The organism is Enterococcus sp. PLH-Efm8 (genome assembly GCF_053011625.1).
Window position 1 is genome coordinate 2,297,844 of record NZ_CP172568.1, and the last position, 164,657, is coordinate 2,462,500.

The following is a 164,657-nucleotide window of genomic DNA, read 5'->3' on the forward strand; positions in this document are numbered from 1 at the left end:
CTGAAGGATGGCCAAACAATTCCTTGTGTTCTGACCATAGTTCATCTAATCTTTTCCCTTTGAATTCGCCATTTTCTACTACACTGACACCATGAGGATGCGCACTGATCGCCCAATCTTCTCCGATTTTATCGTTAGGGATATCAAAACCAAAGACTGAACGTAAACGACTTCCTCCCCAAATTTTTTCTTGAAAAACTGGTTTTAAAAACATAGGTTCCTGCATAATTCAAACTCCTCTCATTTTTCATAGCTATTATAGCATTATTTCGGTAATACCGCTTTCTCTTTCAAAAAGTTTTCAACAATTTCATCTCGACATATGAGATACTCCGCACGATGATCGACAGGATGTACGCGATTTGACAAAAATATCAACGCTTCTTGTGTTTTTATATCAATCAAGAAAAACGTACCTGTATAACCAGTATGAAAAAGAATCGCATGACCGTCTTCTACATCCTTTTTTAAGTCCCATCCTAAAGAACGATAGCCATTTTTTTTCGGTGTTTGATCTTGCAGTAAAGAATCAATCGTCTCTTCTTCTAAAAAACGACCATTACGGATTTTTCCCTTGTTCAAATACATTTGGACAAAAGTAATGCTGTCTTTCAAATCAATAAAGAGACCCGCGTTACCTGCATGTTCAGCCAAAACTCTTGCTTTCGGATCATGAGTTTGTCCACGCAAAACCTCACCCGAAGGCAGTTGTTCTGTGGGAACGATTTTTTTGGAAGGAAAAGGAAGAAATAAGCTGTTCATCATTCCTAATGGTTCCAATACTTGTTCTTGAAAGATTTCCACTGCAGTTTCTTGGTAAATTTCCTCTAGCATCAACCCAAGAAGAATCGTACCGGCATCTGTATATTTTACTTCTTTTCCTAGTTGCTCACCTGGTTCTAGCTTCAAATAAGCGGCGATCAATTCTTCCTGAGATAGCTTATCTCTGTTTGGTATCCATGTTTTGATATCAGAAGTATGTGTCAGTAAATGACGCAAAGTGATTGTCTGATTTTCAAATTCAGGAAGATATTTATGAAGCGGTTGATCGAGTTCTATCTTTCCATCTTCTAATAGACGTAAAACTAATGAAGTGGTTGCAACGACTTTCGTCAGTGAGGCTGCATCAAACAACAGATCTTCTGTCATCAGCTGCTTTTCAGGAACGACTTGGGCAAAGCCGGCTGTAAATGTTTCTACTTGATTTTCTTTTATGAAGGCGACTGCTACACCTGGATAAAATCCTTCTTCCATCTTTTTCAAAATAAGCTGTTTCGTGTGTGGATACATCTTTTTCTCCTGCTTTTCTATCAGATTCTTACAGTCCAAGCTTAAAGCTTAATCTATGAGGAATCAACCTTTTTTACACAAAAAAACTGCGCGAAAAACCGCGCAGTTTCCCCCGGTATACTATTTTCTCTTTCTATCTCTAGAATAAGCGATAGTATGACCGTTCATAAAATGACGAGACATGCGACAATCGTTAAGAAAGAAAAAGTTAAGCGTCGCATCGAATGTCAGTTTTATTCTTTTCTTTTGGCTCACTGACGAACCACCATTCGATTCCTATAGCATCATAGATTGTGAGTACTGTGTGCTTTTTGTCTAAGAAGAAATCAACTGATAGTTGCTGCAAGTGAGCAATCAGTCCTTCCATGCTTTCAGTATCGATCATGAATTTCAGAAAATCAAGTCCAATCACTTCATCTGTAGGCAAATCAATTGCGCCTCCGCTAGCTTCTGTCAAACCAACATGGAAATCTCCTTCATTCAATACATGGATGCCCTCTTCTTCATTATGTACCTTCAAACCAAGTACATGATTAAGAAATTGGCGTTCTTTTGTTAAGTTAGTAACATTTAAATGGATTTTTTCAAAATAAGAACCTGTTGATAGTTTACTGAATTTTTCTTCAGATTTTCTTAATAATGCTTCTTGATCCATTGTTTCTGGAATTTCTCTTTGGTCGTTCTTATTCTCTTCATGGTAAATTTCCAATTCATTCTCTTCTGGGTCTACGAGCAAAATCCCCATACGTCCATGATCTTCTAAAGCTTCTTTGATTGGATAATTCATTTTACGGATACGACAAAGGATATCTGCCATTTCTTCTGTGCTAGGGATAATCAATGAAAAACGGTTCAGCTTTTTGATCACCCCCATGTGATCATTCGCTCTAGGACTTTCTTCCAGCAGCAACATTTCACTTCCAGCTTCTTCTGTTCCTAAAATGGCTAATTCGTTTTCTTCTCTTTTCAAATCAAAGCCAACAACGTTCTTGTAAAAATCAATCATTTTATCTCGGTCTTTCACCCGAATGGCTACACTTTTTAAATAGGTGGCAGCCCCCAATTGAAAATCTTTCATATTTCTTGCTCCCCTCTACGTCAAGCTTTATTTTAACGATGGATTCTTCTTCTTTCAAGCAATAACTTTGATTTTGTTAAAAAAAATGTGAGAAAATTCGCATTTTGCTTGTTTTTTGTAAATTAATGAGTAAAAACTCTTATAAAAAGAGGTTGTGAAAAAGCTGTTCTGCATCAAGTAATAAGAACAGCCAAACAAAAATAGCTCCTCCTATTTTTCGTTTGGTTGGGCTTATTACCGCAGATGCAAGCTTTTGAACACCGTTTAAGGAAGAGGTTGTAAAATCAGCGGTTTGACCTGAGTATTAGAGATACAAAACGGAAAAATAGCTTCTCATATTTTGCCGTTTTTTGAGCTAATACCGAAGGACAGCTGATTGAACACCGTTTATTCGGAAAAAGGGACTGTGACACGACTTTTGTCACAGCCCCTAAAAAAAATAATAAATTTGTACTATTCTATGAAGCTTCTTCTTCAGAAAACTGACTGTTATAAAGATCTGCATAGAATCCGTCTTTTTCCATCAATGTATCGTGGTTTCCTGTTTCTACGATCGAACCATGATTCATCACAATAATGTTGTCTGCATCGCGTATTGTAGACAAGCGGTGAGCAACAACGAAACTTGTCCGGTTTTCCAATAGGCGGTTCATCGCTTTTTGAATCAGTATTTCTGTTCGTGTATCTACACTAGATGTTGCTTCATCAAGGATCAGGACATCTGGATTTGCTAAGAATGCCCGCGCAATTGTGATTAGCTGACGCTGCCCTTGCGAAATATTGCTTGCATCCTCGTTTAATACAGTGTTATATCCTTCTGGCAATTTACGAACAAAATCGTCTACGTGAGCAGCTTTAGCAGCCTCAATGATTTGTTCGTCTGTTGCATCGTCGTTCCCATATTTGATATTGTCATAGATACTTCCTGTAAACAGCCAAGTATCTTGCAGTACCATTGAAAACTGTGCGCGCAATTCATCACGTGAAAGATCACGGGTATCTACACCATCGTAACGAATACTACCTCCAGAAACATCGTAGAACCGTTCAAGAAGGTTGATCAGTGTCGTCTTCCCTGCACCAGTCGGACCTACAATAGCGACCATCTCACCAGGTTTGACATCCAAGTTAAAATCAGTCATTAGCAAGTTATCTGGTGTGTAGCCGAATTGAACATTTTCAAAACGAACTTTGTATGGTGTATCTTTTTCTTCTGGAAGGCCAGATTTTTCATTGGACATCTCTTCTTCATCCAACACTTCAAATACCCGTTCGGCTGAAGCAACTGTTGATTGGATAGTGTTCATCAAACTTGCAAGTTGAGTGATTGGTTGAGAGAACTGTGTTGTATATTGCAAGAACGCTTGAACATCCCCTAATGTCATGTTCCCATTTGCAACTTTTACTCCGCCTAGTACAGCGACGAACACATAGCCTAGATTTTTAACGAAATTCATCAACGGCATGATGATTGCCGAAATAAATTGAGCTTTCCAACCAGCGGCATACAGATTCTGATTTTCTTTTTCAAATACTTCCTGGTCTTTTTCAGTATGATTGAATGTTTTAACAATGGTATGACCACCATATGTTTCTTCTACTTGGTTATTCAATAAACCTAAACTTTTTTGCTGATCTGCGAAAAACACTTGTGATTTCGGCGCTACGATCATCACGATGATCAAGCTTAAAGGGATCATCAATAACGCGACTAACGTCAATTGCCAGCTGATTGAAAGCATCATCACGATGACCCCAATCAATGTGACTGCACTAGTTACAAATTGAGTCAAATTTTGCTGCAGCGTGCTTGCGATGTTATCCATATCATTGATTGCTCGAGACATGATATCCCCATTTGTATGTGTATCATAATAGGAAATCGGTACACGATTCATTTTGGCTTCCAAATCATGACGTAATTCATAAACTGTTCGTTGGGAAACACGTGTCATAATAAATTGCTGTAAAAAGTTGAATACAGCAGAAATCAAATACATCACGATTACTGTCGCAATGATCTGCGCGATTTTATCAAAGTCTATCGGAAATTTTGTTACTTGTTGGCCTTGTTGCATCTGTTGAGCGCCAGCCATTACACCTTTGAATATTTCTGTGGTTGCTTTCCCCAAGACCTTTGGTGTTTGGATTTGGAAGATCACGGCTGCTATTGCTAGTACAAATACAGCGATGATCGCAACCATACGTTTAGACATATAGCCAAACAATCGGCGTACCGTTCCCCAGAAATTTTTAGGCTTTTCACCTTTTACACCGAGATTTCTGCCAGGTCCACCATGTCCTGGACCGCCTGCTGGTCCATGAGAGGGACGTGTGTTTGTTTTACTCATGCTAAGTCCTCCTCTCTTAGTTGTGAATGAACGATTTCTTGATAAGTTTCGTTTGTTGCTAATAGTTCTTCATGTGTTCCTTTGCCAACCAGTTTTCCTTCATCTAGCACAAGGATCATATCTGCATCCATTACTGTACTTACTCGTTGAGCAACTAAAACGGTGATACTTTCTTTCATATTCGTTTTCAATGCTTGGCGAAGATTGGCATCCGTTTTGAAATCCAACGCTGAGAAGGAATCATCAAACACATAGATATCTGCTGTTTTGACTAATGCCCGTGCAATTGCCAGACGCTGTCTTTGTCCACCAGAGAAGTTTCCTCCTCCTTGTTCCACATGGCTATCTAAGCCATCTTCCATCTCTGAAACAAAATCTTTAGCTTGTGCGATTTCTAATGCTTTCCAAATCATTTCATCTGTTGCATCCGGCTTACCATACTGCATATTGTCTCGGATCGTTCCAGAGAACAGAACTGCTTTTTGAGGAACAAAGCCCATTAATTCTCGCAAATTATATTGAGTCATGTCACTAATGTCCGTTCCATTTATTTGGATCGAACCAGATTCGATGTCATATAATCGAGGGATCAAATTGACTAAGGTCGTTTTACCTGAACCAGTCCCCCCTATGATTGCGACGATCTCGCCCGACTTGGCTTGGAAATCAATATCTTCCAATGCAAGTTTTTCTGCTCCATGATATCGATAATTGACATGATTGAAGGCCAATGTTGCGTTTTTTCCAGCAAAAGAAACTGTTTTAGGATTTTCAGGGTCATGGATACCGATTTTTTCATCCAACACTTCATTAATACGGTCAGCTGAAGCTTGTGCACGAGGCACCATGATAAAAATAGCGGAAAGCATCATAAAGCTGATCAAGATCTGCATCGCATAAGTCATAAATGCAATCAGATTACCGACTTCCAAAGTCATATCTGCTATGTAGTGTCCACCAAACCAAGTGATTGCTACGTTTGTACCGCTCATGATCAATGTCATCATTGGCATCATCAATGCGACGATCGTATTAACTTTGATTGCCGTATTTGTATAATCTTTATTCGCTAAATCAAAACGATTTTCTTCAAAGCGTGTCTTATCGAATGCTCGAATCACTCTGACCCCTGTCAATCCTTCTCGAAATACCAGGTTTAAACGGTCAGTTTTCTTTTGCATACTTTTGAATAATGGAACAGCAAAGTACATGATTCCGCCGATCAAAATAATCATTACTGGGATGACAACTAAGAAGATTTTTGTCAACTGATGATCTTTTTGATAAGCAAGTATGCTCGCGCCAATCAACGTGATTGGTGCATTGATCATCATACGTAAAAACATTTGTGTAACCATTTGGATTTGAGTCACATCATTGGTCGTTCTTGTGATCAAAGAGGCCGTTCCATATTTATCAAACGCATCTTTTGTCAGACTCTCTGATTTTTTATAGACATCCGTACGCAATTGCTTACCCAGTTTCTGTGATTCACGAGTAGCAAAAAATGTATTTGCGATAGCAGCTAAGATACTGATCAAAGAAAAGCCGATCATCACAAAACCTGTATGCCAAATATAATCGACATCTCCTTGCGCTACCCCTTTATCAATAATATTGGAGGTAAGTGTCGGCAAATATAAATCTGCCAGTACTTGGATCACCATGAAAACTGCAGCTGCAATTGCTGAAGTCAAGGAGATCCGTTTTACGATTTTTAGCATCTAGTTCCCTTCTTTCTATTTATATACTCCGTTTTTCAGCCAAGAAAGTTTCAAATTGAATTCACTGATTGCTTGCTCTACTGAGTAATCTTCAGATGTTGAAAATAAGCGATACGAATGCGCAATTGTTGTAAATACAGTATTCATCACTAATTGGATCAGTAATTCCAATTCATGATCATTTTTTACTTTCAGCTTCGTCCGATCGATCAATTCAAGCAACTCTTTTGCATCTTGTTTGTGTTCTTTATGTGGATCGTGAGGCGTTTTTTGGCGACTCGTATGAGGAGCGACTTTTCTTGAGGCACGGTAATCCATGTTCATAAACAAGTTACGATAAAAAGAAGCATTCTCGCCTTCCAAAATCTCATAAATCATTTTAGAAAAATAGGATTCGAATCCTTTGAATAGATCACCATCGGATTCTTTCATTAGTTGTAACATATCTTTAGAGCTGTCACGTCTCATTGTCTCAAAGTAATAAAAATAAAGATCCTCTTTATCTTCAAAATACTGATAGAAACTGCCTCTAGGGATATCCGCTAATTTGACGATATTAGCAATCGAAGCTTCTTTTAAGGGTACTCTAGAAAACTCGATTCTCGCAGCCTCGATTAGTCTTTTTTGTTTTTCTTTAGGCAAATGGAAAAATGTCTGTGTCGGCATATGGATCCTCCTTTCTTTCAAGATGACACATTGTCATATGACGCTGTGTCATTATAACACCTCCTACCTGTTTTGCAAGACATTTGCATAGTTTTTTTCATTATCATCCGATACATTAAAAAAGTGATAAGAGGAATCCTTCCATTTGAATTAATGAGAGTTGCCCATTAAAATAGCCACATACTAAACAAAGGATGAGATAAATGGCCCAATCAATTAGTGTCCAAGACTTCAATAAATTGCCTCTCGATGCTGACAGCATCGTTTTAGATACAAGAAATACCTTAGATTACACAAAAAACCACTTAAGCCACTCGCTTTCTATCCCCGCTGCTATCTTGCCAAGACAATTAAAAAATCTAGATCCAAAGAAACTTTATTATATTCTAAGCTATACAGGCAGGCGATCAGAAGCATTAGCCGATCAACTTACTGCTAATGGTTTTCGTGCTGTTTATATCATTGGTGGGATGGAAGCTCTTCAGTCGAGTGTTGCTTGAATATTGCTTGTTAGATTCAAAAGAGGCTGTGACAAAAAATCGTGTCACAGCCTCTTTTATACCCTGTCTTTTTTTAGTTATTTATTCTTCAACCTTATCAATATGACTTGATAGCCTTTTCTTTTTCTCATAGTTATAACAATCATAGCAATAAAAGGAGAAGGTAAGCATATGGCATCTGTTTTAGTAGTCAAAGGTCATCCCCTAACTGCAGAAGAATCGCGCACAGTTAAGGCATTGACGTCTTTTTTAACAAGTTATAAAGAAAATCATCCAGATGATGAAGTGACTGTTTTGGAACTTTATCGCGATGATATTCCGGAAATCGATGAAGAATTATTATCAGGTTGGGAAGCATTACGTGCTGGTGCAGAATTCACTTCCTTATCAGAAAGTCAACAACAAAAAATTGCTCGTTTCAATGAATTGACTGATCAGTTCCTTGCTGCTGATAAAATCGTTATCGCAAACGCCTTATGGAATCTAAATATCCCAACAAAATTAAAAGCTTGGTTCGATACCGTCAATGTAGCTGGAAAAACGTTCCGCTATACAGAAAACGGGCCAGAAGGATTAGTGACAGGTAAAAAAGCACTGCACATCCAATCTAATGGCGGTGTATACAACGGACAAGACTTTGCCTCTCAATATGTAAAAGGTATTTTAAACTTTGTAGGCATCGATCAAGTAGATCAGCTATTCATCGAAGGAATCGATTATGACCCTGACCGTGCAGATGAGTTGATGCAAAATGCATTAGATAAAGCTGCTGCTTTAGGTAAATCATTTTAAAAATTGAGATAAATGCATACAAAAGAGACAGAGGAAAAAATCTTCAAAGCAGCATTTGTACCTTGGATATTTTCCCATCTGTCTCTTTTTGTTATTCTTTCTGCTTTTTCAACGGATTTTCTTCATAAAGAGAAGAGATTGTTGTGTACCATTCAAAAACATGAGTAATCACTACTTTAGCTGCTGCATAAACAGGAATCCCCAAGATCACACCGATGATTCCGAACAATTTCCCAGAAGTCAGCAGAACTAATAAAATCGTTACTGGATGGATTGCTAACTGATTCCCTAGTACTAATGGAGAGATCAAGCGTCCTTCTATTGTCTGCTCTACTGCAAAAACGATCAGTACTTTGATGATCATGAATGGACCTGCTACAATGGCTAAAAAGATAGCCGGAATCATCGCTAAAAATGATCCTAAGTAAGGGATCAGGTTCAAAAAACCCGCAATAATCCCCAACGTGACAGCATACTCTAAACCAATGACCGCAAAACCAATCATAAACATGATTGCCACAGCAAAAGCCACAGTTAGTTGTCCTCTTATATAAGAAGAAACTTGACTATTCATTTCACTCAGCACATTCAACGTCGGTTTTTGCATGCGTGTCGGTAAAAATTTGACAAAATAAGGTGCTAATTGTTTACCGTCTTTCAATAGATAAAATAAGATAAACGGCATCGTCAGCAGAGCCACTAAAATAGTCGCTACCGCGCCGACAAAACTTCCAAGACTCTGAACTGTACTCTTAGATATATCTTGGATCATATCGCCTGCCGAATTCATGAACTTATCACCTGCTGTTTCCAACTGTTCGCGAAATTGGTTGAACAGCGGGTCCCGCAAAATCTCGGTTAATTTATTATCAATCGTATCTACATATTGAGGGAAGTTACTGATGAAGCTCACTGTTTGTTCCTGAATCTTAGGGATGATCACTACGCTCCCCCATGCGATTAGTGCAACAACCAAAACAAACAGCCCAATGATACTGTAAAGCCTTGGTACTTTTCGCTTTTCAAAGTAATCAACTACCGGATTCATCAAGTAATACAAGATTCCTGCTAAAATGATAGGCAGACCTACGATTGCTAAAAATTGCCAGATTGGTGCAAACAAATATGAAACTTTTGTAAATAAAAAGACGATCAGCAATATTAACAATACAACAAGTAAGGCTGTGACTACTTGATTATTTAAAAACCAGCGCCAAAACCACGATACCGGTCTGTTCTTCTTATTTTTTCCTTCCATAATTCCTCCTGTTAGTTATAAAAAATTTGGCTTCCCAAACCAATAGCAGGCAGTCTATGCGGATGAAGATAGATTCCATTTGCAATTTGTCCTTCTTCTGGACAAGCATCAAAAATCAATGATACGTGAGCTACTGTCTCTAAATTCCCATTGGCCATCGGACCGACATAATCGATCGTATATACCTGATCATCAAAAGCAATTGTTCCGCCTGCTTTCAAAGAAAAAGGTTCGTCTTTTGATACTTCTTGAATCACCGAATATTTTCGTAAGGCAGCTGTTGCTGTTTTATCGAACAAAATCAGCATGGGTTCTTCCTTGTTTATTGCTTCTGTCCCAATTTCTGTAATCTTTGCCTGAATCATTGCACTCTCTCCTTTAATTGCTTTCAAAAACAGTATAACACATTCTCATTCTTTAGCCGTGTGGAATAATTATGTGATAGAATAAAAACGAAAACTATTTCATTACAATTAGGAGGAATCAGCTCATATGATCGAAAAGATAATTTTAGGAACCTATACGCGTCGCGAAAGTAAAGGAATCTATACGATCGACCTTGATACAGAAAAAGAAGAATTAGCCAACCTTTCATTAGCTGTTGAAGAAAATAGCCCTACCTATGTAGCAAAAAGTAAAGCTGGCAATCTTTACACAGTTACTAGTGTGGATGGATTAGGTGGTGCCGGTGCGTACGATAAGGATTTTCATTTTTTGAATGCGGTAACAGAGTCTGGCGCTCCTTTGTGTTATGTAGCGGTTGATGAAGCACGTCAATTACTATACGGGGCGAACTATCATAAAGGTGAAGTAAATGTCTACCATATATTAGGAGATGGCGAACTGAAAGCAGCAGATTCAATATTCCATCAAGAAGCGACAGGTCCTCATAAAAACCAAGATCATGCGCATGTCCACTATACGGATCTGACTCCTGACCAACGATTAGTCGTATGTGATCTTGGTACAGATCGTGTGTATACTTATGATGTGTCCGAAAACGGCAAATTGAATCTTGTAACTACCTTCACTGCAGAGCCAGGAACAGGCCCTCGCCATCTTGTCTTTCATCCAAATGGACAATTCGCTTATTTATTTGGTGAATTAGACAGCACAGTCCGCGTGCTTTCTTATAATAAAGAAACAGGTGCTTTTGAAGAATTACAGAAAATATCGACCTTGCCAGAAGAATTCGACGGTGAAAATGGAGGGGCAGCTATCCGCATTTCAAATGATGGCAAGTTCCTTTATGCTTCTAACCGAGGACATAACTCGATTGCTGTATTCGCAGTTTTTGAAGATGGTTCCCACATTCAAAACAAGCAAATCATCTCAACAGAAGGGGATTTTCCCCGCGATTTCGCACTAGATCCAAGCAATAATTTTGTCGTGTGTGCCAATCAGAACACCGATAATCTGACATTATATCGCCGTCATCCTGAAACAGGATTACTGGAATTACTGAAAAAAGATGTCTATGTACCAGAATGTGTCTGTGTTTATTTTGATCGTTAGTAAGAAAAGGAGAATGAAATGAATCAGCAAGACGTATTAGACAGACTACGGGAAGAACTAAATATTCCTTTCTTTGATGGGAAAATCGAAGATAAAGAGTATAGCGAAGAGGAATATCAGAAACTCAAAGCCGATTTACAGAACTACTTTGAACAATATGTACAGAATGTAGAAAACTAATCAGCTTTCCATACTATCTGAAAAGAACATCAGGACAAGACTTTTCCGTCTATCCTGATGTTCTTTTCTACAAATAAAAAACCGCCGAGATGGTTAGACTCGACGGAAAAGGAGTATTTACTCGATTTTGAGTAAGTACAAGGTTGTTGTTGGTTATAGGTATGTCATTATCATAAAGGATTTTGATCACTCTATCATAAAGGTAATATTACATTTATATTAGATAACTCTAGTTTTTATTGTTATCAAAGATTTCTTTTATTTTTTCAACAACAAATTAGTCATTTTTTGGATGGCAGCTGTCAATTGGTCTGTCGCTTGGTCTTGTTTTGCTTCAGATGTATTGAATAGATCTTCATCTACCCCTGATTCAAGATCGATACTTTGGATCATTTCTTCACAGCCTGCTACATATGAAAGATAAGCTTTTTCAAAATTTTTATGAATGCCCATTGCTTTTGCTGGTGGACGCAAAGTACTGACTTTCTTAAGCATTGCCCGATATTTTTTTGTTCCTTCTTCAAATAACAGGATGATCTCTTCAAGAGTCGATTTGTCCAGTTCACTTGTTTTTCCTTCATCAATTGCGTTTCTGATCACTTCATATTTCGGATGCATTCCTTCTCCGATTGCTTCTGTTTCCTTGACGATTTGATCGATGGACTGCACATAATAGCCAATATTCGGTAACATGTTCGTTTTCCTACTTTCTCCATTGTTGTTATTATTTATTCTACTTGTTTTTATCCTCAAATGACAAGTACTTGAAAAAATTTAATGGTTTCTATACAGCTCGCCATTCTTATTCGTGCTCAAAGAAACCATCTGCTAAACTATATTGTTTCCCTGCGACAATGTCATATTGGATCAATTGATATTCGTCGTAAATCTCTTGTTGCGAGCGATTGAATTGCGCTTCTTTATACCACTGTCCGTTTTGATAGTACAGTTCTCGTTCAAACGCCGGAAGTTCCTGTTCTAATGATAAAAGCAGCTGATAAAAGCCATTTGTTGTCTGATTCGTCTGTTCCATTAGATTCGCTGCAAAATAAAACGGACTGGTGATTGCATCGTGAGTCGTTTGCTTTTCTAATTCTCCTTTACTGTCGAACATAAGAAATTGTGTTTCATGCAATGTTTGTTTGTCATTTTTTGCTTGGATCGTATCTGAATAGATCCCTGGAAGATGATCCCCCCAAAAAACAACTAAAGTCCTTCTAGAAAGATTCTTCAATTCTTCCGTGAACTGCTTCAGTGCCGTGCTGCTATAGGAAATATCTTGCAGATAATTCTCTAAGTCAAGTGTCCCACTTCCATCTGAAGTTTTTGCAGGATAGTCTAGATTATCATACTTTCCATCGTAGGGCATATGTGTCTGCATCGTGACTAAATGAATGAACTGAGGTGTTTTTTCTTCCTTGAGAAGTGTCATTACTTCTTTGTAAGCTGACTCATCAGAAATATATGGATTATTCTCTATCGTATCCGTATAGGTCATCGTACGCTCGCTGATGAACTGGTCAAATCCTAATGTCTGATAAACATCCTCTCTTTTATACATCGAAGTATTGTATGGATGGATCGCTGTCGTCTGGTATGATTGTGCGTTTAACGCTGAAACGATAGAAGGAAGCTGATCCATTTTTGGTACAAGCATCGTGTAAGGGGTGGTGAGTTGCGCATTAAATAACGCCATAGAAAAACCAGTCAATGCTTCAAATTCGATATTTGCTGTTCCACCGCCATAGTTTTGAGAAAGCATATTGCCACTATATGTTTGATCAGCTACTTCATAATAATCTGCCAATGGCTCACCAGATACTTCTACGCCGTTTAATCGACTAGGATCTGAGAAACTTTCACTCATCACGAACACGATGTTCGGCGACTCTTCCTCTACAGTTTTATTTTTTTCATCGGCTAGCTTCTGGTATTTTTCAGTGATTTCTTTGATCTTTTCTTTCGAATATCCTTCAGGTTCATCCATTGGTTCTACCTTCAGATTGTACAAAAACCCACCGATAAAACCAGTGTTATAGTAGTTCATTTTCTGGCTGTAAGGTATCCATAGTGCCGTTTTATTATATGCTTTTCGCAACAAATTATCGGGATTGTTGAAATTACTGATATACCCTAGCAGTCCAATTGCCACAAGCAGTGTCGTTAATCGGATCAATTGGAATCGCCTTCCTTTTTTCAGGCTTCGAAACATGTACCAGCAAAACAATCCTATCACGGTTCCTGCGGCAGCTAAGATCACTGTAAACAGCATAGTGCCGGTCATATCTTTCAGCAATCCGATTTCAGTGATCATCTTCAAATCGTCTGGATAAATCGGTTCTTGCCGATAACTCATTTTCATATAATTTGCAAAACCTAATACACCGATGGCTACGACATACGTAAGGGAACCTAAAGGGACAGATCCTGCTAGTGCAATCAGAAAAATAAGAATAATCAGCAAGACGAGACAGGCTAAGAAGAATTTTTCCGTATGCCAAGAAAAAGCAAATTTCAACGCAAGGTCTACGGATAGATCATTTTGACACCACTGCAAAAATAAATTACTAAAAACAACAAGAAAAAAGATACTGATGATTGCTGCTGTTCCTTTTAAAATCTTTTTCTGTTTGGTCGAAAGTCTGCTTATATATCTTTTCAAATGCTTGCTCCTTCATTTCTATCAATAAAAGAATGTTGCTTCTCTTATTTTAGTTGTACGAAATTCGAAAGTAAAGAACGGAAAGAAGAATTAATGAAATCCAAATATTCTCTTTCTTTATGGCCTTTCTGGTTTCTTTAATAAGCGGACCTTTCGTACTCCAGAAATTTTTTCTAGCTGTTGTTTCACTTGATTGAGCTGTTCAAAATCAGTACTGTCTATGTCAATCAATATGTAGACATGCTCATTCTTATGGTTACGCGATATATCTGCGATCGCTAGCTCGTTCTCATTCAGCAGAGAAAATATCTCTGCTAATATATTGGTTTTCTTTTGATAAAATATAGTGAATCGAAACGGCGCTTGGAAAAACATTCGTGCGGATGGATAATTGACCGCTTCTCTAACCGTACCGAACAAAAGATAATCTTTTAAGGCTTCAACTGCCAAACGTCCGCTGTCTGCCAAAGCTTCCTGAGTCGATCCCCCTAGATGAGGCAACATAAGTATACGGTCATTTTCTAAGAACTCTTCTTCTGGAAAATCAGTCAAGTATTTAGCCAGATGTTGTTTTTCCAATGCTTGCATAACAGCATATTTATCAACAATTTCACTTCTTCCTACATTGATAAGTACAGCATCTTTTTTCATTTTTTCTATATTCGCCTGATCGATCAATCCTTTTGTATCTTCTGTCAACGGCAGCATGACTACGATGTAATCCGAGGTAGAAAGAACTGTTTCTAAATCTGCTTGCCGAACATAATCCAACTGGGCATCGCGGATAGAATAACCCAAGACATCCATCCCTAAGCTATAGCAACTTAGCGCTACTTTTGTGCCTATCGCTCCAAGACCAAGAAGACCGATGGTTTTGCCTTGCAATTCTCGTCCCACATAAGCACTTCTTTTGTTTTCTGCCTGTTCTAAAATATTAGGACCTGTTAGTGTTTGTACCATACGACTTGCTTCGATTATCGGACGGGAAGATAAGAGCAAACAGCACAAAACAAGCTCTTTTACTGCATTAGCATTTACACCTGGTGTATTCATGACGATCGTCCCGTTTTCAGAAGCTTTTTCAACGTTGATCGTGTTCACCCCAACACCAGCTCTTGAAATTGCTAGCAAATCTGGTGTAAGCCATTCATCTTTCACTTTCGTACTACGAATAACTATTCCTTCGGCTGGCAAATCATCTATTATTTTGAAATATTCCCCTTGTAACTTTTCTATCTCTTGTTCTGGAATAGCATCAATCAAATGAACGTGATACATAAAACCCCCTCCTTACTAACAAGTATCTCGAAATTTCTGCAATTAGACAACTGTTTACCATTTGACTTCCTAGAAGCAAAAAGAGCAGTTAGAGCAGAGTAGGCTGAGTGATAAAAATAAGGCTATGACAAGTTACTGCCATAAGCCTTATTTTCGAGAGCAAAATATTGAGGGTGAGATATCTTGATAAATGGTGTTCCGTTAGCTGACATTGATAATAAGACTAAATTTCAAAAAAGTTGAAAAGCAAATTTCGTCAATCTCTTCTTATTTCTTAAAACTAAGTGGCTTTTTCACAACCTCTTTTTATCTAATAACCACTGTTTCCAACTCAACTAATTTTGCCCACGTTTCAATTTGATCTGTTGTTAGATTTAGCGAGACAACGGTATGATGACCGCCACCTGCCTGAATCCATGAATGGACACCTTCATGGAAATTCGGTTTAGTTTTCCATAACACACGTGCAACAGGTAAATTAGGTGCTTCAGTCGTTGGTTCAAAGGCTTCTACTTCATTGATCAGCAGTTTATAATGCGTACCGAAATCTGCCATCGATACGACTACCCCTTCTCCTGCTTTCCCATCAAATACAAGACGCGCCGGATCTTCTCTATCTCCCATTGATAAAGGAGAAACAACGATTCTTGGTTTCGTCGCAGCAAGCGTCGGATCTACTTCCATCATATGGGATTCCAAGATTGCTTCTTGGCCACTAGCTAGCTCGTAAGTATAATCTTCCATGAATCCTGTATCTTTCCCTCGAGCCATGATTTTCAGCAACCGATCAATCGCTGCAGTTTTCCAGTCGCCTTCCCCAGCAAAACCGTATCCTTCTGCCATCAAACGTTGTACAGCTAGTCCAGGTAGTTGTTTCATTCCATACAGGTCTTCAAAATTAGTCGTAAAAGCGTTATAGCCTCCTTCTTCTAAGAAACGGCGAATACCGATTTCCTGCTGAGCTTGTACTTTTACATGTTCCTCCCATGTCTTTTCTTCATAATCACCATAGTCGAAGGTATACAATTCCTTGTACTCTTCAAATAATTGATCGACTTCTTCGTCTGATACGCGATCGATTACTTGTACAAGATCTCCGATACCAAAATAATCAACAGTCCAACCAAATTGAATCTGTGCTTCCACTTTGTCTCCTTCTGTGACACCCACGTTTCTCATGTTGTCACCAAAACGAGCCACTTTTATTCCAAAACTTTCATTATAGGCTACTGCAACATCCATCCAATCAGCAATCTCTTTTTGGATCTCAGGTCGTTTCCAGTAGCCAACGACGATTTTATTTTGTTTATTTAATCGAGCATTGATGAACCCATATTCGCGGTCACCATGAGCGGATTGATTTAAATTCATGAAATCCATATCGATCGTTTTCCAAGGAATGCTTTCGTTATATTGCGTAGCTAAATGAAGCAATGGTTTTTGTAGAAGCTTTGTCCCGCGGATCCACATTTTTGCTGGTGAGAAAGTATGCATCCAAGTGATCACACCTGCTACTTCTTCTCGATAATTGACCTCTTTCATGATTTTTGTGATCGTATCAGCAGTAACTGCTAATTCTTGAAGGCGGATTGGATAAGGCAATTGGCCATTTTCATTCAGTTCATCGACCATTTCTTGTGCATGTTTCTTTACTTCTCGCAGTGCTTCTTCCCCATATAAATGCTGTGATCCTACAACAAACCAAAATTCTTTTTCTCCAATATTCAACATAATTAGCCACTCCTTTTATTTGTTTTGTCCGTAATACGCATTTTTTCCGTGTTTTCGTAAATAATGTTTATCTAAAATCCGTTGAGGCAGCTCTTCTGAAAATGAATTGAGCTGTCTGGTAAATAAATTCATCTTGCATACTTCATCTAGTACGACTGCGTTCATTACCGCACTTTGCGCATCTTTCCCCCAAGTAAATGGACCGTGTCCGTGTAAAAGTACCCCTGGAATTGCTAAGGGATCAATTTTGCGTTCTTTGAATGTTTCTATGATAACTTTTCCTGTTTCATATTCGTACCCGCTGTCGATTTCCTGTTGTGTCAAAAATCGAGCACAAGGTACCGATCCATAAAAAGTATCTGCATGCGTCGTCCCCATCGCAGGAACATCCAATCCTGCTTGTGCCCAGATCGTCGCCCATGTCGAGTGAGTATGGACGATTCCTCCGATTTGAGGAAATGAACGATATAAAACAGCATGAGTAGGCGTATCCGAAGAGGGATTGAGTTTACCTTCAATGATATGATTGTCCAAGTCCACAACGACCATGTCGTCTGCTGTCATCTCTTCATAACTGACTCCGCTAGGTTTGATAACGAAATATCGTGTTTCAGGATCAAAAGCGCTCACATTTCCCCATGTATATTTGACGAGTCCGTGTTTAGGCAAGTCAAGATTTGCTTGGTATACTTCTTCTTTCAGTTGTTCCAGCATTTTCTATCACTCCTTTTTCTTGCAATTGATGAATCGCTGTTTTTTCAATGTCGATCCCCTCACGGTAACGTCTCATAAATATCTGATAGCCTGCTATTTCTTCTGCTGAAGGTGTGATGGTGATTCCTTGGTCTTGTCCAAACACGTCTTCTGCCAAGAAGTTTTCTAAAGACTTCCCATGTCGATCCATCATATAGGCTGCTAATAACGCGATTCCCCACGCTCCACCTTCTCCGGCTGTGTCCATCACTGTAACTGGTGCCTCCATAGCAGATGCTAGAATCCGCTGTCCAACTTCTGGTGTTTTAAAAATCCCCCCATGCCCCACTAAACGATCAATTTGGACATTCTCAGATTTCAATATATCCATTCCGATTCTCATTGCACCAAAAGCACTGGCTAAATGGATCCGCATGAAATTCGCTAAATCAAAACGGCTACCTGGTGTACGTACAAATAATGGCCTTCCTTCATTTACTCCTGTAATGTTTTCACCGGAAAAATAACCATAAGAAAGTAATCCCCCGCAATCCGTATCGCCTTCTAGCGCTTTGTTGAATAATACCGTGAATAATTTATCTCTGCTTATCTCCATACCCAAAGAATTGGTAAATTCTTCAAAAATACTGACCCAAGCATTGATATCCGAAGAGCAGTTATTCGTATGAACCATGCCTACTAGTTCTCCTGAAGGTGTAGTGACCATGTCGATTTCCGGATGGACATTTTCTAGTTCTTTTTCTAATACGATCATAGCGAAGGCGGAAGTACCAGCCGAAATGTTCCCTGTCCGTTTGGCTACACTGTTCGTAGCGACCATACCGGTTCCTGCATCCCCTTCTGGCGGACAAACCGGGATTCCTGGTCTCAAATTTCCCGTAGGGTCGATCAGATAAGCCCCTGATTCGCTTAACTTGCCAGCTTCTTCTCCTGCTACTAGAACTTTAGGCAAAATGTGATCCAAGTCAATCGCTACGTGCGCTTTTTCGATTAACTGACCAAAAATATTTTTCATTTCTTGATGGTAGGTTTTCGTTGAAGGATCGATAGGAAACATGCCTGATGCATCTCCTACGCCTAGTACTTTCTCACCAGTAAGCTGCCAATGGACATAACCTGCAAGCGTTGTCAAAAAATTAATTTCTTTCACATGTTCTTCTTTATTCAAAATAGATTGATACAAATGAGCGATACTCCATCTCTGCGGAATATTGTATTGAAATTTTTCCGTTAATATTCGTTCTGCTTCTTCAGTGATTGTATTTCGCCAAGTACGAAATGGTACTAGTAACTGTTCCTTGCTATCAAATGCTAGATAACCGTGCATCATTGCACTGAACCCAATCGACCCGATTGTCGTAAGATTCTCGCCATAGATTTCGAATACTTCTGCTGCCATTTTTCGGTAACTGACGCGCAGTCCTTTCCAAATATCTTCTAATGAATAGGTCCAGATACCATTTTCTAGTTTGTTTTCCCACTCATAACTACCAGCGGCAATAGGAGTAAAAGATGAATCAATCAATACAGCTTTGATCCTAGTTGATCCAAACTCAATCCCTAAAGATGTACGACCATCTATGACATCTAACATACTTTGCGCATTTACTTCCTTCATAATGATTTAACTCCCTCCTTCTCGTCAAACCTGATCAAACCGTCTTTTTAGTAGCGCTTACAATGATTATTGTATACTTTTGTACGTACATGTCAAGCGGTTATTTACAAGAATACAATAAAAAACACTTGTTTTGTACGTACATAAGTTATAAAATGAAATTGCTTACAAAATCTGATCAACCGCCTTCTCGAAATTCTAGAAGGAGAGAATACTTATGAAAAAAGAAAAAAAAGTTTCCTCATCGTTTATTTATTTTTTTGGCGCATTTGGCGGCATTCTATTTGGATATGATATTGGTGTTATGACCGGCGCCTTACCTTTTTTACAGCATGATTGGGGTTTGGCAGGTAAAGCTTCTTTGATAGGATGGATCACGTCTTCGGTCATGTTAGGTGCGATCCTTGGCGGCTCTTTATCTGGTCTTCTTTCTGATAAGCTTGGACGACGAAAAATGATTCTTCTTTCTGCACTTATTTTTATGGCTGGTTCTGTCCTTTCTGCATCTGCCCCTCACAATGGTTCTTATTTTCTGATTGCAGCAAGGATTCTTCTAGGTTTAGCTGTTGGCGCTGCATCTGCCCTAGTTCCTGCTTATATGTCTGAAATGGCTCCTGCTAGACTAAGGGGAAGATTGTCAGGGATCAATCAAGTGATGATTGCTTCTGGCATGCTCCTTTCCTATGTTGCAGATTATTTGCTAAAAGTGTTGCCTGAAACGATGGCTTGGCGCGTGATGTTAGGGCTCGCTGCTGTCCCCGCGCTGATTTTATTTTTCGGTGTTTTAGCTCTACCAGAGTCACCGCGTTTTCTTATGCAATCTGGCCGCTTGGAAGAGGCAAAAAGAGTATTGAACTATATTCGGACACCAAAAGAAGCTGAACAGGAATTCGAACAAATCCAGCTGAATGTCAAACAAGAAAAGACAACCGGAACTTCTTGGCATACTTTGTTTTTAGAAAAATATCGTTCCTTAGTCATTGCCGGTATTGGTGTAGCAGTATTCCAGCAATTTCAAGGAGCTAATGCTATTTTTTACTATATTCCGCTGATCGTAGAAAAAGCGACTGGGCATGCAGCGAGCGATGCATTGATGTGGCCGATCATCCAAGGAATCATTTTAGTTGCTGGTTCTTTGCTCTTTTTGGTTATTGCAGACAAGTTCAATCGGCGAACTTTATTGAAAATAGGCGGTAGCGTGATGGGACTTTCATTCATCCTACCAGCTGTTTTAGGAACTGTACTGGATGCTCATACAAATTCGTTGTTGATTCTCTTGTTTTTATGTATTTATGTCGCATTTTATTCTTGCACATGGGCTCCACTGACATGGGTAATCATAGGCGAAATATTCCCACTAGCTGTCCGCGGGCGAGCATCTGGCCTAGCCTCTTCTTTTAATTGGATTGGTTCTTTCCTAGTTGGCTTGCTTTTTCCTGTGATGACTGCTTCTATGTCTCAAGAAATCGTTTTCGGCATTTTTGGGATCATCTGCTTTTTAGGGGTTTTATTTATTCAAGAGATCGTACCAGAAACTCGTGGGAAATCTTTAGAGGAAATCGAACAAAGTGCATCTAAAAAAACTTATCCTAAACGTATTTCTATCCATCATTCTTAAAGAGGTTGTGACAGAAGTGGTCAGCTTCAAGAAATAAGAAGGAACCGCTTAGTTTCCAGTCACAAGGAACAATTTCAAAAAACAGCTTCTCATGTTTGATGAATATTGTGACTTGTGACCAGTTGGTAGGAGAACACCGTTTAGTGGAGAGGTGGTGAAAGAAACGTTCAGCCTTGAGCGATGACAAAAGCTCTCACAAACATTGCGACGAGTAACCGTAGGAGCAATAAGAGGCGGTAAAAACCCGTCTCTTATTTTTCGTTTTCTTTCACTGTTTCCCGTTCAACTAGTACAGGTTCATAGAGAATATTTGGCTGTGCCTGTCCTTTTTCAATCGTTGTGACGATCCACCGTGCGGCATCTTGTCCCAACTTTTCTTTTGGATGCGTCAATGTTGTCAATTTTTTATTCCCTAAATGGCTTAAAGAAGAATCGTCTGTTCCTACGATCGATAGGTCATCTGGAATATGATAGCCATTTTCTGTCAACTTATCTAGCATTAAACTAGCTATTTGATCGTTATAGCAAATGATGCCATCTAAAGCTTGTTCTTCTTTCAACCGTTGTACTGTTTTTTCAGCGATTGTTTCTCGTGTTTCCGTGGTGAAAGTAATGATATCTTCCGTCAAAAAACGCACATTATACTGTTCACACGCGCTGATAAAACCTTTCATCCTGTATTTTCCTTGAAGATCGTCGATTTTTGTGATGAACAACAGACGCTGATGTCCTTTTTTTATCAAATATTCTGCTGCCATAAAACCGACTTTCACATCATCTAAACAAATATAAGAGGCATTTAACTCTTCATAAGCAGCATTGATCATCACCATCGGAATGCCTTGTTCTCTCAAAGCAACATAAAGTGCTAAGTTTGGGTTATACTGATTACTTTTCGTAGGCTCAACGATCAAACCATCTACCCCATAAGCAATCATTTTCTTCAAACACTCTTTCTCCAATTCGTGATCGTTATTCGTACTGGCTAAAAGCAATGAATACCCAGATTCTCGTAATTCATTTTCGATTCCTCGGATAATCGACGGAAAAATATAATCAGAGAGATATGTGGTGATGACACCGATCGTTTTTGTTCTGTTCAATGGTGTTTTTTCTTTCTTATAGCTGTCATCTACATATGTGCCCGACCCTTTTTCTTTACGCAGATAGCCCTCATTTACCAACACAGCGATTGCTTGCCGAATCGTATGTCTGCTGACGTCATATATTTCTTGCAGCTTGAATTCTGAGGGAATGGTTGTATTTACTTCGTATTCCTCACGAAGGATCTTTTGTTTTATCTCTTCTGCAATATCTTGATATTTTGCCATTTGCCTTGCCCCTTTTTATTTGTACGTACATATATCATAACGAGTCTGCAAGGTTTATTCAAGCAAAAATCAAGGTTTCTTGTGCTCATAAGGCATACGGAACAGGTTCACCAAATTCTGGAAATCCTTGCTCATTCCACGTAAAGCATTGCGCGTTCGCGTGCCGATTAGGATTGTCTAACGGATCCCCTTTTTGGTTCTTCTCTGGTCGAGCATGATAGATCAAAATATCAAAGCACCCGTCTTCTGAAACCGTAAACGAGTTGTGACCAGGACCAAATTGCTTATTTTTTTCAGAAGAAACGAATACTGGCTCCGATAATTTATGCCATGATTCTTTTAATAAAAGATTCTTGTGCTCATCAGCCCACAGCAGGCCCATGGCATAGTTTTCATCTGTTGCACTACCAGAATACGTAATGAATATTTTCCCATTGCGAGTAAGGACTGCTGGACCTTCATTTACTGAAAAACCCCGTTTTTCCCATTCATACTCAGGTATAGAAAGGAGGATCTGCTTCCCCTTTAACGTCCAAGGATTATCCATTTCGGATAGATAAAGATTAGAATTCCCAGTAATTTCAGGATCTTGTTGGGCCCACACATAATATAGCTTTCCTTGAGAAGAGAAAGTTGTTCCGTCTAAACTGAAAGTTTCCCTTTTCGTTTTTATTTGTCCCTTTTCTATCCAATCTGTATTCATTGGATCTATATGCTGATTTTCAAGTACGAACATGCGGTGATGATGAGATTCATCACGTATAGTTTTATGATTGCTTGCAGCAAAGTAAATATACCATTTTCCATTGATATAATGGACTTCAGGTGCCCAGATCAATTCACTCATCGGTCCTTCTTCATGAGCCTGCCATACAATCAGGCTTGCAGCATGTTCTAATTCATTCAGTGACTTTGCCCTTCTTAATTCAATCACTTGGTAGCCTGGAACCGATCCTGTAAAATAATAATAACCATCTGTATGTTTATATACCCAAGGATCTGCCCGTTGCCGAACGATAGGATTATTATAAAGTGTCTTCATCATAACAAATTTCCTCACATTTTCTTTATTCTAATTACATTCCAAGAGTATTTTTCTATCCCTACATTTAATTCGTCATGTTTTTCTATTGAAAAATAGTTTATTTCAGGTTTTATTTTTTCTGGTTCTTCACGTGTATTTTTGTCCAACAGATCGCTACTGGTTAATGTGTAGTGCTCTCCTTGATCTAGCAAATTGAAATCATGTTCAATCGTTATCTTTTGTTGTTCATTTGTGCGATTGATCAAGAAAATAGTCAGCTGATTGCCGTTATCTACGATCACACTGTCCACATAAGGAACATTTTTTATCTTTTCACAATCATAAACAGGGCAAATGATTTGTTGTTTCAATACTTGACCTTTAGCATATTTCGATAAGTGTTGCATCACATAATAAGTTGGATTCCTCCATGCTTGTCCTTTAGCATCTGTCAGTATTAAAGGTATTGTGTTTACTAACAATGATTGACAACTAATCTTTACGCGATCTGCGTGTCGTAAAATAGCCAGCCCTAATGAACCAAATAATAATGTATCTTCCATAGTAAAGTAACACCAATCGATGGGACTACCGACTTCAAAATCCCTATGTCTTTTTTCCGGTTGGGCATGTACATTCCATTCATCAAACGCTAGATACATTGTTTTCTCACTTCTCAAATATCCTTTTACATAATCACAAGTAGCAACGATTTCTTCAATTTGACGATCGAATCGATAAGCTTTTGCAAGGTATGTCGCTGTATCATCACGCTCATTTTTAGGAGGTTTAGTCAAGTCTTCTTCATCATACTTATCAATATAGTTATGCAAAGCTAAATAATCTACATTCTCATAAGCTTCTTCTAATGCGATACGATCCCATTCAGGGTACGATGGTAAACGTGGCGTAGAGCTTCCAACTAAGATTGTTTCAATTGAATCATCCACTAACTTCATGACTTTTGAGGCTTCATTTGCTAACCTACCATATTCATAAGCACTCTTAGCCCCCACTTGCCATGGACCGTCTAGCTCATTCCCTAAACACCATAATTTAACGCCAAAAGGCTTTTTTTGCCCATTTTTTATTCTTAAATCACTCCAGAAGGTTCCTTTTGGAAAATTACAATATTCTACTAAATTTTTTGCTTCATCAATTCCTTTTGTTCCTAAATTCACCGTGAATATCGGTTTCGCTTGTACATGACTGATCCATTTAAAAAATTCGTGGAGTCCAAAAGAATTTGGTTCTATACCTCGCCATGCTAAATCAATTTTTTTTGGTCGTTGTTCTTTCCTACCTACAGTATCCACCCAATCATAACCAGATGTAAAGTTTCCTCCAGGATAGCGAATGACACCTAATTCTAATTCCTTTACATAAGAGAGGACATCTTGTCTAAACCCGTCACCATCAGCTGTTTCATGGCCCGGTTCATAAATCCCTGTATAGACGACACTTCCCATATGCTCAACAAATGAGCCAAACAGCCGAGAACTGATCTCTCCTACCGTAAAATCCTCTCTGATTTTTACTTTCACTTCTTCGTCCAACAGCTTTCCCTACCTTTCATTTCCTATAGTCAAGATAATAGATACAAGTTTCCATACGCCACCAGCAAAGATAAAAATAAAAGGAGGGAAAAGAAATATGAGCAGTACAAATCCTAATAACAATACGCAACAAAGAATATTTCTCAAAAAATCAAAAAATACTTTCCATGCACTTTGTTCAAAAATTTGTAAAAATGTGATATCTTTGTTTTCAGAAATCACATATATCCAGGATAAAAGAAACATGGAATAAATAAGTAAAACTACATATCCACTAATTGAAAGTACGATTGTCTGTTCTTCTAATAATTGATTAACAAGAAAATAAATAATGATCGTTAACAGACTAAGGAACAAGTTCTTACCAAAATGTTGCTTTATTCCTTGAAAGAAAAAATAAATGATATTTCCTGATCCCTCACCTTTCCATTGCGCCATTACATAAAAAACAGCACATGTAGCAGGCACGATAGTAATAACAGGCAAACACACGATTACCCAGAGAATACCTAATAAGATGTAATCAGAAACCACAATCAACTGTCCATAAAATTTAGTCTCAACTATTTTCATCTTCCTCACTCTTTCATTCCAGACATAGCTGTTCCTTGAACAAAATATTTCTGTGCAAAAATATAAACCACTAGTAATGGCAGCATTGAAATAACCGTTCCAGCCATTACAGGTCCATAAAAAGAAATGTTCTGCCCTGTAAATAAAGCTAACCCTGCTGGTAAAGTTCTCATTTTTGAACTACTTGTCAATATCAATGGATAAAGCAAGTCATTCCAACTATTCATCAGCGTGAAAATCCCTAATGATAAAAGAGTAGGTTTGCTCAATGGCAACATGATTTTCAAAAAAATATTAAACTCACTTAATCCATCAATGCGTGCTGCCTCTTCCAAAGAATCTGGTAAAGTAATAAAAAAGGAACGCATCATGAAGATACCAAATGCAGTTGTCATACGAGGAATGATCAAACCTGCATAAGTATCAAGCATGCCAAGCAAATTGACTTCAATAAATAGAGGAATCATGAAGACTTGGAATGGGATCATCATTGTCAGCAAAACGAAATAGAACAAAACTGATTTTCCTTTGAAACGCATACGAGCAAATGCATACCCCGCAAGAGAATCAAAGAATACAGAAGTGATCACTGTCCCTCCAGCAAAAATCACTGTATTTTTGATGTAATCTAATAAAGGGATCGTTGTCCAAACCTTAATATAGTTATCTAGGGTATAGCTATCTGCAAATATTCTAGGCGGAAATGAGATAATGTCTTTTTCGTGTTTAAAAGAAGAAATAATCAGCCACAAAAAAGGAAACGCAATAACCAACAATATAACTAGCATACTAATCGTTCGAATGATTTTTTTACCACTAACTGCTTTTCGACTATTCACAGTAACTGTAATCGAGCTTTCTGGTGCCATACAGGTTTCCCTCCTATTTCATTTGTTTTTCTTTCCGTGACATGTACACATTAGTGGAGATAGCTATAGTTGCAACAATGATAAACAAAACCGAAGACAGTGCTGATGCATAGCCCAATTCATAAGGTGCTGTAAATCCTCGACTGTAAATATATTGAACAGCTGTTTCTGTCTTAAATTGTGGGCCACCAGCGGTTGCAACATATACTTGGTCAAACACTTGCATCGAACCAATCAGATTCGTTAAAATACAAAAACCTAAGGAGGGAACGATCTGAGGTAGCGTAATGTTAAAAAACTGCTGTCGATTTGTTGCACCATCCATTTGAGCAGATTCATACAAAGAGGGAGAGATTCCCTGAATAGCAGTCAAGAGAATCGTCATAGTAACACCAAAATTCTTCCAAACAGTCATGATGGCTACCGTCGGCATAGCAAGGGTTGGATCGCGAAAAAATTGAGGGATCGGCAAGCCGACTTGTGAAAACAAGTAAGGAATCGCCCCTACATTCGGATCAAGCAACATAGAAAAAATAATCGCAATTGACGTCAATGAACAAATAACTGGAATGTAAAATGTCGAACGACAAAAACGATTGAATCTGGTATTTTTAGATAATGCTACTGCTGCTAATAAACCAACGATAATTTGTGTTGGCGTTTCGAGTACGGTGAAATATAAAGAATGAATCAACGAATTAACTGCTCGTTCATCACTAAATATACGTGTGAAATTTTCAAAACTTACAAAATTTCTTGATGTAAAGAAAATATTCAAATCTGTAAAACTAATAGCAAATGTTCCTAAAAGCGGTATGACAGTAAATAATAATAAAACTAAAAAAGATGGAGTTAAAAACAAATACGCAGCACGATCAGGACGATTCCAATATTTGGTGAATCCGTTCATATAGTCCACCTCATCTTTCATTTTGATAAAATATACAATCTTGGTTTAAACGAATCTGAATAAGATATCCGAACAATCGCTGTGATTTTTGCAATAACACCTATCTGCAAATACTAGGTCGATCATTCAGATATCTGTATCTTGCCAACAGTCTATCCTGTATAAAGTTCTGTACTATTTTTGCAGTAATTGATTGATGGCATCATCTGCATCGTTCATGAGTGTCTCAGGATCTTCTCCTGCTAATAATTTTTCAATCAGTGGATTGATGATATCGTTATTGATCGCAGAGATTTGGGTAAAACCTGGTAAATATGGCTCTGCATAGTCCATTTGTTTCGATAATTCAGATACAATAGGATCATTTTTTACTTCTTCATCTTTTGCTACTGAATCCAAGTAGGCAGGAAAACCATTTTCGATACTCCATTTTTTACCAATTTCAGTTGTATTCCAATATTTCAAAAACTCATAGACAGCTTCTTTTTTATTATTATCTGTACTTGCCGGAATGGCATATCCTACGCCATCTAAAATAGCTGTTTTTTTGTCTGAATCACTCCCTTGTGGTAAGGTAGTCACATTATAATCAATCTCGTTTGCTTTCAATCCGTTATTTAACCATGGCCCATTGATTTCAATGGCTAGTTGACCAGCATTCATTAAATTGTCCATTTCGGCGCCAGAAATCGATTCTGGACCAGTCTTGTCTACATGGATCATTTTTTGGATCGCTTTTAACGTTTTAAGGTTCTCAGGAGACGCAAATTCAGACTTAGTATAATCATCGTTCACTAATTTACCGCCATTTGCTAACATCCAGTTATATAACGGTGCAGTTCCATCCTTATTGAAGACAAAACCTGATACATTTTTACTACTATCAGTTAATTTTGGTGCCATTTCTGTCAATTCTTCCCAAGTAGTAGGTGGTTGTTCAGTATCTAATCCAGCTTGTTTAAACAAATCATTATTCCAATACATATACATGCCTTGTACCTGCATGGGGACAAAATACTGTTTACCTTCTACTTCACCTAATTCAATAGCCGTTTCTTTAAAATCAGATTTATCTACTCCATCATATTCCCAGAAATCGTCTAATGGTTGTACCGCTCCGTTTTCTACATACTGTGCAAAATCTGGATAATTTAATGCAATAAAGTCAGGTGCTTTTTTAGAAGAAATCGCTGTAGGAAGTTTTTCATTCAAATTGGCCCAAGTCATGATATCCATTTCAATTTTGATGTTTTTATCATTTGTTTTATTAAATTCATTAACGATTTCTTGCAATATTTCACCATCAGATGCAGTAAACCCATTCCAAAAAGTCAAAGTCACTTCTTTATCAGAATCAGATTCTGCTGAACTTCCGCCACCGCAAGCTCCTAAAATACCTGTTGCAGCTACCAACAAAGAGCCAATTAACCATTTTTTACCTTTCATTTTTTGTTCCTCCTTCATCTGATAAACGACATCTGACCACATTCCAAGATAGCGGTTTCAATAAACAATTGATTTTCCCATCTTCAGCTTTTACATTTGTTGAATGACTTGGTTTTACTTGTTCACTTTTAGGAAGATTAGTTGCTTTTGTATCAAATCCACTCATTTCAGAAAAATCAATCACTCCCTCTAATGATAATTCAGACAAGTGAACAGTTAGATTCATTTCTTCTTCTCCACGGTTAACTGCAAATATGACAAGTTCTTTGTCATTTATTACGGCTATACTTTCTAAATACGGCACTTCTTCAAAATCTTCCGTCGCATAGTTTGCTGAACGAATTTGTGGGCTTAACACCTCTCCTTGTCCATACACAGCAGCTTGCATAAATGGATAATAGATCGTCTGTCTCCAAGCTTCTCCGTTTGTTTCTGTCCTGATTGGTGCAATAACGTTTACCAATTGAGCAAGACAAGCAATCTTTACTCTATCTGCATGTTTCAATAAAGTGATTAATAGACAGCCTAATAGTAATGCATCTTCAAAATTATAGTTATCTTCTAGTAAAGGAGGAGCAATCTGCCAAGGCGCTGCTTGCTCATCTTGTTCCGCTGAATGATACCAAATATTCCATTCATCAAAGGACAGGTTGATCTGCTTCTTACTATGTTTCTTCGCCTTGACTGTATCGCACATCGCTGTCACTTCAGAAATGAACCGATCCATGTCTAAGGAACGTGCAAGATAATGAGAAAGATCATTTTTTTGGTTGCCATAATATTGATGCAGAGACAAATAATCTATTTGATCGTACGCTTGATCAAGAACTGTTAACTCCCAATCACCAAATGTAGGCATTTGCCGATTCGAACTTCCGCATAAAACCACCTCAATTGAATCATCTACGAGTTTCATCGCCTTAGCCGTTTCCTCTGCTAACCGTCCATATTCTTCCGCTGTTTTATGTCCAATCTGCCAAGGACCGTCCATTTCATTCCCTAAACACCATGTCTTAATTCCAAAAGGGCTCTCTTGACCATTCGAACGCCTTAAATCACTCCAATAAGTTCCTTTAGGAAAATTACAATATTCGACTAAATTACGAGCTGCATCTACTCCACGAGTACCCAGATTGACAGCCATATTGATTTCGGCCCCCACATGCTGACACCAGTTATAAAATTCATGAATCCCAACTTCATTCGTTTCAATTGTCCGCCAAGCTAAATCCAACCTTCTAGGTCTATTTGCTATGGGCCCAATACTGTCTTCCCAACGAAATCCTGACACAAAATTTCCACCAGGATATCTAATCATGGGAATGTTCAATTCTTTTACCAAGTGAATGACGTCTTGGCGAAATCCACTTTTATTAGCTGATGGATGATCTGGCTGATAAATCCCTTCATATACTGCTCGTCCCATATGTTCAATAAATGAACTGTACAACCGCGGATCAACTTTGCCTACACGCTTGACACTACTAATCAACATTGTGGCTTCCATAACTGACCTCCTTTAATTTATACATGAATAATACACCTCGTTGAAAGCGTTGTCAATAATATAAATGTTAAACTTACTTATTTTTTATCGATTTTAATTAACCAAAATATTAATAATGATTAAAACAAATAATTTAATATAACTTTTATTAACAAATATGTTAATATATAAGAAAAACCTTTTAAGAGGTGATATATATGCAACTACAAATAAACGAAGAATCCTTACCGGTATATGAAGCATTAGCTAGTAAAACAAGGATCAAGATCATCCAGCTACTTTCCAAAAAAAAGATGAATGTCAAAGATTTGGCAAAAGAACTTGGAGTGAGCAGTGCTATCACGACGATGCACGTGAAAAAGCTAGAGGAAGCAAACATCATCAAAACAGAAAAAGTAGGACAACAAAAAATTTCGAGCCTTCGTGTCGATAAAATCGATATTAGTTTTCCAGAAAAAATATTCAATGCTTTTGATACGAAAGAAACATCGATACCTATTGGTCACTATACAAATTATGCAATTGAACCAACATGCGGTTTAGCTACGATCCATGATTTTATCGGGAAAGTGGATGAACCACGCTATTTTATGGATCCTCGAAGGATGGATGCCCGCATTCTCTGGTTTACCAGCGGATTTGTCGAGTATCAGGCACCTAATTTTTTAAATACAGAGGATACATTGGAGATGTTGGAAGTTTCTGTGGAAATTTCTTCTGAATTTCCTTTTTCAAATGACAATTGGCCTTCAGATATCACTTTCAGCCTAAATGGTGTGGAGCTAGGAACATGGACGAGCCCTGGAGATTTTGCTGATATCCGCGGTAAATATACGCCTGATTGGTATCCAGATAATCTTAATCAATACGGCTTGCTGAAGACGATCCGAATTACCAAACACTTGACGAATATGAATGGAGAACCCTTGTCAAACATCACGATCAACGACATCCCTAAAGAGCAAGACACTTGGCATTTGCGAATCGAAGTGAAAGACGATGCCAAACATGTGGGGGGCTGTACTTTATTTGGTAAAGGATTCGGTAATTACGATCAGGATATCAAATTAAAAGTTTACTACAGCTGATATTTTTCTTTTCTATTTTATAAAACAAAAACAGCCAATCCCTATGAAGGGACGGCTGTTTTTGCTTTATTGTTATTTCCAGAAATCATCCAAAACGGAAATTGGCAAATGTCGTTTATGTTGTGTCTTGTTCCACCATGCTTCGATTTTTTCTTGTGCTTGAGCGGGAACTTCTTTTCCTTCTAGATAATCATCAATTTCATTATATGTGACACCTAGTGCGACTTCATCTGCAATCATTGGTTTCCCATCTTCAAGATCTGCAGTCGGAATTTTTGTGTATAATTTTTCCGGTGCATTCAATGCTTGAAGCAATTGTTTCCCTTGTCGTTTGTCCAAACGGAATAATGGCAAAATGTCGGCTCCACCATCACCAAATTTCGTGAAGAATCCAGTAATGTTTTCTGCAGCATGATCTGTCCCTAATACGGCTCCTGCTCTTTCTCCAGCTACGGCATATTGCGTAATCATACGTTGACGTGCTTTGATATTTCCTTTGTTAAAATCGCTGATTCCCACACCTGCTTCGCTTAATACTTGTACTTGTGCATCAACAGCTGGTTTGATATTTACTCGCAGACTAACATCGGGCTGGATAAAGTCAAGAGCAGCTTTTGCATCTTCTTCATCTGCTTGTTCACCATAAGGAAGACGAACAGCGATAAATTGATAGTTTTCATCTTTTGTTTCTTCACGCATTTCTTCCATCGTTAGTTGCGCCAAACGGCCTGCTAAAGTAGAATCTTGGCCGCCGCTGATACCTAGTACAAAAGTTTTAAGAAACGGATATTTTTTCAAATATGCTTTCATAAAGTCAATACTTTTACGTATTTCTTCTTTTGGATCAATTGTTGGTTTGACACCTAATTCATTGATAATTTCTGTCTGCAGGCTCATTTATTCTCCTCCTATGCTTCTGTATGAAGTTCTGCTACGCTTTTTTTCATTCGTTCCATGATAGCCATTTTATGGTTCCAGCATTCAGTAGACAGATCGACTGGGTATTTTTGCGGATTCAAGTCTCGTTTATACTCTTCCCATAGTGAATCTAGATTTTCTTTTGTATATTCTTTGATTTCGTTTAGTGCAGGTAATTCGTAAACTCTTTTTCCTTCGATAAAGATATCTTGTAAAACTGGGCGAGCTGTAAAGTCTCGAACAGTTTTATTGATAAACGTATGCACTGGATGGAACATGAAGATAGCTTCTTCTTCTCGAGGGTCTTCATCCCATAATGTCACGTAGTCTCCTTCAGATTTCCCATCAAAATTTCGAGTGATGCGCCACACTTGTTTTTTCCCTGGAGTAGTTACTTTTTCTGCATTGCTTGATAACTTGATCGTATCCATCATTTTTCCTTCATCATCTTCGATCGATACTAGCTTGAATACTGCACCAAGGGCTGGCTGATCATAGGCTGTGATCAATTTTGTCCCAACACCCCATACATCAATTTTAGCTTTTTGCATCTTTAAATTCAAAATCGTTGCTTCATCCAAGTCATTCGAAGCATAGATTTTTGCTTCCGTAAATCCGGCTGCATCTAATTGTTCCCGAACACGCTTAGATATATAGGCCATATCTCCACTGTCGATGCGTACGCCTTGGAAGTTGATTTTGTCACCTAATTCTTTCGCCACGCGAATCGCACTTGGCACACCTGATTTCAACGTATCATAAGTGTCGACTAAGAACACGCAGTCTTTATGGGTTTTAGCGTAGGCCATAAATGCTTCATAATCATTTCCATAAGATTGGACTAACGAATGAGCATGGGTCCCGCTAGCTGGTATCCCAAATATCTTCCCAGCACGTACATTGCTTGTTGCATCTGCTCCGCCGATATATGCCGCTCTAGTTCCCCAGACTGCTGCATCCAGTTCTTGTGCCCGTCTAGTTCCAAATTCCAATAGTGGATCTTCTCCGATGACAGATTTGATACGAGCTGCTTTTGTCGCGATCAACGTTTGGAAATTGACCATATTCAACAGTGCTGTTTCTACTAATTGGCAGTGCGCTAAAGGCCCTTCCACTTGGATCAATGGTTCATTTGCAAAAACTAGTTCTCCTTCACGAGCAGAACGAACTGTTGCTTTAAATTCAAAATTTTGTAAATACTCCAAAAAACCTTCAGGATAGACTTCTAATCCACGCAAGTAAGCAATATCGGAATCATTGAACGTCAGATTCTCTAAATAATTGACTAACCGTTCCAATCCTGCAAAAACCGCGTATCCGTGGTTAAAAGGCATTTCTCGAAAGTAACATTCAAAAACAGCATGTAAATCAGCTCGACCTAATTCCCAGTATGTCTGCATCATATTGATTTGATATAGATCCGTATGCAGCGTCAAACTGTCGTCTGGGTAAGTATTATTCATCTTGTATTACTCCTCTTGGCAAGTTTTCATTTCCTACCCATTATAACAAAAAAAATTAATAGGAAAAGAAATCTTCCATTTTTTCTGAAAAAGCACATGTTTTACGGATATTTCTTGCTAAAAATGAACTCCATCTGCTAAAACTATCCTTTCTTATTGGTATTTAACCTAAACGAGAAAGAATACTTATTTTATTCAATGTATCCGAGACACGAAGAAATTAGCGTTTTCTATTTTTCTTACTTGATAAAATAAGTAGATTTTCCTACTACAATCGTAGCCGTTAAGATACCGATGATTGAACAAATATAACCAAATGTCTCTACAACATAATCAATGGCAAAAGTTTTTGAAGCAATAATACGTCTTTCCTTTTTTGCTTCTTATCCCCAAAGAAACGGATATAACTTATTATGTATTGAATTTTTTTGGAAAGGCGAATTATGACAAGATATACCTTGCGTTGAAAAAACTCGCGGAAAAAATATCACACGTTTTTAAAAAGATACAAAGTAAGAAAGCAGCTGTCAATAGAATGGAAACAAAAATGGCGAGACATCAATCAGTCTCGCCTTGTTTTTTATTGTATACATTAGATATGGAGCAGGTTACCATAAAGATGATTATTAGTCGTTATTAAATAGAATCCTTCGTATTTTTTTGTTCTATCACTACAATATCTTTATTTGGACGTTTGAATTGTATTCCGGCACGTTCTAGCTCCTGTTTCACTCCTACATGGACTTTGACATCTTCTCGTGTCATTTTTAAAACGTGATGAATCGCATAGTCGATTTCTTGCCTTGTGATTTTTTTCTTCGTATTGATCATCACGACTTGCTTTTTATCATATGTGTCTACCAATAGCAGTTGTGTTCGATCTAACGAAAATAATTTGTAATAATTAATAGCCGTATTCCCAAAAAAGAATTCCACTACTTTAGGATAAAATGTCTTAATATTTAAATTACTATTCACAGGTGTTTCGATTAGCTTCATCTCATTCCTCTTTTCTATATAGTCGATTTAGATCCAATCTTAAGTTATGTTACCATCTTTCCTAGCATTAAGGAATCGGTTACAATTGAACCTTTAAAGACAAAAGGATTTACCTTTTATCACTTAATAGTATAACATAATTTCATGAGAAAAAAATACAATTTTTTCTTGACCATCTCGTTACGTAAAGGATTATGCTTACATTTGTCAGGAGGAAAAATAATGGAGTACACAATAAAGAAAATGTCAGAGATATCAGGAGTCAGTCCGAGAACCTTGCGCTTTTATGATGAGATTGGACTGCTAAAACCAGCTAGGATCAATTCTTCAGGTTATCGGATTTATGGCAAAAAAGAAGTCGATCGTCTGCAACACATCTTATTTTATCGAACAATGGCATTCAAGTTGGATGATATCCAAGAGGTCTTAGACAATCCATCTTTTGACCACCAGAAAGCTTTAATCAAGCATCAGCAAATGTTGCTGGAAAAACGGGCACAAATCGATACCCTCTTGACAACTGTCCAACAGACACTTGATATGTACGAAGGAGGAAGAAAAATGAGTGACAAAGAAAAATTTGAAGGGTTTAAACAACAAAAGTTGAAAGAAAATGAAGAATCCTATGGACAAGAGATTCGACAAAAATACGGAAAAAAAAAGGTTACAGCATCCAATGAAAAATGGATGAATATGGATAAAGAAACGTATGAAGAAATGCAAACTGTTGAAAAGCAGATGTTATTTGATCTCACTCTTTACTTAAAAGAACCAGAAGATGAAAGCTTAGCAGACCGTATCTTCCAAGCTCATAAGAAGTGGTTATCTTACAGCTGGCCTGAATATCAGCCAAAAGCGCATAAAGGACTAGGAATGATGTACGAAGCCGATGAACGGTTCACTGCATATTATGACGAGCGAAGTGGTCATGGTGCAGCAAAAGCTTTAAATGAAATTATCCAAAAAAAGGCGTAATCTTTTACATGATCCAACAAAAAAGTACACGTAAAATGACCTAATAACAAAACAGCAGACACCCAAGTTAGATTTTTATGCTAACTTTTGGTGTCTGCTCCATTCTTTCACAAGTTTTTTCATCCTACTTTAAATATATTCATCGTTGAATAAACGTATAAGGTATTTTCACTTTATCCTTTTTTTCTGTAAGAAACAATTGAAATGCCATTTCTCCGCAAGCTTCCAGATGGTGGTCGATGGTTGGGAAACCAAGAAGCTCGCTGATCAGCAAATTATCGCGTCCAATCACCACTGGTGTCTTATCTTGCAGATAGCTTTGCAAGATGCCTGCTGCAACCATATCCGAATTTGTAAAGACACCATCAACTCCAAGCTCTTTAAAAAAGAAGCCTGCTTGTTTTCCTTTCTCTGCATCTATACAATCCCAAAAAACAAGTGATTCATCAAAAGATGGAAAAAGTTGATGACATAGCTGCAAAGTGATTTTTGAGTTATAACTTAGCCTGCCACTTCGCCCCAACGTGATGCCCAATTGCTTTATACCTTGCTGCTTCAAATAAGTAAGACCTTCTGTAATTGATTGTTCTCGATCAATAAAGACACAGCTTGCCTGTTTTCCCTTGATTTCTTCACAAAAAACTAGAGGTCCATATTTTTGATATGCCAATAAATCATCTAGTGTATTGGCACGAGACGTAATGATCAATCCATCGAAAGCTTTAGCTGCAAATTCTTCAAGATACCTTCGCTCTTTTTCTTTCTGATAGCCCGTCGGTAAAAGTGTCACTTTGTAATCATAATCAAACGCTGCTTCAATGATCCCACTGATCAACTGATCAAAATACGGATGATTGGTATAAGGCAGAATCACTCCAATGCTTTTCGTTTTTCCATAACTTAACTGTCTGGCATTTGCATTAGGGATATAATCGACTTCTTTCATGACCGCAAGTATTTCTTTCCTTTTTTCCTCATCTACATATGGATGTCCATTGATTACACGTGAAATAGTAGAAACTGAATAACCTGTGAGCTTTGCGATATCTCGAATGTTTGCCACTGCTGCTTCGCCACCTATACAAAAAGATTTTCTTGTAAATAGTCTACCACAGCTGGACCGCATTCAAAAAACTGATACATTTTTCCTTCATGCGAAAAACTGATCCGCTGCCCGCCCCAATATATATCTTTTGTCAAATTTTCGATTTCATTCATTGGTATTTCTTTTACTATATTCCTATTCAACCCTTGAAAACTGTACAACGTTAATACGGATCCCTTGAACTCGACAAACGCATAAAAATAATTGTTCGTTGTGCCATCTGTTATCTCTACATAAGTATTCATTGCAAGCCCTCCTTTTGATACTTTGAGTATAGTGTATGAAACGCGTCTCATAGCAAGGAGTTTGTTTTGCCAAAGAAAAGTTTTATTCCTCTTTCATTATTACCAAAGTCTCTTATTTTAAATTGAATACATTATAATGATACTGTAAATATATCTTTATTATTAGTGAATGGATATTTACTTTTAATAGATAAAAAATTATAACTATTAAAAATAACTATTTTCATTATAATTACACACAAAAAAGAGCGTGAGACAAAAGTAAAGAACACTTTTGTCTCACGCTCTAAACACGTATAAACAGCGGAAGCAGAAGCAACTCCTTCGGAAATAAGCTGAAATTCACAAAAATTTGAAAAGCAATTTCCGTGAATTTCTTCTTATTTCTTGGAGTTAAACGCTTCTGTTCCAGCCTCTTTTTATCTGTCTTTCACTAATGATCAGTTGTAGATAAGCAAGTTGCTTTTTCTTACATCATACCGCCCATCATTGATGGATCCATTGCAGGAGCTGCTGGCGCTGCTGGTTCTGGTTTATCTGCAACGACTGCTTCTGTCGTTAATAACAAGGCAGAAACGGAAGCGGCATTTTGCAAGGCAGAACGTGTTACTTTAGTTGGGTCTACGATACCTGCTTCAACCATGTTTACCCATTCTCCAGTAGCAGCATTGAAACCAGTGCCTAGTTCCACGTTCTTCAATTTATCAACAATCACTGATCCTTCATAACCAGCGTTTTCAGCGATTTGACGAATTGGTTCTTCTAAAGCACGAACAACGATCTTGATACCTGTTGCCACGTCTCCTTCTGCTTCTACAGCAGAAACTTTGCTGATAACGTTCACTAGAGCTGTACCACCACCTGAGACCATTCCTTCTTCTACTGCGGCACGTGTAGCATTCAATGCATCTTCAATGCGTAATTTTAATTCTTTCAATTCTGTTTCAGTAGCTGCACCAACTTTAACAACAGCTACACCACCTGCTAATTTAGCTAAGCGTTCTTGTAATTTTTCGCGGTCAAAATCAGAAGTTGTTTCAGCAATTTGGTTTTTGATCAATTGCACACGAGCTTCGATTGCTTCTTTTTCTCCAGAACCTTCTACGATCGTTGTATTGTCTTTATCTACAACAACTTTAGAAGCATTTCCTAAGTTTTCGATTGTTGCATCTTTCAATTCTAAACCTAGATCGTCAGTAATTACTGTACCACCTGTCAAAATAGCGATATCTTCAAGCATTGCTTTACGACGATCGCCGAAACCAGGAGCTTTTACAGCTACTACGTTGAATGTTCCACGGATTTTGTTCAATACAAGAGTTGGCAATGCTTCACCATCTACATCGTCAGCAATAATCAACAATGGACGTGATTGTTGCAAGATTTGTTCTAACAATGGCAGAATATCTTGGATGTTAGAGATTTTTTTGTCTGTGATCAAGATATATGGGTTTTCTAGAACAGCTTCCATTTTGTCGTTATCTGTTACCATATATTGTGATAAGTAACCACGATCAAACTGCATACCTTCTACAACATCTAGTTCTGTTTCGATCCCTTTTGATTCTTCGATTGTGATGACACCGTCGTTTCCAACTTTTTCCATTGCATCAGCAATCAAATGTCCAACTTTATCAGAACCCGAAGAAACAGCTGCTACTTGTGCAATGGCTTCTTTTGAATCAACAACAGTTGAGATATTATGCAATTCTTCGACTGCTGCTTTTGTTGCCAATTCGATCCCGCGACGAATGCCTAGAGGATTAGCACCTGCAGTTACGTTTTTTAAACCTTCGCGAACGATTGCTTGTGTCAGAACAGTTGCTGTCGTTGTACCGTCTCCTGCAATATCATTTGTTTTTGATGCTACTTCTGATACAAGTTTTGCACCCATGTTTTCAAAATGATCTTCTAATTCGATTTCTTTTGCGATCGTCACACCATCATTTGTGATCAATGGAGAGCCGTAAGATTTTTCTAGTACGACATTTCGGCCTTTAGGTCCTAATGTTACTTTCACTGTATCTGCTAATTTATCTACCCCGCGTAACATAGCTGCGCGTGCGTCTTCTGCAAATTTCAATTCTTTTGCCATGATTGATTCACCTCATTGATTATTTTTGATTATTTTTTTATCTTCCAAATTTACTCAACAATCGCCATGATATCTTTTCCTGCGACGATCAGATATTCTTTTCCTTCGTATTTTACTTCTGTACCGGCGTATTTTTCGAACATAACTTGGTCGCCTGCTTTTACAGCGGCAGGAACTTTTTCACCGTTTTCTAACAAACGGCCTTCACCGACTGCAACAACTGTCCCAGTTTGGGGTTTCTCTTTAGCAGCAGAAGCTAAAACGATTCCTCCGACAGTTTTTTCTTCTTCTTTTGCGACTTCGATAATGACGCGATCACCTAATGGTTTTAACACGATAAATCCCTCCGATAACTCTTTTTTTAATCTGTTAGCACTCTTAACCTTCGAGTGCTAACCTACATTTTTAATAATACTCATTCTCCCTCTTTTTTGCAAGCTTTTAAATCAAAGAAAAGAAATTTTATTCTGACAGCTGCTTATTGAAATTATGATATAATTGAAATCAATCGATATAAGCTTGCCTTGCATGCTTGTTATCCCTTAAAAGGAGGAATTACATGTCTTTAAAAAAATATAGCTTCCTCAGCATTTTTTGCTATGGTCTAATTTTTATCTCACCCTTGATCCTAGCTTCGATAGGACTTGTAAAATCTACGTCTGAATTGATCACAGCAACTGCAGTCATGTATATACTAGGCGCCGTTGTCCTAGCTATTTTTTATTTTAAGCAACGTGAACCCTTAGCGATCGAATCAGCGGTAAAAAAAGCTTCTGCTCCAAAGATTGTTATTTATGGATTGGTTGGAATCTTTGTCGCATTGATTCTGCAAAGCATCGCTGTCATGTTAGAATCTGTATTGTTTGGCAAAGCAACCCCTTCCGAGAATACACAAAATATCATCCAGATGATCATGGAAGCACCCGCTTTTATTTTGGCGACAACTGTTGCTGGACCCATCATGGAAGAGTTCGTATTCCGCCGCAGTATACTGGGGATCATCAGTCGATATTCAAATTTTTGGGTCGGAGCAGTGATCAGCTCTTTGCTGTTTGCGTTTGCTCATAATGATGGTCATCTGCTAATCTACTTTTTCCTAGGTTTCTTCTTCAGCCTAGAGTACAAAGCAACTGGTCGGATCTGGACATCGATGATCACACACGTAGGAATGAACACATTAGTTGTTCTTGTTCAATTAGCTGTCCAAAAAGGGCTAGTATAAACATGACTATAAATACTCCTGTCATCCTAGATTGGTGATTTTCCCAATCTAAAGCGACAGGAGTATTTTTGTTTTTTAGTCGTTCATCTTTTCTGCTGCTCCATCATTTTTTGTCTGTCTTTCCTTTTTGCAGTTTGCAGAATCTATTTTTTTCAAAAATGGGAAATAAATGAAAAAACTAATTGACAACACGATACCTTGTAAAATCGCTGCAGGCACTCCGCCTACTAAGAAACCCGAGAGGATCGGCGGTGTTGTCCAAGGGACTTGGACTGCTGTAAATAAAGGAACGAATCCAAAATATAAAGCGGAATAGGTAATCAATCCTGAAACGACCGGTGCGAAAATAAAAGGAACAGCCATCATCGGGTTCATCACGATCGGTGTGGAAAAAATAATTGATTCATTGATGTTGAAAAAGGCTGGTAAAAGAGCAAGATTTCCTAATTCTCTGTATTTCTTCGATTTCGCAAAAACCGTCATAAAAAATACAGCCCCTAACGTCAATCCAGCACCCGTAACCGTCATGAACTGATCGAGAAATTGCTGAGTAACGATATGTCCGCCATTTGCCACCGTCAACTCTTGTCCTGAGGCTAAGATTTCTGCATTTGCTAATGAATTCGCTTGCAAGACGGGACTAACCAACCCATTGACCATCGCAGATCCATGAAGACCAAATAACCATAAAAACGGAACAAAAAAACCTAATAAAAGCACACCAAACAACGTGTCTATGAACGATTGAATGGGAAGCTGGACATATGTCCATACTCCTTGAACAACAGTCATTCTGAACAAATGTTGAAAAACCGCTGAACCGATAAGCGTAAAAGTGACTATAACAATGATTGGAATCAATGAAGTAAAAGACTGCCAAACATTTTCAGGTATCTTCTCTCTTTGCTTCCACCCTTTCGCAAGTCTTACTAAACGTGCATAGCCCCATCCGATGATGAGCCCAGTTGTAACTGCTCCTAGTATCCCTTCAGCACCTGTCCAGACAGTATCTATCTGAGTATTTAGTGGCTGAATAAGCAGTAGATAAGCAGACAAGGCTGTTATGCCGACTGGTAAGCGATCGATGTCTTCTTCTTTTGCATAAGCGTATGCAATGGCAAAAACGATCCAAAAGGCTATCACATCAAATGTAGCCTGGTATACTTGTGTAAAATACATAGAAAATCCTGTTTTGTCTATCCACTGAGCGATGTAATCCACAGGAAAATGAGCAAATAAGAAAAACAGCGAGCCAACAATAATTATTGGGATCGTGTAAGTCATTCCATTACGCAAAGCAGTTAAGGGTCTAAGATTCACAACAGATGTTATCATTGGTAAAAAGGCACGATCTAACCACTCTTTCATTTCTTATCTCCTTCAACTTCTATTTTTATCAATCAGTTTTCTTAATTTAACTATACCCAATGATCACGAACCATGAAAGGAATGCGCACTGAGCTTTTCAAAAATCGGATTCTTTGACGAATATTCAGCAACTGCTTACAATGGACAGGAATAAAAAAGGAGGTTTTTTATGAAAATTGCACTCATTGGAGCTACTGGCCATGCAGGTTCATTTATTTTAGACGAAGCATTGTCCAGAGATTTAGACGTGACGGCAATCGTGCGTCATCCAGAAAAATTGCCATCAGATGTTCCGTTTATACAAAAGGATTTATTTGAGTTGACAACTACTGATCTTGCATCTTTTGATGTTGTCGTTGATGCTTTCAACGCTCCCAAAGGAAAAGAAGAAATGCATCAAACTTCTTTGTCCCATTTGATTGAGATGCTTGAAGGAACCGATACACGCTTAATTGTCGTTGGGGGTGCCTCTTCGTTATTCTTAGATACAGAAAAGACGACTCGTATGATTGACCAAGTACCTAAAAATGCACCCTTCTATCCAACAGCTTTCAATATGTACGAAGGATTGTTAAAATTGAAACAATCTAAAAATCTACATTGGACTTATATCAGTCCAGCTTCTTTATTTGATCCACATGGCAAACGTACAGGTACTTATTTGTTAAGTGATGATTATTTACAAAGAAACGCTGCTAGCGACAGTACGATCAGCATGGCAGATTACGCGATTGCATTAGTAGATGAGATACTGGATGAGAAACATGAAAAGCAGCACATCAGTGTAGTCAGTCGATAATACGGTTATTTTTTTAATATGCTAAAAAAATAAAAATAGAAGATAAAACCAACCCTGATTGATTTTATCTTCTGCTTTTTATATTTTTATTGATTGAACTGTTTAAATCGAAAATAGCTCAGTTGCTTCATCTGGATCTGTATCATAGATTTCAAAATCATGTCCAACGCCAAAATCTTTTTCTTTCAAAACATTTTCCATTGTTAAATGAGCAAGTTCTTTCATATTGTTTTCCTTGCTAAGATGGCCAAGATAGATTCGTTTGGTCCGATTACCGATCACATCAGTCATGACAAGTGCACCGTCTTCGTTGGAAAGATGTCCTCTATCTCCTAAAATACGCTGTTTTAAATTCCACGGATAAGGTCCCATGCGTAACATCTCAAGATCATGATTACTTTCCATCAAATAACCATCGGCATTTTCAATGACACCTCGCATATAATCACTGCAATATCCGGTGTCCGTCAACATGACGAATGACCGATTTTCTTTATGGAAACGATAAAATTGCGGAGCCGCTGCGTCATGGGAGACGCCGAAACTCTCAATATCGATATCGCCGAATGTTCTGACTTTCCCCATCTCAAATAGATGTTTTTGTTCCACTGGTACATTTCCAATCAGTGGTTCCATCGCTTCCCAAGTCTGCTGATTGGCAAAAACATCCAAATGATACTTACGAGCCAAGACACCCACGCCATGTATATGATCTCGATGTTCATGCGTCACAAGTATTCCATCTAATTGGTCCGGTGTCCGATCAATTTGAGCCATCAAGGAAGTGATTTTTTTACCGCTAAGTCCTGCATCGACCAAAAGCCGTTTTTTTTCACTTTCGATATAAAGTGAATTACCCGAACTTCCACTTGCTAGGATACTGATTTTAAAAGCTGGTTTTTCTTCAGCCATTTGACTCCTACTTCCCTTCTTACTTTGTAAACTTTTTTCATTATACTCGCTTTTTTATTGATCTTCCACTTTTGGTACAGTATTGTTTGTCACGATCGTATTGCTGAAAGCGTTGACGCTCTCAATTTGGACCACTTTATCGCTTGTTTCGATCGCTACATGCCAAACAGGAACATACACATTTTTTTCCCGGACTTTCAGAATACAGGAATAAGCTAGCTGACGCCATAAAATTTTTGATCCTCTTGGTATTTTGTTATTGATGTACAATGTATTGATTGCTTCCTCTTCCGTATACAGTTCCGTCTTTTCGCGCAGCTGCTCGATATCAGATAAATGCGTCTGCATGTATTTCGTGATGCTATAATCATTATCGTTTTTTTCTAAAGAAAGAACGATTTTTGCTGTATCATCATTGAATGGGATGCCTTCATACTCTTGGCTTGCTTGGATTTCTAGTGGTTCTTCTTCTAAATGAGAAAAGTTTTTCGTGTACACATAATCATTACCGAATAAAATATTGTCTTTGTTAGATAAAAAATCTTCCAAGGAACTACTAATTTTATCTGGATCGATCACGTTCTTTTCAGCATCTGAACTGGATAAAGATTTCGTCAAAACATCACCGTCTAAAAACACACCACTTGCCAGCAAGCCGCTTTTACCAGCCTTGCGATAATTCGCTAATGAAGTGCTAAGATTGGTCTGCTCCGCGCTAAGATAATAGCCTTGCTTGTTCTCAGACGAAATCTTCCCCGTGTAAGTGATATCGTCGCTAGCCAGACGTTGTTGGATTGATTCAGTCTGATTAGAGCGAATGACATTGTTTTCTTGGTATACCGCGTCATGATAACTGCTGAATAAAAACACATTCAACCCTAAAAAAGCGACGAAAAATATCCATTCGATTTTTTTGAAATCCAATTAATTCGCCTCCAATCCAGGTAATTTTTCCAGAAGGTCGTTAGCTGAATACCAGTTATCTTTATATTTCACATACCATTCAGGTAAGAGATCAACGACACGATTCGTTTCTTTGACATTTTGCCATGTATAGCCAACGATCACTGAACCAATCTTGTTGCTATCTGCTCCCTTAGCTTTTAACTGCTGGATGATTTCATTCGTACTTGCAAGTTCTACTTCTTCGTCTGAAGGTATCGGCACTTGAATCGTATTCAAACTGGTTTGGATATTCACTTGCACAGAACCATTCGTTTCACCGCCAACTTCCACACCAATCTGTCCTCTGCTGTCTGTCCCAAAAACCGGGAAGCCTTCCACGAATATCCGATAATCGATCGTATTGTCACTGCGGTCAAAATATCTGAGGTTCCCTAAAGAACTGCCTAATTTGCTAATATAGGGGAAACTTTCAGAAAATACACTAGCATTTTCTTTTTTCTCTGGCAGCTCTCCACGAAAATCAACTACTTGCGTTTCCGAATGGATAGACATTGTTTCATTCCCACCGTAAAAAATCAATTCATTGCTTTCATCATTATTTTTCACGCTATCTGGTTTCTGGAAAAAAGCATTTCTAAAAAGTGTATAGGGTTGCTGTGACAGGATATAACTATACTTCTTCAGTTTGATCGAATGTTTCGTAGCATATTGCGTGTCGATCGTCGATGGTTCTGTTGTCATTTCTGTCCATTTTGTGTCTTTTGCTGTTAATTCTTTATTGATATCTGTCCAATTCAACGAAATATTTGCTTCATATACGAGATGGTTCGAATAATTCAAAAATCGGATTTTTTTATTTCCTTGATCGAATTGTATTCTAGTAAAATACATATTTTCGCTTTCTTTTGCCAAGTTCGACACATCTAAATCTAAATCAAATGCTTCCTTGTATTCTCTTAGCAAAAAAGGCGCATTATAGGCCAACTCAAAACCAGAGTTCAGATTTTTCACCTGTTCAAACTGTGATTTGTCTCCTGAAACTACTTCAGAAAGCTTTCCAAATCTTGCTTTATCGATGATCAATTGCAATCGGTACACGAGATTTTCACTGTTGGTTTCTTGGATCATTCCCGAATGGTGCCATGTAACATGAAGCGGAAGAAAGACTTCGGAAGTTTTTCGATTGCTTTGAGACTCGATCATTTGAGTGTTTGTCTCATCTACGTTGATTGAACTTTTTCCTGCTGGGCTCAGCCAGATTGCATAAGAGAAGTATATGCTTAACGCAACCATCAAAATGAGTCCTATACGAACGACTTTTTCAGAGATTCTCATTCCCACCATTCCTCCTCATAAGGTTCATATGGCAGCGAGATATAAAAAGTCGACCCTTTTCCTTCCTTGCTCTCTGCCCAAATAGCGCCTCGATGCGCCTTAATCACTTCTCTAGAAATAGCTAATCCAAGTCCTGTCCCACCTTGTGCTCTTGCACGTGCTTTATCTACTCGATAGAACCGCTCGAACACTCGGTTCAGATCTTTTTTAGGAATCCCCAATCCTTGATCGGTGATACTTAAAATCACGTTATTATGCGTTTCTAATAAGCGACAAGTAATCGTTCCCCCATCTGGTGAATACTTGATCGCGTTATTCATGATATTATCGACTACTTGGATGATTTTATCTGTATCTACTTCGACCCAAAGATCTCTTTGCGTAAATTCACGACGGATCTTATAATTTTTTTCCTGATTTCCCACCATCATATCAAACCGGTCAAGAACAAAATTCACTAACTCGTTGAAATTGACATATTCTAATTGAAGCTGGGTATTACCTGTATCCATGCGAGATAGATTTAAGAGGTCATTGATCATTCGAATCATTCGGTCTGTTTCATCTAGCGTTACCTTCAAAAAATTTGGTGCTACTTCCTCGTCTTTCCACGCACCTTCGCTCAATGCTTCGATATAACTACGCATACTTGTCAACGGTGTACGAAGTTCATGGGAAACATTAGAGACGAATTCACGACGTTCCCGTTCTGTTTTTTCTTGTTCTGTCACATCATGCAAGACAGCTACTAATCCGCTGATAAAACCTGATTCGCGACGGATCATAGAAAAGTCTACTCGCAAGATCATCTGATCACTTTCCAATGTACTGGTTGAACGGTCAAGTACCATTTCGTTTGGATCTTCTAATAATTTCCGCAACGTATATTCTTCTTCGATATCTAAAAGTGTCAAAATCGATTGTCCGATTGCTTCCTCGTTTTTGATATCTAGCAAGGAAACAGCCATATCATTGATCGTAATGACTTTACCCCTGCGATCTGTCGCAATGACGCCGTCTGTCATATGGGATAGCACGCTATCCAAACGATTGCGTTCAGCTTCCATTGTATCTTGAGCTTCTTCAATACGTTCAGCTAACTGATTGAAGGTATCAGCCAGCTGTCCAAGTTCATCTTGTCCATGCACTTTGACTTTCCGACTGTAGTCTCCTCTAGCGATTCGAATGGCTTGTTCTCTCATTTCACCGATCGGCTGTGTAATCGAACGAGCAACTAAAACAGATACGATCATTGAAATAAATGCCGCAATTAGTGAGGCAGTAAAGAAAATGACTGCTGTGTTATTGATTTCCGAATATTTTTGTTCGATATTACTTTTGACGTAAAGAGCCCCGATAACGGCATCGCCGGTCGGGGACAGGATCGGTTGAACATTGATATTCACCCGTTTATCGTCGTTATCTAAAGCAACATAACGTTTAGTCGTGAAATCATTGATATCAACATAATCATTTTTCTTTCCCACAGCGCTTTGTTCATTGACATCGGTTGTTCCTCGGATGATCCCTTTTTCGTCAACGACCCGTATTTCGATGATATCGCTAGTCGCACTGTTTTCAATAAATCTTTTGATATTCGCATTTACCTCTTCATCATCTGCATTATCTTTTCGATTCAATTCCGGGCTGATTGTTGTTGCTAATGATTCCACCGTTTGATTCATATCTTTAATAAATGTATTGATCGTGGAACGTTCTAAACCACGTATAAAGTAGGCACCAATAATTTCGATCGAGATCAATAAAATCAGAATAAAGGTAATAGCGATCTTAAAATTGACTGATCGAAAAAAGCGGACTTTTCTTTTCATCCAATTACTCCTGTTCTGGGTTACGCAAATAGTAACCGACACCACGACGTGTCACTAAATAATTTGGATGGCTTGGATTATCTTCGATCTTTTCACGCAAACGACGTACAGTTACATCCACTGTTCGTACATCTCCAAAATAATCATAACCCCAAACCGTTTGTAATAAATGTTCTCTTGTCATCACTTGTCCAAGGTGCTTCGCCAAGTAAAAGAGTAGTTCGAATTCACGATGTGTTAACTCGATTGTTTCTCCTCGTTTCGTCACCATGTAAGCTTCTGGATGGATCGTCAAATCACCAATCGTCAATTCCGCAGGTGCTGCCTCTTCTGGTTCCTTCGCAGCCGTGGCACCGCGACGAAGATTTGCTTTGACACGTGCAACTAATTCTCGGTTGGAAAATGGCTTGGTCACGTAATCATCGGCGCCTAACTCTAAGCCTAGGACTTTATCAATTTCAGAATCTTTGGCTGTTACCATAATGATCGGCATATCATAAGTTTTGCGTACCTCACGAGCAACTTCTAAGCCGTCCATTTTAGGTAGCATCAAATCAAGTAAAATCAAATCAGGTTCTACCTCAGCAACTTTTTCCAAGGCTTCTTCCCCATCATATGCAGTATAAACGTCATAGCCTTCTTTGGCTAAATTGAATTTGACGATATCCGAAATCGGCTTCTCATCATCGACAACTAAAACTTTTTTCATAAAGAGCCACCTCTTATATATTATTGTCATACCTTCTCATTATACCGTATTTCTGCTTTTGTTTCATCTTTGCCTATAAAACAAAAGAGAAAATTAAAATGAAAGTGCAAAATACTTTATTATTTTTTGTTCTAACTTCAATAAAAAAGGAAAACACTGATTTTCACCTCAGTGTTTCCTTTTTTTGATTTATCCTTCTAAAACTTGTACACCGACACCCAATAATCCCGGACCAGTGTGGACTACTAATGCCGGAGAAATCTGGCCAAAGTAGATTTGGTTTGCTTGTGGGAACTCTCTTTTAAGTCTCGCTTCCATTTCAATTGCTTCTTCTTTCGCATCCCCATGGGCAACAGCTAAGTTGAAGACCTTTGCATTACCGATTTTTTCTTTGACGTAAGCAACCGTTTTATCCAAACTTTTTTTACGTCCCCTAGCTTTTCCTACTGTGTAATAAATCCCTTCTTCATTACATGAGATGATTGGGTTAAGCTTTAAAGCGGTTCCTACAATAGAAGCAACTAAACCGATCCGTCCACCTTTTTGAAGATATTCCAATGTCGCAACATTAAAGAAAACTTTTGTTCTTTCGACTAACTCATTCAGATTACTGATCAGTTGATCCCATTCTACTCCTTCTTCCAGCCATTTTGCTGCTTGGATCGCAGAAAAACCTGCACCAATACCAATATTTTTCGTATCTAGTACATATGCTTCCAATTCTTCTTGCTGTTGTGCAATTAAACGAACCACATTATATGTCCCGCTCAATCCACTGGAAATTGTTACCGCAAGTACCTTTTCATAACCGTCTTTTTTGATTTGCTCAAAGATTTCTGTGATCGACTCACCATCCGGCAAAGATGTACCAGGGATTTCCTCTGGCAAACGTTGATAGATCTCTTCAGGGGTAATGTCAATTTTATCTGTATATACCTGATCTTTATAAATAATTTTCAATGGGATCATATACATCTCGTATTTTTTTATCAATTCTTCTGGAACATCCGTACCTGAATCTACTAAAATTGCGATTTTATTGTTTTTCATTTGTTTTCTCCTCTTTTAAATATTCGGTTTCTAGAACAATCGTTTTTTCCGCAAGAAGTTTCATTGCAAACGATAAAGTTGCCGCTCTTACAGCAATATATTCTACAGGGGTTGCCTGGTCGAATTTTTGCGGATGAGATTTACCTTGTGCTAATTGGCTGACCATCCACACAGCTGCTTCTTGTTCATCGCAAAATAGATTATAGGCTTCACGAATTCCTACTGTTTTTCCTTGGAACAATATCCCTTCTTTGATTTCAGGAATAGTCAATACTTGTTTCAACGTAGTGATTGCAAGTAAAAATGCTACGTGTTCTTTGTTATATCTTTTTTTAACTGGTGCTGGTATCAAACCTAGTTTAACGTAATTGTTTACCATAGAAGAGGTAAGCAATGGATGCTTTTCTCCTTGTATCACAGGTGAAAGATAACGATCAACTAACGTTCTGACTTGGTCCATATAAAGTTCTAAGTCAGGGAGTTCTTCCCAGTGAGGCAGACGGAATGTTTCTAGTTCCTTCCCCCACTCCATTAATTGCTGACGCATTTTTTCCATCATAACCGCTCCTTTTTTCATTTCATAAACATGATATCAGACTTATGATAAACATTCAATCTAGTTGCTTTAACTAGGTGATTTGATTAGCGGGATTCTATGAAAACAAAAAACAAGAAGGCTAAGCCTTCTTGTCTTTTATCGTTAAGAACAGGAGACCCGCCGGGGAGACGGCGGGAAAGGAGTAAAAAATGAAAAAAGTGTTAGGGTTTGTTCTCTTGCAAGAACTTTGTTTGTTGGTATGCTTATATAATAGCGAGCAAATGTGAATAATCTATGAATGATTTCCTATAAGGAAGTAAAGATTTTTCTGATTTTCTTTAAATGTAGTCTTGCATTTTAAAATTCTTAGTGCTACTATTATTAAGTACTTTTTGTACGGGCCGTTAGCTCAGTTGGTAGAGCAGCTGACTCTTAATCAGCGGGTCGCGGGTTCGAGCCCCTCACGGCCCATTGGGTGCCAAACCCACGGAACAGGTAAATGTTGGTGCGAAAGCATTTCGAAAACATTTACGCTGTTCTTTTTTTATTTTTCAAAATAACTAGGGCTTTTTATTTTTAACTCAAAGTCCACTGTAGCCCTTTGGACTTTGAGTTAAAAAAGAAGCATAATTATGAACAGTAAAGTTTCTAATATAACAATAATTCGAGAAGCTTTGCAAAATCATGCTGCCAATGAACTCTCTAAACATATAGGATTAAATCTAAGTACTATAAAAGGTTAAAAAGTGAAGAATATTTAATAGAAAAACTAAATTTACTTGCTGCTTTCCCCTTTTCCATTAATACAACAATCAGAGAGTGTCTTTTTTTCGAAAAAATTAGAATAAATAAAAGACACGTAGTTTTTTTATCTACATGTCTTCCATCGACTACAAGTTATCATTTCTCAAAACGTATTTAGCTTTTAATTGATTAATCGTTTCACGTTGTCTACACATTGCCTAATTAAGATTTTCTTATTAGAAGCATCAATCCCGCAATAATACCTAAAACTCCAGGAATTACCCACAATAATGTTAAAAGAAAAAATGGAATAATAGATAAAATGAGTAAACTAATACCATAGACCACTGTTTTTTGATTTTTTCTTACTAAAAAACCTATTATGAAAATCATTATCGAAAAAACTAGGGTAATTCCTCCAAATAAAACAACATTCCCGCTTAGATTGACTAACATATCTATATCCTTACTGGTTAGTTCTGTAGTATTTAAAGTAGTTGAATCAATAGAAGATAGAAACATACCACCCATCAATGCTAAAAGACTACATAAAATCCCTGTTATTCCACTAATTAAAATCAAAATAAACTCTGTTTTTCTCTTATTCATTTAATTCTCTCCAGATTAAGTGTTTTAGAATTAGAAATTTTTTGACCATAGTTAATAGCTTCTAATGAACGAATAACAACCACTGACGTGTTAGAAAAATAATCCCCAATATGTTGTTTCTTGGGCGTGAAAGCAGCCACCAAATACCCAATTTGAAATACAAAATTTTTTAATATAAACCTACATATACACTCACGAATAAAGATAGTTTGCCAACTTAGCTCTTTTTCCTCAAAGCTCACTACTCTTATCCCAAAAATCATTTTCCCAATTGTTTGTCCTGAATTCAGCTTAGTCAAAAGTACAAAATAGGTTAAATAAATAGCTAATGACGCTATACCATAAAAAGTAATAATGGATTTGTCAGATTCCAGTCCCATGATTTTGTAAAAGAGACCTATAGTAGCATGGGTGATGATGCTAATACAAATTAAATCAATAAGAAAAGCAAAAAATCGTAACCAAAATCCCGCAAATACATAATTAGGCAAAGTTTCAATGCCACTCTTCTTATTCATTTTATAGCCCTCCATAGTAATACATTGGTTTTGGAGTATCAGAAAATCCAAGTTTTTCAAAAACTGAAATTACACGATCTGATGTAGTTGCCTTTAGCCCTTGCCATTCAGCAATCTTATTACCTAACCAAGAAGAAGCAAAGCCAGTTGTGTCATTTTTATATTCTATAACCGTCGCATCAGTTAATTTCTTCTCTTTTTTTAGGGAATCTAATGCATCTTCAGAGTAACCAATTTGATCCACCAACCCATTTTCTACTGCTTGGTTACCATCATAAATTCTTCCATCCGCAAGTTCTTTCACTGCATTAGTATCCATATTTCTTCCTTTTGCTACAACATTGACAAAACGATCATAAGCACTCATCACAAATTCCTGTATAACTTTATTCTCTTCCTCTGAAGGTTTGTGTTGAGGTGACATCATATCTTTTAATGCACCACTTTTATACGTCGCATCAGTTACGCCAAGTTTTTCTAATAAGCCAGAATAATTTAAACCAGAAATAATGACACCAATTGATCCAGTTGTTGTTTCTTCCGTAGCAAATATTTTATCTGAACCAGCAGAAATGTAGTACCCTCCACTTGCCGCTGTATTTTTAAATGCAGTATAGATAGGAATATCTAGCTTTTTAATTTTTGCCATTTCTTTAGCAATCTCAGCACTTTCATATATTCCTCCCCCAGGTGAATTTACTTCTAATAACACTCCCTTAACCGCTTTGTCTTCTTGAATTTTCTTTAGCTGTGTTAAAAAATTCTGATGGTTATATTGTTCCCTACTAAAAAGATTGCTTTCACCTGTATCTGCAATAACTCCATTGACGGATAGTTTGACAATCTTTTTATTTGATGCGCCTTCTTCTAACGTTTCTTCTGTGATTTCGTTAGATCCGTAAAAAATCTTATTTATTCCTGTTAGGGTTGTATTTGATGCTTCCTCTTTATCTTTTCCTGGAATTAGCGCGACGATAATGGATAGTAACAATAATCCGCACGCTACTCCCACAGCAATCCATCTTCTTTTATTCATATAAACTCCTCCTATATTCTTAGTAAAAATAATTATTTTTTATTTAGAAACACATCGACAATTTGTTGCCAATATGTTTTTTCTCCTACAATTAAAGACAACTCTCCAGTTAATCCATAACGAAACGGAAACGATTGAGTTGTTTTTAACGTTCCTTTCACTGCATAAAAAACACCTTTCTCAGTGGCAGTAGAATTTTCTGAAATTTCATCTAAAGTTCCGTCGATCGTAATCGGAGCCCCACCTTTTTGATCCAATTTAAAATGAACCTTCATCCCTTCTTTAATATAGGTACTTTCATTCGCAGGTAAAAGTGCTGTAAATTTCATTTTTGATTTTTCGTGGATCGGATAAATTTCTGCAAGCACTGTTCCTTTGGCTAGTTCTGCTTGTCCCTTTGTTTCTTCATTTAAATGAACCGTTCCAGATACAGGAGCTTTTAGTATTCCTTTTGAAAGTTGATCGTCCAAACTTTTGATAACTGACTGGTTCTTCTCTTGTTTTTCATTTAGCTCTGTAACTGTTTGTTTTACAGTTGTTATTGCTTGTTCTAGCTCTTGCTTTCCTTTTTCCGTTTGACTAATTCTGTCATTCTCAGAAGTAGTTGGTTTAACTAATTTAGCTTTTTCTGACTGATACTGTTCTACTTCTTTTTTTAGTTGCTCAATTTGTTCATTTATGCTTGCTGAAATTGTCAGTTTCACTTGATTTTTTTGATCATCAGAAACATTATTTAGTTGTTCTTGCCAATTCTCATAGTTTGCCATCATTTCTTTTGAAAAATCTTTTAATGATTGATTATTACTCCAAGCTACCTGTACTTGTTGCCATTCTTGTAATTTACTATCTGAACTCTCAATTTGTTTTTCTAGTTGTCTTTTTGTCTTTTCGTATACTTCTAATTGCTTTTGATCATTTAATTCACTTTGCTTCAAAGCGTAGCGGAGTGATTCTTTTTCTGACAACATGCTCTTTAATTGATTACTGTAGCCAAAACTGTCATCCGTTGAAAACAAATTTTTTCCTTTACTTATACTTTCAATAAATAGCTGAGCCATCTTTATTTGTTGAGTAATACGTTGGTTTTCTTGTTCTATCTGAGCCTTTTCATTCTCTATTAAAGAACAATCCAATCTAACCAACACATCGTCCTTATGAACAAATTGATTTTCTTTTAGGAAGTTTTCCATTATTTTAGCTTCTAATGGCACTTGTAACTTCTCTATTTTTTCGGGGTTCAATTGAGCCGTTGTCCGAATAACAACCTCTTTTTTAGCAAAGGTTAAAAACAATCCAATAATACATAAAAAAAGAATTACAGGGTATAACACCCAACGGTAGAAGCTATGATGTTGTTTAGTATAGATACTAGAATGTTCGAACCAATTATTATTCTGCATAAATTGTTTCCCTCTCCTAGATTTCCCATAATTTTTGATAGATACCATCGGCAAAACGAAGTTCATCGTGCGTTCCTTTTTCTACCAAATGCCCTTCATGGAGAACTAAAATTTGATCACATGCTTTTGCTATTGGTAAATGATGCGCAATAAAAATAATCGTTTTTTCTTTTAAATTGAGGAGATAATTCATAATTGCATGTTCTAACAAGGTATCTAATCCACTAGTTGCTTCATCTAAAATTAATATGTCCGGATTTTTTAATAAAGCCCGTGCTAAGGCTAATCGTTGTCGTTGCCCTCCTGAAAGATTATTTCCACCTTCTTCCAACAATGTCTCGTAACGTAATGGCTGTTGATTAATAAATTCATTTAGTTGGACTATCTCACAAACTTCTATTATTTGTTCGAAACTTGGTGGGCTATCTAAACCGAATATAAGATTCTCAATGATTGTTCCACTAAAGAAAAATGACTCTTGAGGCAAATATGTCACTCGATCGCGTAATATCTGAAAAGGAATGTCTAAGTGATTAATGTTTCCATAATGGATCGATCCTTCTGATGCTTCATAAAAACGAACAAATAACTTTGCAAGAGTTGATTTTCCAGAACCACTAACTCCAACTATAGCCGTTTTACTGTGCGAAGGAATTGTACATGAAATTTCGTTCAACGTTGGGGCCTTCATGCTATACGAGAATGAAACGTTTTTTACAGTGATATCTTGTTGAAATAATTGTTCAGAAAGCATATATTCAAAAGACTGGTTCGATTTTTCTGAATCAATCGCGAAAATTTCATTTAAACGATTATTTGCAACTTGAGCCGTTTGCATTTTCACTTGTAAATTAATAATGTTTTGTAAAGGATCTGTCAAAAATACTAGTAAAGCATTGTATGTGATAAGTTGACCTAGACTAATTCTATTATCCATAACAAAATAAGAACCTAGCCATAAAATTAATGCACTGCTAATTAATTGAATCAAATGTTTAATTCCTTGTTGAATATTATCAAGCGTAACCGTACGAAATGATTTTTTCATTAATTTAACAAATTCATGGTCTATACGGTTATATACTTTCTCTTCACCGCTATATGCTTTAATTGTTTCTATTCCTTTAAGACTTTCTATGATACTAGAATTTACAGCTGCACCGGCTGCCATTTCTTCCCTGTTCGATTTTTCATAGCTTTTCACGAAAGCGAATATTGCAACTACATAAAAAGGCAAAGAGCATAGAGTGATTAAAAACAACGTACTATTCTGAATAGCTAACGTAACCCCAACAAGCAACACCATACCAATATCTAAAAATATTGATAACGTAGCACTTGCTAAAGCATCAATAATCTTACTGGCATCAAGAAAACGAGAAATAATTTCCCCTGATTTTCTCGTAGCAAAAAAATTCATTGGTAAAGTTAACACATGTTTGAAATACTGAAGCATAATTGCCATACTCATTCGCTGTCCTAAAATAATAAGAAGATAACTACGACTATATTCAAACAATACCCGAAATAAATAGACAGCGATCAAGCCAATGGAAATTATATTTAAAGTTGAACGTGCTTGATTAGGGATGAAAAAATCAAGAATACCTTGAAAATAATATGAGCTTCCTATGCCAAAAAACGTAATGAAAATCGATGCTAAAACGATGTGGAATACTAATCCTTTTTGTTTCCAAATTATAGGCAAAAAAGAACTTAATCCAGCTACTTTTTCTTTAATAGGAATATAAGTTTCTCTAGGCATAGGTAATAAAAGAATACCTGTCCATTCTTTTTGAAACGCTTCAATCGTTTTTCTATTTTTTCCATTAGCGGGATCTGCAATCCATAGTACGTTTCCCTTCGTTTTATAAATTACAACGTAGTGCATATAGCTGTTATCAACCAATATATGTGCAATTAATGGTAAGATAAGATCTCTTTCTTTCCAGATCTCACTATCTGCTTGAATAGCCATACAATCAAAAGACAATTTTTCAAATGTCTTTTTCAATCCAAATGCTGAAGTACCCTCTAAATCAGTCCCAGATAGGTCCCGTAATTTATGAATCGGGATATCAGTTTTAAAATATTTTAAAATCATCGAAAGGCAAGCAACACCACAATCTTTTTCATCTTGTTGCTGCACAAAAGGAAATGATTTTATCACTTATCTAACACAACTCCTTCTAAAAAATTTTTATAGAAAAATTCTCAATATAGCTTTAATACAGTGAAAATATTGTCTCATAATTCCACAAAAACTTTGAAAACAGTTCTTGAACACTAACTTTTTCATTCCTGAATCAAATTTATTTTGGAAATTTTACTATTCAAGAATAAACTTGATAAGTTTCAGGAAGATTTTTACTGTTAATCAAATACGTATGTTACAGTAGCACCGTAAAAAATATTATTTAAAGAAGCGTGTTTAAACATGCAAAATGTAAAGGAACTAAGTATTGTGGAAATGCACAAACTGTTGGTGGAGGCAATAATGCTTGGGGAAAATTGGGGCAAGTTGTAGGTGGACTTACCACAGGGGCAGTAGGTGGTGCAGGTTTAGGAACAGCAATTTGCGGACCAGCTTGCGGTGTTGTTGGAGGGTTATATGGAGCTGTCGCTGGAGGTGCTGCAGCTGGCTGGGATGCTCGAAAAAAATAAAAAAGGAGAATAAGTAGTATGCATATTAAAAACACAAAAACAACATTTATATTATCTTCAGAAGAGTTGAAAAATATTCAAGGTGGGAGTGCCGTGGGAGTTTTAGGCACTACTTTTTCTGGGGCAACAGCAGGAGTAAAACTTTGTTCAGCCGGAGGACCTTATGCAATAGCTGCTTGTGGTGTAGGTGGAGCTTTATTAGGTGCTGGATTCAGCATGTGGACCGGTGCGTAAACAATTAAAAAATATCAAACCTCAAGATTGGTTTGTGTCGATTACGAACATAGGTATGTTCTTTATCTTTTCAAAAGTTTGGAATGGACAGAACTTTTTACTAAAGCTTCTTGTGCTAGTTTTTATAATTATATTAAATTTTTATCTTTTATTAAAGTCAGATAAAAATTCTTTGGAAATGTAATGGTAGAGATATTTTTACAAAAGGACTTGCAGCGCTGTAGTTGGTGCTGCAGGAGGACCTATTTCGGCCGTTACAGGAGGTATTGGTAATGTACTTGTCGGATGTGCATTAAAGCCTGTTCCTGCAAGTTAAATTTATAAAAACAGGAAAGTAATTATCTCAAATCCTATCAAGTACAATCATAGGATTGCACTTGACAGGACAAATTTTTTAACTAAAAAATGAAAAACACTTTCTAAAAATTAGTAGAATTTGCCAAATCTTTCGCATCTTCCACCATACATTTAATTTTAATTCCCCTTTATGGTACTTAATAAAAACAAGAAAAGAACTATTCATTTGGCCCTTTTTTGGTTCCAGACCATAGAAATATTCCTCCAGTAACTAATATTGCTGTTATGCACGTAACTAATAACAGCTATAAAAATTGGTACAACTTTAATAGGATTCAGAAAAATTTGCACTAGTGAAGGAATCTATTTTATTAGAAAAATGCAATCTCCCTAAAGAAAAAACCACTAAACAGTGCTTTCTTTCAACTTCTCCTTAATTTTTTGTGCTTTCCCTAAAGTAAAGTTTCTGGCCAACTCTGAATCAAAATATAGTGAACGTTTTTTAAAATCTATTTCTTTAACGTTAAAGATATTTACTAAACACGCTCGACTAATTCTTGTTAACATAGGATATTTCTTTTCAAGCTCACTAATTCTTCCATAAAATTCGTACTGCCCATCTTTAGTACACAATGATAATCTATGTGGTAATTTTGAAGCTTCTACAAAATAAATGTCATTTATATCAAAAGTAAATGTTTGAGAACCTATGGAAAAAACAAATGCTTGATTCGTAACCTGTTTTGTTGCATCTATCCTTTCTTGCGCTAATAACAATAACTCAACAATCTCGTTTCGATACTCATCTAGTGTTTGATCTTTTGTTACAAATCCTAACGTTTCAACTCTTCTTTTTATTGTTACGGGTAACATCTCATCATGAGTAGTTGTAAAAATGATTTTTGCTTGAACATCATATTTTCTGATTACTTCTGCTAATTCTATACCGTTAACTTCATGATTTAAATCAATATCTAAGAAATATATTCCTTGCTTTGGTCGGAATTGTTTGAGGTATTTTTTAACTTCTAACGGACTTTGTGTTTTCAATACTATCTTAAATACTTTATCGTGAAAAAGAATGAAATTATCAATAATTCGTTCTAACTGATTTAATTGTATAATTTGATCTTCACATAATATTATTGGATAACTCATAAATCCTCCTTCCCTCAAAACAACAAAATAACTTGAGTAGTAAATTGATACGGATCGTTTTGATAGTTCACAAACATATTGGGATTCTTTTTATTGATTTCCTCTATACTAGATAAACCTAACCCTTGATGTCCCTTTTTTGTTGTTATTCCTTTTTTCATTAGAGTATCTATAGAGAGTAGTATCTCTCTACAACTATTCGATATCGAAATTTCTATCTGTTTATCATCTCGGTAAATAGCTAGAGACAGTTCTCTATCTTGACTCTCTATAGATGCTTCAATTGCATTATCGAGAATAATTCCAAGCACCCTAATACAGTCAAATATTGGAACAGGAACTTCAATAATAGTACTTGGACATTCGAATTTACAACAAATCTTATTGTTATTTGCTTGGTATAGCTTCGCTATCAACAAACTTTTCAAATATTCATTTTTTATATTTTTTAAATAACGATATTCAAACTTATTGGTTAGATAAGAATTAGAATAGATCTCTAATTCTTTTATTTCTTTTTCCAATATCGAATCATGGTTTTGATTAGCGATTTCTTTTAAACTCAGCAATAAATTTTTATAGTCATGTCTAAATCTGGCAAATTTTTCTTGATCTTTTTCCAGTGAATCAGTATATTTTTTTAGATAAACCAATTCTTTTCTTTTCAATTGCTGTTCATATTGTTCTCGTTGCCTAATAGTTATTCTAATAAATAAAAATAGAACAACAAACATTTGAATGATTAAAAATATTAAGACACCAAACACAAAATGATCAAATACTTGATATTGATGAGCAACATAAGAAACAAATAAACCAATTGTAAGTAAATAAATCATGAATATAGCAGTAAGTTTAGAACTGGACTGTTCAACAATCCTATTTATAGCTAATTTTCTATATAACCAAATAAACATCAGCAAAAACAAAGAATCAAGCATTATCTGGAATACTACATAACCATACCCTTTTATCCCTTCAAATGAAAACATATACGTCATAACCATGGAAGTAATAATAGATCTGAAATCATCAATAAGCATACATAATAGTAATTTATTTAAAAGCACTATATTAGTTTTCTTCTTTTCCTTTAATATAAAATAACTTCCGATTATAGGTATAGCTGCGGAAACATCAGTAAATAATTCAACAAAAAAAGTGAGTGGTATCAATAAACATACAAAAAGATATTTTCTTTTGTTAAGATCAGTATTAGTCATATAAAATAAGAGAAAAAAGAAAAAGTTTCCCACGAACATTCTTAATAGATAAGCTTTTGTATCGATAGTAATCAAGAGATCCCCTCCTGATTTTAGGATATCATAAAAAAAATTTTAGTTACACTTTTTAAATAATGAAAAAACACATTCCACTAAATTTGATGCCGGTTTTCCTTGAGGTTTTGTTCCAGCACCTCCTTTAATTTTTTTAAGCTCTTGATCTGAACATTGTTTAGCATTTAGTCTATTTTTTTCTTCCATTACGATTCCCCCTACAAACTATAAATACTTTTATGTCACTGATTCAATATACCTATTTTTCTAATCAAAAAATTTTGAGACATATTTAATATTATAAGTATCATTAAAATTGAGATTTATCTCCATAATCTGCTCGATATAAACCATTTATTCCAGCAGTTCTTCCAATTTCACTCAAATTTCTTATTAATTCCTCTTGATATTCAGTGAATCTTATTTTATTAGTATAAGCAGTAAAATATAGATAATTCACCAATCTATTTATTAAAGGACCGGGATCTAATTCATATTTTTGTTTTTCTAATTTTAAATATACCTTTTGTAAAACCTCAAGAATATCAGAATATTTAGGATCTTTACTTATAGATATATCATTATATAATTCATGAACAATTTGCTTAGCATTTTTTTTCATTTTAGCACTTCCCTGGAATTGCTCCACCTAAAAAACCACCTATAGACATTCCTGCAATACAAGTAGTTGCCTTGGCCCAATCGACCGTACATTTATTTTTAGTGCAATACACTCCATTTCCATAATATTTTCCACTATGAGTGGTACCCCCATAGATAAGTTGTGTCTCTTTAATAGACAAAATTTTTAAATGTTTCATAATCTAATCACCCCTAAATTAATGTTTTTAGACTATTATTCTAACATTCATTAAATTTCAAAAAACAATTCCTTCTTGAAACGTAGCAAAATAATTCCTGAATAAGAATTTAATCACTTTTAAGTATATAAACTATGTATATTCTTTAATATTTTTTGAGAATGCACTTCGTACATAATAAACTTTAATCACATTAGTCTTTCATACCTACGATCGATCTCTTTGACTCGCACCCATAAATTCATAATAGTTTGTCGGCGTCTTTGGACGTTTCGAAGATGAGCTACGCATTCTCTTTTTTTATAGACAAAAAAGATAGAGACGAACATGGAGCTTCCAAATTTGGATATTTGATCCAATTTTGGAAGCTCCATTTATTTCGTGTCTGTCTTTTTATTTTTTCCAGCTTTCGACTAATTCTTGGTTCTCTTTGATCCAGTCTTTTGCTGCTTGCTGTGGATCTTTTCCATTGTTGATTTCCAACATAACTTTTTCCATATCTTTTTCTGACCAATGGAAATTGTCTAATACTTTGTAAGCTTCTGGCTGGTCTTCTTTCAATCCTTTTCGAACCATCGTATGGATCTGCTCTTCGCTTCCCATTCCGTTTTCAGGATCTTCTAAGTATTTCAGATCATATTTGGCAAACATCCAATGAGGTGTCCATCCTGTAACTACAATTGGTTCGTGTTTTTTGATCGCTTGACCTAGTGCAACGGTCATTGCTCCTGAAGAAGATGTCTCTACTTTCCAGTCTTTCAAGTTGTCATATTTTTGGATCGTGTTTTCAGCAGCCGTAACTACACCAGCTCCTGGCTCGATTCCTATGATTTTCTTACCTGCCTGATCGGTTAACTCATCGATCGAATTTACATCCATGTAGGCTGGCACTGCTAAACCAACTTTTGCTCCTGTCAAATTGGCACCTAGGTCTTCGACTTGATCTTTATATTGTGCATATTGTGAACCATGAGTTTTAGGTAGCCAAGCTGAAACCATGGCATCTGACTCGCCATTTGAAACAGATTTCCACATGATTGAATTATCTAATGGCGTCATCGTTACATCATAGCCCATTTGTTTCAATACTTCACCGACTACATTTGTTGAAGCAACTTCTGTATCCCATTCAACATAAGATAAGTTGATACGTTTTGTTTCTTTGGCAGATGAAAAACTCCCTATACCAATCGCACCTAAGATCACTACTACTACAGCACCAATGATCAGTCCTTGACGTTTTTTACTTTTCTGTGTTGTTGCTCCTGCAGCTTTTTTATTGTTTGGCTGGTTCAAATGCTGTGTAAAACGGTCAATGATGATTGCTAAGATAACTAATGCAACCCCGTTGACAAATCCATTCCCGACTTGTGCTCTTTGCAATGCTGATAATACGCCGCGTCCTAAGCCGGGTGCACCGATCATAGAGGCAATAACGACCATTGAAAGTGACAGCATTGTTGTTTGATTGATCCCTGCCATGATCGTACTTTTAGCTAAAGGCAATTCTAGTTTGAATAGTTTTTGACGACTTGTGCTCCCGAATGAATCAGAAGCTTCTACTAATTCTTTAGGAACTTGTCGAATCCCTAAATTCGTAAAACGAACGGTTGGTGGCAGAGCAAAGATGACTGAGGCAAATACCCCTGGAACCATCCCGATACCGAAAAATGCAACTGCTGGAATCAAATAAACGAATCCTGGCATTGTCTGCATAAAGTCAAGGATCGGTTTGATAATACTTTGGGCTTTACTGCTTTTTGCCATCAAGATCCCTAATGGTACCCCAATGATGATCGAGATCACACTAGATAAAAGAACAAGTGTGACAGTATTCATCAAATCATTCCATAGACCTTGGTTATAAATAAACCATAGACCGATTAATGTGAACAACGTAAGTCCTGGACGTTTCTTAGAAATAAAGAAAGCTGCTACCGTCAATAACAAGATAAACAAAGGAGCTGGAATCACTAACAGTAAATTTGTAATCCCCGACATCACTGCCTGTCCAATCGTTTGTAAAAATGAAAATAGGCCAGAAAAAGTTGTCGTAAACCATTCTGTGATATTTTCTACCCAGTTTGCCACTGGTAATTGATAGTTCAATAGATTATTCATGTTCACTCACCTCGCTTGTTTCTGCTAATGCTTCAATCACACTACCTCGGATGACGACACCTTTTAATTTTCCATCCTCTACAACTGCAAGTGGAGTCGGTGAGTCATAAATAATATTGAAAATATCACTTACCACCATGTCTTTCCCAATCACCGTCACATTTTCATCTAGGAAGTCGATCAATGGACGTTTTTGCTTCCTAGCTTCTAACGCTTGATCTGCAGTGATGATCCCTTTCAGGTGTCTCTTTCTGTCAACAGCCATCAGCATGCTGACTTCTTCATTACGCATCCTTGTCAATGCAACGTTTGGTCCATCAGATTCGATATTCGTCGTCAATGCAGGTACCATGATGTTTTGAGCCGTAAGCACTTTGGAACGATCGACTTCTTCCACAAATTCACGTACATAATCATTTGCTGGATTGGTCAATATTTCTTCACCTGTTCCGATCTGCATGATTTCGCCGTCTTTCATCAAGGCGATTCTGTCCCCAATCCGTAAAGCTTCATTCAAATCATGGGTAATGAAAATAATCGTTTTTTGAACATTGGCTTGCAGGTCCAGTAATTCGTCTTGCATTTCTCGCCGGATCAGCGGATCAAGAGCCGAGAACGCTTCGTCCATCAGCAAGATCTCAGGATCATTTGCTAAAGCTCTGGCTAGGCCAACCCGTTGTTGCATCCCACCAGATAACTGACTAGGATATTGGTCTTTAAATGAAAGCAAACTAGAATTTTCTAATGCTTTTTCTGCTTTTTCTTGTCGTTCTTCTTTAGGTACACCACGGACTTCTAACCCGTATTCTGTATTTTCCAAGATCGTTCGATGTGGAAACAGACCGAAGTTTTGGAAAACCATATTGATTTTATGACGACGGACTTCTCGCAATTCTTCTTTGCTTAACTTCGATACATCTTCTCCATCAATATAGATACTGCCCGAAGTTGGCTCAATCAGACGATTCAATAGACGGATCAATGTGGATTTCCCACTCCCGGAAAGCCCCATGATCACGAAGATTTCTCCTTCTTTTACGTCAAAATTCACGTCATACACACCAACCGTTGCACCGGTTTTCTTTAAAATCTCCGTTTTCGGCTGGTGATCATTCATCATATCTAAAGCGGCTTGTGTCTTTTTACCAAATATCTTTGTTAAATGTTTTACTTCTACTTTTACCAAACAAATTCTCCTTTTTTATGTAAATTCATTTTTCTTTCTGAAAAAAGTGACCACACTATGTTAACATCATGTAGTCACTTTGTCAAAAATGAAAGAAATTTGCTTGTCCAAACTGAAAAAAACTTGGCTAAATCTTTGTAAATAAAAGGTTTAGCCAAGTTAATATTTTTTTAATATTTCACACAATCATTCTGCAAGCTGATGCTCCGGGTAAAAAAAGTTTGTCATACGCTGTAGTGTATATTCATTTCCAATAAAATGAACGATGTCCCCTGCCGTAAATTTAGCATAGGGGCCAGGTGAAACAAGCAGTTCTTCATTATGAGAAATTGCGATAACTGTGGCGCCAGTCGCCTGCCAGATATTCAACTCGCTAATTGAACGGTCCAGATGCATTGCTTTTTCTGATAAAGATAATTCAAACGGAAGTAAAGGATTCATCTTATGTATTCGCTTCGTTTGATTGACCAGCTGATCCAATAATTGAGAAAAATGATTCAGCTCATCTTGTTGCTTCTCCACACTTGCCATGATTTCTGCTTTTGTATCTTGGATGGATTGTACATCTTGATATTGCAATAGGAAATCTTTTGCTTTTTCCTTCGAAGCAACAAATGCCCCACTTCCATGCCGTACTTCCATGATTCCAAGATCTACCAGCACATTGATAGCCTTGCGGGTAGTCTCAGGAGAAGCATTGTACGTACTGGCAAGTGTTGAGCGGGCATGGATCTTCTCACCCACTTTATATCGGTTTTCAACGATACGTTCGGCTAAATCAACAGCAATCTGCTGGTAGCGCGGGCGGACGATTTTTTTCTTTCCAGACATTTTCTTTCCTCTTTCTTTTTTTACTTTCCCTCATCTTACTATGCTCTAGCAAAATAAGCAAAAAAGGGGAGAATAGCCTCTTGCAACGACTGATCATCGCTTGATCTGTTCCTTTTTTACTGGGCAAGCTGTTTGACAGTCATCACAATTCTTACCGGATTTTAAACGAGTATAGACAATTGCGCCTGCACTTCCAAAGATTAACACACTTAATAAGAATGTCGCCATCCTATTCCTCTCCTTCTAATGACAATATAGTATAAAACTGGTTCTTGGATTTTGGCTGACGGAACAAAACATAAACGAGTCCTATCATCAGTAAAATAGCAAGATACGTCCCTAACGCTACCTGTCCACCCTCCAATAAGTGTCCCAACTGATAAATCACAAAACTAACTAAATAAGCTAAACCGCATTGATAGCCTATGGCGATCCAAGTCCATTTCTTGGCATTCATTTCCCGATGGATAGCCCCAATTGCCGCAAAACAAGGCGCACAAAGTAAATTGAAGGCTAACAATGAATAAGCTGCTGCGGGAGTATATGTGTGTTGTAGCACTTGCCAGATTTCTCTGCCATTTTCGGATACTTCCGCATGACCAAACAAAATACCAAATGTGCCAATAATATTTTCTTTAGCGACCAATCCTGTAATCGCTGCGACTGTTCCTTGCCAGTTTCCCCAACCAAGCGGCTGAAAAACAACTGCCAGGATTCGCCCGAAAAAGGCTAAGATACTTTGGTCTTCAGAAACAGGTTGAGCATAAAAATTATAAGAAGAGCTGAACCAGATCACGATACTAGAAACAAAGATAATCGTTCCTGCTTTTTTAACAAAAGACTTGCTGCGGTCATAGGTTTGTCTTAGGACCGCTGACCATTGAGGAAAATGATATGCGGGCAATTCCATGATAAAAGGAGCTGTATCTCCAGCAAACAAACGTGTTTTTTTCAAGCTGATTCCAGAGAAAATAATTGCAGTCATACCAAGAAAATAGGCAGAAGGAGCTACCCAAGATTGATGAGGAAAAAAGGCCCCTGCTACTAAGGCAATAATCGGCAACTTTGCAGAACAAGGCATGAAGGTTGTGACCATGATCGTCAAACGACGATCTTGCTCGTTTTCAATCGTGCGACTGGCCATGACGCCTGGCACTCCACATCCTGTAGCAATCAGCATAGGAATGAAGGATTTTCCTGAAAGACCGAATTTCCTGAAAAGTCGATCCATGACAAAAGCGATCCTCGCCATATATCCGCAGTCTTCCAGAAAGCTCAAGCATAAAAACAATATAATCAATTGCGGTAGAAATCCTAACACTGCTCCCACGCCTGCGATGATGCCGTTCAAGATCAGCTCCTGCATCCATCCCGCTACTTGCCATTCAGCTAACAATCTGCCAACATGTTCTGGTAACCATGTACCAAACAATGTGTCATTGATCCAATCTGTCCCCATTGTTCCTACTGTTTGAATAGCCAGATAATAGATCAGCCACATCACAAATGCGAAGATCGGCAAGGCTAACCAACGATTCGTTGCAATCTGATCGATTTTGTCACTCATCGATAATTGGAAAGAATCATTTGACACAACACAGAGTGTACATAGTTGGGTAATAAATTCATAACGTTCATTGACCAGAATCGTCTCACTATCGTCGTCCAATAGTTTCTCTGTTAACTGGATCAGTTGCTCGATCTCTTTTTGCTGAGAAACTGCTATCTCGTAATCCTCTCTTACCTTCTGATCTCGTTCAAAATATTTCATTGCATACCAGCGTTTCTTGCCGCTTTGTTCTCCTAGTACATCTTCAATTTCATGTAAAGCTGCTTCTAAACGTGGATCATATGTACAGGGAACAGGAATAGAAGGCCGCTTTTTTGCAGACTCCTGAATCTTTTCGATTAGTTTTTCGATTCCTTGCTTTTTCAATACGCTGATTGGTAAAACTGGTACACCAAGACCATAGGAAAGCTTTTCTAGATTGATTTTTTTTCCTTCTTTTTTGATGACATCCATCATATTCAGACCAATGATCATAGGAATGTCTAAATCCAATAACTGCGTAGTTAAATAAAGATTTCGTTCTAAATTGGTAGCATCAATAATGTTGATGATCAGTTCAGGCTGTTCCTGAACCAAATAATCTCTTGCAATCACTTCTTCTGGTGTATAAGGAGACAAAGAATAGATGCCGGGTAGGTCCTGAATATGAATGTTCGGATTTTTTTTCAACGATCCTTCTTTTTTTTCTACTGTTACGCCCGGCCAATTCCCTACATATTGATTCGAACCAGTCAAGAGATTGAACAAGCTAGTTTTCCCGCTGTTTGGATTTCCGACTAACGCGATATTCATTCTTTTTCCTCCCTTTGTATCAAGATTAGTTCGGCCTCTGACTTTCGTAACGTCAGTTCATACCCTCGCACTGTCAGTTCGATTGGATCTCCCAGAGGGGCTAGTTTTCGGATAACTATTTTTACATTTCGCGTCAATCCCATATCCATTAACCGTCGCTTCACTGCGCCTTGTCCGTGGATTGCTACGACGATCCCAGTCTCTCCTGCTTTTAATTGATCAAGAGAAGTCCAGCTTTCAGAGGAAGCAGTCTTTTTATTGACAAAGATTTGACCTAGTATTTCCCGACTTACTGCCACTCGATGACTTTTTACCAGTAAAATGGCATTGTTGCCTGATAAATTGACGACGACGATTTTACTTCCGGCAACGATCCCGATATTTTGCAAATGGCGTTTTGTTTTTTCTTCTGTTTCGATTCGTTCGACTTGATAAACGAAATTCTGCTTTGCCTGCGCTAAGGTCTGCATATTGATTCCTCTCTTGTGAAATAAATCATGTATTAAAATCATTCATTATATGTTCTAATTTTCTTACGTGTTACGCAAATAAATGAGAATCATTCTCACATAGAATACTCTCGGTAATTGAGAATGTCAATTATACTTGTGATATTATGAGCGAATCTTTAGTATTGATAGATAAAAATGAGAAAAAAATATTTCTTCATAGTTTTCCACAATTTTTTCTCTATTAAATTTGCTATTTTCCCACACGATACTTGTTTTCAGCTCTTTTTTCAAAAACACAAAACTTAGTATTCCACAGTTTCCACAACACAATATGTAGTGTTTGTTGTTTGACTTTTTTACTAAGAGTTTTATACTATCTATTATAGATAATAAGAATGTGTTAGAGGAGGCACTCACCATGAACGTAAAAATCTTTTCTAAAAATAATTGTATGCAATGTAAGATGGTCAAACGGTTTTTAACAGAAAATCAAATTGCTTTTGAAGAAGTCAATATCGATGAACAGCCTGAAGCAGTAGACTGGTTGAAAGCACAAGGATTCCAAAGTGTTCCTGTCATTACTTCTGATGCAGAAACAGTTATCGGATTCCGTCCTGATCAGTTGCGTAAACTTGCCAGCTAACATGACTAAAAGAATCAAAACGTGATACATGGATTTGAAGGGCTTGAGACAGCACCAGTTTTTGTCGCAAACTTCCAAATCCTTTTTTAAAGCTTAAAAACAATGCAATGATTTGCAATCAAGCATCATCAAATACGAAATGAAGGTTGGGCGTACGTATGAGTCTTAAAAATTTACAAGATGTCAGTTATTTCAAGCTGAATAATGAAATCAATCGGCCAGTCAATGGTCAAATCCCTTTGAATAAGGATAAAGAAGCTTTAGTTGCCTTTTTTGAGGAAAATGTCAAACCAAATACGATGACTTTTCTATCTATTATGGAAAAAATCAATTACTTGATCGATCAAGAATATATAGAAGCAGAATTCATTCAATTGTATTCACCATCATTTATTGAAAAGCTATATCAATTTTTGGACGAGCAACATTTTTCTTTCAAATCTTTTATGGCTGCTTACAAATTTTATTCTCAATATGCGTTGAAAACCAACGACGGTTCCGCTTATCTGGAAACTTATGAAGATCGAGTAGCCTTCAATGCGCTTTACTTTGCGAACGGGGATGAAGAATTAGCACTTGCTCTTGCAGACGAAATGATCCATCAACGATATCAGCCAGCTACACCTTCTTTCTTGAATGCTGGACGTAAACGTCGGGGCGAATTGGTGTCTTGTTTCTTGACTCAAGTCACTGACGATATGAACTCTATCGGGCGCTCAATCAACTCTGCTTTGCAATTGTCCCGTATTGGTGGCGGCGTAGGGATTACTTTATCAAATCTTCGTGAAGCCGGCGCTCCTATCAAAGGATATGAGGGTGCTGCAAGTGGTGTCGTTCCAGTCATGAAATTATTCGAAGATAGTTTCAGCTATTCTAATCAATTAGGTCAGCGTCAAGGAGCTGGCGTGGTTTATTTGAACGTTTTCCATCCAGACATTATTGCTTTCCTTTCAGCAAAAAAAGAAAATGCAGATGAAAAGATTCGCGTAAAAACTCTTTCTCTTGGCGTGATCGTACCTGATAAATTTTATGAATTGACACGTAAAAACGAAGATATGTATTTATTTAGTCCATATAGTGTCGAAAAAGAATATGGTGTCCCATTCTCTTATGTAAATATTACAGCTGAGTATGATCATCTAGTTGCAAATCCAAACATTCGCAAACAAAAAATCAAAGCGCGTGATCTTGAAAATGAAATCTCAAAATTACAACAAGAATCTGGCTATCCTTACGTAATCAATATTGATACAGCGAACCGCGAGAATCCAATCGATGGCAAGATCATCATGAGTAATTTATGTTCAGAGATTTTACAAGTTCAAACGCCTTCTGTGATTAACGGCAAACAGGAATATGAAGTATTAGGAACGGATATCTCATGTAACTTAGGCTCGACAAATATCGTGAATTTGATGCAAAGCCCTAACTTTGGTCAATCTGTGCGTACGATGACTCGTGCATTGACATTTATTACAGATGCATCTGATATCGATGTCGTACCACCGATCCAAAACGGAAATAAGCTGAATCATACGATTGGATTAGGTGCCATGGGCTTACACACTTATCTTGCAAAAGAACAAATGGAATATGGCTCAGAGGATTCATTAGACTTTACAAATATTTACTTCATGCTGTTGAATTATTGGACACTTGTTGAAAGCAACAATATCGCTCGTGAAAGAAAACAAGTTTTCCATAATTTTGAAAAATCAGCTTATGCTGACGGCACTTATTTCGAAAAATACGTAACTGGAGAATTCCAGCCAAAATCAGAAAAAGTCAAAGCATTGTTTGAAGGCATTTTTATCCCAACTGCTGAAGATTGGAATGCTTTGAAACAAGCAGTAATGAAAGATGGACTGTATCATCAAAATCGCTTGGCAGTAGCACCAAATGGCTCAATTTCATATATCAACGATACGAGTGCAAGTATTCATCCTATCACTCGCATGATCGAAGAACGCCAAGAGAAGAAAATCGGTAAAATTTATTACCCAGCGCCTTATCTATCCAATGAGACGATTCCGTATTACACTTCTGCTTATGATATGGACATGCGTAAAGTAATCGATGTTTATGCAATGGCACAACAACACGTCGATCAAGGCATGAGTTTGACTTTATTCATGCGTTCTGAAATCCCAGAAGGCATTTATGAATGGAAGACAACAACGAAGCAAACGACACGTGATTTGAATATTTTAAGACATTACGCTTTCCACAAAGGAATCAAATCCATTTATTACGTACGTACCTTTACTGATGATGCAGAAGAAATCGGAAGCAATCAATGTGAAAGCTGCGTGATCTAATATCATAGATAGATTCGCTTATTCATATTTTAATTAAAGGAGCATTCTCATGTCAGAAACATATTATGAAGCAATAAACTGGAATGAAATTGAAGATATCATTGATAAATCCACTTGGGAGAAGCTGACAGAGCAATTTTGGCTAGATACACGTATCCCACTTTCAAATGACCTAGATGATTGGCGTACATTGTCTCAATTGGAAAAAGATACAGTAGGACATGTATTTGGCGGTTTGACACTGCTAGATACTGTCCAATCTGAAAGTGGCATGGATCAGTTGCGTAAAGATGTCCGCACTCCCCATGAAGAAGCCGTTTTGAACAATATTCAATTCATGGAATCCGTTCATGCCAAAAGTTATTCTTCTATTTTTAGTACACTGAATACGAAAAAAGAAATCGAAGAAATTTTTGACTGGACAAATACGAATCCTTATCTGCAAAAAAAAGCTGAGCGTATCAATGAAATCTACAAACACGGTACACCGCTAGAAAAGAAAATTGCCAGCGTCTTTTTAGAAACATTCTTGTTCTATTCAGGTTTTTATACTCCTCTTTATTATTTAGGAAACAACAAATTGGCTAACGTAGCAGAGATCATCAAACTAATCATCCGAGATGAATCTGTACATGGAACCTACATCGGTTACAAATTCCAATTAGGATTCAACGAGTTACCTGAAGCAGAACAAGAAACGTTAAAAGACTGGATGTACAATCTTCTTTATGAGCTTTACGAAAACGAAGAACGTTATACAGAAGAATTATACGATCCAATCGGCTGGACAGAAGAAGTCAAGACATTCCTACGCTATAATGCCAACAAAGCATTGATGAACCTAGGGATGGATCCACTCTTTCCAGATACTGCCAATGATGTCAACCCAATCGTAATGAACGGGATTTCAACAGGCACAAGCAACCATGACTTCTTCTCACAAGTCGGAAACGGCTATTTGTTAGGTCATGTAGAAGCGATGAAAGACGACGATTATTTGATTGGATTGGAATAAGGATTTATTTTAATTCAAAAATTTTTCGAAAAATAAAAAGAGTTTAGCGTACAGATATTTTAAATGTACACTGAACTCTTTTTTATGCTTATTCACTTGTTTCTTCCAGCACTTTTGGACTGTCTAACTTTTCCGAAACATGTTCCATTCTTCTCAATAAATAGATTTTCCGGATATTTAATATTATCGTCTTAATCACTGCATAGACAGGTATGCAAATCAGCATGCCTAATATTCCTGCGACACTTCCTGCTCCAATCAATACCAAGATGATCGTCAAAGGATGGATATTCATTGATTTCCCAAATAACAACGGCTTGATCAAATTTCCATCTAATTGTTGGATCACTAAAATCGACAACGCCATATACAAAGCTTGAAATGGAGAGATAAACAAACCGACAATGATTGCTGGTACCGCTCCAATAAAAGGGCCGACATACGGGATAATATTCGTGATTCCGCAAATGACCGCAAGCAACAAGCTATAAGGCTGATCGAATATTCTCATTGCCAAAAAGCTCATTACACCAATAATCAAAGCATCTAAGATCGTACTGCTGATATAGGCAGATAATGTTTCGTTTAATTCTTTTACCGTTTGGCGTAACTCTTTACGAATCGCTTTCGGAAAGAAGTGAGACAACGCATCAATAAATTTGTGCCCATCCTTGAACATAAATAGCAAAATAAATGGAACGGTAAATAACAAAATAAAAAATTGCATCATAAATGAAATGATTTTTGAGACACTTGCAGATAAACTGACTAATATGATATTGAACAAATTACTAAGAGATAAATTTGCTGATGCTAATTGTTCTTCCAAATTGAAATTTTTAAACTCTTCCCGCTGCGCCAATTCATTTAACCATTTGCTTGTTTCATCTGCATACATTGGCAAGCTCTGGGTCAATTGAATTGTCTGTTCCATTAACTGAGGCACTACATTCATGACAGTTAAAACAACTAAAATGATTACGACCAAAAACGTCAATAAAAAACCGAACACTCTCGGGATCCGATGCTTTTCGAGAAAAACAACGATTGGATCGAACATATAATAGATAAAACCAGCAACAAGCAATGGTAAAAAAACTGCCGAAAGCATTTTCAATATTGGACTAAAAATATTCGGCATTTGTAAAATAAAGTACACGCCGATGATCGTGAGTACTAGCTCCACTGTCCAGAAAAATAATTTTGATTGTTTAAAACGTGATTGCATACATCTCCTCCAAGGTCCTTTGATACTTCTATTCTATCATTTAACAAAGAGTTACGCGCTGAGATTTTCATTTGCTTAAAAAAAACAAAAAAAATAAACATATTTTAATGAGTAGACGAGTACTTAAACAAAAACACGGTTTGGAGTAGTGACAAAAATTATACTGCAGTCCCTTTTTCCAAATAAACGGTGTTCAAAAGCTTGCATCTTCGTAATAAGCCCAGCCAAACGAAAAATATAAGGAACTATTTTTATTTGGCTGGGCTTATTACTTGATGTAGGACATCTATTTTACAACCTCAGATCATTTATTGCGCAATACTGACTAAATGCAACTTTGTGATATTTTTGTGTACGGACAACTCCTCGATCACATCGGCATAAGTGAGCCCTTTTGGAAGATCAATCGTATAGATATTTTTGTACACTCGGTAGTCATCAACGAATTTTACGTCAAAATTCACATCTTCGATTACGATATTTTTCTCTTCAAAATAATCGGTAAGAAAATCTTTGGTTTCTTTTCTATGGATAAATTGGATTTCTAACTTTTTAGTCGTAGGTACATGGATCACGCGTTTCACTACTGTGAGTGCAATAGCAATCCCGATAAAACTGATGATCGCAATGGAATAGTAACCCATGCCGATGGCGATCCCTAATCCAGCAATTGCCCATAAAGAAGCGGCAGTCGTAAGTCCCGTCACCGATTGTTTCGTGACGATGATCGTTCCCGCGCCTAAGAAACCGACACCACTCACCACTTGAGCAATCAGCCTTGCTTCATCTGAACGAATCGTTCCAGCAAGCTGTGGATACTCTAAAGCATCTCTTAATGCACCACTAGCGATCTCAACTTGGATCAATGCAATGATACATGCTCCCATACAAACTAAAATATGCGTACGCATACCTGCTGGACGATTTTTATATTGTCGTTCAAAACCGATTGCTCCGCCAAATAGCATAGCGATCCCTAAACGTAAAATAATCTCTGGAATTGTCAATACCATATCATTCATCTAAACACCCTCCAGTCCAATATATCATGTCTGAAAGGAGCAGACAAAAAAAGTGCAATTTTTACCTCTTACGAAAAAAGGACTGTGACAAAATTTTTGTCATAGTCCTTTTTATGAATAAACGGTGTTCAATCAGCTGACCCTCGGTATTACTCAACAAACGGCAAAATATGGGGAGCTATTTTTCCTTTGTCTTCTCTAATACTCAGGTCAAAACGCTGATTTCACAACCTCTTTAGCCTACTATTGAAAATTACAACTTACTTGCTGCTTCTTCATCGATGATCACAACAACATTGTCGTGATTTTGCAATACACTTGCTGGCAAATGATTCGTTACAGGTCCTTCAATCATCCCTTTGATTGCATCAGCTTTGCTTTCGCCAAATGCCATCAAGACGATTTCTTTACTTTTCATAATTGAACCGATTCCCATTGAAACAGCTTTTGTTGGTACATCTTCTGCTTTATCGAAGAATCGTTTGTTTGCATTGATTGTTGATTCTGTTAAGTCAACTACTGAAGTCGTTCCGTCAAATGAAGCACCAGGTTCATTGAAACCGATATGTCCATTTTGCCCGATTCCTAAGATTTGGATATCGATTGGATGTGCATCGATGATTTGATCATACTTTTTGCATGCTGCTTCCAGATCTTCTGCTTTTCCATCTGGTACAAACGTTTCTTTGAATGGTTTTTTATCAAATAATTGGACATCCATGAAATGACGGTAGCTTTGTTCATCTGAACCGCCTAGTCCAACGTACTCATCTAAGTTTACAGAAGTCATTTCACTGAAATCCAAATCGCTTGAAGTCATTTCTTTATATAAAGTAACTGGTGTGCTTCCTGTTGCCAATCCTAATACTTTTGCACCTTTGTTCATACCTTCTTTGATGATTTCAAATGCTTTTTTTCCGCCTTCTTCAGCGTTTTTTACACGAATGATTTCCATAGTGATTGCTCCTTTATATTTTGGTATAGCCCAATTATAGCATTCTTTTTTTCTTTTTACAATAATTAGTATAGACCAAATTGCATTTTTTTCATTTTCTTGACAATAAATAGGAATCCGTGTTAGGTTTCATAAGATGGTTCAATCAAACAATCCATGTTGCATGAAAACCAAGCAAGTGATTCACTGTGGACGCTTTATGTCTGCAGTTTTTTTATGAAAAAGGAGTTATTATGAGTATACTGACATTAAACAACATTACCCAGCAATTTGGCGACAAAATCCTCTATGAAGGTGTCGATCTGCAATTAAATGCTGGCGAACATCTTGGGCTGATTGGACAAAACGGAGCCGGTAAAAGTACATTGATTAAAATCATCACTGGTGAGATCTTACCAGATGACGGACAGATCCATTGGCAAAAAAATATTCACAAAGGTTACCTCGATCAATATGTGGAAGTCGATGAAACATTAACAATCGAAGAATTTCTAAAAACTGCGTACGCAAAAGAATACGAAAAGGAAGAAAAAATTGCTTTTCTTTACCAAACATATAGCGAGACCTTCGATGATTCCTTGCTGGAAAAAGCTGGGAAACTCCAAACGGAATTAGACCAAGGAGTGTTTTATCAAATCGACACCTTAGTTGCTGAGATGAGCAGCGGGTTGGGGATCGATGTCTTAGGTTTAGATTCACTGTTGAAAAATCTAAGTGGTGGACAACGTTCAAAGGTGATTTTAGCAAAACTACTTTTAGAAAACCCAGATGTTCTGATCTTAGATGAACCAACCAATCACTTAGATGATCAGCATATCCAATGGCTGACGCAGTTTCTTCAGGATTTTGACGGTGCGTATATCGTGATTTCCCATGACCAAGAATTTCTTGATCAGATCACCACCCATATCGCAGACATCGAGTTTGGAAAGATTACTAAGTATACTGGCCATCTAAAACAAGCATTGAAACAAAAGGAACAAAATCGCGAAAGCTATTTGCGCCAATATCATGCTCAACAAAAACAAATCGAAAAGACCGAAGCTTATATTCGAAAATACAAAGCCGGTTCCCGATCAACGATGGCAAAAAGCCGACAAAAACAATTAGATAAAATCGAACGGCTGACGCCTCCAGCTTCAGCAAGTAAAGCTGTCTTTGATTTTCCATTCTCGCCTATTGTCACGACATTAGCAGTGGAAACAACTGATTTAGTCATCGGATATGATCGACCGCTACTTGCACCCATCAATTTGACCATCCGCTTTGGTGAAAATATTGCCATTCGAGGCTTCAACGGGATTGGAAAATCTACTTTATTAAAAACACTGATCGGTGAGATTGAAAAAATAAGTGGCGATTTCCACTTCCCAGATAACACAAAAATCAATTACTTTTCACAAGATCTGTACTGGGAAAATCCATTAGAAACACCACTACAATATTTAAGCAGTCAATTTCCAAAAGCGACTATCAAAGAATTACGTCGCCAACTAGCTAAAGCAGGGTTAGTTAATCAATTAGCAAGTGAACCTCTCACTACATTAAGTGGTGGGGAACAAACTAAGGTGAAACTTGCACAGTTGACAATGAACCAAGGTAATTTACTGATTCTCGATGAACCGACGAACCATATCGATCAAGAAACGAAAGAAAGCTTACAAGACGGGATACAGAAATTTCCAGGAACAGTAATCATCGTCTCTCATGAACAAGAATTTTATCAAGATCTTGTGCAACGAGTCATTGAGATTGAACCAAAATAAACGTTTGATTGAATAGTTGAAAAAAAGGAGCTGTGACAAAAGTTTTGTCACAACTCCTTCTTCTGAATAAATGGTGGCCAATTAGCTGACCTTCGGTATTAGCTCAAAAAACGGCAAAATATGAGGAGCTATTTTTATTTGGCTATTCTTATTACTTGATGCAGAACAGCTTTTCACAACCTCTTTTCGTCTATTTTTTATTTTCGAGATTTCTCTTTCCTTTAAAAACAACTGTTTGAAAGAAGAACGCACATCCTTGAAAAACAAGCCCGCTAACCGTTACACCTAACCAGCCATACTGCTGCCACATTGTCGTCCCTAGCAATGAACCAGCCGCACCTCCAATAAAGTACATAAACATAAATACAGTATTATTTCGGTTGCTTGCTGCTTCACCTAGCCCTTGTACTCGTGTTTGATTGGCGACTTGACCAAATTGATTCCCGACGTCTAATAAAATAATAGCTAAAAGCAAAATGGCCAAATGGCTTCCGCCAACCAATAAAGCAATAAAGCTTATTGTTTGCATAACAAGTCCCATATACACGATTTTTCTTTCAGAATAAGAATCTGCCAGTCGTCCCACGATAGGTGCAGCAACTGCTCCAGACAAACCAAAAATCGCTAATATCCCTGCTTCGAATGTTCCCCAATTGTAGGCGGGACTGCTGATATAAAAAATCAACGTAGACCAAAAGATCGAAAATGTTCCAAACATGAAAAATCCACTGACTGCCGCTTCTCTTAATAGACGTTGAGAAGCAACTAAATGCGGCAAACTTTTAAGTGAATCAAGGTATGAAACAGCTGTACTACTTTGCTGGACAGAACGCGGCATTTTCCAGTAAAGCAGAAGTGTAAGAATTCCGACTGCACATAAAGCAAATAAATAGATCATCCGCCAAGAAAAAAGACTGGCAACAATACCAGATACCGTCCGAGAAAGCAAAATCCCCACGAGTAAACCGCTAAGCAATGTACCCATGACCTTCCCTCTTGCTTTTGGTCCCGCTAGTACCGCACCGTAAGGAATGATGATTTGCGGCACGATCGAAAGTAATCCTATTAAAAAAGAAGCGCATGCAAATAACGTAAACGAAGGCGCAAAAAAAGCGGCCAACAGAGAGACGGCAGATAACGCTGCCATTCGAATGATCAATTTTGGACGATCCACCACGTCCCCTAAAGGAACTAAAAACAGTAACCCTAACGCATAGCCTAATTGGGTCAACATCGTCAATATCCCGACTGCACTTGTGCTAACAGATAAACTAGCTGCTACTTTTGTTCCAATCGGCTGGATGTAATACATATTGGCAACAACAACGCCACAAGTGATTGATAATAGTAAAATAAGCGAAGTTGTTAAAGGTTTTTTTTCATTACTCTTCATTGATTTCCCCCATTTCCTATCTTAGTTTACAACTTATGGAAAAGATTGGAAATAGAAAAATACAACTATTCGCCACACTTATTATTTGTGCTTTTGTTTTCCTTGTTTTTTCTTGCGATCTTTATAAATGAAGACAACTAACCCTACTAGCACAGTAACACTTGCAACCAACGTGACTGCAGTTTTGTTATATCCGTGAAACAGAGCTTCTCCACCACACGCATACAACACAGACGAAGGGATGACTCCAATCACGATCGACAATATGATTTGCTGTAGAGGCAATTTCATCGCATCTGCAGCAAAATTGACCATAGAAGATGGAATAACCGGTATCATATAGCCTAACATTACACCTATTTTTGGATGTTTCATTTGTCGGATTGCTTGCACCCAATGATTCGTTTCGGTTTTCTTATCTAAAAATTTTAAGCGATGCATAAGGAAAATTGCAGTGATGTTACCAAGAGCATTACCCAAAATGTTGATGATCGCACCTGTCAGTGGTCCAAAGCTCAAACCAGCAATGACTCCAACTACTGAAGTAGGAATACCTGGAACAGCACACATCACCGCTGTCAATACGATCAAGAGTATCGATGCAAAAGTCCCATGCGAACGAATATGTGCGAGTAGCTCTGCCTTACTCGCTCTCGGATTTAAAAATAATTGGATGTCTGTCTGATATTCTAAATACAACCGATAGCCCACTACCAGTATCAGAATGATTCCCAACGAGATCAATATCAATCGGATTATTTGTAAGCGCCCCATAGAACAGTACCTGTACGTCAAATAACCCGACCTATAGAATAGAATCGGGAATGTTTGGCGTTTTTAGTTACGAGAAAAATGTTGTTGTACATCCTTGTTCCAAGGCAACAGTTGATCTAAAGTTTCTGCTGAAAGTACGGGAAGATTTGGTATCTTATCAAATAGAAACTCTAGATACTTTACAGGATTCAATCCGTTAAGTTCTGCTGTTTTATATACACTCAGAATGATTCCTGAAGTTCGTGCTCCTTCAAGACTTGTGGAATGCAACCAATTTTTCCGTCCTATCACCAGCTCTTTGATATTTCGCTCCGCACGATTATTTGTGAGTTCTAAACGACCATCTTCAAAAATAGGTTCAAAACCACTTCGTAGTTTACACGCATATTGAACGGCTGCATCCAACTTGGATTTTGCAACAGGATCTATCGTTGCCATCCACTCATAAAAAGCAATAAATAATGGACGCAGTTCTTGTTGCCGACAGCTTAATCGCTTCTCAGGAGAAAAGTCTTTCCATTTCTTTTCTAGGACAAACCATTTATCCAATTGTTTGACTGCTTGAGCTGCGGGAATATCCGTGTTTTTCTTTCCTTTTGGAATTGCTTCGAAAAATTTCCGCCGAACATGCGCGAAACAATAGACAAGTCGTACACTTTCCACGGCATTATACCCGCTATAGCCGTCACAGTGTAAATACCCTGTAAACTCCTTGAGAAAAGTTTTCGGAACATCTCCAGCACGACTTTCGTCGTGGTGATAATAAACGATGGGATGCTGACTGTCTTTTCCTGTACAAAACTGCCAGTAATAGGTATCTGTTTTGGCACTTTCAATCACACGATAACTTGTTTCATCCCCGTGTAGAATCTCTTCTTGATTAAGATAGACTCTTAATCGTTCTCCTAAAGGGTCTAACGCGTTTTGCACTGCTTTAATATGCCAATTGGTGATATTATCTCTCGAAATATCCAACCCATGTGTTTGTTTCCAATAGTTCTCTTGCCGATAGGCAGGAACTTTCTGACCAAATTTCATCCGGATCGTTTCCGCCACTAAACTATTGGAACCTAAGCTATTAGAAATCAAAGGTTTAGGAACGATCGCTTTTTTAAAAGAAGAAAGTCCTTCTTTTTCGCAGCTTTTACAACAATAGGTATGTTGATAATGGGTGAGACAATCCAACATAGCCTGATGGAAACGAATTTCTTCTCGTACTTTTGTCCGTCCGATATCTTTCATCTGTGAACCGCAATGTTCACAAAATTGTTCTTCCAAAGGAAGGAGATGTTCTTTCTCTGTTATAGGTAAGTGTTTGATTTTGTCTGCTTTCGTTCCTACAACTCGTTGATGTCCTTTTACTGGAATAATGGTGGCAGCTGCTTCTGGAACACTTACAGAAATTTCTTCATCACTAAAAAGATTCAATTGCCCATTCGTTTCCTCAAAGAGAGTCTCTTTAGAGCGTCCAAATAATTTGTTGGTTAAATAATTGACCTTTTCATTCAATAGTTGGATTTCAGTTGTAAGATTCTGAATGGTTTGTTGTTGTGCTTGATTGGTTTTATGGGCTTCTTGAAGCAACTGAAGCAACGTATCTGTAGTTTCCAAAATTTTTCACCACCTTGAATCGAACTGATTTTGTTACAGAATACCACAAGAAACGCACAAGAAATAGGGGTTCAACACATTTTTTGTGTTAACCCCCCAGCTTAAAAAACTCCTTTTTTTCCTGGCAAAATAGCTCGAGGTTGATCGATACTTAATCCTTCTAACAACCATCGAACCTGTTGGTTCGTTAAGGTTCGAACTTCGTCTTTCGTCCGAGGCCATTTTAACTTGCCGTTTTCTATCCGCTTATAACAGAGAAGAAAACCATCACCGTCCCAATAGAGAAGTTTGAAACGGTCTTGACGGTTCCCGCAAAATAAAAAAACGGCATCTTCGTAAAGCTCGAGTTGATACTCTTGTTGAATAAGACTGGCAAGACCATCAATTCCTTTTCGCAAATCTGTTTTTCCGCACACAATATAAATATGTTTGGTTTGAAGTAAATCATAAAGCATTGGACAACAGTTCTTTCAAAATAGCTTGAAGAATATAATTGTTAATACCGTTATAGATCAAAACTTCAGAACCATTCTCTCTTTTGATGCGCATCGCTAACTTGGCAGCCGCGGGTTTACCTTTTTCTGGTGCACTCTTTTCGTTTCCTAATTGGACAGGAACAATCTCATTTAATTTATACATAGAAAACCTCCAGACTTCTTGATAGCTCAAGTATATCTTGAGGTGCATTTGTTAGTAAGGTACTGTTCTATGGGGCGCTTACGATTATTTTCTTTTTCATATTTCCTCCTGAAAAAAATCTATATTCATTAAATAATAGTTTAACATAAAAACAAAAAAGCACCGAAATCCAACATAGGATCTCAGTGCTTTTAAATAGTAAAAATTATTTAACAGTTACAGATGCGCCAACTTCTTCAAGTTTAGCTTTCAATTCTTCAGCTTCTTCTTTAGATACGCCTTCTTTAACTGGTGCAGGAGCGCCATCAACTACAGCTTTAGCTTCTTTCAAGCCTAAACCAGTTGCTTCACGAACTGCTTTGATAACTTTAACTTTTTGGTCTCCAGCTGCAGTTAATTCTACAGTGAATTCTGTTTGTTCTTCAGCAGCAGCAGCGCCACCAGCAGCAGCTACAGCTACAGGAGCAGCAGCAGATACGCCAAATTCTTCTTCAATAGCTTTAACTAGGTCGTTAAGTTCTAGGATAGTTGCTTCTTTTAACTCAGCAACGATGTTTTCAATGTTCAATGCCATTATAATTTCCTCCGTTTAATTGTTCTTTTTTATTTAATGCTTTATGCGGCAATTAAGCTGCATCTCCATCTTCTTTGTCTGCCACTGCTTTGACAGCGTAAGCCACGTTGCGGACTGGCGCTTGTAGTACAGATAGCAACATAGATAGAAGTCCTTCGCGATTTGGCAATTTTGCCAATGCTGTGATTTCTTCCAATGAAGAGACTTTACCTTCGATGATACCGCCTTTGATTTCTAATGCTTTTGCTTCTTTAGCAAATTCGTCCATGATTTTCGCTGGTGCGACTACATCTTCGTTACTGAATGCAACAGCTGTAGGTCCAGTGAATACTTCGTCCATGCCTTCAAGGCCAGCTTTTTTAGCTGCACGTGAAAGAATAGAATTTTTGATAACTTTCATTTCTACGTTAGCATCACGAAGTTGTTTACGTAAACGTGTTACTTCATCAACTGTTAATCCGCGGTAGTCAACGACTACTACTGATGCAGCTGCTGTAAATTTTTCGCTTACTTCATCAACGATTGCTGCTTTTTTTGCGATAATTGCTTCACTCATTTTTGAGTTTCACCTCCTGAATTTTGATGGAAGAGTTTTTTGCACTGAAAAGGCAAGTCACTTTTATAGTTACTTTGCTCAACCAGTATTATTCATCACCTATTCACTTCGTTCATAGTGATTCTACTCGCTTTGCTCGAAAGGAAACTCCTTTCGCTTTGCTCAACCAGTATTGTTCATCATCTCTTCACTTCGTTCATAGTGATTCACAATAAAAAACTCTATGCCACCGCAGACATAGAGGGACTATTGAATATATTCAATAAACGTCCTCGGTAGGAAATTAAGGCTTGATGCCACCTACTGTCTTCGGTACAAGTTAATTATTAACCTCAACTAGCTTAGCATGCTAAACTAGTTGAGTCAAGAATTATTTTTCAGTTGGATCAATCAACATTCTAATATTTAATTAGAAAGAAGCTTGGTCAACATGGATACCAGGTCCAAATGTTGTTGTGATCGTTACATTTTTCATGTATTGACCTTTAGCTGCTGATGGTTTAGCTTTTAGCAATACATCATGGATTGCTGCAAAGTTTTCAACTAATTTTTCATCGTCAAATGAAACTTTTCCGATTGGTACATGGATATTTCCAGCTTTGTCCACACGGTAAGTTACTTTACCAGCTTTCACTTCGTTTACTGCTTTTGTTACGTCCATTGTAACTGTACCAGTTTTAGGGTTTGGCATTAAGCCTTTTGGTCCTAATACTCGTCCTAGACGACCTACAGTAGCCATCATATCAGGTGTTGCAACAACTACATCAAAGTCAAACCATCCGTTTTGGATTTTTTGAACCATGTCGTCGTCACCTACGAAATCTGCACCAGCTGCTTCAGCTTCTTTTGCTTTGTCTCCTTTAGCAAAAACTAAAACAGTTTGTGTTTTACCAGTTCCGTTTGGTAATACAACAGCACCACGGATTTGTTGGTCTGCTTTTTTAGGGTCTACGTTCAAACGGTATGCAACTTCAACTGTTGCATCAAATTTTGCAATGTTTGTTTCTTTTGCTAAAGCTACTGCTTCGGCAACAGGATAAACTTTACTTGAATCAACTTTTTTTAATGCATCTTGCATTTTTTTGCTCTTTTTAGCCATTTTGGTTCCTCCTTGATTGTGGTTATAACGGTTGTACCTCCCACGTGTTCTATATCTTTCAATATAGAGCCAACTGAGAAGCTGCTGTCTTAGGGTGTATAGATTATTCTACAGTGATCCCCATGCTTCGTGCAGTTCCTTCAACCATGCGCATTGCTGCTTCAACGTTAGCTGCGTTTAGGTCTTCCATTTTTAATTCAGCGATTTCTCTTACTTGATCGCTAGAAACTTTCGCAACTTTATTTTTGTTTGGTTCGCCTGAACCTTTTTCGATTTTAGCTGCTTTTTTCAATAGAACAGCAGCTGGCGGTGTTTTTGTAACGAATGTGAATGAACGGTCTTCGTATACAGAAATAACAACCGGAATGATCAAACCTGCTTGATCAGCTGTACGAGCGTTGAATTCTTTTGTGAATCCCATGATATTGATACCCGCTTGACCTAGTGCAGGACCTACTGGTGGAGCTGGAGTTGCTTTACCTGCAGGAATTTGCAATTTAACGATTTTTTCTACTTTCTTTGCCACGAGACATACCTCCTTAAGTCCGTGATGTGGTTAATTGGAGATGCATATTTCTCCTCCCACGTTTTATCTGATCTGAAAAAATCCAGACAAATAATGTGCAAAACAATGCACACTGGTACAGTATAGCAAATTTATTTGTTTTTTCAAGATTTTTTTCTGCTATTTTTACATTTTGCTTGAATAAACGCTAAATTTATTCTAAAAAAACAACAATTTTTCGTTCTCATTTCTTCTTTTATGTTACACTTGCGCTAGCATGGTTCAACAGATGAAAGCAAACAATAACACGGTTTTTTAGACCCTTGTACAAAGATTCCTACATAACAAAATGAGGTGGAGAAAATGAAAGATTTAAGGTATAGAAGTGTCTTTGATATTATTGGACCTGTGATGATTGGTCCAAGTAGCTCTCACACTGCCGGAGCTGCTAGAATCGGGAAAATCATACGTAGTATATTTGGCGAACAGCCTGATTCTGTAGATATTTATCTATATGAATCATTTGCAAAAACCTATCGGGGGCACGGAACAGATATTGCATTAGTTGGCGGCCTGTTAGGGATGGAACCCGATGATGAACGTTTAGCTGATTCTTTGAAATTGGCATATGAAGCCGGTATGGAAGTCTTGTTTGTTCCTAAGAGTGAAAAAGCCGAACATCCAAACTCTGTAAAGATGCTTCTAAAAAAAGGAACACGAAAGCTTTCAGTCACTGGCATTTCGATCGGCGGTGGCAATATCCAGATTTCTGAATTGAATGGATTCAAAATTTCTTTAAGCATGGGTACTCCTACCTTGATCGTTGTCCACCAAGATGTTCCAGGTATGATTGCTAAAGTGACTAGTATACTTTCTGAGACCAATACGAATATCGGCACTATGACAGTGACACGGGAATCAAAAGGTGAAAATGCCATTATGATAATTGAAGTAGATGATCCTCAAGTAGAAGAAACGGTAAAAAGACTCAAACAGCTGCCAAATATCGACAGCGTAAATTATTTCGATTAAGGAGCTAAAAAAATGTTTTTATCGATTGAAGAATTAGTAGATCAAGCAAAAGCTTATCCAAGTGTAGCAGAATTGATGATTGCAGTTGAAATGGAAATGAGTGGCCGTTCCCGTAGTCACATCATCGAGATCATGGAAAAAAACCTCTCAGTAATGGAACAATCAATCAACGAGGGAAAAGAAGGTGTTACCTCCGTCACAGGAATTACCGGTGGTGATGCAAAAAAATTAGATGATTATTTAAATGAGGCAGACTTTTTAAGTGGAGAAACAATCTTAAAAGCTGTACGCAATGCTGTAGCTGTTAATGAAGTCAATGCAAAAATGGGGTTGATTTGTGCTACACCGACTGCCGGAAGCGCGGGTGTTGTTCCTGGTGTGCTGATGGCTGTCCGAGATCGGCTTGATTTGACACATGAACAGCAATTGGAATTCTTATTTACCGCTGGCGCTTTCGGGTTAGTCATCGCAAACAACGCTTCTATCAGTGGTGCAGAAGGGGGATGTCAAGCAGAAGTTGGTTCTGCAAGTGCAATGGCAGCAGCAGCTTTGGTTTGTGCAAAAAATGGGACTCCTCATCAAGCAGCACAAGCAGTAGCCATTACATTGAAAAATATGATGGGACTGATTTGCGATCCCGTTGCAGGCTTAGTTGAAGTCCCGTGTGTCAAACGTAATGCTTTAGGCTCTTCTCAAGCTTTTATCTCTGCTGATATGGCATTAGCGGGTATCGAAAGTGTCATTCCGCCGGATGAAGTCGTTGCTGCAATGTACCAAGTCGGACGTCAAATGCCGTCGATTTTCAAAGAAACAGCAGAAGGTGGCTTAGCTGTTACGCCAACTGCTAAACGACTTGCGGAAGAGATTTTAAATAAGAGGGCGTGATAAAGCTCCTTAATTTCGAGTATTAAGAGATTAGTTATCTTCATAACAAAAAACGAAGAGAGGACTAATTGCCCTTCTCTTCGTTTTTTATTAATCCATCAATTTCGTATTTTTTACTTCATCGATCGTTTTTGTTCCTGCAAGTTGCATCGTGATCGACAATTCTTTGTTCAGGTGTTCAAAAACAGATGTTACTCCTTCTGCCCCACCTAGATTCAACCCATAAATCACTGGTCGGCCAATCGCAACTAAGTCAGCACCACTTGCCAGAGCTTTGAAGACATGCTCTCCTCGACGGACACCAGAGTCGAAAATCACTGGTACACGTTTGTTGACTACTTCGGCAATTTTTGGCAATACTTCAAAGGACGCAGGACCTCCATCTAGTTGACGTCCACCATGATTGGATACCCAGATACCATCTGCCCCTGCAGAGATAGCGATTACTGCATCTTCTGGCGATTGTATTCCTTTTACGATAACTGGAAGATGGGTGATTTCTTTGATTGTTTTGATGTCATCTGGTGTCAAGCCTTGTTTTGCAGCTGCATAAATTTCTGCGATTCCTTTTCCTTCGCCATTACCACTTGCACTTTGTTCGCTATACGCAGCTAAGTTAGGCATTGGTAATGGAAATTGGAATTGATTGATGACGTCTTCTTCACGGTAACCACCGAGCGTTGAATCTGCCGTTAAAATGATAGCTTTAGCCCCTGCTTCTACTGCTTTGTTCAAAATGAACTCATTGAATCTGTCGTCTTTACTCATATATAATTGGAAAAACTGCGGTGCGCCTGGCGCTGCATCGGCTGCGTCTTTGATTGTCGTATTTGCATAAGTGCTGATGGAAAAGATTGATCCAGCAGCAGCTACTCCTTTAGCTGTATCAGCTTCCCCTTTTTCATGTGCCAATCCTTGGGCCGCTGATGGCGCTTGGATAATCGGTGTATCTAATTCAATTCCGAAAACAGATGTATGCAAATCGGCTGAGTCGATTCCGCGTAATATCCGTGGCATGATTTTCTTTGTATTAAAAGAAGTCGTATTTTCTTTCATCGTCCACTCATCTTCAGAACCACCGCGAATATAGCCAAAAGCTCCTGCTTCCATGCGCTCTTTTACACGACCTTCTAGTTAGGCAATGTTTACAATATCGATTGGATGTTCTTCATTACTTGTATGATAAGTCATAGTAGATCCTTCTTTCATCTTCTTGATTACATATAAATCATACTAAACTTACAAAAAGTAAGCAAACATTTACTCTCAGATACTTTTATCGCTATTCTTTCCAAATAAATCGACTTACAAGCTGATCTACTTCTTGGTTTTCATGAAGCATACTATGAGAGGCATTTTCACCTGTCACTACTTTTTCCTCTATTTCATTTCCGCGTTGCTTCAACAACGCATAGACCGCTAATGCACTGTTTAACGGTACTGTTCCATCACTCAAGTCTGTTTCATCTAGTTGACCAGCAATCAAGAAAAATCGAGTGGTTATAGGAATATTACCGATCATTTGCTGGTAATCTTGATAGCGGTTAGAAACGACAGCAGGCCCCTTTGCTAACTCATCTGTCAGAGACTGCGCACTATCATCGACAAAATCATTAAAAGGCGCGCCAATTGCTGTTAATGTCTGAACTTGTGGCAATGACGTATCCTGTCCATACGTTCCTAAATAGCGTAGTGCACTAACTCCTCCCATGGAATGCCCCACTATGTTGACTTTATCTATGCCGTAGTTTTCTTTCAGATACAAAAGACAAGTTTTGATCCATTCTGCTTGATTCCACTCGTTATTTTTATTATCTTCAAACAATACTTGGACCATCGGATTGTCTGCTTTTCCAGACAAATCTCCTGTTGCTTGTATTTGTCCATCTGTTCCTACTGTTAAAACCAATTCTTTTACTGCTTGCTGATTTTTTTCCAAACGCCGCAACATCCCTTTAAAGGAATTTTCTGTCCCGCTGTAGCCGTGGAAAAAAAGTGTTGGAATAGTGGTTTTTTCTATCACTTTACTGGATTCTGCCGTTTTTTCTTTATCAGAAACTTCAGTAGTATTTATCTTCGTCGTCTGGCAACCACTTAACGCAAACAAACTGATAAGGACTAAAGCTGCTGCAGTTGCACGTTTGCATAAATTTTTGATTGGTTCTGTCATACACCTCTTCCTTTCCATATAGAAAAAAGAAAGACTTGAAAGGCCAATCATATGATCGACATTTCAAGTCTCTTTATTAATCGATTTTATCTACTTGATCGAAATCAAGTTCTGTACTGGTTTCACGTCCAAACATATCGATGTTGACTTTCAATTTTTCTTTTTCTCCGTCAACTTCTGTTACTTGTCCTTCTAATCCAGCAAATGCGCCTTCGATGATTTTCACGACTTCGCCAACTTCTACTTCTAGATCATTTTGTCGCAGGCTCATACCGATAGAACGCAAGATATGATTGACTTCTTCTGGAAGTAATGGTGCTGGTTTGCTTCCGGCTCCGTGTGAACCAACGAATCCTGTCACACCAGGTGTGTTGCGGACAACATACCATGAAGCGTCTGTCATGATCATTTCAACAAGTACGTATCCTGGGAATGTTTTATGAACGATTTCTTTTTCTTTCCCATTTTTGACTTCAGTTTCTTTTTCTTCAGGAACAACGACACGGAAAATAAAGTCGGCCATTTTCATACTTTGCGCACGAGATTCGATATTTGCTTTTACTTTGTTTTCATATCCTGAATATGTATGCAAGACATACCAGTTTTTTTCAAAAGATTCCATTGAAGGCTCCTCATTTCATTGTAAAATAAAAAAACCTCAGTACACCCGAAGTTTTTCTTTCGCTTCATTATAGCACTAAAAGTACGTTGTGGCTAGCGAGTTATTTTAAAATCCAGCCAAATAAGCTTTGGATGGCTGTATCCATTACGTAAAACATCAATCCGAAAATAATAGAAGTTTCGATGACTACTAACGTATCTTTACGGAGTTGTTTTCTGCTTGGCCAAGTTACTTGTTTGATTTCATCTTTTACGCTTTTTAGAAATTTCATGAGACAACCTCCCTTGCTACTGTTTATTTCGTTTCTTTATGTAATGTATATTGATTACAATATTTACAAAACTTATTGATTTCCAAACGTTCGCCGCTTTTTCCTTCACTGACTGATTTTGTGTAGTTGCGAGACCCACAAACGGAACAAGCGAGTGCTGCTTTTTTCTTTGCCATTTACTTCTGCCCCCTTGCTGAGAATCAGACTTATACTTCATAACAGTATCACGTAACTTTTTACTTGTCAATTTGTGAAATAAACTATCTATTGTTTTGGATAAAATTATGATATGATTAATTTGAAATTAAGCTAAAATGAGACAATTGGAGGTATAGCGATGCTATTAAAAACACTTGTATATAAGAAAAAAGATCTGACAACCGTTACAGAGACTAGTACATTAGAAGAAGCATTAAAAATTTTAGAAACTTCCGGATACCGTTGTGTGCCGATCTTAGATTCTTCAGGTAATATTTTCCGTGGAAACATTTACAAAATGCATATCTATCGTCATAAAGCAAATGGCGGTGATATGACGCTTCCTGTCACTCATCTTTTGAAAAACGCTACAAAGTTCATTTACCTGGATACTTCTTTCTTCAAAGTATTCTTTACGATCAAAGAGCTTCCTTATATTGCTGTCCTTGACAGTGAAAATCATTTTTATGGTATTTTGACACATAGTACGTTGCTTAATATGCTCTCTCAATCTTGGAGCGTAGAACAAGGAAGCTATGTACTGACAATTGCTTCCACAGGAAAGCAAGGAGATTTGGCTGCTATTGCAAAAATCATTTCAAAACACAGCAGCATTGCCAGCTGTATTACTCTTGATATCGAAAAAGACGAATACATTCGACGTACATTGATCACGCTACCGGCTAACACTGAAGCGAAAGTATGTGAAACGATCGTCAACCACTTAGAGAAAAAGAATTATAAAGTGGTAGAAATTGAAAATTTGCAAAACCAAGAAGCATAATCAAAAAGCGAAAAAAGAAAACAGCTAATCTGCTTTCTTTTTTCGCTTTTTATAATTAGACACGCTTTTCAAAATCAAGCGCGCGATCTAAATAATACATCAATGGTGCTGAAACAGCCATGACGATAAACTCACTTAATGCAAGCGTGCCATAGGTTGTCCAAAATGCTTGGCCACCTGTTGGAACTAACATATAAGCAATCAGTCCCATGCTGATGGTAAAGAAGATCGTGTTCAATACTAAACGCATCTTTACATTTTTCACTTTGTTTTGCAATAAAGCTGTCAGGCCTAAAGAAAGCAATGTTTGGCCGCCACCAAAAACCACATCCATGATACCAAAACCAAAGAAGGCATTATAGACGATGACCCCGCCTAAAACTCCCCAAAGCAATTTACGGTTAAAGACAACTAAATGATTCAAACTTTCTGAAATACGAAACTGGATCGGCCCTGAGGATACAGGCGCAACTAAAATAGTTAACGCTAGATAAAGAGCCATGATGATGCCATTTACAACGATTACGGATAACCGTTGTCTGCTTTTCGTTTTTTGCATTTTCTCTCCTCTTTTCTCCTAGTTTTTTTAACGCGGGATGGTTGATGAACCGCGGTTATGTGAAACAAACAATAATTATAACAGACTTTTCATTTATTTCAATCCGTCTTATCTGCTTTTAAAAAAGCAAAAGCTTAAACAATGTAAACGTTTGCTAAAAATCGTGGGATATGGTATAAAGTAAGTGTAAGGGGTCATAAGAATTCCCAGTAAAGCAGACGAAGTAGGATCTGCAAGAACAGAATTGTTGTGAAACTTAAATAAATAAAAAAGGATGTGGGAATTTGAGCAACCTCTTACTAGAGAACGGTCTAGCAAGCAGCTGAAGATCTAAGTGGACATGCCGAACCTTGGAACTTCTCCTTACGTAAGTAATGGATCATGCGCTTGCTAGGCTTTTTTGTGTTTTTCGGTCTTCGGACCTTTTTCATTTTCCTAGACTTCTGCTATAATAACCAAGAATTAATTTTGTAACAGATTTTTTTGAAAAAACAAGTTTCTTTCATTCAAAAAATAGAAAAAGCTTGCTAATTATTGGTTAACCAGCAAACAGGAGTATTAAAATATCTTGTTTTATTGAATAGCAGGAGGAAATCATGAAATTCCATTATCATATATTGATCAATCCATCGGCAGGCAGCGGAAATGGCTATAAAGTAGCAGAAAGAATTTTACCGGTATTAAAAAATAAGCATATTGACTATACACTTCATTATAGTGAATACAAAGGACACGATGCTGAGATTGCTGAAACTTTGGCAAAAGAAACATTGATTCCTTGGATAGAAGAAGAACAGAAAACAATCGATACTTTCCCCCTTTTGATCATCGTAGGAGGTGACGGCACCTTACATCAGGTACTTGATACTTTCTATCAGATGGAAGTAGAATTCCCAGTTGCTTATATTCCAGCAGGTTCTGGAGATGATTTTGCTCGAGGGGCAGGCCTTCCAAAAAATCCCAAAAAAGGACTTCAGCTGATTTTAGCAGCTCAATCACCAGAAAAAGTCCACATAATGGCTTATGAAGAAAAAATAAGTGAAAAAAAAGGAATAGCTGTTAATAATTTCGGTATAGGATTAGATGCAGCTATCGTCCATGCGACAAATCATTCTTCCACAAAAAAGCGATTGAACAAATACAACTTAGGATCATTTTCGTATTTATTCTCTATTCTCCGTGCTTTATTCACTCAAAAAGGATTTCCAATTCTGGTAGATGCAGGAGGAAAACAATTAAGTTTTTCAAACGCATTTTTATGTACAGCAACGAAGCATCCTTTTTTTGGCGGAGGAATCGCGATTGTTCCAACTGCTGATGCGTCTAAACCAGTCATTGATTTTGTCGTGGTCGAACGAATCAATTTCTTTAAAATCTTGTGGCTCATTCTTTTACTTATACAGAAAAAACAATTGAAATCGAAATATTTCCATCACTACACAACAAACAGATTACGTATCGTTTCAACAACACCGCAACATGGTCAAGAAGATGGAGAAGAAATGGAAAAACGACCTTTTGATATCACAATAACCACAACTAAACAGTTGTTTTGGTGTTAATAAAAGAGGTTTTGTCAGAAGCTACATCTGGAACACCGTTTATTCGGAAAAAAGGACTGTGACACGACTTTTGTCACAGTCCTTTTTTTACTATGCAGTTAATTCTTTGCCCAATTGGGTTGCCATCGATAGTTTCTTTCTTTACCCAAAATAAATTGGATCATTGAAAACACCGCAGCAAAAGCAACTAAGACACAACCATTGAACCAAAAAGATTCTGCAAATGTTTGATTGTAACTGAGTGTTTCACTGATCAAGTTATTATTTTGAACAAACCAATATGTTGGTGTGAATGCCGCTATTTTGCTAACCATTTCTGGCAAGTATTCTGCTGGTACAAACACCCCACCGATAAAGCAACTGCCTGTGATAAAAATATCTTTGATCCCACCGCTGGTTTCTGAGTTTTTTACCAATGAAGTGATACAAGCCGAAAAGCTAATGATCGGCAATAAAAACAAGAAAGTATTTAAAATATGATACCATACCGTTATATCCCACGAGGTGTGGATCACTAACAGAACCATTAGAAGTAAGAAGCCACTGAACAACAGCAGCGAGTAACTAATCAAACTAAAGGTTACTTTGCGATTCAAGTTTCGTTTGGTAATGGGCGCACTCTGGTTTCGTTTACTGATCTCTTTGCGATTAAATGCTAGATTGATGACGCTGAAACCGCTAAAAATGGATAGAAACAACCCATAAGACAAGAAATTAAAGGTTGTGCCCGTCAACAGCTTTTTCATCCGCTGACTATATCCCGCACTTAGCTCAACTTCTCCAGTAACCGAGAGTGCCATTTGTGTCTGTTCCATAGCTGCATCGATTGTTTTATCTTCTTCTTGAAACAGAATCAGTGTTTGCAAAAAGGTGTTCACTTGCTGTGTAACAACTGTTTTAGAAAAGGCATCTGGGCGACTCTGTATCTTGATCGTCGGCATCTTTCCTACTTCGACTTGTTCGGTAAAGTCTGCAGGCAGATGTAAGATAATGTTTACACGATTAAAATAAAGAGCATCATCGATTTCTTTTTGTGAGGTTCCATCCAATGTAACGACTGTTTCCTTGTCATTCAAATATTTACGAAGGCCATCGACTACAGGCGACTCTTCTTCACTAATCAAGGCGATTTTCGCATCTTGCAGAGAGGTATTTTCAACATCAATATTTTGCGCAAAAAAGAATGTGGCAACAACAGTGATAATTACACCTATCAGTAAATTCGATTTATTTGCTTTAAGCAATGTCCAAATCGTTTTATAAAGCGTCATAACGCACCCCTCTTTCCATCCAAGCATTTCCTAACGCAAAAAGGAAAATAAATCCGATCAACCATAGAAGATTGGTATAAAAACTAGCCAAATCAGTGTAGAAATAAAGTTTATACAAACTTTCGCTGATCAAGTTGACGAGATTTAATTGACCAACAATCGGAATATGAAGATCAATCCAATACTTCACTTGTTCCGACCCCATCATACCAGCAAAAAAGCTCATCGCAATCGTCACTGAAATCAAGATGCTATCCTTTTGCACCAGATTCATTTTTGGTATCAAATTACCAACCAATGTACCTAACAAAATCGCACACAACGACCCCAGAGCGGTAACAATCATCAACCATTGCCAACGTTCACCAAAGTCTACTTGATAGATAAAACGAAAGACAGCTAACATAATATAAATCTCTGTCAAAACAATCGTAAAGCTTGCTGCCAAATTAGCGATTGAAACTAACGATTGCTTTCTAGGAATCAAGGACAAGCGAATACCATTTGACGATTGATTTGCTTGCTGATCCTGTACATTGCGGACCCCCCACATCGTCCCGTAGAGAATCGCCATTCCAATCAGAGTGAAGAAATAAAAACTTTTGAAACTCATATTACGACCTGCATGAACTTCTTGAAAAGATACTTCTTGTTCAAAAACAGTCATGATGGGCGCGAGATCAACGTTCTCCACTTCTGCCACTTTACTCGAAATTATACCAATACGCTGTAAAAATTGATCCATGACGTTTTTCATCAACGTCTGACTCATTCCTGCTTGACCCACATGGAGCGAAACAGATGAACCATCAATGAGATAAAAACCAGCCAAATCATCTGCATTTAGCTTTTCATTCGCTTCTACTTCCGATAGTTCCTGTACTTCAAATAATGGTTTATCATTGACTTCGACTTGTTCTAAGACTGTGGTAAAATTTTCCGAAAGCGCTGTTTGATCCGCTTTGATTACAATTCCAGTATTAATCGTTTCGAGATTGCCACCTTGATCAATCTCGCCAAAGGCCGCCATAAACATCAATCCTAAAAGAATTGGAAAGGCCAATGTCCAAAACAACATGGATTTATTTCGCAGCAGTATTTTTGTGCGATATTTATAAAAATGCCAAAACATTATTTCCCCTCCTCTAGTCTCTCAAATCCTTGCCAGTAATCTCTAAAAAGACATCATTCAAGGACGCTTCTTTGGTTGCTATTTTTCCGTAACTGATCTTTTCTTCTTGTAAGATTGTAAGAATCGGCAACAATACTGTATTTAGTTCAGTAGTTGTTACTTGGAGCTGACCTTTTTTATAAGCGATTCCATCAGAAGCTATTGTTCGCTGACAACACGTTTTCTGGGAGTAATGGGATGTCGATCGTCAAACGATCCGCCGTCCGTACCATATCTTTTAGAGATTCTTTGGTTCCTTTAGCAATCACCTGTCCTTGATCCATGATCACGATCTGGTCGCAAAGAATTTCTACTTCTTCCATGTAATGTGTTGTATAGACAATGGTTGCTCCTTGTCGATTCAGCTCCTTGATACTTTCTAAAATTTTATTCCGACTTTGGGGGTCTACAGCTACTGTCGGCTCATCTAAAAAAATTAACCGCGGCTTGTGGGCAATCCCACATGCGATGTTCAACCGACGTTTCAAGCCACCACTAAGTTCTCCTGGACGAAACGAAACATATTTTTCTAATCCCACTAATTGAATCACCTCTTCAATCAAGGCTTTCCTTTTCTCTTTTTCGGAAACATATAAACCGCAAAAATAATCGATATTTTCTTGCACACTTAGTTCGTCAAAGACCGCAACGTCTTGAGGAACGACCCCAATCATTGCCTTGACAGCATAATTTTCAGGAGTCATTGTTGTCCCGAACAATTTAATGGTTCCTTTGTCATAATTTAACAAAGAAAGCATACAGTTGATGGCAGTCGATTTCCCACTGCCGTTTGGTCCTAACAGACCTAAGACTTCTCCTTCTTGTACTTGCAGATCAAAATGATTCAATGCTACAAAATCTCCATAGCGTTTGACTAATTTATCAATTTCGATAATCATCATGAAAAACTCCTTCCAAATTTCTTGTTGATCTGACTATAATAAAGTGCAAGAAAAGAAACTAGTGACGATTGGCTAAACCACACATGACATTTGTCACAATGAAGGAGTCTGCTATGCATAAATCTCGGCTACTCAACGAAACTAGCTTTCTACTGGTTATCTCATTGCTTTTGCTGGTAAGTCAAGGATTCGTTGCTATGCAAGTTATCTATTTATTGATCGCCGTTTTATTCACTGGTGTCAGTTATTTACTGCCTACAAAGCCAAATTGGATTTTCCAAGTTATTCTATTTCTTTTATGTGCCTTTTTACCTGATCTTGTCCTGTTTCTGCCAGCGACGATGCGAGTGATCGCCCCTGAAGAAAGCCACCTTGATTACTTGTTTTTGTTAGGTTTTTTGTTGATTTCGACGGTTGGTAATCATCCCCCCATCAAGGTCGCCTTTGTCGTAATTTTGCTGTTTTTTTCCTTTTACTTACGAAAAAAAGATCAACGAACGACCGATCTTGAGAAAAAGTACATTGTCTCCAAAGATACTCATTGGGAAAAACAACAAGAGTTATCGGAACAAAATAAAGCATTGGCCCTGTCACAAGAAACACAATTAGCCTTGCAAATTGTGGAAGAACGGAACCGAATTGCCCGAGACATCCATGACAATGTCGGTCATCTGCTGTCAAGTGCGATTTTACAAATTGGTGCGCTTGAAATGATCAATCAAGAACCAAAACTAAAAGAACCATTAGAAAATTTAAGTGCCACCGTTCACACTGGGATGGATCGGATTCGTCAAAGTGTCCATGACCTCCATGAGACATCGATCTCTTTTCAACACTCCTTAGAGTTTCTGATCGCTGATTTTCCTTCTTCTGTTACGATTGAAGGAAACTTGTTTGAAGGATTGAATGAAACGCAGCAAAACTGCTTCTTAATGGTCATCAAAGAAGCCTTAACCAACAGTATCAAACATAGTCATGCCAAAACCGTTGTTTTACATTTTCGAACGTTGCCGGCCTTTTATCGCTTGCAAATCACGAATGATGGCACCAGCCCACAAAAAAATTCTGCTCCCGGTATTGGTTTGAAAACGATGCGTCAACGTGTTCAAGAACAAAAGGGACAAGTCCATATTTTCCAAGAAAACCAGCAATTTCAGTTAACGATCATTTTACCAAGGGAGGGACACCAATGATAACAGTAGTCATTATTGAGATGATCCATTTGTGACGAAATCGTTACAAACCATTTTAGAAAGCACGAAAGAGATCCGTGTGTTAGGCATTGGTCATTGTGCCAAGGATGCGCTAGTCTTATACGAAACCCATCGTCCCGATGTTTTGCTGACGGACATCCGCATGCCTAAACAAACGGGCATCGATGCTGCCAAAGAAATTTTGGCTAAATTTCCCAAAGCCATCCTTTTGCTTTTGACGACATTCAAAGATGAAGAATACATCCGCGAAGCATTTTCCATCGGTGTCAAAGGGTATTTAATCAAACAGAACTTGCAAGCGATTATTCCTTCTGTCAAATCCGCTTATAATGGACAGGCCGTATTTGGTAATGAAATCATCGAGACTTTCACTCAAATGATGAAGAATAAACCGACGATTGATAGTCATGCTTATGCTTCTTTTAGTGAACGTGAGCTTGCAATCATCAAAGAAGTAGCTGCCGGGAAAAACAATAAAGAAATTGCAGATGCCTTGTACTTGAGTGACGGCACTGTTCGCAATTACATCAGCCAATTACTAGAAAAGCTAGATTTACGGGATCGCACGCAATTGGCTATCTATTTTTATCAGCATTTGCAATAAGTCTTATCTAACACAAAAAAACCTGAATGATGCTCCTTCGCATCATTCAGGTTTTTTTCACATCTTCTATTCAATTGTCCCGCAAACCATTTCCTCACGATTGAAAGAATCAAGGATTCGCAGGGCTGCCAGGATTCGTTGGATTGTTCGGCGTGTTAGGCGGAAAAATAGGCGCCTTGTCTAACGTTTTTTCTAGTTTTGATTCTTCACGATCGTCTCGTTCTACATCAGGACTTTCATTCAATTTGAATTCTTTTTCCATCTCATCTAACTTTTTAAAGTCATTGCCAGATTCTTTTGCTAATTTCGCTAATTTATCTTCGGTTTCTTTAGCCATAAAGTAACGCCCCCCTTTTGATTTCAGCTTAGCATATCACACTGAAAAAACAAAAGAAAACGCTAACCAACGATCATTTTTAGCTATTTCTCATCTTTAAAATCAAGCATTTTTTGCCGGTATAAAATCGTAGGGAGAACTGTTTTCCATACCAATCATCGGATCTACTAACTGGTTATCGATCACTTCTGCTGTAAGAACGAAATCTTTAGAAACAGCAGGTTCTACCTCTTCTTTCTTTTCTTCTCCAACAAATGAAGAAAACAGATCTGGTTCCACTGTTTCCATTACTTGGTTTTTCGTTTCATTCGTCCCACTGTCATCTTCTACAGGTAGCTTTTCTTTTACAACCCGTGGCTCTTTTGTATAGTTCCCATCTTCAAATGGATCATTTCCGACCAAAGAATCTTCATAAGCTGCTAGTTTGGTCCGGAGAGTGATATTCATTTTATCATTATCCATGATCCTTGATTTCAACGTAGTCATCCGGCTTGCTGATTCATTCGCTACACAAGTGACATAGGCTTGCTCTTCCCCTAACAAAATCAACAGTTCCTTACTGCGAGTCACTGCCGTGTAGAGCAAATTACGCTGAAGCATCCGCTGATATTGATGGACCATGGGCAAAATAACCATCTTGAATTCACTGCCTTGTGATTTATGGATTGAGCAACAATAAGAAAGAGTGATTTTATTCCATTCGTTTCTTTTATAAGTGACCTCATTTGCATCAAACTGGATAACTAATTCATCCACTTTATCTTCAGAATCTTTTGCCAAGATGATACCCGTGATTTCTCCCATATCTCCATTGAATACATTCAATTCGGGAGTATTGACTAATTGGAGGACTTTGTCTCCTATCCGATAAACGGTGTCGTTCCAATGTACTTCCTTTTTTCCAGGTTTCCCTGGATTGAATATCTCCTGCATCATTTTATTTAACGCATCGATCCCTGCAGGTCCCCGATACATTGGTGCTAATACTTGGATATCTTGTGCACGGAATCCCTTATTTTTCGCTTTTTCCACAATTTTAGAGATCAAGGGTTCAATTTGATAAGCATCACTTCGGAAATAGGAACGATCTTTTTGATTCTTTGTGAAATCTTTTGGCAGACGTCCTTCTTTGATCTCATGGGCAAGAGGAATAATACTAGAACCATCACCTTGCCGATAAATCTGATTGAGTTCCATTTTGGGAATTTGTTCGATTTCCAAAAGATCATGGAGTACTTGACCAGGACCGACAGAGGGAAGCTGATCTTTGTCTCCTACTAAGATAACTTGCATATTCGTCGGAATCGCTTTGAATAATGTGTTAGCCAGCCATGTATCGACCATAGACATCTCATCAACAATCAAAAGTCCGCCTTCTAATTCTTTCGTACTGACTGAAGGTGTTTTTTCCCGTCCATTCAGCCCCAGAAGACGATGGATCGTACTGGCAGGCAGACCTGTCGTTTCGTTCATTCGTTTAGCTGCTCGGCCAGTTGGTGCTGCAAGTAGAATAGGAAAAATTTCTTGGGTATATTTTGAAGGATCCAATTCCAGTCCGTTCAACTCTGCAAAAAGATTGACGATTCCGTTGATCACAGTAGTTTTCCCCGTACCTGGTCCTCCTGTTAAAATAAATAGAGGGGAACGGATTGCTTCAGCGATAGCTTGTTCTTGCGAAGGTCCATACTGTATGCCGAATATTTTTTCGATACGCCGAATATTCTTCTGCACTTCTTTTTCAGGATAATGGATTTCTTTTTTACGACTGAGAAGGCGCTGGATCGAATTACCGATCCCCCATTCAGAAAAGTACAAACTGTTTTCGTAAAGATTAGTCTCTTCTTGTTGTATCTTTCCTTCTTCAACAAGTTGGATAATTACAGTAGCAACCTGATCAGGCTGGATTTCAATTGGGCGACTTGTTTCTAAAATACGGATCGTTTGCTGAAGCAATGTCTCCGCCGGTACGTATGTATCTCCTGTTTGAACTGCATGCTGAAAAATCTGATGCAAGATAGCTGCTCGAATTCTTCTCGGTGAATCTGCTGCAATACCGATTTGTTCGGCTAGATTATCTGCACGTTTGAACCCGATTCCTTCTATGTCTTCGACTAGCTGGTACGGATTTTCTTCGATGATATCCAAAGACTCGTTCTTATAGGCCTGGTAGATACTGAAAGCTAACTGACTACCGAACCCGTAACGATTCAGTCCCATGATCACTTGATCCATCCCGTGGTTTAGCCGAATCGTCTCAGCAAGCATTTCTCTTTTTGGCTTCGTCAAACCGGAGATTTGTTTTAATACCGAAGGATCAGCAATGATTTTTTCGATAGCATCTTCTCCCAGCAATTCTACAATTTTTTCTGCTGTTTTCTTCCCGATTCCTGGGAATTTTTCGCTGGAAAGATACGCTACGATCCCATTTGCAGTTGTTGGCTTTTCTTGCTCATATCTTTCGAGTTTAAGCTGCCTTCCGTATTTAGGATGATCCACTAATTCTCCATAAAAACGATAAGTCTCATTTTCTTGAATATCGCCGAAACTTCCGGTGACTACAATCTCTTTTTCACGGTAATCAGCTGTGGTTTCACTGATGTGTACCAAAAGCACTTTGTAAAAATTACTAGGATTTTGAAAAAAAATCGCGGCAACTGTACCAACGAAATAAGGCATTTCTTCTGGCTGCATCGGAAGCCGCCTCCTTCTTCTATAGTAAAGGTTCTGGTGCTGTTTCAGTTCCTAAAAAATCTGTTTGGTTCCATACTTTCAGTTCATATGGCAATAATCTGCAAGGCTCTTCAGTCTCTAAAATCGTCAAACTACTATTGAACAATCCACCCATTTCACGCAACTCACTTAGCTCTTTTCCTGTCATCCATTGAATGGCTGCAGTTAAAGAAGCTCCATGTCCTACGAATAAAAGTGGGCCATCTTTATGTTGGGCAACCGCATCTGCTACAACAGTTTCGATACGTGTGATTGCCGATTCAATCGTTTCTCCGTGAAAAGGAGAAGGATCATACAGATCTAAATGATTACGCAAATTCGGCAGATTATCCGGATATTTCTGGTACATTTCATCGATCGACTGACCTTCTAAAGTACCCAGCCCTAGTTCTCTTAGCTTATCTGTATAAAAAATCTCTACCGGACGAGCAAGCTCTTTGTTGATACCTTCTGCTGTATCACGTGCTCGCTTTGCTGTACTGGAATAAATTGCTTTAAAAGGAACATATTTTACCTTTTTCCCAAATGCTTTGATTTCTTCGTAACTTTGTGGCAAAAGCGGAGAATCGCCATTGCTCCCTTGAAAACGTCTTTCCTGATTCCATTGTGTCTTCCCATGTCGGGTAAAATATAGTTCCATACGCAGCAAACTCCTGTCTTTCTTTTATTTTACTCTATAATAAACTGTCTAATCCAGCTTGTCATTTTCATAGTGATGCGTCAATTCTAAATTAGGGAATCCTTGCTGGCGAAGTGCTTCATACACTATCATTGCAGCTGTATTCGATAAATTCAATGAGCGGACATGCTCATCATTCATAGGGATGCGTAAACACTTTTCTTCGTTTTCACGCATAAATGTTTCTGGCAAACCGGTTGTTTCTTTTCCAAATAAAAAGAAGTGCTCTTCTCCATCAGCAAAATTTTCGTCACTATATACTTTATGGGCAAATTTTGAGATCAAATGTAGTTTACGATTACCTAAAAATGTTAAAAAAGCTTCTAAATTACTGTGGTAAGTAATATTTACATCATTCCAATAATCCAACCCTGCCCGTTTTAGATGTTTGTCATCAGTTGAAAAACCTAGTGGCTCGATTAAATGAAGCGGAGTATTCGTGGCTGCACACGTACGGGCAATATTTCCAGTGTTTGCAGGGATTAATGGTTCAAATAAAACGATATGATTCATCAGGATCATTCCTCTCATATTTATGTTCGTTTCTATTTTCTGACAATTTGATTTTTGCATAAAAAAAAACGTATCAACTCGGTGTCAGTCACTGCGAGTCGTTACGTTAGTGAAGCTCTTCTCACTAACTTTTATCAGAACAGGAACCTGATAAAAACCAATGAAAAAACAACTTGTTGCTAATATAACACCCTCAACTTTTTTTTGCAACCTCTACTCATTAAAAACTGCTAGAAAAACGTTTTCTCTTAGTTCCTTTTAATAATTCTATGTCAATTGTAATCTTCTTCAAAGGATTCTTATATAAGTCTGCTTTGATTCGCTCTTCTACCTGCCATTCTAAAGGTGACATGGCCAAAAGATCTTTTTGATTTTCCTCTGGTATCTCAAATTCATAGGTTACACGCTGACGTTCAGTTAATTTCATTGCTTCAGCAAACTTGGCTACTACACGTTCATTGGAATAACTCTGTTTTTCAGGTTGATTCGGATAAAAAGCCTGACGTAGTTCCTTTAAATAATTTTCTTGTGGCACCACCTTCAACACTTCTCCATCTTCTGAGAGTACACGTTGGAATTCTTGGTAATGAGAAGGCGAAAAGATATTTAAAACCGCGTTGAATGTTTGATCAGCAAACGGCAAATTGGTCAAATCAGCTACACACCAAAATGCTTCGGCAGATTGTTCTGTAGCTGCGTAGACTCCTTCTTTTGAAATATCAAATCCAACAGCATTTTGAATCTTTTTCAATTTTGAAAGTTCATTCAAGAAGCTACCTTCTCCGCAGCCAACATCTAATAGCGAGACTTCTTCAGGTAAATGCTGCGCAATAGTCTCAATAACGGGCTGATACATGCCAGATTGGATCATTCTACGCCTTGGAACGAACATTCCTTGATCGTATTCTGTTTTAACCGCATGGGATAAAAAATAAAGTGTTCCTTTTTTGGAAAGGTCAAAACGGTGATTATTTTTGCATATCAAGCCATTATCAGACTTTTTTACTTCTTCTTGGCAAACCGGACAGCGGAACAGCTGATGATTTTCTGCCAAAAACTGGCGTCCTCGGTCAATTTTTTTTAACATAGTTCCCCCTCATTTCTGTTTTATCTTACCGTTAGATGCTCACTTTGGCAACTGCTAAAAATATGATACAATGCCTAGAAGAAAGTGAAAGATAAAGGAGAAGATTAGATGATCAAAGAATTTTGCGCTGAAAACTACACATCTATTCCTCTAGCAATTGCTAGAGGAGCCGATCGGATCGAATTGTGTGACAACTTAGCGGTCGGTGGCACAACCCCGAGTACTGGTGTGATCGAAGAAACGTTAAGTTATGCTGGGGAAAAAGATATCCCCGTAATGACGATTATTCGTCCTAGAGGGGGCGACTTCGTCTATAACGATATCGAATTGAAAATCATGCATACTGATTTGATTGAAGCAAAGAAATTAGGGACGGATGGCGTAGTATTTGGTTGTCTTACTCCTTCAGGCTGGCTAGACGAAGAGGCCTTAGAACTATTGATCGAAACAGCAGAAGGGTTGCAGATCACCTTCCATATGGCTTTTGACAGTATTCCTGAAGATCGGCAATTCGAAGCAATCGATTGGCTGGTAGAACATGGTGTTGACCGTATCTTGACTCATGGCGGTCCTGCTGACAAAACTATTGTAGAAAATTTCCCACGGCTTAAAGAATTGATTGCCTATACAGATGGCCGCTTAATCATTTTGCCTGGTGGTGGTGTCACTGCAGAGAATGCAGCACATGTAGCTAAAGAATTGAACGTAAGCGAAGTACACGGAACCAAAATCGTGGATCTTCAGTTATAATCTTATAAACAAAAAAACATTTGCAACAGGCATAATGCTTATTGCAAATGTTTTTGTTTTTTTACATAAAATAGCCCATAAATAAAGAAGCAATATTGAAATAAATCAGTACACTCGTCAAATCGCTCAAAGTCGTGATAAAGGGACCGCTTGCTACTGCTGGATCAAATCCTAGACGATCCATTAGCATCGGGATTAAACTACCTGCAAGATTCGCCACTGTGATTGCAAATAGCATAGCCATCCCTATGACAAACCCCAAGATAAAATTATGTTTCCAAAAACCTACGATTAGAAAAATCGTGATCCCCGTAACAGCTCCTGTGACAACGCCGGTCAAGACTTCAGCCAAAACAAGTCGAACAAATCCATGATCTTTCTCATCAGAAATCGCAAGTCGACGAACAGCCACAGCTAGCGACTGGGTTCCAGCATTACCGGCAGTTCCTGTAATCAGCGAAATGAAGACTGCTAAAATACTCGCTTCACTTACCAAGTCTTCATAGTGACTGATTAAAGAAGCGGTCGACATACCTAAAAACAACAGAGTGATCAGCCAAGGCAAACGTCGAGACGCTGCCTTTACTGGATTTTCATTAATTTCTTCCACATTGACCCCGGCAAGTCCTGAATAATCGCTAGCAGCTTCATCATCAATAACGTCGATGATATCATCGACTGTGACGATTCCTAACAAATGATCATCATAATCGGTAACAGGAAGAGCTAAGAAGTCATAATCTCTAAATGTTTGTGCCACATCTTCTTGGTCGTCGCCTACATGAACTGAAAGCACTCGTTCGCTCATCAGATCAGAAATCATTGCGTCGTCATCATTCACGATTAGGTCGCGCAGAGAAATAACCCCTACTAGCTGACCTTCTTGATTAACGACATAGATGTAATAGATTGTTTCAGCTACATCTGCTTCGTTCTTCAGCACGTACATCGCAGAGCGAACAGTTTGATTGGCTACGATCGAAACAAATTCAGTTGTCATGATCGCGCCAGCCGTTTCATCCTCGTAATGGAGAAGTTCCTTGATTTCACTGGCATCGTCTGCCGACATCAAACTTAAATATTTAGCAATTTGCTTTTTATCCAGCGTATTAAGCAAGTCAACAGCATTATCTGTATACATCTCAGAAAGCATATCAGCTGCATAGCTAGGACGCATTTCATCTAGGTATTCTTTCATATGTTCGTTGTCTTCTTCAATCACATCGAACATATCCGCTAATTCTTTAGGCGACAGATAGGAATAGATCAGCTGCCTGTTCTCTTCTGTAAGAGATTGGTAGAATTGCCCCTGCTCATAGATATGCATCTCTAAAAAACTGTTTCTGAATGCCTGAATATTATTTTCCCTTAAATCTTGAGTCAACTGGGCAAATCTTTCCTCTAATTCTTGATTTTCATCCAAACCAATCTCACCTCGCCTTATTCTTCAAACCGTCTCACAACTGCCTCCATGTCTGCGGCTAAAGGCTGCTTGAACTCCAGCAACTCTTCTGTAAATGGATGGTAAAAACGCAGATCATAACAATGAAGGGCTTGTCTTTTTATTCCCAGATCCATTCGCCCGCCATACATATCATCACCGAGCAGGGCACAGCCAATTGCGGAAAAATGAACTCTTATTTGATGTGTCCTTCCTGTATGCAGCTGGATATCAACTAACGCGATTTCTGTTAGTCGCTTCTCTATCCAGTACTCAGTCTGTGCCGAACGTCCTTCATCAGAGACCATTCGCTTCAATAGCGAAGAATAATCTCGGGCGATCGGCAAATCGATATGTCCATGTGCCGATAAATCTGAAAGCCTTCCACTGACTAAGGCCTGATATTTTTTCACAAACTTCTTTTCACGAAGTTGCATATCTAATTTTGCGTGCGCAAATCCATGCTTTGCAAAAAGCATCAAACCAGATGTATCCCGATCTAGTCGCGTCACCACATGGATTACTTGGTTTTCGTAACCTTGTTTTTTATAATAAGCCTTTACACGATTAGCCATTGTCCCATTTGGATGGTATTGGGCAGGAATAGACGAAACGCCTGCTGGTTTATTTACTACCAGAACGTGTTCATCTTCATACACGATATCGATCGGTGTTTCATCCAAAAGTACGGTTTCATGTTCTCCTTCAGCAGGAATCACAATGGTTACCTTATCATCCTTAGCTAGAGAAAACAAGACATTTTCTACTTGATCATTAACTTTGATTTGACCGCCTTGAAATTTTATTTTCGCTAACAGACCCTTTGAGATCCCTTTTTCTTTTAAAAAATATTTTACTTGCTGAGAATGATCTTTCTCATAATCCCATGTAAACTGCATATCAATCCTCACTAATAAAGGCATCTTTCACACGATGCCAAAAATGCATATGTCGATAAGAAGCAAAATGGATCCGTTCTTCTGCTATTCGATAATAAATTGAGCGGATATTTGCTTTTGCGACATTCAATTGATCAACCGTTACAAGATAATCTTCTGTATTTTCCAATTTTATTTCTAGCCATTCATCATGGGCAATCACGATCGGAGAACCCAAAGTACGAAACACTCGATTATTCAGTGAAGCAATCTCTGCCAACTGAAAGGCATTGATACTAGGATGGATCACAGCACCGCCGACACTTTTATTATATGCTGTCGAACCAGTAGGCGTAGAAATCGTCAATCCATCTCCTCTAAAACTTTCAAACAGCTCGTTTTTGATGTATACATCGGCTACCATCGTACGATTGGCCCGTTTAATCGTTGATTCATTCAGTGCTAAAAAATGCTGGTCCGGTGTTTCATCCAAATAACTGATCCGAACATCCAGCAAGGGATAACTAACACTTTGTTCCCGGTTCGTTCGTAAGCTGTCTACTAGTTCTTCCAGCTCGTAATCCCGCCAATCCGTGTAAAACCCTAAATGACCTGTATGCACGCCCAAGAAACGCACATCATTCAGACAATGACTGTAGTGATGGAACGCCGACAATAATGTGCCGTCTCCGCCGACTGAGATGACCAATTCTGGCTCATGATCATCTCGTTGAATCCCTGCTTGTTCTAAAAGTGCGTTCAAACGTTCTGTCACTTCTATAGTCTTTGCTTCTTTATTATGAACGATCGCTACTTTCATCCCCTGCCTCCTCTCTTTCGCTTTCTTTCTTCAAAAGCGTTCGATAGTAGACATCATCTGATTTTCCTCTTCCATGGGAGAATAACCGCTGTGCTTCTTGGATTTCTTCACGGATACTGGACATCTCTTCATCCAACTGATAGGCAGCTTCTGCCGCACGCTGAAGTCGTTCACTCATTTCTTCTGGAAAAACGCCTTGATATTTATAATTCAGCGAATGCTCAATCGTTGCCCAGAAATTCATCGCAAGAGTCCGAATCTGGATTTCCGCCAAAATTTTCTTCTCACCGCTGATCAGCTGTACAGGATACTCGATCACCAGATGATAAGAACGGTAGCCACTTGCTTTTTTATTTGTGATGTAATCTCGTTCTTGGAGAACTTTCATGTCTTTTCTTTTACGGATGATCTCAACAACTTGATGGATATCTTCTACAAACTGACACATGATCCTTAACCCGGCAATATCAGACATTTCTTCTTCTAAACGTCCCATTGGAATATGCCGTAATTGTGATTTTGTTACAATACTATCGACTGGCTTGACTCTCCCAGTGACAAATTCAATCGGGACATGTCGATTTTGTTCACGGAACTGTTTGCGGATCCCCCGCAGTTTCACTTTCAATTCTGATACAGTTTGTTCATATGGTGCTAAAAATGCTTCCCAATCTCGTTCCATAGCTGATACCTCTACTTCATTAACATTCATTGTTTATTCTACCATATATGCAAAGTTTTTTCGTACTCTTGATTTATGCATTGACCAAAAAAAGAAAATTAGGCAAAATAGACAAAAAGGAGTCGATCAAATGACACAAATGCTTGAAATCGAATATAAATCTATGCTGACAAAGCAAGAGTACGAGATATTCATCGCTCACTATCAATTAACAGATAAAGATTTCCGTGTACAGACTAATATTTATTTCGATACCGTTGATGAACAGCTGAAGAAACAAAATTGTGGCCTACGGATCCGTTTCGTTGGTCATCAAGCTGAATATACATTAAAAACACCTGCTGAAAAAGGGCGTCTCGAAACAACGGATACCTTTATAACAGAAGAAGCAGAAGCATTTATCTTCGAAAAACGTCTGCCTCGTTCAGGCGCAGTTTTTCAAAAACTTTCTGATTTGAATATCGATCCTGCTTCATTAATCCAAACCGGAAAGCTTACAACAAAACGGGCTGAATTCCCTATTGAAGAAGGACTTTTAGCTATTGATGAAAGCTGGGGAGACAATCTACACGATTTTGAACTGGAACTAGAGGTAGGGGATGCATCTGTGGGAAAAATTGCTTTTATAAATTTTTTAAAACGTTTTTCTTTACCTTATCGTCCTGCTAAGAACAAGATCCAACGTATGCTTGAAGCTAAAAATTAGAAACCTTTCATTTTCACAAGGCACTTGAGTTCATTTTTTTACTTTTTTCTGTTAAGTTATAGGATGTGAAAGAATCTAGTCACTAGTTGTATAGAATCTATTTTGGGGGAGATTCATATGATCGAAATCTATTTATTTGTTAATCCTTTAGGGGAATACTGTTTCGAAATGGAACAACAGTTATTACAATTTATCGAAGAAGAGTACGGGACACCATCAAAAGAAAAGATGCAATTTCGCTTTCTTCCTTTGGTCAATTTGCAGACAATTGGGGATGTCATGCAACAAAAAGGAATTTCTCAGAACAATCTTGAGGAACGTAATCACTTATTCTCAATGACTTATTCTGCAGCATTGGACTGCAAAGCGGCGCAGTTTCAAGGAAAGAAAAAAGGCCGCCGTTTTTTGATCAAATTGCAAGAAGCAGTCGGCTGTAATGACATACCATATTCTCAAGAACTTGCTGAATCCATATTTGAAGAAATCGGCGGCGATTTGAATATGTTTAAAGAAGATCGTCAGTCTGACTTCGTTAAAGAAGTATTCTTTTCTGATCAAAAAATTGCTCGGGAAATGGGCATCACAAAACACCCTTCTGCAGTCGTTTACAATTATGCCTGCGACCGTGATTTTGGTGTTTTAGTAGAAGTAAAAGGTACAAGTAGCCTTTGGAGAATCACAGAGCTGTGTAAAACAACAGATAACTCATATCAAGTTTTTAATGGTGAACATTTACATACAAATGATTCTCAGTTCCATTCAAGAACTAGCCATTTACACTTGCTTTCTAATTAAAAAAATACGTCGACTCCCTTACAAGAGAGCCGACGTATTTTTTTCGTTTCTATTCGAGAAAATCAAAAATAGAAAGCCTTATAAACGATCGATCAATTCTTCTAATTCATTTAGACGTTGTTCAAACATCGACATTGCATCTTCAATATATGCAGCCTGTGTCATATCAACTCCTGCTTTTTTCATTACTTCCACAGGATAATCGCTGTTACCTGCTTTTAGGTAAGCCAAGTAGTTCTCTAGTGCCTCTGGTTCCTGGTTTAGTATTTTCTTCGCCAGTGCTGAAGCAGCAGAAAAGCCAGTCGAGTATTGGAAAACATAGTAATTATAATAAAAATGCGGTATCCGTGACCATTCGAATTTAATTTCTGGGTCTTCTTCGACTGCTGGACCATAATATTTTGCATTCAATTTACCATAACTATCACTTAGGTATTCACTAGTCAATGGCACACCTTTTTCATCTTCCGTATGCATGAAATGCTCGAATTCAGCGAATTGTGTCTGGCGGAAAACTGTTCCTTTAAACCCATCCAAGTAATGGTTGAGTACATAAGCCCGTACACGAGGGTCTTTTTCTGTTTCCAATAAATACTCCGTTAGGATATTTTCATTCGTTGTCGAAGCAATTTCTGCTAAAAAGATGGAGTAGTCGCCGTACACATAAGGCTGGTTCGAACGAGTGAAATAACTATGAACACTATGTCCCATTTCGTGGACAAGCGTAAATAGCTGATCCAGCGTATCATGCCAATTCAATAAAATATATGGATTTGTGTCATAGCTTCCCGAAGAATAAGCATCGCTTCGTTTCCCTTTATTTTCGACAACATCGATCCAACGTTCAGAGAATGCTTTTTCTACGATGGCCATGTATTCTTCACCCATTGGTTTCAGTGCTTCTAAAGCTTTTTCTTTTGCTTCTTCGTACGTAAAGGTAATTGGAGCTTCCCCTAAGACCGGTGTATAAAGATCATACATGTGCAGTTTTTCCACTTCTAATAAACGTTTCCGTAATTCCATGTATCGATGTAACAAAGGCAAATGCTTGTTTACCACGTCTACCAAAGTATCGTATACACTTTCAGGAATATGATTATTGCTCAAAGACGCTTCTCTGGCAGAGCTGTAATTACGGACTTTCGCTTTAAAATTATGTCCTTTTATATGTGTGCCTAAAGTAGAAGCAAATGTATTTCTAAATTGTTCGTAAACACTGTACAATCCCTTAAATGCTGCTTCGCGCACCCTTCGATCCGTGCTTTCTAGCAACTGACCATACACGCCATGAGATAATTGGACTATTTCACCATTTTCTCCTTCAATCGTTGGAAAAACTAGATCTGCATTATTCAAAACAGCAAATGTATCACTTGAAGCATCAAAGATTTCACCTGCTCCAGCAAGAAGAGATTCCTGCTCAGCAGATAAGACATGGGCTCGATTATCTACTATTTGCTGGATATAATGGCGATAGACTTCCAATTTTGGTTCTTCTTTGAAATATTGCCAAATCTGGTCATCTGACAATTGCAATATTTCTGGTTCAAACCAGGAAACGGCTTCACTAACTTTCGAAAACAGACTGCTTGCTCTTGCATAAAGCGCTTGGTAATCTGTATTTCCAGTGTCTTGATCGTTTTTAAGGTGCGCATATACATAAATGACTTCAGTTTGGCGATAAACCCTCAATACGAATTCAATCGCATTTAAAAATTGAGAAGCGCCTTGATCAAGTGTTCCTTTGTGTTTTTCAGATTGTTTTAACTCTTCTGATAATTCCAAATATTTCTCATCAAACTCTTGGTCGCTTGAAAAGATCTTGGTCAAGTCCCAAGTTAAATTTTCAGGCAATTCTTCTCGTTTTGGCAACTGCTTTACTTCCATGAAATCCACTCCTTTTCTTCCCTTAGCTCTATCTATCAAAATAGATCATAGTCTAACATCCACATGTCACAGCATCTAACTTTTCTACTCATTCATGTGTCTGCTTCCATCAATTTTAGCATAACTAAATCTTGTTTTACATAGAAAACCGATTCCTAGCCTATTTTTATACTTACTATTTTTTCAAAGAAGACAAGTGTATGCATTCGTTAAAAAACTGCTGATAGACCATCTCTTCATCAATCATAGGAAAAAGCCATTCCCTTTTATGTTCTTTTATTTGGCAAAGCCATGAGTTGAAATCAGGAACTTTCTGGTTTTCCAAGGCTTCTTCGTACAACATTCGATAAAGAAAAACCTGTTCTTGTAAATAAAAGAAAAACCGACTTTTTTGATAGATCCACGATGATAGATGCAAAAGATGTTTATGACGCAAGTAGCATTGTTCTTGTATGGATACTGTATTCTTTTGCTTGTGAATAAGTTGGCGTGTCAGCCATTTCTTCCCATCTTCACTCACTTTTTCTATTTTTTTCATTTGGTTCATTTTAATTTCGTTACTAGTGAATATTTCTTTAAGGTCCCTACTAGAAAAAGTCCAGCAGCTACTGCAAAAGGAAATATGCCCTGATACAGTCTCTGTAATATGATGATACAAATAAAGCTTTTGTTTCTTGAGATCAGCTTTCCAGCAATGCACTCCTCTTTTTCTATTATAGTAGCAGCAACTTTTTTCTATCAATGAGAATTGCGATTGTCCAAGAAAAGAATTACCAAGTATCCACCATACTTGGTAACTGTTATTCAAATAATTTTGGGTTCTTTCAATAAATCTCTGGTGAGACAGTCTAGAACATTGGATTTCTATTGCTAGATTCGCCAACAAAATATCCGGCCTTTGCCGCAACCTCGGCAAATAGGCTTCCAAAAATACTGGTTCTACTGACTGTCCCAGCCAATCCATGAAGCATTCCTTTAACTGTAAGTGCTCTTTTGATTCTCTTTCACTAAAGACCGAACAGTTATCTGATTTTTGATGGGCAAAATGAGCACATTTTTTCTTTCCCTTTTTCAAAATCACTCTTTTTCGACAGCCACGACAATAATATTTCTTTCCTTTTTCTGCATGTTTAGCAAAACAGCACTTATTATATTCATTCATTGCAAGCAGCATTTTTCTCCCTCTGAACTTATTTACGTCTAAGAATTTATTTACACGAAAAAAGAGGGCGTGAAAAAGCTATTCTGCATCAAGTAATAAGAACAGCTAAACAAAAATAGTTCCCAATATTTTTCGTTTGGTTGGGCTTGTTACCGCAGATGCAAGCTTTTGAACACATTTATACGAAAAAAAGACTGCGACACAATTTTTGTCACAGTCTCTTACTATAATGCTGATTTATACAAAATAAAATTTCGTTCGCTCGATAGCATTACGCGCCATCAGACATTGTCCATATTCATTCAATGTTTCTGGTGTACGATCGCTCTTTTCAGCAAACTCCAAAATTCGAGCAATCTGATTCTCTACATCCGCTTGGTTGAGATTTTCCATCCAGAAGTGAACGACTAGGTAATAGCGCTCTTCGAATAAATACAAATCAGTCCAAGCAGACTCTAGTTCGACATCTGTTGCAAGTTGGATCACTTGTTCAAAATCTTCAAAAGCAAAAGTTGCTTGTCTTTCCTGTTCTTCTAGGGCGCTTCCAGATAATTCTTCCTCCGGATCGCTGCCAATAATCTGCTGACGAAGAAAGTCACTCACATCTTCTGAATCAACAGTAGAATCTTCTGATTGAGAAATTTCTTCATCCGGAAGATTTTTACTGATAAACAGTTCTAATCCGTCTCCTTTTGGCAAAACTTGGAAAGTGACAGCTTCGCTTCCTCGGAACTCCTCTTCGATATCAACTTCTTCCAAAATACTATAAAAGAAATTTTCGATTTCTTTGTGATTGCCAAGTAAATCCAAAAATGAAACGCCCCGTTCCTCTAAATCTTCATGACCAATTAGTACACGGATCGTATTTTCATTAATATGTTCCATTTCCATTTTGCTACACCTCACTTTGCCACAATGTTTAATATAGATTCATTGTAGCGAAATCAGCTTAAATGTAAAGAAAAAAAATCTCGCTGTTAAGCGAATTTAATAAAACCAGCGGATTTTTCAACCTTTCAAGCTATCTTATTTAACTATAACATTTTTGGCAGACGAATACTATATAGCCGACTTTTCAGCTAATTTTCCCTCTCTATTTTTCGTGCAATCATCATCTTCTACTACCTTTTTATACATCTAATCAAGAATACTTTTTGTAAAAACAAAAAAACTTGGAAAAACTATCTTTGTAATAGTCTTTTGGCTCTATACTTTTTGATGTTGGTGAACTTCACCAACATCTTTTTTGTATAAAAAAATATAGAAAAGACACCCTGAAATCCTTTAGAATTAATTTGGCTACCAATTCATAGGAGGATTCAAGATGTCTCATACTCAGCTTATCAAAGATACCCTAAATATTCTAGACCTAAATATCTATTTCGAGGAAAATTGTTTAACTAAAGAAAAATACAAAGGGCAAATTTGCTTGATTTACAAAGGAACTCTTCTGTACAAGCCAGAAGAGTGTTCCCATTGTCTTTGTGTCGTCCCCTCTAGGATCATTCGTTGGGGGACGACAACCGTTCGGTTGTTACTGAATGATGTGTCTGAGTATCGCACTTATCTGGAGCTGAAGAAACAACGATTTAAATGTAAGTCTTGCCAAAGAACATTCGTAGCGGATACCTCTGTTGCTGAAAAACACTGTTTCATTAGTCAAAAAGTTCGTTGGTCTGTCATTGCTCGCTTAAAAGAGAATACTTCCATGACGGAAATCGCTCGTCAGAAAAATATTTCCACTTCTTCGGTCTATCGTGTCATGAAGCGATTCTACCGCCCATTGAATCCTTTCAAACAGACTTTGCCAAAGGTCTTATGCTTTGATGAATTCAAATCGGTTCGAAGTGTTGCCAGTGCAATGAGTTTTATCATGATGGACGGACAAAGCCATGCATTATTGGATATTGTCGAAAATCGACGCTTGCCTTATTTAGAACGCTATTTTTCTCGGTTTTCATTAGCGACTCGTGAAGCCGTTCAATTGATTGTTATTGATATGTATGCGCCTTATGTTTCGTTGGTGAAAAAGCTTTTCCCGAATGCTCAGTTGATCATCGATCGTTTCCACATCGTCCAACATATTGGCAGAACTTTCTTGAATCATCGAGTGAAAGAAACCACGGTACGACTTAAAGGAAATTCCCACTCTCAACGAGGGTTAGGGAAAAAATTGAAGCGCTATTGGAAACTCCTACAAAAAGAAGAAGCAAAGTTAAACTATGAAAAACGGGTTTGGCGTGCCAGTTTTAAAGATTATTTGACTGAAAGTGAGATTGCCGATCGACTGTTAGCTGCTTGTCCCAACTTACGCCAAGGCTATCAGTTATACCAAGACATTCTTTATGCGGTAAAGAAAAGAGATCAGTCACTATTTGAGGATTGTTTAACTAGAGACATTAGCGGTCTGCCAGAAACCTATACAACCACTTTACGAACGTTTAAAAAGTTTCTGCCACAGATCCAAAATGCGCTTCACTACAGCTATTCAAACGGACCATTGGAATGCTTAAACAACCACATCAAAGTATTAAAACGCAATGCGTACGGCTTTCGCAACTTTTACAATTTCAAACTACGAATTATGATTCGTCATGGCAAAACATTTTTAACCAAATAAACAGAACAGAAAGAGGTTTTCTTCTTTCTGTTCTGTCCAAATTATTCTAAGATTTCTCTTTACCAACATCATTTGACAAAGAGCCAGTCTTTTCCAAGTTTCGTATTATCCTTCTATAATCCAGCCATCAATTGTGCTTGACGTAATTCTAATTGTCGTACATCGCGCGGTAGGAACCGACGAATTTCATCTTCATTAAAACCAACTTGCAGACGTTTATCATCAATCATGATTGGACGGCGAAGCAATCCAGGATTGTTTTGCACAAGTTCCAATAATTCTTGTAACGGCAGATCATCTAAATCCATGTTCAGTTTTTGGAATACTTTGGAACGTGTCGAGATGATTTCTTCTGTTCCGTCTTCTGTCATTTGTAAAATCGCTTTTAATTCAGAACTGTTCAATGGTTCTGAAAAAATATTACGTTCAACAAATGGAATCTGATGTTCTTGCAACCACGCACGAGCCTTTCTGCAGGAAGTACAACTTGGGGAAGTATATAATGTTAACAACGTGCACCACTCCTTTTCGTGATAAGAATCACTTTTTTGTAACAGAAGATCATAATAATCTCCCATCTGTTTCTATTATACATAATCAACTTTTAAATAGCTACCTTTTTTTCATAATTTTTTTAAAAAAATGAAAGTTATCTAAGGTTAATATACAGTAAAACCAGCATTCTCGCTTTTTTTATCATTTAAAAATTAGAGTTTTCAAATCTAATTCAAATTTTCTAAACATATGAAACAGCGTATAAAACTGTACTATTATTTTATCTCAAAAGCTAAATGAAACCGATTTCTTAAGATTTTTTATGTTTTTTATTTCTTTAATAGTAATGTTTTCTGTCATTTTAAATAATACTGTTCTTTATTATAACGCTTATTTTCTCTGTTATATAAGCGTAGTATTTTAAAGCAATGATTACTAAATAAAATTTACTATAAACAAATAAATCAAATAACGTTATTTTATGTTTGAATAGTTATATTGAGACTGTATTAAAAAAATAAATCTTTCGAAAATTCCACAGAGATTGCATTAAAATAAATCAATCGACTTCTACCATAATGATTAATTTGTTCATCAAACTTATTGACGTGTTTCACGATTTTTAGTGAAAAAAACTGAAATATAAAAACCTTATTCTGTCAAGGAAATAGAAATATAGTAAGAAAAACCTTTATTTATCAGCTTTTTTAGACAATTTTTTCTGTTACAATAGTCAAGGATTTGTGAAAAAATCAATGAAAACCGAAAGGCGTGTAAAATTTTGATTAAATCAGTTGTGTTTGATGTTGATGATACGATGTATGATCAGCAGCAGCCATTTCGAAACGCGGTCAAAAGAGTCGTTCCGCTTGTTTCAGATGCAGATATGCATCCACTATATATCCGGTTCCGCCATCATAGTGATGAAAACTTCCCAAAAGTAATGGCAGGAGATTGGACACTAGAATATATGCGAGCACATCGGATCAGCCAATCACTAAAAGATTTAGACTACCCTCATATTACGGAAGAAGATGGCCTCTTATTTCAAAAAATTTACGAGGAAGAACTTGATAATATCTGCTTGCATGAGGAGGTCAAAAAAACCCTCGATTTCTTGAAGGAAAAGAATGTCCCATTAGGAATTATCACAAATGGGCCGACTGACCATCAGACAAAAAAACTGAAGCAACTTCAATTGAACAATTGGATTCCTTCCCGCAATATGCTCATTTCTCAAGCAACAGGTTTCCAAAAACCAGAAAAAGAGATTTTTCAGCTGGCTGAGAAAGAATTTCATATGCTTCCAGAAGAGACCTTATACGTTGGCGATAATTACGACAATGATGTTCTAGGTGCAAAAAGTGCTAACTGGCAAGCGCTTTGGTTCAACCATCGAGAACGCAAAATTGAACAGACTCCAATTTGCGATATCGAGATTTCTTCTTTTGATCAGCTGTTAGAGACAATGAAGACAATCTTTGTATAACCTTTAAAAATAGAAATAAAAAAATGATAGCAAGGAAGCTGGGATAAAATGGAATCCCAGCCTCCTTGCTATTTTTTAAATCAAATAAACAATCGCTTCTTTAGAAAGGCTTTCTTACCCATTACTGAACGCTTTTTCGAGTCTCTTACTCCTCGATTTCTCCTACACTTAAAATCATGCGGATGTCTTCTTCAGTCAGTTTCGTCAACTGTTCTTCATTACCTTGGATCACTTTTTGGAACAGTTCGCGTTTTTCTTGCTGGAGTGAATCCATGCGTTCCTCAATCGTTCCTTCAGAGATCATACGCCACACTTCTACCACATTTTTTTGTCCGATCCGATGTGCACGTCCAGCAGCTTGTTCTTCAATGGCAGGATTCCACCAAAGGTCATACAAGATGACCGTATCTGCTCCCGTGAGATTCAATCCAGTTCCCCCAGCCTTTAAGGAAATCAGAAAAACATCTTTTTCGCCAGCATTAAATGCGTCTACCATACTTAACCGATCTTGTGGTTTCGTACTGCCTCTTAAATAAAATGTCGAGATCCCTAGCTCGGCTAACTCTTCTTGCAAGATAGTCAGCATCCCTGTAAATTGAGAAAACAGCAAAACTCTTCGTTTGTTCTCTTTGGCAGCTACCAGTAGATCTTTTACTTGTTCGAGCTTGCCGGAACCGCCTTGGTAATCTTCAATAAACAGACGAGGATCGCAGCAAATTTGTCGCAGTCTTGTCAGACCAGCAAGTATCCCGATCCGGTTTTTCTTGAATGCTTCAGAATCCATTGATGTGATTTCTTCACGCATTTGACGCAAGTAAGCTAAATAAACAGTTTTTTGTTCTTCTGTAAGTGCAGAATATAGATTCATCTCTGTTTTTTCCGGCAAGTCTTTCAACACAGTTTGTTTATCTCGCCGTAAAATAAACGGTCGAATCATTTGCGCAATTTCTTCTGCGGCAAGTTCCCTGAATTTTGTTTTAGTCGGGAAAAATCCTGGCATAATCGTTGCAAACAATGACCACAATTCTTCTAAATTATTCTCGATTGGTGTCCCACTCAGTGCAAACCGCTGAGGTACAGCTAATTCTCTCAATGCTTGTGCAGTTTTCGTACTGCTATTTTTGACCATTTGTGCCTCATCAAGAATCAAATAATCAATTTTTTGCGACTGATAATTAGCTAGATCCTGTCTTAAGCTGGCATAAGAAGTCACTCGGATATCTGTGTCTTTAGCCAGTAATTCTTCACGTTCTTTTTTATTCCCATTGATTACTTGGATACTTAAAGAAGGGGCGAATTTTCTCACCTCTGCCTGCCAGTTGTAAATTAAGCTCGCAGGCGCTACGATCAAAGCAGAGAAGCTTTTCCGTTCTTCTTTTTCCGAAAGTAAAAAGGCAATTGTCTGTAGTGTTTTCCCAAGTCCCATTTCATCGGCTAAAATACCGCCAAACTGATAATGACCTAACATCTTCAACCATCGAAAACCTTGCTTTTGATAATCTCTCATCGTTGCATTCAATCCTTTGGGAAGCTGTGCCTGGTATCTTTCTGGATGAATGAGATCTTGTACCATCGTTTGGAACGATTCACTAAAAGTAGCATTGCTTTTTTCCAATTGATTTTGAATGATCAATCCTTGATTTTTAGGTACATGGATCGTTCCTTCTTCTGTACGTATCGATTCCCGTAATTGTTGCAACACTTGGCTTGTTTGTTGAAATTCTTCTGAATCAAAAGAAAGAACCTGACCATTTTCTAATGTATAAAAAGCATCATTTCTCAGCAAGCTTTGCAGGACATGATCGATTTCTTGCTCCTCTATCCCTGTCACATCGAATCGAATATCGAGCCATGAACCGGTCTCGGTTACTTCGATTTTCGGTTGATGTTTATGCGCATCTAAATACAACTCTCGCAATTTTCTTCCAAGTCTGACTTCACCAAACTGACGGAAGACAGATAGTTCTGTGCGGAAAAAGGCATATAGTTCTTCCCCGCTTGGCAATGGACGTTCATAACCAGTTTCATTTTTCTGGTAGCGATACATTCTGAATAGATCAAGTACTCGTTTCTCTTCTACTGTGTCACGTAACACCTGAAAAGCCTGTTCTGTCGAGACCTCATGCTTCGGGTCAGTCGAATAGATGACTTCACCATAGACGAAATCGACTCGAGCTTGGATTTTTCCTTTTGCTTTTCGGAAAAAGAAAATAAATTCGACGGGGATATCTGCTACTTCCTCTTCTACTGCAGGGGCAATAGCTACGTCGCCGATCTCTGACAGCAGAGGGATAATCTCTTTAAACAAAGACGGTAATTCTTTTTTCTTGAACACTACTTCTGGTTTCTCCAATCGGCGAATCAATTGTTTCCAAGTTTGATAAACCGTTTGTTGATATTTCGTCAGAGAATAAAATGTCCCTTGGATAACTCCCCACTGATAATGCATAAAGAAAAAATCAAAATCATTCAATGCTTGCAGCAAATAATCTTCTCCAAATTTTTCCACTTTGAATGATAAAGGTTTGTTTTGATCGGAAAATTGTATTCCTTGATCGTTTTGTTCATTTATCTGCAGATGCAAACGTGTAGTCTGATTCATCTGCTCTAACAGGAAGCGGGCTTGTTCTACTGGGAGAAGCAGATATCTTTTATCTAGTTTTCCTTTGACTTGTAAGCCGTTCGTACCTAATAATTGATGCGTCTGAGCACTTCCTGCAAGATGCGTGAGTATTTTTTGATCTTCTTTTTGAAACGCCCGTTTATCTAGACGAAACTGGTACTGTTTATTAACAGTGTAAGTTTCTTTTTCTGTGTAAGCTTGTAAAAAATCATAGATGTTTTTTACGATATATGTTTTTTTCGGTGATGCCAATGAACCGATACGCAAGTAAAGTGCCAAAATAGAAAGCTCTGGGTGATACTGATTAGTCTCAATCGTTTCTACTTGGTATTCAATAATCAAAGGTTGCACCGCTTGAGGATTGTTTTGTGTTTTTAGACGAGAAAAACCTTTTGCAATGATTTCTCCCTCACTTGTTGCTTTTACCGGTTCTAGCATTGGCTGGTCTTTTTTCATGATACGAGATAGATTTTTCGACCGTAAATAAAGTTCCACAGCAACTGTATGCTTACAATATTTATGTTCCTCCCAATAGGGACATTGGCAGTAATCTATCTCTTTTGCTGTACCATCCAAATCAACCATATACAATTCACTGCCCAAGACTTCTGCATGCCACACGTTTTCTTCTTGGTCAGGGACAACCGATAACACTCGGCCTTCTTGCAAGTATTGACGTCCACGTGCAATGACTTTTTCTGGAATACTCCATTTCATAGTTACCAATCTCCCTTTTTATCCAAGTTGATAGCGTATTTTGCTTTGTCCGCTACCTTCTGTATCAATTCTTATTTGTTGTAATACTCGTTCTTTCAATTCTCTTACATGACTAATGATGCCGATCATTCTTCCTTCACTTTCGATCGTTTCTAAAGCTTCCATTGCCATTTCCAAAGCTTCTTCATCTAATGACCCAAATCCTTCATCAATAAACAATGCATCGATTGCTACACCACCAGCTTGTGTCTGGATCACATCGGCAAGAGCTAATGCTAAAGAAAGTGCTGCAATAAAACTCTCACCGCCAGACAGGGTATGCGCACTTCGAGACATACCTGCCTGATCATCATAGATATTGATTTCTAATCCGGTTTTCCCTCGATAACTGCCAATGGTATCCGCTAGCTCAAATTGATAACGATTTTTCGTTAAACGTTGGAGATGATCATTTGCTACTTGTAACACTTCTTGAAGATAAACCTGAAGCACATACCGTTCCAAACTAGTCTTCTTAGGATTTTCTCCGTTGAATGTTTGCGAAAGCTGCTGTAATTGCGTAAGCTCATCTAATTTCGTCTGGCTTGTGTGATAAATCGAAAGACATTCATCGTAGATTTTTTGATTACTAATTTTTTGTTCTTGTAAACCGTATATCTTTTCTTGCTTTATTTCGATCATACGTCTTATTTCTTCTAACTGTTGGCTGATCTCTTCTGTATCTGGGAATGTCTCAGTTAGCTGGATATTTTCTAATTGACGCAGCCGGTCAGCTGTCACTAATTGCTCTTCATGATAAGAAGTAACTGTACGTTGGTTTTCTTTATATTGTGCTTGCTGTTGTGCAAATGCACAGATTTCTTCAATTGTTGAAAAATACGACTGGCTTTCTAACTTTTTAGCTATTCTTTCTTGTTCCTTTTCTATTTTTTCATCTATTTTTTCTATTTGTTCATGTTGAAGATCAAGCTGTGTCCGAAGCGTATGAAGATCTTGCAACAATTGCACTCCTGCTTTCTGCTCAACAGCTAGTTGATTCGAGTCTTCTTCTAACTGTTTTTCAAGTCGTCGTATCTCCTCTTCTAAACAGTTACTATCCGTATCTTGCAATTGTTGTTCTAAACTTTTGATTTCTCCTTGCAGTTGCTGGAGCTGATTATTTTTTTCTGTCTGCTGCTGTTTGTAGACAGCTAATTGTTGTTCGAGCTTTTCTGCTTGTTGTCTTATTTCTTCCAGCTCTATTCTTGCATTGGCCATCTTGCTTTTTCGTCTATCTAAAGATTGTTCGATTACTACAAGAGTTGTTTTTGTTTTTTGTTCTGTTATCTCAGGAAATGCCTTTTTCAAAGCCTGTTGCAAGTGTTCTTCTTGTTCAGCCAATTGTATATTCGTTGCCATGATTTTTTGTTCTAAATCTGATAATTGTTGTTGAAGATTATTTTCATGTGCTTCACTTTTGGCAATGATTTGCTGAGTTCTTTCTACAGCAGACTCAGCTTCTGCCAGTTGTTGTTCTACTTTTAAGATATCTTCCTTATTTGGCTGTTCGTGTTTTAATTGTTGTATGGGGTGTTCCGTTGATCCACAAACAAGACATGGCTCCCCTGGACGCAAAAAAAGCTGAAGACGAGCAATTTGCTGCTTTGCCCATTGGCTTTTCAGCTGTTCTGCTTGTTCTGTCTGTTCTTTCAATAGCTGACTATTTTTTGTTATTTCTTCAGTTGCTTTTTTGAGTTCTTCTCTTATCTGTGCGAGCGACCCAGTGTCTTTTGCTTTTTGTTTTTCTATTTCTTGCTGCTTTTCATCTAGATATTTTAACTGTCCAAAAGCAAGACGATCTTCTTGCAGTTTTTCCTGATCCAGTAAATTTTCTTGAAGAATTCGAGTTCTTTCCTGATAGATAGCGAGATTTTGATACAGCTTCTCGGCATTCAATTCTTCTTTATCCAATGAAATTGTTAATTGTTCTGCGTCTTGTTTTTTACTACGTAAGGATTCGACAATTGGCACCATCATCTGTTTGTTTTGCAGTTTTTGAGCAGCTTCTTTGATTTTTGTTTGTCGGCGTACGCGGTTTGCTTCATTTTTTTGCCACTCTTCATAATTCTGCGTAGTCATCGCTAGTTTCTTTGTTTGCTCACTACTTTTTTGTGACAGTTCTATTTTTTCAACTTTTATTTCTTGTAGGCGCTGGATTGGTTCGACTAATCGTTGCGTAAATTCATAATACCCAATCCATCGTTTCTTTTCCTCTATTTCGTCTTTTTGAGCAGCTAATTCCTTTTGCTTGTTTATTAATATCGTTTTTTCTTCATAACTTTTTTTCAAGCTTTCAAAACGATAGTAGGAATTTTCTAGTTGCTTTTGTTTTTCCTGAAGTTCCGTTAGAGCTTCTTTTTCTTCCGTGATTTGTTTTTCGAGTATTGCCTGATGGTTTGTCCATTGGGCTAAAACGGCTTCAAACCCTGCTGCTGGTTCCTCTTCTTTGACTAAAACAAACCTTTTTTGCAGAAGATGCAGCTCTTGCTCTAAATGATCCAATTTTTGTTGCTGTTGTTTTGCTTTTTCTTTTAATCGCTCATTGAACTGTTGGAAAAATTGAGTACCGAATAAATGACGTAAAACAGTCTCTTTATCACTGCTTGATGAAACCAAAAAATTACGGAATTCTCCTTGGGGTAGTAAAACGATTTGAGAAAACTGTTTCGCATCGAGATTCATCAGTTCTCTGATCAACTGATCTGCTTCTGTACGTTTTGTGATTTGTTTTATTTCTTTTCCTTTCCCATCAAAAATGGTCAACGTTACTTTGGCTGCCTGTTTTTTTGTTCCGTTTCCTTTTCGTTTTGCTAAAACTTGTTCTGGTTTTCGTTCGATTTCATAGCTCATCTGCTGATGTTCAAAAGAAAAAGTCACGCTTGTTTCTTCGTCTGGTGTAGCAAACAAAGAACGCATCTCTTTTCCAGAGCGAAGTCTTCCGGAAGTTTCACCAAAAAGTGCGAAGGTGATCCCATCAAAAATCGTCGTTTTGCCAGCTCCTGTCTTCCCGCTGATCAAAAAAAGCGGTGCTTCTGTCAAACGTGAAAAATCTACGGTCTCATTGATAAAAGGACCAAAATTTTTAAGTTGTAATTTTTTCGGTTTCATTCTTGATCATTCCATTTCCATGATTTCTTGCAACGTTTCTCCGAGCCATTTTTCTTGGTTTGCAGTTAGCTGCTCTTCCGTCATTTCACTAAAAAATGCTTCTGCTAATTTTTGAGGATCTTTCATTTCTAGTACTTTTCGTTTGCGCTTTGTTTGTTCTGCTCGACCGTTTGCCCGTTCAATCCCCAAAATACGAGGATATATTTGCCGAAGCTGGTTCATCATATTCGGGATGATCGTTCTATCAGTGAGATAGATATAGATGTAATTCTCCCGATTGACGGACTGATAAAAGGCAGGATCCAGCAATTCTTTGAAACTCGCTGTTATTTCTTCAATATCATGCAGGGGTTCGATCTCCCTAAAATTCAACTCCAGGCCTGTTGTCAGGTCAACGATCCATACGCCTTTTTTTTGGTTGATCTCAGATAAAGAGAATTTCAATGGGGAACCGCTATAGCGAGCATTATCCTGTCTCAAAGCAGCTTGATTATGCAAATGTCCTAGTGCTACATAATCAAACGGTGTAAGTAGTTCACCAGGGATCGAATCCAACCCGCCTACTTCGATTTTCGTTTCCGAATCAGATTTTACACTTCCCATTACAAAAAAATGGCTAATCAATACTTGTTTTTTTTCTGAATCAAATAGCTCCTGCATTTTATCTATCACCTTGGCTACCGCTTGCTTGATCGTTCGGATATTGTCATCTTCAAAATATAATCTCGCTGCAATTGGTTCAAAGTAAGGAAGAAAGAAAAATTGTACGTTTTTAAACTCGACTGGTTCAAATGCTTCTGCTAGCTGTGTTCGCAAAAAATAGTTCGAATAACTGAACCATGGCGTACCCGCTGAAAGTCTCGTACTGCTATCGTGATTTCCTGATATAGCAAAAATCGGGATCTTTTCCTTTAAATTCCAATCGACCATCAATTCATTGTATAATTCTACGGCATCAACAGCTGGGACACTCCTATCATATAAGTCTCCGGCAATCACGATTGCCTCTACTTTTTCTTCTTTCGCGATATCTAGTATAGAAGATAGTACATGACGCTGGTCTTCAATCAAGTCATAACCTTGTAGTTTTTTTCCGATATGCCAATCGGCTGTATGTAAAAAACGCATTCAATCACCTCAAAAAATGTCCTTCTAATTATTATAACACTTTGATCCATTACATGACACCTGTCTTCTATTTTACATATTGGAACGCAAAAAGAGGGCAGACTTGACGTCTCTCCCTCGTTTTCATTGAAAAAGTCTGAACTGAACAGGACAGTAGATTCAAAAGACCGCCCACGCATAAACTTATCATTTTATTTTTTTTTGACTTCATATTTGAAATCAGGGTTCACTTCTTTGTCCAATTTGTCAAAAGCTGCTTGTGTTCGTCGTTCGATCTCCGCCATACCTTCTTTATCCGTTTTCTTGATATCTGATAAGTCGATTGGTTCGCCGAAACGCACTGTCACTCTCTGACGCTTGAACAGATCCCCAAGTGTCAACGGACCTTGATATACAGCTGGCACGATTTTCGCTTTAGACATTCTGGAAATCAATGCCATTCCGCCTTTAAGTTCTGTAGCATGTCTTGTCCCACTGGGAAACATGATCAAACTCAAATTTGTCGATTTCAAAATCTTTACAGGTGTTTTAATGACGCTTGGTCCTGGATTTTCTCTTTTAACTGGAAAAGCATTGGATCGAGTTAATATAAATCGCAGAACTGGATTTTTGAACAGTTCTTCTTTTGCCATAAAGCTGAATTCCTTGGGTGCTGCAGCTACCGCCAGATATAATGGGTCCCACCAAGTACGATGGGGAGCAACTAGTATGTAATTCTCATCTTGCGGTAAAACTTCTTTATTCTCATAGCGGGCATTTCCATTAACTAAGGCTAATAGTACTCGAACTACCCCGCGCATAAATCGATAAAACATAGTCTCTTCCTTTCCCTTCTTATGGTCATAGTATGCATAAAAAATAGAGGTTTGACAAGCCACCTTGGTTCTTTTTAATAAAAATAGTATAATACAGACGACTATTTTTTTCATTTTGGAGGGAATCCATGCTTCACGAAGACGAACGAATCGACCAATTATACGCAGAAGATATCAAGATTATCCAAAGTTCCAAAGTGTTTTCTTTTTCTTTAGATGCTGTGCTGCTTGCTCACTTTTCCCGTGTACCTAAAAAAGGGAAGATTGTTGACCTTTGTGCAGGAAATGGCGCAGTTGGACTTTTTTTAAGTAAACGAACCCAGGCGGCTATCGACGCTATCGAACTTCAACCTCGTCTAGCAGACATGGCAAGACGTAGTATCGCGCTTAACCATTTAAATGAACAAATGACTGTCCACACCATCGATCTGAAAGACAGCTTATCTGTCGTTCGACATAATTCTTGTGACTTAGTCGTCTGTAATCCACCTTATTTCAAAGGGCTGCCAACAAATAAAACGAACCCTAATAAACACCTGGCAATCGCCCGTCATGAGATTCATACGACGTTAGAAGAAGTGATCGATATTTCAAGTAAGCTACTAAAAACAAATGGACGCTTTACTATGGTCCATCGTCCTGATCGGTTCTTAGAAATCATTCAGGTCATGGAAGACTATCGAATTGCACCTAAAAGGATCCAATTTGTTTACCCAAAACCTGGAAAAGAGGCAAATATTTTGTTAGTTGAAGGAATCAAAGAAGGCAAATTAGACGGATTCAAAGTCGCTCCACCATTGATCACTTACAATATGGATGGAGAATACACTGCAGAGATTCGTGAGATGCTCTATGGCAAATGAACATTATTTTTACGTATTATTCTGTAAAGATCAGACATTTTATGGTGGATATACAACCGATCTTTCTAGACGATTAGAGGAACATAACAATGGTACTGGTGCTAAATATACTCGTCTTCAAAAAAGAAGACCTGTTAAGATGATCCATGCAGAAGTATTTTCTTCAAGAAGCGAAGCAACAAAAGCAGAAGCTGCATTCAAAAAACTCACCCGAAAACAAAAAGAACGTTATTTACAGACACACTCAACCGTTTTGCTTCCTGAATCTATATGAATGTTAAAAACACGGTAAATATAAAAAAACTTCAGGCAAAAACAAATGTTTTTGCCTGAAGTTTTTTGTAGCTATCATTCTGTCACGTTTGTCTCACTGCTGTTCGTACTTGAACTTCCTCCTAGCAAGGCTTCGCTGACTAAGTGAATGTAATGTGTCATCCCTTCAGGATTTGGATGGACTTGATCATCATAAAACCAGTCACTATGGTCATTACTGTAGCTGTACCAATCAATCAGCGTCATATTGTCGTATTTTTTCGTCATCTGTTCAAGCATCGCATTCACGTCATTTTGCCAGCGCTTCGTCGGTACTCGGACATTGACCCAGTATACTTTTCGATCACCGATTGCATCCATCACACTATCAAACTGAGCTTCCGAGAATGAGCCATTCGTTCCTAGTCCAATCAGAACAGTGTCTTTCAACAAATCTTGTTCCTTTAATTTTTCAATGTACGGTACACTGGCATATAATTGTCGTCCGACATCTCCATCTACCACTACTTTTGGATAAAGTTCTTGTAGATCCGTTGCAGCATCCAACATAACTGAATCACCAAATGCCGTTAGTTCTAATTTTTGTGCCTTATTCCCTTGTGCCTTGGACAACTCGTACTTATCAAGGATCGCTTGGTCAACCGAACTAGTGGTGTTTTCTGAATTGTTTCTGGTTTCTTCTGCTAATTTTTTACTTTCAGCGATTTTTGCCTGCAGTTGTTTTTGATCGGCTGTTACAGCGTTTTTCGGTGCCGTAACGAAACCAACGAGTGCAATTGCTACAAGTAATGTGCCTGGAACAACCCATGGTTTGCTCTTACTGATGATCGGTTTGCTGAACCATCCTTTCATCACTTGGAATGTACGACCATAATCAAAACGTGCTAGCGGACGCTCCACATATCGATAAGAAAGTTCACTGATGATTAGAATCAATGTGATTTCCACTAAAGTATGCAACAAAACATGATCGGCAATATCAGTCACCTTTGCTTCATAAAAAATCATAACTGGAAACTGATACAGATAAATGCCATAGCTTCGTTTGCCAATCCAAGTAAATACTGGATTTGTCAGCCATCGATTCAAACTTGCTCCGGGGTGTGCTGTCACTGCAACTAGCACTACGCATAACAGACTCACTAGGAGCATTCCTCCGTAATAGATGAAATTGTAATGATCATCTAAAAAGAAGAAGCAAAGAATCAGTGCCAAAAGCGAGATTCCTCCAGCGATATTCAGAATATTTTTCGCTTGTTTCGGGATGTTTTTCTTTAAACGCGTACTTGGCCAAACAAACGCAAGCGCACTTCCCAACCATATAGAAAACAGACGAGTGTCGGTACCGTAATAAACACGGGTTGGATCGCCTCCTGGTGTATACAAGATCATCATCAAGATGGCGGAGAGGAAGGATGTACCTAACACAGTATAAAAGATCCATTTTCTTTTACGAACAAATACCATCAACAATACAAACAAGATCGGCCAAACCAAATAGTTTTGACCTTCTACTGCTAAAGACCAGATATGCGTAAACGGTGACTCATTAGCAAATCGATCGAAATAAGATAAACCGTTATTGATTTGCCACCAGTTGTTGACATACAGTAAGCTGCTGACCACAACTCCTCGAAGATTGTTTAACAGCCCTCGCTGAAACAAAGTGATATAAGCCGAAGCTGTCACAAGCATAAAAACAAGTGCCGGATAGAGTCTCTTCATTCTTCTGACATAAAATTGCCAAATATTGATTTTTCCATTTTGTTCCCATTCCTGCCGCAGCAGATCCGTGATCAAATAACCAGATACGACGAAAAAAATCGGAACGCCCAAATAGCCGCCTTTCATACTAGTTGGCAGAAGGTGATAGAAGATAACACCCACCACAGCTAATGAACGGAGCCCATCAAACCCAGTGATGTAGCGGCTGTTTTTTAACCTTTTTTGTTTTTCCATTCAATATTCCAACTTTTCATAAACTTTTTTCATTCGTAATATACGGGTATTAAGTGAAAATAGCAAGTAGAATCGTGTCCTTTCTCTACTATTTTTTTCTATCATCCCATAAATTTAAAAAAATAAACATGCTTTTTTTCAACTTTAAGAAAATTTCAAATAAAAAAGCAGTTTTTCTTTGCTGATTCTACTATGGTAGAAAAAAACTGCAGACAAACGAACGTCTGTCTACAGCAGTATTTCATGAATTTTTGTCAAACTCGATCTAAATGCCATCCTCATAGAAACGACCAAGTATCTGGACGTTTTCTGCAATACTTACAAAAGCTTGTGGATCAGAAGCTTTCATTGCTTCTCTAAGTAGAGGCAGTTCGTATCGTGTAACGATCGTCATCAATACTGTCTGCTTATCATGCTTATAAGCACCTTCTGCTTCATTGATGATCGTGATCCCTCTACGCATACAGTTTTGGATTTCATTTACTACTTTTTCTGGATGTTTCGTTACGATCATTACCTGCATCTTCTTTTGTTTAGTATAAACGACATCAGTTACTTTTCCACTGACGAAAATAGACAACGTACTGTAAAACATATATTGCCAGCCAAATAGAATTCCGGCAACAAAAACGATCAATGCATTGAAGTAGATCGAAATAGAACCAATCGACTTTCCTGTTTTTTTACGAATCGTGATACTCACGATATCTAGACCGCCCGATGATAGGCCGTTTCTCAACGCTAGCCCAATACCTAGTCCCATCACAGCCCCCCCAAACAACGCACAGATGATTGGATCGGTAGATAGGACTGTTTCCGGTAAAATATGGATACAAAGGGAGGTCAAAGTGACTGTGATAAAAGTGAAAATTGTAAACTTCTTCCCGATTTTTAACCACGCCAATACAAACAAAGGTATATTCAGTAAATACAAAGTTGTTGATACCGGTACTTCGAATCCTATCAGTGATTTTGACAAAGTCGTCAAAATCTGAGCTAGACCAGTAATACCACTTGAATAAATATGTCCTGGCTGATAAAAGAAATTCAATGCGACTGATGCGATCAACGCATAAACGATAGATACCGAAAGCTTGGTCGTGTAATCATGATAAGCCCAATTTTCGAATGTTTTTTTCATGGAAAAGCCCCGCTTTATATGTTATGGCTTCATTATAAAGTGTTTTTCAATTAAATCAAGGTTGTCAAAAGAAGCGTATTCGACAAATCCTTTTTACCTTTTTATCGGCTATTCTTCTATATTCGTTACATCAATATTCAATTCGAACAATTGTAAAGGCGAAACCATACTTGGTGCATCACTCATCACATCTGCTGCTTTTCCGTTTTTAGGAAAGGCAATGACTTCACGAATATTATCTTCTCCGGCTAATAACATTGCAAAACGGTCCAATCCTAATGCAATACCGCCATGTGGAGGGAATCCGTAATCTAAAGCTGTTAACAAGAAACCAAATTGTTCTTCCATTTGTTCTTTTGTAAAGCCTAGAGTTTCTAGTACTTTTTCTTGAAGCTCACGAGTATGAATACGGATAGAACCTCCGCCTAATTCATAACCGTTCAAGACGATATCATAAGCTTCTGCATAGACTTTTGCAGGGTCTTCAGCCAATAACGGGATATCTTCTTCTTTTGGCATCGTGAATGGATGGTGAGCAGAGACATATCGACCTTCTTCTTCTGAAAATTCAAATTGTGGCCAATCAGTTACCCATAAGAAATTGAATTTCGATTCATCAATTAGTCCTAATTCTTTTCCTAAACGTGTCCGGATAGCACCTAATGCAGCAGCGACGATTTCACTTTTATCTGCGCCAAACATCAGCAAGTCACCTGGTTTTGCATCTGTTGCTTTAATGATTGCTTCTGTTGCTTCTCCCATGAATTTAGCAATTGGACCTTTCAATCCGTCTTCTTCTACTTTCAGCCATGCAAGCCCCTTAGCTCCGAATTGTCCTACATATTGACCTAACTGATCCATGTCTTTTCGTGAGTAGCGATCTGCAGCGCCTTTAGCATTCAATGCTTTCACGACACCGCCGTTTTCAAGAGCCATTTGGAAGACTTTGAATTCTACTTCTTTGACTGTATCGCTTAGATCGATCAATTCCATATCAAAACGTGTATCCGGTTTGTCGCTGCCGTAGCGAGCCATTGCTTCATCATAGGTCATACGAGGAAATGGCAATGTGACTTCGATACCGCGAACTTCTTTCATTACCTTCGCAATCAATCCCTCTGTGTAAGTTTGGATTTCTTCTGCTGTTAAGAACGTTGTTTCAATATCTACTTGCGTAAATTCAGGCTGACGGTCTCCACGTAAATCTTCATCGCGGAAACAACGAACGATTTGATAATAACGGTCGAATCCAGCATTCATCAGCAATTGTTTAAACAATTGAGGAGATTGCGGCAACGCATAGAAATGTCCAGCATGGACACGTGAAGGAACTAGGTAGTCTCTTGCGCCTTCTGGTGTAGATTTCCCTAGGTAAGGTGTTTCGATATCGAGAAAGTCATTATCATCTAAATAATGACGAATCGCTTTTGTTGTCGCATTTCTTAATTTGATGTTTTTAGTCATTTTTGGACGACGCAGATCCAAATAACGATATTTCAAACGTATTTCGTCACTGATTGCTTGATCATCTTCAATTTGAAATGGCGGGGTTTTTGCTTGATTCAAAATCACGATTTCACTTGCAATCACTTCGAATTCACCAGTGGCCATTTTAGGATTTACTGCATTTTCTCCGCGTCTTCTAACTTCCCCAGTCACTTCGATCACGTATTCACTGCGACATTTATCCGCGATTTCCCATGCTTCTTTGTTGATTTCAGGATTAAAGACGATTTGAACGATTCCTTCACGATCACGTAGGTCGATAAAGATTACTCCCCCAAGGTCTCGTCTTTTTTGTACCCATCCTTTTAATGTAACTGTTTGTTCTAATTGTTGTTCGGAAACTAATCCGCAATAGATCGTTCTTTGTGCCATTTATTTTTTTCCTCCTACTCGAATAAAGTCATTTCATCATAGACTTCATCAAAATGTTCATATATCTCTTCTAATGGAAAACTTTTTTCTTTTCGGCTTGCCATTGCTTTGACATTAATCGTTTGACTAGCAAGCTCATCTTCACCGATCACCAATACTAATTTGGCATTCGCTTTATCTGCTGTCTTAAATTGCGCTTTTGCTTTACGGTTCATGAAGTCGCGGTCAGCTGAAAAACCAAAGTTTCGAATCGCTTGGACCACTTTCAATGCTTCGATATTTGTTTCGTCTCCGAGTGCGACCACGTAAGCATCCAACTCATTAAATGCAGGGATAACTACTTCCTCTGCCTCCATAGTCAAGAGTAATCGCTCGATACCCATTGCAAATCCGAAGCCAGGTGTTGAAGGACCACCTAGTTCTTCCACTAGATTGTCATAACGTCCGCCTGCGCAAATCGTTGCTTGTGCCCCCATTTTTGGTGCGTCACTCATGATTTCAAAAATCGTATGTGTGTAATAATCTAGTCCGCGAACCATATTACTGTCGATTTCATAAGGAACAGCCAATGCATCCAGCATGGAAACAACGGTATCAAAATGTTTTTGAGCAGGCTCGCTTAGATAATCTAAGATAGATGGAGCTTCTGCCACAAATTTTTGATCTCGTTTGTCTTTACTGTCCAATACGCGTAATGGATTTTCATGAAGGCGGCGTTTAGAGTCTTCACTCAGCTCTGATTCAAAAGGTAAAAGATAGTCGATCAATGCTTGACGATAGGCTTGACGCGTTTCTTTATCACCTAATGAATTGATGACTAGCCGGATTTGCGTGATCCCCAACTGTTTGAAGAAATCAAGTGCCATCACCATGCTCTCCACATCAGTTGCAGGGTTTTCTGATCCAAATGCTTCTACTCCGATTTGATGGAATTGACGTAACCGTCCTTTTTGAGGGCGTTCGTAGCGAAACATTGGTCCCATATAAAAAGTTTTGAACGGTTTCGCATACTCTGGGCCGAACAATTTATGCTCAACAAAAGAACGAACGATTGGTGCTGTACCTTCTGGTCGAAGCGTCACATGGCGTTCCCCTTTGTCATAAAAATCATACATCTCTTTTGAAACGATATCCGTTGTATCCCCTACACTTCGGGATATCACTTCATAGTGTTCAAAAATCGGTGTACGCATTTCATTATACTGATAATCTCTGAATAATAAACGTGCTGTTTCTTCGACAAACTGCCATTTTTCTGATTCGCCTGGCAAAATATCATTTGTTCCTTTTGGTCTTTGGAAACTCATAGTTTTCTCTCCCTTTCTTAGCTATGTAAATAAAAAAATCACCCTTGTTCATCATGAACAAGGGTGAATGAAATTCATACACGGTACCACCTAATTTTGAAAGATTTCTCTTTCCTCTTACGAATAACGCTCGTACGCGGGACGGCTTTTCACTCGTCCATCTCCAGAGTGTCTTTAGGCTAATGAAACTTTAGATCATTTTCAGCCTCGATGATCCTCTCTTGTAAAGTTTCAAAAACTTACTCGCTCTTTCATTGACATTCGATATTACTTATAACCTACTAAAAACCAGTCTCAAAGTCAAGAGATATCTGACTATTTCCCCTCACAAAAACGTTTTAGTTTAGCTTTTTGGTATTTTGTTTTAGACTAGACAAAAAGGAGGAATCAGCTATGGCAGAAATAAGAATCGGACATTCACAAGTCTACGCAGAACAGCTTGGATTAGGAGCAAATGCCGTTGGAGGACATAATCTTTTTGACGGTTTGGAAGATGAGACAGGAAAACAAGTAGTTCGTACAGCTTTGAATAGCGGGATCAATTTGATCGATACCGCTTATGCTTACGGAAACGGCCGTTCCGAAGAACTGATTGGCGAGGTACTGAAGGAAAAAGAATATGATCGCTCACGTGTCGTCATCGCTACAAAAGCTGCTCATGTACCAAATAAAGGGCGAACATTTGATAATTCTCCTGAGTTTCTCAAACAATCGGTGGAAGATGCACTAAAACGTCTGCAAACTGATTACATCGACATTTTTTATATCCACTTTCCGGATGAAAGCACACCAAAAAATGAATCAGTTGCTACATTGCACGAATTAAAAGAAGCAGGAAAAATCCGAGCAGTCGGTGTGTCAAACTTCACGTTAGAACAATTGAAAGAAGCGAATGCAGATGGATATGTCGATGTAGTAGAAGATAAATACAGTTTGATCCATCGGCAGGCTGAAAAAGAATTATTCCCTTATCTTGAAAAAAACAAAATCAGTTTTGTTCCCTATTTTCCTCTTGCTTCCGGTTTGCTGACAGGAAAATATGAACTTGGTGAGGAAAAACAATTTGGTGAAGGAGATCCTCGAAAAAGAAATCCAGATTTCCAAGGAGAACGTTTCAGAGAAATTTTAACCGCTGTCGATGTACTTCGCCCCATTGCTAAAAGATACCAAGCCACTCCTGCGCAACTTGTTTTAGCTTGGTACATGAAGAATCCACGAGTGTCTGTAGTTATACCTGGAGCTAAGCGTCCAGAGCAAGTATCTGACAATGTCCAAGCTTTAGATTTGCATTTATCCAATGAAGATTATCAAACCATTGATGAAGCATTTCGTGGATTTTGATCAATTGACCTTATCAATTTATAGTAATATGAAAAAAGGAAGATCAGCACTGTTTGATCTTCCTTTTTTTCGATAAGTTTATGCTAATCTAATTCTTGTAAAGTAGCGCTCGGCTATTCGGATAAGTCGGAAACTGATTGAATGGAATCGTCCAATCTTGTTCAGGTACAGAGAACTCAAACTTATTTACTAGCTGATCGGAAAACACACGTAGACTATGAAGAGTGATCCATTCTCCTGCACAGCGATGCATTTGTCGAAAATTTCCCCCGCCTTGTGCAATCATCTCATATTCTTCTTTATAGGAAATATCTTTTGCTTTCCCTACATACCGTTTGATCATAAAGGAATCTGGCGCTTCAACTGTTCGTTCATCATGGTCTGTTCCATATAAATCTAAAATAACCCAACTGCCTTCTGGTATACGATAACCATCTACTTCTACTTCTTTCAGCGAAATCGCAGGTAGCATTGGGAAGAAAGGATAATAGCGTCTCATTTCTTGAATAAACGGATCTTGTAACGTCGAAAAGTCATTTTTTAATTGCTGATACAAATCTGGTCTACTGAAAAGTGCATGTCCCATCAATGCCGCCCACACAGTTAGAGCAACCGTTGGACGGATGATGTTCAATAATTCAACAGCTGCCACTTCCAGAGGTAAAAGCTGACCATCTAAATCTGTGGCATTGGCAAAAGCATATAATGCCACATTTTCTTTTCCAGCCACAGGATTTTGTCGAGCTTCTTCAATCAAGCCTTGCGCCCATTTTTCTGATTTTTTGCGATTCTCGACACCTTTTATGTGATCAATCGGAGAAGTAAACGTTCCGCTGATCATAGAGATTTGATATTCTGCTAATTTTTCGACCTCATCTTTAGAAATCGCTGATAAATTGATACCTGCCCACTCGCAAATAGATGTAAAGAAAACCATCTTACTTAAATCAAATAGTTCAAATTGACCATGCTGTGCTTCAAGTGCTTGTGTCAGATTCTTATCTAAGATACGATGATAATCTTCCATTCTTTCCGGTGTCATTAGATCCATAAAAATATTTTTCCGATGGTGATGAGCAGCTCCATCCAAAGTCTGTACTCCACCTTGACCAAAAAGTGTCTTCAATACTAATTTTGGCATAGCACCTTTTCGTTTGAAATTCCTTGGATCATAAAATACTTTTGCTGCTGATGATCCGTAGATCGTGATAGCTTCTTTATTGAAAATCTTTGCTTTGACGACGGGAGCGTCCGCTTCATGGCGTAACTCCTCCAACATGTTGTATCCTTTTTGATACAATTTTTTTAAATCTGTGATTTTGATATCTACTACTGGTACTTCTTTCATCTTCAGCAACCTCCTATAAAAAATAACTTGTATAATTTAAGCTTAACTTTTTTTCCGACTGCTGACAAAAGAAGCGCTTTTTGCAGACAAAAAAGCCACTTAAGTTAGAGTTTATCAGTCTAACTTAAGCGACGTGTTTCATAGTTTTTACTAGTGAAAACCAGATTACTTTATTTGTTTTTAGAATCAATAATGATCGTTACAGGTCCATCATTGACGAGAGAAACCGACATATCTGCTCCGAATTGTCCGGTAGCGACTGTGATGCCGCGACTTCTGATTCCTTCATTGAATGATTCGTATAAAGGAATAGCTGTTTCTGGTCGTGCGGCTTCCACAAAGCTTGGTCGATTTCCTTTTTTCGTATCCGCAAACAGTGTGAATTGAGAGATACTTAAAATTTGTCCTCCCACATCTTCTACACTAATATTCATTTTTCCTTGTTCATCTTCAAAAATACGCATTTGTGCAATTTTTTTTACCAGATAGTCCACATCTTTTTGCGTATCGGTTTCATGAATGCCTAATAAAACAAGTAGGCCGTAGCCAATTTTTCCAATTTCTTGCTGATCGACTGACACAGCAGCTTTACTTACCCGTTGAACAACTGCTCTCATATCTGTCCTCCTATCCATTCGTCCGGCGTACACTGTAGACATCAGGTACTGCTTTGATTTTATCCACGATACTCTTTAGGTGGGATAAATTCTGGATACCAACCGTCAAATGGATCGTCGCCATTTTATCTTTATTCGTCCGTGCTTCAACGCTGTTGAGATTTTTCGTTAGCGCATTGACTGTTTGAAGTACATCATTCAATAAGCCTGAACGATTATAGCCGTAAATTTCCAAATCTGCATCATACTCTTTTCGTGTATTCGATGTATCTTCCCATTCGACTTCAATCAAACGTTCTGCTACATTTGGTTTGTCAGGCTGAACATTCGGACAATCTCGACGATGAATGGATATCCCTCTGCCTTTAGTGATATAACCAACGATATCATCACCAGGAATCGGATTACAGCAGCGACTGATACGAATTAGTAAGTTTTCTACCCCTTGAATGACAACGCCACCTTCATGACGTACTTTCATTTTGTCAGGTTCTTTTTTCGGCTGATTCATGATTTCTTCTGCTTCTTGCTTTTGCTGCTCGATTTTTTGTTCTTTACGTTCTTTTTCAGTCAGACGATTGGCCATCGTCAAGGGGCTAACTTCTCCATACCCTACAGCTGCATAGAGATCATCTTCTGTTTGATAATTAAAACGATCGAGTGCTTCTTGCAGTTTGTTCTTCGTCAAAATATCTTTAGGCGTAAATCCTAGATCTGTAATACATTTGACCACGGATTCGTGGCCTTTGATCACATTTTCTTCTCGATCTTGGGCTTTGAAGAAACGTTTGATCTTATTTCTTGCTTTGCTAGTAGCAACTAATTTCAACCAGTCGCGACTTGGGCCAAATGAATTTGGAGAAGTCATGATCTCAATGATATCTCCGTTTTTCAATTTGTAATCAAGCTGCACCATTTTGCCATTTACTTTTGCACCAGTGGTTTTGTTACCGATATCTGTATGGATACTGTATGCAAAGTCCAATGGTCCGGATCCTTTTGGTAACTCAGTAACGTCTCCTTTTGGTGTGAAGACGTAGACTTTATCACTAAAGATATCTCCTTTTACGCCTTCCATAAATTCAGAAGCATCATAGCTTTCGTCTTGAAGTTCGAGTATCTCATGGAACCAGCTTAATTGTTTCGTCATACCATCTGGTTCTACTTTTTCATTTTTTCCTTCTTTATAGGCCCAGTGTGCAGCAACCCCGAATTCAGCGATTTCATGCATTTCCTGTGTTCGGATTTGAATTTCTACCGGATTTCCTGCCGGACCGATCACGGTAGTATGCAAAGATTGGTACATATTAGCTTTTGGCATGGCAATATAATCCTTAAATCTGCCGGGCATTGGTTTCCATTTTGTGTGGATTGCTCCTAATACAGCATAACAATCCTTGATTGAATCTACGATCACTCGAATAGCTAGCAAGTCATAAATTTCGTTGAACTGCTTTTTCTGATCTTTCATTTTACGATAGATTGAATAAATGTGTTTTGGCCGTCCATAGATTTCTGCAAAAATCCCCAGCTCTTCTGTCGCTATTCGAATATCTTCAACAGTACCACTTACGTATTTTTCACGTTCTTCTCTCTTCGTCTGCATCAAGTGGACGATACGGTAATACTGTTTTGGATTTAGATAACGAAGTGCTGTATCTTCTAATTCCCATTTGATCCGGCTGATCCCTAGACGATGTGCAAGAGGCGCATAGATTTCTAAAGTTTCCTGAGCGATCCTTCTTTGCTTATCTTCTCGCAGGTGCTTCAACGTACGCATGTTATGTAGTCTATCAGCTAATTTGACCATGATAACTCGTAAATCTTGAGCCATTGCTAGCAGCATCTTTCGGTGGTTTTCTGCTAGCTGCTCTTCGTGGGATTTATATTTTATTTTCCCTAATTTGGTTACGCCGTCCACTAACATAGCAACGTCATCGCCAAATTCTTCTCTCAGATCTTCTAAAGTGATTTCTGTATCTTCAACAACATCATGTAAGAAGCCTGTAGCCACTGTATGGGGATCCATTTTTAAATCTGCTAATATACCTGCGACTTGGATAGGATGAATAATGTAGGGTTCGCCTGATTTTCTAAACTGTCCGTCATGTGCAGCAGTCGCGTATTCGCATGCTTTCTCAACAAATGCTACATGTTCGGGACCCATGTATTGACTAACGAGCTTTATGACACCGGGTCCCGTTAAAATTTCTTCTTTTGTCACAGGAATCGATCCCCCTTTCTTTTTTCGGTAAAACGGGAATCGGGACAAATATCTGTTTGATAATTGTCCCAAAATCCGTGCAGTTATACGTTTTTTTACGGAAATGTTCGCTTTTTAAAAGCTTTTTCAAACGATTTTTCGTATCCATTGTATAAATAATTGTTTCTATTATACAAATTGTTGACTATTTTTTCAATTCTTTCTGTCGATACTCTTTTATTAATGAAGAACGTTAGCTGAAAGAAGGATTCATTAATTCCCATTGATAGCTAGCAGCACTTAATAAATAAAGAGGTGCTGTTTCTGTACGAAGGATTCTTGGTCCTAATCCACAAAGTATCCCTTTGTGTTCTACAAAATAATCGACTTCATCGCGGGATAATCCACCTTCTGGTCCAAAGACAGCTAAGATTCGACTATCTGGTTTTGTTTCACTAAGAATTTTGGCTGCATTTGATTTTTCGCCTTGCTTTGCTGATTCCTCATAAGCAACCAAGACCACGTCATAATCATCTAGCCGCTCAAATAAATCTTGTTTCGTTTCCAATAACTCTACTGATGGCACGATCTGCCGATGGGATTGTTCCGCTGCCTCTTGAGCAATCTTTTCAAGCCGTTGTTGTCGTTTCATACGTTTTTTTGCATCCCATTTAACGACAGAGGCTGATGCCGGGAAACCAAGAAAAGCTTGCGCTCCTAATTCAGTGGATTTCTGAACGATCCAATCCAGCTTTTCCCCTTTAGGATAGCCACTCGCTATGGTAATCGAACTTGGCAGTTCCTTTTGATTTTCTTCTTTTTTAATTTCTTTCAGATAAACAGCCTCTTCAGTAATCTCCGTGATTTCTGCAACAATGGCTATTTGATCATTGAATGCCAAAAAAACTTCATCCTCGGGTTCCATCCTCATAACCCGTACAATGTGGTGATAGTTTTCCCCTTCTAAAACAAAATAGTCTTTTGATTCATATGATTCTTTTAAAAAATACCGCTGCATCTATTCCACCTCTGGTTTTTTCAAAATAATTGCATACCAGTCTTTTTGCTGGAAAATTTGATCCACGATAAACCCTTGTTCTAACATGGCATCCAGAACCATTTGCTTCTTCTCTTCAATGATTCCTGAAACGATCAGCGTGCCTGTTTGCTTCAGTAAACGCCAAGCATCTGGGATCATCAATAAGATGATATCTGCTAAAATGTTCGCAACGATTACATCACTTTCAATCTCGATTCCTGTCAAAAGATCGTTAGCTGATACATGGACATCTTTGGCTATTTCATTCATATCCATATTTTCTTTCGCCGAACGAACGGCTACTTCGTCTAAATCAAAGGCATAGACATCTTTTGCACCAAGATATTTTGCTGCAATACTTAGCACGCCCGACCCAGTTCCCACATCTAGCAATGTTTCACCACCACGCAAGACTGTTTCTAGTGCTGTCAATGTCAAGGAAGTCGTGGGATGAGTGCCTGTGCCAAATGCCATACCAGGATCTAGTGTGATAATTTTTTCTAGAGGATCTTCTGTCTGGTAGTTTTCCCAGCTTGGCGCAACCGTCAGCATTCGCGTAATACGCACCGGATGATAGTATTTCTTCCAGGCTGTTGCCCAGTTGCTTTCCTCTACTTCACTAACTGTTACTTTATTTTTTCCAATAGCTAGACCAAACTCAGGTAATTGTGTGATACGATCTTTGATAAAAGGCAAGATTTCCGGTAAGAAAGTCGTTTCCGGAAAATAAGCCATGACTAGTGCGCCTTCTTTCAGCGATGTAAAATCATTTTTATCTAAAATCTCACCATATTGATCCGACTGAAAATGTTCAACATCTAAAGAATCTTCAATCGCGACACCACTCGCCCCTGCCTCCATCAAAATATTAGCAACTGCTTCGACTGCTTCACTTTCAGTTTCTACTTTTACTTCATTCCATTTCATATCTGTCACTCCTTAATAACTTGGGTACGGTAAATAAGTATCTGCTTCATTTTGCTGTTTTACTTCTACTAATTCTGCTAGTTGTTGATTATCCCAGTGAAGCTCGAATACAGCTTCGTCATCGTCTTCATCCAAAAAATCAAGCAAATCGCTTTGCCCTTGAGCTAATACTTCATTTAGATATTCCACTAAAGAATCAGCTACTGATTTTGCCAACCCTTTTTTTCCTTCATAAGGGATTACTGCTAGATAATTGCGTTCATCAAAAACAGATTTCTGAGGATTAAAAAGAAGTACGCCGTCTTCAAATTCGATAATTGGTTCTTGCGAAACGATCCCTTCTGCATCATCAATCTCAAATTGTGCTTTATTTTCTGCAAACAAGCGAACAACGATCTCGATCGTATGATTTTTTGTATCCCAATCTAAAGCTACATCATAGTCTGTCACTTGTTTTTCAATTATTTCATCTAAATATGTTAATAGATCCTTCTTTTTCATTTTCTTTCCTCCAACCCCAATCTTTCTCGATTTGGTTTTTTCTTTGTAAAGAGATATAAGGATTTCCCGACACAACAAAACGCAACGGCTTTTCTGTCCATACACCTTTGTTTGGGATACCGATTCTAGGCAAAGCATTGATCTTTTTTGGTGTCTTTTTTTTCTCAAAAACTAAGCGTAACGAACTATCTGCTATAGACTGACCATAAAGTTCTTGAGGAATTGCTAATGCTTCCACTAATTTTCCCGGACCGTTGCTGATATCTGGACCAGTTTTTCCGCCACGATTTTTACTCATTTGATCAATCATTGCGGCGGGTTCGATTGCACGTATCATTACTCCTTGAGGAATCCCTTCTGGCTGAGTAATGATGTTCAAAATCCGATGAGTATGCATCGTGTAAAGGTAGATCGTACCTGGTTTTTCATACATTGCCCGCACACGCGGTGTTCTTCTTAAACCATAGCTATGGGCGGCCTCGTCTTCTGGACCTAGGTATGCTTCCGCGTCTACAATATATCCAGCTAATCTTCCTTCTGGTGTGTCATGCTCCAAATACATCCCCAATAAATCCCGTGCCACTTCTGGCGTCGTTTTATTCCAAAAAAATTCATCTATCTTTTGTTTATCCGTCATTTTTCTCACCTACTTTATCATACACAATATTAGTTGGATAAGCTATGAAAACAAAACAACAGAAGGCTGTTCTTTCTAGGCATCTTGCTAAATATGATATAATTAAGGGACGTAAAAACAAGAAGGAGGAAAATCCTATGCAACAGCCATTGGCTTATCGCATGAGACCTCGAACGATCGATGAAGTCGTTGGTCAGCAGCATCTAGTCGGGGAAGGAAAAATCATACGCCGCATGGTCGATGCTCGCATGCTCTCTTCCATGATTCTATATGGACCTCCTGGTACTGGAAAAACGAGTATCGCAAGTGCGATCGCCGGCTCTACTAATTATGCATTTCGCATGCTAAACGCCGCTACAGATTCAAAAAAGGATCTACAAGTTGTAGCGGAAGAAGCAAAAATGAGTGGTACAGTGATCCTCTTATTGGATGAAGTACACCGATTAGATAAAACAAAACAGGATTTTCTGCTTCCTCATTTAGAAAGTGGCCGAATCATCTTGATCGGAGCGACTACTGAGAATCCTTATATTACCATCAATCCAGCGATCCGCAGCCGTACACAGATCTTTGAAGTCAAACCATTAACAGAACAAGACATCCAGTTGGCAGTCGAACATGCTTTAAGGGATAAAGAACGCGGCCTTGGACAACAAGCAATCCAGTTAGACGAAGATGCTCTTCTTCACCTTTCGCGTGCAACGAACGGCGATTTGCGGAGTGCATTGAATGGGCTGGAACTGGCTACACTATCGACTCCTTCAGATAAAGAAGGAAGGATTCATCTTACACTGTCGATCATTGAAGAATGTGTCCAAAGAAAAGCTCTTACCCATGACAAAAATGGAGATGCTCATTATGACGTTATTTCGGCTTTTCAAAAATCGATTCGTGGAAGTGATGTGGATGCTGCACTTCATTATCTCGCCCGTTTAGTTGAGGCAGGTGATCTGGCAAGTATTTGCCGGCGTCTGATGGTTATCGGTTATGAAGATATAGGTTTAGGTAATCCTGCTGCTGCGGCTCGTACAGTGAACGCTGTATTAGCTGCTGAAAAATTGGGATTGCCTGAGGCACGTATCCCACTAGCAGACGTCGTCGTCGATCTTTGCTTGTCGCCAAAATCCAATTCTGCCTACATGGCATTAGATGCAGCACTTGCTGATATTCGAGAGGGCAAAGCTGGAGATGTTCCTGATCATTTGAGAGATAGCCATTACAAAGGTGCGAAATCACTCAACCGTGGCGTGGGTTATCAGTATCCTCATCATTTTGATCAGGCTTGGGTCAATCAGCAATATTTACCAGATAAACTGAAGAATGCTCAGTATTATCAGCCAAAAGATACAGGGAAATATGAACAGGCTCTGGGTCAACAGTATTACCGTATAAAAGAGTGGAAAAAGCATCCTCCAAAAAACTAGACAAGAAAACGGTTCTGTTTCTGCGAGCTCTCTCATTGCTCTTTTTAAATTCATATGCTACTATAGAGGTGGGAAATCTGTGATGTTCGAATTGTCCTCTTTGTGTGTTGACCGAACATTTTTATTGATATCTTGGGACCCGTCTTGTGTCACTGCTGGTAACATGCCTTATCATTTGGTAGTTCGAAGCTACGACCATGGGACCCACCTGCTTGAATTCGCGGGATCAATACTACAGGACAAACAACGGCATTAACGGAGATTACCATCTTTTAAAGAATAAAGCAATTTGCTCTTGGCAAATTGCTTTTTCTATTTGTTGCTTATTTTGGAGGATTTGTTCATGATTAGGATTTTAATGATTATCGCCACTTTAGTATTATTATTCGTTAGCTATTATTTATTTAATAAACAGGATATCTTTTTTGTATTGATCAACAAAAATGATAAAAATCAAGGATTCCTACAATTTTACGGTGCTGCATATGCTGTTTTAGGCGTAATGGGTATTTTAACAGCTTTTTTCAATCAACGCTTTATTGCCTTGGTCTTTTTACTGATCGTAATTATTGTTTCTGCCACCTTCAGTATCCGATTTGCAAAAAAAATTGCTGAACCAAAGCAGTAAATAATTCTCTTTTTCCCTAAAGTGTTCTACAATAAAAGAGTACAATACGATTGACTTGAGGAGTGAATGCTTATGTTACAACAATACAAAAAAATCATGGTTGCCGTAGATGGTTCTGATGAAGCTGAATTAGCTTTTAAAAAGGCGGTCAATGTAGCTATCCGAAATAACGGAGAACTTCTATTAGCACATGTCATTGACACACGTTCTTTCCAAACCGTTTCATCCTTTGATGGAATGCTTGCAGAACAAGCTACTGAAATGGCAAAGCAAACATTGGCAGATTATGAAAGCAATGCGAAGAAAGCTGGCTTGAATAATGTAACCTCTGTCGTAGAATATGGCTCACCAAAACAAATTATTGCCAGAGAAATCCCAGAAGATAATCAAGTAGATTTGATTATGTTAGGAGCCACAGGATTGAATGCTGTAGAACGTTTATTTATTGGTTCTGTTTCTGAATATGTTATTAGAAACGCAGCTTGCGATGTGCTTGTTGTCCGAACTGATTTAGAAAACCAATTGCCAGCTAAAGACCACACCAAAGCTTAACACGTAGACGACCTGCCAACTATCGGCAGGTTTTTTTGCACAAAAAACCGTGATAAAAACAAAAGACGCGGCAAGCACTCATCGGTCTTTATAATGTTTAAAATAAAGGGAAAACAGTCAATGAGTTCAAGTAAAATAAAAAAAGTGAACACCAGGGCGATTAGTCGCCCTGGTGTGGTTTAAAACGACCTAAGCATGCCAAAGCTTATTGGTTCGTCAATGTGGAAGTTTCCGATGAATCTGATACGAAAAAATATGAAGTATCGATGGCGGATACCGATTTTATCGCCAAACTAAAATTTTATTTCGGGTTCGGGTACCGCGAGAAGGCAAGTGCTACATTCGGTAAATCATTCAAGAATTGATGAAAGGCTACCGCTTGCCATTGCAACCACAACGATACTCCTGAACGCGATGTTGGTGAGATTTCCAAAGAGAAGAGCTGTTTAATGCAACGGTATTAAGCAAATGGCAAAAGGAAGTCATGTAGACAAAGTTTTTTATCAAACACCATATGATTTCGCCTGAACGCTGGTTTAGCTCAGAATACAATGATGTGGTCCACGAGACATTACCCTCAGTCAGATAAAAAAAGCTCTCTGACAGAATTACACATCGATAAATATTAAGTAAATGTCAGCGCTAGTTGAACTTTCTGACACTTTCAGGTACACTGGAAAAGACAACTACACGAAGGAGGGAAAATACTATGATGCGCATGACTAAAATAACAAGTAATGAAAATTACCAACGATACCATATCGCATTTAGCCATGCAATTGGTTTTACAGTTGCTGTTGACGGGACAAGTTTGTCCAAAACAGTTGAATTCACGTAAAATCAATGGCCATCTCAAGGTATTTTTCTCATGATAATCTGAGTTTAAATAACACAGGCCAGGGATAACCATGGCCTTTTTGAGTGGTCTCAAGGAGAGAGATCATGATCATACAAGCAATTTCTATTAAAAAAACAATCGGCGGGAATCCATTATTTGAGGATTTATCCTGTCAAATTGAAGCTGGTGAAAAAATTGCCTTAGTCGGTATCAACGGAACTGGCAAATCAACCTTTTTACAAATCTTGACCGGCAGAGAAGGTGTCGACAGCGGTGTTATCAGTCGCAAAAAAGGCTTAAAGATCGGGACGGTCGAACAAGAACTTACAGTTTCCGAAGCGACCGTCAACCACTACTTGCTCCATTCTGCCGCTGAGATACAGGACCTCAAACAGCAAATGAGTCGCTACGAAGCATTGATGACAGAACCAGATACAAACTTAGAGAAGTGTCTGGCCCGTTACGGTGAGCTGCAGCATCGCTTTGAAGAACTAGGCGGTTACGTATTAGAAGACCGGATTGCAGCGATCTTGCAAGGCTTAGGGATTCCACACCGTCAGGAAGCACGGTTAACAGAACTTAGCGGAGGCGAACGAGTTAAAGTCGCTTTAGCCAAAATTTTAGCAGCCGATGCCGATTTACTTTTACTCGATGAACCGACCAATCATTTAGATCTTAACAGTATTCGCTGGTTGGAAAACTATTTACAGAATACAAAAAAATCGGTTCTGGTCGTTTCTCATGATCGGCAATTTCTCGATCAAGTCACCACAAAAACATGGGAACTGGAAGAAGGTGCATTGATTGAGTATCCCGGAAACTACAGCCGTTTTCGAGTCTTGAAAGAAGCTCGCTTGGCTGAGCTGACAAAAAATTACGAACTGCAGCAAAAAGAAGTCCAGCGGTTGAAAGTCATGATTCGTCGTTTTCGTCAGTGGGCACATGAAGGAGACAATGAGTCCTTCTTCAAAAAAGCCAAAGAACTGGAACGCCGCCTGGCGAAACTGACACTCGTCAAACCGCCACCTCCCCCGAAAAATCGGCTGCAAAGCTTGTCTAATGGTGGAAAATCTGGCAAAGAAGTTTTCATCATTCAAAACTTGCACCAGCAGTACGCTGATCAAGTACTATTCAAAGACAGCAGTTTTGCAGTCTATCGTGGAGATCATTTAGCCATCATCGGCGACAATGGTGCAGGAAAATCAACCTTACTCAAATTATTACTCGGTGAGGAAAAGCCTTACGGTGGCACCATCAAATTAGGTAGTAGCTTGCAAATCGGTTATTTGCCGCAGCAGCTGCAGTTTGCCGATCCCGATAGCCGTTTGCTGGCTTACGCCATCACATTGACTGGAAACGAAGAAGTCGCTCGACGGCAATTAGCCAAAAGTGGCTTTTATCAAAGCGATGTGGGTAAACGGATCAAAGATTTATCCGGTGGTGAAAAAATCCGTTTGGCGTTGCTGAAACTCTTTTTAGAAAAAATCAACGTCCTGATTTTGGATGAACCAACCAATCACCTCGACAGCTATGCTCGAGAAGAAATTGAAGAAATGCTGCAAGACTATCAAGGAACGCTCCTAGCAGTCAGCCATGACCGCTACTTTTTGCAGCAACACTTCCAAGAAGCACTCGTTATTGATCAGGAGCAGATCAGCCGCCAGCCGCTCGGCCAACTGATTGACTAGGACGTTTTTTCGCAACAAAAAACTTGATTTTCATACCTGTGCTTTCACGATTCAGGCAAAGTACAGGTGGAAAATCAAGTTTTTATTATTCGATCAATGAATGTTTCGGATCGGTTTTCTAGCTAAACATAAAGCGAAGAATAAAGTCGACAGCCCACGAGGCTGATCTAAAAATGTTTTTTCTTTTTACATATGTAATGTCCCTTATAAAGATGAATGAAAATAAAATATTGGGATTTTCCTGAAAATCAATAAATAAAATGCCAGTCTTTTCCCTTTTGACCACTTTTCCAAGCAAAATTCCCTAAGAAGATCCTGTAAAAAAGAAGGGAAATTGAAGTTAAATTACCATTTTGCGGTCTTCTCCGCAAAAAAAACACATGCAAGAATTCCCTCTTGCATGCGTTTCATCTTTTATCCTAACGAATGCTTTGGCTTAGCCGCGCAGACGCTCCACATCACGGGCAATCATTAGTTCCTCATCTGTTGGGATCACTAATACTCTTACTTTTGATTCTTTTGTAGAGATATCTACTTCTTCACCACGCAATTCATTCAACGCTGGATCGATTTCACAACCAAACCAAGACATACCTTTGATGATTTCACTACGTACATGTCCGTCATTCTCGCCGATACCAGCAGTAAAGACAATTGCATCAACACCATTCATCGTTGTCACATAACCGCCGATGTATTTTCGGATGCGGTCCACGAAAATGTCATAAGCTAAACGAATATGTTCTTTTTCATAGTTCTTTTCAAGATCACGCATATCACTAGACAATCCTGTTAGGCCTAGCAGACCAGATTTCTTGTTCAAAACATTGATCATTTCATCAATATCAATCTCTAATTTTTCCATTAAATATGGGAGAACAGCTGGATCGATATCACCTGAACGTGTACCCATTGTCACCCCAGCTAATGGTGTGAATCCCATAGAAGTATCCATGGATTTACCTCCATCGACTGCTGTGATCGATACACCATTTCCTAAGTGGCAAGTGATGATTTTTAGTTCTTCGATCGGTTTGTTCAATAATTTTGCCGCACGTTCCGACACATAACGATGACTTGTGCCATGGAAGCCATATTTTCTTACTTTGAAATCTTCATAATAAGACACCGGTAAGCTATATAAATAATTTTGCTTTGGCATTGTTGAGTGGAAAGATGTATCGAATACAGCCACACTCAAAATGTCAGGTAAAATCTTTTTAAACGCTTTGATCCCCATTAAGTTTGCAGGATTATGCAAAGGAGCAAATTCTGCTAATTCAGCAATGCGGTCCATTACTTTCTCATCGATCACTACTGAATCCCCATAAGTTTCTCCTCCGTGAACAACACGGTGCCCTACTCCGGTGATTTCATCATAAGAGCTTAAAATTTGCAGTTCAATCAACTGATCTAACAGCATTTTTACTGCTACTTCGTGGTTTTCGATATCCATGATTTGTTCGAATTTTTGATTATCGCCGTACTTGATGGTAAAAATAGAATCTTGTAAACCGATACGTTCGACGATCCCTTTCGCAACTACGGTTTCTTCTGGCATTTGATATAATTGCCATTTCAAACTTGAACTCCCAGCATTGATTGCAATTGTTTTAGACATATGACTCTCCTTCTCGTTGAATGATTACAGAGCAGATGATTTCCAGTTTTTAAACTCGTTGAAAAATTCCGTCACCTTCTCTGGTTCTTTTAATGAAGCAAGTTTCACAAGCAAGACTTCTTTTACTTGTTGTGCTTGTGGTCCTTTTTTCTGTAAGATCAAAATACTTTTTTGCGATTGTTTATTACGGAACAATTCATCTGGCAATTGAATCATTCCTTGAAGATAACCTTCTTCTTTAAACCATTTTTTGATTTCTTCACTTTGATCCGTTTCTAAAAATCCACTCGGCATCAAAAACAAACCAAAACCATCCGGCTTCACATATTTCATTGATTGCTCTAGCAATAAATGATGTGCATAACTATGGCCTTCTTCGGTACTTGTTAAAAACTCTTTTGCTTTTTCGTCATTCGGATAATAACCGATTGGCAAATCGCTGATTGCAAAATCGACAGGATCTATTAATAATTCCTGCAACCCGTCTTGATGAAAGTATTGAACATTTGCTTGTGTCAAATCACTTGTAGAAGCTGCGACAGCCAACAATGTATCATCAATATCCACACCAATTCCTTCTGTTTGGTACCCCGCATTCGATAGGTTTAAAAGAACTGTTAATAACAAGTTGCCCATTCCTGCCGCAATATCCAGAATCTTAACCGGTGCTTTTTTATTTGTGTATAGTTGTTCAATAAGAAAAACAAATAAAAAACCGATACTATCAGGAGTGAGTTGATGGTTCGCCTGCAAATGTTCTGTCTGGCTGCCCTTCAATAAAAGTAATTGAGACAGTCTGCGCCATTCTTCTGGCTCGAAAGAAAGTTTCTTCAACTCTTCATAAAGAGCTGTGATCCGTTGCGTTGTCTCTTTTGTCGGCACTCCATCCACCACACGTACTTGATAATCATCTATTAAATTTTCTGCATTTTCGACATAGGCTTCTAAAAAGGAAGTTCCCAATGCATTCTGTAAAAGCTGAATAGCTTCCAGGTTTTGATTAAACCCTTGTTCCATTTTTTCTGGTAACATGGTGCACCTCATTTCTAGATATATTATAACAATTTTTTCACCTGTTTAATTCTATCGAACAATTGACAAAATTTCAATCGTTTTCACTGTTTTTTATTTGTGAAACGGCAAACATTTTTTTATTAAAAACAGTGTTATAACAGAAAAGAGGGCGTTTTCACGAACATTCCATCATTCTGTACTAGTATCTGTATCATTTTTTACTTCTTCTGTGAACCGAAAGATAAACGGTGAGACTTCCACCTCTAAGAATAGGGACTGTTGTACCCACTGATATGTTACAGATCCAGTTGTGTAGTAAAAAACTCCTTCCGAACTTTCGGCAAGCGTAGACTGTTCCGATAAAGCCATCTGCTTCATTATTTTTGCTATATAATAATTTTTGATTCGTATATTAAGATCCATTGACAAACGGTAGCTTTCTAATGCTGCCATCAATAAAAACGTACATAAAAGAAATAAAAGCAAGACAGAAAATAAAATAGAGCCCTTATAACATTTTCTACTGATCGTTTTTTGTCCATATGGCATATCCATCTTCTCCATTTTCAAAGTGTACATAAAAAGAAATTGTGTGTTCTTTTTCCAATAATTGAAGCTCAGTGATACTTGTTAACATAGGTTGATGTCCGCCGGAAGTTCTTCTTTTACGTATCATTGCCTGATATCTTTCGATGATATACTGTTTATCCTCGATCGTGTAGTGCAGTTGCTGATTTTTCACAGAGACATTGTGACTGCTCTTGAGTTCTTCTTCTAATTGTGCTAAAAATATTAGCCACTCTTTTTGATCTTTACGCTGCAAAAATTCACTTACTTGGATGGTTTGCTGAATCAAAAGATTGAATGTGAGCAATAGACTGCTCAATATCATCAGTCCAATTAGACATTCAATCAGCGTAAATGCTGGAATTACTTGTTTTTTCAATACTGATCGCTTCTTTCTCCATATTGACAAACACTTTTTCGATTACTCCATTATTATCGACAATTTGGATATCGTATGGGATCATTTCTTCCCTTCGCTCTGGTCTTTTGTGATACATCCGCTGCGTCTTGATATCTTCATAAATCATTCGAATAAATAGCAGTTCCTCCCCACTTTTCTTTTCTGCCTGAAGCAAAAACAGCTGGCCAAAGCTCACTAAGTAGACACAGACAGAAGCGATCATAAGCGCTGTAAGGGACTCCAACAAAACAAATCCTGTTTTATTCAATTCTTTTTGTATAGCGACCACTCCCTATCTGGAATTGATACGTAATCGTCCGCTCTTTTTCTTCCCAATAAAATTGATAAGCTTTTAGTGAACTTTCATTCCCGGTTCTAGCAGCAAAAGTAATAGAAGCATGGCGTTTCAAGGTAATCTCATCAGGAATATCTAATACTTCCCAATTTATTTTATCTGGATTCGGAACATGAAAAATGATTTGATTCTCTTCACTATTCCAATAAAAGCCTGTTTGGATCTGATTCACAATAGCGATTTTTTGCGTAGAATAGATTCGTTTTTCAAATTGGCCGAAAAATTGATAGACTGCCAATTCATTCTTCCATGCAGAAAATGCGAGAACTGGAAAAGAAAGGATCGTTGTAAGTAATAAAATCAGTAAGAGTGATTCAAACAACGTATATCCTGATGCTAAAACCTTACCTTCAAGGCCGCTGATAGATTTCTGCATGTTCTCGTTTGATATAGCCTTCATTCAACAATTCCTCCACAGTAGGAACTCTTCCATTATTTTGAAGCGCATAGAGCTCTTTTTGTGTGTCTACCAACTGGATGATCGCTTCACGACTTTCTTGGTCTACATGATTCCTATAACGCGACAAATTAGGGACGAACAACAACACTAATACACTGATGATCAGTAAGACGATTAGCATTTCGATCAATGTAAAACCGCTATAATAAGATATTTTTCTCTTTTTCATGGCAAAACCTCCTCTATGCTTCCGTAAACAGGTAATAAAACAGCGGCATAAACTAATAAAATCAAAGCCGCTACGCCCAAAAAAATGATTGGCTGAATAAAATGCATCCAGTGATGAAGACGTTTGAAAAGCTGTTTTCTTGTCCATTCGCTGTAAAAAATCAGTTCTTTACCTAAACTTCCCTTTGCCTCTCCCTGTAAAACAATTTTACTGAATTCTTCTGATAGAAAACGATAATTCTGGAACTGCTCAGCCAATGACATACCTGCCTCCAATCCTTGAATCAACTTAGAGGCAAGATGCTGAATCAGACTTTCTTGTTTCGTTTCCTTTAAGCAGACTATGATTTGCCTTAATTCGAAACCTTCATGAAAAAGCTTTCCAATCTCTAGTGACAAATAAGCCGATTGATACAAGGAATATATCGGTCCAATCAATAATTGTCTGCTTATCCATTCACTCTGATCAACAGGAGACAACTTCATCAGACGATACCTTACTAGTAAAGCCAATAGAGTAACCGCTAGGATGAATAGTAGAACATACCAATGAAAGACTTGTATCAGCTGAATACCCCAATGCTCTTGCATGACCATTCCTGAACCAATAAGCTGAGGCAAAACGAACAACCGCATACTAAACAAGATACCTAGCAAAAAGGTGAGCAATAGCATCGGATATGCAAGCAGCTTTTTCAAATCATTGCGAAATCCTTCAACAAGCCGAAACTGTTTGGCAATTTCCAACAAAGTTGTCGGCAGATTCCCATGACGTTCAGCTAACTCGATCTGTACCAGTTGCTCTGCTCCATATCCTATTTGCGAAAGTACCTCACTAAACGCTTGCCCTTCCTTTAGCTGATGTTGGATATTTGCCAAAATAACAGGTGGAAACGAACGGATCGTGAGTAATAAATAAAGGGATTCTTGCAGACTAAAACCAGATAAAAGCAGTTCTCCCATGGTTTGTGCAAACTGGTTTTGCTGGCTTCTTGTTAATCCTTTAGAATAGTTCTGACTGCCAAATATTTTCCTGAGCTTCTTCATAACTTTCCTCCCATGATTTTTTTACTGATTCTTCCTCCATAAATTGATAACTCCATAAAACAGAAGGATGGTGATTGGCATCTTCCAAAAGTTCTTGATAAATGACACCAGCTAAACATTCAGATAGCTCTTCTTTTTTCTTTGTCAGTTCATGGATTCTGACCAATGTACCTTCAAGATTGCGTGCATGTACGGTTGCAAAAACCCGGTGCCCTGTTAGTGCTGCTCTTACCGCAGCATGTGCAGTTGATTCATCTCTTATCTCGCCAATGATTAGCAAGTCTGGACGATGCCGTAATGCGAGTTTCAAAAGTGTATCATAAGTCTGTGCTATTTTCGGATTGATCTGTAGCTGCAGAAAAAACGGTTCTTCTATCTCTACAGGATCTTCGATAGTAATCACTTGCAATTTTTCTTCCAAAGCCAACCGATACATTAGAGAAGTCTTGCCTGATCCGACTGGTCCGCTGAAAAGGTATAATCCACGTCTGACGGTTTTCTGTAAAATAGTTGCAAAATCTCGAGAACTAAAGCAACGATGGGGTGTTTCAAAAGTACCGTATAATAGCCGAATCACTAAACTCTCTCGTTGAAGGTAATCTCCTACAGAAGACAACCGCAGACGAACTTCCTGTTTTTCTAAAGAATAAGTAAATGCACCTAACTGAGCTTTTCTTTTTTCTCCGATATCCATCTGTCCCAAATACTTAAATCTTGAGATCAGTTGCTGTCCATCTGCCGAAGAGACTTTCTTCCAGAATGTTCGTTTTTTTCCATAGCGAAAATAGATGTAAAATACTTCTGAAGCTGGCAATATATATACGTCTTGGGCATGTTTGGCAAAACTTTCACTTATCATTTGATCCGATAATCGTTTTATTTCCATTATTCTCCCCTCCACAAAAAACATACGTCTTTTTGATCTTTTTGTTTCAAATAAAATGAATTTACAAAAAAATATTGGCAAAAGCCGAATTTATGTTATACTTATAAAAATTTATCTTGGGAGGCACTCCATTGGAAACAACATTAAGGAAATATATCGAAGTAGCAAGTAAAAAAAAGCCTGCTGACCTAGTGATCAAGCATGCTAAGATCGTCAACGTCTTTACGAAAGAAATCATGGAAAAAGATGTAGCAATCTGCGAAGGAATGATCGTAGGAATCGGTGAATACGAAGGAAAAAGCGTACATAATGCTAATGGGCAATATCTAGTGCCAGGATTCATCGATGGCCATGTGCATATCGAAAGCTCACTTTTATCACCAAGCGAATTTTCAAAAGTATCCTTGCTTCATGGAGTTACTACTGTAGTGACAGATCCCCATGAAATAGGAAACATTGCTGGGAGTACAGGTCTTGAGTTTATGATAGAAGATGCAAGACAAACACTCATGAATATCTTTTTTATGCTACCTTCTTGTGTACCTGTAACCCCTTTTGAGACCAATGGTGCAAATTTAAATGCAAAAAAATTAGCCCCTTTTTTACAAAAACCCGAAGTTTTAGGCTTAGCTGAAGTCATGAACTATCAAGCAGTAGCAAATAATGAAACAGACATCCTAGAAAAGATCCAATTGATGCACCAGCATAAGAAAAAAATTGACGGGCATGCAGCTGGTATCGGCATGGAAGAGTTAAATGTTTATCCTGCAGCAGGTATTCGGACGGATCATGAAGCTACAACTGCAAAAGAAGCTAAAGAACGTTTGGATCTTGGTATGTATTTAATGGTTCGAGAAGGGACCGTTGCAAAAGATCTGGCATCGCTACTACCGGCGATCACACCTGAAAATTCAAGAAGATGCTTCTTTGTCACCGATGATAAACTGATCAATGATTTAGTAAAAGAAGGATCAATCGATCATATCGTCCGTCAAGCTATTGCACTTGGAATCGATCCATTACAAGCCATTCAGATGGCAACATTGAATGCAGCAGAATGTTTTGATTTGAAAACACTAGGTGCGATTGCCCCTGGGTATCAAGCTGATTTCTTCTTAACAGACGATCTTACCAAGCTGCCAATTCATGAAGTTTTCTATAAGGGAACATTAGTTGTTCAATCTGGGCAACTCCAAGACCATTTATTTGCTGATCATTCAAATTCATATACGTGTTGTCTGCCAAAACTAAACGCTCAACCATTAAATCCACATTCGTTAGAGCTGCTTCTTTCTTCTTCACAAGCCCATGTGATCGAAATTATCCCGAATAGTCTAGTGACTAAAGATTTGGTAGAAAAAGTGGACCGACAAGGCGAACGATTCATTCCTTCAATCGAAAAAGACCAATTAAAGATTGCGGTGATCGAGCGTCACCATCAAACGGGAAACATTGGATTAGGCATAGTGAAAGGATTTCAGCTGAAACAAGGAGCGATAGCGACAACGATTGCCCATGACTCGCATAATCTAGTTGTCGTTGGGACAAACGACGAGGATATGCTGTATGCTGCTAATCTTTTGATTCAAAAAGGTGGCGGGATGACCGTTGTCAACAAACAGCAGGAAATAGCTTGTGTTTCTCTTCCTATAGGCGGAATCATGACACAGGAACCTTTTTCGATCGTCTATGAACAGTTGAATGAATTAATAACTAAAGCACATCAACTAGGAGCAGCTAAAACCTTTGATCCTTTTTTGACACTTTCTTTCTTAACATTATCTGTCATACCCGAATTGAAGATCACCGACAAAGGATTATTTTCATTTTCTCGCTTCCAATTGATTCCACCTTGTGGAAAAACCGATGAAATAAATACATTTTAAATCAAATAAATCCCAGAAAATACATTACATCTGTAATGTTCATTTTCTGAGATTTATTTATGGATATTAATGTTTTTATGAAAGCAGAAAGTTAGTTTCACAGACTTTTCTTTTTGGTCTTATCTTGAAATTGAGCTTCTACTCGATAAATACGTTGACCTTTTGAAGAAAATTTTTCTTCATACTCCGTCATAATATTGCCTTCAAATTGACTTTGATGTAAATCTAACCATACCTGTTTGAGGATCATGCCATATTGAGAAAAACTTGCCAGAGAATACTCAAACAATCCTTGATTATCTGTTTTGAAATGGATTTCTCCATTTGGACGAAGAATCTGTTCATCTACAGCAAGAAAAGTCTTATATGTCAATCGCCGTTTTTCATGACGTTTTTTTGGCCATGGATCGGAAAAATTCAGATAGATTTGATCTACTTCGCTGTCAGCGAAATACTCTGTCAACGCTGATCCATCCACATGTAGAAGTTTCAGGTTAGGAAGCGGTTGTTCGATCAACTTGTCTAGTGCAATCGAAACAACACTGACCTGCATTTCTACTCCAATATAATTGATTTCAGGATGGGCTTTTGCCATTCCAGTGATGAACTGGCCTTTCCCCATACCAATCTCAATGTGGATTGGATGATCGTTTTCAAACAATTCATTCCATTTTCCCTTCCACAATGTTGGATCACTAATTACAAAATTCGGGTGAGCCGCTAACATTTCCGCTGCTCCCGGACGATTTCGGACACGCATTATTTATCTCCATTCCTTTCCTCTAATTAAAAAGGTCTGGCCAAATCTCCGCAGAGTTTGGGCCAAACCTCAGCCACTGAAAATTCGTTTTAATTGTAAAATTTCTTCGTTCATCCGTCGATGATCTTCACGTTTGCAATATCTGGTGATTTCTTGGAGCAAATTCATGGCCGCATACCAATGAAATTTTTCAAGCATTTCGTCAGTCGGGCGTATGCCATAACTGATCAGCCACTGATTCCAGCTAGACAGTGGCACATAATTTCCTAAAATCGTTGCAATATCCACCGCAGGGTCTGCAAACATGATTGAATCCCAATCGACTAGATATAAATAATTTTTACATACTAACCAATTACGATGGTTTACATCTCCGTGTACTACTGATAAGTTTTCCTTATCTATTGACGGGATCTGCTCACGAAGAAAACGATGGACAATTTGCAGAAATTGATTTTTCTGGAGTTCTTCCGGTAATTCTTTTTCATATTTTTGCAGCATCTTCTCCGGCGTCATGACACGACCACCGATACGGGTCAGCATGGTTTTAAGAGAATTTGAATGATGTAAATGGTACAAAACATCAATCACGTCGTTTCTTTGACCAATCTCATTAGGAGTCAGCAAGCGACCTTCCAGCCACTCTTGTGCTGTCAAAGTATCGCCATTCCCCGTTCGTTTTGTCCAAACAAGTTTTGGTGTAATTCCTTCCCTTGAAAGAGCAGCCAACATCGGAGTCGTGTTTCGTTTAATAAAGACTTTGTCCTCATCACGCATGCCTATGTATGTTTTTCCTGTGTCGCCTTTGATGGGACGTAACCGCCACTCTTGGTCTAACTGAAACTCCATCATGCATTCTCCCGTCCTCTTACTCTTTGTTTTGCAGTACTTATTATTCTAGTCGCCTGAACACTACACGTCAAGCACATATACGTTCTTTTTCATTTAATTGCCATTCAAAAAACCAGCTTTTCTCAAAAAAAATAGAACGAACAGCATTCTTACTGTCAACGCTCTATTTTTCATTCTCATTTTTACCCTACACAGCTTTGTTTTCAGTCTGACATCTTCTTCAAACGAGTTGGTACATATAGTTTAACAAAGAGCATAGTAACAATCAAATAAGCCGCTAGCGGAACCCATCGCTGCTGCCCATCTAATACGACTGCAGCAATCAAACCAAAAATAACCGACGCGATAATTAATACCCATGTGAGTAGATACTGAATCGCCTGCTTCTTCTGATTCTTATGGATTGGATAAAGCTGAACGAGAACCATATAGCGGAACTGGTTCGCTAAAGGTAACAGTTGGAAACCGATCAAATATAAAAATAAGAAACCGATAATCAGACTAAAATAAAAGTCGACTACTCCGGCAATCAATAACCCACCTATAATTACTAATCGGAAATAAAGACCACTAAAATCAGAACCTCTTGCCAATCTTCTTGCAAACAAGTAAAGATAAGTGTTTTTTGATTCTCTTTTAATATGAGTCAATATAGGATCCAAATAGCGTCTTCTTTTGATCTTTGCCGTAATTTCAGGAACATCTGTGAATAAATTGATAAATTGATAGATCTGATGCAACCTATGTTCTTCTACATGCACCATTTTCTCCCAATCCAATCCTTTTTCTTGTTGCTTCCACAAAAACCAGTAATATAGACTTGCCTGTACTAATGCACCTGCTATTCCTGCCCATATTAGCCAATAAAATGATAGAAACAAAAAGATCAGAGAAGAAAAAAACCAGCCTAATTTCCAATAACGAATAACTTGTTGATCTAGTCGAAACAATTCTGCTCTCTTGATTTGCAGATGACTGAATTTCAAACTCCATAATATGATCAGATAGACGAAAAACATCGAAAAGGATTGCTCCGTACTAACCACCACTAATGGCATGGCCAATCCGCATGCCAATATCAAAAAGATCAACGGAAAAATGCAAGAATAGCGAAAAGCTCGTTCCAAATAGGTTTGCATTTCTTTTTCTTTAGGAAGTAAAAAAACAATATCTGCTGCCTCTGCAAAAGTAGCCATCTTACCCACGAATAAACAGAGCATCCAAAATACAGAGATTATGAGCCCTCCAATTGCAAACGGTGGCTGCAGGGTTTTCAACCAATTAGAATAATATAATCCCACACCGCCAATCAAGAAAAGACAAACTAAAACAAAATGATCGTTCAATACATAACGCATATATTTCATCATTTTCTTTTGATGTCTTGCTAAACGTTTTTGAAAAAAACTACTCATGTGCCTGCTCCTTTGTTAAAGCAATATAGATTTCGTCCAAAGAAGAATCCGGCAGCTGAAATTCTTTTCTCAACATCTCAAGAGAACCGTCTGCTCGTATCTCTCCGTTATGTAAGACCACAAAACGATCACAATATTTTTCTGCAGTAGCTAAAATATGCGTAGACATCAAAATACCGGCTCCTTCTTTTTTCATTTCTACCATCAATTCAAGCAATGCATTGATAGCTAGTGGATCCAAGCCTAAAAATGGTTCGTCGATGATATATAAAGAAGGCTCGATCAAAAAGGCGCATAAGATCATCACTTTCTGTTTCATTCCCTTTGAAAAATTAGCTGGGAACCAGTCAAGACGATTAGATAACCGAAAAGTCTCCAACAACTTTTCTGCTCTTTTCATTGCTATATCCATAGGTATATCGTAGGCCATCGCAGTGACTTCGATATGTTCTCTCAATGTCAATTCTTCATATAAAGAAGGAGTCTCTGGAATATACCCAATTTGTTTGCGATATTCTTCCGTATTTTTCTTTAAGGATAGATGATTGATTTCTATCGTTCCTTTTGAAGCTTCCAGCAGACCGATAATGTGCTTGATGGTCGTACTTTTCCCTGCTCCGTTCAGTCCAATCAACCCTACTATCTCTCCAGGCTGTACATCGAAACTGATATCTTTTAACACAGGGAGATGTCCGTACCCCCCTGTGACATGATCGATAATTAAACTCATTCTTTTTCCTCCGCCATTTATTTTTATTTATTATACCACGAAGAAAATGACGGTATTTTGTTTTTTTCCTTACAATAGCTTTAACTTATGGTAAAGTTAAGCTGAAGTATTTATTCTTTATAGAAAGGATGTTTTATATGGAAAACTGTATTTTTTGCAAAATCATCAATCAAGAAATCCCAAGCTATAAAATATATGAAGACGACAAGGTCTATGCTTTTTTAGACATCTCTCAAGCAACGAAAGGACACACATTAGTTGTGCCTAAACGTCATGTAGCAGATATTTTTGAATATGATCCCGAACTTGCAGGAGAGGTTTTTTCGCGTGTGCCTAAGATTGCTCAAGCATTGGAAAAAGCTTTTCCAGAAATGAAAGGTCTTAATATCTTGAATAACAACCGTGAACTAGCCTATCAATCTGTTTTTCATTCACATATCCATTTAGTCCCTCGCTACAGCAAAGAGGATGATTTTTCTATTCACTTTGTCAATCATCAAGATAGTTATGGATCGGAAGAACTAAAAGCTATTCAAGAAACAATCGTAAAGCAGGTGTCCTGCGATGATTAAAAACTTTTTCAAAGGACTGTTATTTGGAGCTGCTGCTGGCACTGTCGGAGGTCTGTTATTGGCGCCCAGGAGCGGGAATGAAACAAGAAAGAAACTGATCGAAGAATTGGAAGAAGCAACAACTCTGACAAATGATTTAAATAACAGCCTGAATCATTTTAAAAGCGCATTGATCGAAACAAAAGAAACAGCTGAATCTGTGATTCCTGCTTTCCAAGAAGCAATCAAAAAAGATATCGAAGATTTTAAATTCCAAGCCGAACCACGTATCACACAAATCAATGAACAAGTAGAAAAACTAAAAGCTGATCTGCCAGAGTATCCTGAACAAATATAATAATGATTATTTTCTCAACAGATTTAACTATATAAGTGAGAAAAGTTTGCGTATTTCCTAGGAATGTGATGAAATTTTGAATTTTGTTTGAAACTACCACGACAACGTTTTTAAAGGAAATGGGATATGGTATAGTTAATATATAAAAATAATAACTAATTACAGGAGTGCAAATTTTAATGAAAAAAAAATCAATTATTTTGGCAGCTACTAGTGCGTTGGCTGTTTTAACTCTAGCAGCTTGTTCAGGCGATACTAATAAAGATATCGCAACGATGAAAGGCGGAACGATCACTGTATCTGATTTCTATGATGAAGCAAAACTTGAATCATCGAACCAATCCTTAGTACAACGGATGATCATTTATAAAGTATTCAATAACAAATATGGCGATAAAGTAACCGATAAGCAAGTGGATGCAGAATACGACAAACAAGCGAAATCATTAGGTGATACTTTTGAATCACAATTAGAAGCTGCTGGATATACGAAAGATACTTATAAAGAATATATTCGTAACAATTTAGCTTTTGAAGCTGGCTTGAAAGCTCACGTAGATATTACAGATGACGATTTGAAAACTGCTTGGAAATCTTTCCATCCAGAAGTAGAAGCACAAATCATCAAATTATCAAGTGAAGATGAAGCAAAAGATGTGAAAAAATCAGCGGATGATGGAGATGATTTCTCTAAATTAGCCAAAGACAAATCAACTGATACAGAGACAAAAGAAGATGGCGGTAAAGTTAAATTCGACTCAACGACAACAACTATTCCTGCAGAAGTAAAAGAAGCAGCTTTCAAATTGAAAGACGGTGAGATCTCCGATGTTATTACTACAACAAATCCTACTTCTTATGCGACAGAATACTACGTTGTCAAAATGGTGAAAAACCAAAATAAAGGCAATGACATGGATAAATACAAAGATCAACTAAAAGATATCGCTACTGAAACTAAACTAAGTGACAATGCATTCACAACTAAAGTAATCGGTGAAGAATTAAAAGATGCAAATGTAAAAATCAAAGATGATGCCTTTGAAAATGTGTTGAGTGCATTCACAACAACTTCATCAAGTACGAAAGACTCAAGTGAAACTACAGCTTCAACAAAGAGTTCTGACACAAAATCAACTGATTCAACAAAAGAATCTTCAACTGAAGAAACAACTGATTCATCAAAATAAAAGAAAACAAAAAAAGCGAAGACTTATGTCTCGCTTTTTTTGTTTTGAATGAAAAAAATAAATTTTTGCTATAAATCTTTTGGTACATAGAAACTTCGGTTGTCCATACCGAAAATCCGATCGGTGTATTTTCCTGGTTCTGTTTGACGAATCGAAGTCAACATCATCTGCATCGAAGCATCGATATTGTCGATTTGATGTAATATTTCTGCTTCCATTATTCTTGGACGTACAGGTGAGCCATATTCTAATAAGCCATGGTGTGCTAAAACCATATGACGTAATACAAGAACATCTTCGTCAGCTTCGCTGATTTTCAACGCAAGACAGGCTTTAGTTATTTCTTCGTCAATCAATACCAGATGACCGATCAAATTTCCTGCAAGCGTATATTCTGTCGACATAGGACCGGAAAGTTCAATCACCTTTCCTAAATCATGCAAAATGATACCAGCATACAACAATGCTCGATTCAGCTCAGGATATTCATCGGCGATTGATTTCCCTAAGTGAAGCATTGTCAAAGTATGATAAGCTAATCCACTGGCAAATGCATGATGGTTTCTTTTTGCTGCCGGAAACTCAAAAAATTGTTTTTGATATTTATTAAGTAGATAGCGAACAATACGATTCCAATGCGCATTGGTGATCTCAAACAACAATTGATTGATTTCTTCTTCCATTTCTTCTTTCTTCAAAGGGGCTCTTTCCATGTATAAACTAGGCTCTCCTGGCTCATCTACCCTTGTTAAGCGCATATGAAGAATCTTTACTTGAGGGTTTCCTTGATAAACCTCTCTTTTACCGTTTAGAAAAACGACTGTGCCGGCTGTAAATTTATTGATTTCCTCCTCCGAAGCATCCCAGTATTTACCATCGATAGTACCTGAAGTATCTTGGAAAGTAAAAGCAATAAATTTTTTTCCGTTTTTAGCGATTCTTACATCTGCACTTTTGATCAGGACAAATTGTTCAAACTGCTCATCGATTACTAAATCACGAATTTTTTTCATTATTTGCTCCTTCTAATTGTTTTACGATTTGGTTCATCTCATGGTAATAGCTTACCATTTCTTTATCAGAAGAAAAACAAATTATTTGATACTTTTCTCCAAATTTAGCTAAAAGTTCAGCTAATTGATACTTTCGCTGATGATCATAATGAAGCCAGCCATCATCAATGATGATCGGGCATATCGAACGGTTAGCTTCTAATGAGAGGTAAGCAAATCTCATCGCCATAATCAGCTGATCTTTCGTACCTGTAGATAACTCATAGATGGGAAATTCTGTATATCCGTCTGTTAAAGTCAGTGTATCATTTTTCAGTAATATCTTCTGATAATTTCCTTTTGTTAAAATACCTAAATAATCACCTGCTGCTCTTAACAACTGGGGTAATTGTCTTTCACTCATCTCTGTTGAAAGATCACCTAAGAATGTCCCGGCGATTTCAAGTGCTCCCCATTCCTCCAGTAATTCCTGTAATTTTGCTTTTTGCCGGCTAGCTTGTTGATAAAGTTCGTCCAATGTGCCGTCTCTTTGCAACTCTTCTACTTGAAGTTGGAGTCGTTGCCGATTTTCACTTGCTTCTTTTTCTTCTTGCTGGAGTTGGGATTGCTTTTCTTTCAGTTGGCGCAGTCTTACAGATAATTTCTCTTTTGTCAGCTCTTCAGGAAATAGTGGAGTAAGCATTTCCGATAATTCATTGTATCTTTTCATCTGCTGTTCGGCTTGTTTGGCTTTTTGTAAAAAGACAGGTACTTCCGAAGGATAAGATAAGCCTGCTTGAGTCAATTGTTCGCTGTATTCTTGTATCCATACTTTTTGTTTCTTTTTCAATTGATTGATTTCTTGCTTCAATAAAGTATTTTGCTGATAGCTTCTGGCAAATTTCATCTGTTCCATCTCTTGTATAAAACGGGAAAGCAATACCATTTTTTCTGAAATTGTCTTATCTTGTATCGGTAACCATTCTTTAACAAACTCAAATTTTTGGTCGATTTGTCGTAGTTTTTCTTGTATTTCCTGTTCTCTTTTATGTTTCCGCTCAAATACGCCATATAATTTCTGATAATCTATGACTTCCTGTCCATATTCTTTCATGAGTTTGAGCGTATCCATCTTTCCTAAGTGCCGATGATCCGCAAAACGATATACTTCTTGCTGAAGAATCTGTTTTTCTTCTCCAGTTCTCTTTTGTTTTTCTTCTGCTTCAGCTAATTGAGCTAAGGCTAGATCAAGTTGTCCTAGTTTTTCTTGCCACATTCCTTTTATCTCAGAGAAATCATTTTTAGTTTTAATTTTTGGTTGCCTTTTGTAGAAGAAATAGCCAATCATGCCTGCACCAATTAGTAAAAGGATCACTTTCAAGGGCATTGGTACAAATATACCTGCAATGATTATTGCTCCGCCAGCCATCAGCATATACGGTTTAGATGAAGAGACTGGTGCTATCTCTGACTGATTTTGTAATAATGCTGGATAGGTCTCTTCCAAGTCATTCACTTCTGCTTCAATCATCTCTTGCTGTTCTTTAGCTATTTGGAGACGCACAGAAATCTGGCTTTCTAGATCAGCAATCCTTCTTTCTTCAGCCAGAAGATGCTTCCATTCTTCTTCATATAAAAATTCTTCCGGTAACGGATTTTTCTGCCAATGCCACCTTTGTTCCAAAATCTTCAATTCTGAATTTGTTTCTCTAGTCTCAATTTGTAATCTTTGCCATTCTTCGTTTAATTGTTCCGCTGTAAATTGAAGTTGCTGGAGATCTTTTAGTTCCTGCTCCTGCTCTAAATAAAAATAATATCTGGCTGACTGCTGATCCATCCCGCTATGCTTTTCCAGTGTTGCTTCTAATTCTTCCAAACGCTCATTTGTTTGCTGATACCGTTTGGAGAAAGACTCCAGATCTAAAAGAAGTTGCTCATCAGGAAGACCTGTAGTGCTGTTTTTTTTGAGAGATTGCCATTCTTCATATAAAGAAAAATTAAGTTCTTGCTGTCTGGCTAATGAAAATTGTTTGTTCGCCTCTTTTAATTGTGCCAATAACTGCTGCTGTTGCGACTCGTATTCCTGTTCTTGTTGGATCAACTTGCCAAAATAAGCTTCCTGTTCTTGTTTTTGATGAATTTTTTCTTGCAGCTCTTTCCATTCATTTAATTTTTGATTGATTAGTAATTTTTGGCCTTTTTTCTTGAATAATTGTTGTGCTTTCTGATAATATTCTTGCCGCTTTTGGAATACTTGAGAACTGCCCGTGATGCCTAAAGAAATCAGCGCATCATGTAGCTCTTTTTCTCTCAAATGATCTAGTTCCATCAACTGCTCTTGCTGGAAAGTAAATACCTGCTGGAATAACTCTTTCGTCAAAGGTGCGATCAGTTTTTCTAGTAACTCATCACTTCCCACTTGATCCCCCAGCCACACCTTCGATTTTCCGCGATTTTGCTGCTTGTAGCGCTCGACAGCAAATTCACCATATACAGGATGTTTAAGCCATATTTTGCCGCCATAGGCTGAGCCGTCTTTTGGTGTATAATCCTTTTTTTTACGGCCTTTTGAAGGGAAACCAAATAATATTGCTTGAATAAATTGATAAATCGTTGATTTTCCTGCTTCGTTTCCCCCATAGATCAGCTGATTGCCTGAATAAAAGTCAAAACTTTTTTGACGCCATTTTCCAAAAGCAGCAATCTCGATCCTTAAAATCTTCATTCCTGATCCTCCTCAAATAAAAAATCTTGATTAAGCAGCTGCTTGGCTTTTTCAAGTGTTTCTTCTTGATATTCCGGCAGTTCGCTCAATATTCTAGCCGCTTCTTGATGACTATATACTTCATTTAAAATTTGTTGGAAATCTTGAGGTGTCTGATAGTATTGAAATAACTGTTCCATCAATTTAGCAGAAGCAGCAAGTGGGGTCTTCGTATAAAAAGTATTCTCTATGAGAGAAATACGCCAAATAAAGAAATCATTTATCCTATCTGAGAATTCCTCTAACAAATAGTCTAATAGCTCTCCTGATTGTATCCGTTCCAAAACATCTGTATTGAGATGGTCATAATCTTTTAATTTTATCTCAATTAAACTAAATCCATCCTCTACTTTTGAAAGCTGCTGACGAATGTGAACAATGACCTCTTTTGTCGTTCTTGCTTTCCTCAATGATATTTCCTTTGTCTTCCAATAGACCTCTGCTACTTTAATCGGATGTATTTGGCAACTTCCTTTACTTAATTCAACTAGTAGAATAGATGTAGAAGCTTGTTCCTTTTTAGTATGACCTTGAGGCGCACCTGGATAAACAATTGTTTGCTTTTCATTTAAGACCGTTGGCACATGGATATGCCCTAAAGCCCAATAATCGTATCCCTTTTCTTGCATCTTTGAGGGTTGGAAAGGAGCATAGTTTCCTTTTTGAGAGACGCCAGGTTCCCCGTGGTACAACCCAATATGGTAATCTGTGAGTTCTCTAGAAGGAAATTCCATCACTTTGTCTTTTTGAATCCACGGTTGACGATAACTAAATCCACTGAGAGAGACAGTTTCTCCACTTTTTATCGTTATTTTTTTTGTCTCTACCGTTTCGGATGTAAATAAATGGACATTTTTAGGAAAGGAGAACCAATACCGCTCTTTTTGATAGAAATCATGATTTCCGAATATTATAAATACAGGTATATGGTTCTTTTCTAACCGTTTCATCTGTTCTGAAAAATGTTTCTGTATTTTTAATGAAGGACGATTTTGATGAAAATTATCTCCTGCAAGTAAAACAAAATCAACGTTATTTATTATTGCCTGTTCAATGATATTTGATAAAACGGTCAGATTCGTCTTCAATAGTTTTTCCTGTACAGTTTTATCAAGAGTTGTCAGTCCTTCAAATGACCGATCCATATGTAAATCTGCCGCATGGATAAATTTC

Annotated in this window: 155 protein-coding genes, 1 tRNA gene, 1 other RNA gene, 3 pseudogenes, 1 riboswitch and 1 other annotated feature (2 of these 162 cut by a window edge); of the genes and pseudogenes, 42 read left to right on the forward strand and 118 right to left on the reverse strand. The window is 37.9% G+C overall.

The window, feature by feature from the left end; all coding sequences use genetic code 11:
- From manA to ACIFUW_RS11385, 6 genes are all read right to left on the reverse strand, one after another.
- A protein-coding gene (manA, locus tag ACIFUW_RS11360; protein WP_002294110.1) for a mannose-6-phosphate isomerase, class I crosses the window boundary here: on the reverse strand, window positions 1–226 show its start. 725 nt of this gene lie to the left of the window's left edge; only the first 226 of its 951 coding nucleotides appear in the window; it begins with the start codon at window positions 224–226; the stop codon falls past the left edge of the window.
- Between the two features lie 38 nt (window positions 227–264).
- The gene (locus ACIFUW_RS11365; protein ID WP_002287263.1) at window positions 265–1,290 is read right to left on the reverse strand and encodes a serine hydrolase domain-containing protein; all 1,026 of its coding nucleotides are present in this window, start codon (window positions 1,288–1,290) and stop codon (window positions 265–267) included.
- 208 nt (window positions 1,291–1,498) lie between these two features.
- Window positions 1,499–2,368 (reverse strand): VOC family protein, encoded by an 870-nt coding sequence (locus ACIFUW_RS11370; protein ID WP_002287264.1) that lies wholly within the window; start codon window positions 2,366–2,368, stop codon window positions 1,499–1,501.
- 458 nt (window positions 2,369–2,826) lie between these two features.
- Window positions 2,827–4,719 (reverse strand): ABC transporter ATP-binding protein, encoded by a 1,893-nt coding sequence (locus ACIFUW_RS11375; RefSeq protein ID WP_002287265.1) that lies wholly within the window; start codon window positions 4,717–4,719, stop codon window positions 2,827–2,829.
- On the reverse strand, window positions 4,716–6,443 hold the full coding sequence (locus tag ACIFUW_RS11380) for an ABC transporter ATP-binding protein (RefSeq protein ID WP_002287267.1): 1,728 nt from the start codon (window positions 6,441–6,443) through the stop codon (window positions 4,716–4,718). Before ACIFUW_RS11380 ends, ACIFUW_RS11375 begins: the two co-directional genes overlap by 4 nt.
- A gap of 15 nt (window positions 6,444–6,458) precedes the next feature.
- Window positions 6,459–7,109 carry a TetR/AcrR family transcriptional regulator gene (locus tag ACIFUW_RS11385; RefSeq protein ID WP_002287269.1) on the reverse strand — a complete coding sequence of 217 codons (651 nt, stop codon included), beginning with the start codon at window positions 7,107–7,109 and terminating at the stop codon, window positions 6,459–6,461.
- A 203-nt stretch (window positions 7,110–7,312) separates the two neighbouring features.
- Between ACIFUW_RS11385 and ACIFUW_RS11390 the strand changes: the two genes are divergently transcribed.
- Complete coding sequence (locus ACIFUW_RS11390; protein ID WP_002287271.1) at window positions 7,313–7,609, forward strand: rhodanese-like domain-containing protein; 297 nt, start codon at window positions 7,313–7,315, stop codon at window positions 7,607–7,609.
- A gap of 171 nt (window positions 7,610–7,780) precedes the next feature.
- The gene (locus ACIFUW_RS11395) at window positions 7,781–8,401 is read left to right on the forward strand and encodes an NAD(P)H-dependent oxidoreductase (protein WP_002287272.1); all 621 of its coding nucleotides are present in this window, start codon (window positions 7,781–7,783) and stop codon (window positions 8,399–8,401) included.
- Window positions 8,402–8,492: 91 nt separating this feature from the next.
- Here the strand turns inward: ACIFUW_RS11395 and ACIFUW_RS11400 are convergent, their stop codons facing one another.
- Both ACIFUW_RS11400 and ACIFUW_RS11405 read right to left on the reverse strand, forming a co-directional pair.
- Window positions 8,493–9,659 carry an AI-2E family transporter gene (locus ACIFUW_RS11400; protein ID WP_002287273.1) on the reverse strand — a complete coding sequence of 389 codons (1,167 nt, stop codon included), beginning with the start codon at window positions 9,657–9,659 and terminating at the stop codon, window positions 8,493–8,495.
- A gap of 11 nt (window positions 9,660–9,670) precedes the next feature.
- Complete coding sequence (locus ACIFUW_RS11405) at window positions 9,671–10,024, reverse strand: PTS glucitol/sorbitol transporter subunit IIA (RefSeq protein WP_002294113.1); 354 nt, start codon at window positions 10,022–10,024, stop codon at window positions 9,671–9,673.
- 127 nt (window positions 10,025–10,151) lie between these two features.
- On the opposite strand from ACIFUW_RS11405, the gene ACIFUW_RS11410 reads away from it, so the two are divergent.
- Together ACIFUW_RS11410 and ACIFUW_RS11415 are read left to right on the forward strand one after the other, a co-directional pair.
- Entirely contained in the window at window positions 10,152–11,174 is a 1,023-nt protein-coding gene (locus ACIFUW_RS11410; RefSeq protein ID WP_002287276.1) for a lactonase family protein, read from the forward strand.
- An 18-nt stretch (window positions 11,175–11,192) separates the two neighbouring features.
- Complete coding sequence (locus tag ACIFUW_RS11415; RefSeq protein WP_002287277.1) at window positions 11,193–11,354, forward strand: hypothetical protein; 162 nt, start codon at window positions 11,193–11,195, stop codon at window positions 11,352–11,354.
- A 258-nt stretch (window positions 11,355–11,612) separates the two neighbouring features.
- Here ACIFUW_RS11415 and ACIFUW_RS11420 read toward each other — a convergent pair whose 3' ends face one another.
- Together ACIFUW_RS11420 and ACIFUW_RS11425 are read right to left on the reverse strand one after the other, a co-directional pair.
- Window positions 11,613–12,047, reverse strand: a complete 435-nt coding sequence (locus ACIFUW_RS11420; RefSeq protein ID WP_002294114.1) for a hypothetical protein — start codon at window positions 12,045–12,047, stop codon at window positions 11,613–11,615.
- A 109-nt stretch (window positions 12,048–12,156) separates the two neighbouring features.
- The gene (locus ACIFUW_RS11425; RefSeq protein WP_002287279.1) at window positions 12,157–14,016 is read right to left on the reverse strand and encodes an LTA synthase family protein; all 1,860 of its coding nucleotides are present in this window, start codon (window positions 14,014–14,016) and stop codon (window positions 12,157–12,159) included.
- Here ACIFUW_RS11425 and ACIFUW_RS11430 point away from each other — a divergent pair, their 5' ends adjacent.
- Window positions 14,017–14,157: a hypothetical protein gene (locus ACIFUW_RS11430; RefSeq protein WP_002321042.1), complete on the forward strand. Its 141-nt coding sequence runs from the start codon at window positions 14,017–14,019 to the stop codon at window positions 14,155–14,157.
- Here ACIFUW_RS11430 and ACIFUW_RS11435 read toward each other — a convergent pair.
- From ACIFUW_RS11435 to ACIFUW_RS11450, 4 genes are all read right to left on the reverse strand, one after another.
- Entirely contained in the window at window positions 14,134–15,294 is a 1,161-nt protein-coding gene (locus ACIFUW_RS11435) for an NAD(P)-dependent oxidoreductase (protein ID WP_002287280.1), read from the reverse strand. The two genes, ACIFUW_RS11430 and ACIFUW_RS11435, sit on opposite strands and share 24 nt — an antisense overlap.
- 306 nt (window positions 15,295–15,600) lie before the next feature.
- Window positions 15,601–17,025, reverse strand: a complete 1,425-nt coding sequence (gene araA, locus ACIFUW_RS11440; protein ID WP_002287282.1) for an L-arabinose isomerase — start codon at window positions 17,023–17,025, stop codon at window positions 15,601–15,603.
- A gap of 15 nt (window positions 17,026–17,040) precedes the next feature.
- Window positions 17,041–17,739, reverse strand: coding sequence for an L-ribulose-5-phosphate 4-epimerase (locus ACIFUW_RS11445; protein ID WP_002287284.1), 699 nt, complete (start codon window positions 17,737–17,739; stop codon window positions 17,041–17,043).
- Complete coding sequence (locus ACIFUW_RS11450) at window positions 17,696–19,357, reverse strand: xylulokinase (protein WP_002294116.1); 1,662 nt, start codon at window positions 19,355–19,357, stop codon at window positions 17,696–17,698. Before ACIFUW_RS11450 ends, ACIFUW_RS11445 begins: the two co-directional genes overlap by 44 nt.
- Before the next feature lie 217 nt (window positions 19,358–19,574).
- Here ACIFUW_RS11450 and ACIFUW_RS11455 point away from each other — a divergent pair, with 217 nt between their 5' ends.
- On the forward strand, window positions 19,575–20,975 hold the full coding sequence (locus ACIFUW_RS11455; RefSeq protein ID WP_002305471.1) for a sugar porter family MFS transporter: 1,401 nt from the start codon (window positions 19,575–19,577) through the stop codon (window positions 20,973–20,975).
- Between the two features lie 251 nt (window positions 20,976–21,226).
- Here ACIFUW_RS11455 and ACIFUW_RS11460 read toward each other — a convergent pair whose 3' ends face one another.
- The 8 genes from ACIFUW_RS11460 to arfA all read right to left on the reverse strand — a co-directional run bounded on the left by ACIFUW_RS11460 (window position 21,227) and on the right by arfA (window position 30,191).
- The gene (locus ACIFUW_RS11460; protein WP_002287288.1) at window positions 21,227–22,306 is read right to left on the reverse strand and encodes a GntR family transcriptional regulator; all 1,080 of its coding nucleotides are present in this window, start codon (window positions 22,304–22,306) and stop codon (window positions 21,227–21,229) included.
- 85 nt (window positions 22,307–22,391) lie between these two features.
- Window positions 22,392–23,351 carry a glycoside hydrolase family 43 protein gene (locus ACIFUW_RS11465; protein WP_002287289.1) on the reverse strand — a complete coding sequence of 320 codons (960 nt, stop codon included), beginning with the start codon at window positions 23,349–23,351 and terminating at the stop codon, window positions 22,392–22,394.
- Window positions 23,352–23,362: 11 nt separating this feature from the next.
- A complete protein-coding gene (locus ACIFUW_RS11470) occupies window positions 23,363–24,874 on the reverse strand; it encodes an alpha-N-arabinofuranosidase (protein WP_002305467.1) in 1,512 nt (503 codons plus the stop codon).
- A 21-nt stretch (window positions 24,875–24,895) separates the two neighbouring features.
- Window positions 24,896–25,459 carry a YesL family protein gene (locus tag ACIFUW_RS11475; RefSeq protein WP_002294120.1) on the reverse strand — a complete coding sequence of 188 codons (564 nt, stop codon included), beginning with the start codon at window positions 25,457–25,459 and terminating at the stop codon, window positions 24,896–24,898.
- Between the two features lie 5 nt (window positions 25,460–25,464).
- On the reverse strand, window positions 25,465–26,328 hold the full coding sequence (locus ACIFUW_RS11480; protein WP_002287292.1) for a carbohydrate ABC transporter permease: 864 nt from the start codon (window positions 26,326–26,328) through the stop codon (window positions 25,465–25,467).
- Between the two features lie 13 nt (window positions 26,329–26,341).
- Window positions 26,342–27,238, reverse strand: a complete 897-nt coding sequence (locus ACIFUW_RS11485; protein WP_002287294.1) for a carbohydrate ABC transporter permease — start codon at window positions 27,236–27,238, stop codon at window positions 26,342–26,344.
- Between the two features lie 174 nt (window positions 27,239–27,412).
- Window positions 27,413–28,702, reverse strand: coding sequence for an ABC transporter substrate-binding protein (locus tag ACIFUW_RS11490; protein ID WP_002321046.1), 1,290 nt, complete (start codon window positions 28,700–28,702; stop codon window positions 27,413–27,415).
- Window positions 28,674–30,191, reverse strand: a complete 1,518-nt coding sequence (gene arfA / locus ACIFUW_RS11495) for an arabinosylfuranosidase ArfA (RefSeq protein ID WP_002287297.1) — start codon at window positions 30,189–30,191, stop codon at window positions 28,674–28,676. Before arfA ends, ACIFUW_RS11490 begins: the two co-directional genes overlap by 29 nt.
- A gap of 197 nt (window positions 30,192–30,388) precedes the next feature.
- Between arfA and ACIFUW_RS11500 the strand changes: the two genes are divergently transcribed.
- Window positions 30,389–31,279: an ArsR/SmtB family transcription factor gene (locus ACIFUW_RS11500; protein ID WP_002287299.1), complete on the forward strand. Its 891-nt coding sequence runs from the start codon at window positions 30,389–30,391 to the stop codon at window positions 31,277–31,279.
- Between the two features lie 72 nt (window positions 31,280–31,351).
- Here the strand turns inward: ACIFUW_RS11500 and nadE are convergent, their stop codons facing one another.
- The 3 genes from nadE to ACIFUW_RS11515 form a co-directional block, all read right to left on the reverse strand.
- Entirely contained in the window at window positions 31,352–32,176 is an 825-nt protein-coding gene (nadE, locus tag ACIFUW_RS11505) for an ammonia-dependent NAD(+) synthetase (protein WP_002287302.1), read from the reverse strand.
- An 11-nt stretch (window positions 32,177–32,187) separates the two neighbouring features.
- Window positions 32,188–33,660, reverse strand: coding sequence for a nicotinate phosphoribosyltransferase (locus ACIFUW_RS11510; RefSeq protein WP_002287304.1), 1,473 nt, complete (start codon window positions 33,658–33,660; stop codon window positions 32,188–32,190).
- Between the two features lie 636 nt (window positions 33,661–34,296).
- Entirely contained in the window at window positions 34,297–34,659 is a 363-nt protein-coding gene (locus tag ACIFUW_RS11515; protein WP_002287305.1) for a DUF1827 family protein, read from the reverse strand.
- A gap of 222 nt (window positions 34,660–34,881) precedes the next feature.
- On the opposite strand from ACIFUW_RS11515, the gene ACIFUW_RS11520 reads away from it, so the two are divergent.
- Window positions 34,882–35,634 (forward strand): MerR family transcriptional regulator, encoded by a 753-nt coding sequence (locus ACIFUW_RS11520; protein ID WP_002294124.1) that lies wholly within the window; start codon window positions 34,882–34,884, stop codon window positions 35,632–35,634.
- A 139-nt stretch (window positions 35,635–35,773) separates the two neighbouring features.
- Here the strand turns inward: ACIFUW_RS11520 and ACIFUW_RS11525 are convergent, their stop codons facing one another.
- The 4 genes from ACIFUW_RS11525 to groES all read right to left on the reverse strand — a co-directional run bounded on the left by ACIFUW_RS11525 (window position 35,774) and on the right by groES (window position 39,414).
- A complete protein-coding gene (locus tag ACIFUW_RS11525; RefSeq protein WP_002294125.1) occupies window positions 35,774–36,697 on the reverse strand; it encodes a LacI family DNA-binding transcriptional regulator in 924 nt (307 codons plus the stop codon).
- 14 nt (window positions 36,698–36,711) lie between these two features.
- Entirely contained in the window at window positions 36,712–36,984 is a 273-nt protein-coding gene (locus ACIFUW_RS11530) for a hypothetical protein (protein ID WP_002287308.1), read from the reverse strand.
- Between the two features lie 469 nt (window positions 36,985–37,453).
- Window positions 37,454–39,079, reverse strand: coding sequence for a chaperonin GroEL (gene groL, locus ACIFUW_RS11535; protein WP_002290607.1), 1,626 nt, complete (start codon window positions 39,077–39,079; stop codon window positions 37,454–37,456).
- Window positions 39,080–39,129: 50 nt separating this feature from the next.
- Window positions 39,130–39,414 (reverse strand): co-chaperone GroES, encoded by a 285-nt coding sequence (gene groES / locus ACIFUW_RS11540; RefSeq protein ID WP_002288862.1) that lies wholly within the window; start codon window positions 39,412–39,414, stop codon window positions 39,130–39,132.
- Window positions 39,415–39,638: 224 nt separating this feature from the next.
- Here groES and ACIFUW_RS11545 point away from each other — a divergent pair, with 224 nt between their 5' ends.
- A complete protein-coding gene (locus ACIFUW_RS11545) occupies window positions 39,639–40,301 on the forward strand; it encodes a CPBP family intramembrane glutamic endopeptidase (protein WP_002288860.1) in 663 nt (220 codons plus the stop codon).
- 75 nt (window positions 40,302–40,376) lie between these two features.
- Here ACIFUW_RS11545 and ACIFUW_RS11550 read toward each other — a convergent pair whose 3' ends face one another.
- Window positions 40,377–41,669 (reverse strand): PTS sugar transporter subunit IIC, encoded by a 1,293-nt coding sequence (locus tag ACIFUW_RS11550; protein ID WP_002303458.1) that lies wholly within the window; start codon window positions 41,667–41,669, stop codon window positions 40,377–40,379.
- Window positions 41,670–41,838: 169 nt separating this feature from the next.
- Between ACIFUW_RS11550 and ACIFUW_RS11555 the strand changes: the two genes are divergently transcribed.
- Window positions 41,839–42,468 carry an NAD(P)-dependent oxidoreductase gene (locus ACIFUW_RS11555; protein ID WP_002303461.1) on the forward strand — a complete coding sequence of 210 codons (630 nt, stop codon included), beginning with the start codon at window positions 41,839–41,841 and terminating at the stop codon, window positions 42,466–42,468.
- Between the two features lie 102 nt (window positions 42,469–42,570).
- On the opposite strand, the gene ACIFUW_RS11560 is transcribed toward ACIFUW_RS11555, so the two are convergent.
- The 7 genes from ACIFUW_RS11560 to ACIFUW_RS11590 form a co-directional block, all read right to left on the reverse strand.
- On the reverse strand, window positions 42,571–43,380 hold the full coding sequence (locus tag ACIFUW_RS11560) for an MBL fold metallo-hydrolase (protein WP_002288854.1): 810 nt from the start codon (window positions 43,378–43,380) through the stop codon (window positions 42,571–42,573).
- A gap of 54 nt (window positions 43,381–43,434) precedes the next feature.
- Window positions 43,435–44,304, reverse strand: a complete 870-nt coding sequence (locus tag ACIFUW_RS11565; RefSeq protein ID WP_002288853.1) for a two-component system regulatory protein YycI — start codon at window positions 44,302–44,304, stop codon at window positions 43,435–43,437.
- Entirely contained in the window at window positions 44,305–45,621 is a 1,317-nt protein-coding gene (locus ACIFUW_RS11570) for a YycH family regulatory protein (RefSeq protein WP_002288852.1), read from the reverse strand. It abuts the gene before it with no gap.
- Window positions 45,618–47,453 (reverse strand): cell wall metabolism sensor histidine kinase WalK, encoded by a 1,836-nt coding sequence (gene walK / locus ACIFUW_RS11575; protein ID WP_002294131.1) that lies wholly within the window; start codon window positions 47,451–47,453, stop codon window positions 45,618–45,620. The genes ACIFUW_RS11570 and walK overlap by 4 nt, the downstream gene beginning before the upstream one ends.
- Before the next feature lie 4 nt (window positions 47,454–47,457).
- Window positions 47,458–48,162, reverse strand: a complete 705-nt coding sequence (yycF, locus tag ACIFUW_RS11580; protein WP_002288850.1) for a response regulator YycF — start codon at window positions 48,160–48,162, stop codon at window positions 47,458–47,460.
- 189 nt (window positions 48,163–48,351) lie between these two features.
- Complete coding sequence (locus ACIFUW_RS11585) at window positions 48,352–49,212, reverse strand: DegV family protein (protein WP_002294132.1); 861 nt, start codon at window positions 49,210–49,212, stop codon at window positions 48,352–48,354.
- Window positions 49,199–49,768, reverse strand: coding sequence for a DUF1836 domain-containing protein (locus tag ACIFUW_RS11590; RefSeq protein WP_002322652.1), 570 nt, complete (start codon window positions 49,766–49,768; stop codon window positions 49,199–49,201). The genes ACIFUW_RS11585 and ACIFUW_RS11590 overlap by 14 nt, the downstream gene beginning before the upstream one ends.
- A gap of 380 nt (window positions 49,769–50,148) precedes the next feature.
- Between ACIFUW_RS11590 and ACIFUW_RS11595 the strand changes: the two genes are divergently transcribed.
- Window positions 50,149–50,221: transfer RNA gene (locus ACIFUW_RS11595), tRNA-Lys, on the forward strand.
- A 495-nt stretch (window positions 50,222–50,716) separates the two neighbouring features.
- Here ACIFUW_RS11595 and ACIFUW_RS11600 read toward each other — a convergent pair.
- The 5 genes from ACIFUW_RS11600 to ACIFUW_RS11620 are packed head-to-tail and all read right to left on the reverse strand — an operon-like array spanning window position 50,717 to window position 56,227.
- Window positions 50,717–51,103, reverse strand: coding sequence for a DUF4064 domain-containing protein (locus ACIFUW_RS11600; RefSeq protein ID WP_002294609.1), 387 nt, complete (start codon window positions 51,101–51,103; stop codon window positions 50,717–50,719).
- The gene (locus ACIFUW_RS11605) at window positions 51,100–51,621 is read right to left on the reverse strand and encodes an RDD family protein (protein WP_002294608.1); all 522 of its coding nucleotides are present in this window, start codon (window positions 51,619–51,621) and stop codon (window positions 51,100–51,102) included. Before ACIFUW_RS11605 ends, ACIFUW_RS11600 begins: the two co-directional genes overlap by 4 nt.
- Window position 51,622: 1 nt before the next feature.
- The gene (sppA, locus tag ACIFUW_RS11610; protein ID WP_002294607.1) at window positions 51,623–52,657 is read right to left on the reverse strand and encodes a signal peptide peptidase SppA; all 1,035 of its coding nucleotides are present in this window, start codon (window positions 52,655–52,657) and stop codon (window positions 51,623–51,625) included.
- A 32-nt stretch (window positions 52,658–52,689) separates the two neighbouring features.
- Window positions 52,690–54,105: an HlyD family secretion protein gene (locus ACIFUW_RS11615; protein WP_002348772.1), complete on the reverse strand. Its 1,416-nt coding sequence runs from the start codon at window positions 54,103–54,105 to the stop codon at window positions 52,690–52,692.
- The gene (locus ACIFUW_RS11620) at window positions 54,074–56,227 is read right to left on the reverse strand and encodes a peptide cleavage/export ABC transporter (protein WP_002303464.1); all 2,154 of its coding nucleotides are present in this window, start codon (window positions 56,225–56,227) and stop codon (window positions 54,074–54,076) included. The genes ACIFUW_RS11615 and ACIFUW_RS11620 overlap by 32 nt, the downstream gene beginning before the upstream one ends.
- Before the next feature lie 257 nt (window positions 56,228–56,484).
- On the opposite strand from ACIFUW_RS11620, the gene ACIFUW_RS11625 reads away from it, so the two are divergent.
- Entirely contained in the window at window positions 56,485–56,721 is a 237-nt protein-coding gene (locus ACIFUW_RS11625; RefSeq protein ID WP_002303465.1) for a hypothetical protein, read from the forward strand.
- Between the two features lie 18 nt (window positions 56,722–56,739).
- Entirely contained in the window at window positions 56,740–56,955 is a 216-nt protein-coding gene (locus ACIFUW_RS11630; RefSeq protein ID WP_002294603.1) for a Blp family class II bacteriocin, read from the forward strand.
- Window positions 56,956–57,657: 702 nt separating this feature from the next.
- Here the strand turns inward: ACIFUW_RS11630 and ACIFUW_RS11635 are convergent.
- The 11 genes from ACIFUW_RS11635 to ACIFUW_RS11685 all read right to left on the reverse strand — a co-directional run bounded on the left by ACIFUW_RS11635 (window position 57,658) and on the right by ACIFUW_RS11685 (window position 67,478).
- On the reverse strand, window positions 57,658–58,410 hold the full coding sequence (locus ACIFUW_RS11635) for a response regulator transcription factor (RefSeq protein WP_002294602.1): 753 nt from the start codon (window positions 58,408–58,410) through the stop codon (window positions 57,658–57,660).
- A gap of 14 nt (window positions 58,411–58,424) precedes the next feature.
- Window positions 58,425–59,708, reverse strand: coding sequence for a sensor histidine kinase (locus tag ACIFUW_RS11640; protein ID WP_002294601.1), 1,284 nt, complete (start codon window positions 59,706–59,708; stop codon window positions 58,425–58,427).
- 39 nt (window positions 59,709–59,747) lie between these two features.
- Window positions 59,748–59,894, reverse strand: coding sequence for an EntF family bacteriocin induction factor (locus tag ACIFUW_RS11645; protein WP_002294600.1), 147 nt, complete (start codon window positions 59,892–59,894; stop codon window positions 59,748–59,750).
- 103 nt (window positions 59,895–59,997) lie between these two features.
- A complete protein-coding gene (locus ACIFUW_RS11650; protein ID WP_002305452.1) occupies window positions 59,998–60,309 on the reverse strand; it encodes a bacteriocin immunity protein in 312 nt (103 codons plus the stop codon).
- 1 nt (window position 60,310) lies between these two features.
- Complete coding sequence (locus ACIFUW_RS11655) at window positions 60,311–60,508, reverse strand: class II bacteriocin (RefSeq protein ID WP_002304799.1); 198 nt, start codon at window positions 60,506–60,508, stop codon at window positions 60,311–60,313.
- Between the two features lie 393 nt (window positions 60,509–60,901).
- Window positions 60,902–62,629, reverse strand: a complete 1,728-nt coding sequence (locus ACIFUW_RS11660; RefSeq protein WP_002287807.1) for an ABC transporter permease/substrate binding protein — start codon at window positions 62,627–62,629, stop codon at window positions 60,902–60,904.
- Window positions 62,622–63,815, reverse strand: coding sequence for a quaternary amine ABC transporter ATP-binding protein (locus ACIFUW_RS11665; RefSeq protein WP_002287805.1), 1,194 nt, complete (start codon window positions 63,813–63,815; stop codon window positions 62,622–62,624). Before ACIFUW_RS11665 ends, ACIFUW_RS11660 begins: the two co-directional genes overlap by 8 nt.
- Before the next feature lie 186 nt (window positions 63,816–64,001).
- Window positions 64,002–64,646: a GntR family transcriptional regulator gene (locus ACIFUW_RS11670; protein ID WP_002287801.1), complete on the reverse strand. Its 645-nt coding sequence runs from the start codon at window positions 64,644–64,646 to the stop codon at window positions 64,002–64,004.
- A 93-nt stretch (window positions 64,647–64,739) separates the two neighbouring features.
- Window positions 64,740–64,874: a hypothetical protein gene (locus ACIFUW_RS11675; protein WP_002290587.1), complete on the reverse strand. Its 135-nt coding sequence runs from the start codon at window positions 64,872–64,874 to the stop codon at window positions 64,740–64,742.
- Window position 64,875: 1 nt separating this feature from the next.
- Window positions 64,876–67,008: a ferrous iron transport protein B gene (feoB, locus tag ACIFUW_RS11680; RefSeq protein ID WP_002287799.1), complete on the reverse strand. Its 2,133-nt coding sequence runs from the start codon at window positions 67,006–67,008 to the stop codon at window positions 64,876–64,878.
- The gene (locus ACIFUW_RS11685) at window positions 67,005–67,478 is read right to left on the reverse strand and encodes a FeoA family protein (protein ID WP_002287797.1); all 474 of its coding nucleotides are present in this window, start codon (window positions 67,476–67,478) and stop codon (window positions 67,005–67,007) included. Before ACIFUW_RS11685 ends, feoB begins: the two co-directional genes overlap by 4 nt.
- Before the next feature lie 400 nt (window positions 67,479–67,878).
- On the opposite strand from ACIFUW_RS11685, the gene nrdH reads away from it, so the two are divergent.
- The 3 genes from nrdH to nrdF all read left to right on the forward strand — a co-directional run bounded on the left by nrdH (window position 67,879) and on the right by nrdF (window position 71,436).
- Window positions 67,879–68,103: a glutaredoxin-like protein NrdH gene (nrdH, locus tag ACIFUW_RS11690; protein ID WP_002287795.1), complete on the forward strand. Its 225-nt coding sequence runs from the start codon at window positions 67,879–67,881 to the stop codon at window positions 68,101–68,103.
- Between the two features lie 158 nt (window positions 68,104–68,261).
- Window positions 68,262–70,421, forward strand: a complete 2,160-nt coding sequence (gene nrdE, locus ACIFUW_RS11695) for a class 1b ribonucleoside-diphosphate reductase subunit alpha (protein WP_002303469.1) — start codon at window positions 68,262–68,264, stop codon at window positions 70,419–70,421.
- 49 nt (window positions 70,422–70,470) lie between these two features.
- Entirely contained in the window at window positions 70,471–71,436 is a 966-nt protein-coding gene (nrdF, locus tag ACIFUW_RS11700; protein WP_002287792.1) for a class 1b ribonucleoside-diphosphate reductase subunit beta, read from the forward strand.
- A gap of 88 nt (window positions 71,437–71,524) precedes the next feature.
- Here nrdF and ACIFUW_RS11705 read toward each other — a convergent pair whose 3' ends face one another.
- From ACIFUW_RS11705 to nagB, 3 genes are all read right to left on the reverse strand, one after another.
- Window positions 71,525–72,664: an AI-2E family transporter gene (locus tag ACIFUW_RS11705; RefSeq protein WP_002294593.1), complete on the reverse strand. Its 1,140-nt coding sequence runs from the start codon at window positions 72,662–72,664 to the stop codon at window positions 71,525–71,527.
- Window positions 72,665–72,972: 308 nt separating this feature from the next.
- Window positions 72,973–73,686, reverse strand: a complete 714-nt coding sequence (locus tag ACIFUW_RS11710) for an MgtC/SapB family protein (protein WP_002287788.1) — start codon at window positions 73,684–73,686, stop codon at window positions 72,973–72,975.
- A gap of 253 nt (window positions 73,687–73,939) precedes the next feature.
- Window positions 73,940–74,641: a glucosamine-6-phosphate deaminase gene (nagB, locus tag ACIFUW_RS11715; protein WP_002287787.1), complete on the reverse strand. Its 702-nt coding sequence runs from the start codon at window positions 74,639–74,641 to the stop codon at window positions 73,940–73,942.
- A gap of 233 nt (window positions 74,642–74,874) precedes the next feature.
- Here nagB and ACIFUW_RS11720 point away from each other — a divergent pair, with 233 nt between their 5' ends.
- Window positions 74,875–76,407, forward strand: coding sequence for an ABC-F family ATP-binding cassette domain-containing protein (locus ACIFUW_RS11720; protein ID WP_002290558.1), 1,533 nt, complete (start codon window positions 74,875–74,877; stop codon window positions 76,405–76,407).
- Window positions 76,408–76,597: 190 nt separating this feature from the next.
- Here ACIFUW_RS11720 and ACIFUW_RS11725 read toward each other — a convergent pair whose 3' ends face one another.
- The 9 genes from ACIFUW_RS11725 to rplK all read right to left on the reverse strand — a co-directional run bounded on the left by ACIFUW_RS11725 (window position 76,598) and on the right by rplK (window position 83,579).
- A complete protein-coding gene (locus ACIFUW_RS11725; RefSeq protein WP_002303471.1) occupies window positions 76,598–77,800 on the reverse strand; it encodes an MFS transporter in 1,203 nt (400 codons plus the stop codon).
- Between the two features lie 81 nt (window positions 77,801–77,881).
- Window positions 77,882–78,574, reverse strand: coding sequence for a TVP38/TMEM64 family protein (locus ACIFUW_RS11730; RefSeq protein ID WP_416080184.1), 693 nt, complete (start codon window positions 78,572–78,574; stop codon window positions 77,882–77,884).
- Window positions 78,575–78,637: 63 nt separating this feature from the next.
- Window positions 78,638–80,185, reverse strand: a complete 1,548-nt coding sequence (tnpC, locus tag ACIFUW_RS11735) for an IS66 family transposase (RefSeq protein ID WP_002296127.1) — start codon at window positions 80,183–80,185, stop codon at window positions 78,638–78,640.
- Window positions 80,186–80,286: 101 nt separating this feature from the next.
- Window positions 80,287–80,640: an IS66 family insertion sequence element accessory protein TnpB gene (tnpB, locus tag ACIFUW_RS11740; protein WP_002287659.1), complete on the reverse strand. Its 354-nt coding sequence runs from the start codon at window positions 80,638–80,640 to the stop codon at window positions 80,287–80,289.
- Window positions 80,630–80,824, reverse strand: coding sequence for a hypothetical protein (locus ACIFUW_RS11745; protein WP_002285758.1), 195 nt, complete (start codon window positions 80,822–80,824; stop codon window positions 80,630–80,632). The genes tnpB and ACIFUW_RS11745 overlap by 11 nt, the downstream gene beginning before the upstream one ends.
- Window positions 80,825–81,029: 205 nt before the next feature.
- Window positions 81,030–81,398, reverse strand: a complete 369-nt coding sequence (rplL, locus tag ACIFUW_RS11750) for a 50S ribosomal protein L7/L12 (protein WP_002294588.1) — start codon at window positions 81,396–81,398, stop codon at window positions 81,030–81,032.
- Window positions 81,399–81,450: 52 nt separating this feature from the next.
- Entirely contained in the window at window positions 81,451–81,954 is a 504-nt protein-coding gene (gene rplJ, locus ACIFUW_RS11755; RefSeq protein ID WP_002291634.1) for a 50S ribosomal protein L10, read from the reverse strand.
- 203 nt (window positions 81,955–82,157) lie between these two features.
- Window positions 82,158–82,285, reverse strand: a sequence feature (ribosomal protein L10 leader region).
- A gap of 78 nt (window positions 82,286–82,363) precedes the next feature.
- Window positions 82,364–83,053, reverse strand: a complete 690-nt coding sequence (gene rplA, locus ACIFUW_RS11760) for a 50S ribosomal protein L1 (protein WP_002294587.1) — start codon at window positions 83,051–83,053, stop codon at window positions 82,364–82,366.
- Between the two features lie 103 nt (window positions 83,054–83,156).
- Complete coding sequence (gene rplK / locus ACIFUW_RS11765; protein ID WP_002291638.1) at window positions 83,157–83,579, reverse strand: 50S ribosomal protein L11; 423 nt, start codon at window positions 83,577–83,579, stop codon at window positions 83,157–83,159.
- A 342-nt stretch (window positions 83,580–83,921) separates the two neighbouring features.
- Between rplK and sdaAB the strand changes: the two genes are divergently transcribed.
- Together sdaAB and sdaAA are read left to right on the forward strand one after the other, a co-directional pair.
- Window positions 83,922–84,590: an L-serine ammonia-lyase, iron-sulfur-dependent subunit beta gene (gene sdaAB / locus ACIFUW_RS11770; protein ID WP_002294585.1), complete on the forward strand. Its 669-nt coding sequence runs from the start codon at window positions 83,922–83,924 to the stop codon at window positions 84,588–84,590.
- A 12-nt stretch (window positions 84,591–84,602) separates the two neighbouring features.
- On the forward strand, window positions 84,603–85,475 hold the full coding sequence (gene sdaAA / locus ACIFUW_RS11775) for an L-serine ammonia-lyase, iron-sulfur-dependent, subunit alpha (protein ID WP_002294584.1): 873 nt from the start codon (window positions 84,603–84,605) through the stop codon (window positions 85,473–85,475).
- Between the two features lie 90 nt (window positions 85,476–85,565).
- On the opposite strand, the pseudogene ACIFUW_RS11780 reads toward sdaAA, so the two are convergent.
- The 5 genes and pseudogenes from ACIFUW_RS11780 to rpmG all read right to left on the reverse strand — a co-directional run bounded on the left by ACIFUW_RS11780 (window position 85,566) and on the right by rpmG (window position 88,714).
- A pseudogene (locus ACIFUW_RS11780) lies at window positions 85,566–86,666 on the reverse strand (lactate oxidase).
- A 91-nt stretch (window positions 86,667–86,757) separates the two neighbouring features.
- Window positions 86,758–87,645, reverse strand: coding sequence for an alpha/beta fold hydrolase (locus ACIFUW_RS11785; protein ID WP_002294581.1), 888 nt, complete (start codon window positions 87,643–87,645; stop codon window positions 86,758–86,760).
- 76 nt (window positions 87,646–87,721) lie between these two features.
- Entirely contained in the window at window positions 87,722–88,267 is a 546-nt protein-coding gene (gene nusG, locus ACIFUW_RS11790; RefSeq protein ID WP_002294580.1) for a transcription termination/antitermination protein NusG, read from the reverse strand.
- A 100-nt stretch (window positions 88,268–88,367) separates the two neighbouring features.
- Entirely contained in the window at window positions 88,368–88,538 is a 171-nt protein-coding gene (gene secE / locus ACIFUW_RS11795) for a preprotein translocase subunit SecE (RefSeq protein ID WP_002294579.1), read from the reverse strand.
- Window positions 88,539–88,561: 23 nt separating this feature from the next.
- On the reverse strand, window positions 88,562–88,714 hold the full coding sequence (gene rpmG, locus ACIFUW_RS11800; protein WP_002294578.1) for a 50S ribosomal protein L33: 153 nt from the start codon (window positions 88,712–88,714) through the stop codon (window positions 88,562–88,564).
- A gap of 161 nt (window positions 88,715–88,875) precedes the next feature.
- On the opposite strand from rpmG, the gene cbpA reads away from it, so the two are divergent.
- A complete protein-coding gene (cbpA, locus tag ACIFUW_RS11805) occupies window positions 88,876–89,520 on the forward strand; it encodes a cyclic di-AMP binding protein CbpA (protein WP_002294577.1) in 645 nt (214 codons plus the stop codon).
- A 55-nt stretch (window positions 89,521–89,575) separates the two neighbouring features.
- Here cbpA and ACIFUW_RS11810 read toward each other — a convergent pair whose 3' ends face one another.
- Window positions 89,576–90,079, reverse strand: a complete 504-nt coding sequence (locus ACIFUW_RS11810) for a QueT transporter family protein (RefSeq protein WP_002294548.1) — start codon at window positions 90,077–90,079, stop codon at window positions 89,576–89,578.
- A 12-nt stretch (window positions 90,080–90,091) separates the two neighbouring features.
- A riboswitch (PreQ1 riboswitch) is annotated at window positions 90,092–90,138 on the reverse strand.
- A 537-nt stretch (window positions 90,139–90,675) separates the two neighbouring features.
- Between ACIFUW_RS11810 and ACIFUW_RS11815 the strand changes: the two genes are divergently transcribed.
- Window positions 90,676–91,641, forward strand: a complete 966-nt coding sequence (locus tag ACIFUW_RS11815) for a diacylglycerol/lipid kinase family protein (RefSeq protein ID WP_002303130.1) — start codon at window positions 90,676–90,678, stop codon at window positions 91,639–91,641.
- A 98-nt stretch (window positions 91,642–91,739) separates the two neighbouring features.
- Here the strand turns inward: ACIFUW_RS11815 and ACIFUW_RS11820 are convergent, their stop codons facing one another.
- The 3 genes and pseudogenes from ACIFUW_RS11820 to ACIFUW_RS11830 all read right to left on the reverse strand — a co-directional run bounded on the left by ACIFUW_RS11820 (window position 91,740) and on the right by ACIFUW_RS11830 (window position 94,982).
- On the reverse strand, window positions 91,740–92,912 hold the full coding sequence (locus tag ACIFUW_RS11820) for an ABC transporter permease (RefSeq protein ID WP_002303131.1): 1,173 nt from the start codon (window positions 92,910–92,912) through the stop codon (window positions 91,740–91,742).
- The gene (locus ACIFUW_RS11825; RefSeq protein WP_002294551.1) at window positions 92,899–94,044 is read right to left on the reverse strand and encodes an ABC transporter permease; all 1,146 of its coding nucleotides are present in this window, start codon (window positions 94,042–94,044) and stop codon (window positions 92,899–92,901) included. Before ACIFUW_RS11825 ends, ACIFUW_RS11820 begins: the two co-directional genes overlap by 14 nt.
- Before the next feature lie 13 nt (window positions 94,045–94,057).
- Window positions 94,058–94,982 (reverse strand): annotated as a pseudogene (locus ACIFUW_RS11830) (ABC transporter ATP-binding protein).
- Between the two features lie 86 nt (window positions 94,983–95,068).
- Here ACIFUW_RS11830 and ACIFUW_RS11835 point away from each other — a divergent pair.
- On the forward strand, window positions 95,069–96,178 hold the full coding sequence (locus ACIFUW_RS11835) for a sensor histidine kinase (RefSeq protein WP_002317394.1): 1,110 nt from the start codon (window positions 95,069–95,071) through the stop codon (window positions 96,176–96,178).
- A pseudogene (locus tag ACIFUW_RS11840) lies at window positions 96,175–96,803 on the forward strand (response regulator transcription factor). The gene ACIFUW_RS11835 and the pseudogene ACIFUW_RS11840 overlap by 4 nt, the downstream one beginning before the upstream one ends.
- Before the next feature lie 109 nt (window positions 96,804–96,912).
- Here the strand turns inward: ACIFUW_RS11840 and ACIFUW_RS11845 are convergent.
- The 5 genes from ACIFUW_RS11845 to ACIFUW_RS11865 all read right to left on the reverse strand — a co-directional run bounded on the left by ACIFUW_RS11845 (window position 96,913) and on the right by ACIFUW_RS11865 (window position 102,149).
- Entirely contained in the window at window positions 96,913–97,140 is a 228-nt protein-coding gene (locus ACIFUW_RS11845) for a hypothetical protein (RefSeq protein WP_002289596.1), read from the reverse strand.
- A gap of 102 nt (window positions 97,141–97,242) precedes the next feature.
- A complete protein-coding gene (recD2, locus tag ACIFUW_RS11850; protein ID WP_002289594.1) occupies window positions 97,243–99,831 on the reverse strand; it encodes an SF1B family DNA helicase RecD2 in 2,589 nt (862 codons plus the stop codon).
- Window positions 99,832–99,850: 19 nt separating this feature from the next.
- Window positions 99,851–100,510 carry a histidine phosphatase family protein gene (locus ACIFUW_RS11855; RefSeq protein ID WP_002294557.1) on the reverse strand — a complete coding sequence of 220 codons (660 nt, stop codon included), beginning with the start codon at window positions 100,508–100,510 and terminating at the stop codon, window positions 99,851–99,853.
- 48 nt (window positions 100,511–100,558) lie between these two features.
- Window positions 100,559–101,062 (reverse strand): tRNA (uridine(34)/cytosine(34)/5-carboxymethylaminomethyluridine(34)-2'-O)-methyltransferase TrmL, encoded by a 504-nt coding sequence (trmL, locus tag ACIFUW_RS11860; RefSeq protein WP_002289592.1) that lies wholly within the window; start codon window positions 101,060–101,062, stop codon window positions 100,559–100,561.
- A gap of 220 nt (window positions 101,063–101,282) precedes the next feature.
- Window positions 101,283–102,149, reverse strand: a complete 867-nt coding sequence (locus tag ACIFUW_RS11865) for a methyltransferase domain-containing protein (RefSeq protein ID WP_002294559.1) — start codon at window positions 102,147–102,149, stop codon at window positions 101,283–101,285.
- Between the two features lie 108 nt (window positions 102,150–102,257).
- Here ACIFUW_RS11865 and ACIFUW_RS11870 point away from each other — a divergent pair, with 108 nt between their 5' ends.
- Entirely contained in the window at window positions 102,258–102,899 is a 642-nt protein-coding gene (locus ACIFUW_RS11870; RefSeq protein ID WP_002294560.1) for a copper homeostasis protein CutC, read from the forward strand.
- A gap of 61 nt (window positions 102,900–102,960) precedes the next feature.
- On the opposite strand, the gene mgtE is transcribed toward ACIFUW_RS11870, so the two are convergent.
- The 4 genes from mgtE to ACIFUW_RS11890 are packed head-to-tail and all read right to left on the reverse strand — an operon-like array spanning window position 102,961 to window position 106,720.
- On the reverse strand, window positions 102,961–104,322 hold the full coding sequence (gene mgtE / locus ACIFUW_RS11875; RefSeq protein ID WP_002294561.1) for a magnesium transporter: 1,362 nt from the start codon (window positions 104,320–104,322) through the stop codon (window positions 102,961–102,963).
- A 17-nt stretch (window positions 104,323–104,339) separates the two neighbouring features.
- Window positions 104,340–105,239 carry an RluA family pseudouridine synthase gene (locus tag ACIFUW_RS11880; RefSeq protein ID WP_002294562.1) on the reverse strand — a complete coding sequence of 300 codons (900 nt, stop codon included), beginning with the start codon at window positions 105,237–105,239 and terminating at the stop codon, window positions 104,340–104,342.
- A 1-nt stretch (window position 105,240) separates the two neighbouring features.
- The gene (locus ACIFUW_RS11885; RefSeq protein WP_002289847.1) at window positions 105,241–106,038 is read right to left on the reverse strand and encodes an NAD kinase; all 798 of its coding nucleotides are present in this window, start codon (window positions 106,036–106,038) and stop codon (window positions 105,241–105,243) included.
- The gene (locus tag ACIFUW_RS11890; protein ID WP_002289848.1) at window positions 106,016–106,720 is read right to left on the reverse strand and encodes a GTP pyrophosphokinase; all 705 of its coding nucleotides are present in this window, start codon (window positions 106,718–106,720) and stop codon (window positions 106,016–106,018) included. Before ACIFUW_RS11890 ends, ACIFUW_RS11885 begins: the two co-directional genes overlap by 23 nt.
- Before the next feature lie 130 nt (window positions 106,721–106,850).
- On the opposite strand from ACIFUW_RS11890, the gene ACIFUW_RS11895 reads away from it, so the two are divergent.
- The gene (locus tag ACIFUW_RS11895) at window positions 106,851–107,426 is read left to right on the forward strand and encodes a CYTH domain-containing protein (RefSeq protein WP_002289849.1); all 576 of its coding nucleotides are present in this window, start codon (window positions 106,851–106,853) and stop codon (window positions 107,424–107,426) included.
- Between the two features lie 117 nt (window positions 107,427–107,543).
- Window positions 107,544–108,221: a ClpXP adapter SpxH family protein gene (locus tag ACIFUW_RS11900; protein ID WP_002289850.1), complete on the forward strand. Its 678-nt coding sequence runs from the start codon at window positions 107,544–107,546 to the stop codon at window positions 108,219–108,221.
- A gap of 78 nt (window positions 108,222–108,299) precedes the next feature.
- Here ACIFUW_RS11900 and pepF read toward each other — a convergent pair whose 3' ends face one another.
- The 3 genes from pepF to ACIFUW_RS11915 form a co-directional block, all read right to left on the reverse strand.
- Window positions 108,300–110,108 carry an oligoendopeptidase F gene (gene pepF, locus ACIFUW_RS11905; RefSeq protein WP_010729649.1) on the reverse strand — a complete coding sequence of 603 codons (1,809 nt, stop codon included), beginning with the start codon at window positions 110,106–110,108 and terminating at the stop codon, window positions 108,300–108,302.
- 175 nt (window positions 110,109–110,283) lie between these two features.
- Window positions 110,284–111,282, reverse strand: coding sequence for a competence protein CoiA (locus ACIFUW_RS11910; RefSeq protein ID WP_002288958.1), 999 nt, complete (start codon window positions 111,280–111,282; stop codon window positions 110,284–110,286).
- A gap of 225 nt (window positions 111,283–111,507) precedes the next feature.
- On the reverse strand, window positions 111,508–112,161 hold the full coding sequence (locus tag ACIFUW_RS11915; RefSeq protein ID WP_002288948.1) for an adaptor protein MecA: 654 nt from the start codon (window positions 112,159–112,161) through the stop codon (window positions 111,508–111,510).
- Between the two features lie 433 nt (window positions 112,162–112,594).
- On the opposite strand from ACIFUW_RS11915, the gene ACIFUW_RS11920 reads away from it, so the two are divergent.
- Entirely contained in the window at window positions 112,595–113,890 is a 1,296-nt protein-coding gene (locus ACIFUW_RS11920; RefSeq protein ID WP_002296623.1) for an ISL3 family transposase, read from the forward strand.
- 113 nt (window positions 113,891–114,003) lie between these two features.
- Here ACIFUW_RS11920 and spxA read toward each other — a convergent pair whose 3' ends face one another.
- The gene (spxA, locus tag ACIFUW_RS11925) at window positions 114,004–114,402 is read right to left on the reverse strand and encodes a transcriptional regulator SpxA (protein WP_002296384.1); all 399 of its coding nucleotides are present in this window, start codon (window positions 114,400–114,402) and stop codon (window positions 114,004–114,006) included.
- 764 nt (window positions 114,403–115,166) lie between these two features.
- On the opposite strand from spxA, the gene ACIFUW_RS11930 reads away from it, so the two are divergent.
- Entirely contained in the window at window positions 115,167–115,874 is a 708-nt protein-coding gene (locus tag ACIFUW_RS11930; protein WP_002294563.1) for an HAD family hydrolase, read from the forward strand.
- Window positions 115,875–116,019: 145 nt separating this feature from the next.
- On the opposite strand, the gene ACIFUW_RS11935 is transcribed toward ACIFUW_RS11930, so the two are convergent.
- The 4 genes from ACIFUW_RS11935 to ACIFUW_RS11950 form a co-directional block, all read right to left on the reverse strand.
- On the reverse strand, window positions 116,020–119,214 hold the full coding sequence (locus ACIFUW_RS11935) for a DEAD/DEAH box helicase (protein ID WP_002288952.1): 3,195 nt from the start codon (window positions 119,212–119,214) through the stop codon (window positions 116,020–116,022).
- Between the two features lie 18 nt (window positions 119,215–119,232).
- Window positions 119,233–122,361 carry an AAA family ATPase gene (locus ACIFUW_RS11940; RefSeq protein WP_002288954.1) on the reverse strand — a complete coding sequence of 1,043 codons (3,129 nt, stop codon included), beginning with the start codon at window positions 122,359–122,361 and terminating at the stop codon, window positions 119,233–119,235.
- Window positions 122,362–122,367: 6 nt separating this feature from the next.
- Window positions 122,368–123,489 (reverse strand): exonuclease SbcCD subunit D, encoded by a 1,122-nt coding sequence (locus ACIFUW_RS11945; protein WP_002288955.1) that lies wholly within the window; start codon window positions 123,487–123,489, stop codon window positions 122,368–122,370.
- 191 nt (window positions 123,490–123,680) lie between these two features.
- On the reverse strand, window positions 123,681–124,304 hold the full coding sequence (locus tag ACIFUW_RS11950) for a lysophospholipid acyltransferase family protein (protein ID WP_002288956.1): 624 nt from the start codon (window positions 124,302–124,304) through the stop codon (window positions 123,681–123,683).
- A gap of 128 nt (window positions 124,305–124,432) precedes the next feature.
- Here ACIFUW_RS11950 and ACIFUW_RS11955 point away from each other — a divergent pair, with 128 nt between their 5' ends.
- Both ACIFUW_RS11955 and ACIFUW_RS11960 read left to right on the forward strand, forming a co-directional pair.
- Window positions 124,433–125,167, forward strand: coding sequence for a tRNA1(Val) (adenine(37)-N6)-methyltransferase (locus ACIFUW_RS11955; protein WP_002288957.1), 735 nt, complete (start codon window positions 124,433–124,435; stop codon window positions 125,165–125,167).
- Complete coding sequence (locus tag ACIFUW_RS11960) at window positions 125,157–125,441, forward strand: GIY-YIG nuclease family protein (RefSeq protein WP_002304776.1); 285 nt, start codon at window positions 125,157–125,159, stop codon at window positions 125,439–125,441. The genes ACIFUW_RS11955 and ACIFUW_RS11960 overlap by 11 nt, the downstream gene beginning before the upstream one ends.
- A 74-nt stretch (window positions 125,442–125,515) precedes the next feature.
- Here the strand turns inward: ACIFUW_RS11960 and ACIFUW_RS11965 are convergent, their stop codons facing one another.
- The 4 genes from ACIFUW_RS11965 to hisS all read right to left on the reverse strand — a co-directional run bounded on the left by ACIFUW_RS11965 (window position 125,516) and on the right by hisS (window position 131,725).
- Entirely contained in the window at window positions 125,516–127,399 is a 1,884-nt protein-coding gene (locus ACIFUW_RS11965) for an acyltransferase family protein (protein ID WP_002303199.1), read from the reverse strand.
- 265 nt (window positions 127,400–127,664) lie between these two features.
- Entirely contained in the window at window positions 127,665–128,540 is an 876-nt protein-coding gene (locus ACIFUW_RS11970; RefSeq protein ID WP_002293644.1) for a YitT family protein, read from the reverse strand.
- 108 nt (window positions 128,541–128,648) lie between these two features.
- Window positions 128,649–130,418, reverse strand: a complete 1,770-nt coding sequence (aspS, locus tag ACIFUW_RS11975; protein WP_002289105.1) for an aspartate--tRNA ligase — start codon at window positions 130,416–130,418, stop codon at window positions 128,649–128,651.
- A 14-nt stretch (window positions 130,419–130,432) separates the two neighbouring features.
- Window positions 130,433–131,725, reverse strand: coding sequence for a histidine--tRNA ligase (gene hisS, locus ACIFUW_RS11980; RefSeq protein WP_002289103.1), 1,293 nt, complete (start codon window positions 131,723–131,725; stop codon window positions 130,433–130,435).
- 393 nt (window positions 131,726–132,118) lie between these two features.
- Here hisS and ACIFUW_RS11985 point away from each other — a divergent pair, with 393 nt between their 5' ends.
- Window positions 132,119–133,066, forward strand: coding sequence for an aldo/keto reductase (locus ACIFUW_RS11985; RefSeq protein ID WP_002289101.1), 948 nt, complete (start codon window positions 132,119–132,121; stop codon window positions 133,064–133,066).
- A gap of 88 nt (window positions 133,067–133,154) precedes the next feature.
- Here the strand turns inward: ACIFUW_RS11985 and ACIFUW_RS11990 are convergent, their stop codons facing one another.
- The 7 genes from ACIFUW_RS11990 to ACIFUW_RS12020 form a co-directional block, all read right to left on the reverse strand.
- Window positions 133,155–134,414, reverse strand: coding sequence for a cytochrome P450 (locus ACIFUW_RS11990; RefSeq protein WP_002289099.1), 1,260 nt, complete (start codon window positions 134,412–134,414; stop codon window positions 133,155–133,157).
- A 170-nt stretch (window positions 134,415–134,584) separates the two neighbouring features.
- Window positions 134,585–135,031: a D-aminoacyl-tRNA deacylase gene (gene dtd, locus ACIFUW_RS11995; protein WP_002289097.1), complete on the reverse strand. Its 447-nt coding sequence runs from the start codon at window positions 135,029–135,031 to the stop codon at window positions 134,585–134,587.
- 10 nt (window positions 135,032–135,041) lie between these two features.
- Window positions 135,042–137,255 (reverse strand): RelA/SpoT family protein, encoded by a 2,214-nt coding sequence (locus ACIFUW_RS12000; protein ID WP_002289096.1) that lies wholly within the window; start codon window positions 137,253–137,255, stop codon window positions 135,042–135,044.
- Window positions 137,256–137,487: 232 nt separating this feature from the next.
- Entirely contained in the window at window positions 137,488–138,252 is a 765-nt protein-coding gene (locus ACIFUW_RS12005) for a 16S rRNA (uracil(1498)-N(3))-methyltransferase (protein WP_002289095.1), read from the reverse strand.
- Entirely contained in the window at window positions 138,253–139,200 is a 948-nt protein-coding gene (gene prmA / locus ACIFUW_RS12010) for a 50S ribosomal protein L11 methyltransferase (protein WP_002289093.1), read from the reverse strand.
- A gap of 12 nt (window positions 139,201–139,212) precedes the next feature.
- Window positions 139,213–139,701 (reverse strand): DUF3013 family protein, encoded by a 489-nt coding sequence (locus ACIFUW_RS12015; protein ID WP_002289091.1) that lies wholly within the window; start codon window positions 139,699–139,701, stop codon window positions 139,213–139,215.
- The gene (locus tag ACIFUW_RS12020) at window positions 139,667–140,338 is read right to left on the reverse strand and encodes a DNA-3-methyladenine glycosylase (RefSeq protein ID WP_002289090.1); all 672 of its coding nucleotides are present in this window, start codon (window positions 140,336–140,338) and stop codon (window positions 139,667–139,669) included. The genes ACIFUW_RS12015 and ACIFUW_RS12020 overlap by 35 nt, the downstream gene beginning before the upstream one ends.
- A 137-nt stretch (window positions 140,339–140,475) precedes the next feature.
- Between ACIFUW_RS12020 and ACIFUW_RS12025 the strand changes: the two genes are divergently transcribed.
- From ACIFUW_RS12025 to abc-f, 7 genes are all read left to right on the forward strand, one after another.
- Window positions 140,476–141,762, forward strand: a complete 1,287-nt coding sequence (locus ACIFUW_RS12025) for a replication-associated recombination protein A (RefSeq protein ID WP_002289088.1) — start codon at window positions 140,476–140,478, stop codon at window positions 141,760–141,762.
- Window positions 141,763–141,833: 71 nt separating this feature from the next.
- Window positions 141,834–142,028: non-coding RNA, 6S RNA (gene ssrS, locus ACIFUW_RS12030), on the forward strand.
- A 77-nt stretch (window positions 142,029–142,105) separates the two neighbouring features.
- Entirely contained in the window at window positions 142,106–142,390 is a 285-nt protein-coding gene (locus tag ACIFUW_RS12035; protein WP_002293648.1) for a hypothetical protein, read from the forward strand.
- Between the two features lie 72 nt (window positions 142,391–142,462).
- Window positions 142,463–142,942, forward strand: coding sequence for a universal stress protein (locus tag ACIFUW_RS12040; protein WP_002293649.1), 480 nt, complete (start codon window positions 142,463–142,465; stop codon window positions 142,940–142,942).
- A gap of 221 nt (window positions 142,943–143,163) precedes the next feature.
- Window positions 143,164–143,307, forward strand: a complete 144-nt coding sequence (locus ACIFUW_RS12045) for a portal protein (RefSeq protein ID WP_002293650.1) — start codon at window positions 143,164–143,166, stop codon at window positions 143,305–143,307.
- Between the two features lie 344 nt (window positions 143,308–143,651).
- Entirely contained in the window at window positions 143,652–143,780 is a 129-nt protein-coding gene (locus ACIFUW_RS12050) for a hypothetical protein (protein WP_002293651.1), read from the forward strand.
- Window positions 143,781–143,884: 104 nt separating this feature from the next.
- Window positions 143,885–145,468, forward strand: coding sequence for a ribosomal protection-like ABC-F family protein (gene abc-f / locus ACIFUW_RS12055; protein WP_002286153.1), 1,584 nt, complete (start codon window positions 143,885–143,887; stop codon window positions 145,466–145,468).
- A gap of 436 nt (window positions 145,469–145,904) precedes the next feature.
- Here abc-f and ACIFUW_RS12060 read toward each other — a convergent pair whose 3' ends face one another.
- The 9 genes from ACIFUW_RS12060 to comGA all read right to left on the reverse strand — a co-directional run bounded on the left by ACIFUW_RS12060 (window position 145,905) and on the right by comGA (window position 151,986).
- Window positions 145,905–147,089, reverse strand: coding sequence for an acetate/propionate family kinase (locus ACIFUW_RS12060; RefSeq protein ID WP_002286171.1), 1,185 nt, complete (start codon window positions 147,087–147,089; stop codon window positions 145,905–145,907).
- Between the two features lie 24 nt (window positions 147,090–147,113).
- On the reverse strand, window positions 147,114–148,121 hold the full coding sequence (locus ACIFUW_RS12065; RefSeq protein WP_002286175.1) for a class I SAM-dependent methyltransferase: 1,008 nt from the start codon (window positions 148,119–148,121) through the stop codon (window positions 147,114–147,116).
- A gap of 171 nt (window positions 148,122–148,292) precedes the next feature.
- A complete protein-coding gene (gene comGG, locus ACIFUW_RS12070) occupies window positions 148,293–148,652 on the reverse strand; it encodes a competence type IV pilus minor pilin ComGG (protein ID WP_002293655.1) in 360 nt (119 codons plus the stop codon).
- Window positions 148,624–149,049, reverse strand: coding sequence for a competence type IV pilus minor pilin ComGF (comGF, locus tag ACIFUW_RS12075; RefSeq protein ID WP_002325315.1), 426 nt, complete (start codon window positions 149,047–149,049; stop codon window positions 148,624–148,626). The genes comGG and comGF overlap by 29 nt, the downstream gene beginning before the upstream one ends.
- Window positions 149,012–149,359 carry a hypothetical protein gene (locus tag ACIFUW_RS12080; RefSeq protein WP_002286177.1) on the reverse strand — a complete coding sequence of 116 codons (348 nt, stop codon included), beginning with the start codon at window positions 149,357–149,359 and terminating at the stop codon, window positions 149,012–149,014. The genes comGF and ACIFUW_RS12080 overlap by 38 nt, the downstream gene beginning before the upstream one ends.
- The gene (gene comGD / locus ACIFUW_RS12085) at window positions 149,331–149,801 is read right to left on the reverse strand and encodes a competence type IV pilus minor pilin ComGD (protein WP_002317395.1); all 471 of its coding nucleotides are present in this window, start codon (window positions 149,799–149,801) and stop codon (window positions 149,331–149,333) included. Before comGD ends, ACIFUW_RS12080 begins: the two co-directional genes overlap by 29 nt.
- On the reverse strand, window positions 149,776–150,054 hold the full coding sequence (gene comGC, locus ACIFUW_RS12090; RefSeq protein WP_002286179.1) for a competence type IV pilus major pilin ComGC: 279 nt from the start codon (window positions 150,052–150,054) through the stop codon (window positions 149,776–149,778). Before comGC ends, comGD begins: the two co-directional genes overlap by 26 nt.
- Window positions 150,051–151,100 (reverse strand): competence type IV pilus assembly protein ComGB, encoded by a 1,050-nt coding sequence (comGB, locus tag ACIFUW_RS12095; RefSeq protein ID WP_002286180.1) that lies wholly within the window; start codon window positions 151,098–151,100, stop codon window positions 150,051–150,053. Before comGB ends, comGC begins: the two co-directional genes overlap by 4 nt.
- Window positions 151,057–151,986 carry a competence type IV pilus ATPase ComGA gene (gene comGA, locus ACIFUW_RS12100; RefSeq protein WP_002293666.1) on the reverse strand — a complete coding sequence of 310 codons (930 nt, stop codon included), beginning with the start codon at window positions 151,984–151,986 and terminating at the stop codon, window positions 151,057–151,059. The genes comGB and comGA overlap by 44 nt, the downstream gene beginning before the upstream one ends.
- Before the next feature lie 131 nt (window positions 151,987–152,117).
- On the opposite strand from comGA, the gene ade reads away from it, so the two are divergent.
- Complete coding sequence (gene ade / locus ACIFUW_RS12105; protein ID WP_002286185.1) at window positions 152,118–153,872, forward strand: adenine deaminase; 1,755 nt, start codon at window positions 152,118–152,120, stop codon at window positions 153,870–153,872.
- 97 nt (window positions 153,873–153,969) lie between these two features.
- Here the strand turns inward: ade and trmB are convergent, their stop codons facing one another.
- The 4 genes from trmB to ACIFUW_RS12125 form a co-directional block, all read right to left on the reverse strand.
- On the reverse strand, window positions 153,970–154,632 hold the full coding sequence (trmB, locus tag ACIFUW_RS12110) for a tRNA (guanosine(46)-N7)-methyltransferase TrmB (protein WP_002286189.1): 663 nt from the start codon (window positions 154,630–154,632) through the stop codon (window positions 153,970–153,972).
- Window positions 154,633–154,701: 69 nt separating this feature from the next.
- Window positions 154,702–155,484, reverse strand: coding sequence for a phosphotransferase family protein (locus ACIFUW_RS12115; protein ID WP_002286194.1), 783 nt, complete (start codon window positions 155,482–155,484; stop codon window positions 154,702–154,704).
- 203 nt (window positions 155,485–155,687) lie between these two features.
- Complete coding sequence (locus ACIFUW_RS12120; protein WP_002286197.1) at window positions 155,688–156,899, reverse strand: ABC transporter permease; 1,212 nt, start codon at window positions 156,897–156,899, stop codon at window positions 155,688–155,690.
- Window positions 156,892–157,629 carry an ABC transporter ATP-binding protein gene (locus ACIFUW_RS12125; protein WP_002286199.1) on the reverse strand — a complete coding sequence of 246 codons (738 nt, stop codon included), beginning with the start codon at window positions 157,627–157,629 and terminating at the stop codon, window positions 156,892–156,894. The genes ACIFUW_RS12120 and ACIFUW_RS12125 overlap by 8 nt, the downstream gene beginning before the upstream one ends.
- A gap of 137 nt (window positions 157,630–157,766) precedes the next feature.
- Here ACIFUW_RS12125 and ACIFUW_RS12130 point away from each other — a divergent pair, with 137 nt between their 5' ends.
- From ACIFUW_RS12130 to ACIFUW_RS12140, 3 genes are all read left to right on the forward strand, one after another.
- Window positions 157,767–158,201, forward strand: a complete 435-nt coding sequence (locus ACIFUW_RS12130; RefSeq protein WP_002286201.1) for an HIT family protein — start codon at window positions 157,767–157,769, stop codon at window positions 158,199–158,201.
- The gene (locus ACIFUW_RS12135; protein WP_002286203.1) at window positions 158,194–158,538 is read left to right on the forward strand and encodes a YtxH domain-containing protein; all 345 of its coding nucleotides are present in this window, start codon (window positions 158,194–158,196) and stop codon (window positions 158,536–158,538) included. Before ACIFUW_RS12130 ends, ACIFUW_RS12135 begins: the two co-directional genes overlap by 8 nt.
- Before the next feature lie 179 nt (window positions 158,539–158,717).
- The gene (locus ACIFUW_RS12140) at window positions 158,718–159,728 is read left to right on the forward strand and encodes a peptidylprolyl isomerase (RefSeq protein ID WP_002286208.1); all 1,011 of its coding nucleotides are present in this window, start codon (window positions 158,718–158,720) and stop codon (window positions 159,726–159,728) included.
- Window positions 159,729–159,796: 68 nt separating this feature from the next.
- Here ACIFUW_RS12140 and ACIFUW_RS12145 read toward each other — a convergent pair whose 3' ends face one another.
- The 3 genes in view from ACIFUW_RS12145 to ACIFUW_RS12155 are tightly spaced (each overlapping or abutting the next) and all read right to left on the reverse strand, a layout consistent with a single transcriptional unit that may run on beyond the window.
- Window positions 159,797–160,741, reverse strand: coding sequence for a 3'-5' exoribonuclease YhaM family protein (locus ACIFUW_RS12145; protein WP_002286211.1), 945 nt, complete (start codon window positions 160,739–160,741; stop codon window positions 159,797–159,799).
- Window positions 160,725–163,445, reverse strand: a complete 2,721-nt coding sequence (locus ACIFUW_RS12150) for an ATP-binding protein (RefSeq protein WP_002286213.1) — start codon at window positions 163,443–163,445, stop codon at window positions 160,725–160,727. The genes ACIFUW_RS12145 and ACIFUW_RS12150 overlap by 17 nt, the downstream gene beginning before the upstream one ends.
- Window positions 163,442–164,657 carry the 3' portion of a metallophosphoesterase family protein gene (locus ACIFUW_RS12155; protein WP_002286214.1) on the reverse strand. 5 nt of this gene lie beyond the right edge of the window, so the window shows 1,216 of its 1,221 coding nt (coding positions 6–1,221); the start codon falls outside the window, past its right edge; the stop codon is at window positions 163,442–163,444. The genes ACIFUW_RS12150 and ACIFUW_RS12155 overlap by 4 nt, the downstream gene beginning before the upstream one ends.

What these genes read in the sequence shown, in the direction of transcription:
- ACIFUW_RS11365 (WP_002287263.1), bottom strand. Translation starts at nt 1,290, where the DNA reads ATGTATCCACACACGAAACAGCTTATTTTGAAAAAGATGGAAGAAGGA.
- ACIFUW_RS11370 (WP_002287264.1), bottom strand. Translation starts at nt 2,368, where the DNA reads ATGAAAGATTTTCAATTGGGGGCTGCCACCTATTTAAAAAGTGTAGCC.
- ACIFUW_RS11375 (WP_002287265.1), bottom strand. Translation starts at nt 4,719, where the DNA reads ATGAGTAAAACAAACACACGTCCCTCTCATGGACCAGCAGGCGGTCCA.
- ACIFUW_RS11380 (WP_002287267.1), bottom strand. Translation starts at nt 6,443, where the DNA reads ATGCTAAAAATCGTAAAACGGATCTCCTTGACTTCAGCAATTGCAGCT.
- ACIFUW_RS11385 (WP_002287269.1), bottom strand. Translation starts at nt 7,109, where the DNA reads ATGCCGACACAGACATTTTTCCATTTGCCTAAAGAAAAACAAAAAAGA.
- ACIFUW_RS11390 (WP_002287271.1), top strand. Translation starts at nt 7,313, where the DNA reads ATGGCCCAATCAATTAGTGTCCAAGACTTCAATAAATTGCCTCTCGAT.
- ACIFUW_RS11395 (WP_002287272.1), top strand. Translation starts at nt 7,781, where the DNA reads ATGGCATCTGTTTTAGTAGTCAAAGGTCATCCCCTAACTGCAGAAGAA.
- ACIFUW_RS11400 (WP_002287273.1), bottom strand. Translation starts at nt 9,659, where the DNA reads ATGGAAGGAAAAAATAAGAAGAACAGACCGGTATCGTGGTTTTGGCGC.
- ACIFUW_RS11405 (WP_002294113.1), bottom strand. Translation starts at nt 10,024, where the DNA reads ATGATTCAGGCAAAGATTACAGAAATTGGGACAGAAGCAATAAACAAG.
- ACIFUW_RS11410 (WP_002287276.1), top strand. Translation starts at nt 10,152, where the DNA reads ATGATCGAAAAGATAATTTTAGGAACCTATACGCGTCGCGAAAGTAAA.
- ACIFUW_RS11415 (WP_002287277.1), top strand. Translation starts at nt 11,193, where the DNA reads ATGAATCAGCAAGACGTATTAGACAGACTACGGGAAGAACTAAATATT.
- ACIFUW_RS11420 (WP_002294114.1), bottom strand. Translation starts at nt 12,047, where the DNA reads ATGTTACCGAATATTGGCTATTATGTGCAGTCCATCGATCAAATCGTC.
- ACIFUW_RS11430 (WP_002321042.1), top strand. Translation starts at nt 14,017, where the DNA reads ATGCTTGCTCCTTCATTTCTATCAATAAAAGAATGTTGCTTCTCTTAT.
- ACIFUW_RS11435 (WP_002287280.1), bottom strand. Translation starts at nt 15,294, where the DNA reads ATGTATCACGTTCATTTGATTGATGCTATTCCAGAACAAGAGATAGAA.
- araA (WP_002287282.1), bottom strand. Translation starts at nt 17,025, where the DNA reads ATGTTGAATATTGGAGAAAAAGAATTTTGGTTTGTTGTAGGATCACAG.
- ACIFUW_RS11445 (WP_002287284.1), bottom strand. Translation starts at nt 17,739, where the DNA reads ATGCTGGAACAACTGAAAGAAGAAGTATACCAAGCAAATCTTGACTTG.
- ACIFUW_RS11450 (WP_002294116.1), bottom strand. Translation starts at nt 19,357, where the DNA reads ATGAAGGAAGTAAATGCGCAAAGTATGTTAGATGTCATAGATGGTCGT.
- ACIFUW_RS11455 (WP_002305471.1), top strand. Translation starts at nt 19,575, where the DNA reads ATGAAAAAAGAAAAAAAAGTTTCCTCATCGTTTATTTATTTTTTTGGC.
- ACIFUW_RS11460 (WP_002287288.1), bottom strand. Translation starts at nt 22,306, where the DNA reads ATGGCAAAATATCAAGATATTGCAGAAGAGATAAAACAAAAGATCCTT.
- ACIFUW_RS11465 (WP_002287289.1), bottom strand. Translation starts at nt 23,351, where the DNA reads ATGATGAAGACACTTTATAATAATCCTATCGTTCGGCAACGGGCAGAT.
- ACIFUW_RS11475 (WP_002294120.1), bottom strand. Translation starts at nt 25,459, where the DNA reads ATGAAAATAGTTGAGACTAAATTTTATGGACAGTTGATTGTGGTTTCT.
- ACIFUW_RS11480 (WP_002287292.1), bottom strand. Translation starts at nt 26,328, where the DNA reads ATGGCACCAGAAAGCTCGATTACAGTTACTGTGAATAGTCGAAAAGCA.
- ACIFUW_RS11485 (WP_002287294.1), bottom strand. Translation starts at nt 27,238, where the DNA reads ATGAACGGATTCACCAAATATTGGAATCGTCCTGATCGTGCTGCGTAT.
- ACIFUW_RS11490 (WP_002321046.1), bottom strand. Translation starts at nt 28,702, where the DNA reads ATGAAGGAGGAACAAAAAATGAAAGGTAAAAAATGGTTAATTGGCTCT.
- arfA (WP_002287297.1), bottom strand. Translation starts at nt 30,191, where the DNA reads ATGGAAGCCACAATGTTGATTAGTAGTGTCAAGCGTGTAGGCAAAGTT.
- ACIFUW_RS11500 (WP_002287299.1), top strand. Translation starts at nt 30,389, where the DNA reads ATGCAACTACAAATAAACGAAGAATCCTTACCGGTATATGAAGCATTA.
- nadE (WP_002287302.1), bottom strand. Translation starts at nt 32,176, where the DNA reads ATGAGCCTGCAGACAGAAATTATCAATGAATTAGGTGTCAAACCAACA.
- ACIFUW_RS11510 (WP_002287304.1), bottom strand. Translation starts at nt 33,660, where the DNA reads ATGAATAATACTTACCCAGACGACAGTTTGACGCTGCATACGGATCTA.
- ACIFUW_RS11515 (WP_002287305.1), bottom strand. Translation starts at nt 34,659, where the DNA reads ATGAAGCTAATCGAAACACCTGTGAATAGTAATTTAAATATTAAGACA.
- ACIFUW_RS11520 (WP_002294124.1), top strand. Translation starts at nt 34,882, where the DNA reads ATGGAGTACACAATAAAGAAAATGTCAGAGATATCAGGAGTCAGTCCG.
- ACIFUW_RS11530 (WP_002287308.1), bottom strand. Translation starts at nt 36,984, where the DNA reads ATGAATACTTATGTAGAGATAACAGATGGCACAACGAACAATTATTTT.
- groL (WP_002290607.1), bottom strand. Translation starts at nt 39,079, where the DNA reads ATGGCAAAAGAATTGAAATTTGCAGAAGACGCACGCGCAGCTATGTTA.
- ACIFUW_RS11545 (WP_002288860.1), top strand. Translation starts at nt 39,639, where the DNA reads ATGTCTTTAAAAAAATATAGCTTCCTCAGCATTTTTTGCTATGGTCTA.
- ACIFUW_RS11550 (WP_002303458.1), bottom strand. Translation starts at nt 41,669, where the DNA reads ATGAAAGAGTGGTTAGATCGTGCCTTTTTACCAATGATAACATCTGTT.
- ACIFUW_RS11555 (WP_002303461.1), top strand. Translation starts at nt 41,839, where the DNA reads ATGAAAATTGCACTCATTGGAGCTACTGGCCATGCAGGTTCATTTATT.
- ACIFUW_RS11560 (WP_002288854.1), bottom strand. Translation starts at nt 43,380, where the DNA reads ATGGCTGAAGAAAAACCAGCTTTTAAAATCAGTATCCTAGCAAGTGGA.
- ACIFUW_RS11570 (WP_002288852.1), bottom strand. Translation starts at nt 45,621, where the DNA reads ATGAGAATCTCTGAAAAAGTCGTTCGTATAGGACTCATTTTGATGGTT.
- walK (WP_002294131.1), bottom strand. Translation starts at nt 47,453, where the DNA reads ATGAAAAGAAAAGTCCGCTTTTTTCGATCAGTCAATTTTAAGATCGCT.
- yycF (WP_002288850.1), bottom strand. Translation starts at nt 48,162, where the DNA reads ATGAAAAAAGTTTTAGTTGTCGATGATGAGAAGCCGATTTCGGATATC.
- ACIFUW_RS11585 (WP_002294132.1), bottom strand. Translation starts at nt 49,212, where the DNA reads ATGAAAAACAATAAAATCGCAATTTTAGTAGATTCAGGTACGGATGTT.
- ACIFUW_RS11590 (WP_002322652.1), bottom strand. Translation starts at nt 49,768, where the DNA reads ATGGAAAAAATGCGTCAGCAATTAATGGAGTGGGGGAAGGAACTAGAA.
- ACIFUW_RS11600 (WP_002294609.1), bottom strand. Translation starts at nt 51,103, where the DNA reads ATGAATAAGAGAAAAACAGAGTTTATTTTGATTTTAATTAGTGGAATA.
- ACIFUW_RS11605 (WP_002294608.1), bottom strand. Translation starts at nt 51,621, where the DNA reads ATGAATAAGAAGAGTGGCATTGAAACTTTGCCTAATTATGTATTTGCG.
- sppA (WP_002294607.1), bottom strand. Translation starts at nt 52,657, where the DNA reads ATGAATAAAAGAAGATGGATTGCTGTGGGAGTAGCGTGCGGATTATTG.
- ACIFUW_RS11615 (WP_002348772.1), bottom strand. Translation starts at nt 54,105, where the DNA reads ATGGTATCTATCAAAAATTATGGGAAATCTAGGAGAGGGAAACAATTT.
- ACIFUW_RS11630 (WP_002294603.1), top strand. Translation starts at nt 56,740, where the DNA reads ATGCATATTAAAAACACAAAAACAACATTTATATTATCTTCAGAAGAG.
- ACIFUW_RS11635 (WP_002294602.1), bottom strand. Translation starts at nt 58,410, where the DNA reads ATGAGTTATCCAATAATATTATGTGAAGATCAAATTATACAATTAAAT.
- ACIFUW_RS11645 (WP_002294600.1), bottom strand. Translation starts at nt 59,894, where the DNA reads ATGGAAGAAAAAAATAGACTAAATGCTAAACAATGTTCAGATCAAGAG.
- ACIFUW_RS11650 (WP_002305452.1), bottom strand. Translation starts at nt 60,309, where the DNA reads ATGAAAAAAAATGCTAAGCAAATTGTTCATGAATTATATAATGATATA.
- ACIFUW_RS11655 (WP_002304799.1), bottom strand. Translation starts at nt 60,508, where the DNA reads ATGAAACATTTAAAAATTTTGTCTATTAAAGAGACACAACTTATCTAT.
- ACIFUW_RS11660 (WP_002287807.1), bottom strand. Translation starts at nt 62,629, where the DNA reads ATGAATAATCTATTGAACTATCAATTACCAGTGGCAAACTGGGTAGAA.
- ACIFUW_RS11670 (WP_002287801.1), bottom strand. Translation starts at nt 64,646, where the DNA reads ATGTCTGGAAAGAAAAAAATCGTCCGCCCGCGCTACCAGCAGATTGCT.
- ACIFUW_RS11675 (WP_002290587.1), bottom strand. Translation starts at nt 64,874, where the DNA reads ATGGCGACATTCTTATTAAGTGTGTTAATCTTTGGAAGTGCAGGCGCA.
- feoB (WP_002287799.1), bottom strand. Translation starts at nt 67,008, where the DNA reads ATGAATATCGCGTTAGTCGGAAATCCAAACAGCGGGAAAACTAGCTTG.
- ACIFUW_RS11685 (WP_002287797.1), bottom strand. Translation starts at nt 67,478, where the DNA reads ATGCAGACCTTAGCGCAGGCAAAGCAGAATTTCGTTTATCAAGTCGAA.
- nrdH (WP_002287795.1), top strand. Translation starts at nt 67,879, where the DNA reads ATGAACGTAAAAATCTTTTCTAAAAATAATTGTATGCAATGTAAGATG.
- nrdE (WP_002303469.1), top strand. Translation starts at nt 68,262, where the DNA reads ATGAGTCTTAAAAATTTACAAGATGTCAGTTATTTCAAGCTGAATAAT.
- nrdF (WP_002287792.1), top strand. Translation starts at nt 70,471, where the DNA reads ATGTCAGAAACATATTATGAAGCAATAAACTGGAATGAAATTGAAGAT.
- ACIFUW_RS11705 (WP_002294593.1), bottom strand. Translation starts at nt 72,664, where the DNA reads ATGCAATCACGTTTTAAACAATCAAAATTATTTTTCTGGACAGTGGAG.
- ACIFUW_RS11710 (WP_002287788.1), bottom strand. Translation starts at nt 73,686, where the DNA reads ATGAATGATATGGTATTGACAATTCCAGAGATTATTTTACGTTTAGGG.
- nagB (WP_002287787.1), bottom strand. Translation starts at nt 74,641, where the DNA reads ATGGAAATCATTCGTGTAAAAAACGCTGAAGAAGGCGGAAAAAAAGCA.
- ACIFUW_RS11720 (WP_002290558.1), top strand. Translation starts at nt 74,875, where the DNA reads ATGAGTATACTGACATTAAACAACATTACCCAGCAATTTGGCGACAAA.
- ACIFUW_RS11725 (WP_002303471.1), bottom strand. Translation starts at nt 77,800, where the DNA reads ATGAAGAGTAATGAAAAAAAACCTTTAACAACTTCGCTTATTTTACTA.
- ACIFUW_RS11730 (WP_416080184.1), bottom strand. Translation starts at nt 78,574, where the DNA reads ATGGGGCGCTTACAAATAATCCGATTGATATTGATCTCGTTGGGAATC.
- tnpB (WP_002287659.1), bottom strand. Translation starts at nt 80,640, where the DNA reads ATGCTTTATGATTTACTTCAAACCAAACATATTTATATTGTGTGCGGA.
- ACIFUW_RS11745 (WP_002285758.1), bottom strand. Translation starts at nt 80,824, where the DNA reads ATGTATAAATTAAATGAGATTGTTCCTGTCCAATTAGGAAACGAAAAG.
- rplL (WP_002294588.1), bottom strand. Translation starts at nt 81,398, where the DNA reads ATGGCATTGAACATTGAAAACATCGTTGCTGAGTTAAAAGAAGCAACT.
- rplJ (WP_002291634.1), bottom strand. Translation starts at nt 81,954, where the DNA reads ATGAGTGAAGCAATTATCGCAAAAAAAGCAGCAATCGTTGATGAAGTA.
- rplA (WP_002294587.1), bottom strand. Translation starts at nt 83,053, where the DNA reads ATGGCTAAAAAGAGCAAAAAAATGCAAGATGCATTAAAAAAAGTTGAT.
- sdaAB (WP_002294585.1), top strand. Translation starts at nt 83,922, where the DNA reads ATGAAAGATTTAAGGTATAGAAGTGTCTTTGATATTATTGGACCTGTG.
- sdaAA (WP_002294584.1), top strand. Translation starts at nt 84,603, where the DNA reads ATGTTTTTATCGATTGAAGAATTAGTAGATCAAGCAAAAGCTTATCCA.
- ACIFUW_RS11785 (WP_002294581.1), bottom strand. Translation starts at nt 87,645, where the DNA reads ATGACAGAACCAATCAAAAATTTATGCAAACGTGCAACTGCAGCAGCT.
- nusG (WP_002294580.1), bottom strand. Translation starts at nt 88,267, where the DNA reads ATGGAATCTTTTGAAAAAAACTGGTATGTCTTGCATACATATTCAGGA.
- secE (WP_002294579.1), bottom strand. Translation starts at nt 88,538, where the DNA reads ATGAAATTTCTAAAAAGCGTAAAAGATGAAATCAAACAAGTAACTTGG.
- rpmG (WP_002294578.1), bottom strand. Translation starts at nt 88,714, where the DNA reads ATGGCAAAGAAAAAAGCAGCACTCGCTTGTTCCGTTTGTGGGTCTCGC.
- cbpA (WP_002294577.1), top strand. Translation starts at nt 88,876, where the DNA reads ATGCTATTAAAAACACTTGTATATAAGAAAAAAGATCTGACAACCGTT.
- ACIFUW_RS11810 (WP_002294548.1), bottom strand. Translation starts at nt 90,079, where the DNA reads ATGCAAAAAACGAAAAGCAGACAACGGTTATCCGTAATCGTTGTAAAT.
- ACIFUW_RS11815 (WP_002303130.1), top strand. Translation starts at nt 90,676, where the DNA reads ATGAAATTCCATTATCATATATTGATCAATCCATCGGCAGGCAGCGGA.
- ACIFUW_RS11820 (WP_002303131.1), bottom strand. Translation starts at nt 92,912, where the DNA reads ATGACGCTTTATAAAACGATTTGGACATTGCTTAAAGCAAATAAATCG.
- ACIFUW_RS11825 (WP_002294551.1), bottom strand. Translation starts at nt 94,044, where the DNA reads ATGTTTTGGCATTTTTATAAATATCGCACAAAAATACTGCTGCGAAAT.
- ACIFUW_RS11835 (WP_002317394.1), top strand. Translation starts at nt 95,069, where the DNA reads ATGACATTTGTCACAATGAAGGAGTCTGCTATGCATAAATCTCGGCTA.
- ACIFUW_RS11845 (WP_002289596.1), bottom strand. Translation starts at nt 97,140, where the DNA reads ATGGCTAAAGAAACCGAAGATAAATTAGCGAAATTAGCAAAAGAATCT.
- recD2 (WP_002289594.1), bottom strand. Translation starts at nt 99,831, where the DNA reads ATGCAGCCAGAAGAAATGCCTTATTTCGTTGGTACAGTTGCCGCGATT.
- ACIFUW_RS11855 (WP_002294557.1), bottom strand. Translation starts at nt 100,510, where the DNA reads ATGGAACTATATTTTACCCGACATGGGAAGACACAATGGAATCAGGAA.
- trmL (WP_002289592.1), bottom strand. Translation starts at nt 101,062, where the DNA reads ATGAATCATATCGTTTTATTTGAACCATTAATCCCTGCAAACACTGGA.
- ACIFUW_RS11865 (WP_002294559.1), bottom strand. Translation starts at nt 102,149, where the DNA reads ATGTTAAAAAAAATTGACCGAGGACGCCAGTTTTTGGCAGAAAATCAT.
- ACIFUW_RS11870 (WP_002294560.1), top strand. Translation starts at nt 102,258, where the DNA reads ATGATCAAAGAATTTTGCGCTGAAAACTACACATCTATTCCTCTAGCA.
- ACIFUW_RS11880 (WP_002294562.1), bottom strand. Translation starts at nt 105,239, where the DNA reads ATGCAGTTTACATGGGATTATGAGAAAGATCATTCTCAGCAAGTAAAA.
- ACIFUW_RS11885 (WP_002289847.1), bottom strand. Translation starts at nt 106,038, where the DNA reads ATGAAAGTAGCGATCGTTCATAATAAAGAAGCAAAGACTATAGAAGTG.
- ACIFUW_RS11890 (WP_002289848.1), bottom strand. Translation starts at nt 106,720, where the DNA reads ATGGAACGAGATTGGGAAGCATTTTTAGCACCATATGAACAAACTGTA.
- ACIFUW_RS11895 (WP_002289849.1), top strand. Translation starts at nt 106,851, where the DNA reads ATGACACAAATGCTTGAAATCGAATATAAATCTATGCTGACAAAGCAA.
- ACIFUW_RS11900 (WP_002289850.1), top strand. Translation starts at nt 107,544, where the DNA reads ATGATCGAAATCTATTTATTTGTTAATCCTTTAGGGGAATACTGTTTC.
- pepF (WP_010729649.1), bottom strand. Translation starts at nt 110,108, where the DNA reads ATGGAAGTAAAGCAGTTGCCAAAACGAGAAGAATTGCCTGAAAATTTA.
- ACIFUW_RS11910 (WP_002288958.1), bottom strand. Translation starts at nt 111,282, where the DNA reads ATGCTGCTTGCAATGAATGAATATAATAAGTGCTGTTTTGCTAAACAT.
- ACIFUW_RS11915 (WP_002288948.1), bottom strand. Translation starts at nt 112,161, where the DNA reads ATGGAAATGGAACATATTAATGAAAATACGATCCGTGTACTAATTGGT.
- ACIFUW_RS11920 (WP_002296623.1), top strand. Translation starts at nt 112,595, where the DNA reads ATGTCTCATACTCAGCTTATCAAAGATACCCTAAATATTCTAGACCTA.
- ACIFUW_RS11935 (WP_002288952.1), bottom strand. Translation starts at nt 119,214, where the DNA reads ATGAAATGGAGTATTCCAGAAAAAGTCATTGCACGTGGACGTCAATAC.
- ACIFUW_RS11940 (WP_002288954.1), bottom strand. Translation starts at nt 122,361, where the DNA reads ATGAAACCGAAAAAATTACAACTTAAAAATTTTGGTCCTTTTATCAAT.
- ACIFUW_RS11945 (WP_002288955.1), bottom strand. Translation starts at nt 123,489, where the DNA reads ATGCGTTTTTTACATACAGCCGATTGGCATATCGGAAAAAAACTACAA.
- ACIFUW_RS11950 (WP_002288956.1), bottom strand. Translation starts at nt 124,304, where the DNA reads ATGTTTTATCGATTTATGCGCGGGGTAGTTCGAGTACTATTAGCCTTA.
- ACIFUW_RS11955 (WP_002288957.1), top strand. Translation starts at nt 124,433, where the DNA reads ATGCTTCACGAAGACGAACGAATCGACCAATTATACGCAGAAGATATC.
- ACIFUW_RS11960 (WP_002304776.1), top strand. Translation starts at nt 125,157, where the DNA reads ATGGCAAATGAACATTATTTTTACGTATTATTCTGTAAAGATCAGACA.
- ACIFUW_RS11965 (WP_002303199.1), bottom strand. Translation starts at nt 127,399, where the DNA reads ATGGAAAAACAAAAAAGGTTAAAAAACAGCCGCTACATCACTGGGTTT.
- ACIFUW_RS11970 (WP_002293644.1), bottom strand. Translation starts at nt 128,540, where the DNA reads ATGAAAAAAACATTCGAAAATTGGGCTTATCATGATTACACGACCAAG.
- aspS (WP_002289105.1), bottom strand. Translation starts at nt 130,418, where the DNA reads ATGGCACAAAGAACGATCTATTGCGGATTAGTTTCCGAACAACAATTA.
- hisS (WP_002289103.1), bottom strand. Translation starts at nt 131,725, where the DNA reads ATGAGTTTCCAAAGACCAAAAGGAACAAATGATATTTTGCCAGGCGAA.
- ACIFUW_RS11985 (WP_002289101.1), top strand. Translation starts at nt 132,119, where the DNA reads ATGGCAGAAATAAGAATCGGACATTCACAAGTCTACGCAGAACAGCTT.
- ACIFUW_RS11990 (WP_002289099.1), bottom strand. Translation starts at nt 134,414, where the DNA reads ATGAAAGAAGTACCAGTAGTAGATATCAAAATCACAGATTTAAAAAAA.
- dtd (WP_002289097.1), bottom strand. Translation starts at nt 135,031, where the DNA reads ATGAGAGCAGTTGTTCAACGGGTAAGTAAAGCTGCTGTGTCAGTCGAT.
- ACIFUW_RS12005 (WP_002289095.1), bottom strand. Translation starts at nt 138,252, where the DNA reads ATGCAGCGGTATTTTTTAAAAGAATCATATGAATCAAAAGACTATTTT.
- prmA (WP_002289093.1), bottom strand. Translation starts at nt 139,200, where the DNA reads ATGAAATGGAATGAAGTAAAAGTAGAAACTGAAAGTGAAGCAGTCGAA.
- ACIFUW_RS12015 (WP_002289091.1), bottom strand. Translation starts at nt 139,701, where the DNA reads ATGAAAAAGAAGGATCTATTAACATATTTAGATGAAATAATTGAAAAA.
- ACIFUW_RS12020 (WP_002289090.1), bottom strand. Translation starts at nt 140,338, where the DNA reads ATGACGGATAAACAAAAGATAGATGAATTTTTTTGGAATAAAACGACG.
- ACIFUW_RS12025 (WP_002289088.1), top strand. Translation starts at nt 140,476, where the DNA reads ATGCAACAGCCATTGGCTTATCGCATGAGACCTCGAACGATCGATGAA.
- ACIFUW_RS12035 (WP_002293648.1), top strand. Translation starts at nt 142,106, where the DNA reads ATGATTAGGATTTTAATGATTATCGCCACTTTAGTATTATTATTCGTT.
- ACIFUW_RS12040 (WP_002293649.1), top strand. Translation starts at nt 142,463, where the DNA reads ATGTTACAACAATACAAAAAAATCATGGTTGCCGTAGATGGTTCTGAT.
- ACIFUW_RS12050 (WP_002293651.1), top strand. Translation starts at nt 143,652, where the DNA reads ATGATGCGCATGACTAAAATAACAAGTAATGAAAATTACCAACGATAC.
- abc-f (WP_002286153.1), top strand. Translation starts at nt 143,885, where the DNA reads ATGATCATACAAGCAATTTCTATTAAAAAAACAATCGGCGGGAATCCA.
- ACIFUW_RS12060 (WP_002286171.1), bottom strand. Translation starts at nt 147,089, where the DNA reads ATGTCTAAAACAATTGCAATCAATGCTGGGAGTTCAAGTTTGAAATGG.
- ACIFUW_RS12065 (WP_002286175.1), bottom strand. Translation starts at nt 148,121, where the DNA reads ATGTTACCAGAAAAAATGGAACAAGGGTTTAATCAAAACCTGGAAGCT.
- comGG (WP_002293655.1), bottom strand. Translation starts at nt 148,652, where the DNA reads ATGCCATATGGACAAAAAACGATCAGTAGAAAATGTTATAAGGGCTCT.
- comGD (WP_002317395.1), bottom strand. Translation starts at nt 149,801, where the DNA reads ATGCAGAAATCTATCAGCGGCCTTGAAGGTAAGGTTTTAGCATCAGGA.
- comGC (WP_002286179.1), bottom strand. Translation starts at nt 150,054, where the DNA reads ATGAAAAAGAGAAAAATATCTTATTATAGCGGTTTTACATTGATCGAA.
- comGB (WP_002286180.1), bottom strand. Translation starts at nt 151,100, where the DNA reads ATGAAGAAGCTCAGGAAAATATTTGGCAGTCAGAACTATTCTAAAGGA.
- comGA (WP_002293666.1), bottom strand. Translation starts at nt 151,986, where the DNA reads ATGGAAATAAAACGATTATCGGATCAAATGATAAGTGAAAGTTTTGCC.
- trmB (WP_002286189.1), bottom strand. Translation starts at nt 154,632, where the DNA reads ATGCGTGTCCGAAATCGTCCGGGAGCAGCGGAAATGTTAGCGGCTCAC.
- ACIFUW_RS12115 (WP_002286194.1), bottom strand. Translation starts at nt 155,484, where the DNA reads ATGATGGAGTTTCAGTTAGACCAAGAGTGGCGGTTACGTCCCATCAAA.
- ACIFUW_RS12120 (WP_002286197.1), bottom strand. Translation starts at nt 156,899, where the DNA reads ATGAGTAGTTTTTTTCAAAAACGTTTAGCAAGACATCAAAAGAAAATG.
- ACIFUW_RS12125 (WP_002286199.1), bottom strand. Translation starts at nt 157,629, where the DNA reads ATGAGTTTAATTATCGATCATGTCACAGGGGGGTACGGACATCTCCCT.
- ACIFUW_RS12130 (WP_002286201.1), top strand. Translation starts at nt 157,767, where the DNA reads ATGGAAAACTGTATTTTTTGCAAAATCATCAATCAAGAAATCCCAAGC.
- ACIFUW_RS12135 (WP_002286203.1), top strand. Translation starts at nt 158,194, where the DNA reads ATGATTAAAAACTTTTTCAAAGGACTGTTATTTGGAGCTGCTGCTGGC.
- ACIFUW_RS12140 (WP_002286208.1), top strand. Translation starts at nt 158,718, where the DNA reads ATGAAAAAAAAATCAATTATTTTGGCAGCTACTAGTGCGTTGGCTGTT.
- ACIFUW_RS12145 (WP_002286211.1), bottom strand. Translation starts at nt 160,741, where the DNA reads ATGAAAAAAATTCGTGATTTAGTAATCGATGAGCAGTTTGAACAATTT.
- ACIFUW_RS12150 (WP_002286213.1), bottom strand. Translation starts at nt 163,445, where the DNA reads ATGAAGATTTTAAGGATCGAGATTGCTGCTTTTGGAAAATGGCGTCAA.